Here is a 228,866-nt window from a genome sequence, read left to right on the forward strand (position 1 = left end):
CCCAGCGCCAGGGCAAAGTCGGCGTTGCGCACCGGCTCCGGGGCGCAGGCATTATAGGGACCCGCGGCCTGCTGCTGGTGCAGGAGAAAATCGATCAGGCCGATTTCGTCCTCCAGGTGGATCCACGGCATCCACTGACGACCGTCGCCCAAGGGGCCGCCGAGGCCCAGCTTGAACGGCAGCAACAGGCGCTTGAGAAAACCGCCGTCCCGGGCCAGCACCAGGCCGGTGCGCACCAGCACCACGCGCATGCCCTGCGCCTCGGCGCGCTGGGCGGTTTCCTCCCAGGCGCCGCACAGCTGGGCGGCAAAGTCGTCGGTGACCTGCGGGTTGTCCTCGTGCAGCTCGCGCTCGCCGCCATCGCCGTACCAGCCCACCGCCGAGCCGGAAATCAAGACCTGCGGCTTCTGCCCGCGCTGCCCCAGCCAGGCTAGCAGCTGCTCGGTGAGGCTGATCCGGCTGGCCCACAGCAGGGTCTTGCGCTTGCGCGTCCAGGGCCGGTCGGCGATCGGCGCGCCGGCCAGGTTGACCACCGCATCCAGCGGCTCCTCGCCCAGCTCCTCGAGCCGGCCGATGCCTCGCACCTGGGCGCCGCACAGGGTCGATACCCGCTCCGGACTGCGGCTCCACACGGTCAACTGGTGCCCCTGGGCGAGCCAGTGCCGGCACAGGCCGCGCCCGATCAATCCAGTACCGCCGGTCAGCAATATGTGCATGGCATCTTCCTCGCATGGCGTAACAGCGGGTTATCGCCCTAGTCTGTTTTATAAGGCAGGTACGTGCCTTTTATCCCGAGACAGGTTGTCCTAAATATAGAGAGACAGCGCAGGACCCGCAGAACTTTATACATAACTATAATATTGTACAGCTTTTGTCTAAAGCGTAATCTGACGCTTTAGCACATGAGGTAGACCATGACAGCAATCGCCCCCATCGCCATCATCGGCACCGGAATTGCCGGATTGTCAGCCGCCCAGGCCCTGCACGCCGCCGGACACGAGCTGCAGCTGTTCGAGAAGAGTCGCGGCAGCGGCGGCCGCATGGCCAGCAAGCGCAGCGACGCAGGCGCCCTCGACCTCGGCGCGCAGTACTTCACCGCGCGCGACCGCCGCTTCGTCGACGCGGTGCAGCAATGGCAGGCCCGTGGCTGGGTGGCCGAGTGGCAACCGAGCCTCTATCACTTTCGCGACGGCCAGCTCAGCGCCTCGCCGGACGAGCAACTGCGCTGGGTCGGCATCCCGCGCATGAGCGCCATCACCCGCGCCCTGCTCGGCGCCCTGCCGGTGCACTTCTCCTGCCGCATCACCGAGGTGTTTCGCGGCGAACAGCACTGGCACCTGCAGGACGCCGAGGGTGGCAACCACGGCCCCTTCAGCCATGTGCTGATCGCCACCCCGGCGCCCCAGGCCAGTGCACTGCTGGCCAGCGCGCCGAAGCTTGCCGCCGCCGCCGCCAGCGTGCCTATGGAGCCGACCTGGGCCGCCGCCCTGGCCTTCGAGAGCCCGCTGCAAACCGAGGTGGAAGGCTGCTTCGTGCACGACAGTCCGCTCGACTGGCTGGCCCGCAACCGCAGCAAGCCCGGCCGCGAAACCACCCTGGACACCTGGGTCCTGCATGCCAGCAGCAGCTGGAGCAAGCAGCACCTGGACCTGGCCAAGGAAGACGTGGTCGAGCACCTGCTCGGCGCTTTCGCCGAGATGATCGGTTGCACCGTGCCGGCGCCCTCCTTCAGCCTGGCCCATCGCTGGCTCTACGCCCGCCCGGGCAATGCCCACCAGTGGGGCGCGCTGGCCGACGCCGACCTGGGCCTCTATGCCTGCGGCGACTGGTGCCTGTCCGGCCGTGTCGAAGGGGCCTGGCTGAGCGGCCAGGAGGCGGCACGCAAGCTGCTCGGCCACCTGCAATGAGCGGCGCGACAGGGGCGTGGCGATGAGTGCCGCGCCGCCGCGTCACCGCCTGAATCCGAACAAGCTGCTGCTGTCGAAGTGGACAGCGGTGCAGCCACAGAACCGCGAAAAACACTTCCTGGTCACCGAACTGCTGCGCGATGACGACGACCAGGTCGTCGAAATCGAACTGCAGGCCGTGCTCAGCCTGCGCAACCAGCGCCTGCCCTGGCGCGACCTGGAGGATGCCAAGCGCTGGCGCATGGGTTGGCACTAGGGCCAGCCATCTCCCAATCACTATCTATACAAAACCTGTACAAATAACTTGTACACGGACAACTCCGCTCCTATGATGGATAAAAATTGTACAGATAAATCTATCTGTACAAGTATTCAGCGGAGGTCGCGCCATGTCCCTTGCCCAAGACGCCCACGACAAACCCAGGATCGGCATCAGCGCCTGCCTGCTGGGCGCCGAAGTGCGCTACAACGGCGGTCACAAGGAATCGCGCCTGTGCAGCCAGGTCCTCGGCGAACACTTCGAGTTCGTGCCGCTGTGCCCGGAAGTGGCGATCGGCCTCGGCACCCCGCGCGAGCCGATCCGCCTGGTCGGCGATCCGCAGGCGCCGCGCGCCGTCGGTACGGTCAGCCCGGAACTGGACGTGACCGAGCGCCTGGCCGCCTACGGCGAGCGCATGGCCGAGGAGCTGGACGGCATCTGCGGCTACATCCTGATGCAGAAGTCGCCGTCCTGCGGTATGGAACGGGTCAAGGTCTACCAGGCCGATGGCCGCCCCAGCGAACCCGCTGGCCAAGGCATCTTCGCCAAGGCCCTGATCGCCCGGCATCCGAACCTGCCGGTCGAGGAGGACGGCCGCCTCAACGACCCGGTGCTGCGCGAGAACTTCCTCACCCGGGTCTTCGCCTACGCCGAATGGCAACGCCTGCTGCACGAGGGCCTGACGCGCAAGTCGCTGATCGCCTTTCACTCGCGTTACAAGTACCTGCTGATGGCCACCGCCCCGCTGCAGTACAGGGCCCTCGGCCGGCTGCTCGGCGACCTTGCCCGCCACGACCTGGCGCAACTGGCGCCGCACTACTTCACCGAGCTGATGACCGCGCTGAAGCAATGCGCCACCCGCGGCACCCACAGCAACGTGCTGCAGCACCTGTGCGGCTACCTGAAGCAGGGCCTGAGCCAGGACGAGCGCCAGGAGATGCACCAGCTGATCGGTCAGTACCGCGCCGGCATCGTGCCGCTGGTGGTGCCCCTGACCCTGCTCAAGCACCACTTTCGCCGCCACCCGGACGACTACGTGGCGCAACAGGTCTACCTGCAGCCCCATCCGGAAAACCTCAGCCTGCGTAACGCACTATGAATGGCGAGGAGCTTTCCACGACGCAACACGGCGACAGCGAGCTCGACGCCCAGGCTGAAGGCCTGCTGCCGATCCGCGAGGTCGCGCGGCGCACGGGCGTCAACGCCGTGACCCTGCGCGCCTGGGAGCGTCGCTACGGTCTGATCGTGCCGCACCGCACGGCCAAGGGCCACCGCCTCTATACCGAGGAACACGTCGCGCGGGTCCAGGCGATCCTCACCTGGCTGGAGCGCGGCGTATCGGTCAGCCAGGTCAAGGGCCTGCTGCAGTCGGAGCGCAGCGAGCCGGAGGAAAGCCTGTCGCAGTGGGACCAGAAGCGCAGTCACCTGCTGACGGCCATCGGCGACCTGGCCGAGCGGCAACTCGACGACTGTTTCAACCGCGAGATGGCGCTCTATCCGCCGCAGACCCTGTGCCAGCAACTGCTGCTGCCGCTGCTGGAGTCCCTGGAATTGCGCTGGCGCGGGCAGTTCGGCGCCGAGCTGGAGCGGGTGTTCTTCCTCTCCTGGCTGCGCAGCAAGCTTGGCGCCCGGCTGTACCACAACAACCGCCTGCATGGCGGGGCGCCGGTGCTGCTGATCAACCTGTCGGAGCGGCCGATGGAGCCCGGCCTGTGGCTCACCGCCTGGCTGGCCAGCAGCGCCGAGCACACGGTGGAAGTGTTCGATTGGCCGGTTCCGCCCGCCGAGCTGGGCCTGGCGCTCGAACGCATCCGCCCCCGCGCCCTGCTGCTCTATGCCAGCCAGGCGCTCAACGGCAACCCATGGCCGCGCCTGCTCGGTGGCGGCGAGTGCCCCATCGTGCTGGCCGGGCCGGCGGTGCGCATCCATCGCCAGGCGCTCGACCAGCTGCTGGCCGGGCGCGACGACCTGGTCCTGGCGGAAGACCCGCTGGCGGCGCTGCAAGCGCTGAACGACCTCAACCTGCAGGACAGCCGATAGGTGGACCCATGTTGCAACTGATATGGCTGCGCAGCGATCTGCGCGTACAGGACAACAGCGCACTGGCCGCCGCCATGGCCGCCGGCCCGACCGTGGCGCTCTACCTGCTCAGCCCCGGGCAGTGGCGCCAGCACGACGACGCACCGTGCAAGGTCGACTTCTGGCTGCGCAACCTGGTCGAGCTGTCCGCCGCCCTGGCCCGGCTCAACGTGCCCCTGCTGATCCGCCAAGCCGACACCTGGGACGCCGCCCCCGACGTGATCGCCGCGCTGTGCCGGGAACTGCGGGTCGACGCCGTGCGCGTCAACGACGAGTACGGGGTCAACGAGCAGGACCGCGACCAGGCCGTGGCACGACGCCTCGACGAGCAGGGCGTGGCCTTCCAGCGCCACCTGGATCAGCTGCTGTTCCAGCCGGGCAGCGTACTGACCCAGTCGGGTAGCTACTTCAAGGTCTACAGCCAGTTCCGCAAGCAGTGCTACCAACGCCTGCACACGGCCCTGCCGCCGCTGGTGCCAACGCCGACGGCGCAGGCGCCCCTGGCGATCGCAGGCGACGAACTGCCAGGCGCCGTGGACGGCTTCGCCACGCCGAGCGAGACACTGCGCCAGCTCTGGCCGGCCGGCGAGGCCAGCGCCCATGAGCGGCTCGCGCGTTTCGCCGACGAGCAGATCGGCTTCTACCACGACGCTCGCGACATCCCGGCCAAGCCCGGCACCAGCCAGCTGTCGGCCTACCTCGCCGCCGGCGTGCTGTCGCCGCGCCAATGCCTGCATGCCGCGCTGCAGGCCAACCAGGGCGAGTTCGAGAGCGGCAACAGCGGGGTGATCACCTGGATCAACGAGCTGCTCTGGCGCGAGTTCTACAAGCACATCCTGGTCGGCTATCCGCGGGTCTCGCGGCACCGTGCCTTCCGCCCGGAAACCGAAGCCGTGCCCTGGCGCGACGCCCCGGACGAGCTGGCGGCCTGGCAAGAGGGCCGCACGGGCATTCCGCTGATCGACGCCGCCATGCGCCAGCTGCGTGCCACCGGCTGGATGCACAACCGCCTGCGCATGGTCGTGGCGATGTACCTGACCAAGAACCTGCTGATCGACTGGCGCGCCGGCGAACGCTATTTCATGCGCCAGCTGATCGACGGCGACCTGGCGGCCAACAACGGCGGCTGGCAATGGAGCGCCTCCACCGGCACCGATGCGGCGCCCTACTTCCGCATCTTCAATCCGGTCAGCCAGTCGCAACGCTTCGACCCCCAGGGGCGTTTCATTCGCCACTGGCTGCCCGAGCTGCAAGGGCTCGACGACAAGCGCATCCACGACCCCAGCGCGGCGCGCGGCGGCCTGTTCGACGAGCTGGACTACCCCCGGCCGCTGGTCGACCTGCGCCACAGTCGCGAGCGCGCGCTGGCGGCCTTCAGGAGCCTGCCGCCGCTGCTCGAGGAGGCCAGCTGATGAGCGACTTCCTGCGCCGCTTCGCCAAGGACTTCGCCGCCCTGGACAAGGACAGCCTCGAGCGCCTCGGTGAGCTGTACAGCGACGATGCGCTGTTCTGCGACCCGCTGCACGAGGTGCGCGGGCTCGGCAACCTGCGCCGCTACTTCGCCCAGCTCTACGCCAATGTCAGCGACCTGCGCTTCGACTTCTACGGCTTCGATCAGGTGCGCGAAGGCGAAGGCTACCTGCGCTGGACCATGAGCTATCGCCACCCACGCCTGGCGAACGGGCAGCTGATCCGCGTCGAGGGCTGCTCCCACCTGTTGTGGAACGGCAAGGTGCACCGCCACCGCGACTACTTCGACGCCGGCGCCCTGCTCTACGAGCACGCGCCCCTGATCGGCCGGCTGATCCGCTGGCTGAAGCGGAGGTTGGCATGAACAGCGCCTCACGACGCATCTGGCTCACCGGCGCCAGCAGTGGCATCGGCGCCGCCCTGGCCGAGCTGCTGCTGAAAAGCGGCCATCGCCTGGCCCTCAGTGCCCGTAGCGCGGGCCCCTTGCAGGCCCTGGCCCAGCGCTACCCGCAGCAGGTCCTGCTGGCGCCGGGTGACCTCGGCGACGCCGAGCAGGTACGCGCCATCGGCGAGCGCATCGCCGAAAAATGGGGCGCCCTGGATACCCTGCTGCTCAATGCCGGCACCTGTGAATACGTCGATGCGCAGGCCTTCGAGGCGGCGATGATCGAGCGGGTCACGCGGGTCAACCTGTTCGCCGCCAGCTACTGCATCGAGGCCGGCCTGCCCCTGCTGCGCAAGGGCCGGCAGCCGCACCTGGTCGGCGTCGGCAGCTCGGTGACCTACCTGCCGCTGCCCCGGGCCGCAGCCTACGGCGCCTCCAAGGCCGGCCTGCGCTACCTGCTGGAGGCGCTGCGCATCGACCTGGCAGGCGAGGGCATCGACGTCACCCTGGTCAGCCCCGGCTTCGTCGACACGCCGCTGACCCAGAAGAACGACTTCCCCATGCCGATGCGCTGGCCGGTGCGACGGGCCGCCGAATACATCGCCAGTCGGCTGGACCGGCACCCCTTCGAGATCGCCTTCCCGCGACCGTTCATCGCCGTCCTGCTGCTGCTCGCCCACCTGCCCAAACGTCTGCAGCTGGCCCTCGGCCGGCGCATGGCACGCAGCGAATCATCAATCAAGGATCGCCCATGAAGATCGCCATCATCGGCAGCGGCATCGCCGGGCTGACCAGCGCCTACCTGCTCAACCGTCGCCACGCCATCAGCCTGTTCGAGGCCGGCGACTGGCTCGGTGGCCACACCCATACCGTCGATGTGCGGGTCGATGGCCGCGACCACGCCATCGACACCGGCTTCATCGTGTTCAACGACTGGACCTACCCCAACTTCATTCGCCTGCTCGAGCAGCTCGGCGTCGCCTACCGGCCCACCGAAATGAGCTTTTCGGTGCGCGACCCGCAGAGTGCTCTGGAGTACAACGGCAACAGCCTCAACAGCCTGTTCGCCCAGCGCCGCAACCTGGTCTCGCCGACCTTCTGGGGCATGCTCCGCGACATCCTGCGCTTCAACCGCGAGGCCCTGGCCGACCTCCACGGCAACCGCATCGACGAACACACCACCCTCGGCCACTACCTGCAGCAGCGCGGTTACGGCAGTCGCTTCATCGAGCACTACGTCGTGCCCATGGGCGCGGCGATCTGGTCGATGTCCCTGGCCGAGATGCTCAACTTCCCACTGCAGTTCTTCGTGCGCTTCTTCAAGAACCACGGCCTGCTGTCGGTCAACGATCGTCCGCAGTGGCAGGTGATCGAAGGCGGCTCGCGCAGCTACGTGGCGCCGCTGAGCGCCCCCTTCGCCGAGCGCATCCGCCTGAACTGCCCGGTGCAGCGCGTCGAACGCGACGAACGGGGCGTGACCCTGCACAGCGCCGCCGGTCGCGAGCGCTTCGACAAGGTGGTGTTCGCCTGTCACAGCGATCAGGCCTTGGCCCTGCTGGCCGAGCCGAGCCAGGCCGAGCGGGACATCCTCGGCGCCCTGCCCTATGCCGACAACGACGTGGTGCTGCACACCGACACCCGCCTGCTGCCGCGCCGGCGCCTGGCCTGGGCCAGCTGGAACTACCGCCTCGGCGGACCGAACGAGCAGCCGGCCGCGGTGACCTACAACATGAATATCCTGCAGGGCATCCGGAGCGATACCACCTTCTGCGTCAGCCTCAACCAGAGCGCGGCGATCGACCCGGACAAGATCCTCGGCCGCTACCGCTACGCCCATCCGCAATACAGCCTGGGCGGCGTGGCGGCGCAGGCACGCTGGGAGGAGCTGCTCGGCGCGCGCCACAGCTATTACTGCGGCGCCTACTGGGCCAACGGTTTCCACGAGGACGGGGTGGTCAGCGCCCTGCGCGTGGCCCGCGCCTTCGGTGAGGCGCTCTGATGAACAGTGCGCTGTACAGCGGCTGGGTGCAGCACCGGCGCTTTGCGCCGCGCCATCACAGCTTCCGCTACCGCATGGGCCTGCTGTACCTGGACCTCGCCGAGCAGCAACAGGTGCTGGCGCTGTCGCCCCTGGCCGGCGCCGGGCGCTGGGCGCCCTTCGGTTTTCGCGAGACCGACTACCTGCCCGAGCTGACCGGCCAGGGCCTGGCCCTGATCGACGCGGTGCGCCAGCGGGTCGGCGAGGCCCTGGGCCGGGCGCCCCAGGGCGCCATTCGCCTGCTGACCCAGCCGCGCAGCTGGGGCCTGGCCTTCAACCCGGCGAGCTTCTTCTACTGCTTCGAAGCCGACGGACGTCTGGCGGCCATTCTCTGCGAGGTCAGCAACACCCCCTGGCACGAGCGCTATCACTACGTGCTGCCGGCACAGGGGGCGGGCCACCAGCACTTCGCCGTGGCCAAGGCCTTCCACGTCTCGCCCTTCCTGCCCCGGGACCTGGAGTACCGCATGAGTTTCAGCCCGCCCGACCAGCGTCTGGGCATCCACATGGCCGACTGGCAGGACCAGCTCAAGCTGTTCGACGCCAGCCTCAGCCTGCACCGCGAGCCCCTCAGCCGCGCCAGCCTGCACCGTTACCTGCTGCGCTTTCCCTGGATGACCGGCAAGACCCTCGTCGCCATCTACTGGCAGGCCCTGCGTCTGCTGCTCAAGCGCATTCCCCTGTTCACCCACCGGGCCGCGGACGACCGCTTCCGCACCGCCCGCGCGCCCGCGAAGGACCTCTCCCATGAAAAGTTCTAGCCCAACCACTGGCAAACGCTCCCGGGTCACCGACAAGGGCCTCGGCGCCGATCTGCTGCGCCGGGCCGTGCTGCGCCAACTGAGCCAGCTGCGCCACGGCCACCTGCTGATCATCGAAGGCGAGCAGCGCCTGGCGTTCGGCGATCCGCAGTCGAGCCTCAGCGCGCAGATCGAGGTGCTCGACGGCGCCGTCTGGGGCTTGGTCGCCGGCAACGGCTCGATCGGCTCGGGCGAGGCCTACATCCACGGTTACTGGTGCACCCCGGACCTGACCGCGGTGATCCGCGTGTTCGTCAGCAACCTCGAGGTGCTGGATGCCATGGAGGGCGGCCTGGCGCGTCTGGGCCGGCCGCTGATCCAGGGCCTGCACTGGCTCAACCGCAATACCCGGCGCGGCGCGCGCAAGAACATCGCCGCCCACTACGATCTCGGTAACGAACTGTTCGAGCAATTCCTCGATCCGACCATGATGTACTCCGCCGCCCAGTTCCAGCGGCCCGACGACAGCCTGGAGCAGGCCCAGCTGAACAAGCTCGAGCGCATCTGCCAGAAGCTGGCGCTGCGCCCCGGGGATCACCTGCTGGAGATCGGCACCGGCTGGGGCAGCATGGCCATCCATGCGGCGAGCCACTACGGCTGCCGGGTGACCACCACCACCCTGTCCCAGGAACAGTACGACTACACCGCCCGGCGCATCGCCGAGCAGGGTCTGGGCGAGCGCATCACCCTGCTGCTGGAGGACTACCGCGACCTCGAGGGCCGCTACGACAAGCTGGTCTCGATCGAGATGATCGAGGCGGTCGGTCACCGCTTCCTGCCGACCTACTTCCAGCAATGCGCCAAGCTGCTCAAGGACGACGGGCTGATGCTGCTGCAGGCCATCACCATCCGCGACCAGCGCTACGAACAGGCGAAGAGCAGCGTCGACTTCATCCAGCGCTACATCTTCCCCGGCGGCGCCCTGCCCTCGCTGCACAAGATGCTGGAGATCGTCAGCAGCAAGACCGACCTGAACCTGCACCACATGGAGGACTTCGGCCTGCACTACGCGCGCACCCTGCGCCTGTGGCATGACCAGCTGCGGCTGGCGCGGCACAAGCTGGAACAGCTCGGCTACGACGAGCACTTCTATCGCCTGTGGGAGTTCTACCTGTGCTATTGCGAGGGCGGCTTCATCGAGCGCACCATCGGCACCGCACAACTGCTGCTGGCCAAGCCGGCGGCGCGACCGCAACCGCTACTCGGACGTCTGGATGCCTAAACTGATCGCTAACGCGCTGCTGTTCCAGCTCGGCTGGCTGGCCTGTGTACTGGGCGGCGGCCCCTGGTTGCTGCTGGTCGGCGCCGTGCTCGCGGTGCACCTGCTGTGGATCAGCAGCTGGGCGGCCGAGGGCAAACTGCTGCTCAGCGTGTTTCTCGCCGGCAGCGCCCTGGACAGTTTCCTGCTCAACCTCGGGGTCTTCGACTTCGGCGAGCCACGCACCCTGATTCCGCTGTGGCTGGCACTGCTCTGGCTGCTGCTGGCCACCACCCTCAACCATTGCCTGGCCTGGACCGCGCAGCCCTGGTGGCGGGGCAGCCTGCTCGGCGCGGTCGGCGGACCGCTGTCCTACTACGCCGGCGCCCAGCTGGCCGGCGTCGGACTGCCCTATGGCACCTGGCCGACCCTGGCCCTGCTGGCCATGATCTGGGCGCTGGTCATGCCCGTACTGCACGGCTTCGCCCGGCTCTACCGCAGCCAGTACGAGCAGACGAAGCGCGCGCGCCGGTCGGCCTGAGCCCCGCAGCACGCCTGGCAGGCGTACACTGCAGCCCATGAGCCATCTCCCGCCCATCGCCCACACCCAACTGCCCGACGAGCCGGCCGTCAGCTGCTCCAACTGCGCCGCCTGCTGCTGCCAGCTGGAGGTCATGCTGATCAGCGACACCGGCGTACCGCAGCGCTTCATCGGCACCGACGCCTGGGGCGGCGAGGTGATGCGCCGCCTCGACGACGGCTGGTGCGCGGCGCTGGATCGCGACAGCATGCGCTGCACCATCTATGAACAGCGCCCGCTGATCTGCCGCGAGTTCGAGATGGGCTCGGCCGAATGCCTGGACGAGCGCCGTGGCATGGCTGGCATCTATCGCTGAATCATCCTGCGGAAACAAAAAACCGGGCCATTGCCCGGTTTTTTACGCTCTGACGCCGCCTTAGAAGCTCAGGCGGTAATGCAGGGTATAGGCCTCGATGCCGTTGTTCGGCTCCTTGAGCCCGGCATTGGAGTAGTGCCACGCGCGCAGGCCGATCTCCTGGTCGGCGAAGCGCAGGCCCACACCGAGGCGGTCCTCGAACTGGAAGGACGAGCCCAGCTTGCTGCCTTCCAGCTCGGTGCTGGAGAAGAAGGCCACGCCGACACCGGCCTCGATATAGGGCCGCACGCTGTCGCCGGCGAACTCGTAGACCAGCACCGGGGAGAAGGACAGGCTGTGGTTGCTCGCCGACTCATCGCCTTGCCAGTAGGTGTAGCCGGCATCCCAGTAGCCGCCGAGGTGGCCGGTGTCGCTGTCCAGCCAGCGCCGGTTGAAATCGAACTGGGTGCCCAGGCGGTAGACCATGGTCGACTCGTCGGTGCTGCCCACGGAGAAGGTCACATCGGCCGCCTGCGCCGACACCACTGGCCCCATGGTCACGGCTGCAAGGGCAGCCAAAGCGAACAACTTCTTCATTGGAAATATCCTTTTATTGCCAGGCCACGGGAGCGCCCCCGTGCAGTCACCTGAAAGTATCGAAGCCTTCGTTATAAATACAAGCAGACATATGCATAACAGCAGCCCGCTGCGCCGCTGTCAAAGCCGCTGCACCGACGCCGCCTCGCCCCACAGCAGCGGCAACACCGCCTGCATCTGCCCGGGGTCACCACTGCTCCAGAATCGTCCGGCCGCGGCCTCGCCATCAGCCAGCAGCTGCTGCTCGGCGAGGCGCCGCTGCAGCTGCCGGGCCACCGCCGCGCCGGTGTCGACCAGGCTGACCGAGGCCGGCAGCAGCTCACGCAACAGCGGCCTGATAAAGGGGTAATGGGTGCACCCGAGGATCATCGTATCGCAGCCCTCGGCCAGCAACGGCGCGACGAAGCCCTGGAGCAGCTCGCGGGTCGCCGCGCCGTCCAGGTCGCCGGCCTCGATGCGTTCCACCAGTCCCGGACAGGGCTGCGTCACCACCCGCACGTCGCTGGCGAAGCGGTCGAGCAGCGCGGCGAACTTGGCGCTCTTCAGGGTGCCGGTGGTGGCCAGCACGCCGACCACGCCGGAGCGGGTCGCCGCCGCGGCGGGCTTGACCGCCGGCTCCATGCCGATGATCGGCAACTGCGGGTACAACTCGCGCAGCTCGGCGACGCCAGCCACCGTGGCGGTGTTGCAGGCCAGCACCAGCGCCTTGGCGCCCTGGCCGAGGAGGAACTCGGCGATGAGACGGCAGCGCTCGCGAATGAACTCCGGGCTCTTCTCGCCGTAGGGCACATGCCCGCTGTCGGCCACATAGAGCAGCGACTCGGCCGGCAACAGGGCACGGATCTCGCGCAGCACCGACAGGCCGCCGACGCCGGAATCGAATACCCCGACCGGCGCGCTATTGCCCATGGCCGGCGCCACAGACGCTGCAGGCCGGGTCACGCTTGACCCGCAACTCGCGAAAGCGCGACCCCAGGGCATCGACCAGCAGCAACCGACCGATCAGTGGCTCGCCGAAGCCGGCCAGCAGCTTCAGCGCCTCCAGCGCCTGCAGACTGCCGACCAGGCCCACCAGCGGACCGACCACCCCGGCCTCGCTGCAGGTCAGCTCGGCCTCGCTGCCATGGCCGTACAGGCAGTGGTAGCAGGGGCTGTCGGCGCGGCGCGGATCGAACACCGACAGCTGTCCCTCAAGGCGGATCGCCGCGCCGCTGACCAGCGGCTTGCGCGCGGCGACGCAGGCGGCGTTGACCGCTTCGCGGGTGCCAAAGTTGTCGCAGCAATCGAGCACCAGGTCCACCGCCGCCACCGCTGCGGCCAGCGAGTCGGCATCCAGGGCCGTGCGGTGCGCCTGCAGGCGCACCTGGGGATTGAGCGCCGCCAGTCGCGCCATGGCCGAGTCGACCTTGCCCTGGCCGATGCTCTCACTGTCGTGAACGATCTGCCGCTGCAGGTTGGTCAGGTCCACCGTGTCGAAATCCGCCAGGTGCAGCTCGCCGACGCCGGCCGCCGCCAGGTACAGCGCGACCGGCGAGCCGAGGCCGCCGAGACCGACGATCAGCACGCGGCTGTGCTTGAGGCGCAGCTGGCCCTCGACATCGATCTGCGCAAGGAGAATCTGCCGGCTGTAGCGCAGCAGTTCGTCATCGTTCAGCGTGCTCTGCTCATTCATGGTGAAACCGTCCCAGACTGATGCGTTCGTGGTCCGCCAGATCGCGCCGGCTCTGCACCTCGGCGAAACCGCGGGCCGCCAGCAGGTCGCGCACCGCCACGGCCTGCTCGAAGCCATGCTCGAGCAGCAGCCACCCCCCCGCCTGCAGGTGCTCCGGTGCCTGCGCGACGATCAGGCGGATATCGTCCAGGCCGTCGGCGCCGGCGACCAGCGCGCTGCTCGGCTCGAAGCGCAGATCCCCCTCGGTTAGATGATGGTCGTCGGCGGCGATATAGGGTGGATTGCTGACGATCAGCGCGTAGCGGCGAGCACCCAGGGCGGCGAACCAGTGGCTGTGGATAAACTCGGCATTGGTCAGCTTCAGCCGCGCGCGATTGCGTTCGGCCAGGGCCACCGCCTCCGCCACCCGGTCGACCCCGGTGAGCCGCCAGGCCGGCCGCTCGGCCGCCAGGGCCAGGGCGATCGCGCCGCTGCCGGTACCGAGGTCGAGCAGGCTCGCCGGGGTCGCCGGCAGCAACGCCAGGGCAGTCTCCACCAGCAGCTCGGTGTCCGGGCGGGGAATCAGGGTATGCGGCGCCACTTCCAGGTCCAGGCTCCAGAAGCCCTGCTGACCGAGGATATAGGCCACCGGCTCGCCGCCCCGGCGGCGCACCAGGTCGGCGAGGAAACGGGCGGCCTGGGCGGCTTCCACCTCGCGCTCCGGCCAGGTGTGCAGGTAGCTGCGCGACTTGCCTAGGGCGTGGGCGAGCAATAGCTCGGCGTCCAGCCGCGGGGTCGGCGAGTCGGGCAGTTCGGCGGCGCTCAGTAGGGATTCGATGCTGGCCATGGTCAGAGTTCCTGGCGGGCAAGGGCCGCCATCAATCGCCCAGGGCGGCCAGCTGGTCGGCCTGGTACTCGGCGAGCAGGGGTTCGATCACCGCCTCGACGCCGCCGGACATCACTTCGGCCAGGGAATACAGGGTCAGGTTGATGCGGTGATCGGTGACCCGGCCCTGGGGGAAGTTGTAGGTGCGGATGCGCTCGGAGCGGTCGCCGGAGCCGACCAGCAGCTTGCGCGTGTCGGAAATCTCCTTGTGCGCCGCCGCTTCCTGCTGGTCCTTGAGCTTGGCGCCCAGCCAGGCCATGGCCTTGGCGCGGTTCTTGTGCTGCGAGCGCTCTTCCTGACATTCGACCACGATGCCGGTGGGGATGTGGGTGATGCGGATCGCCGAGTCGGTGGTGTTGACGTGCTGGCCGCCGGCGCCGGAGCTGCGGTAGGTGTCCACCCGCAGGTCCGCCGGGTTGATCTCGATGGCCGCCTGTTCGTCCGGCTCCGGCAGCACCGCCACGGTACAGGCGGATGTATGGATCCGGCCCTGGGATTCGGTCTCCGGCACGCGCTGCACGCGGTGGGCACCGGACTCGAATTTCAGCTTGGCGTAGACGTTATCCCCCTCGACCCGGGCGATCACCTCCTTGAAGCCGCCATGCTCGCCCTCGTTGGCCGACAGCACCTCGACCCGCCAGCCCTGCTTCTCGGCATAGCGCGAGTACATGCGGAACAGGTCGCCGGAGAAGATCGCCGCCTCGTCGCCGCCCGTGCCGGCACGCACCTCGAGGTAGACGTTGCGCCCGTCGTTGGGGTCCTTGGGCAGCAGCATGCGCTGCAAGTGGTCTTCCAGCTCGATCAGCCGGGCCTTGGCCTGGGTGACTTCCTCCTCGGCCATCTCGCGCAGGTCCGGGTCGCTGTCCTTGAGCAGCGCCTGGGCGCCCTCGAGATCGCCCTGCACCTTGCAGAACTCGCGAAACCCCAGGATCACCGGCTCGATCTCGGCGTATTCCTTGGAGTAGGCACGGAACTGGCTCTGTTTGCTGATCACCTCGGCATCGCCGAGCAGCGCGGTCAGTTCTTCGAAACGGTCCTGCAACAGGTCGAGTTTGTTGATCAGTGAAGCTTTCATCACAGGCCTTTATCGGACGGCACGCCCTCGTCGAGGGCAAAGAGTTCCTGGGCCACGGCCAGCGCATCGATGCGGCCGTCGGCGGAGAGTTTCTTCAGCTGCACGCTGGGCGCATGCAGCAGCTTGTTGGTCAGCCCGCGGGCCAGCTGCGCCAGCGCCTCGTCGGCGGAAACGCCGCGGGCCAGCAGGCGCTGCGCCTTGGTCAGCTCCTCGTCGCGCAGGCGCTCGGCCTGCTGGCGATAGGACCTGAGCACATCCACCGCGGCCAGCTCGCGCAGGCGCAGCATGAACTCCTCGGCACCGGCGCTGACCAGCTCCTCGGCGGCCTGGGCGGCACCCTGGCGGCTCTTGAGGTTTTCCGCGATGACCTCGTGCAGGTCATCGACGGTATAGAGGTAGACGTCGTCCAGCTTGCCGACCTGGGGTTCGATGTCACGCGGCACGGCGATATCGACCATGAAGATCGGCTTGTGCTTGCGTCGTTTCAGCGCGCTTTCCACCGCGCCCTTGCCAAGAATCGGCAGCTGGCTGGCCGTGGAGCTGATGACGATGTCGCTGCTCACCAGCACCTCGGGGATGTCCGACAGCAGCACCGCGTGGGCGCCGAACTGCTCGGCCAGGCTGCTGGCCCGCTCCAGGGTGCGGTTGGCCACGACGATGCGCTTGACGCCCTGCTCGTAGAGGTGGCGGGCGACCAGGGTGATGGTTTCACCGGCGCCGATCAGCAGCGCCTGGCTGTCGTGCAGGTCGCTGAAGATCTGCTTGGCCAGGCTGACGGCGGCGAAGGCCACCGACACCGGGTTCTCGCCGATCGCGGTGTCGGTGCGCACCTGCTTGGCGGTGCTGAAGGTGGCCTGAAACAGCCGTCCCAGCAAAGGCCCCAGGGTGCCGGCCTCGCGGGCCACGGCGTAGGCCGACTTCATCTGGCCGAGGATCTGCGGCTCGCCGAGCACCATGGAGTCCAGACCGGAGGCCACCCGCATCATGTGACGCACCGCCGCATCGTCCTGATGCACGTAGGCGCAGGCGCGCAGGTCATCCAGGCTGAGCTGGTGAAATTCGGCCAGCCAGGCCAGCACCGTGTCGGCCGCCAGGCTGTCCTGCTCGAGGTACAGCTCGCTGCGGTTGCAGGTCGAGAGGATCGCCGCCTCGCGACTGGCCGTGCGCAGGCACAGCTGCTGCAGGGCCTCAACCAACTGCTCGGGGGTGAAGGCCACGCGTTCGCGGACGTCCACCGAGGCGGTTTTGTGGTTGATGCCGAGGGCGATGAAGGCCATGCAAGGTCGCTGACAATAGAGGGAAGCGCGCAATTGTCCTACTTCGCCGGAGCGAGAACAACCACCGCCGGCCATTGTCACAGTCAGGCGTACCCAGCGCCGCAGCGCCTTGATGCGTGCCCCATGGGCTTGCCCAACGGCTTGTGTCATGATGCCCCGACCGCAGGTTAGTCGTCTTTGCCCCTATGAATAGATCCTTCGCGTTACTGACCGCCCTGGCCTTGCTGGGCGGCTGCCAAGTGCTCAGCCCCGCCACTCCGGACGGCACGCCGCCCGTGGAGGATGCATCCCCGGCAGCGACGACACCGCAACCCAAGGTATATGCCTCGTTCCCCCAGGAAACCCTGTTCGCCCTGCTCACCGCCGAGCTGGCCGGGCAGCGCAACCGCTTCGACATCGCCCTGGGCAACTATGTACAGCAGGCCAACGCGACCCAGGACGCCGGTGTCGCCGAACGCGGCTTCCGCATCGCCGAATACCTGGGCGCCGAGCAGGCCGCCCTGGACACCGCGCTGATCTGGGCCAAGAACGCCCCGGACAATCTCGACGCCCAGCGCGCCGCCGCCGTGCAGCTGGCCCGTGCCGGCCGCTACGACGAATCCATGGTCTATATGGAAAGCGTCCTGCAGCGCCAGGGGGACACCCACTTCGACTTCCTCGCCCTGTCCGCCGCGGAGACCGACCCGGACACCCGCAGCGGCCTGCTGCAAAGTTTCGAGCGCCTGCTGGAAAAGCACCCGAACAACGGTCAGCTGCTGTTCGGCAAGGCCCTGCTGCTGCAACAGGACGATCGTCCGCAAGAGGCCCTCGAGCTGCTGGAGGAGCGAACCGCGCAACTCGACGATGTCTCGCCCCTGCTGCTGCGGGCACGCCTGCTGCAAAGCCTCGAGCGTGGCGACGAGGCCCTGCCCCTGCTGGAGCAAGGCCTCGAGCGCCACCCGGAAGACAAACGCCTGCGCCTGACCTATGCGCGCCTGCTGGTGGCCCAGGGCCGCCTGGAAGACGCCAAGGGCGAATTCTCCGCGCTGCTGCAACAGTTCCCTACGGATGACGACCTGCGTTTCTCCCTGGCCCTGGTCTGCCTGGAAGCCGAGGCCTGGAAAGAAGCCATCGTCTACCTGGAAGAATTGGTCGAGCGCGACAGCCATGTCGATGCCGCGCATTTCAACCTGGCCCGCGCCTATGAGGCCCTGAACAAACCGAAAAGCGCCTTGATCGAATACGCCCTGGTCGGCCCTGGCAATGACTTCCTCCCGGCCCAGGCACGCCAGACCGAGCTGCTGCTGGCCGAGGAACGCGGCGAAGAGGCCTCGGCGCGCCTGCGCAAGGCCCGCGAAGCGCAGCCCGACTATGCCATCCAGCTCTACCTGATCGAATCCGAGGCGCTGGCCAAGCAGCAACAGCCGGACGCTGCCTGGACCCTGATCGGCCAGGCGCTGAAGCAGTTCCCGGACGACCTCAACCTGCTCTACACCCGCGCCATGCTGGCGGAGAAGCGTGACGACCTGGCCCAGCTGGAACAGGATCTGCGCTTTATCATCGAGCGCGAGCCGGACAACGCCATGGCCCTCAACGCCCTCGGCTACACCCTGGCCGACCGCACCACGCGCTATGCCGAAGCGAGGGAACTGATCGAGCTGGCCCATCAGATCAACCCGGAGGACCCGGCGATTCTCGACAGCCTGGGCTGGGTCCATTATCGCCTGGGCAATCTGGATGAGGCCGAGCGCCTGCTGCGCCAGGCCCTGCAGCGCTTCCCCGATCACGAGGTCGCCGCCCACCTCGGCGAGGTGCTCTGGGCCCAGGGCAAGCAGCGCGAAGCCCGGAAAGTCTGGGCCGGCGCCCTGAAGGAACAACCCGACAGCACCGTCCTGCGCAGCACCCTGCAGCGCCTGACCGGCTCCGAGACCCTGTGATGCTCGCTCGCCCACTTCTCCTGCTCAGCCTGATCGCCCTGCTCGCCGGCTGCGCCGGCCTGACCTCCCGCGAGGCCCTGGAAGGCACCGGCGACCCCACCCGCTGGCGGGCCCACAAGCAGCAGGTCGCGGACCTGGATGCCTGGCAGATCAGCGGCAAGGTCGGCATCCGCGCACCACGCGACTCCGGCAGCGGCACCCTGTTCTGGCTGCAACGCCAGGATTACTACGACATCCGCCTGTCCGGCCCGCTGGGTCGCGGCGCGGCGCGCCTGACCGGCCGCCCCGGGGCCATTCTCCTGGAAGTGGCCAACCAGGGCCGCTATCAGGCCGCATCGCCGGAGGCCCTGCTGCAGCAGCAACTGGGTCTGAACCTGCCGGTTTCCCATCTGCTCTGGTGGATTCGCGGCCTGCCGTCGCCCGACAGCAGGAGCCGCGTGACCCTCGACGGCGACAGCCGCCTGGCGCATTTGCAGCAGGACGGCTGGAAAGTCGATTACCTGCGCTATGCCGAACAGAATGGCTACTGGCTGCCCGAGCGCATCAAGCTGGAGGGCCACGACCTGCAGGTGACCCTGGTGATCAAGGACTGGCAGCCGCGCCAGCTCGGCCTATGACCCCGCCGGCTATTCCCGCCGGCGTCCAGCTGATCCTGCCGGCGCCGGCCAAGCTCAACCTGATGCTGCACATCCTCGGCCGCCGCGCCGACGGTTATCACGAACTGCAGACCCTGTTTCAGTTTCTCGACCACGGCGACCAGCTGGGCTTCTCCGTGCGCGAGGATGGCCAGATCCGCCTGCACACCGAGATACCGGGCGTGGCCCACGACAACAACCTGATCGTGCGCGCCGCCCGGCAACTCCAGCAGCAGGCCGGCTGCCCACTGGGCGCCGACATCTGGCTGGACAAGCGCCTGCCCATGGGCGGCGGCATCGGCGGTGGCAGCTCCGACGCCGCCACCACCCTGCTCGGCCTCAAGCAGCTCTGGCGGCTGGACTGGAACGAGGATAGCCTGGCCGAGCTGGGCCTCGGCCTCGGCGCCGATGTACCGGTCTTCGTTCGCGGCCGTGCGGCCTTCGCAGAAGGCGTCGGCGAACAACTCACCCCGGTCGAGCTCCCCGAACCCTGGTTTCTCGTGGCCGTCCCGCAAGTACTTGTCAGCACAGCGGAAGTTTTCTCCGACCCCGAGTTGACACGGGATACGCCGCCCATTAAAGTTCGCAGCCTTCTTGAGGGGGGTGGTCGTAACGACTGCCAGCCGGTTGTCCAGAAGCGTTATCCAGAAGTTCGTAACGCTCTGATCTTGTTGAACAAATTTGTTTCAGCGAGGCTAACCGGCACTGGAGCTTGTGTGTTTGGGAGCTTCCCAAACAGGGTCGATGCTGATAAAGTCGCCCGCCAACTTCCAGCCACTTTGCCGAGTTTTGTCGCTCAAGGTCGCAACGTTTCGATGTTGCATCGCAAGCTCGCAACTCTGGCCAAGAAGTGAATGCGTAAGAGTGAGTTGTACTAGGGGCGTCGCCAAGCGGTAAGGCACCAGGTTTTGATCCTGGCATGCGTTGGTTCGAATCCAGCCGCCCCTGCCATCAACGCCACAGGCGTTGTGAGTACGACTGACAGCATTGGGTTACACACGATACAGGGGCGTCGCCAAGCGGTAAGGCACCAGGTTTTGATCCTGGCATGCGTTGGTTCGAATCCAGCCGCCCCTGCCATTTCTATACTCATCCAGGTATACCCTCAGCCGGCAGGTACTGCGCGTGTCCAAGATGATGGTCTTTACGGGGAACGCTAACCCCGATCTGGCGCGACGTATTGTTCGTCAGCTGCACATCCCCCTCGGCGATGCCTCTGTCGGTAAGTTCTCCGACGGCGAAATCAGCATTGAAATCAACGAAAACGTCCGCGGTAAAGACGTCTTCCTGATCCAGCCGACGTGCGCGCCAACCAACGACAACCTGATGGAACTGGTGGTAATGGCCGACGCCTTCCGCCGCTCCTCGGCTACTCGAATCACCGCTGTTATCCCCTACTTCGGCTATGCCCGCCAGGATCGCCGCCCGCGCTCCGCCCGCGTGGCAATCAGCGCCAAGGTAGTGGCCGACATGCTCACCGTTGTAGGCATCGACCGTGTTCTCACCGTCGACCTGCACGCGGACCAGATCCAGGGCTTCTTCGATATCCCGGTCGACAACATCTACGGTTCGCCCGTACTGGTCGACGATATCGAAGACCAGCGCTTCGACAATCTGATGATCGTCTCCCCGGACATCGGCGGCGTAGTGCGTGCACGCGCCGTGGCCAAGTCCCTGGGCGTGGATCTGGCGATCATCGACAAGCGTCGCGAGAAAGCCAACCACTCCGAGGTGATGCACATCATTGGCGACGTGGAAGGTCGCACCTGCATCCTGGTCGACGACATGGTGGACACCGCCGGCACCCTGTGCCACGCGGCCAAGGCGCTGAAGGAACATGGCGCCGCCAAGGTCTTCGCCTACGCCACCCACGCGGTGCTGTCGGGTCGCGCCATTGAGAACATCGAAAATTCCGTGCTGGACGAGCTGGTGGTGACCAACACCATCCCGCTGTCCGCCGCCGCGCAATCCTGCTCGCGTATTCGCCAGCTGGATATCGCACCGGTAGTCGCTGAGGCGGTCCGCCGCATCAGCAATGAAGAATCGATCAGCGCGATGTTCCGATAAATCGGAATCACCGCTGAACGAAATGCGCCCCGCCTCGAGCGGGGCTTTTTGCCCAACCGTCCGGTCGCTGGTCGCAAGCGTGAAGGACGGTTTGGTTATTTTGGAGAGATGAAATGACTGAATTTGCCCTGAATGCCGAAGTGCGTTCCGACCTGGGGAAAGGTGCGAGCCGCCGCCTGCGTCGTAACGCCAGCCTGGTTCCTGCCGTAATCTACGGTGGCGAGAAAGCCCCGCAATCGATCAGCCTGCTGGCCAAGGATTTCGCCAAGCTGCTGGAAAACGAAGCGGCTTTCAGCCACGTTCTGACCCTGAACGTCGCCGGCAGCAACGAAAGCGTACTGATCAAGGCGCTGCAGCGTCACCCGGCCAAGGGCTTCGTCCTGCACGCCGACTTCCAGCGCGTGATCGCCGGCCAGAAGCTGACTGCCCACGTACCGCTGCACTTCCTCAACGAAACCACAGCAGTTGGCGTCAAGCGCGACGGCGGCGAAATCTCCCACACCCTGGTAGAAGTGGAAGTTTCCTGCCTGCCGAAGGATCTGCCGGAGTTCATCGAAGTCGACCTGGCCAAGGTTGAACTGGGCCAAGTCGTACACCTGTCCGACCTGACCCTGCCGAATGGCGTCGAGCTGGCGGCCCTGGCCCACGGCAACGACCTGGCCGTGGCCAACATCCACGCCTCCCGCGTCATTGCTGAAGAAACCGAAGCCGAAAGCGAAAAAGCTGAAGGCGAAGAAGCTGAAGGCGAAGGCGCTGCCGAGTAACCCTCGCACCGCCGAAAACAGCCCGCCCACCTCGGTGGTCGGGCTATTTTCACTAAAGGGCTCCTGACATGACTGCCGTACAACTGATCGTCGGCCTGGGTAATCCCGGCCCCGAATACGACCAGACCCGGCACAATGCAGGGGCCCTTTTCGTTGAGCGCCTGGCCAACAGCCAGGGCGTCAACCTGAGCGTAGACCGCAAATATTTTGGCTTGGTGGGCAAGTTCAGCCACCAGGGCCGCGACGTTCGCCTGCTGATCCCCACCACCTACATGAACCGCAGCGGCCAGGCCGTGGCGGCGCTGGCGAAGTTCTTCCGCATCGCGCCGGAAGCGATTCTGGTGGCTCACGACGAACTCGACATGCCCCCCGGCGTCGCCAAACTCAAACTGGGTGGCGGGCACGGCGGGCACAACGGGCTGCGCGACATCATCGCCCAGCTCGGCAACCAGAATAACTTCTACCGCCTGCGGCTCGGCATCGGCCATCCCGGGCACAGCAGCCTGGTCTCCAACTTCGTGCTCGGCCGCGCGCCGCGCAGCGAGCAGGAACTGCTCGATACCAGCATCGATTTCGCCCTCGGCGTGCTGCCGCAAATGCTCGCCGGCGACTGGTCCAAGGCGATGCAGCAACTGCACAGCCAGAAGGCCTGACCCCCCTCTCCACCGAATTCACCTCCGCGAGGAACACACCATGGGATTCAACTGCGGCATCGTCGGCCTGCCCAACGTCGGCAAGTCCACCCTGTTCAATGCCCTGACCAAAGCCGGGATCAGCGCGGAGAACTTCCCCTTCTGCACCATCGAGCCGAACAGCGGCATCGTGCCCATGCCCGACGCGCGCCTGGACGCCCTGGCCGCCATCGTCAAGCCGGAGCGGGTGATCCCCACCACCATGGAGTTCGTCGACATCGCCGGCCTGGTCGCCGGCGCCTCCAAGGGTGAAGGCCTGGGCAACAAGTTCCTCGCCAACATCCGCGAGACCGACGCCATCGCCCATGTGGTGCGCTGCTTCCAGGACGACAACGTGATCCACGTGGCCAACACCGTCGACCCCAAGCGCGACATCGAGATCATCGAGCTGGAACTGATCTTCGCCGACCTCGACAGCTGCGAAAAGCAGCTGCAGAAGGTCCAGCGCAACGCCAAGGGCGGCGACAAGGAAGCCGTGGCGCAGAAGGCGCTGCTGGAGAAGCTGATCCCGCACTTCAGCGAAGGCAAGCCGGCGCGCACCCTGCTCAAGACCCTGGGGGACGAAGACAAGCAGCTGGTCAGGGGCTTCCACCTGCTCACCAGCAAGCCGGTGATGTACATCGCCAACGTCGCCGAAGACGGCTTCGACAATAACCCGCTGCTCGACGTGGTCAACGCCATCGCCGCCGAGGAAGGCGCCATCGTCGTGCCGGTGTGCAACAAGATCGAGGCGGAAATCGCCGAACTGGAAGACGGCGAAGAGAAGGACATGTTCCTCGAGTCCCTGGGCCTGGAAGAGCCAGGCCTCAACCGGGTGATCCGCGCCGGTTACGAACTGCTCAACCTGCAGACCTACTTCACCGCCGGGGTCAAGGAAGTACGTGCCTGGACCGTGCGCATCGGCGCCACCGCGCCACAGGCCGCCGCCGTGATCCATACCGACTTCGAGAAGGGCTTCATCCGCGCCGAGGTCATCGCCTACAACGATTTCATCCAGTACAAGGGCGAAGCTGGCGCCAAGGAAGCCGGCAAGTGGCGCCTGGAAGGCAAGGAATACATCGTCAAGGACGGCGACGTCATGCACTTCCGTTTCAACGTCTAAGCGATTGATCGCGCGCATAAATTTTCGAGAAATAGGGTTGACACCAGCCCGCCTTCCGCGAATAATGCGCGCCACTCGGCTACGTAGCTCAGCTGGTTAGAGCATAGCATTCATAATGCTGGGGTCCGGGGTTCAAGTCCCTGCGTAGCCACCAAACAAAACAAGGGTTTAGCGAAAGCTAAGCCCTTTTTTGTTTGCGCCAGTGACTACCAAGTGACTACGGCGCGCCCACAACGCCCTCATCACCCTTTTAGACTCACCCTGCCTTCCTATCCTTTCTGCTCGCATGCCAGCTCAGGGCAAGCCAGGGCATTCTTGAAGCCTTATGCTGCCTTCTAGCTGCCCCTGACGACCTCAGGGTAGGGCGAGCGTTGGCACTTGTGAAACAGGGAGATCAAGGATGTTGTGGTCGGAGATTTTCGATGCCGAGTTTTCCTCGGTGGAGCACTACAAGCTGTACCCAGATCTCTATCCCTGGGTCGGCCAAGAATACGGACAAAGAATACCTAGGGTCCTATTACTCGGTGAAAGCCACTATTTCGCTAGCGATGCGACCTTCCATCATGATGCCGCCTCTTGGTACGCAGGCATTACGATTCCTGAGCAGCACCAAAAATCTATAAAGACACGCAAGATCATAAATAAAGGCCTATGCAACCAATGGAAGGGACGCTCTCGGCTTATTTACCGTAATCTCGAAGCCGCTTTACGTGATATTGAGGGCGGCTCTAACCTGTCAGCTTCCCCATTTCATCGAGTGGCGTTTATGAATTACTTCCAGCGCCCCGCTCAACGCGAAGGTAAATCACTTGTGGTCTCTACGGCAGATCAACAGCGGAGCGCGGAGGTGCAGCGGTCGGTTATCGAGATCCTTTCTCCCGATGTGGTCATGTTCTGTAGCATTCTTGCGTGGAAACACGCTAAGGCTGCCGGCCTATTCGATACGTTCAAGAATACTGAAATACGTTTTGGTAGGTGCACCCATCCCGCCACCCGCTGGTGGCATACGCCAATGAAGAAGTACAAAGGCAAGAAAGGCATGGACCTATTTCTTGATGTGCTCCGACCATGCTACGGAACAGCTGCCACATAGCCGCTCTGTTTCAATGGCGAGAACCTTAACGCCGACTCCAGATGATCCGGCGACAGGTGCGCATAACGCATGGTCATGGTGATCGAGGAGTGGCCAAGGATTCGCTGAAGACTGAGGATATCCCCTCCCCCCATCATGTAATGACTTGCGAAGGTATGTCGCAGGATGTGGGTCAGCTGCCCTGGCGTGTCGAACCCGCAGCGTTCATAGGCGCTACGAAATGCAGCGCGGCAGGACATGAACAGCCGACCATTTCCCGGCATGGCCACCTTAAGCGCGGCGCCCTCGACTTCCTTGGGTATCGGTACCGAGCGAGACTGCCGATTCTTCGTCCGGTGAAAATGGGCCTTTCCCCCAAAGATCGCGCCCTGGGTCAGGCTCTCTGCTTCGTCCCACCTGGCTCCCGTAGCCAAGCAGATCAACGCCACCGGATAGGTATGGTTGTTCGTCGACTTCCTGCACTCTTCCAGCAGCTGACCAACCTGCTCCAGGCTCAGAAACGACAGCTCGGTCTGGTCGGTCTTGATCTGGCGGACATTGGCCAACGGGTTGTTACCCGACCATGCGCCCAGACGGATCAGCTCCGAGAACACCGCTGACAAGTAGCGCTGCTCATGGTTGACCGTGCTGGGTGTGGCCTCTTTCAGGCGTGACTGGCGATAGCGTGCCCAGGCCAAGGCATCGAAGTCGGAGACGCGAGGGTTGCCCAGGCGCTCGACCACTGCCAGGGTGCGAGACAGCCGAGCCTTTTCGTCCTTGAGCGAGCAGCCATGCAGGTCATACCAGACGGTTACCAGATCGGAGAGGCGATCATCCAGCGGCCTGCCGGTCTGCTTTAGCGCTGCGAAGAAGTCAGATTCGAAGCGCTGCGCGGCTGACTTGGTAGCGAATCCCTTCTTGCGTATCCGCCGCCCCGAGCGTCCGTTCTCATAGAAGTCCGCTGTCCAGGTCTTACCTTCCTTGCGTGCCGTCATACCGCCCTACCCCACCGGACGTTGCGCTCCTCGAGCAGCGCCTTGATGTGCTTGTACAGGTCGTGTTCGCTCATGTCCTTGGCGGCGTAGTGGTCGCGGATCACCGGCCAGCAGTCCCACTGCTGGAGGGTTTCAAAGGCCTTTTTTGCGCCCACCCGCTCCCTTGCCAGTAGGCTGACGAAGTTTCCCAGGAACAGCTCCACATTCTTGCCGGAGAAGCCTCGGCTGGTCTTGTAGTAGCGCTTGTATTCGGTCTGATCGAGCAGCGAGTCCACCGGCAGATCGACCCGCACGTCATCGCGGATCAGGGTCCAGATCGGCTCGAAATAACCGGGACGGGCCAGCAACTTGAATTGCCCCAGACCATAGCGCCACAGGCCGTCCAGATGCCCCGAGAACGCCGCGTAGGAGCGCGTGTCGATGGCTTCCCCCGTTTTGACGTCGATAGAGCCGCTGGCAAACTGCTGGATGATCGAGTGGTGATAGCGCAGCTCGACGCGCCAGACGTCTTGCGCCGGGTCGTAGTTGTCCGGATCGCCTTCGTCGAAACTGTCCCGGCGTTTCCAGACGCTCTCCCAGTAGTCCAGCTTGTCTGTTGCGCGGGCCTGTTCGGTCTTGTTGTAGATGGCCAGCTGGACGCCACCGGCAGAGCCGAACATGGACGTTTCCCCGCGACCGTAGACGCTGCTTTTCGTGGCCCAATGGACTTCGTTGATCCCGGATATGTCCCGATGCGTGCGCGCCTTGCAGTGCATGCGGGCGACCAGATCGGCGGGCGGTTGCCAGCCTTGCAGGTCCAACGCCAGATGGACCGCACACTGGTTGAGTTCCAGGTGGGTCAGCACGGCGTCGGCGTAGTAGTCCAGACGCTCTTGCAGACGCTCGGGGGAGAAGGCGTCGATGGCGTGGGGCGAGACTTCGATTTTCAGATGGGGGCCGATGCAATCGAGCTTGGCGTTGAAGTTCTTCACCAAGAGGATGATGCCCAGGTCGGCATTCTGCAGTTTGTACTGGTAGCCCGAGTCACGGCCGACACGACCGGAGTGCCAGCGCTGACCGGCAAAGTCGACCATGACGCCCGGTGTCTCAAACAGCGCCATGATCTCCGGGCGGATCATGCCCCGGTACAGCTGCCGCACCGTGTCGACGCCACAGCGCAGCAGGCGTACGCCTGACAGGTCGACGAAACCCATATGGCCTGGGTCCACGAAAAGACGACTTTTCGAGTCTTCCAGTCCGGTTTCAATATCGATACGGGAGAAGTCCTTTGCTCTGGCCATTTCACACCCTTCACTCTGGATTAGTCTGGTCGTTCAGCTCTGTTTATCTGACGTGTTACAGGAACGTCCGCGCGCGCTTTTTGCGCCGCGCTCGTGCCTCGCTGCGGACGCAAAAAAGCGCCGAGCGCAGGCGCGGAATACTCACCACAGGAATTGCCCCTTCTCGTAGGGCACCACGGTCACCGTGGGCCTGGGTTCGCTTGGAGCGAAGTCTTGCGGTGGCTGGTTGAGCGGCTGCTGGGCCTGTTGCTGTTGCGCGTAGGCCTGCTGGCCGCGATCCGGGATGCTTGGGTCGAAGTAGCCGTTCTCCACCACTTGGGCGCAGAAGGCGAAGTCGGTCTGCACCCGGTTGCCTTGCTGGGTGTAGCACTGGCACACCGTGGGCTTGCCGTTGACCACCGCGCTGGCCATGCGGCTGAACTCGCGGGCATAGGTGTTGGGGTCGGTGCTGGACATGCAATACAGCCGCGGGAAGGCCTGCGGCTTGGTCAGCTCGTCATAGATCGGCGCCGAGGCCGGCAGGTTGGCGATGCGGGGCACGCGCAGGGCCGTGTAGTCGGCCGGGTTGATCGCAGTTGTGGGCGCGCCTGGGGTGATGCCGGGGATCAGCGAGCGGGCGATGTTGCCGACCTGCTCACCGATGGGCTGGCTCTGTTCCTGGGGCGCATCGGCAGGGCTGTCGGTGTCGCCGCGCACCAGGTCGTAGGCGCGGAAGATGAAGTAGCCGGCGACCAGCACCAGGGCGGCGAAGCCCACCGCCTTCTTCGAGGGCTTGAACTTGAAGTGGTGGCCGGCCTGGGCGCTGGTGTAGACGCCGAAGTAACGCTTATCCAGGCTGATGATGGTGCGGCTGGCGTCCTTGAGCTGGTTGATCTTCTCGACCTCGTTGTAGACCCGCTCCAGCTCGTAACGCGACACCTTGGAGCTGCCGAAGATCCGCCAGTAGTGGATGTGCTTGTTACACAGGCGGCGAGCATGCACGTCGATGAAACGCGGGTCCTGGGTGATCAGGTGCATTTCATAGCCGCCCTTGCGCATGGTCTCGAAACGCGACACGTGCAGCGGCACTTCCTTGCGCGGATCGCGCACGCCGAACATGGGCCGCTCCTTATCGCCCTGGGCCTCGTCCACCACGATGATGCTGTTCTCCGGCAGCTCGTACCACTTAAGCGGGTCGTCGAATTCGAACCAAGAGGCTTGCAGCTTGCTCGGGTCGAGGTCGGTGACATTGTGGTAGTAGACCGGCCGATCCTGGGCCTTGGCGCTCTGGTCCACTTCCTTGATGGTGTTGAGGGTCTTGCCGTGGCCCTGCAGGCCGGTACGGATGTAGAGCATGCCTAGGCCTCCAGCGTGCCGATGTTGCCGAGCTTGGCCTTGCGGTCGGCCAGCTTGTTGAGGCCGGTGAGTACCAGGCGGGTGGTGATGGCGGCGAAGTAGATGTTGATGGCCACGTCGATCTTGGCCAGGCCCAAGACCATCTGAATCGCCGGGGCGGCGTTACCCATGTTGGCCAGCAGATAGTCCTTGGCCTGATCGATCACCAGGTTGATGCCGACATAGGCGATGACGCCGATGCCGAGGGCTTTCAGGGCCATCTTCACCAGCGGGGTGACGATGGTCAGGAACAGGGTGGCCAGGTAGAAGAAGTGCATCATTCACCTCCGAAGGCGCGACCGACGTAGAGGGCCGAGAACAGCGACGTGAAGGCCACGATCAGCCAGGAGAAGTCGCTGGCGATGCGGCAGATCGGTTCGTACTTGAGCTGGAAGGTGTGGCCGCCGTTGGAGGTCAGGGTGATGCTCTCCGGAGGCGGACAGCCGGACGGCAGGAAGCGGGTGGCGCTGTTGATGAAGCTGGGGGCGCTGATTTCCGACTCTTGCAGCTCGAACTGCTCGCCCTGGAACAGGCCTTCGATGTCGGCCTTCTTGCCGTCGTAGTCCATGGCCTCTTCGTAGTCGCAGCGGGCCTCATACTGTTGCTTGAGAATGGCGCACTGCACCGCATCGCCCTCACAGGTCGGCGCGGCCTCACAGGTCTGGCCACCCGAGACTTTGCTCTCCGGCTGCTCTTCCTCCTCTTCCTGCTCGCGCTCCTGCTGGGTCTTGCCGTCGCCATCCGGGCAGCCTGGGCCGGTGCAACTGGTGGACTCTCCGCCCGGGCTGCCGTCCGACTTGGTGTGGTTGCTGGTGGTCGAGGTGGTGGTCGTGGTCGTGCAGGCATTAACCCCGGAGCAGACCGTGGTGGTGGTCGTCGTGGTTGTGGTGGTGTCTTTCGAGCCGTCCGGGTTGGTCTTCTCCGTCACCTCGACCTCTGTGGTCTTGTCGGTTTTCCTCGGCTTGGGTGGCACCGGTACGCATTGGTGCACGCCGTTAACCTCACCGCAGTCCATGCTGCCAATGTCTGTGTAGCTGTCGACGGCGGTACAGCTGTATTGCTGGCGACCTTCGGCGTCCGTCACCTTGTTGGTGCATTCACTGGTTTTCTCGGCGGTGGGGCTGCCGTTGGCCGGTTGCTCGCGGGTCGCCTCACCACCGGTGCAGGACACACCGTTGCCCTTGTAGCCGTAGGCGCCATAGACACCGGACGGGTCGCCGTTGACGAAGCGGAAGGCATCTTTGGCTGGCTGCTGGTTGGAGGCGTACTGGCAACCACCGTCGCAGACCACGCCCGGTGGCGGGACGTAGCCACCGACTACCCCGGCCCCGGTGAAGTCGCCCATCCGGTGCATGTGGTCGACGTTGTTGCCGACCGTGGATTCGCATTTGTCCGGCTCAGGGACGACGCATTGCCCCTCGACCATTTTCTTTGGCGGGTCACAGGAGGCATTGCATTGGGTACCGGTATTGCCGAACGGGCAACTGCGGGTGTGGCGATAAACCGGGCCCTGATACTCAGGGGTCGGCGCGTTAAAGGACTTACGGTTACAGCTTGCCGAGGTGGCGGTGACCTGGGTCAACCACTGTTCCGGGTTCGTGTGCGGAGGCGGATAGGCGCGAGAATCGCAAGCCGCTTGAGCCGAAGCGAACTCGCCGTTCTGAGGATAGTCGGCGAGCATCCAGTAATACACCGTGGAAGCCTTAGCCGTGGTCGACAGGAGAGTCCCGCATAGCACGAAGGCAACGACGACCAGAGGTCGAAGAAGTCCTTGCGATACCATCCTGGCCATCTCACACCCGCCCAAACAACAACGCCGCCACCGCCAGGGTCACGACCAGTACGTAATAGGTATTGGGATCAATCGTCATAACTGAACACCGAGAGAAACCCCGCCGAAGCGGGGTTAGGTCGGTTACACGGCGCGGCGCATGTATTTGAACGCGGCCGCAGTGATGACCAGGCCGATGGCAGCCCAGCCGAGGGTGCCGATGTCGCCTTCGCTGCCGGTGATCTTCGTCGCGGCCGCAGCGGCATCGGCGAAGGCCTGGGAGGCGGTGACGGTGGTCAGGATGGCGACGGCAGCCACCTGGCGGCCGTACTTGCGGAGCATGTTGCGGGTTTTCATGGTGGTGATCCTCATAGGACTTTCTTGAGAACGAGGAAGCAGAACACCGTGGCGAACAGGCCGATGGCCGCATCCGTCAGGGTGATGGCGTCCTCGTCGGTTAAACCGGGATTAACCGCTTCCCGGATTTCCTCGCCCGTGATGGAAACCAGGGTGCCGCTGCACAGGGGTTCTCCCGAGGCACCGGCCGACCACGCCCCATCGCAGGCGATGAAATTCATGCGGCCGCCGGCTCAGCGGTGGCCGCAACGACTTCGGAGCTATCCAGGCAGAGCGGGCAGACAGTGAAGTGCGGCGGTAGCCGCAGATCGGGCAGCAGATCGGCTTGCGGCGCGGGCTGGTGATGCAGTTGGCCCATGTCGCACAAGCACAGGTTGCAGATGACGCGATCGACGATCAGCACGGCCTGCCCCTCCCCTTAGCTCTTGGCCGCGTCAGGCCCCGGCTGTTGGGCCGGGCGCTGAGGGGCTTGGGGTGGCTGGCGGTTGGCCGGTTTCGCGTCAACCGCTTCGATGTGCAGGGCTAGATTTTTGCCCTTGTTCTGCCCGCCACGGGCCACGTCGAAGGTGATGCGCACCTTCTGCAGCGGGTCGAACTGGGCGCCGGCGGCGAAGACTTCATCGGCCACGTCTTCGGCGATGGCCATGCCGATGATGGAAAGACCGTGCTCGCTTTTGCCGTCCGGTTCATCGCCATAGAAAATCTTGGCGTATTTGGCGTCATCGACCTGGGTCATCTGAGTGCCGAGAAATGCAACTTCCATAGTTGAACGTGCCATTTGGTATTTCCTCGTTGAGTTGCGCGTGAGTGCGCGGGTTTGCCTTTCAGCAGGCCGAGCGCTCCCGAGCAGGTGAACTGTGAAGTTCGGCCTACTGGGTTATCTCGACTTGCCGGGGGTTAAAGCCGGGTCTTGCGTTGAGCGGTTACGGGGTCAGCACCGGGGCGGGTGGTTAGCCGCTCCATCGTCGGGGCGGGCTGGTGATCCGGGCATGGATGCGCAACCCGAGTTGCCTGGGACAGATACCCACCGGCTGCGCCCGTGGATATCTATCAGCCCTCGACCCCACACGTGGGGCCCCACTCGGGCCTTGGGCAAAGCGGGTTTGCACCTTTGAAGAAGGAGAAGCAAAAGCGCGCCGAGGCTCAGGTTTAACGAACCAGCAGGCCAGCCACTCGCGCCACAGGTAGCGGGCGACGCCGTGGCCGACGACATAGGCCGCCGGCGCCAGGACGATAAGCAGGGCGATCTGTTCAAAAGTCATAGAAGAGATCCACAGGCGGCAGCGATGGAATGGGTGGGCCGCTGTCCTGCACAACGCGCCAATACTTCGGGGGCTGGAGCGGTGGCGTGTGTTTCTCGCAGATAAAGGCCGGTGTCACTGCCCAGTCCGAGAGCAGGACTTTCCAGGCACCAGCTACGAAGCCCATCTTGATGGCGCGTATCGGCAGCGCAGAGGCGCGGCGGCATAGGGCGCAGGGTGTGGATGGGCAAGGATCGGGTCTGGCCATTTCGGCCTTGGACCAGCAGACAGAGCAGGCGCAGTCCGCAGCGTGTTCTAGGCGCATGGCTCATACCAACCCCCTCAGCTTGATGATGCGAAAGTGCTTCCGTGCGTGCTCCTGGGCGAGCAACGAGGTCAGCGGGTCGTTCGCGACCACTACCGATACGGTCTGATCAATGAAGTGATGGCATGCACGGCGAGACTCGCCCCGAAAACAGCGCTGCCAACGCTTCTGACAGGTTGAGCCGTGGAAGCTGACGACTTCGACGACGCAGGCCGCGCTACTCATCGGCGTAATCCCCGGCGCAGAACACGGTTTTGCCCCGGTCGATGTCGCGGCGGATGCGGTGCAGGTTGATAACGCGGCGGCGGCCGATCTTTACGGTTGGGATGGCTTGCGACTCGACCCAGCCGCGCACCACGTCCGGGGTGACGTCTTCGATGCCGAGCATTTCGGCGAAAACCAGCTGGGAGCAGAACGGCGAATCACGGAAGTCGGTGATGCGCTCTGCGTTTCCCTGTGCGTTGAACCCCACTACTCCAGACTGTTCCATGCTTTTGTCCTATAATCGTCCAAACAATCGACTCATATACTTGAGTCAAACTATTTGAATAGATCGTAGGCAATTGCCTCTCTTTGTTCAAATTATTTGAGCAAAATAGATATATTAAATGAGCACAATAAACGACAGAGTTAGAACCGTAGCTTCTATGGCAGGCATGGATCGACTCGTCCGCGAGACTCCAATCGGGTCAAACAGATGGCGAACAGTGCTCTACAACAAGGATGTGCGAATCAGCACTGACGAGGTGGAGGAGCTGGGCAAGCTGTTCCCCTCCTATCGCTGGTGGATGGTCAGTGGCGATGTAGCACCGGAGATAGGTCAGACAAGCCCCGACTACGACGAGGCCAACCGAAACTTGATCGATCAAAACGCGGGATAGCAATCACAACGGAAGTGACTAGACGCTGGTACGCCCGAAAGGTGGAGAGATCGAGTGAAAGAGAGCTTTGAAAACATCCGGGCCGAGCGGGAGGCGCCTTCCTTCAGGCGCCATCAGCCAAACCAGTACGCAGGCCTCTGGAAGCAGATCGCCTTGGGCATCATCGTCGGCGGCAGCGTGCTGAGCCTCATCGGCACCCTGCTCTGGCTGATTTCGGTAGGCGCACTGCTGGGCGGTATGACCATCGCCTTGCCACAACCCTAGGCAGGCATACGAGTCGCGGTATTTCCGAAGGAGCGGAGCAGAATCATGAAGTGGACACTCATCGCGTTACTGATCCTGGCAACGCCTGCTTTGGCGGAAGAAGAAAAGCCCGTCGCCACCCAGGCGGCAGAAGCCACTTACCCCTATGTGGAAGCCTTCAGCAAAGGCGTAAGCAGAACCTTCACCGAGATCATGGCGGGAGGCAAAGGCCCGATGGCAGAAGGTGCACGCGCCAACCGGAAGATGCAGGATCAGCGCGAGCGCGAAGCCAATCGAGGGACGCGCAAAAGCATGAAGGAGTGCATCAAGCCTGGAAACGTCATTGACGATGATGTGAAGGAGTGCATCGAAGGACTACGCGACAAAACGTGGTAGCCCTAACTATCTAAAAACCGTGGTCAGCCTCCATATATTAGAACGGCCCAACACCTCGACAATCAAACAAGAGACCGCACGAATGAAGTTCTTTATTAATAAATTAATATTCAAGAACAGAGCACCATTTGACCACTTAGATATTGATCTAAAAGAAAATGATATTGGCGTTCTGACCGCCGCTAACGGCCGAGGAAAGACAACTATACTTTCACACATAATTGATGCCTTTCATGAACTAGCCAAGATCGGATTTACAAATCATTTCGAAGGAAAAGAAAACAAATTTTATAGAGTATCTCAATCAGTTGATAGCTTAAACCCTTCCGAGCCATCAATATTTTATATGCGCGCAATTTTCAACGGAGAGAATATAGACTACATCAACACAAGGGGCTCCATCAGCGAAGACTTATACAACGGCATACAGCTTGAAAACAAGATGCCATACGAAGTTTTAAGGAGCAGTTTCGACGCCAGCAATACAACGAAGCATTCATCAATTGCCGGCGACCAGAAAAAATCGACTAAAATATTCCACAATAATTTAATGACCTACTTCCCATCCTATCGTTTTGAGAAGCCAGGCTATATAAACGCTCCTTACGAAACAAAACTAAGCTTTCGAAAGGATCATGCATATACAGGACACATGATCAACCCCCTAGAGGTAGTTAGCGGACTAGAGCCCTTCTCCAACTGGCTAATGGACATAGTCCTTGACATGCAGTACCAGCAATCAAACGTGCACTTACTAAAAGCTAATATCGACAGAATAATTACACTCGTACTTGGTGGTAAAGAAAGAAAAAAATTGCGCTTTGGCATAGGCCCAAGAGGCTTCGGCCAAACCCGGATACAGATTCTAGACACGGTAACCAACGAGACAGTATATCCTACGATTTTCAATCTATCCGCTGGGGAAGCAGGTGCACTGTGCATGTTCGGAGAGCTTATACGGCAATCTGACAACCTCAACAACGACACAGTTATTAGCAACTCCACTGGAGTTGTCCTTATTGACGAGATAGACAAGCATCTACACATAAAGCTACAGAAAGAAGTCCTCCCTTTTTTATTCTCAATATTCCCCAACGTACAGTTTCTCATCAGTTCACATTCGCCGTTCCTTAGCATGGGTCTAGCCGAATCCCAGAGAGACCGTTCTAAAATTATTGATCTAGACAATTTCGGAGTAACTCACGACCCGACAACAAACGCCCTATACACTGAAGTGTACGACATGATGGTAAGCGACAATCAGCGATTTAGGGATGAATATATCACCCTAAAGAGCGAATTAAACAAAAACACCAAACCCTTAATCATAACCGAGGGAAAAACAGACATACAGCACATAAGAAAATCTCAGAAAGCATTGGGAATAGATCTAGACGCAGAGTACTTTTCAGTCCCAGGAGACTGGGGCGACAGCAAACTAAAACTACTGCTCGAACAGCTATCCAAAGTCTCTCAGCGCAGAGTAATCATAGGCATATTCGACAGAGACGTGCCCAGCGTAGTAGACCTAATAGAAAAGAACGGAAAGGTTTTTAAAGACTTCGGAAACAACGTATTCGGAATGTGCCTACCCACACCAACGGGCCGAGAAAAATACAAGAACATATCAATTGAATTTTTCTACTCCGACACCGACCTGCTCAAAGAAAAAGATGGGAAGCGTCTACATTTTGATAATGAAATTCGTTTCTTTCAACCAGGAAACAAACAAGGGAAGCCAAAACCAGAGAAGCTAGACAAGGCTGATCCAGCAGGTGAGGACACGAAGAAAATATTTGATTCAGATATAGGCGAACTAGAAGGCGCTCACTCTAAGTCTAGATTTGCAGACCTTATAGAAAATGACGACGAGTTTGGCTGCGGAATAAACTATGACGAATTCAAGGGTATTTTTGAAAGGATATCTATGATTCTGGATACCTCGAAACCCTGAAGAAACGTAATGAACCAGGAAACAATATCGACAAGGACTTGATCATATCCATTGAAAGAATTCTGGAGGCTTGCCCTCAGAAAATTACTGCTGCAGCGCGTATATTTTAAATATACCCGGGGAAAGGGAAGCGCATAAAGAGGTCTGAGTGAATAAAAATAGATCACTCCCCCCCTATAGCTGGGGGTTTATTGGGGATAAAGGGGACAGATTTATTTTCTTCCCCAGAGAGACCATCCCGTACAAGCCCACCCTAGTATTGTGCCAACTGACATCCGACGGCAGCCTCTAAGGCGCCTACCAAGGAATTCGTGTCAGACGCTTTTTTAAACGGCATCATAGTTCGCGTAAACACACGTTTGCCATTTATCTCCGTATCTATGAACACGATATAGACGCTGACGTTTTGTGGGTTTTCTTGCAGCGAATACAGGGCGCGTCTGTACTCGTTTGATGCAAGGGACTCGAATCCAGCACGGTCAACCGATGCGCACCCGGTACCGGGAACCGTTGTTGGTAGCTGACTGACGACTACTGCACCGATGGCACCCGCAAAAAACCCACCAAATGTACCGCGGCGAAGCTCTGTTTGGAGGTTACTGTACACAACGAAATGATGGACGACGAGTTCAACGGCAGGCTGCTGTGCACCCATTTTTTCGTACGCTCGATGGCGTAGGAGAATTGTTCCTGGCGGTGCAACGGCATCCTCATCCACACGATAGGTCGCATACGCATCATTGCTAATCAGGTAGCTAAAGGTCTCTGCTTGTTTCTCAGCTTGAGGCCTCCGATCAACAACCGAAATCGAGCGCGACCGGCCAACATCAGTGACATTCGGATTAACAACTTGCCCCGCACAACCTGCAAGCATCAACACCAGGACTGCCAGCACCGTCTTCATCTGCCTATCTTCTTTGATCAGCAACAAAGGTGAAACGCGCTCCAATCTACGGCGCCCAACGCTAGCAGTGTAGGCGGGAAAACTAGAACCCAGAGCATCGGCCTTGCGTTGCTAGGCAGTCGTTGTGCTTGGGCCTGTGCAGACACTGACGCGCCTTCTGAATGGCCTGGGTGGATGTGGCTAGCGCCAGGCTGAAAAGTCCAGTATCCGGGGCTCTACGGCTCAGACAGATGCTGTACCAGCTCGGGGTAGTCATTGCGAGTGTTGTTGACCTCGGTGCTGACGGGGTAGGAGGTGAGGTCTTGCCGCGCCATGGCCAGTGCTTCGCCCACCTGTTCACTCGATAGATTGGACGACAGCCACGGGTTGAACTGCTCCGGGGCCAGGACTACGGGCATGCGGTTGTGGATAGCGTGGATCGTGGGTGCGGCCTCGGTGGTCAGTAGCGCGCAGGACAACACGGGCTGACCGTCCGGCCCCTGCCAGGAGGACCACAGCGCGGCAAAGGCCAGCATCGAGTCATCCGGCGAATGGATGTAGTACGGCTGCTTGACCTTGCGCCCGCTCGGGCTGCGGGCCTGTTCTTTGGCGTTCCACTCGTACCAGCCCTGGGCGGGCATCAGGCAGCGCTGAGTGCGGTAGCTGTGCCGCCACATGGGTTTAACGGCTGCTTCTTCACTGCGGGCGTTGAAGGTCAGGGTGGGCAGGCTGGGTTTCTTCCACCACCCGGGTATCAACCCCCAGCGCGCCGGCACGACCTCGGGCGATCCGTCGTCGTTGTTGAGGACGATGGGTACGGTCATGGTCGGGGCTACGTTGTAGATCCGCTGAATCCACCGCCCGGAGTTGCGCGCGCCGATGTGCCAGTAGCGCTCCATGGCTGCTTCATCGGGGCTGACGTATCGACCGCACATGGGCACCTCTAACGCTCAATCGGGAGTGACTACATCGGCCTGCTTTTCCGGGAAGTGTAGCGGTCACCCCATCCCGGTCAGTGCTTTATGCAACACGCACGAAGACTCAGCCGCATGGGCAAAAAGGCGATGCCGTGCATCTGCACAGGCTCTCCGGCAGGCACAAAGCCAAAACGCTTATATACAGGCACGGCATTCAAGCTTGAGTTCACGGTGAACTCGCTCACCCCACCCGCGCGAATGGCTTGATCGCGTGCACAGCACCACAGAGTGGCGGCAATACCCTTGCGGTGTTGTTCTGCGGCTACGAACAGGTGAAAGAGGTGAGACTGGTCGCGCATGGCGATGAAGCCTGCGAGTTCACCCTCACGCTCAGCGACCCAGTACCTGTACCGCGGTGATTCCAGGTACTGCCGCTCCGACGCCTCGGAAACCGAGGCCAGAAAGTGCTCTGCGCCGGCACCGCTCGGGTCGAGCGTAAGCGATGACTGAAAGCGCTCGATCAGCTCGGCAATGGCTTTGCTGTCGGTGGTGTTGCCTGGACGGATATTCATGGTTTCTGAGGGTTAAGCGAAGGGGTGGGCCAAAGCCCGCCCCAGCGAAGTGCGCGATTTGATCCAATGATACAAGGCGCAGCTGGACCGGGACGGTTGGCGCATCCGCATCAGAAGTACTGGCAGTGATCCGCCGGGACGGCCTTGTCCTTCAGGAACTGGCCCGGATCGATGATGCCCGCCGCTTCGGGTATCAGGTCGGACGACTCCACGGCAAAGGTCTTGGCCGCGATGCGGCAGCCGTAGAGCCTGACCTTGTTGGTGGCCACCAGCAGTTTCAGGAACTCGTGAATCTCCGTGGGGCTGCCCTCCTCCTTCAGGCGTTGGTAGAGCCAGTGGGCCTCTGCCTCGTGGGAGCCGTCAATGCGCAGTGCGGAAGCTCCTGCCGGGGTCAGGGCCCGTACCGCCCAGAGCACGAACAGCACGTCCACCTCCACGCCCTCGAGGGCTTGGGTGTAGGCAAAGGTCAGGGGCGTGAGGATTTTGTCGTAGGCATCCTCGCGGATGACGATGGCTAGCTTTTTCATGGCGGTTCTCGCGGTTGCAAAGGATGTGAGTGGTTCGGCGTGCCGCAGTGCGGCGGGCATCCCTCCCGCCACGCTGTTCGCTAGCCTGGGCGTGCTTCCAGGACCATGTTGAAGGGGGTTTCCGTGGCCCTCCAGAACGACTGGAAGCCACCGGCCATGGCCACTTCCCGCAGCTTGCGTTCGCCCGCCTGTGCGCCGAGGGCGGCGGCGCCCTCCTGATCCAGGGAAGACGGCACGCAGACCATGGTGGAGGCCGCGTAGAACAGGCGCCCTACTGGGTTGATATTGTCTTCCAGATGATCGTGGGCGAAGGGCTCGACGATCATCCAGGTGCCGTCAGACTTGAGCGACTGGCGCACGTGGGCGGCGGCACCCTCCGGGTCGCCCATGTCGTGCAGGCAATCGAAGAAGGTCACCAGGTCGTAGTCGCCGCCCGGGAAGTCCTGGGCCGAGCTGACCTGGAACTCCACGTTGTCGCTGACGCCGTGTTCGGCGGCATGTTTCCTGGCTTCCTCGATAGAGGCTTCATGGAAGTCGAAGCCGATGAAGCGCGAGTTGGGGAACGCCTGCGCCATGAGCACGGTCGAGTAGCCGTGGCCGCACCCTACGTCCGCCACCAGGGCGCCGCGCTTGAGCTTTTCCACCACGCCGTCCAGGGCCGGCAGCCAGCTTTGCACCAGGTTGGCCTGGTAGCCGGGGCGGAAGAAGCGCGCGATCGCGCAGAACAGGCAGCCCGCCTGGTTGCCCCAGCCGACGCCACGGCCGGTCTTGAAGGCCTCTTGTATCTTGGGTTGGTTCTCCAGATAGGCCGCGGCCGCATCGAAGGCCGGCACCATGAACACCGGGCTGTCCTCGTCGGCGAATACCGCTGCCTGTTCCGCCGGCAGGGTGAAGCGCTTGTCGGCGGGGTCGTAGGCCAGGTAGTTGGAGGCCGCCTGCTGGGCCAGCCACTCCCGCACGTAGCGCTCGGCCAGGCCGGTATGCTCTGCCAGTTCCTGGGACGTGAGCGCGCCCTTGGCCTGCAGCGTCTTGTACAGCCCGTGGGCATGGCCAATGCGGACCAGGCCGATGCCGAAGGCGCCGCCCAGGTCGTGGAGCAGCTGATCGAGGAAGTCGTTGAGTTTTTGTTCTTGCATGACAGCCCACCTCTAGTGGTCACAATGTGAGTGGTTCAACGCCAACTGCAGTGACGTGGGTGTTACTGTGGAAAAACGCCAATGAATTGCCCATGACCCGTTCACCGGCAGTCTTGCCCGAGACGCCGTTTAAGTAGGTGACTCGATGGATGCACTCTCGGACGTGTTGCGCACCACGCACCTGATGGGCGGGGTGTTTCTGCATGCGGAGCTCACCGCGCCCTGGTGCGTGGAGTCGAAGGTGTCCCCGGAGAATTGCGCCCCCTTCCTGGGCCGCACCACGGACGTGATCCCCTACCACTACGTGCTGGAAGGTTGCCTGCGGGTGGAGGTCGACGGCGCCGACCCCATCGACCTGGGCGCCGATCAAGTGGTGTTGTTCCCCCGCAATGACAGCCACCTGATGGGCAGTGACCTGCGCCTTCCCCCGGTGCAGGGCGATCATGTGGTGAAGCCTCCCAGCAACGGCGGGCTTGCCACCATCAGGCTTGGCGGCGGTGGGGCGCGGACTTGCCTGGTGTGCGGCTTCCTGGCCGGCGAGGACTTCGACCGCAACCCCATCATCAGCACCCTGCCCCCGCTGCTGCACCTGGATGTGAAGGAGGGCAACGCCGCGGACTGGATTCGCAGCACCTTCAACTACGCCGCCCAGGAGATCGCCGCTGGCCGGGCCGGCTCGGAAACGGTGATGGCCAAGCTCTCGGAGCTGCTCTTCGTGGAGGCGGTGCGGCGCTACGTGGAGACTCTGCCGGAACAACACACCGGCTGGCTGGCGGGGCTGAAAGATCCCTATGTGGCCCGGGCCCTGGCGATTCTGCACGCCCGCTTGAAGGAAAGCTGGACCGTGGAGCAGCTGGGCAAGGAAGTGGGCCTGTCCCGCTCGGCCCTGGCGGAGCGCTTCACCCAGGTCATCGGCCTGCCCCCGATGCAGTACCTGACCCAGTGGCGCTTGCAGGTGGCCGCCCAGGAACTGCGCAACAGCAGCAAATCCATCATGCAGGTGGCCGAGGGCGTGGGCTACGAGTCAGAAGCGGCCTTCTCACGGGCCTTCAAACGCGCCCACGGAGCACCGCCTGCAGGGTGGCGGAAGCGGAATTAGGCCGCTCAAGCCCAGGGCTAGCTAAACAGCGCCCTCTTCAAGGCAAAGCGTCATGGGCTGGACAAGCAAGCCCGAGCCGGAACGCAACGGCTCAGTTGCACCACTTGGGACAAAGCCGGCCTTGCAGTAGAGCTGCATCGCTGGACTATTGCTCAGCGTGACGCCAAGGCATACGGCGCTTGCATTGCGCGCTCGAGCCCATGATTGGAGGTAGTTCTCTTCTATTCGTATTGTGCCAGTTGGCATCTCACGGCAGCTTCTAGGGCAGCTACTTGAGGCTCCGCGTCAGCCGCCTTTTTAAACGGCATCATGGTGCGTGTGAATACACGCTTGCCATTTATCTCCGTATCTATGTACACGATGTATACGCTGGCGTGGTTAGGGTTCTCTCGCTCCGAGTACAGCGCCCGTTTGTATTCGGCCGATGCGAGGGAGTCGAATCCAGCACGATCAACCGATGTACAGGCTGTGTCCGGAGCCGTCGTCGGTAGCTGGCTGGCTACTACTGAGCCTAAAGCCCCCGCAAACACTCCGCCAATTGTGCTGCGGCGAAGCTCTGATTGAAGGTTGCTGTACACAACGAAATGATGAACAACGAGCTCAAGACTCGGCATCGCCGCGCCGAATTTTTCGTACGCACGATGGCGTAGAAGAATGGTTCCTGGCGGCGAAACAGTTTCTTCAGCCATACGATAGGTCGCATACGCATCGTTGCTGATTGAATAGCTAAATGTCTCTGCTTTTTTCTCTGTTTCCGGCCGCCGATCGACTACCGAAATTGAGCTCGACCGCTCAACATTGGCGACGTTGGGATTGGTGACTTGCCCCGCACAGCCGGCAAGCATCAGCACAAGGACCGCTAGCACCGTTTTCATCTGCCTTATCTCCACCGAAAAGCCCACCGAATTTCTGCCAACTGCAGCCCCTACAAGTGGTGCACAGGTGAGCAGAACCTGATTTTCGAAGCATCGTTACTTCGATCTGCAATCCCGTGGTGGTAGTGGCCGGCCGGTCTGCGATGCGAGCTCACGACGACATAAGTCTGCGGATCGACGAACTGATTCGTATGAAGGCGGAGAAGATACGGCCTCCCCTTACTCTTGTACTCGAACAACCTGTAGGTGCTTGCCTCCTCGGTCTTGCACTCGCGAACGAATCGATAGAGCCCACTGGACAGGTAAGCCTTCAGCTCGATCGTACCGTCGTCCGCCTCCGAGCGGAGTAGGCAACCCAGTGCCGTATCGGAGGGGACACCACTGCGGGGCGATATCCACCTGATAGACGGATGCGCATCCGCAATCTGGTATGACAGCACTTCGTCGCAGGAAGTAGGAACATGTGGGCTGACCGCTCGCCCGACAGTTTCCGGCGCATTCGGTTGGGTAACGCAGCCGCCAGTCAGCAGCACTAGCCCCCACAGAGCGCCAATCTGGGCCGGTCGACATATCGAAGGTCGGCTGATGCAGGTCGTTCGCTTGGACCACTTCATTGCGTTCATGAGTGACCCCGGTTGCAGCGGCTCTTCCGTGACTCTAGTAGGTCCATAAGAGCAAGGCCAATGTCGATGCGAGCTCATTTCTCAAGGCTGAAAAAGGGGCGCTTGGCGAGGTGACTACATCGGCCTGTTTTTCTGGAAAGCTCTGTTTTGGCGAGGGCCGAGGCAGGCTGAAAGCCCCGTTTTATGGGCTTTCCTGGCTCAGAGTGTAGCCGCTCAGGTGCTTTATCTTGAAGGCGGAACGGGTCTGAGCAGCAAGTACTTGAAATAGATACCTCGGGCTTGTTAGCTCCTTCAATGGGCTATTCGGGAAAAGTGGATGCAACTGACAAAACTGACAGACAACACAGCCTACATCCACTACCGCTCAGCAAACGCATTTAAAAACTAGCTATTGCTTCCCACCGTAAATACTGCATTACCAGTAGAGCTACCATTGCCCGTAGTTTTAATTTCCAACGAAGTATCCGGTGGATAACTAGCGGTAGCGCCATCGTGGAAATTATTATCCAAGTATATTGAGCTATTCTTGAACGGCTCATTATTACTGAACGACATATACATATTTGCCGTCAACAGGGGGGAGACCCCCCAGAGGTAAAAGTGCATTGTTATAGAAATTGCCGGACTTGCACCGTCACAACCGTATGTAACAGTTGGATTGATACTCAATCGTCCCGTTTGCTTAAAGACAGGTGTTGTGGAGTGGGCTGGTATGGACTTAGGCCATTCTCCATCCCCTTGATTATCCTCATTCAACAGAGTCAAGGAGTATGGGCTGTTGTTAACAATTGTAAAGCTTTCGGTATACATAGACATGAGTTTATCATCCCGTATAGAACTGCTAATGAAACTTCCTGTTCATAGCTTTCACACTTATAGCCTTTACAAGCTAGACCATAGTGCCACCTCCTCATCTGTTGACTACGACGGTAACCTGAGCAGTGAATCGTATTAGCCAATAGGACACCACTGCCTATGGCAACGCTGCCAATAAGTTACGTTGATTTACCCACAAATCAGTACTGCCTATGCGGATACCGGAACAAGCCTAGCCAACTACGCCCTATCTGCAAGTCATGAATCCCACATGAAACCGGCTCAATGCGACCTCAGCAAACAGAACGACTCCTCTGTTATAAGCGACGACTATTCGGTGAGGATTTCTGAAAGCTCTGTACTGGTGGGACACGGGCCGGCTGAAAGCCATACCCTGCGGGCTTATCGGAGGTTGCAGGAGAGAGGGGAGCGACCAACATCATTCATGAGATGTCAGCAGCAAGGTGACTACATCGGCCTGTTTTTCTGGAAAGCTCTGTTTTGGCGAGGGCCGAGGCAGGCTGAAAGCCCCGTTTTATGGGCGTTCCTGGGTCAGAGTGGCGCCGCTCAGGTGATTCATAATGCCGAAGCTCACGCCACAAATCGCCGCACTTCCCGCCTATAACACGCTCCTTGCGGCCAGCAGCAAGCCCAGTGACGCCAGGACCAAAACGCCCCAACCCCACAGTCTCACCCTGGTGCGAGGTGGTGAGCGCAGCGCAACACCCATACCTGCTACTCCGATCAGCGCCAATGGGAAGGCCAGAACCATCAGGGTTCCCCAGGCACGATTCGACGCACTCAGATCACCGGCCGAGTAGTAGCCGAAGCAACCAACTGCTGGCAAAGCGACAACGATGACGAGCGGTACAAGCCACTCAGGGAGCCTTGGCGTGCTCATGACTCTATCCAGTGATGCTCATTCCCGCCGAATGATCAGCAGCATGCCCACTCTACACCTTGGGTGAAAGTCTCAGTGCCAGCCGCAGGTGGTCCGGCAATAGTCCAAGCGCCGATGATGGATCAGCGGCCAGGCAGAACGTTCGCCCTCAAACGAGGGCCCAGGATCATATGCCGCCAGGGCTTCGGCTTCAGCACATTGCGGACGTCACCGCCCAGCCATCGATTCGAGAGCCAGAATCGGAGTGTTTGCCAGCGCCGTCACGACTAGTCTCTTCGAACGCATACAGGTACAGGGAGGTTGATATGGCAACGCTGACTGGCAAGGTGGCCATTGTGACCGGAGCCAGCTCCGGAATCGGTCGTGCGACGGCATTGCTGTTCGCCAAAGAGGGGGCTCGTCTGGTGCTGGTCGCCCGAAGAGCAAGCGAACTCGATGAGCTGGTCGCACAGATCGAAGCGAGCGGTGGCCAGGCGATCGCCGCGCCCGGCAACGTGAAGGACGAAACCACCGCGAGGCGAGCGGTCGAGGCCGCCAAAGCCGAGTTCGGTGGTCTGGATATCGCCTTCAACAACGCCGGGACATTGGGAGAAATGGGCGCGACACCGGACGTATCCGCCGCGAGTTGGGGGGATACGGTCGCCACCAACCTGACGAGCGCGTTCCTGGGGGCGAAGTATCAGCTACCGGCGCTGCTCAGACGGGGATCGGGGTCGCTCATTTTCACCTCGACCTTCGTGGGGTACAGGGTTGGGCTCCCGGGAACTGCGGCTTACGCGGCCAGCAAGTCGGGGCTGATCGGCCTGGTCCAAGCGCTCGCGGCAGAGTTTGGCCCCAGATCGATTCGTGTCAACGCCCTGCTGCCCGGTGGCACTGATACACCCATGGCCACCGAAATGAACAGCACAGCGGAGGCGATCGCCCGAGTCGCGAATCTCCACGCACTTAAACGCATTGCCAGACCTGAGGAACTGGCCCAGGCGGCGCTGTTTCTCGCGGCTGACGCCTCATCATTCATGACCGGCTCCGCCATGCTCGTCGACGGCGGTATCTCCATCAACCGCAGTTGACGGAAAGCATGAGCGTGCTCAGTCCGTGGGACCATTCACGCCGAACCCCATACCGACGACACATGGCGCGAGGGAGGAGGCTCTGAACCGTGGCGGGATGCCCGTGGCCGGTAACGTAGTCCCGCCTCGCCGCGCCCGTTTCTCACTGTTTCGGCCGTCGATTTCGACGCCCGTACCGTTGGCAAAGCCATAGCGCCGATGAAAGGGGCAGCTGGTGACGACAACGCGGCCCTGGGCCAACGACCAATGGCGACTGGGCCGGTTCGCTGCCCCCGGATAGGTCTGACGATCGCCGCATCTGCTCGAAACCCAGGAACCCATGGCGTGGAAGCAGGGCGTCGCCGCTCGCCGTACTGGCATCGGCGGCATAGCCTTTCGACAGCGCCTGAAAGTCCGGGCGCCCTGCTTCGTTCGACCGGGCGTTGCACAAGATGTCGGCGCTTACCGTCCAGGAAGCGACATCAATCCGAGGTTTCATGGCGCGGCCTGCGACCATCTTGGTTCGACGCGTTTTAACGTCTCATGCGCTAGCCGCGTTGCGAATGAACGGAGGGCAGCGGGCTTCTGGCTCCCCGCTCGACTGACGCATCAGGCACTCCAACATTGGCGGGCTTGAAGGATTGTATCGGCATCGAATGCCGCCAACTCCGGACGCAACTCTATGAAGTGGCCCAGGGTGTCGCATTGCTCGATCGCATCCGCCAACGAGCCGGCGACGCTCATGAGGTGGTCGAGACGCTGCGAGGGGACGGCAGGAGCTAGCGCTGCTCAGCCAAACTTTCTGGCACGGTCCAGATCAGGCCACGTGGAAGTCTGCTGCACGACGCGGCGACAGTCAGCGACCGGGTAAATGTGCGGACGCCGAACCGGTTCGCTCGAGCCCGCCAGCAAGCGCTCGACGAAGAACTCCAACCGGCCAGTCGGAGCGTCCGGAAACGGCCAGAGCGCAATGCGTTGGGCGAGAAGCTGATAGGCGAGCGCGCTCTTCGAGTGAGGGTAGGCCTCATAGACGGTACGGCTTTTCTGAGCCGCCCTGCGCACGAAGTGATCAAAAGGGATGGCACCGGCGTAGGACAGCAAGGCACCGGGCAGCTGCTCGCTGATCTTCACCAGCTTCTTGAACAGGAAGTGCCCCTCCTGGGTGCTGCGGGTCATGCTGGCCAGCACATGGAAACGCGTCGTGCCGTGCTTGTGGCCGAGCAGTTTGATCAGCGTCGAGGCGCTGGTGATCGAACTGGGCTCATCACAGGCCACGACCAGCACTTCCCGGGCGGCCCCCACGAAGTTCAGCACGGTGTCGCTGATACCTGATGCCGTGTCGATGATCAGGTAGTCCAGAGCGTCGCCGATCTCGCTGAAGGCGTGAATCAACTCGGCATGCTGCATGGGGCTGAGACGGTCCATGGCGGGATCGCCGGAGCTGCCGGAAACAACCTGCACGCCGCTGCGTCCCTCGTGTACCACCTCGCCCAGGGTGCTCTTGCCGCTGATGACTTCGGCGAGGCTGCGCTCGGCGGCATGCCCCAGCAGCACATTGAGGTTTGCATTAGCCAGGTCCGCATCCAGCAGCACGACCCTGTTGCCCAGGTCGGACAACGCCAGGGCTAGGTTGGCTGCGACATTGGTCTTGCCGACACCTCCCTTGCCACTGGTCACCGCAATGACCTGCACAGGATCCCCCCCACGCTTTGCCAAAACTCTGCCCCTCACTGGCGATACGCTGCCGCTGAACCGATCCACCGTCCTGCTGCTGTGCGGCTACCTGTTCGGTATCCGCGCACAGCGAGAACGACTTGGCAGCCCGATCTACGCATCGCGAAGGCAGTGCCACGGCCCAACATTATTTGGACCACGATTATGACATGAATGCCCTTTGTGACAAAAGTGACATATTGGCAAGTTATGCCTTCGGCCCGCCCCAGCGCCCTCCCCTCGGGAGCGCTTGGGAGGACTGGGCCAGGCTGGACAGCCGAGGCCCTACCTCTGCCTCTTAACCAGCTCCGGGTAGTCGTTGCGGGTGTTGTTGACCGCAGTGCTGACCGGACGCGCGATGGGGTTTTGCCGAGCCTGCGCCAGCGCTGCGCCAACCTGTTCAGCCGACAGGCTGGCCGATAGCCACAGGTCCAACTGCTCCGGGGGCAACACCACCGGCATGCGGTTGTGGATGGGATGGAGGGCGGGGGCCATTTCGGCGGTCAGTAGCGCGCAGGACAGCACCACCTGCCCATCCGCCCCCTGCCAACTGGACCACAGCCCGGCGAAAGCCAGCATCGAGTCGTCCTGCGCCTGGTTCTAGTACGGCTGCTTGACCTGGCGGCCGACAGGGCTGGTAGCCCTTTCGTGGGCACTCCATTCGTACCAACCCTGGGCGGGCATCAGGCCGCGGCGGGACCGGTGGCTGTGCCGCCACATCGGCTTTTCGGCCGCTTCCTCGCTGCGCGCATTGAAGGTCAGAGTGGGCAGGCTCGGCTTCTTCCACCAGCCCGGGACCAGCCCGCAACGCCCCGGCATCACCTCGGCCACACCGTCCTCGTTGTTCAGCACCATGGGCACCGCCATGCTCGGTGCGACGTTGTACATCCGCTGAATCCAGCGCCCGGCGTTCCGCGCGCCGATCTGCCAGTAGCGCTCCATGGCGGCTTCATCGGGGCTGACGTATCGACCCCACATGGAAACCTCGGTGCCTTATCGGGTGATAGCAAACCATGCACCGGCCTTCTTCCCGCGGGCCAGCCCCTTGATGCATCGCTACTGGCCTGCCGATGCTTCCATTGGCACGGCATCCAGCGGCGATTCGAAGGCGATGAACAGGATGCAGGGCTCAGCGCTTGCACAACGACCATGGTGCGGACGCTTGGCCGGCCCGTACGCATAGGTTCCGGGCTTGAGCACGCTTTGGCTCTGCCCCGCGTAGGTGACATGCAACTCGCCCGCAACCAGCACCATGCGCTCGGCGGAGGTGTGCCAATGCAGGGGAATATCTGAATGTCCAGGCAGCTTCAGAAAGACGTCCAGGTTCTCCTGTGCCGGATCGCCGTGGAGAACGGCAATCGCACAGCCCTCTGGCAAAAATGCAGGACAAGCGCCCCACTGCAGCTGTTCGCTGTCCGCCGCGCGTGCCACTGCGGGCTCTTCTTCCGTCGTTTGCGCCAATACACAACTGACGCTCAGGGCCAGCAGCATCAGGCCGCCCCAACACAGACGCTTCATCATTGATCGAACGAACATGGTCTGCACCTCACTGTGATTGACGCACTGCACCGCTGAACGCCTTGCGACCATCCACTACCTGGCCGAAAGCGATGAGGCGAACTGCCTGGCGCAAGCCTGGCAAGGGTTCACCTGCGATCATCACTCCCAGTCTAGGTTGGAAGCGCCTGAGGCGATGCTGGAAAACGCAGGGAGGAACAGAGGCACGCCGGCCAGGGTCGAACCGTCAGACGCATGGCGGCGACCTAGCTAGGGTGCAGCGGGGCCTGGGCTGAGAAGGGGAGTGGCCAGGGTCATGTAGCGAACCCAGCCAATACGGCCCTGCTCACGAATGCCCAGTTCCTGAAAGCCGGCCTTGCCGTAGGCCCTTATCCCCGCCCCGTTCCCCTCATCCACAGACAGCATGATGGCGGACGATTCGGGCCAGTACTCCTCGACCCACAGGGCAAGCGCGTGCAGCGCGGCGGTCCCCAGCCCCTTGCCTTGCCGGGATTGGTCCACCCGCATGGCACTGACCACTGCGGCCCTGTCTGCAGCCCACACCGGGGCATCCGACCGGCGCTTCAACAGGAAGAAACCCACTACATCGGCTCCGTGCTTGATGGCCAAACCGACGATATTCCCCGCATGGGACGCTTCGCAGAGCTCGATCGAATGCTCGATGGTTCCCGCGTACTCGATCTGCTGCGGGCTGATGTCTAGAGCGCTGACCGAACGCTGCTCATTGGGAGTCAGGGACTCCCAAGGGATAAGGGAGACTCGCATACCGAGGGTTTCAGGTGTCATTCGAATAACCTGCCTGTCGTTCGAGGTGAGGGACGGTGTTCTACTTGCCGCAACGCCTTGCGTTGACCCTTGCCCGCCGCTTACCGGGTCGTCGGCCTCTCGAGCAACAGCAAGCGCGCGGCCAGGCCGACAAAGATGCTCGCATGAAACCACGCGAAGTACCTGGCGGCGCTGGCGCTGCGCTGGAAAAGCCTGCCCACCTTGCCGCTCGCCAGCCCCAGGGCGCAGTGGAACACCAGGGCGATAAGCGACAGCACGACGCCGAGCATTGCGAGCTGCAAGGGAAGGTTTCCGCGGGCCGGCGCTACGAACTGCGGCAGGAACACCATAAAGAAGAGCAGTGCCTTCGGGTTGAGCAGGCTGTTCAACATGGCCATCCGGAAGATGCTCCAGGTACTCGCGCTGCGCTTCTCGACCAGGTGCGGGGAGCCGTGCTGGCGGATGGTTTGAATGGCCAGCCACAGGAGATACAGCGCGCCGAAGTAGCGTATGACGTCGAACGAGGGAGGCCACGCGGTGATCATGGCGGTGATGCCCGTTGCCGTCAGCGCAGTGAGCAGCAGGTCCGCGACAAAGATCCCGAACGCGACTGCCAGACCGCCACGGGCACCATGGGAAATGCCGTGGGACAATAGAAACGCCATGTTGGGCCCTGGCGAAACCAGCAGCGCCAGCACGGCGGCGGCGAACAGAATAAGGGTCTGCGTATCGATCACTGTTGCTCCCCCGCGGTAGACACCACACCCGAAACCGGCCCACGCGCCGTCAGGTCTGCGGGCCTAACTTAAGTGTTCGCATGGCAGCGCACCAGATCGGCCGCCAGTCCTCGATGGACAATTTACGCCGCATTACTGACACAACCGCCGCCAAGGCGCTTCAGGGTATGGCACTACCTCTGCCGGACCACAGCGCGGCAGGCGGAAGGATCGGCTCGCCCGGAGCTGCATTTGCCCCGGTTTCTCCGTGACGCTGGCCCACATCACGACGATCGTCGGTGAACCGCTTCGCGTTGACGGCGCCCTCCCATGAACGCCTCGAGCTAGACGACCGGCCGGGCTGAGCGACGTCAAATGGCCATTGCTTTTTGCGCCCCGCGGGGCACTACCATTCGTCGCCCTCATTGCTCAGAAAATGAACAAAGCCAGTTTTGCCCGCTCAGAGAGTAGCCAGACGACGGCGGAGGCACTCGCCCCGCCCTCCGGTAACCCAGGAGCTTTTTCTCACAGGCACGAGTCATGTGCGGGGGGAGCTTTTACTTTTGAAAGAGGAAATCGAATGACTGAAGACTCATTCGCCAGGTAGTGACCGGACTGAAACTGAAGACCGGTGCTGGAATAGTTTCTTAACTGCAAATGTAAAACCTATTGCCCACAACGCCTTAGCTGTGTGGCTCACCTGAAAAAGAGGCAACCATGGATTTCACTATAATTACTGCGCTGTTTGAGCAGAAGACCACCATGGAGTTTATGCGCCTAGGGATTGTTTACGCGCACCTGATCGCCTGCTGTGTCGCCATCGGCATGGTGTTGACCAGCGATTTCGCGATGATCAAAGAATTGTTCAAGGGTGGGAAATCCCACCTGCAGGACAGCCAGCATATGGAAAGCCTGCAGAAGTCCGTTTCCGCCGCCCTGGCAGTGCTCTGGGTCAGCGGCGTGGCGATCATCTGGCTGGATATCAATGCCAACGGCCTGTCCTACCTGCTCAACCCCAAGCTGCAGGCCAAGATCACCATCGTGATGCTGCTGACCTTCAACGGCATGCTGCTGCACGGCCTGGTCCTGCCGGCCCTGCAGAAGGCCGGATCGCTGCTCAAGCTGAACTTCAGCATGCGCATGTTCGCCCTGTTCGCCGGCGCCCTGTCGGGTGTGTCCTGGTTCTATGCCGCGATGCTCGGCGTCGGTCGCCCGCTGTCCTGGAAGTATTCGCTGACCGAAATCCTCGCCGCCTACCCGGTGATGATCGTCGGTGGCTTCGCCGCGATGGTACTGCTCACCCAGTGGGCGATGAAGCGTGAGGCCCGCGAAGAGCAAGGCAATCTCGCTTTCGTCCCCGCCGTTCGCAACCCGGCACTGGCAGCGGGATAAGCCTCGCTGGCTCCTCCGCCAGGCTGATCATCAGCCTGGCCCTGACGCCCTCGAACGCCAAGCCGTTCGGGGGCGTCTTGCTTTGTACCTTGCGCTGCCCCCGAACCGCCGCCCTCATCGAGCCCAGGGTCCACCTGGCCGAGTCTGCATAACGCGGCGCTATTGAGTCAGCGACTCGGCCAGGGCCCGCAGCAGCGCCGCGCCATCGCCTTTCCAGGCACTGCCATGCATACAGGCCAGGGTGGTGGGTTTGGCGCTTGCCAGGTGTTCGAGCAACGCGCGGGTGTTGTTCGTGTGGGAGAAGTAGTCCATTTCCTGGCGGAAGGCTTCGCTGGGGCCGAGGATGTCCGACTCGGTGATGGGCGGCAGATCGCAGCCGCCCTGGGTGAACAGGTCGCCGCAGAACAGTGTGCCGGTGCGCTCCTCGGCGAGAAAACCGCACTCCCAGGCATGGGGCAGGTGCGGCGCGTCGTACCAGCGCACGACCCGTGACCCCAGCGACAGGCGCTCACCGTCGGCCAATGCGCGCGGGCTGCGGTCGGCCAGGTCCTCGATGGAAACCATCGCGGCGATCGCCCCGCACACGGGCACGGACTGTGGCGCCGCGGCCAGCCACTCGTTGAGCGAGCCGCATTCGTCCGCCTCCACATGGGAAAAGGCGATGTAGCGCAGGCGCTCGACCGGCAGGATGCTGGCGACCGCCTCGCGCACCAGGGGAAACAGCTTGCGCGGTCCGGTGTGGAACAGCAGGGGCTCGTCGTCGACGATCAGGTACTGGTTGAACGAAAAACCGCCGGCACCGGGGATGACCAGCGGCGTGTTGATGCGATAGATGCCGTCGGCCACTTCATGCACATTGGTGCCCGACTGATGGTTGGTTACGGCCATGACGCTTCCTCGTTCCGCCAGTGAATGTTCGCCTTGCGCGGCGTCCGCAACCAGGTCGATAAGGCTCCGGTCGCCGTTTTTCGCTGAGCCAGCCTACGCCCCTCCCTGGGGAAAATTCGGCCAATAAGGCCACGCAACAGGCCACCTGGATGCTTCTCTCCACGCCAGCCTGCTAGCTGCCCGGTTGGCTGCTCAGCCCCACTGCCTGCCGAGCGCCTCCAGTCCCGCACGCTGCAGGTCTTGCGGGCTCATGAGGATGCGGAACTTGCAGTTGGCGTGAAAGTTGAGAAAGAACGGCTCCGCTATCGCCGGCACCGCCGAGGGTTCCTTCACCTCGATCACGAAGACGCCGGCACGGGTACCGTCCTGCTCCGTGAAGTAAGCGGCCTCCGGCTTGATGGCCTCGAGGATGCGGGCGATGACCTCGCCACAGGTGCCGTTTCTGACGAGCGCATTGAATGGTTCATGGGGGAACTCCACCGAAAGCAGCATTTTCATTCGATGATCTCCTTGTAGTGCGGCATTCGAAGGCGGTGCCGCGGACGCCCTGTTACCAATCCGGAGGCCAGTACGCTGGGCAAGCGCCGTCCGCTGGAGCCGCGCACTCAAGGCAACTGAAACGCCTCGCCGATGCTGCTGGTCTTGAACAGGCGAAACCGTGCGGCGCCCACGTCCAGGTAGGGGTGCGCGCCTTTGACCTTGGCCAGGTACTCCTCGAGGGCGGCCGCATCCCTCAGGTAGTAACGCCAGATCGTCGGCTGCCCGACCTGCGGACATTCGGGGGCGAAGTGCCCCACATAGACCACCTCGTTGGCGGCCACGGTGAAGCTGCCGGCCAACGGCGCGCCGTTTTCCAGCAGCTGGCTGCGCCGGGCCTGGAAGGCGCCGACATCGTTGACCGATTTGGCGGCCTTGATGTGGAAGGCGGTAAGGGCATACTCGCCCGGCGCCAGCAGCAGTGCGTAGTCCTGCGAGATGGGCTTGGCCGTCAGCCCGGGCCCCTCGAGCTCGATATCGGCGGACGGCGAGTCGCCGTGCTTGCGCACCGGCATATGGTCGAAGCCGAGGCTGCGCAACTGCACGTTCTCGAACCCACAGTATCCCCACGCCCGGCCCCAACTGACGCCCAGCAGGACCACGCCCATGGTCGCCCTGGCCTCGGCATAGGCCCGCTCGGTCAAGGCCTGCTCGGCAGAGACCGGCCCGGCAACGGCGCCCCAAAGCCAGATGGCCAGCAGACTGGCAAACCGCTGTTTCCACCGGATCCTCATCGCCCTCATCCTCCAGGACTCCCTTGACCGAACCCCGCTGCCTGTCATCCGGCCTTGGTGGCGGAGACGATCAGCGCCGGCATGTCGAACTCGATGCCGCCATCTGCGCCGAGGAAAGGTGCTAGCGATTCCTCCGCCGCCCCCAGCAGGCGCGCGAACTGCGCCTCGTCCAGCAGCCCGCCAAGGGTCCAGACGCAGGCGCGCTCGGTGGCCACCAGCGACTCGATCGAGGCGAAACGCACCCGTCCGTCATGGCGCCTGACCTGGGCATCGGGCACGCCTGCCGCGACGCAGGTGGCGCGCAGCTGGTCCGCATCACCACAGGCAAAGGGCGCACGAAAGGCCTGGGCTACCGGTTCGCCAAACAGCCGATGCAGCAGTTCGGCGAGCACCGCATATCCGGGCGAGTGATCCAGCGCATCGCACACCGCCAGCGCCAGTCGCCCGCCTGGGCGCAGCACCCGCAGCATTTCACGCAGGGCCTGGCTTCGGTCCTCGAAGAACATCAAGCCGAACTGACTGACCACCGCATCGAACGTCGAGCCGGCGAAGGGCAGTGCCTCCGCCCGACCGCTGCGCCACTCGACCGACGCCTGCTTGCGCCGGGCGACGGCCAGCATCTCGTCATTAGGGTCGAGGCCCACCACACGGCCCGCTGCCCCGACACGCGCCTCGGCAGCGCAGGCCAGTACGCCGGTGCCACTGGCGACATCGAGTACCTGCTGCGCCGACGTCACCGCGGCCGCATCCAGCACACGGGGGGGCCACTGTTGGAACAAGGCAGGAACGAACAGGCTGTCATACACCTCGGCTGGAGAACGGCTTGGCTGCTGGCTCATCGGACACCTCCGCCCCGGCCCGCGCCGCTTCCAGTCCCCGTACGACCTGACCCTCGCGGCGCGGCGGCCACGTTCAGACAGACACCAACTCACTCTATTAGTAGAGACCATCGGCCGCGCTGGAGCAGCCGAGAAGGGGAATAGGGCCGCGCTGGCCTAGACAGAGTTTTTCTATCGCCAGCCCTTCTCAGCAGTTGCGGAAATTTAACGCCTGGGCGCCAGCTTCGTGCCCAGCAACAGTCCGGCGAAGATCAGCCCGCCGCCCAGCCAGTGGTAAGGCTGCAGGCCCTCCCCCAGCAACACCCAACCGAGCACGGCGGTGAACACCGGCATCAGGTAGTTGGTCAGCGCCGCCTTGGCCGCGCCGAGCACGCGCACGCCGTGGTTCCAGGCCAGGTAGGCGAGCAACGAGGCGAACACCGCCGTGTAGCCGATGGCGCCGAGGGTGCCAGGGGTGAGTACGAAGTGCGCGCCGCGGGCCAGCTCGAACAGGTAGAACGGCAGGATCAGCGGCAGGCCCAGCAACATCAGCGCGCCGAGCAGCGCCAGCGGGGGGATCGGCAGCAGGTAACTGGCCCAGCGCCGCAGCAGCAACGAGTACAGCGCCCAGTCTGCCACGGCCAGGAGCATGATCAGGTCGCCGGGGTTGAACGACAGCGCGGTCAGGGTCGTAAGGCTGCCCTGGCCGATCAGCACCAGCAGGCCGATCGCCGCCAGGCCCATGCCCCACCAGGCGCGCGGCTGTGGCCACTCGCCGAGCAGCAGGCCGGCACCGATGAAGGTCATCAGCGGCAGGCAGGTGTTGACCAGGGTGATGTTGATTGCCACGGTGGTCTGCGCCGCGCTGTACAGCAGCGAGTTGTAGGCGGCGATGCCCAGTCCGCCAAGCACCAGCAACCGCCAGCCGGCCCGGCGCAGGGCCGCACGGTGGCGCCACAGCGGCGCGGCCACGAAGGGCAACAGCAGCAGCAGGGCCAGACTCCAGCGCCAGAACGACAGGGCGAAGGGCGGGATCTCGCCGGTGAAGGCGCGCGCCACCAGGGCATTACCCGACCAGCACAGCACCGCCAGCAGCAGCCCCAGCACAGCCATGCCGCGCGAACTGGTCATCGGGTTCAAACCTGCTGCAGTGGGCGCAGGCGGTACTGCCGCGGCAGTTGCTCGAGGCCACTGATAGTGACGTTGAGATCCTTCCAGCGCCCGTCCTTGATGCCGTAGATGCAACCGTGCACCGACAGTTCCTGACCACGGTGCCAGGCGTTCTGCACGATGGTGGTGTGGCTGACGTTGGCCACCTGCTGAATCACGTTCAGCTCGCACAGGCGATCGACCCGCGCCTCTTCGTCGGGCAGCTGGGCCAGGCGCTCGCGGTGCTCGTAGTAGAGGTCGCGAATCGAGCGCAGCCAGCCATCGATCAGGCCGTACTGGGTGTCCTGCATCGAGGCGCGCACGCCCCCGCAGCCGTAGTGCCCGGTGACCAGTATGTGTTTGACCTTGAGCACATCGACCGCGTACTGGATCACCGACAGGCAGTTGAGGTCGGTGTGCAGCACCACGTTGGCGACGTTGCGGTGGACGAACAGGTCGCCCGGCAGCAGGCCGACGATCTCGTTGGCCGGCACCCGCGCATCCGAACAGCCGATCCACAGGTATTCCGGCACCTGCTGGCGGGCCAGCTTGGCGAAGAACTCCGGGTCTTGCTGGGTGATCGACTCGGCCCAGCGGGCATTGTTGTCGAAGAGGTGCTGTAAATCGCTCATGCCATCTGCTCCGGAATTTGCCGATGCGCACCCTAGTGAGTGCTCGGGATCTTTGACAAGTCGCACCGGCGTGCCGTCACAGCCGATCTCATCGGGCATCGGCGACCGGCTGACGCTGCCCACACCCGCCCTCGGTCTGCCGAGGTGGAATCTTTCGCCGCTGGCAGCGTCAACCTTAGGTAGCCCCTGCAGAGGAGAGCAACTGATGCCTGCGACCCCACCCGAGCGCGGCCCCCGTCCGTCCCAGGCGCCGCGAGACGACCTCGACCTGGAAGACGGCGAGGACGCCTTGCTGGATGACCGCGACGATGAGCATGACGTGATCGAGGAGTTCGAACACAGTCAGCGCCGGGAAGCCGGCCTGAACGAGGATGCTCCGCCTGGGCATGGCCCGGACAAGGACGATGCCGATCTGGAGGACCTGATCCTCGAAGATGGCGCCCGTTCGCCGTTCGAGGAAGGCAGCGATCTGCCGGCCGATCACGAGCTGAACGTCATCGACGAGGACGACTTCGGCCTGGAAGAGGACGAACGCGCGCCCCGGCGGCCGACGCCCGGCGAATCGCGCTAAGGCATCAGTCGACCAGGGTGCAGGCCATCACCAGCGCATCCTCGCGCCCGCCCACGGCAGGGTAGTAGTCGCGGCGGCGGCCGACCTCATTGAACCCATAGCGCTCGTACAGGCGATAGGCCGCCTGGTTGCTGGCGCGCACCTCGAGGAAGCATTCGCCGGCCTTGAGTTGTGCGGCCCGCTGCATGAGGAACTCCAGCAGACGCAGACCCAGACCGCGGCCCTGGCTTTCCGGTTTGACGGTGATGTTCAGCAGATGGGCCTCGTCGATGATCACGTTGATCACCCCATGCCCGACCTGCTGGCCACCCTCGAACATCAACCAGCAATCGTAGGATTTGACACTGTCGGCGAAGATGCCGCGGGTCCAGGGGTGGCTGAAGGCGGCGTATTCGATTTTCAGCACCGCCTCGAGATCCGCCTCGGTCATCGGGCGGAAGGAAATCGCATCACTCATTGGGCCTGACTCATCCAGCGTTGGCGCACCCGGCGCATGGCCTGCCACAGCTCGCGCTTGCGTTGCGGCTCGTCCATCAGCAGTTCCAGCCCCGGCAACGCCCAGGCCGCCCCCAGGCCCTCGACCTGCAACTCGCCGTTGTAGGCCTCGGCATCGGCCTCACCGGCAAAGCGCACGGCCGGCAGGCCCACCAGCCACAGGCAGGCGCAGGGTTCCTGCTCTTCCAGGCGGGCGCTCACGAAGCTCTGCACGAACTCCAGGGCCGCCTGCGGACCCTGGTCCATAGTGCCGCGCACCAGCAGCGGCCAGCGCACCGGCTCGCCGATCAGCTGCGGGCTGTCCGGTAGCCCGGCGGCGCGCAGCAGATCCTTGAGCAGCAGGTAGGCCGGATCGCGGCCCTGCAGCGGCTCGCCGGTGGGCAACTCGACCAGCAGCGCACAGTCGCCGGCGCGCAGCAGCTGCAGGGCAAAGCGTGGCGGTGGCGCGACCACCGGCCTGACCGTGTCCGGCTTTTCATCCGTGGCCTCGGCCTTCTCGGCCTTCTCGGGCTTGGCGCCGCGGGGGACGACGGCGGGCTTCGGCACCTCGATCTTCGGCCGCTCGGCCGGCGGGGCGGTTGGAGCCGGCGCCACGCTCTCGCGCAGCGCCTGCAAGGTCGGCTCGTCGTCGGCCGGCGACTCAGGCTCCGGCGCCTCCAGCAGCTGCGGCCGCGACGGCGCGGCGAACGGCAACTCCACCCGCGGCAACCAGCTGGTCACCTGCATGGCGGTCAGGTAGGCACGGCGGCGCAGCTCGGCAATCAAACGTCAGCCACCTGCGGATGGGCCTTCTGCCCGGCCTGCATCAGGTTCAGGGCATTGATGTAGGCCTTGGCCGAGGCCACCAGGATATCGGTGTCGGCGCCGTTGCCGTTGACGATGCGCCCGGCCTTCTCCAGGCGCACCGTGACCTCGCCCTGGGAGTCGGTGCCCTGGGTGATGGCGTTGACCGAGTACAGCTGCAGGTTGGCAGTGGAGCCGACGATCGACTCGATGGCCTTGAAGGTGGCATCCACCGGGCCAGAGCCCTGGGACTGAGCCGCGTGTTCGGCGCCGTCGACGCTCAGCACCAGTTTGGCCTGGGGCACCGTGCCGGTCTTGCTGGCGACCTCCAGGCTCACCAGCTTGAAGTGCTCCGGCGCTTCCTCGCCCAGGGTGTCGGAGACCAGCGCCTGCAGGTCTTCGTCGAAGATCTCGTGCTTCTTGTCGGCCAGTTCCTTGAAGCGGGCGAAGGCGGCGTTCAGCTCGGCCTCGCCACCGAGCACGATGCCCAGCTCGTCCAGGCGCGAGCGGAAGGCGTTGCGCCCCGACAGCTTGCCCAGCGACAGCTTGTTGGTGTGCCAGCCGACCGACTGCGCCGACATGATCTCGTAGGTCTCGCGGTGCTTGAGCACGCCGTCCTGGTGGATGCCCGACTCGTGGGCGAAGGCGTTGGCACCGACGATCGCCTTGTTCGGCTGCACCGGGAAACCGGTGATGCCGGAGACCATGCGCGAGGTGCTGAGGATATGCGGGGTGTCGATGTTGGTGTGCACGCCGAGCAGGTCCGCGCGGGTCTTGATCGCCATGACGATCTCTTCCAGGGCGGCATTGCCGGCCCGCTCGCCGAGGCCGTTGATGGTGCACTCCACCTGCCGCGCACCGGCCACCACCGCCGCCAGGGAATTGGCCACTGCCAGGCCCAGGTCGTTGTGGCAGTGCACCGAGAACACCGCCTTGTCGGCGTTGGGGATGCGCTGCAGGAGCTGGCGGAGGGTCTCGGCGTACTGGTGCGGAATGGCATAGCCGACCGTATCGGGAATATTGATGGTGCGCGCACCGGCGTCGATGGCCGCCTCGATGATGCGGCAGAGGAAGTCCAGCTCGGAACGGCCGGCGTCCTCGCAGGAGAACTCCACATCGCTACACAGGTTGCGCGCACGCTTGACCGCGTGCACCGCTTGCTCCACCACCTGGTCCGGCTGCATGCGCAGCTTGTACTGCATGTGGATCGGACTGGTGGCGATAAAGGTGTGGATGCGCCCGGAGTTGGCCCCGGCCAGCGCCTCGGCGGCGCGGTCGATATCGGCATCCACCGCCCTCGAGAGGCTGCACACGGTGCTGTCCTTGATGTTGTCGGCGATCGCCTTGACCGCGGCGAAGTCGCCGGGGCTGGCGATGGCGAAACCGGCTTCGATCACGTCGACCCGCAGACGCTCCAGGGCCTTGGCGATGCGCAGCTTCTCTTCGCCGGTCATGGATGCGCCGGGGCTCTGCTCACCGTCGCGCAGGGTGGTATCGAAAATAATGACGCGATCGCTGCTGCTCATGCTCGACTCCTCAAGGCCCAACCCTGGATGCGGCGGGCTCAGGCAGATAGCGCCGGCTGGTGGCGGCGCTCAATTGAGGAATTGTGGCGTGAAACCCGGCTGACGGAAAGCCTGCAGCGACTGTGCGGTCGCTGCAGGCCATTCGGCCGGCCGAAACGGCCGTATTGCGTTAGCTGTGCACGACCCCGCACCTCCGATCGGCTGGGGTTCCGGTACGGGCCATTCGATGCAGTACAATCGGCGTTTTTTCCGATTGAGCGACCGGCCCTGCGATGATCGACCCCAAACGCGTACTGCGCGCCCTCGCCGAGCACTGGAGCCTGCTCGAACCGCTGTGCGAGCGCTTCGATGCCGGCACCCTGAGCCTGGTCGAGTTGCGCAATCAGCTCGCCGCGCAGCTGCCCGACAGCACCCCGGTGGACATCACCGCCCTGCTCGACCAGTGGATCCGCCTGGACATCCTGGTGCCGGTGGCCAAGAGCCCCAACCGCTTCGAGCTGAACGCGCAGATCCATGACTTCCTCGCCTACCTGCGCCGCGAGCACCGCCTGGGCCTGTGCCTGGAGATCGAGGCCTACCTGCGCCATCTGGAGCGCCTGGCCGGCTATATCCAGGATGCCTTCGAGGTGCGCGACGCCGCCGACCTGGCGCGCCAGCTGCGTCTGCTCGACATGCGCGTGCGCGACGTGCTGAAGAAGCTGGCCAACGACGAACAGGCCCTGGTGGCGGTGGCCGAGCGGGCCAAGACCAGCGACCGGCAGATCCCCCTGCGCCAGCGCTATGCCGAGGTGCTGGCGACCTGGGACGAGTACGTCGAGCCGATGATCCAGCTGGTCGCCGCCGACGGCGCCTTCGAACAGGGCGTGTACCGCGTCGAACATGTGCTGCTGCGCCTGCTCGGCGAGCAGCAGCGCCTCGGCCAGCTGGTCGACGACGACCTGCTGCTGCGCACCCACGCGCGCATCCTGGAGATGCAGACCACCGCCCAGCTGACCCTGCGCCGTGCCCGCGAGCTGCTGCTGCCGCTGCGCGAGGAGGCGCGCCGGCACAACGCGGTGACCCGCGGCGCCGCCCTGGCGCTTTCCGCGATTCGTAAACGCGGCCTGGACGCCGTGCCCCAGGCGGCCCTGCCGCTGTTCAGCCGACCGCAAAGCACCTTCCTCGGCAGCGCCTCCCAGGTCGAGGCCTATGTCTATGCCCTGGCCCGCTTCGAGCCCAAGCCCAGCCACTTCCCCAAGGCCAGCGGCACGCGCAGGCAAGCCGCGCCCCAGGCGCCACGTACCGCCCGCGAGATGGTCGAGCGCTGCGAGCAGGCCCTGCCGCTGCCCGACCTGATGCTCTGGCTGCTGGAACAGGAGCCGGAGGGCGCCACCGACGAGTTGCTCTACTGGTTCTCGCGCCTGTCCCGCGACGCCCGCTTCCAGCGCGAACGCCTGGAGCGCCGCGACTACCTGACCCGGGAGCACCAGCTCAGCCTGAGCTCCTATGCGCTGCTGGGCCGCCCCGATGCTTAAGCCCTGCGTAGGGTGGACAACGCGCGGCTTGTCCACCTGTCACCCTCTTCATGGTGGAAAGCACTTCGCGGCTTTCCACCCTACGACTGCCTGTGAGCATTGCGTATGAATATCGATCTGAAGGAAATGACCCAGCTCTCGGCGATCTTCCGCGAGCTGTTCAAGGGCTACCACCTGTCGCGCAGCGAGCCGGAGTGCTACGCCCAGCTGTCCAGCCAGCAGGACCAGTACCGCGCACTGTTCAAGGCCCTCGGCTTCGAGCTGGTGTGCGACCCGCGCGGTTTCTACTACTTCGTGCCCGAGCAGATGGGCGCCCAGGTCAACAAGACCGCCCAGCGCCTGGCGCTGTTCACCTTCATCCTCGTCGAACACCTCGCCGACCAGGGCCGCGACCCGCTTAGCGTGCTGGACGGCGGCAGCATCGGCCGCGACGAACTGCCGGCGCTGCTGGACAAATACAAGGACCTGTTTCTCCAGGCCGAGGTCACCACCCAGGAGGAGCTGGAGGACAAGGTCATCCGCCGCCTCACCCAGCTCGGTTTCGCCGCCGACAGCAACGGCGTGTACCGCTTCCTCGCGCCCATGCACCGCTTCCTCGACGTCTGCCTGGCGGTGCAGCACGACCGCGACCTGGCCGCCAGCCTGCACAGCAGCGACCTGCCCCTGCCGGCGCCGCTGCTGCTCGACGACGACAGCGGCGAGGCGATCATCGCCCTCGATGAATTCGCCGCCGAGCAATCCGAAGAAGACGCCATGGCCCGCGCCATGGCCGAAGAACGCGCCGCCCAGGAGATAGACGCATGAGCCAGGAACGCTACGGCATCCGCCGCTTCGCCCTGCTGAACACCGCCGGCTACAGCCTCGGCCTGTTTCCCCTGGAGAACCCGCTGTCGGTGTACGGCGCCAACAACCTGGGCAAGTCGGCCTCGATCAACGCCCTGCAGTTCCCCATCCTGGCGCGCATGTCGGACATGAGCTTCGGCAAGTACAGCCTGGAGCAGTCACGCCGGTTCTACTTCGCCAGCGACACCAGCTACATCCTGGTGGAAGTCGCCCTGCCCCACGGCCCCCACGTGATCGGCGTGGCCGGCCGCGGCCCCGGTGGCGGCTTCGGCCACCAGTTCTTCGCCTACCAGGGCGAGCTGGACCTGGAGCACTACCAGAACAACGGCAGCTGCCTGCGCCAGCGCGAGCTGTTCAACAACCTCGAGCGGGCCGGCATCAAGGCCTACGAGCTCAAGCCGGACGAACTGCGCCGCCTGCTGGTCGGCGGCCATACCTCGGTGCCCCTGGACCTGACCCTGATCCCCCTGCGCTCCACCAGCGAGCAGAGCCTGAAGACCTTCCGCGCGCTGTTCATCAACCTGCTGCACATGCGCGAGATCACCGCCGCCAAGCTCAAGCAGCTGTTCCTCGACGCCTTCGAGCACAGCCTGCGCTCGGGCAGCGTCGACTACATCGCCGCCACCGAGGAGGCTTTCCGCGACGTGCGCCGCATGGAGCAGGACTACCAGGCGTTGGTCGGCGCCGGCCCCCTGATCGAGGCCCTGGCCGCGGGCCTGGCCCAGCGCGAACAGCTGCGCGGCAAGCTGCACCGCCTGTCGCCGCTGCTCGACTCGCTGCTCGGCACCTGGCAGGACTACGCCGGTGCCCGCCGCGAGGAGCTGGTGATCCAGGCCGAGCACTACCAGCGCGAGCAGGACGGCCTGCAGCAGGAGCAGCGCGGCGGCACCGCCGAGCTGATGCGCCTGGAACGGGCGATCAGCGAGATCCAGCGCTGGCTCGGCGAGCTGGCCGTGCTGAAGAACCGCTTCGCCCTGGTCGACAACGCCCAGGTGCTGGAGGCCCAGTTGCTGGCCGCCAAGGATGCCCACGACGAGCTGGCCGGCGCCCTGGCGCAGTCCCGCCAGTTCAGCAGCGAGGATCTGGACGAGCGCCTGCGCGACCTGGAGAAGCGCCTCAAGTCGGTCAGGCAGCAGCTCGACCACGCCGACAACAACAGCTACGCGCGGCTGCGCGAGGAGTTCTCCCAGGCCGACGTCGACCGCCTGATGCGCCTGTTCAACGGCCAGCTGTTCAGCCTGCCGCTGGGCGAGAAGGGCATCGCCCTGGACGACGGCGAGGCCTGGGTCAAGTCCCTGGAAGCGGTGCTGGACGGCTTCAAGGGCGAGCGCTTCGAGGTCCCCGGTCTGTCCATCGACCTGTCCCATATCGAGCCGCCGGCCCTGCAGGCTCTGGCCGACCGCGCCGCCCTGCGCGATCAGAAAGACCGCCTGGAGCGCGAGCTCAAGCAGCTCAAGACCCAGCAGGCGGTGGCCGCCGACCGCGCCGCGAGCAAGGCCCAGGCCGAGGCGCTTTACCAGGCCGTGCTGGATGCGCAGAAGGCCCTGGAAGACTACCGCCGCAGCCAGACCCTGGCTGTCGAGGAGGCCGACAAGCTGGAGCAGCTGGCCCAGCTGGAGGCCGCCCAGGACGAACTCAAACGTACCAGCGACGCCTTCGCCGAGCGGGTCCAGCAGCTGTCCGCCAAGCTGCAGCTGGTCGGTCGCCAGCTGGCCGACCTGGAAGCCAAGCAGCGCACCCTGGACGACGCCCTGCGCCGCCGCCAGCTGCTGCCGGCCAACCTGCCGTTCGGCACGCCCTTCACCGACCCGGTGGACGACTCCCTGGACAACCTGCAGCCGCTGCTCAACGACTACCAGGACGCCTGGCAGGGCCTGCAGCGCGTGGACGGGCAGATCGAGGCGCTGTATGCCCAGGTGCGCCTCAAGGGCGTCGCCAAGTTCGACAGCGAGGACGACGTCGAGCGCCGCCTGCAGCTGTTGGTCAACGCCTACGCCCATCGCCAGGACGAGGCCCTGACCCTGGCCAAGGCCCGCCGTGCCGCGGTCACCGATATCGCCCGCACCCTGCGCAACATCCGCAGCGACTACGACAACCTGGAACACCAGCTGGCGCTGTTCAACCGCGAGATCAACAAGCGCCAGGTCTCCAACCTGTCGAGCTTCCGCATCGTCCTGGCGCCGAACAAGGAGGCGCTCAAGCACATCGACCAGATCATCCACAGCGCCGGCCAGTACGAGGAAGGCGAGACCCTGTCGGTGTTCGACCTGCAGCAGAGCAGCGAGCAGGACGCCAAGAACGAGCAGGCCAAGGAGTACCTGGCGCGCCTGGTGGCGGCCAATCACAACCAGCTGGGCCTCAAGGACCTGTTCGAGCTGGCCTTCGAGATCACCAAGGTCGGTGGTCAACCGGTGATCCACACCGACATCGACGGTGCGGCGTCCAACGGCACCACCATGACCATCAAGGCGCTGACCAACATGTACCTGCTGCTGCACCTGATGGACCGCGAGCAGGCCGGGCGCGTGCGCCTGCCCTACTACCTGGACGAGGCGGCCGACATCGACGAGCGCAACCAGCAGGCGCTGATCGAGACCAGCCTGCAGCTGGGCTTCGTGCCGATCCTCGCCTCGGTCAAGCCGCAGGTCTCGGCCCACGTGGCCATCGACCTGGAAGGCGGCAGCGGGCCGAACGGCATCTACATCGACGAAGCCGACTGGAAGTTCATCCGCCCCCGCGAGACGGCCAGTGCCGAGGCCGTGGTGCCGGAGGTCAGCGCCGAACCGGCCTGACCCTCGAGCGCGAAGGAAAAGGGCCGCAGCTGCGGCCCTTTTTCAGGGTTTCACGGCTCCAGGGATATCTTCGGCGCCCAGCGCAACCACTCCTCCTGCGCCTCCTCGAACAGCGCGAAGGTCTGCCCCGGCAGCGCCTTGGCGCCCATCTGCTCGCCCTCCGGGGTGGCAAAGGCCACGCCGCCGGCGATGATGGTTTCCAGGGATTCGGTGCGCACCTTCAGCCCCTTGAACAGGCTCGCCTCGACGCCGATGCCGGTGCTGACCCAGAAGCGGCTGCCGCCGTGCACCAGGGGCGCGTAGCGCGGCTCGATCAGCACATGGACCAGCACCCGGTTGGCGCTGGGGCTCAGTTCGACGCCCATCACCTTGCCCACCGGCACCTCGCGGTAGGTCACAGGCTCCCCGGTCTTCAGCGAATTGCGCTGGGCCGCGCTGAGCACCAGGCGCAGGCCCGGCTCGCTGACCGCCCGAGTGGGTGGCGCCGCCAGGGCGACGAACTCGGTCTGCTGGCGCCCGGTTTGCTCCGCCGGCAGCACCTCCAGGTACTGGCCGCCGACCAGGGTATCGAGGTTGGTCACCCGGGTCAGGCTCAACTCCGGCTTGACCACCCAGAACTGCGAGCCGGCGCGGGCGATCCGCTTGGCGGCCAGGGTGATGCGTCCATGCAGCAGGACGCTGCGCAGGTCATCGCTCAGCTCGATGCGCTCGACCTTGCCGACGTCCAGGCCGCGGTAGCGGATGGCCGTGCCGGGGCCCAGGCCATCGCCGCGCTCCAGGCGGATGCTGATCGCCACGCCATTCTGCAGGGCGCTGTCGCGGCTGTCGTACAGGGCGAAGCGCTGCACCCGCTTGGTCAACACCGGCGCCTGCGGGTCGCGGGTCTCGAAGGCGATGCCGCCCGCCAGCAGGGTCTGCAGCGACTCGCTCTTCACCTCGATACCGGACAAGCTGCCCTTGAGGGTGATGCCGCTGGCATTCCAGAAGCGCGTGCTGCTGTTGACCAGATGGGCGTACTCCGGCTCGATGTGCACGCCGAACGCCACCTGCTGATCGTTGCGTGACAGCTGCACGCTCTGCACCGTGCCGACCTTGACCTGGCGATAGAGGATCGGATTGCCGACCTCCAGCGAGCCGCGGCTGTCGCTGAGCAGCACCAGGTGCAGGCCCGGCGAGGCCAGGTCCAGGGGCGGCGCCTTGGGCCGGGCCTCGAACTCGCGCTTGGCCGCGGCGCCCTTCTCGCCCGGTCGCACGGCGATGTAATTGCCCTTGACCAGGGCCTCCAAGCCGGTGATGCCGGCCAGCGAGATGGACGGCTTGACCACCCAGAACTCGGTGCCCTCGACCAGAAAGTCTTCGGTGCGCGGGTCCAGGGTCAGCTCGGCGCTGGCCGAGGTCAGGTCGTCGCTGACATTCAGGGCCTTGAGGGTGCCGGCCTGGATGCCGTTGTACAGCACCGGCGTGCGCCCGGCCTCCAGCCCCTCGAAATCACTGAACCGGACCTGCACCCTGATGCCGGCCTGGGCCGCCTCGAAATCCTCGTACAGGCGGAAGGGGAAGACCGGGTCGGTGGGCGGGCTGTCCTTGCGGTGCTCCGGGGTGGCGAAGGCGATGCCGCCGGCGACGATGCTGGCCAGGGACTCGCTGCGCAGCTTGAAACCCGACAGGCTGGCATTGATGCTGATGCCGCTGGCGTTCCAGAACCGCGTGTGTTTGCGCACCAGGCTGGCGTAGGTCGGCTCGATGAACACCTTCACCTCGACGGTGCTCTGGTCGCTGGCCAGGGCGTAGCTTTTAACCCGTCCGACCTGGATCTGCTTGTAGAACACCGGGCTGTCACGATCCAGCGAGCCCAGACGCTCGGCCTTCAGGGTCAGGTGCAGGCCCGGCTGGTCGTCCGACAAGGGCGGTGCCGCCGGCAGCGCGCGAAACTTCGTCTGCGGCTCGCCGTCTCCCGGACTGACGGCGATGTAGTTGCCCGACACCAGGGTTTCCAGGCCGGTAATGCCGGCCAGGCTGACGCTGGGCTTGACCAGCCAGAAGCGGGTGGTCTCCCGCAGCTGCGACTCGGCCTCCTGGCTCATCTCGATGGTGGCGATCACCCCGCGCTGCTCGCCGCTGTCGTCCAGGGCCAGGGCCTTGACCTTGCCCACCGGCATGCCCTTGAAGATGACCTCGGTCTTGCCGGCCTGGATGCCGGCGCCGCTCTCGAAGAACACCTCGATCTCGATCCCCGCCTGGTTGTAGGCACGCCAGCCCAGCCAGCCGCCGATCAGCAGGGCGAGGATGGGCAGCACCCAGATGGCCGACCAGTTGGAAGCCGGGCGGGTTTTGGCCAGTGGCAGGTCATTCATGGTCGTGTGGCGACTCCGTGTTGTCCCAGATCAGGCGAGGGTCAAAGGTCAAGGCGGCGAGCATGGTCAGGATCACCACGCTGGCGAAGGCCACCGCGCCCATGCCCGGTTCGATGCTGGCCAGATTGCCGAACCTGACCAGCGCCACCAGGATGGCGATGACGAAGATGTCGAGCATCGACCAGCGGCCGATCCATTCGATGAAGCGAAACATGAAGATGCGCCGCCGGGGCGACATCGGCTGGTGCCGCTGCACCGAATACAGCAGCAGGGCGATGCCGGCCAGCTTGAAGGTCGGCACCAGGATGCTGGCGATGAACACCACCGCGGCGATCGGCAGCATGCCCAGGTGCACCAGCTCGATCACCCCGGACATGATGGTGTCCGACTGCCCCTTGCCCAGGGAGTTGACCGTCATGATCGGCAGCAGGTTGGCCGGGACATAGAGGATCGCCGCGGTCAGCAGCAGTGCCCAGGTGCGCGCCAGGCTGTTCGGTCGCCGCGCGTGCAGCAGGCCGCCGCAGCGCTCGCAGTGCTGGCGCTCGGCCTCGGCCTGCTGGGGGTTGAGCAGGTGGCACTCGTGACAGACCAGCAGCCCGGCATCAATCGCCCGCATGCACATCCTCCCCGGACAGGGCCTGCCAGATCTGGTGGGGCGCCATGCTCACCTCCAGCCAGGCCTGGATCAGCAGCAGTGCAACGAAGCAGAACAAGCCGACGCCGAGGCTGAGGTCCGCCAGGTCGGCCAGCTTGACCATGGCCACCAGGATGCCCATCAGGTAGACCTCGAGCATGCCCCACTCGCGCAGGTGGTGATAGATGCGGTACAGCAGCAGGCCATAGCTGCGCCCCAGGTCCAGGCGGATGCTCAACAGCACCACCAGCTGGCACAGCAGCTTGAGCAGCGGCACCGCCATGCTGCAGAGGAACACCACCACGGCGATGCCCTGCATGCCGCTTTCGTACAACCCGAGCACCCCGCTCCACACCGTGTCCTCGGACGTCTGGCCGAGCAGGTTGAGGTGCATGATGGGCAGGAAGTTGGCCGGCACATAGAGCAGCAAGGCGGCGATCACCAGCGCCAGGCTGCGGCGCACCACCTGATGGCGGTGGGTATAGAGCTCGAAACCGCAGCGTGGGCACTCGACCCGTTCGTCATAGCCGGTCTGCGGCTTGCGCATCAGCAGGTCGCATTCGTGGCAGGCGATCAATTGCTCGACGGGAAGCACCGGCAAAGGCTGAAGGTCGGCCGAATCGGACATAAACGGGTTCTCGGAAAAGTGCGCCTATTCTAGCCGAGCGCGACCGCCAGCAGGTGAAGTGCCACGCGCGTGGCGCCGAGATGAGCACGCCGGCTCCGCCCGTCCATTACCGCGACTGAAGGCTTGCCGCTCGCCTCGCCGATGGACTACTGTATCTATATACAGTTAATTGATCTGCATCGCCTTCCCGCCAGCAGCGCCTTCGGCAGTCCGCCCATGATCCCGATCGTCCATCACGCCTCAATCATTGCCCAGCGAGCCCGCACTCAGGGTGCATGCCGATGAGCGCCGTGGTCAGCCTCGACAGCCTGCTCGATCAACGCCGGGTCTGGCGCGGCCAACCGACGCCACGGGCGCCGAGTCGGCAGCCGAGCGGCCATGCCGCCCTGGATGCCGCATTGCCCACGGGCGGCTGGCCGGAAGCGGCGCTGACCGAGATCCTCCTGCCGGGGCCCGGCCTCGGCGAGCTGCACCTGCTGTGGCCATCGCTGGCACGCCTGACCCAGGCCGCCGAACGCGTGGTCCTGGTCGCCCCACCCTTCGTGCCCTATGCACCGGCCTGGCAGGCCGCCGGCCTCGACCTGCGCCACCTCGCGGTGATCCAGGCCAGCGGCCGCGACGCCCTCTGGGCCACCGAGCAGTGCCTGCGCTCGGGCAGCTGTGCGGCGCTGCTGTGCTGGCCGGAGCGCGCCGACGACCGCGCCCTGCGGCGCCTGCAGGTCGCCGCCGAAAGCGGCCAGACCCTGGCATTCGCCTACCGCCCGCTGCGCGAGGCCCACACCCCCTCACCAGCGGCGCTGCGCCTGGCCTTGGACGACCGGCCGGGGCACGTGCGGGTGCTCAAGTGCCGGGGTGGCCTGGCGCCGGTGACGCCCATCGGTTTCGCGGCAGGACGCTGAGGCGACCATGCGCTGGGCCTGTGTATTGCTGCCGCAACTGGCGCTGGATGCAATCCTGCGCCGCTGCGCCGATCCCGCCGCGCCCCTGGCCCTGCTCAGCGGGACGCCGCAGCGCCGGGTCTTGCAGGTGCTCAACCCGGCCGCCCGCGCCCTGGGCTTGCGCCCCGGTCAATCGCTGAGCGCCGCCCAGGCATTGACTCAGGACTTCACCACGGCCGAATACGACAGCGCCCAGATCGAACGCCACCAGCGTTTGCTCGCGGCCTGGGCCTATCGCTTCAGCTCCCAGGTCAGCCTGCACTACCCGCGCGCGCTGCTCATGGAGGTCGAATCCAGCCTCGGCCTGTTCGGCCCCTGGCCACGCTTCGAGTCGCGTCTGCGCGCCGAGCTGCAGGCCCTGGGCTTTCGCCACCGCATCACCCTGGCGCCGAACCCCGCCGCGGCGCGGGTGTTGGCCAACGTCCATGACGGTTTGGCCGTGGCCGACGCCAGCGCCCTACACCAGCAGCTGGAGCGCCTGCCAATCGAGCGGCTGGGCCTGGCCCGGGAGGTGGCGAATGCCTTCGCGCGCATGGGCCTGCGCACCTTGCGGCAGGTCCTGGCCCTGCCGCGCGACAGCCTGGCCCGGCGTTTTCCGGCCGAGGTGCTGTACCACCTGGACACCCTGCTCGGGGTGCGCCCGCTGGCCCTGGACTGCTACAGCCCGCCGGACCGCTTCGATGAACGCATCGAGCTGAACTACGAGGTCGAGTCGCACCAGGCCCTGCTGTTCCCCTTGCGCCGGCTGACCCACGACCTGGCCGCCTACCTCGCCGGCCGCGACAGCGGCGTGCAGCGCTTCGTCCTGCACCTGGAGCACCGGGCCCGCGCCGACAGCCTGGTGCCGGTGGGCCTGCTCGGCGCCGAGCGCGAAGCGACCCTGCTGTTCGAGCTGACCCGCGAACGCCTGGAACGCCTGGCGCTGCCCGCCCCCGTCGAGGCGCTGCGCCTGCTGGCCAAAGACCTGCCGGACTTCGTGCCACCGCACCACAGCCTGTTCGACGAACGCCCGCAACAGTCCCTGGCCTGGGAGCAGTTGCGCGAGCGCCTGCGTGCGCGCCTGGGCGATGGCGCGGTGCAAGGCCTGGGCGCACGCCCCGATCACCGCCCCGAACTGGCCTGGCAGCCCCACAGCACGGCCAAGGCGATGAGCTGCCCCCCCACGGGGCCAAGACCCGGCTGGCTGCTGCCGCAGCCGCTGCCGCTGGACGAAAGCCCGCCGCGCCTGCTCACCGGTCCCGAGCGCATCGAGTCCGGCTGGTGGGATGGCAACGACCTGCGGCGCGACTACTACCTGATCGAGACTCGTGCGGGGCAGCGCGCCTGGGCCTTCCGTCCCGTCGGCTCGACGGGGGCGCTGTGGTTGCACGGGTGGTTTGCATGAGCGCCGAGTACGCCGAACTGCATTGCCTGTCCAACTTCAGCTTCCAGCGCGGCGCCTCCAGCGCCGCCGAACTCTTCACCCGCGCCGCCCGCCTGGGCTACCAGGCCCTGGCCATCACCGACGAGTGCAGCCTGGCCGGCATCGTGCGCGCCTGGCAGGCGGCCAAGGACAGCGGCGTGGCGCTGATCGTCGGCAGCGAACTGCGCATCGAGGATGGCCCCAAGCTGGTGCTGCTGGTGGAAGACCTCGGCGGCTACCAGCACCTGTGCCGGCTGATCAGCAGCGCCCGCGGACGCGCGGCCAAGGGCCGCTACCGCCTGCTGCGCGAGGATTTCGCCGGGCCCACCGACGGCCTGCTGGCCCTGTGGTTGCCCGGTTCGCCTGACGACCCCCGCGAGGACCAGTGGCTGCGCAGTGTGTTTGCCGACCGCCTGTGGCTGGCGGTCGAGCTGCTTCGCGGCGCGGACGATGGCCAACGCCTGGCTCGGCTGCAGGCCTTGGCCGCGGAACTCGAGCTGCCGCTGGTCGCCAGTGGCGACGTGCACATGCACGCCCGTGGCCGCCGCGCCCTGCAGGACTGCATGACGGCCATCCGCCTGCACCTGCCGGTCAGCGAGGCGGGCCTGCAGCTGTTTGCCAATGGCGAGCGCCACCTGCGCAGCCGCCAGGTCCTGGCCGAGCTCTACCCGCCACAGCTACTGGCAGAGACGCTGCACATCGCCCGCCGCTGTCGCTTCGACCTCAGCGAGCTGCACTACCAGTATCCCCGCGAGCTGGTCCCCCAGGGCCAGACGCCGAGCACCTGGCTGCGCCACCTCACCGAACAGGGCATGGCCTGGCGCTGGCCCCGGGGCGTGCCGGAAAAAGCCCGCCTGCTGATCGAGCGCGAACTGCTGCTGATCACCGAGCTGGGCTACGAAAGCTACTTCCTCACCGTGCACGACATCGTCCGCTTCGCCCGCAGTCAGAACATCCTCTGCCAGGGCCGCGGTTCGGCCGCCAACTCGGCGGTGTGCTACGCCCTGGGCATCACCGAGTTGGACCCCGCGCGGATGAACATGCTGTTCGAGCGGTTCATCTCCAGGGAACGCAACGAGCCACCGGACATCGACGTCGACTTCGAACACGAGCGTCGCGAGGAGGTCCTGCAGTACATCTTCCAGCGTTACGGCCGCGACCGCGCCGCGCTCACCGCCGTGGTCAGCACCTACCATGGCGCCGGCGCCGTGCGCGATGTCGGCAAGGCCCTGGGCCTGCCGCCCGACCAGCTCAACGCCCTGGCCGCGTGCTGCGGACGCTGGAGCGATCAGCTGCCCCCCGCCGAACAGCTGCTGGAGGCCGGCTTCGATCCCCACAGTCCGCTGCTGCTCCGGGTACTGACCCTCAGCGACGAATTGATCGGCTTCCCCCGCCACCTGTCCCAGCACCCCGGCGGCTTCGTCATTTCCGAACAGCCCTTGCATACCCTGGTGCCGGTGGAGAACGCGGCCATGGCCGAGCGCACCATCATCCAGTGGGACAAGGACGACCTGGACATGCTCGGCCTGCTCAAGGTCGACATCCTCGCCCTGGGCATGCTCAGCGCCCTGCGTCGCACCTTCGACCTGTTGCGCCGCTATCGCGGACGCGACCTGAGCCTGGCGAGCATCCCGGCCGAGGACCCGCAGACCTACGCAATGATCAGCCGCGCCGACACCGTCGGCGTGTTCCAGATCGAGTCGCGGGCGCAGATGGCCATGCTGCCGCGGCTCAAGCCCCGTTGCTTCTACGACCTGGTCATCGAGGTGGCGATCGTCCGCCCCGGGCCGATCCAGGGCGAAATGGTCCACCCTTATCTGCGCCGGCGTAACGGCGAGGAAGCGGTCAGCTACCCCTCGCCGGAACTGCGCCAGGTGTTCGAACGCACCCTTGGGGTGCCCCTGTTCCAGGAGCAGGTCATGGAGCTGGCCATAGTCGCGGCCGGCTACAGCCCGGGCGAGGCCGACCAGCTGCGCCGCGCCATGGCCGCCTGGAAACGCCATGGCGGCCTCGAACCCCATCGCCAGCGCCTGACCCAGGGCATGCTCGAGCGTGGCTACAGCTCCGAATTCGCCGCGCGCATCTTCGAGCAGATCAAGGGCTTCGGCAGCTACGGTTTTCCGGAGTCCCACGCCGCCAGCTTCGCCCTGCTGACCTATGCCAGCTGCTGGCTCAAATGTCACGAACCGGCCGCCTTCACCTGCGCCCTGATCAACAGCTGGCCGATGGGCTTCTACAGCCCCGACCAGCTGCTGCAGGACGCCCGCCGCCATGACATCGAAACGCGCCCGGTGGACGTGCGCTGCAGTGACTGGGATTGCACCCTGGAAAACCACGGCGAGCAGCCGGCCATCCGCCTGGGACTGCGGATGGTACGGGGATTGCCTGAGGCCGCTGCTCGCCGCATCGAGGCGGCCAGGACCGCAGGTCCCTTTGCCGATGTGGCGGACCTGGCCAGGCGCGCGCGGCTCGACGCCCGGGCCCTTGCCCAACTGGCCGACGCCGACTGTCTTCGGGAATTGGCCGGCGACCGCCACCGGGCCCGCTGGGCGGTCGCCGGCATCGAGGAGCAGGCGCCCTTGTTCGCCGGCTTACCAGCCCAGGACGAAGCCGCCGTGGCCTTGCCTCAGCCGACCCTGGGGGAAAACCTGCAGGCCGACTACGCCACCCTCGGCACCACTCTGGGGCCCCATCCGCTCGCCCTGCTGCGCGGCGAACTCATCGCCAGGCGCTGCCGTAGCTCAAGGGAACTGGCCGACATCGGCCATGGCCGGCCCCTCAGTGTTTCCGGCCTGGTCGTGGGCCGTCAGCGCCCACAAACCGCCGCCGGCGTGACCTTTGTCACCCTGGAGGACGAATACGGCATGATCAATGTGGTGGTCTGGCGCGACCTGGCCGAACGGCAACGTCGCGTGCTGCTCGAGGCGCAGCTGTTGCAGATCGACGGCCACCTGGAGGAGGCCGCCGAAGTCCGCCATGTGATCGCCGGACGCCTGCAGGACCTGACGCCACTGCTGGCCGGGCTGGCGGTGCGCAGCCGCGACTTCCAGTGAGTCGCTGCGGCTTTCCTGCGCGCAAAAGCAAACCCCCGACCTGCTTGCGCGGATCGGGGGTTTGGGATAGGTGCTTGACGATGACCTACTCTCACATGGGGAAACCCCACACTACCATCGGCGATGCATCGTTTCACTACTGAGTTCGGGATGGGATCAGGTGGTTCCAACGCTCTATGGTCGTCAAGCAATTCAGCAGGGGATTCGCGGTTAAGGCGCTTCCCCGAATTGGGTATGTGATGTCGTGGTATTGCGTGTTCTGGCAAATTTTCGGTTTGTTGTCGACTTCAGCCATCGAGCACACAAACAACAAATTGTTTGGGTGTTATATGGTCAAGCCTCACGGGCAATTAGTATGGGTTAGCTCAACGCCTCACAGCGCTTACACACCCCACCTATCAACGTCGTAGTCTTCGACGGCCCTTCAGGGAGCTCAAGGCTCCAGTGAGATCTCATCTTGAGGCAAGTTTCCCGCTTAGATGCTTTCAGCGGTTATCTTTTCCGAACATAGCTACCCGGCAATGCCACTGGCGTGACAACCGGAACACCAGAGGTTCGTCCACTCCGGTCCTCTCGTACTAGGAGCAGCCCCTCTCAAATCTCAAACGTCCACGGCAGATAGGGACCGAACTGTCTCACGACGTTCTAAACCCAGCTCGCGTACCACTTTAAATGGCGAACAGCCATACCCTTGGGACCGGCTTCAGCCCCAGGATGTGATGAGCCGACATCGAGGTGCCAAACACCGCCGTCGATATGAACTCTTGGGCGGTATCAGCCTGTTATCCCCGGAGTACCTTTTATCCGTTGAGCGATGGCCCTTCCATACAGAACCACCGGATCACTAAGACCTACTTTCGTACCTGCTCGACGTGTCTGTCTCGCAGTCAAGCGCGCTTTTGCCTTTATACTCTACGACCGATTTCCGACCGGTCTGAGCGCACCTTCGTACTCCTCCGTTACTCTTTAGGAGGAGACCGCCCCAGTCAAACTACCCACCATACACTGTCCTCGATCCGGATAACGGACCAGAGTTAGAACCTCAAGGTTACCAGGGTGGTATTTCAAGGTTGGCTCCACGCGAACTGGCGTCCACGCTTCAAAGCCTCCCACCTATCCTACACAAGTAAACTCAAAGTCCAGTGCAAAGCTATAGTAAAGGTTCACGGGGTCTTTCCGTCTAGCCGCGGATACACTGCATCTTCACAGCGATTTCAATTTCACTGAGTCTCGGGTGGAGACAGCGCCGCCATCGTTACGCCATTCGTGCAGGTCGGAACTTACCCGACAAGGAATTTCGCTACCTTAGGACCGTTATAGTTACGGCCGCCGTTTACCGGGGCTTCGATCAAGAGCTTCGCGTTAGCTAACCCCATCAATTAACCTTCCGGCACCGGGCAGGCGTCACACCCTATACGTCCACTTTCGTGTTTGCAGAGTGCTGTGTTTTTAATAAACAGTCGCAGCGGCCTGGTATCTTCGACCGGCATGAGCTTACGCAGTAAATGCTTCACCCTCACCGGCGCACCTTCTCCCGAAGTTACGGTGCCATTTTGCCTAGTTCCTTCACCCGAGTTCTCTCAAGCGCCTTGGTATTCTCTACCTAACCACCTGTGTCGGTTTGGGGTACGGTTCCTAGTTACCTGAAGCTTAGAAGCTTTTCCTGGAAGCATGGCATCAACCACTTCGCATTCTAAAAGAACGCTCGTCATCAGCTCTCGGCATTAAGCACCCGGATTTACCTAAGCACTCTGCCTACCACCTTAAACACGGACAACCAACGCCGTGCTGGCCTAGCCTTCTCCGTCCCTCCATCGCAGTAACTAGAAGTACGGGAATATTAACCCGTTTCCCATCGACTACGCATTTCTGCCTCGCCTTAGGGGCCGACTCACCCTGCGTCGATTAACGTTGCGCAGGAAACCTTGGTCTTTCGGCGTGCGAGTTTTTCACTCGCATTGTCGTTACTCATGTCAGCATTCGCACTTCTGATACCTCCAGCAAGCTTCTCAACTCACCTTCACAGGCTTACAGAACGCTCCTCTACCGCTCAACTTACGTTGAACCCGTAGCTTCGGTGTATGGTTTGAGCCCCGTTACATCTTCCGCGCAGGCCGACTCGACTAGTGAGCTATTACGCTTTCTTTAAAGGGTGGCTGCTTCTAAGCCAACCTCCTAGCTGTCTAAGCCTTCCCACATCGTTTCCCACTTAACCATAACTTTGGGACCTTAGCTGACGGTCTGGGTTGTTTCCCTTTTCACGACGGACGTTAGCACCCGCCGTGTGTCTCCCGTGCTGACACTTGCTGGTATTCGGAGTTTGCATCGGTTTGGTAAGTCGGGATGACCCCCTAGCCGAAACAGTGCTCTACCCCCAGCAGTGATACACGAGGCGCTACCTAAATAGCTTTCGAGGAGAACCAGCTATCTCCGAGCTTGATTAGCCTTTCACTCCGATCCACAGGTCATCCGCTAACTTTTCAACGGTAGTCGGTTCGGTCCTCCAGTCAGTGTTACCTAACCTTCAACCTGCCCATGGATAGATCGCCCGGTTTCGGGTCTATACCCAGCGACTAAACGCCCTATTAAGACTCGCTTTCGCTACGCCTCCCCTATTCGGTTAAGCTCGCCACTGAATATAAGTCGCTGACCCATTATACAAAAGGTACGCAGTCACCCAACAAAGTAGGCTCCCACTGCTTGTACGCATACGGTTTCAGGTTCTATTTCACTCCCCTCTCCGGGGTTCTTTTCGCCTTTCCCTCACGGTACTGGTTCACTATCGGTCAGTCAGTAGTATTTAGCCTTGGAGGATGGTCCCCCCATATTCAGACAAAGTTTCTCGTGCTCCGTCCTACTCGATTTCACTTCTAAGATCCTTTCGCGTACAGGGCTATCACCCACTATGGCCGCACTTTCCAGAGCGTTCCGCTAAAATCAAAGAAGCTTAAGGGCTAGTCCCCGTTCGCTCGCCACTACTAAGGGAATCTCGGTTGATTTCTATTCCTCAGGGTACTTAGATGTTTCAGTTCCCCTGGTTCGCCTCCTACACCTATGTATTCAGTGCAGGATACCCAGCTTATGCTGGGTGGGTTCCCCCATTCAGAGATCTCCGGATCAAAGTCTGTTTGCCGACTCCCCGAAGCTTTTCGCAGGCTACCACGTCTTTCATCGCCTCTGACTGCCAAGGCATCCACCGTATGCGCTTCTTCACTTGACCATATAACCCCAAGCAATCTGGTTACTGTCTCTAACGTGAAGACGACATTCGCCGAAAATTTGCACTTGAGAACAACGCAAATTTTACCTTGACCAAACTAATTACCAGTGAAAGTAATTAATCAGTCACTTCTATCACATACCCAAATTTTTAAAGAACGATTTTCGTACTGGTCAAAGACCAGAAATCAACATTCAACTGAGCATTTCAGGAATGTTCATTTCTGAACTCTACACAACGGCGCTGTAAGTGGTGGAGCCAAGCGGGATCGAACCGCTGACCTCCTGCGTGCAAGGCAGGCGCTCTCCCAGCTGAGCTATGGCCCCATATTCGTACAAGGCCAAACCCCACAACAATTGGTGGGTCTGGGCAGATTCGAACTGCCGACCTCACCCTTATCAGGGGTGCGCTCTAACCAACTGAGCTACAGACCCAATCGTCTTTCGCAATGAATCAAGCAATTCGTGTGGGAGCTTATAAGGAAGCTGGTGTCGTCGATTAAGGAGGTGATCCAGCCGCAGGTTCCCCTACGGCTACCTTGTTACGACTTCACCCCAGTCATGAATCACACCGTGGTAACCGTCCCCCTTGCGGTTAGACTAGCTACTTCTGGTGCAACCCACTCCCATGGTGTGACGGGCGGTGTGTACAAGGCCCGGGAACGTATTCACCGTGACATTCTGATTCACGATTACTAGCGATTCCGACTTCACGCAGTCGAGTTGCAGACTGCGATCCGGACTACGATCGGTTTTATGGGATTAGCTCCACCTCGCGGCTTGGCAACCCTTTGTACCGACCATTGTAGCACGTGTGTAGCCCTGGCCGTAAGGGCCATGATGACTTGACGTCATCCCCACCTTCCTCCGGTTTGTCACCGGCAGTCTCCTTAGAGTTCCCACCATAACGTGCTGGTAACTAAGGACAAGGGTTGCGCTCGTTACGGGACTTAACCCAACATCTCACGACACGAGCTGACGACAGCCATGCAGCACCTGTCTTACAGTTCCCGAAGGCACCAATCCATCTCTGGAAAGTTCTGTAGATGTCAAGGCCAGGTAAGGTTCTTCGCGTTGCTTCGAATTAAACCACATGCTCCACCGCTTGTGCGGGCCCCCGTCAATTCATTTGAGTTTTAACCTTGCGGCCGTACTCCCCAGGCGGTCAACTTAATGCGTTAGCTGCGCCACTAAGTTCTCAAGGAACCCAACGGCTAGTTGACATCGTTTACGGCGTGGACTACCAGGGTATCTAATCCTGTTTGCTCCCCACGCTTTCGCACCTCAGTGTCAGTATCAGTCCAGGTGGTCGCCTTCGCCACTGGTGTTCCTTCCTATATCTACGCATTTCACCGCTACACAGGAAATTCCACCACCCTCTACCGTACTCTAGCTTGCCAGTTTTGGATGCAGTTCCCAGGTTGAGCCCGGGGCTTTCACATCCAACTTAACAAACCACCTACGCGCGCTTTACGCCCAGTAATTCCGATTAACGCTTGCACCCTCTGTATTACCGCGGCTGCTGGCACAGAGTTAGCCGGTGCTTATTCTGTCGGTAACGTCAAAATTGCAACGTATTAGGTTACAACCCTTCCTCCCAACTTAAAGTGCTTTACAATCCGAAGACCTTCTTCACACACGCGGCATGGCTGGATCAGGCTTTCGCCCATTGTCCAATATTCCCCACTGCTGCCTCCCGTAGGAGTCTGGACCGTGTCTCAGTTCCAGTGTGACTGATCATCCTCTCAGACCAGTTACGGATCGTCGCCTTGGTGAGCCATTACCTCACCAACTAGCTAATCCGACCTAGGCTCATCTGATAGCGTGAGGTCCGAAGATCCCCCACTTTCTCCCGTAGGACGTATGCGGTATTAGCGTTCCTTTCGAAACGTTGTCCCCCACTACCAGGCAGATTCCTAGGCATTACTCACCCGTCCGCCGCTGAATCAGGTAGCAAGCTACCCTCATCCGCTCGACTTGCATGTGTTAGGCCTGCCGCCAGCGTTCAATCTGAGCCATGATCAAACTCTTCAGTTCAATACTGCTTGGGTTTTGAGAAAACCCTAAACTTGGCTCAGCAATCGCAAACCTCTTACCGAAGTAAGAGTTAACTCTCGAATTAACGAGTGTTGCTTTGTGATGCTGATAATCAGTTGACTACCAGTCTTACCTCACAAGCACCCACACGAATTGCTTGATTCAGTTGTTAAAGAACAGTTGGTTAAGTCTTTCGTCTCAACCGAGGCGCGCATTCTACAGCAGCCTCATCTTCCGTCAAGCAGTTTCGAAAATTTCTTTTCTACTTCAACCGCTTGGTGAAACTTAGCGGCTTTCGCCAGCTTTTAGCTTCACGCCCAAGTACAAAACTTAGGCTTTCACTAAAAGCAAACCCCCGACCCGCTTGCGCGGATCGGGGGTTTGGGATAGGTGCTTGACGATGACCTACTCTCACATGGGGAAACCCCACACTACCATCGGCGATGCATCGTTTCACTACTGAGTTCGGGATGGGATCAGGTGGTTCCAACGCTCTATGGTCGTCAAGCAATTCAGCAGGGGATTCGCGGTTAAGGCGCTTCCCCGAATTGGGTATGTGATGTCGTGGTATTGCGTGTTCTGGCAAATTTTCGGTTTGTTGTCGACTTCAGCCATCGAGCACACAAACAACAAATTGTTTGGGTGTTATATGGTCAAGCCTCACGGGCAATTAGTATGGGTTAGCTCAACGCCTCACAGCGCTTACACACCCCACCTATCAACGTCGTAGTCTTCGACGGCCCTTCAGGGAGCTCAAGGCTCCAGTGAGATCTCATCTTGAGGCAAGTTTCCCGCTTAGATGCTTTCAGCGGTTATCTTTTCCGAACATAGCTACCCGGCAATGCCACTGGCGTGACAACCGGAACACCAGAGGTTCGTCCACTCCGGTCCTCTCGTACTAGGAGCAGCCCCTCTCAAATCTCAAACGTCCACGGCAGATAGGGACCGAACTGTCTCACGACGTTCTAAACCCAGCTCGCGTACCACTTTAAATGGCGAACAGCCATACCCTTGGGACCGGCTTCAGCCCCAGGATGTGATGAGCCGACATCGAGGTGCCAAACACCGCCGTCGATATGAACTCTTGGGCGGTATCAGCCTGTTATCCCCGGAGTACCTTTTATCCGTTGAGCGATGGCCCTTCCATACAGAACCACCGGATCACTAAGACCTACTTTCGTACCTGCTCGACGTGTCTGTCTCGCAGTCAAGCGCGCTTTTGCCTTTATACTCTACGACCGATTTCCGACCGGTCTGAGCGCACCTTCGTACTCCTCCGTTACTCTTTAGGAGGAGACCGCCCCAGTCAAACTACCCACCATACACTGTCCTCGATCCGGATAACGGACCAGAGTTAGAACCTCAAGGTTACCAGGGTGGTATTTCAAGGTTGGCTCCACGCGAACTGGCGTCCACGCTTCAAAGCCTCCCACCTATCCTACACAAGTAAACTCAAAGTCCAGTGCAAAGCTATAGTAAAGGTTCACGGGGTCTTTCCGTCTAGCCGCGGATACACTGCATCTTCACAGCGATTTCAATTTCACTGAGTCTCGGGTGGAGACAGCGCCGCCATCGTTACGCCATTCGTGCAGGTCGGAACTTACCCGACAAGGAATTTCGCTACCTTAGGACCGTTATAGTTACGGCCGCCGTTTACCGGGGCTTCGATCAAGAGCTTCGCGTTAGCTAACCCCATCAATTAACCTTCCGGCACCGGGCAGGCGTCACACCCTATACGTCCACTTTCGTGTTTGCAGAGTGCTGTGTTTTTAATAAACAGTCGCAGCGGCCTGGTATCTTCGACCGGCATGAGCTTACGCAGTAAATGCTTCACCCTCACCGGCGCACCTTCTCCCGAAGTTACGGTGCCATTTTGCCTAGTTCCTTCACCCGAGTTCTCTCAAGCGCCTTGGTATTCTCTACCTAACCACCTGTGTCGGTTTGGGGTACGGTTCCTAGTTACCTGAAGCTTAGAAGCTTTTCCTGGAAGCATGGCATCAACCACTTCGCATTCTAAAAGAACGCTCGTCATCAGCTCTCGGCATTAAGCACCCGGATTTACCTAAGCACTCTGCCTACCACCTTAAACACGGACAACCAACGCCGTGCTGGCCTAGCCTTCTCCGTCCCTCCATCGCAGTAACTAGAAGTACGGGAATATTAACCCGTTTCCCATCGACTACGCATTTCTGCCTCGCCTTAGGGGCCGACTCACCCTGCGTCGATTAACGTTGCGCAGGAAACCTTGGTCTTTCGGCGTGCGAGTTTTTCACTCGCATTGTCGTTACTCATGTCAGCATTCGCACTTCTGATACCTCCAGCAAGCTTCTCAACTCACCTTCACAGGCTTACAGAACGCTCCTCTACCGCTCAACTTACGTTGAACCCGTAGCTTCGGTGTATGGTTTGAGCCCCGTTACATCTTCCGCGCAGGCCGACTCGACTAGTGAGCTATTACGCTTTCTTTAAAGGGTGGCTGCTTCTAAGCCAACCTCCTAGCTGTCTAAGCCTTCCCACATCGTTTCCCACTTAACCATAACTTTGGGACCTTAGCTGACGGTCTGGGTTGTTTCCCTTTTCACGACGGACGTTAGCACCCGCCGTGTGTCTCCCGTGCTGACACTTGCTGGTATTCGGAGTTTGCATCGGTTTGGTAAGTCGGGATGACCCCCTAGCCGAAACAGTGCTCTACCCCCAGCAGTGATACACGAGGCGCTACCTAAATAGCTTTCGAGGAGAACCAGCTATCTCCGAGCTTGATTAGCCTTTCACTCCGATCCACAGGTCATCCGCTAACTTTTCAACGGTAGTCGGTTCGGTCCTCCAGTCAGTGTTACCTAACCTTCAACCTGCCCATGGATAGATCGCCCGGTTTCGGGTCTATACCCAGCGACTAAACGCCCTATTAAGACTCGCTTTCGCTACGCCTCCCCTATTCGGTTAAGCTCGCCACTGAATATAAGTCGCTGACCCATTATACAAAAGGTACGCAGTCACCCAACAAAGTAGGCTCCCACTGCTTGTACGCATACGGTTTCAGGTTCTATTTCACTCCCCTCTCCGGGGTTCTTTTCGCCTTTCCCTCACGGTACTGGTTCACTATCGGTCAGTCAGTAGTATTTAGCCTTGGAGGATGGTCCCCCCATATTCAGACAAAGTTTCTCGTGCTCCGTCCTACTCGATTTCACTTCTAAGATCCTTTCGCGTACAGGGCTATCACCCACTATGGCCGCACTTTCCAGAGCGTTCCGCTAAAATCAAAGAAGCTTAAGGGCTAGTCCCCGTTCGCTCGCCACTACTAAGGGAATCTCGGTTGATTTCTATTCCTCAGGGTACTTAGATGTTTCAGTTCCCCTGGTTCGCCTCCTACACCTATGTATTCAGTGCAGGATACCCAGCTTATGCTGGGTGGGTTCCCCCATTCAGAGATCTCCGGATCAAAGTCTGTTTGCCGACTCCCCGAAGCTTTTCGCAGGCTACCACGTCTTTCATCGCCTCTGACTGCCAAGGCATCCACCGTATGCGCTTCTTCACTTGACCATATAACCCCAAGCAATCTGGTTACTGTCTCTAACGTGAAGACGACATTCGCCGAAAATTTGCACTTGAGAACAACGCAAATTTTACCTTGACCAAACTAATTACCAGTGAAAGTAATTAATCAGTCACTTCTATCACATACCCAAATTTTTAAAGAACGATTTTCGTACTGGTCAAAGACCAGAAATCAACATTCAACTGAGCATTTCAGGAATGTTCATTTCTGAACTCTACACAACGGCGCTGTAAGTGGTGGAGCCAAGCGGGATCGAACCGCTGACCTCCTGCGTGCAAGGCAGGCGCTCTCCCAGCTGAGCTATGGCCCCATATTCGTACAAGGCCAAACCCCACAACAATTGGTGGGTCTGGGCAGATTCGAACTGCCGACCTCACCCTTATCAGGGGTGCGCTCTAACCAACTGAGCTACAGACCCAATCGTCTTTCGCAATGAATCAAGCAATTCGTGTGGGAGCTTATAAGGAAGCTGGTGTCGTCGATTAAGGAGGTGATCCAGCCGCAGGTTCCCCTACGGCTACCTTGTTACGACTTCACCCCAGTCATGAATCACACCGTGGTAACCGTCCCCCTTGCGGTTAGACTAGCTACTTCTGGTGCAACCCACTCCCATGGTGTGACGGGCGGTGTGTACAAGGCCCGGGAACGTATTCACCGTGACATTCTGATTCACGATTACTAGCGATTCCGACTTCACGCAGTCGAGTTGCAGACTGCGATCCGGACTACGATCGGTTTTATGGGATTAGCTCCACCTCGCGGCTTGGCAACCCTTTGTACCGACCATTGTAGCACGTGTGTAGCCCTGGCCGTAAGGGCCATGATGACTTGACGTCATCCCCACCTTCCTCCGGTTTGTCACCGGCAGTCTCCTTAGAGTTCCCACCATAACGTGCTGGTAACTAAGGACAAGGGTTGCGCTCGTTACGGGACTTAACCCAACATCTCACGACACGAGCTGACGACAGCCATGCAGCACCTGTCTTACAGTTCCCGAAGGCACCAATCCATCTCTGGAAAGTTCTGTAGATGTCAAGGCCAGGTAAGGTTCTTCGCGTTGCTTCGAATTAAACCACATGCTCCACCGCTTGTGCGGGCCCCCGTCAATTCATTTGAGTTTTAACCTTGCGGCCGTACTCCCCAGGCGGTCAACTTAATGCGTTAGCTGCGCCACTAAGTTCTCAAGGAACCCAACGGCTAGTTGACATCGTTTACGGCGTGGACTACCAGGGTATCTAATCCTGTTTGCTCCCCACGCTTTCGCACCTCAGTGTCAGTATCAGTCCAGGTGGTCGCCTTCGCCACTGGTGTTCCTTCCTATATCTACGCATTTCACCGCTACACAGGAAATTCCACCACCCTCTACCGTACTCTAGCTTGCCAGTTTTGGATGCAGTTCCCAGGTTGAGCCCGGGGCTTTCACATCCAACTTAACAAACCACCTACGCGCGCTTTACGCCCAGTAATTCCGATTAACGCTTGCACCCTCTGTATTACCGCGGCTGCTGGCACAGAGTTAGCCGGTGCTTATTCTGTCGGTAACGTCAAAATTGCAACGTATTAGGTTACAACCCTTCCTCCCAACTTAAAGTGCTTTACAATCCGAAGACCTTCTTCACACACGCGGCATGGCTGGATCAGGCTTTCGCCCATTGTCCAATATTCCCCACTGCTGCCTCCCGTAGGAGTCTGGACCGTGTCTCAGTTCCAGTGTGACTGATCATCCTCTCAGACCAGTTACGGATCGTCGCCTTGGTGAGCCATTACCTCACCAACTAGCTAATCCGACCTAGGCTCATCTGATAGCGTGAGGTCCGAAGATCCCCCACTTTCTCCCGTAGGACGTATGCGGTATTAGCGTTCCTTTCGAAACGTTGTCCCCCACTACCAGGCAGATTCCTAGGCATTACTCACCCGTCCGCCGCTGAATCAGGTAGCAAGCTACCCTCATCCGCTCGACTTGCATGTGTTAGGCCTGCCGCCAGCGTTCAATCTGAGCCATGATCAAACTCTTCAGTTCAATACTGCTTGGGTTTTGAGAAAACCCTAAACTTGGCTCAGCAATCGCAAACCTCTTACCGAAGTAAGAGTTAACTCTCGAATTAACGAGTGTTGCTTTGTGATGCTGATAATCAGTTGACTACCAGTCTTACCTCACAAGCACCCACACGAATTGCTTGATTCAGTTGTTAAAGAACAGTTGGTTAAGTCTTTCGTCTCAACCGAGGCGCGCATTCTACAGCAGCCCCATCTTCCGTCAAGCAGTTTCGAAAATTTCTTTTCTACTTCAACCACTTGCGCCTCCGATCAACCTTCAGCTTCTCGTCAGCGGGAGGCGAATTCTACAGCGTTCAAAACCGCTGTCAACCACCTCTTGCAACCGCTTTCGAGCCACTCGACCGAAGCACCGACAGGATCAACAAACCACCCTGTCAGCCCGGCGCATTCTACGCAGCCTGCGCTGCTTTGCAACCCCTCACTTAAATATAAGTATCTGTTTTACAAATACTTTTACGAGAGGCCTGCGCCGGAGAAGGCGCGCATTATAGGCCCGACGAAGCTAAGGTCAACGCTTTTTCGAAAGTTTATCTAAGCCGTAACCGAAACAGCGACTGGGCGCCACGCAACCTGCTGCCCCCCTGGCCACGCCAGTCGAAACCCAGCGACGCAGGCATTGTCTCCGAGCACTCAGCGGCTACTGCTCCGACCTCGCCTGAAAGAAGCTAAATCTATGATTAGCCGCACCGTTGAAGTGCAGTAACGGAAGGGAGCCATAGATCCGCATTGACTCCAGGCATAGCATCGGCAACGCACAGACAGAGGAAACAGAAGGCGGGATACAACGTGCGCCTAACGCAGACTTGCCGACACCGCCAATACAACCAGCGGCGTCGACAAGTGATCAGATCACTTTACAGACTTGCGGCGACGCAACTGCAGGAGGTATTGCAGCGGACCGGAGGCCGCATAGGCCAGGAACATGATCAACAGGATCCGCGGCGGATCACTGAACACCACGGCGAACAGCAGCACGACTGCCAGAATCGCGACAAAAGGCACGCGCCCCTTCAGATCCAGATCCTTGAAGCTGTAGTACTTGATATTGCTGACCATCAGCATGCCCGCAGCCGCGACCAGCACCGCAACGCCGAACGCCATGTTCGAGCCCTGAATGCCGAAGTCGCTGAAGGCCCAGACCGTACCAGCCACCACACCCGCCGCGGCAGGGCTGGCCAACCCGATGAAGTAGCGCTTGTCGGTGGTGCCAATCTGGGTATTGAAGCGCGCCAGGCGCAACGCCGCACCGGCAACATAGATGAACGCCACCATCCAGCCCACCTTGCCCATGCTGCCCAGGGCCCACTCGAACGCCAGCAGTGCCGGCGCCACACCGAAGGCCACCATGTCGGACAAGGAGTCATACTCGGCACCAAAAGCGCTCTGTGTATTGGTCAAGCGCGCCACGCGGCCATCAAGACCGTCCAGCACCATCGCCACGAACACGGTGGCGGCCGCCACGTAGAAGTTGCCGTTCATGGCATTGATGATGGCGTAGAAGCCCGCAAACAAGTTCGCCGTGGTGAACAGGTTGGGCAACAGGTAGACCCCACGATGACGAACCTTGCGCCCCTCGTCATCATGGCCTTCCTCGATATGCTCATCGATGGGCAGCAGGCTCTCTTCGTCGGGGGCCGCGTTCGGCTCTTCTGGACGCTCGCTCATGAACAACACCTTGCAACGTATAGGGAGAATTTCGCCAGACACCGGCAGTACCAACTGGCCAGCGCCCTGACTCGGCAATCAGGCTTTATACCAGAAGCCATGCAACAGAACGAAAAAACGCGGCCAAGGCCGCGTTTTTCTGACACCGACAGGACTTAGTTCTTGCTCTTGTCGACGATCTTGTTGGCGGAGATCCACGGCATCATCGAGCGCAGCTGCTCGCCGATGATCTCGATGCCATGTGCCGCATTGTTGCGGCGCTTGGCGGTCATCGACGGGTAGTTGGTAGCACCTTCGCTGATGAACATCTTGGCGTACTCGCCATCCTGAATGCGCTTCAGGGCGTTGCGCATGGCCTTGCGCGATTCTTCGTTGATCACTTCCGGACCGGTCACGTACTCGCCGTACTCGGCGTTGTTGGAGATCGAGTAGTTCATGTTGGCGATGCCGCCTTCGTACATCAGGTCGACGATCAGCTTCAGCTCGTGCAGGCACTCGAAGTAGGCCATTTCCGGGGCATAACCGGCTTCGACCAGGGTTTCGAAACCGGCCTTGACCAGCTCGACGCAACCGCCACAGAGAACGGCCTGCTCGCCGAACAGGTCGGTTTCGGTCTCGTCCTTGAAGGTGGTTTCGATGATGCCGGTACGGCCGCCGCCGACGCCGGAAGCGTAGGACAGGGCGACGTTCTTGGCGTTGCCGGATGCATCCTGGTAGATCGCGATCAGGTCAGGGATACCACCGCCCTTGACGAATTCGGAACGCACGGTGTGACCCGGCGCCTTCGGCGCGATCATGATCACGTCCAGATCGGCACGCGGCACCACCTGGTTGTAGTGGATGGCGAAGCCGTGGGAGAAGGCCAGGGTTGCACCCTGCTTGATGTTCGGCTCGATCTCGTTCTTGTACAGCTGACCCTGGAACTCGTCCGGAGTGAGGATCATCACCAGGTCGGCGGCCGCTACGGCGGAGGCGACATCGGTGACCTTGAGGCCGTGAGCCTCGGCCTTGGCAACGGTGCTCGAGCCCTTGCGCAGGCCGATGGTGACGTCGACGCCGGAATCCTTCAGGTTGCAGGCCTGAGCGTGACCCTGGGAGCCGTAGCCGATGATGGCGACTTTCTTGCCCTGGATGATGGAGAGGTCGCAGTCTTTGTCGTAATAAACTTTCATGTTCTTGGCTCTTTTAAATCGAAAAAGGAGCGGCGCGCAAAGGCACCGTGACAGGAAGCACCTTAAGTGATCCGCACCGTTGCGTAAAATGATATATTTGCAACACAACATGCCGAAACAAGAAACAACCATGGACAGCCACACCCTCAAGCTCTTTCTTGCCCTGGCAGACAACCTTCACTTCGGCAAAACCAGCCGCGAGCAGCACGTCAGCCCCTCCGCACTCAGTCGCTGCATCAAGCAGCTGGAAGATGAACTCGGCGCACCGCTGTTCCTGCGCGACAATCGCTCGGTCCGGCTGACCCGCGAGGGGCAGCAGTTCCGCGAGTACGCCAGCGAGGTCATGAATGGCTGGCAGGCCATTCGCCAGGCTTTCCGGCAGGACCAGCTGGTTCTGCACGGCGAACTCTCCCTCTACTGCTCCGTCACGGCCAGCTACAGCTTCCTCTACGACATCCTCAGCAGCTTTCGACAGGACTACCCGCGAATCGAAATGAAGCTGCACACCGGCGACCCGGCAAGAGCCGTCGAACGCGTGCAGCAAGGACTGGAAGACCTTGCCATCGGCGCCCGCCCCGACAACCTACCCGCCGGCATCGATTTTCAGTCGATCACTCGCTCCGAGCTGCGCTTCATCGGCCCGCAGTCGCCACAGCTACTGACCGAGGACCAGCTGATCCACCCCGACGCGGAAAGCTGGAAAGATGTGCCGATGATCCTATCGGAAGAAGGCCTGGCCAGAACCCGGACCGACCGGTGGCTGAAAAGCCACAACATCAAACCGCGCATATACGCCCAGGTGAGCGGCAACGAAGCAATCGTGAGCATGGTGAGTCTGGGGTTCGGCATAGGCGTGGTGCCGCAGATCGTGCTCGACAACAGCCCGCTGACCGCACGCATTCGCATCTACGACATTCAGCCGCCATTGACCGCCTACGATATCGGCCTGTTCGCACTGCAAAAGCGCCTCAAGGACCCGCTGATCGCGGCCTTCTGGAATCGCCAGCAATAATCTGCGGCGAAAAAAAAGGCTATGTACCAACGATGTGTTGCGAGTACTAATCTAAACGGCAGAGTTCCAATCAGGAGGTCTGCCGATTATGGATACTCAAGCCTTTCACCACTGGCTGGCTCAACTGAGCCAACTCAGCGCCCATCAGAAATCTACGCTTCATCAGGCACTGCGGAACCCGCCGGCGACAGAAGTGCTCGATTGCCTGCCGGCGCTGCAGCGTTGCCCGCATTGCCAGACCAATGCGAATCAGCTTGCGCCCTGGGGTTGGTCGCGCAGTCTGCGCCGCTATCGTTGCCGTAGTTGTCGACGGACTTGCACCGCGCGCTCAGCAACAGGCCTTGCCCGCCTGCACTACCCCGAACGCTGGAAAGACTACGCCCAGGCACTGATTGACGGGCTTAGCGTGCGCAAGGCGGCCCAGGCATGCGGCATCAGCAAAAACACCGCTTTCCTCTGGAGGCACCGCTTCCTGGCTGCAGCGGCTGAGCATCACGCCACGCATGAGGCAGGGATTGTCGAAGTGGATGAGACGTTCTTTCTGGAGTCCTTCAAGGGCCAGAGGCAGTTGCCTCGGCCGCCCCGTAAACGAGGTGGGGTGAGCGTGACCCGCGGCACGGGTAAAGACCAGATCCCGGTGATGGTGGTGCGCGACCGGGAGGGCCACACCGCTGACTTCAAGTTGGCCAAGCTCGATGCCAATCATGTGCGAGAGGCGTTGATGCCGCTGATCGACCGGGAGGCCGTGCTCTGCAGTGACGGGGCGGCAGTCTATGCCAGCTTTGCCCGGGCACAGGGCATCACCCATCAGGTCGTGCATGCCCGCCCCGGCCAGCGAGTGCGCCAAGGCGCTTTCCATATTCAGAACGTCAACGCCTACCACAGCCGCTTGAAGAGCTGGATGACCCGCTTTCACGGCGTGGCCACCCGCTACCTCCCGAATTACCTGGGCTGGCGCCGCATGCTAGAGCGCTATCAGCGGAATATTCGGCCGGCTCACTGCATTCAGGAGGCGGTAGGCAGAACCCTGCAACACGCTATTGGTACATAGCCAAAAAAAACCCCGCACTGGGCGGGGCTTTCTTCAGCATGGCTGTCAGATACTCAGCACCTTGTCGCCCCGGGCGATGCCGGTGACGCCGCTGCGTACGGTTTCCAGGATCGACGCGGTGCCGACGGCCTGAATGAAGCTGTCCAGCTTGTCGCTCGTGCCGGCCAGTTGAATGGTGTAGACGCTGGTGTTCACGTCGACGATCTGCCCACGGAAGATGTCGGTGGTGCGCTTGACCTCGGCGCGCTGGGCGCCGGTAGCCTTGACCTTGACCAGCATCAGTTCGCGCTCGATATGGGCGCTTTCCGACAGATCCACCAGCTTAACCACCTCGATCAGCTTGTTGAGGTTCTTGGTGATCTGCTCGATTACTTCATCGTGACCAACTGTGGTGAGCGTCAACCGCGACAGAGTCGGGTCTTCGGTTGGCGCCACGGTCAGACTTTCGATGTTGTAGTTGCGTTGCGAGAACAGGCCCACCACGCGGGACAATGCGCCGGGCTCGTTTTCCAGCAGCAGGGAAATGATGTGTCGCATGGTTAGGTCCGCTCCGTCTTGCTCAGCCACATATCGCGCATCGCCCCGTCTTTGATCTGCATCGGATAGACGTGCTCACTGGTGTCGACCTGGATATCGAGGAACACCAGGCGATCCTTCATCGCGAAGGCCTGCTCCATCATCGGCTTCAGGTCTTTCAGCTCGGTAATGCGCATGCCGACATGACCATAGGCCTCGGCCAGCTTGACGAAGTCCGGCAACGACTCCATGTAGGAATGCGAGTGACGGCTGCTGTACATCATGTCCTGCCATTGGCGCACCATGCCGAGGGCGCCGTTGTTCAGGTTGACGATCTTCACCGGCAGGCCGTACTGCAGGCAGGTCGACAGCTCCTGGATGTTCATCTGGATACTGCCTTCACCGGTCACACAGGCCACATGGTCATCCGGGAAGCTCAGCTTGACACCCATCGCCGCCGGCAAGCCGAAGCCCATGGTGCCGAGGCCACCGGAGTTGATCCAGCGATTGGGCTTGTTGAAGCGGTAGTACTGCGCGGCAAACATCTGGTGCTGACCGACGTCAGAGGTGACGAAGGCGTCGCCCTGGGTCACTTCGCTCAGGGTCTCGATCACGGTTTGCGGCTTGATGATGCTGCCGTCGCCCTTGTCGTAAGGGAACATGCCGCGGCTGCCACGCCACTCCTCGATCTGCTTCCACCAGCTGGACAGCGCCTCTTTGCTCGGGCTCTCGCCGATTTCCTTGAGGATCGCGACCATCTCGGTCAGTACGCTTTCGACCGGCCCGACGATCGGGATGTCGGCCTTGATGGTCTTGGAGATCGAAGCCGGGTCGATGTCGATGTGGATGATCTTGGCATTCGGGCAGAACTTGCCGGCGCCATTGATCACCCGGTCGTCGAAACGCGCGCCGACGGCCAGGATCACGTCGGCATGGTGCATCGCCAGGTTGGCGGTGTAGCTGCCGTGCATGCCGAGCATACCGAGGAACTGGCGGTCGCCGCCGGGGTAGCCGCCCAGGCCCATCAGGGTGTTGGTCACCGGCAGATTGAGCATCTGCGCCAGCTCGGTCAACGGTGCCGCAGCTCCACCCATGATCACGCCACCACCGGAGTAGATCACCGGGCGCTTGGCGCTCAGGAGCATTTCGGCTGCCTTGCGAATCTGGCCCGAATGCCCGCGCATGGCCGGGGTGTAGGAGCGCAGCTTGGCCTTCTTCGGGTACACGTACTCGAATTTTTCCGCCGGGTTGGTCATGTCCTTCGGGATATCCACGACCACCGGGCCGGGACGGCCGGACTGGGCGAGATAGAAGGCCTTCTTCATCACCTCGGGAATCTCGGAGGCGTGCTTGATCATGAAGCTGTGCTTCACGATCGGCCGGGAGATACCGATCATGTCGGTTTCCTGGAAGGCATCGGTACCGACCATGTTGCTCGGCACCTGGCCGGACAGCACCACCATCGGAATGGAATCCATGTAGGCCGTGGCGATACCGGTGATGGCGTTGGTCGCGCCTGGCCCGGAGGTCACCAGCACTACACCGGCCTTGCCGGTGGCGCGGGCGTAACCGTCAGCCATATGAGTTGCCGCTTGTTCGTGGCGAACCAGGATGTGATTGACCTCCGGTTCCTTGAACAGGGCATCGTAGATATGCAGCAGAGCACCGCCCGGGTACCCATAGATGTTCTTTACGCCTTCGTCACGCAAAAAGCGGACGACCATTTCAGCGCCGGATAAAAGCTCCACGTTGTTCACCTCTTGAACGCCAGAATGCCACCCGACAACGAGTGACTCTTAGTAGGTCTTACTGGTCAGCGGACTTGCACGACTGTGATCGTGAACTCTGAACGTCGGCATGACGAGTAACGGAACAGCCCATGGTCTTGGGGGACTGGCCCTCCCAGCGCGAGGTAACGCGTTGCGGGTAACACGGATCGGCACGGGTAGCGCCTCTTGTTGCTGAGCTGGAGGACACTTGCGGCGGACTCCACTACAGCGAACGTGGGATTGTTCGGATTCGGCGAGGGCAAGTCAAGTGATCCGTAACGGATTCGGCAATCTTCTGCTGTGACGTGGCGCAGGATGAAGATTCGGCCGATTTGGTTATAGTAACCCCCAGCCTTCGCAGCACATCAAAAGGAAACAGCATGCGCCGCACAATCCTCATCAGCAGCTTGCTGCTCGCCCTGAGCGCAACCGCCACGGCCAGCCAGGTGTACAAGTGGGTCGACGCCCAGGGTGTCACCCACTTCAGCGCGCAACCGCCACAAGGCGAGCAGGCCACCACCATCAATACCGCTGCGCCGCCGCCCAAGCCGGCCGAAGCCAAGGCTGCACCCACCTTCCAGAGCATTGCCGACCCCGAGCAGGCCGCGATCGATGAGAAAGTGAAGCAGCAGGTCGCCGCCAAGGAAGCTGAGCGCAAGAAATACTGCGAAAGCGTGCGCACCAACCTGGCGCAACTGCAGAACAACCCGCGCGTGCGCGAAGAGGTTGACGGCGAGGTGCGCCGCCTGAGCGAAGAAGAGCGTCAGCAGCGCATCAGCGCGGCGCAGAAGTCGATTGCCGAGAACTGCAAATAGCGCCCTCGACGCGGCCTCAGGCCGCGCCGCCGATCAGCCGATCAAACTCGCCCAACGCCCGAATCAGCTCCGCGGCCTGCTCAGCACGGGCACTGTAGACCTGCTCGGCCATAGGCCGGATTCCCGAGACGCTAGGCAGCTGCGCCTCGGTCTCGAGCATCTGCTTCATGCGCGGTAGGAATACCCATTGCAGCCACTGTTCGAAGGCCATGCTGTCGACACAGAAGGGCTGCTGACTGGCCAGCGCCTGCTCGCTGGGAGGGGTCTCGGACCACCAGCCCTGCAAACGCAATTCACGTTCGATCAGCAGAAGCTGCTCTGCGATAGCAGGTACGCGCGCATCCATCAGAGACTGACCCGCGCGCGCTCACGCGCCTGCGCGGCGCCGGCCGGATCGCCCTGACGCTCCCGCGCCTGGGCGATCAGGTTCCACAGACTGGCCTGCAAGGCCGGGCGACCACTGGCGTAGCTCAGGCCGCGACGGGCGAATTGCTCGGCCTGCGCCGCATCGCCCTGGGCCAGACGCACCTCGGCCAGCCGATAGAGCACCTGCGGCTCGCGCGGGGCGATTCGCTGTGCGCGCTCCAGGCTGGAAGCCGCACCATTCAGGTCACCACTGCTCTGCTGCTGCTGGGCCGTGGTCAGCAACGCCAGCACCGGGCCATCGAGTTGCTCGTCGGCGGCCAGGCCACCGTTACTAGGAATACCGCTGGGCATCGAAGGGGCCGGCGCGCTGTAACCACCCAACGGTTCGCCGGTATCCAGCGGCGGGCTCTCGATGACGCCACCGATCGGCGCACTGGGCGCCGGAAAGGTCTGAATAGGTGCAGCGCTGCCGGCACCCTGGGGCACCATCACCACCACCCCCGAATCCTGCGGGAGGGTTTGCGGCTGGGCGGCCGGCTGGCCATAACTGCCACCACTGCCCTCTTGCTGCTCGTAGACCGATCCGCTGGAGTCGACCACCGGGATCGAACCACGCGGCACACTGGCGCAACCACCCAGCACCACCGAGGCTGTTACAGCTGGAATCCACCACTTGCTCACTTTGCTTCCTCTCACTTAATCCAACCAGCCCCGAACCCAGTCCATCACCGAATCAACCGGCGCCTGTATTCCACAGCCCGGCCCCGGCACCGGCTCACTCCCTCGAATATACGGCATCTGCACGGCATTCGGGCAGCTGGGATCGGAGCCCTGGCCGCTGTGGGCGTCGACCCAGGCCTGCACCACGTTGTCCGGCAGCGGCATGTCCAGTGGCAGTGGATCGGCCTTGCCCATAAAGTTGGTCCAGACCTGCAGGGCTCCGGTGGCGCCGGTCAATGGCGTCGGCCCGTTGTCATCCCGACCGAGCCACACCACGGCGAGCAGATCCTGGCTGAACCCGGCGAACCAGCTGTCGCGCGAGTCGTTGCTGGTCCCGGTCTTGCCGGCCAGGTTCAGGGAACTGGACAACTGGCTGTACACCGAGCGGCCAGTACCTTCGCGCATGGTGCGCTGCATGGCGTTCTGCAGCAGGTAGATCGCCCCCGCATCAAAGCGCTGCTGAATCTGGTAGGGATAGCGTTTGAGCGGTTCGCCCTCGGCGGTCAGCACGCTGCGAATGCCGCGCAATGGCGTATTGAAGCCACCGTTGGCCAAGGTCTGGTACATGTCCGCTACCTCCATCGGCGTCAAGGCACCGGCCCCCAGCAGCATCGAGGGGTAGGCCGGCCACTTGCGCTCGACACCGAGACGCTCAAGGGTTTTGAGCACGTTCGGCACGCCCAGTTCCAGGCCGAGCTTGGCGGTGGACAGGTTGTAGGAGTTGGCCAGGCCCTGATACAGGTAAATGGTACCGTGGGCCTTGCGGTCATAGTTCTGCGGGCGCCAGACCTGACCGTCCTGGCCCTTGATGGAGAAGGGTTGATCCTCCAGCAGGCTGGTCAGGGTGAACTGGCTGGGGCGCTCCAGAGCGGTCAGGTAGATCGCCGGCTTGATCAGCGAGCCGATCGGCCGCAGCGCATCCAGCGCCCGGTTGAAGCCAGCGAAGCGCGGCTGCCGGCTGCCGATCAGGGCCTGCACCTCGCCGGTTTCCGGGTTGGTGACCACCATGCCGGCCTCCACCTGGTCCACACCCTTGCGACCGGACAGGCGCTTCAAGGACTCGGCCAGGGCATTCTCGGCCTTGAGCTGAAGAATCGGGTCGAAGCTGGTGAAGATGCGCAGGCCCTCTTCGGTCAGGTCGGCCTCCCGGTAGTCCTCGCGCAGCTGGCGCTTGACCAGATCGAGGAACGCCGGGAAGGAGCTGTCCGCCAGACTGCCGCGCTGGGTGACACCGAGCGGCTTGGCCTTGGCCGCAGCCGCTTCCTCGGCGCTCACCACACCCTGCTCGACCAGCACATCGAGGACCAGATTGCGCCGTTCCAGGGCGCGCTCGGGATTGCGCCGCGGGTTGTAGTAGGTCGGGCCCTTGACCATGCCCACCAGCAACGCGACCTGGTCGAGCTTCAGTTCGTTCAGCGGCTGGCTGAAGAAGTACTGGCTGGCCAGGCCGAAGCCGTGCACCGCGCGCTGACCATCCTGGCCGAGGAAGACCTCGTTGAGGTAGGCCTCGAGGATGTCCTCTTTGTCGTAATGCAACTCCAGCAGCACCGCCATCATGGCTTCGGTGGCCTTGCGGGTCAGGCTGCGCTCGTTGGTCAGGTAGAAGTTCTTCACCAGCTGCTGGGTCAGGGTACTGCCGCCCTGGCGCAATTGCCCCGCCGTGGCGTTGATCCAGACCGCACGGGCGATGCCCTTGGGCGAGACGCCGAAGTGGTTGAAGAACTCGCGATCCTCTACCGCCACCAGGGTTTCCACCAGGTAGGGCGGCACCTGCTCGAGCTTGATCAGCACGCGGTCTTCCTGATGCGCCGGGTAGAGGCCACCGATCAGCATCGGCTCCAGCCGCGCCACCGCCAGGTTGGCGCCGTTGGCCTGGGTCAGGCCGGCGACGTAGTCGCCGGAAAAACGCACCCGCACGCGCTGGGACGGTTCTGCGCTCTCGTAGAACTGGAAGCCGCGGCTGTGCAACTCGATGCTGTTGCCGGCCACCGACACGGCGCCCGGACCGCTGACCGCGCCCTCAAGGCGATAGCCGAGGGCATCCAGCTCCTTGAGAAAGTCATCCTTGGTCAGTTTCTGCCCGACGAACAGCTCGAGCGGCCTGGCGTAGACCTTGGCGGGCACGGTCCAGCGCTTGCCGGAGAACTTCTCCTGCACCACGGCGTCGAGGTAGACGGCGAAGCCGGCCACAATGACCAAGCCAACCAAGCCAAGCTTGAAAATCCAGCCAAGCCAGGGGCGCGGGCCGCGCGAGCGGCGTTTGGAACGGGGACGGGGGGATCGGGTACGAGTCATGGCGCGGCATTATACGCACTTTGCCGGGCCCGAGCAGGCGCTGCCCGGCGGTTTGCAGAGCGGCTCACAGCGGCCATAATGCCCTCCTCTCAATTAGACCGAACGCCAAGGATCGCCCGTGAGCCAAGCCCTGATCGCCGCCCTGCAGAACCCGGCCCTCTACCCGCACCCGGTAGACGGGTTCCAGGTCATCGAGACGCATATCTCCTGGGTCCTGCTGACCGGCCCCTACGCCTACAAGGTCAAGAAGCCGGTGAATTTCGGCTTCCTCGACTTCACCGAACTGGCGGCGCGCGAGCACTTCTGCAACGAAGAACTGCGCCTCAACCAGCGCCTGACCCAGGGCCTGTACCTGGAAGTCTTGCCGATCAGCGGCAGCGAAGAGGCCCCGCAGCTGTCCGGCGAGGGCCCGGTCATCGAATACGCGCTGAAGATGCGCCAGTTCCCCCAGGACCAGCTGCTCGGCGAGGTGCAGGGCCGCGGCGAACTGAGCGAGAGCCATATCGAGGCACTGGCCCGGCAGATCGCCGAGTTCCACCTCAAGGCCCCGCAGGTGCCTCAGGCGCATGAGCTCGGCAGCGCGCAGGCGGTCATGGCGCCGGTGCTGCAGAACTTCGAGCAGATCCGCCCGCTGCTCTCCGACCCGACCGACCTGCAGCAGCTCGACGCCCTTCAGGCCTGGGCCGAGAGCAGCTACGCGCGCCTGATGCCGCTGCTCGACCAGCGCAAGGCCGAGGGCTTCATTCGCGAATGCCACGGCGATATCCACCTGGGCAACGTGACCCTGCTCGATGGCCAGGTGGTGCTGTTCGACTGCATCGAGTTCAACGAACCCTTCCGCCTGATCGACATCATCTCCGACGCCGCCTTCCTCGCCATGGATCTGGAGGACCGCGGTCTGAAGTGCTTGTCACGGCGCTTCGTCAGCACCTGGCTGGAGTACACCGGCGACTATGCCGCGCTGGAACTGCTGAACTTCTACAAGGCCTATCGCGCCATGGTCCGCGGCAAGGTCGCGCTGTTCCGCCTAGGTCAGGAGCAGGATGCCGTGCAGCGTGCAGTGATCCTGCGCCAGTACCGGCGCTACGCCACCCTGGCGGAAAGCTACAGCGCCATCCCCACCCCTTTCCTGGCAATCACCCATGGGGTGTCCGCGGTCGGCAAGAGCTCCGTGGCCATGCGCCTGGTCGAGGCCCTGGGTGCCGTGCGCCTGCGCTCGGATGTGGAACGCAAGCGTCTGTTCGGCGAGCAGCCGAGCGGCGACCAGGGGCAACTGAGCGCCGGCATCTACAGTCAGGACGCCAGCACCGCCACCTACCAGCGCCTGCACCAGCTGGCCGAAATCGGCCTGCATGCCGGCTTCCCGGTGGTGATCGACGCCACCTACCTCAAGCAGGCGCAGCGCAAGGCCGCCTGGCAGATCGCCGAGGCCAACGCCGTGCCCTTCCTGATCCTCGACTGCCACGCGCCGCAGGACGTGATCGCCAGCTGGCTGAGCCAGCGCCAGGCCGCCGGCATCGACCCCTCCGACGCCACCCTGGAGGTGATTCAGGCCCAGCAGGCCAGCCGCGAGCCGCTAAGCGAGGATGAACAGGCCAACAGCAAGCGCGTCGACACCCACGAAGGCGCCAGCCTGGACAGCCTGGTGAAGCAGATTCGTCAGCGCCTGCCGGGGCTCTAAGCGCCACCAGGACAGCCGCGGGCAGATCGCGGCGCGGCTTCTATACTGGCGGGGAACGCCACCCAGGAAGGCATCCCCATGAGCCAGCCGTGCCAACTCGATAGTCCGCTCTACCGCCTGCTGCGCGAGGAGAACATCGCCGGCTTCAATGCCCAGCGCCCCCAGGACGTCGAAGTCGACCTCAGCGGGGGCGACTTCCGCGGCCTCGATCTACGCGCCCTGGATGCCCAGGGCATCAACTTCAGCGACGCCTATTTCCGCGGCACCGACCTGCGCGGCCTGGACCTGCGCCAGGCGCGCCTGGAAGGGGCGAGCCTGGCCCATGCGCAGATTTCCGGGGCCTACTTTCCCGCCGACCTGTCCGCCGATGAGCTGCTGATGTCCGTCAACTTCGGAACACGCCTGCGCTACCGGACCCGCTAGCATGAGCGAGATCAGCGCGCTGTTCGGTGCCGGCGCCGAGGCCTACGCCAACTACCGCCCGCAATACCCGGACGCCTTGTTCGACTGGCTGGCCCAGCACAGCCCGCAGCGCCTGCGCGCCCTCGACATCGCCTGCGGCAACGGCCAGGCCAGCCACCCGCTGCGCCGGCACTTCGCCCAGGTGCTGGCCTGCGACGCCAGCCTCGAGCAGCTGCACGCCGGCCGCGACTGGCAGGGCATCCAGCGCTTCGCCGCCGACGCCAGCGCACTGCCCCTGGCCACAGCCAGCCTCGACCTGATAGTGGTCGCCCAGGCCCTGCACTGGTTCGCCAGCCCGGCGTTCTTCGCCGAGGTCAGGCGCCTGCTCAAACCCGACGGCCTGTTCTGCGCCTGGTGCTACGGCCTGACGCGGATCGACAGCCGACTCGACACGCTGATCGAGAACTTCTATGGCAATACCCTGGCGGGCTACTGGCTGGACGGGCGCGCCAGCGTCGAAGCCGGCTACCGCGACATCGCGCTTCCGCTGCCCGGCATCGCGGTACCCGACCTGGCCCTCGAGGCGGTCTGGAACCTCGATCAGCTGACCGGCTACCTGCGTACCTGGTCGGCAGTCCAACGCTGGGAGCGGCAGCACGGTCGCGATCCGGTTGCCGAACTGACACCGGCACTGCGACGGGCCTGGGGCGATAGCAAACAGCCACGCCCGGTCCGCTGGCCGCTACACTTCCTGGCAGGCATAGCACGCTGATCGACTTCCATTCGTTATTCAGCTTCGCGACTGCGCGACGCAAGGAGGCCTGATGAACGACGAACTGCAACATTTGAAGAATCTTGGCAAGACTTCGGCCCAGTGGCTGCATGCTGCGGGCATCCACAGTGCCAGCGACCTGCGCCGCCTGGGGGCGGTAAGCGCCTACCGCGCCGTCCGGGCGCGCGGGTTTCGCGCCTCCAAGGTGCTGCTGTACGCGATCGAGGGCGCGCTGCTGAATATTCACTGGAACGAACTGCCGCCCGCCCACAAGGCAGAACTGAACGGCCAGCTCGACGCCTGCGCGGCGCACAACAAGAGCTAGCTCACATCCTCCACCGACGGGGATTTACCGGGAACCGGGCGCCACCTATTGTGTCAGGGCCGTCCGTGCGCTTCGCCAGTCCAGTCAGTTCAAGGAATTACGCTCATGTATTTACTCGGGGAGCAACCGGCTTACGCCGACCAGCTGATCAGTCGACTGCAGAGCATCCCCGCCCAGTTGCTGGACGGTCTGGAGCCTTGCGGCGCGCCGTTGCAGCTGGAGCAGGTCGAAGACCTGGCGCCGGCGCTGCCGAGCAATCAGCTCTTCATCATAGCCGACGGCCTGCTGCACGCCCTGGTCGATGAACGCCCGCTGTTCTATCTGCAGGAGGGCGACCTGGTCGGCCTGCGCCAGGGTATCGACCTGCCCAGTTGTCGTTACCGCAGCGAAGAGCCGCTCAGCCTGATTCCCTATGCCCGCGGCGACGTGTTCCAGCACATCTACGCCAGCGAGCATCGCCAGGAACTGTTCATCCAGTACCTGATCGGCCATACCGCCCTGCTCTCCGACGCGCTGGCGCGGCTCAAGCAGCCGGAATTGCGCACCTCCACCGGTTTCCAGCACTTTGCCGCCGGCGAAGAGCTGATCCACCAGGGCGACGCGGCCGAGCACGTGTTCATCATCATCGAGGGCCACGCCGAGGCCATCGTCGACGGGCACAAGGTCGGTGACGTGCAGAAGGACGAGATCTTCGGCGCCATGGCCGTGTTCACCCGGGAGAAACGCAGTGCCACGGTCGTCGCGACCGAGCCCTGCACGGTGATGGTGATCCCCAAGGACCAGTTCCTCAGCCTGATGCAGAGCAACCCGCGGATCGCCCACAGCCTGATCGAAAGCATGGCCAGGCGCATCGACCTGATGAACAAGGAAATCACCCAGCTGCGCCTACCGACGATGGCACTCTAGTCGCCGACTCGACGAACGGCGTCGCGAGGCGTTGGGCGAAAAACGTTGACATGCAAATGAGAATCGCTATTATTCAATCAACTGATCGCGAGATCAGCCGATAAGCTCAAGGGCCCAGCAGTCGGACTCTTCAGATTATCTCCTCATCAGGCTAAACACGGTTATTGACCCGGCGCATGCCGGGTCTTTTTTTGCCCGCTTTTCCGTGCCCGCGCCAGCCCGGCTCAATACCGGAGCTTGGCGTAGAAGCTCTTCTGCGAGGCCTCGCGGGCCTGCCGAAGGGTGTGGATGCCCTGCTCGGCGAGCAGGGGCAGCAGCCTGAGAAACACCTCGCCGGTGACCATGGCGTCGCCCAGGGCGGTATGCCGGCCGACCACCTGCACCCCCAGGCGAGCGGCGATCTGCTCGAGACGATGCTCGTCGGCGCCGTGCCCGGGATGGACCAGGGCCGACAGCAACAGGGTGTCGAGCACCGGCTGGATGAAGCGCACGCCGGTCTGTTCTTCCTTGAGCTGCAGGAAGCGCATGTCGAACGCGGCGTTGTGCGCGACCAGCACCGTGTCTTCGGCGAAGCGCTGGAACAGCGGCAGCACCTGGGCGATGGCCGGCTGGCCGGCGAGCAACTCCGGGGTCAAGCCATGCACCTGCTGCGACTCACGGGGAATCGAGCGACGCGGATCGATCAGCTGCTCGAAACACTCCTGCTTGAGCAGGTGGCCGTTGACAATGCGCACCGCACCGATCGAGATGATCTCGTCGCCCTCTGACGGCGCCAGCCCGGTGGTCTCGGTGTCGAACACCGTATAGGCCAACTCACCCAGGGGCCGCTCATCCAGCTCCGGGGTCTGCCCCGGCTGGCTGAACAGGTCGAAGTCGTAATACACCGGACGCCCGTGATCCGGCGTCGACGAGGGTTCCAGCGGCTGCGGCTCGATGATCGGCAACTGCAGGCACAGGCGCGCGGTGCCGGCGCTGCGGTCGCTCTGGCACCAGAGTTCGCCCGCATGACGTTCCAGCACCTCGCGCAGGGTCGAGGCACCCGGATCGTCCCCGCCCAGGCTGAACGGACGCTCTTCCCACTCGTGCAGTCGCTCCGGCTCCAGCCCAGGTCCTTGCCAGCGCAGCCCCAATCGGGCGAAGCCGCCCTCACCGGCCAGCTCCAGCTCGACCTCGCGTACGTCACAGCTACTGGCCAGGGCCCCCATCAGCTGGGTCATGGCCTGCACCAGGGAATAACTGTCCAGACTCAGCCAGAGTGGCGGATCATCCCCCCCATAGTGGGCGGTGACGCCCAGTACCGCATCGAAATTGCGCTGCAGGGCCAGCAGCAGATCGCTTGCCAGCATGTCCTCCAGCGGCCACTGCGGCCGCAGGATGTCGGCGTGCCGGGCCAGTGCCTGCTGCAGTTGCCCGGACAGACGCTGCGCCTCGTCCAGGATCACCGCGCCGAAGCGCTGACGCTGCTCGGCCTCCATCTGCGGATACTGCTGTACGGTCTCGGCGGCGGCGCGGATGTTGGCTAGGGCCGCGCGGCTGCCTTCGGTGAGTTGCAGCAACAGTGCGTCGCGACGGCTGTTGAGCTCCACCGAACGGGTGATGTCCTCGAGGATCAGGACGAAGCCGATCAGTTCGCCCTGGGCATCCTGCAGCGGCACCATCTGGGCGCGCAGCAGGTGGGCGCCCCGGGCCGTGACGAAGCTGGCCACCGGCCGCGGGCTGCGCTGCTCCAGGCGCTGCCGCAGGCGATCCAGGGCATGGACGATCAGCCGCTGATCGAGGATGGCGAAGATCGAGCGGCCCAGGCCCACCGGCGTGCCCGCCGCCTGCCCGGGGCCCGGCTCCAGCAGCAGGCTGGCGCGACTGTTGTACAGCAGGATGCGCCCCTCGCGGTTGCACACCAGCACGCTTTGCGCGAGCTCCGACATCAGGGCCGCCAGGCGGTTCTTTTCCTCCTCGAGGCGGGCGTTGGCCTCGCCGATGCGCTGCTTGACCTCCTGCTGCAGGGCGCCATGGGCCTCGGCGAAGGCATTCAACGCGCGCGCCAGGCGGCGCACCGGCCGAGCGCCGCCTGGCGTGAGGCGATGTGCGCCGTTGACCCGGCGGATGATGTCGACTTCCTCGGCCAGGCGCGCCGCCGCCTCCGGGTAGGCCGCCAGGGCAACCCGCAAAATCACGGCGAACGGCACCAGCAACAGCCCCCCCAGCACCACCAGCAATGCCCCGCGGCCGTCGGACAACGCCAGCAGGGCCGCGCGCTCGGCCGCGCTCAGGTCCGTCCACAGCGCCGCCCCGGCCAGGCCGAGCAAGGTCGCGAACAGCAGCACCAGCCCGCCCAGCCAGGCGGCGTACCTGAACCGGGGCCGCATGACTTAGCCCTCTTCGAGTAACGCGCGCACCTGGGCCAGCAGCGCTTGGGTGGCGAACGGCTTGGTGATGTAGGCATCGGCGCCCAGCGCCAGACCCTTGCTGATCTCCACCTCGCGGCCCTTGGCGGTCAGCATGACGATACGCAGGCGCTGCCAGGCGGGGTTTTCGCGGATCTTCTGGCACAGGTCGAAACCGCTCAGACGTGGCAGCATCACGTCGAGCAGCACCAGGTCCGGGGGCTGACGCTGGATGGCGTCCCAGGCCTCCTGACCGTCGTGGGCCACCTCAACCCGGTAGCCCTCCTGCTGCAGGAGAAACTCCAGGGAGATGACGATGTTCGGCTCGTCGTCGGCGATCAACACGGTACGGCTCATGGTTGCTCCTGCGTGTTGTGCTCGGGAGGCGACGCACCCACGTCGCCCCCCAAGGGAAGCGTAAAGGAAAAGCAGGCGCCCTGCCCGTGCACGCTGTCTACCCACAGGCGGCCGCCGAAGTGCTCGATGATCTGCCGACTGATCGGCAGGCCCAGGCCGGTGCCCTGGGGCTTCTCGGTAAGGGGGTCACCGGCCTGGCGGAACTTCTCGAAGATCGCCTCCTGATCGGCGGCGGCGATGCCGGCACCGTTGTCGCGCACCTCCACCCGCAGCGCCTCGGGCAGTTCGTGCAGGGCGATCGCGATACGCCCATGCTCGCGGGCACAGAACTTCGCCGCGTTGGATATCAGGTTGAGCAGCACCTGCAGCAGGCGGTCGCGATCGGCCGCCACCGGCGTCACCTGCGCCGGCAGATCGAGTTCCAGATCGATGCGCTGGTCGCCGAGCAGCTGACTGGTGGTGGCCACGGCATCTTCGATCACCGCCTTGAGGTCGACCGCACTCGCGCGCCACTCGGCCTGCCCCGACTCCAGCTTGGCCAGGTCGAGCACCTGGTTGATCAAACGCGTCAGGCGCTCGCTTTCCTTGACGATGATGGCGACGAAGCGCGTGCGCTGCGCCGCGTCCAGCTCCGGGTTGTCATTGAGGATCTCGGAGAAGGCGCGAATCGAGGTCAGCGGCGTGCGCAATTCGTGGGTCACCGTGGAGATGAAGTCGTCCTTGAGCCGATCGAGCTCCTGCAGCCGCGCATTGGCCGCGCGCAGCTCGCCGGTGGCCGTTTCCAGCTCGCGGGACTGCTGCTCCAGGCGCCGGCTGTAGGCGAGCACCTGGGAAGCCTCGTCGAGTATGCCGAGCACCTCGTCCATGCCCAGCGGCTCCTCCTCCACCACCGAGGCCAGCATCACCCGCGCCGAGGCGGCGCCGATGGCGCCGGCCAGCTGTTGTTCGGCGAAGTGCACCAGCTCGGCATCCGCCTCGAGCGCGGCGCTGGACGGCAGGCCACGCCGCTGCGCATGCTCGGCGAAGGCGGCCGCGGCGCGCCGGGGGCCGAGAAAACGGCCGACCAGGGCGCTGATCTCCGCCACCGAGGCCTGGCCACGCCACAGGCTGGAACCACGCCCGGCGACCTTGAAGGCTTCGACGAACAGCAGTGCCTGGGCCTGCTCGCGGGCGCTCTGGCGGCCGAGCAGCGACACGCCGACGTAGGCGCCGAGGTTGGCCGTCAGGCTCCAGAACAGCGCGTGGCTGAGCTCGTCCAGGCCGCTCAGGCCGAACAGCGCCAGGGGCTTGAGCCAGGCGATGGCCAGCGGCCCCTGCTCGATGAACGACAGCGGCAGCCAGCCGGACTTGGCAAATGCCGGCAGCGCTAGGGTGTAGAGCCACAGCGAGAAACCCAGCAGCAGACCACTCAGGGCCCCGGCGCGGCTGCCCTGTTTCCAGTACATGCCGCCGAGCATCGCCGGCGCGAACTGGGCCACCGCGGCGAAGGACACCAGGCCGATCGACACCAGGGCGTAGGCTTCGCCAGCGGCGCGGTAATAGACGTAACCGAGCAGCAAGAGCAGAAGGATGGCCGCGCGGCGGATGCCCAGCAACAACCCGGAAAGGTCGCGGCGTCGGGCCAGGCCCAGCGCGCGCCAGCGCAGCAGCAGTGGCATCACCAGGTCGTTACAGATCATTGTGGACAGGGCGATGCTCTCGACTATGACCATCCCGGTGGCCGCCGACAGGCCGCCGATGAACACCAGCAGGGCCAGGGCTTCCTGGCCCTGGGCCATCGGCAGGGTGAGGACGAAGGTATCGGCGTCGACCTGGCCCGGGGCGAAGTGCATCAGGCCGGCGAAGGCAATCGGCAGGACGAACACATTGATCGCCAGCAGGTACAGGGGAAACAGCCAGATCGCCTTGGCCAGATGCTGTTCGTTGACGTTCTCCACCACGCCGATCTGGAACTGCCGCGGCAGAAACAGGATCGACAGCATCGACAGCAGAATCAGCGAGACCCAGGAGCCGTAGGTGCCGGCCGCACCGCCAAGGGTCAGCAGGCGGCCCACCTCGGGCAGTCGCTGGGCCTGCTCGAACAGGTCGGCGAAGCCGTGGTAGAGGCCAAAGGTGACGAAGGCCCCCACCGCGAGAAAGGCCAGCAGCTTGACCAGCGACTCGAAGGCGATCGCCGCCACCATGCCCTCGTGGCGCTCGGTGGCATCCAGGTGACGGGTGCCGAAGACGATGGTGAAGGCCGCCAGCAGCAGCGCCGCGTACAGCGCCGTGTCCTGCAGCGGCCCGGCATCGGCCAGTTGGGTGGGCATGGTGATTTGCGGGTATTGCACGAGGATGAGGAAACTGGTCGACACCGCCTTCAGCTGCAGGGCGATATAGGGAATCACCCCGACCACCGCGATCAGCGTCACCAGGCCGCCGAGCAGGCCGCTCTTGCCGTAGCGGGCGGCGATGAAGTCGGCGATCGAGGTGATGCGATTGGCCTTGCTGATGCGGATCATCTTGCGTAGCACCAGCCAGAACAGCGCCGCCATCAGGGTCGGCCCGAGGTAGATGGGCAGGAAGCCGACGCCACTGGCCGCGGCGCGGCCGACGCTGCCGTAGAAGGTCCAGGAGGTGGCGTAGACCGCCATCGACAGGGCGTAGATGTAGGGGTTGGCGATCAGCGAGCGGCCGGCCTCGGCCCGCCGGTCGCCCCAGTAGGCGATGGCGAAGAGCAGGCCCAGGTAGGCGCAGGATGCCAGCAGGATCACGCCGCCATGCAGCATTGGCCGTGCCTCCCGCTCAGTCCGAGCGCTCGATGACCAGCATCATCAGCCCGATCAGCGCGGCCCAGGCCAGGAACAGGTAGGCGTAGAGCAGCGGGATCCCCCACAGCCTGCCGTCGACATCGAACAGCGACAGCAACGGGTAGCTGAACAGCAGCCAGCCCAGCGCGAATAGCGCCACCAACCGCTGGCTCTGCTTGCCTGGATCGGCCATGGTCCACACCTCCTCTGACCAGTGTGGACGAATATTGCCGATCCGCCGCCTAGCGGATGCCTGCGCAGTGATCCTGTTCGGCCAGCGCCGGGGTGTACCAGAGGTAATCGGCCTGTCCCGCGCCGACCCGGCTGCCGACCTCGGCCAGCATCAGCACCTGGGTGCCCTGAGGGTGTCCCAGGTCGGCCAGGTGCAGGGGCACGCCCAGGTCGCGGCGCACGTGATAGGCGCCGGCCAGCAGCAGGCTCGGCGGCGGCGCAGCCAACAGCGCCTCGGCCATGCGCCGGTCGCGCTGCTGCTGCACGGCGAGCATGGCCGGCAGCTGGCTGTCCGGCAGCTTGTCGCAATGGGCCAGGCGGATCTGCTGCAGCAGCGCCTGGCGTACCGGCGGCGCGTTCGACTGCGCCCCGGCGAGCGGCGGCGGCTGGCGATAGATCGACATGACCTCGTCGCGCCTCAGGTTGGCCGGCAACGTCGGATAGGGCTGGGCCAGGGCGTGGCGCACGACCGGCCCGTACAGCGCCCAGTCCCAGCCGGGCTGCCAGGCCAGGGCCGCTGGCAGGTCGGCCGGCGCCTGGCCGTCGGCGAGGCGCTGGCGGGTCGCTTCGACCTTGTCCTGCTGATCCGGGCCGAGCATCTCCAGCAACAGGCTGCCCTGCGCGCGCCGCGCCGCCAGGGCCTGCAGCAGCCACAGCTGCAGGGCATGGTGATCCGGGTTGTCGTGCTGTTCGCCGACCAGCACCCGGGGCGAGCCGGCCAGGCGCTCGACCAGCTGCGCCGGGCTCAGGTGCCGGCCGCTGGACAGCTCGATGATCTGCCCCAACTGCGCATGCTGGCGCCCTTCCGGGCTCTGCCAGTCCGGTAACGGCGGCAAGGCGGCCTGACAGCCGGCGAGCAGCAACAAAAGGGCCATCCAAAGCGTACGCACAGGCAACTCCTCAGCGGGCGACTATCAGCGGGTGGCCACGCTCGGGGTGGCGCTGCACCAGCACTTCCAGGCCGAACACGGCCTGCAGCGGCTCGGCACGCAGCACCTGCTCGGGCGTGCCCTGAACATGGGCGCGGCCGCCGGCCAGCAGCAGCAGGCGGTCGCAGTAGCGCGCCGCCAGGTTGAGGTCGTGGAGAATCACCAGCACCGCGCCGCCCTGCTCGGCGAAACGCCGCGTGGCCTGCAGCGTGGTGTGCTGGTGCAGGGGGTCGAGCATTGAGGTCGGCTCGTCGAGCAGCAGGCTCTGCCCTGCCCCGCCCGGCCAGAGCTGGGCCAGCACCCGGGCCAGGTGCACGCGCTGGCGTTCGCCGCCGGACAGGGCCAGGTAGCTGCGGCCGACCAGGTGCTCGGCATCCGCGGCCCGCAGGGCCTCGGCGACCACCTGGGCATCGCGCAGCCGGCCGCTGGCGTGTGGCAGGCGCCCCATGGCCACCACCTCCTCGACGCGAAAGGCGAAGTTCAGCGTCGAACTCTGCGGCAACACCGCCAGGCGCCGCGCCCGCTCGTCGCCCGGCCAGTCATCCAGGCCGCGCCGATCCAGCCAGACCCTGCCATTGTCCGCCGGCAGCTCGCCGCAGAGCGCGCCGAGCAGGGTGCTCTTGCCGGCGCCATTGGGCCCCAGCACGCCGAGCACCTCGCCGGGCCGCAGTTCGAGGTCGATGCCCTGCAGCACGGTGCGGCTGCCGCGCCTGACCGCCAGGTTCTGCGCGCGTAGCATCAGGCGCGCCCCCGCAGCAGCAGGTAGAGGAAGAACGGCGCGCCGATCAGGGCGGTGACGATGCCGATCGGCAGCTCCGCCGGCGCCAGCAGCATGCGGGCGACCAGGTCGGCCAGCAGCAGCAGGCTGGCCCCGGCCAGCGCCGCGGCCGGCAACAACAGGCGGTGATCCGGGCCCACCAGCAGGCGCATCAGGTGCGGCACCACCAGGCCGATAAAGCCGATCATCCCCGCCGCCGCCACCGCCGCGCCGACCCCCAGGGCGGTGCACAGCACCAGTTCGCGCTTGAGCCGCTCCACGGCGAAACCCAGGTGGCGCGCCTCCGACTCGCCGAGCAACAGGGCGTTCAGCGCCCGCGCCCGGCGCGGCAGCCACAGCGCCACGCCGCAGGTCACCAGCAGCAAGGGCCAGAGGCGCGCGTAGCTGGCGCCGTTGAGACTGCCGAGGTTCCAGAAGGTCAGGCTGCGCAGGGTCGCATCGTCAGCCAGGTAAGTGAACAGGCCGATCGCCGCGCCGGCCAGGGCGGTCAGGGCGATACCGGCCAGGAGCATGGTCGCCACGCTGGTCTGGCCATCGCGCCGCCCCAGGCGATAGACCAGCGCGGTCACCGCCAGGCCGCCGGCGAAGGCGAACAGCGACAACAGATAAGGCGTCAGGACCTCGGGCAGGCCGCCGAGCGCCGCGCCGCCAACGATCGCCACGGCCGCGCCCAGGGCCGCACCACTGGACACGCCGACCAGGCCTGGGTCGGCCAGGGGGTTGCGGAACAGGCCCTGCATCGCCACCCCGCACAGCGCCAGCACGGCGCCGACCGTCAGGCCCAGCAGCGAGCGCGGCAGGCGTATCTGCCCGAGGATCAGCTCGGCCTGCAGCAGCTCATCGCCGCCCAGGGGCAGGCCGAGCAGGCGCAGCGCCGCCTGCAGGGTATCGGCCAGGGGCAGGCTGACCGGCCCCAGGGCGAGCGACAGCCACAGCGCCAGCAGCAAGAGCAGGCCCAGCGCGACAAACAGTGTGCGCGGTTGGATGGCGGGATGCATGAGGTAGGCGGGACCTGGCGGCCGGAAGTTGGCAGGCAGGATAAAAGGCCGAGGGGCTGGCCGCCAGCCCGGCGATGGCGCAGGCCCCACTGAGCGCGCGATGGTTTCAGACCAGCGGACCGCCACTCCCTTGGCAATCCGGCGCGAGGCGGCATAATGCCGGCCTGCCGTGGAGACACCGATGAAGCGTTTATGCGCCCCGCAAGAGCTGGCCGAGGGCCAGAGCCGGGGCTTTGAAATTGAAGGACGCAAGCTGCTGGCCGTGCGCAAGGACGGCCAGGTGTACGCCTACCACAACCGCTGCCCCCATCGCGGCATCCCCCTGGAATGGCTGCCGGACCAGTTCCTCGATGCCAGCGCCAGCCTGATCCAGTGCGCCACCCATGGCGCGCTGTTTCTCATCGACTCGGGCGAGTGTGTGGCCGGCCCCTGCGCCGGGCAGGCGCTCGAGGCGCTGAGCTGCGTGGAAGACGCCGAGGGCATCTGGGTCCAGTCGTAGCCCACGATCCATCCGCCACGATGCCCATGCAGCGTAGGGTGCGCCGCGCGCACCAGCGTTCGGGACCATGGCGTGTATCCATCGGTGCCCATGGCGCACCCTCCCCCCTAAAGCCGCACCTCGAGCCGGCGCACCAGGCGCACCTCGCTCGGACTGATGTCCGCCCCATAGGCCAGCACCTCGACACCGGCGCCGATCGCCTCGCGCAGGGCGGTGGCGTAGGCCGGGTCGATCTCCTCGGCAGGGCGCACCGCGTCGATCCCGCTCAGGTTGACGCAATACAGCTGCACGGCGCGCACGCCGGCGCGGGCCAGCGCCGCCAGCTCGCGCAGGTGCTTGGCGCCGCGCTCGGTGCGCGCATCCGGGAAGGCCGCCACCGCGGAGCCGGCGAAGCCCAGGGTCACGCTCTTCACCTCGACGAAGGCCGGGCCGTCCGGGTAGTCCAGGCGAAAGTCGATACGGCTGCGCTCCTGGCCATAGGGCACCTCGCGCTTCAGCCCGGTGAAGCCGGCCAGCTCGCCGATCAGACCGGCCTGCAGCGCTTCCTCCACCAGGCCGTTGGCCCGCGCGGTATTGATCACGGCCAGACGCCCATGGGGGGTCTCGCCGAGTTCCCAGGTCCCCGGCAGCTTGCGCTTGGGGTCGTCCGAGCGGCTGAACCAGACCCGCGCGCCCTCGCTCATGCAATTGAGCATCGAACCGGTGTTGGGACAGTGAATGGTCAGCGGCTCGCCAGTCGCCGTCTCGATGTCGGCGAGAAAGCGCTTGTAGCGGCGCAGCAATCGACCCGGCTGCAGCGGCGGATCAAAGCGCATCGGACCGCCAGCTCTTCAGCCCACGGGCGATGCGCTCGACCGCCTGCTGCAGGCGCGGCAGGTCCTGGGTGTAGGCGAAGCGCACGTGCTGGCTGGCCAGATGCCGGCCGAAGTCCAGTCCTGGGGTGAAGGCCACGTGCTCGGTTTCCAGGAAATGCTGGCAGAAGGCGAAGGCGTCGCCGCCGAAGGCGCTGATGTCGGCATATAGATAGAAGGCGCCCTCCGGCTCCACGGCGATCCGGAAACCCAGCTCGCGCAGGGCCGGCAGGAGGAAGTCGCGGCGCCGCTGGAACGCGTGCCGGCGCTGCTCGCAGATCGCCAGGGTCTGCGCCTCGAAGCAGGCCAGGGCGGCGTGCTGGGCCATGCTCGGGGCACTGATATAGAGGTTCTGCGCCAGCTTCTCCAGCTCGGGCACCGCCGCCGGCGGCGCCACCAGCCAGCCCAGGCGCCAGCCGGTCATGCCGAAGTACTTGGAAAAACTGTTGAGAACGAAGGCCTCGTCATCCACTTCCAGCACGCTGGGCGCATCCATCCCGTAGGTCAGGCCGTGGTAGATCTCATCGACCACCAGGTGGCCACCGCGCTCCCTGAGCGCCTGGGACAGCGCGGCCAGCTCGTCTCGCTGCAACAGGGTGCCGGTCGGGTTGGCGGGCGAGGCGACCAGAGCGCCGACGCTGTCGCCATCCCAATGCCCGGCCACCAGCTCGGGGGTCAGCTGGTAGCGCACCTCGGGGCCCACCGGCACCAGCTGCGCGGCGCCTTCGATCAGGCGCAGGAAGTGACGGTTGCACGGGTAGCCCGGGTCGGCCAGCAGCCAGTGCTTGCCCGGATCGACCAGCAGGCTGCTGGCCAGCAGCAGGGCCCCGGAACCACCGGGGGTAATCAAAATCCGCTCAGGGTCTATGCTCAACCGATAGCGTTGCGCGTAGAAGCCGGCAATCGCTTCGCGCAAGGCGGGTATGCCCCGCGCCGCGGTGTAACGGGTATGCCCGGCCGCCAGCGCGGCCTGGCCGGCGGCGACGATGGGTTCGGCGGTGGTGAAATCCGGCTCGCCGATCTCCAGATGGATCACGTCGTGGCCAGCGGCCTGCAACTGGTTGGCGCGGGCGAGCAAGGCCATGACGTGGAAGGGTTCGATGGCGCGGCTACGCGCACTGTAGGACTGGGCCATGGACCTGCCTTGAAAGAGGTTGGAAGGCGGATTCTAACCAAGGGCCAGGCGAAACGGCAGCAACCTCGACAACCGGGAGTGGCGCGGCTTCAAACGATCTGGTAAGTTCGCCCGCTTGCAGCCGCAGGGCCGGTTTAAAATCGGCAAAGGGACACCACTCCTGCGCAGTGGATTAGAGAGAGTGAGAGGCGGTCATCCATGCCCACCAAAGCAAAAGCAAAGAGCAGCCAACTGATTCGTGGCTTCGAACCCTACCAAGAGAGCAAGGGTGAGGAGTACATGAGTGAGCCGATGCGCGCCCACTTTACCGGCATCCTCAACAAGTGGAAGCTGGAACTGATGCAGGAAGTCGACCGTACCGTGCATCACATGCAGGACGAAGCGGCCAACTTCCCCGATCCGGCCGATCGCGCCAGCCAGGAAGAAGAGTTCAGCCTGGAACTGCGTGCCCGCGACCGTGAGCGCAAGCTGATCAAGAAGATCGACGAGACCCTCGAGCTGATCGAGGAGAACGAGTACGGCTGGTGCGACTCCTGCGGCGTCGAGATCGGCATCCGTCGCCTCGAGGCGCGCCCCACCGCCACCCTGTGCATCGACTGCAAGACCCTGGCGGAAATCAAGGAAAAACAGATCGGTTCCTGATCCGATCACGGGGCGCTCAGGCGCCCCGTGTTGTTTCCGCCCCTCAGCCGCCCGCTACGCCGCCCTCCAGCCTTTCAGCCCGCGCGCATGAACGCTCCCCGCTACATCGGTCGTTTCGCCCCCACGCCCAGTGGCTACCTGCACTTCGGCTCCCTGGTCGCCGCCCTGGCCTCCTACCTGGATGCCCGCGCCGTCGATGGCCACTGGCTGCTGCGCATGGAAGACCTGGACCCGCCCCGCGAAGTGCCCGGCGCCCAGGATGCGATCCTGCGAACCCTGGAAAGCTACGGCTTGCACTGGGACGGCGAACTGGTGCGACAGAGCGCGCGGCATGCCGAGTACGAGGCGCTGATCCAGCGCCTGCTCGCGTCCGGCCTGGCCTATGCCTGCACCTGTTCACGCAAGCAACTGGAGGGCTATCAGGGGGTCTATCCGGGCTTCTGCCGCGACGCCGGCCATGCGCCGCAGGACGCGGCGATCCGCCTGCGGGTGCCGCAGCTGAGCTACGGTTTCACCGACCGCGTGCAGGGCGCGTATCACCAGCACCTGGGCCATGAGGTGGGGGACTTCGTCATTCGCCGCCGCGACGGGCTGTACGCCTACCAGTTGGCGGTGGTGCTCGACGATGCCTGGCAAGGCGTCACCGACGTGGTGCGTGGCGCCGACCTGCTGGACTCCACCCCGCGCCAGCTGTACCTGCAGGAGCTGCTCGGCGCGGCCCAGCCACGCTACCTGCACGTACCGCTGATCATCCAGCCGGACGGCCACAAGCTGGGCAAGTCCTACCGCTCCCCGCCCCTGCCCGCCGACCGGGCCGCGCCGCTGCTGGTGCGCGCCCTGCATGCCCTGGGCCAGGCCGTGCCGGCGGAACTCGAGGGCGCGCGCCCCGAGCAGCTGCTGGCCTGGGCCAGTCAGCACTGGGTTCCCGGGCGCATCCCCCACAGCCGCACCCTGGCCGAGGCGCAGCTGCGCTAAGCCCTGGACCTAGATCTCTGGCTGCAACTGCGCCTCGTCACGCGCCAATTCTGCTTCCTCGACCAGCCAGGACCAGAACACCTCGGCCTGGGGCGACATGTACTGATGGGCCGGGCAGGCCAGGTAGAACGCTTCGTTGGTGGCGATCCGCTGCTCGAAAGGCGCCACCAGGCGTCCACTGGCAATCATGCCGGCGACCAGCGAGGTGCGCCCGAGCGCCAGGCCGTGACCGAGCGCGGCCATCTCCAAGGCGGTGATCAGGGTGTCGAATTGCAAGCCCTGGGAGGGATCGACCTTGTGGAACCCGGTCTGATTGAGCCAGTGCCCCCAGCCCTCCTCGTAGCCGATCACGTGCAGCAGGGTGTGCCCTCCCAGCGCATCGGGCGAGGCCGGTGGCGGCTCGCCGGTGTTGAGCAGCGGCGCGCACACCGGGAACAGGTCGTCCCACGTCAGGCGACTGGACTTGTAGCCCGGCCACACGCCCTGGCCGTAGCGGATTTCCATGTCGGCCTCCTTCTCTCGCTCATCCAGCCAGATATTGCTGGTGAAACGCAGGCCGACTTCCGGATGGCGGGCGCGGAAGCGCTCCAGTCGCGGGGCCAGCCAGGTGGTGAAGAACACCAGGTTGGCCCTGACGGTCAGCAGACGCTTGCGGCCCTGACCGAAGAGCTCGTCGGTGGCCGCGGCCAGGCGCTCGACGGCCTCGTGCACCACCGGCATGTAGGCCTGACCCGCCTCGGTCAGCTCCAGCCCGCGCGGCAGGCGTTTGAACAGGCTGACGCCGAGCTGCGACTCCAGCCCCTTGACCTGCTGACTGATCGCCGCCTGGGTCAGGTTCAGCTCGGTAGCCGCCTGGGTGAAGTTCAGGTGGCGGGCCGACGCCTCGAACGAGCGCAACCAGTTCAGTGGGGGAAGCCGTTTCTTCATCGCTAACGCTCGCTATCAGTCCCTGACGACCTCCGTGTCGGTGATCAGCTGACCCAACTCCCCGGCCGCCTCACGCAAGAGGGGAGTATATGCCAGCAGCTCATCGAGGCTCTTGCCTATGAGCGGCGCATGGGTGAACAGACAGGCGAACAAGCGACCATCGCCGGCGCGGATCGGCACCGCGCAGGCCACCAGGCCGTCGACGAACTCTTCGTTGTCGATGCCCAGCTCGTCTTCGCGGGTCCTCTGCAGCGCCGCCTCCAGCTCGGCCGCGCTGGTCAGGGTGTTGCGCGCGAAGCGCTGCAACGGCAGGTTGTTGAGGATGCGCTGGCGCCGGTCCCTGGGCAGCGAGCTGAGGTAGAGCTTGCCGCTGGCGGTGCACCAGATCGGCGTATGGCTGCCGACCGGCAGGTGCACCTGCAGGGGCCGATCGGTCTGTACCCGGTCGTAGTAGATCATCTCGGTGCCGTTGGGGATGGCAATGCCGCAGGTCTCGCCGATCTGCGCCGTGAGGCGCTTCAGAATGGCCTGGCGCGGCGCCTTGAAGCGCCCGCTGTAGAGCACGCCGAGGGCGATGTCGTGCATGCGGTCGCCGGGCACGATGAGGCCGCGCATGTTGATCTGCAGGTAGCCGTCGCCTTCGAGCTGGCTGAGCAGGCGGTGGATGCTCGGCTTGGGGATGTCCAGCTGATAGGCGAGGTCGGCCGGCGACAGGGGCCGCTCCGCCTTGGACACCGCCTCGATGATCTCCAGCACCCGGCTGATCGAGGAGCCTTTTTCTCGCGTTGTGGTGGTCACGTGCTGTCTCCGTTGTAGGACGGGCGAGCGCTGAGCAGAACGGAAAAGGCCACGCCCCCTTGCGTGGGCGTGGCCTCCGGCCCGCAGCAGGTGCAGGCTGCCCGCAGCCTGCCGACGCTTACTTCATGGTCGGCATGGAGAAGGAGACGCCTTCACGCACGCCGGCCGACGGCCAGCGCTGGGTGATGGTCTTGCGCTTGGTGTAGAAGCGCACGGCATCCGGGCCGTAGGCATGCAGGTCACCGAACAGCGAGCGCTTCCAGCCGCCGAAGCTGTGGTAGGCCACCGGCACCGGCAGCGGCACGTTGATGCCGACCATGCCGACCTTGATGTTGTCGGAGAAGTAGCGCGCCGCCTCGCCGTCGCGGGTGAAGATGCAGGTGCCGTTGCCGTATTCGTGGGCGTCGATCAGGTCCATCGCCTCCTGCATGCTGTTCACCCGCACCACCTGCAGCACCGGGCCGAAGATTTCTTCCTTGTAGCTGAGCATCTCCGGGTTGACGTTGTCGATCAGGGTGCCGCCGACGAAGAAGCCGTTCTCGTGCCCGACCACTTGCGGATTGCGGCCGTCGACCACGATCCTGGCGCCCTGCTCCTCGGCGCTGTCGATGTAGCCGACCACCTTCTGCTGATGGGCCCTGGTGATCACCGGACCGAAATCGTTGCTCTTGTCCGAGTACGCGCCGACCTTCAGCGACTGCATGGCAGCCTGCATCTTCTCGATCAGTGCATCGGCGGCCGCGTCACCCACGGCGACGGCCACGGACAGCGCCATGCAGCGCTCGCCGGAGGAGCCGAAGGCGGCGCCCAGCAGCTGGTTGACCGCGTTGTCCATGTCGGCATCGGGCATCACGATGGCGTGGTTCTTCGCCCCGCCCAGGGCCTGGCAGCGCTTGCCGTTGGCATTGGCGGTCTTGTAGATGTACTCGGCGATCGGCGTCGAGCCGACGAAGCTGACGGCCTGGATGCGCGCGTCGCTGAGCAGCACGTCGACCGCTTCCTTGTCACCGTTGACCACGTTCATCACGCCGTCCGGCAGACCGGCTTCCTGCAGCAGCTGGGCGATGAACAGGGTGGAGCTGGGGTCGCGCTCGGACGGCTTGAGGATGAAGCAGTTGCCGCAGACGATGGCCATGGGGAACATCCACAGCGGCACCATCGCCGGGAAGTTGAACGGGGTGATGCCGGCCACCACGCCCAGGGGCTGGAACTCGCTCCAGGAGTCGATGTTCGGGCCGACGTTCTTGCTGTGCTCACCCTTGAGCAGCTCGGGGGCGCCGCAGGCATATTCGACGTTCTCGATGCCGCGCTGCAGCTCGCCGAGGGCGTCGTGGGAAATCTTGCCGTGCTCCTCGCCGATCATCTGGGCGATGCGCTCGGCATTCTGCTCGAGCAGCTCCTTGAAGCGGAACATCACCCGCGCGCGCTTGATCGGCGGGGTGTTGCGCCACTCGGGGAAGGCCGCTTCGGCGGCGGCGATGGCCTGCTCGACGGTGGCCTTGGACGCCAGGGCAACCTGCTTGCTGACCTCGCCGGTGGAGGGGTTGTACACGTCCTGCAGGCGCGCGGCGTCGTTGATGACCTGGCCGTTGATCAGGTGTCCTACTGTATTCATCGCAGCTGTTCCTCGATAAGGGTTGCAGGCGGCTGGGGCGCCGCCGCCAGTGACTGATTGAAAGGGGCTTACCAGAGCTTCTTGTAGAGTTCGATGATCTCTTCGGCGCTCGGTACGCGCGGGTTGTTGTTCGGCGATCCGGAGGCCAGGGCCTGCTCGGCCATCACCTGCAGCTGATCGAAGTACTGCTGGCGGTCGATGCCGAACTGCTCCGGGGTCGGCACACGCAGCTCGTCGTTGAGGGCGCGCAGTTCGGCGAGCAGCTTGTCGTTGGCCACCTCGGTGCTGTCCTGGGCGCTGGCCACGCCCATGGCGCGGGCGCAGTCGGCATAGCGCTCGGCCGCGGCCGGAATGGAGAACTCGGTGACGGTGGGCAGCAACATGGCGTTGGACAGGCCATGGGGCACATGGAAGTGCGCGCCGATCGGCCGGCTCATGCCGTGCACCAGGGCTACCGAAGCGTTGGAGAAGGCCACACCGGCCAGGGTCGAGCCGAGCATCATCGCCTCGCGGGCGGCCTTGTCGGAGCCGTCGTGGTAGGCGCGGCGCAGGTTCGGCGCGATCAGGCGCATGGCCTCCAGGGCCTGGCTGTCGCTGTACAGGCTGGCCTTCTTGCTGACATAGGCCTCCATGGCGTGGGTCAGGGCATCGATGCCGGTGTCGGCGGTGATGCGCGACGGCAGGCTGAGGGTCAGGCTGAAGTCGATCAGCGCCGCCACCGGCATGAAGCCGATGCCCACGCAGAGCATTTTCTCGTCGGTCTTCTCATCGGAAATGATGGTCACCCGGGTGACTTCCGAACCGGTGCCGGCGGTGGTCGGCACGGCGATGATCGGCAGGCCCGCCTCGACGACGATGCGCGGGAATTTGTAGTCGCGCATCTCGCCGCCATGCTTGGCGAGAATGGCGATGGCCTTGGCGCTGTCGATCGGGCTGCCGCCGCCGAGGGCGATGATGCAGTCGTAGTCGCCGTTGCGGGCCTTCTCCACGCCGGCCTGGATCGAGGCCACGGTCGGCTCCGGCACCGTTTCGTCGAACACTTCGGCAGTGATGTCGTGAACGGCCAGGCGCTCCTGGATGGCGGCGGCGTAGCCCAGCTTGACCATCATCTTGTCGGTGATGATCAGCGGCCGCTTGCAGCCCAGGTTGGCCATCACGACTGGAATGTCCTGACTGGCGTTTTCGCCGATCTGCATGATGCGAGGAAGTATCACTTGGGTAGACATGGCGACTCCGCTATTTCCGAGTGGCGGGCGCGGCAATGCGACGAGGGCATTGTCGGGCGCTGCTATTGGCTAAAAGAGATGCCGCGAATGTCGGTTCGCAGCGTTATTAAAATTCGGTGCTGCTCGCCGAGAAGGCCGATACAGCGTCAAACCCTGGCAGCCTCGGCTGCCTTGTTCATCAGCGGCAACTTCCCCGCATCGAGCCTCCAGTCGTCACCAGCGGGCGCAGCCTGGGCGGCCGGACCATCGCCGATGGACGTTGCTGTCCGCCCCCCTGCCCGTCATCCAGTTGACCGCAAACAGCCGGGCGGGAACCTGTCCTTCGCGATCCGCGGTAGCGCCCTGCTGCGGCGCCGAACCGCGATATCGATACGAAACCTATTGTTATGAAGCGCAAAAAGCATGAAAAGCAAAAAAATAGCGGCCTATGCCACGATTTTTTTTATGGATCTATTAATCAAACTACCTCATGGGCTGCGCCGCCGACTGCCGACATAGGTCGCATTGACGGCGCGCCGGCCGCTCGAGTGACCGCCAGGTCACGCGCTTATGCACCCATAAGAAAAACCCCGCCTAAGGTCCATTTTTTATTGCTGGTTCCGCCAAATCTTCATTCCTAATATCCGCCTCACCGAAGCAGACCAAGTACCTGCCGACCGCACCCACTGCCTCCAGCGGTGCGAGGGATACAGGGAACGACTGGATCCGGCCGACTGAAACGAATGAACGGCGGAACCGGCCAGGCGCCATCACTGAAGACGCCGGCCATCAACTTCTCCGTTCAGCTTTTCGCACTTCGATATCGGACGCTCGGGACTTGGTCATCACTCGCGACCTTATTTAAACAACACCCCCAACTTGGCTGTTTTGCACCAGCAGGCTGGATCGCTCCTCGAGGGATAAATTGACATGAACAACAACAATCAATTGCCTTTAACCGGTGTCCGCGTCGTCGACTTCGGCCAGCAGATCGCCGGCCCCGCCGTGGCCATGACCCTGGCCGACCTGGGCGCCACCGTGGTGCATATCGATCCGCCGCAGGGCCCGCAGTGGGACCACCCGGCCAATGCCGTGCTCAACCGCAACAAGAGCTGCCTGCGCCTGGACCTCAAGTCCGCGGCCGGGCTCGACCAGGCCATGGCCCTGATCGACAAGGCCGACATCGTCATCGAGAGCTTCCGCCCCGGCGTGATGCAGGAACTGGGCATCGACTTCGGCAAACTGCGTGCAGCCCGTCCCGAGTTGATCACCCTGTCCGTTCCGGGCTTCGCCAGCAACGACGAGCTGCGCCGCGACTGGAAAGCCACCGAGGCCGTGGTCGCCGCGACCGCCGGCGCCTTCACCGACATGGGCTTCAACCGCGTGCTGCTGGGCCTGAATCCGAGCTTCTCGCCGCTGCCGCTGGGTTCGGCCTACGCCACCGCCCTGGCCGCCGCCTCCGTCGCCCTGGCCCTGCAGGCCCGCGAGCGCACCGGCCGTGGCGATGCCATCGAGGTGCCGGTGATCTCCGCCCTGATGGAAGGCCTGTCGTACAACTCCTACGTCATCGAAGGCCTGCCCGAGCGCTACAAGACCATGCGCGAGAAGGAGATCGAGTACCGCAAGGCCAACAACATCGCGATGGACCTGAGCTACGACGATCTGCAGGAGTACCTGGACCCCTTCTACCGCACCTACAAGTGCGCCGACGGCCGCATGTTCTATTGCGTCTGCCCGTCGCACCGCAACCACGCCAAGCGCGCCCTGACCGTGCTGGGCATCTATGAAGAGCTGGTCGCCGAAGGCCTGCCGGAAGTCAACGACCTGCACGCGCCGATCAGCGAGTGGGACGGCGAGACCTCCATCGGCGTCTACCCGCTGCCGAAGAAATGGGCCGACCACATCTCCGCGAAGATGAAGAAGGCCTTCCTGACCAAGACCTCCGAGGAGTGGGCGAAGATCTTCGGCGAAGGCCAGATCCCCGGCGCGCCGCACCGCACCACCCAGGAGTGGGTCAACCACGAGCACACCAACGCCGCCGGTCTGATCGTCGAGGTCAACGACCCCGAGTACGGCCTGATGAAGCAGCCCGGCCCGTTCGCCTGGCTGGAAGAGTGCGCCGGACAGATGGTCACCCCGCGTCCACGCAAGAACGTCAGCTTCGAGCAGGCCCTGGCCGAGCTCAGTGAGGTGGCGGCGGCCGAAGTCGTGACCCGTCCGGTCGGCGACGCCATCGCCCCGGCCTCCAATGCCGGCTGGCTCGATGGCCTGCGCATCCTCGACCTGACCAACGTGATCGCCGGTCCGCACTCCACCGCGTTCCTCGCCCGCTTCGGCGCCGAGGTGATCAAGCTCGATACCGTCAAGCCCATGTACGATCCGCTGATCGGCACCCTGTTCAGCTTCCAGACCAGCATGGGCAAGCAGAGCGCGCTGGTCGACATCATGAGCGAGGAAGGCCGCGAGGTGTTCAACCGCCTGGTGCGTTCGGTCGACATGGTGGTGATCAACGCCCCCGAGCGTCAGCTCAAGGCCCTGGGTCTGGATAACGACAGCCTGCAGGCGGTCAACCCGGGCGTGCTGTTCTGCCGCCTCGACTGCCTCGGCGGCCCGCTGCCCGGCCCGAAGACCAACTACATCGGCTACGACGACATCATCCAGGCCCACAGCGGCATCATGAGCCGTTTCGGTGGCCCGGAGACCCCGGAAGAGCACGCCCACCTCGGCACCCTGGACGTCAACTGCGGTTTCGCCGCCGGCCTGGGCATGGCCGTGTCGATCTACCACAAGATCAAGACCGGTCAGCCGACCCGTTCGCGTACCTCGCTGTCGGCGGTCACCAACCTGGCGCAGCTGTCGTTCGCCTTCGACTATGCCGGCCGTGCGCCCTTCAACGAGCCATCGGGTCGCGAAGTGCTGGGCCACAACGCCCTGTCGCACTTCTACAAGACCGCCGAGGGCTGGCTCTACCTCGACTCCAAGGAGGCCGAACTGCCGCAGCTGGAGCAGGTCGAGGGCTTGGCCGGCATCAGCCAGGCCGCGGATGTCGGCGCCTTCCTGAAGAACGCGCTGCAGGCCGCACCGGCCGCCTACTGGGCCGAGAAGCTGCAGGCCGCCGACATCGCCGCCGCCGTTCCGCAGTCCATCGAGTCGCTGCGCGAGCAGTACAGCCGTGAAGGCGACGGCACCGTGGGCATCGATCGCGGCAGCTTCGCCTTCTCGATCCACCGCAACCACCCGAGCGGCCACTGCCTGACCCAGATCGACCACCTGGCGATCCGTCCGAGCGAAGCCAGCATCAAGGCCGTGAGCCTGCCGGAGCGCTGGGGTCACTCGACCCGCGAAGTGCTGGCCGACGCCGGCTACAGCTCGAGCGAGATCGAGTCGATGCTCGAACGCAACATCGCCAGCCTCGGCTGGGCCAAGGAGTTCCTGCCCAGCTAAACTCAGGCGCAGGCACGGCGGGCGGGACAGTTTCGGCTGTCCCGCCCGCTTTTTTGTTTCTGGGCTGATGGCCGGACGAGCCGCCCCATCGCCCCTTATCTTCGCGGGCTGGCCACGCACGGGCGCGGCGGGCCCACGTTTCAACCCGCCCTTGTGCGACGTCGGTGGTGAGCATGTTTCAGCAGACGGTACGGTCGGTATGGCCCTTGTTCTTCGGCCTGGGCATCATCGGCCTGTGCATCGGCGCGCAGAACACCCTGCTGGGCATTCGCGCCGAACTGGAAGGCTTCGACACCCGGGTCACCGGCCTGCTCATGTCCGGCTATTACGCCGGCTTCCTGCTCGGTTCGCTGCGCGCCCCGGCGATCATCCAGCGGGTCGGCCACGTGCGCGCCTTCGCCGCGCTGACCGCCCTGGCCTCCATGACCATCCTGATCCATTCGATATGGGTCGATCCCTGGGTCTGGGGCGTCATGCGCCTGCTCACCGGCTTCTCGGTGTCGGCCATCTACGTGGTGGCCGAAAGCTGGCTGAACCAGGCCGCCGACAACCGTACCCGCGGCCAGCTGCTGTCGCTGTACATGATCACCATGCTGGCCGGGCTGTCCGCCGGCCAGTTCCTGCTGAACATCTCCGACCCGGCCAGCTTCGAGCTGTTCACCCTGATCTCCATCCTCATCAGCCTGGCGGCGCTGCCCATCCTGATCACCGCCACGCCGATGCCGTCGTTCGAGGCGGCCCGCCCGGTGAGCATCGCCACCCTCTATCGCCTGGCGCCGACCGGCCTGGTCGGCTCCTTCCTGATCAACGCCTGCTACGCCATGGTCCTGGGCATGGGCTCGGTCTACGCCAGCCGGCTGGGCATGCAGGTCAGCGACATCTCGCTGTTCATGGCCCTGCTGGTGGTCGGCGGCATGCTGCTGCAATGGCCGCTGGGCCGGCTGTCCGACACCATGGACCGGCGCACGGTGATCGCCGCAGCAGCCGGCGCCGCGGTGCTGTTCGCCATGGCCAGCGCCCTGGTCGGTTTCGCCGACAACCACAGCCACCTGCTGCTGGCCCTGCTGTTCGGCGGCAGCTGCTTCCCCCTGCTGGCGCTGTACCTGGCCCTGACCAATGACCAGCTGGAAGCCGACCAGGCCACCGGCGCCAGCAGCACCCTGTTGCTGCTCGGCAGCGTCGGCGCCAGCATCGGCCCGTTCATGGTCTCCCTGACCATGGAGCAATGGGGACCGGCGAGCTTCTTCTGGAGCCTGGCGGTGATGGCCGGTCTGATGGTCACCCATGCCCTCTACAAGCGCATCAGCGACCCCTTCCCGGTCACCAGCGAGACGCCCACCCACTTCCAGATGCAGGCCCCCCTGGCGGTGGGCTCGGTGCTGATGGAGTCGATGCCGAGCGACAGCGAAGCCGAGGCAACCGGCGAGACCGCAGAAGATCGCGGCGATCAGCCCCAGTCGCCAACCGCCTGACCCAGGGCCCCCGACGGCGCGGACGGGGCAATTTCGGCTATCCTTGCCGCCCTTCTCCACTGCCCCAGGAATCTCGCCATGCACGCCCAGCTCGAAGAACTGATCAACAAGATAAGCTCGGGCTGCATGCTGCCGGACGAGATCAGCCGCATCGCCGCCGAGGCCGCCCAGGCCTACGCCGCCCCGCAGGCCTTCCTCGCCGCCAACCCGGACATCAACTACGACGACAGTTTCCCCATCCCCCTCGGCGAATGGGTGGTGGTCGGCAGCCTGCCGGACACCGTGCTGTTCCAGGCCGACAGCTACGAGCAGCTGTTCCAGCAGATCACCGACTCCTTCGGCCCCAGCGTCAACTTCGTGCTCAAGCCCAAGCAACTGGCCAAGGTCGAACCGCTCAAGGCGCTCAACCGCATCCAGGTGCAACTCTCCAGCCTGTCGCCGGAGACCCAGGGCTATGTGCTGGTGGACTTCAGCGAGCCACTGGATGACGAACTGCAGGCCGTGCTGGTCTACAGCAGCGACCTGCCGCGGGTAATGGCGTTGGCGGTGGAGGTGGGCATCTATGCGGCGCCGGCCTACGAGGCGTGCAAGGCGGCACAGGAGGGATAAGCGAGGCGCGGCCGTCGGCCGGCCTCCAGGGCCGCCGATAGCCGCGGTGGTGCTAGGCCACGCCGACCCGCAATGGCTGGTCCGCCGCCGGCGCCTGGAGCGGAATGACGCGGTACACCGGCGCCACCTCGCGCAGCTCGGTCAACGGAATGTGGCAGGCGATCTGGTGGGATCCCGACGCTTCGAGCACCGGCGGCTTCTCCTGCTCGCAGATACTGCCGAGCTTACGCGGGCAGCGGGCATTGAACGGACAGCCTGTGGGCGGATTCATCGCACTGGGGATTTCCCCCTGGAGAATCACGCGCTTCTTCTCCACACGGGTATCGGCCAGCGGAATCGCCGAGATCAGCGCTTCGGTGTAGGGGTGGTAAGGCGGCGAGAACACCTCGGCGGTGCGGCCCTGCTCGACGATATTGCCGAGATAGATCACCACCACCCGGTCGGCCAGGTAGCGCACCAGGCTCAGGTCGTGACTGATGAACACCAGGGAGGTCTGCTGCTCGGCCTGGATGTTCATCAGCAGGCGCGTGACCGCGGCACCGACCGAGACATCCAGGGCCGAGACCGGTTCATCGGCGACCACCAGGCTGGGCTGGCCGGCGAAGGCGCGGGCAATCGCCACCCGCTGCTTCTGCCCGCCGGACAACTGGCGCGGTTTGCGGTTGGCGAACTCGGCCGGCAGCTTGACCAGCTCCAGCAGCTCCAGCACCTTGGCCTGGATCGCCGCCCTGTCGCTGCAGATGCCGAACTTCTTGATCACCCGCCCCAGCTGGGAGCCGATACTCAGGCTGGGGTTGAGGGTGTCGAAAGGGTTCTGGAAGACCATCTGCATGGCCCGGGTCTGCTCGGCGCCGCGCGCAGTCACCGGCTTGTCGCCGATCTCCTGGCCATTGAGCCGCACCTGCCCGGCACTCGCCGTCTCCAGCCCCATCAGCACCTTGGCGAAGGTGGACTTGCCGCACCCCGACTCGCCGACCACCGCCACGGTTTCGCCGGCGTGGGCCTGGAAGCTGATGTTTTCCACTGCCTTGACGATCTTCACCCGCTCACCCTGCAAGGTGGCGCGCAGGGAACTGTCGGTGACCTCGTAGTACTTGCGCATCTGCTCGACCGCCAGTTTCAACTCGCCCCGTTGCGAGGCGCTGGGCGATACCGGCGATGCGGCCTGCGGCGCGTTCAACGCGAGCTCCTGCCAGCGCGCGCAACGCACCGCATGACTGTCCAGCTCCGGTACCCGGCTGACCCCAAGCGCATTCTGGTCACAGGTACCGGCGACGAAGTGATCGCAGCGCGGGCCGAAGAAGCAGCCCTTGGGGCGCTGGTGGGGCAAGGGCAGCTGGCCGCGAATCGGCTTCAACGGCCGCGTATGCTTGTCGGCGGTGGCCGACGGGATACAGTCGAACAGGCCCTTGGTATAGGGATGCTTCATGTGGTCGAAGACGTTCCTGACCTGGCCCACTTCGACCACCTGACCGGAGTACATGACGTTGACCCGGGAACAGGTTTCCAGGATCAACCCCAGGTTGTGCGAGATGTAGACCAGCGCCGTGTTGAAGCGCGCGGCGATCTCGTCGATCAGCTCGACGATGCCGGCCTCGACCGTGACGTCCAGGGCGGTGGTCGGCTCGTCCAGCAACAGCAGCGAGGGGTTGGACAGTAGCGCCATGGCGATCACCACCCGTTGCTGCTGGCCGCCGGAAATCTGGTGCGGATAGGCGGTCATCACCCGCGCAGGGTCCGGCAGGTGCACATTGCCGAGCATCTCCAGCGATTGCTGATAGGCCTGCGCCCTGTCGAGCTTCTTGTGATACTGCAGCACCTCCATCAGCTGCTGGCCGATGCGCAGCGAGGGGTTCAGCGAGGCCATCGGCTCCTGGTAGATCATGGCGATCTCGTTGCCCCTGATCCTGCGCAGTTCCGCCGCGCTCAGGCGCGCCAGGTCCTGCCCCTTGTAGCGGATCGAGCCCCCGACGATCTTCGCGCTGCCGCCCAGGTACTGCATGATGGCCATGGCCACCGTCGACTTGCCGCAGCCCGACTCACCGACCAGGCCGATACGCTCGCCCGGGTTGAGCGTCAGGTTGAAGTCCACCACCGCCGGAATCTCGCCCGCACGACTGAAGTAGGAGATGCTCAGGTTTTCGATTTCCAGGATCGGGTTGGTCATAGCCAGTCTCTCTTGTCAGTCTTTGAGCGAGATTTCGCGCAGCCCGTCGGACAGCATGTTCAGCCCCAGCACCAGCGATGAGATGGCGATGCAGGGAAAGATCGCCATGTGCGGAAATACCGGAAACAGCTTGCGCGCCTCGCTGATCATCCCGCCCCAGTCGGGCGTGGGCGGCGGCAGGCCCATGCCGAGGAAGCCCAGCACGCCGATGGTGATGGTCACGTAGCCCATGCGCAGGCAGGCATCGACGATCAGCGGACCGCGCGCGTTCGGCAGGATCTCCACGAACATGATCCACAGGCCGCTTTCGCCGCGGGTCTGGGCGGCGGCCACGTATTCGCGATTGCGCAGGTCCATGGCCAGACCGCGGACGATGCGGAAGATCCCCGGCGCACTGGCGAAGGTCACCGCCAGGACGATGTTGAGCCCGGAGGCACCGATCGAGGCGATGATCAGGATGTACAGCACCAGTACCGGGAAGGACAGGATCACGTTGGCGAGGAAGGACAGCAGGGTGTCCACCCGCCCCTGGTAATAACCGCCGGCCAGGCCCATGACGATGCCGACCAGGTAGGCGCTGAAGGTCGCCAGCGGCGCGTAGATCAGCACCGTCTGGGTGCCGTAGATGATCCGCGAGAGAATGTCCCGCCCCAGCAGGTCGGTGCCCAGCCAGAAGACCCCGCCGGCCGGGTTGTCGGCCAGGGGTTTCTGCATGGGCAGCAGGCTGCTGACCGGGTCAAAGGGCGCCAGCACATCGGCGAACAGGGCGATGAACAGCCAGAACAGGCAGATGCCCGCCCCGACCATGCCCACCTTGCTCTCGCGCAGCAGGCCGATGGCCCTGAACGCGGAGCTATAGATCGATTGATTCATCTGCAAGTCCTCAACTGAGACGGATGCGCGGGTTGAGGTAGCTGTAGCCGATGTCGGCCAGCAACTGCGTCAGCACCGCGGCACAGACGGCCACCATGGTGCAGGCCTCGATCAGGTACACGTCGCTGTTCAGCGAGGCCTCCAGCAGCAGCGCGCCGAAGCCTTTGTAGGCGAAGGCATACTCGACCACGATGACCCCGGACAGCAGCCAGTTGATCTGCAGCATGATGATGGTGAACGGCGCAATCAGGGCGTTGCGCAGCGCGTGCTTGAGGATCACATAGTGGTAGGGCAGGCCCTTGAGCACGGCGGTGCGGATGTAGTGGGTGGCCATCACCTCGGCCATCGAAGCCCGGGTCATGCGCGCCACATAGCCGAAGCCGTAGCCGACCAGCACCATCGCCGGCAGCACCAGCTGCACCGGGTCGAAGCCGCCGGTCATGCTGCTGGTGCCCGGCAGCAGGTGCAGGGAAAAGACGAAGATGGCCGACAGGAACACCGCGCTGGCGAATTCCGGGATCGAGGTGGTGATGATGCAGATCAGCGAAATGACCCGGTCCAGCGGCGAGCCTTCCTTCATCCCGGACAGCACGCCCAGCAGGATCGACAGCGGAATCATCACGCCGAAGGTGGCAGCCGCCAGGATCAGCGTGTTGCCGAGGCGGTCCCAGAGAATGTCGGCGACCGGCACGCGAAATCGAATCGACTCGCCGAAGTCCCCGACGATGAAATTGCCCACCCAGCCGAGGTAGCGCTCCAGCACGAAGCGGTTGTAACCGTTGGCTTCCAGCCACAGCTGACGCTGCTCGTCGGTGGAATAGGGCCCCAGCACCTTGATCGCCACCGAATCGATGTTCAGTTCGAGGGCCAGGAACAGGATGATCGACACCACCAGCATGGTCAGCGCCATGATGGCGATGCGCCGAATAATCAGAAGTATCACTGCGCAGTCCTCCGTTCGCTTCTCGTAAAAAGGGCCGCGCCCGGCCGGGCGCGACCAAGGGAGAACAGATCAGGACAACCAGACTTTATTGAACTGATGCTGGATCGAAGGCAGCACTGCAGCCCCCTGGACCCGCTGGTGGGTGGTGTTGAAGTTCGAGCGCCACAGGGTCTGCAGGACGATGGCGTCGTCCTGCAGGATCTGCTGGATCCTGGCCATGATCTGGCGCCGCTTGTCGGACTCCAGGGTCATGCTGGCCTGGTCGAGCAGCTTGTCGAACTCCGGGTTGGCGTAGGCGGTTTCGTTCCAGGCCGCGCCACTGCGATAGGCCAGGCTGAGCACCTGAATGCCGAGCGGACGGTGGCTCCATTCGGTGAAGCCGAAGGGGGTGGTCTTCCACACGTCCCAATAGCTGCCGCCGGGCATGATATTGACCCTCAGGCGGATGCCGGCCTCGCGCACCTGGTCGGAGATCGCCAGGCAGACGTTCGACTCCCAGGCCGGCTGGGCGACGCAGTCGATGACCAGGTCGATGCCGTTGGGATAGCCGGCCTCGGCCAGCAGCTGTCTGGCCTTCGCCACGTCGCGCTGCAGCTTGGGCAGCGGCGCGTACTCGGGGTGAATCGGCGCGACGTGGTGGTTCTCCGCGGCCTTGCCGAGGCCCTGGTAGCCGATCTTCAGCACCCGCTCGTTGTCCACCGCCAGCGCCAGGGCGCGGCGCACGCGGATGTCGTCGAAGGGTTTCTGGGTGATGTTCATGCGGGCCACGCCGGTGCTGGCGGTCACCGCCTCGTTGACCTGCAGGTTCGGCAGGGTGCGGTGAATGGCCACCTGATCCGGGTCGGTCAGGGTGTTCATGTCGATCTGGTCGGAGGCGAAGGCTGCCAGCTCTGCCGAGGTATCGTCGCCCAGATCGACGTAGGTGATCTGATCCAGATAGGGCGCCTCACCCCAGTAGTCGCCGTCCGGACGGCGCTTGAGCACCGCGCTGACGCCCACCTCCATCTTTGCCAGGGTGAAGGGCCCGGTACCGACCCGGTGCTTGAGCAGATCGCCCTGGTAACCACGATGCACGATCAGCGCCGGGTAGTCGGCAATGGCCTCGGGAATGCTGATGTCCGGACGAATCAGGTTGAGCCGCACGGTGTGATCGTCGAGCCGCTGTACGGCATTGTCACCGGCGACCCGGGTCATCTTCGGCGAGCCGTCGTCATTCTTCTCGCCGGTTTCGACTTCGACCGTCAGCGCCACCAGACGACTCTGCATGGAGGAGCCGGTCTTGGGGTCCAGCCAGCGGTTGAAGTTGAACACCACGTCATCGGCGTTGAAGCTGTCGCCGTTGGACCACTTCACCCCGCGGCGCAGATGCAGCGTCACCGTCAGCAGGTCATCGGAGACCACCCAGCGTTCGGCCAGGTGCGGGCGGGTGATGCCGTCGGCGCCGATCTGGGTCAGGTTCTCGACGAAGTGGCGGGCGATATTGCCCTTGTCGGGCCAGTCGTAGAGGGCCGGATCGGTGATTTCCTTGACCCGCATGGCCACCCGCAGGTTACCGCCGCGCTTGGGCGTCTCGGCCAGGGCCATGCTCGACATCGCCATGCCCGACAGCCCGTAGGCGGCCGCGACGGACATGCCCAGCAGCACCGATTTGCGCAAGAACTCGCGACGATCCAGCTTGCCGGCGTCCATCTCTTGCTTGAGTAGATCGACGTGCGGATTTATCACTTCGTTTTCCATAGCAGCCTCATGGTGTTTTTCTAGTTAACGACTTGGCTATTCGTCGACGCGCCGCTGCCACCTGGCTCACGCCAGATCGAACCAGGCGGATTTGCTCTGGGTGTAGCCGAGCAGGCACTCGAAGGATTTGTCCCGGGTATTGCCCGATTGCTTGTAGCCGCCGAACGGCTGGGTCATGTCGCCGTCGCCGAAGCAGTTGACCCATACCACGCCGGCCTCGAGGGCCTGGACCATGCGGTGGGCGGTCTTCAGGTCCCGCGTCCAGACGCTGGCGGCCAGGCCGTAGATGGAGTCGTTGGCCATGGCGATGGCCTGGGCTTCGTCGTCGAAGCGCTGCACCGCCGCCACCGGCCCGAAGATTTCCTCCCGGGCGATGCTCATGCCCTGCTCGACGCAGGTGAAGAGCGTCGGCGACACGTAGGCGCCCTGCTCCAGGCCGCCGGGTTCGCCACCGCCCATGGCCAGCTGGGCGCCCTCTCGGCATCCCTGCTCGATCTTCGCCAGCACGCCCTGCTGATGGGCGCGGGTCACCACCGGTCCCAGGGTGGTGGCGGGATTCAGCGGGTCGCCCGGGCGATAGACCTGGCGACTGCGTGCGACGAACTTCTCGACGAAGGCATCGTGAATATCGCGGTGCACCAGCAGTCGGGAACCGGCGTTGCAGACCTGGCCGGCGTTGTCGAAGATGCCGCCGTAGGCGCGCTCGACGGCGGCATCCAGGTCCTCCAGATCGGCCATGAAGATCTGCGGGCTCTTGCCCCCGGTCTCCAGCGCCACGCGCTTGAGGTTGGATTGGCCGGCATAGCCCATGATCAGCTTGCCCACGGCCGTGGAGCCGGTGAAGCTGACCTTCGCCACATCCATGTGCAGCGCCAGGGCGCGGCCGGTGACAGGTCCGTCGCCGTTGACCACGTTGAACACCCCTGGCGGGCCGCCGGCCTCGATGAACAGTTGGGCCAGGCGCAGGCAGCTGAGCGGCGCCTGCTGCGCGGGCTTGAGCACCACGCAGTTGCCGGCGGCCAGGGCCGGGGCGACCTTCCAGCTGGCCATCAGCAGCGGGTAGTTCCAGGGGGAAATGGCGCCGACTATGCCCAGCGGCTCACGCTGGATCAGGTGCAGCGCGCCCCGGGCGGTGTTGGTGACGGCGCCTTCGAGCTTGTCGATGCACTCGGCGTAATAGCGGAAGGTGGACACCACCTCCGGCAGGTCGATGGTCAGGGCATCGGTAATCGGCTTACCCATGTCCAGGGTTTCCAGCAGGGCCAGCTCGGCCTTGTGCTGGTCGATCAGCTCGGCCAGGCGAGTGAGCACGGTCATCCGCGCACGGGGCGCCATGTAGCGCCAGTGCCCGGCATGCCAGGCCCGCTTGGCGGACGCGACGGCGCGGTCGATATCGCTTTCGTCACCGAAGGCGAGCGACGCCAGCGCCTCGCCCGTGGCCGGGTTGATGCTGTCGAAACGCTTGCCCTGCAGGGCCTCGACGTACTCGCCGTCGATGAACAGACCGGTTTCGATATCCAGTTTCTTCGCCAGGGTGCTCCACTCGGGCTGACCCAGGGTCTGCGGGGCTTCGGTCACGAGGGCTCGGGTCGACATGGCGCTGTCCTTGGTTGGCAAATTCGGGGAATTGAAGAGGGCATGCACGGCCGGGGCAGGACGGGGGCGATGGGCGCCGTCCGCCGGCCCGTGATCCGGCGCCGCCAGAGCAGTGTCTGGCGGCATGTACCTATCGCCTCAGGCTGTGCGGCCTGGCGGCACCACTTCGGCGCCCGGCTCTTCCGGCTCGTAGTCCACCAGCTCGGCCGGGAAGCCCGGCGCGCGCACCTCGACATCGCAGGCCTCCTCCAGGCGCTTGACGATGTTGGTGGACCACTCGCGGGCGCCATAACGCGCCTGACCGTCCTTGAAGATGTCCAGCACCAGCGGGGAGATTTCCAGCTGCACGCCGAGTTGCTGGGCCAGGGAGTCGAACAGACCGACGTCCTTGATCACCAGGTCCATGGTGAAGTTGACGTTGCGACTGCCGTTGAGCATCAACTGGGACTCGGTTTCGTGGACGAAGGAGTTGCCCGAGGAAATGCGGATCGCCTCGTAGGTGGTGCCCAGGTCCAGGCCGGCCTTCTTGCAGACGATCAGCGCCTCCGCCAGCGAGCACAGGTTGGTGGTGGCCAGGTAGTTGGTCATGACCTTGAGCACGGAGGCCGAGCCGATCTCGCCGGTGTGCAGAACACGCCGTCCGAGGGTGGACAGCACCGGCAGCACGCGCTCGAAGGCGGAACGCGCACCGCCGGCGAAGATCGAAATGTTGCCGGTGGCGGCGCGGTGGCAACCGCCGGAAACCGGACAATCCATGGCCAACGCGCCGGTCGACTCGACCAGGGCGCCGAGACGCTTCACCTCGGCGTCGTCGGTGGTGCTCATCTCCAGCCAGATCTTGCCTTCCTTCAGGCCGTGGATCAGGCCATCTTCGCCTTCCATGACCAGGGCGCAGGCGGCCGGGGACGGCAGGCAGGTGATCACCAGGTCGACCTTCTCGGCCAGCTCCTTGGGCGAGTCTGCCCAGTGCGCGCCCTGGTCCAGAAAAGACTGCGCCAATTGCCGGTCAAGATCCCTGACCGTCAGGTCGTAGCCATTGCGCAGCAAACTTCCAGCAAGTTTTCCACCGACATTACCGAGGCCAATAAATCCTACTTTCATATAATCCTCTTTGTTATTTCACAGTTAGCACGGGCTATTAATTAAGCCTGCTGCACCACCGTGCCAGTTACTTATGAACCAACACTTGTATTCGGCATGCATCAGGAAACTGCTGGAGACTCGGAGGCCAAACTATTACCGAAGTACCGTCGCAACAATTGAGAATTTTTGCCGAACCGGTAAATATTCTTTACCGATGGCATCCCCGCTCGGGGTATATTTCGTGACCACGCGGTCAACGCGAATCGTCAGGTCAGGCAGGGTGGACAAGGGCAGGCAATGAGCAGCATGGATTTCCGCAAACTTCCCCCCCTCAAGTCATTGAAGGGGTTCGAGGCCACGGCGCGGCTGCGCAGCGTCCGGCGCGCCGCCGAAGAGCTCAACCTGACCCACCCGGCCATCACCCACCAGATCCAGACCCTGGAGGAGAGCCTCGGGGTGAAGCTGTTCTCCCGCGAGGGCCGCAGCCTCGTCCTGACCGCGGAGGGCGAGCGTTACTACCCCTGCGTGCGCGGTGCACTGGAGCAACTGCTGCAGGGTGCCGACGCCATCCGCCCGGCCGAAGCCCCGAGCGCCTTGCGCGTGCAGACCTACATCAGCTTCGCCATCTGCTGGCTGGCCCATCGCCTCGCCCACTTCCGCGCACGGCACCCGGAGATCAAGCTGCACCTGGCGACGTCCGGTGCCGACTGGGATTTCGACGAAGCCAACGCCGACATCGGCGTGATCTACCGCAGCGCGCCCCTGCCCTCGCACCTGCACTGGGTCAAGCTGTTCGACTCCCGCTACTTTCCGGTCTGCAGCCCCAAGCTGCTGGACAATCGATCGACCGAGCTGCGGCCGCAAGACCTGATGCAGTACCCCTTGATTACGGTCAACTCCGAAGACCAGTTCTGGAATTGGCATCAGTGGTTCGAGTCGACCGGACTGAAGATCGAGAAGCCTCCGGAAACCCTGGTGGTTGACACCCTGGTGGTGGCCCTCGAGATGGCCGTGGACGGCGAGGGTATCGCGCTGGTCAACGGCCCCCTGGCCGACAGCGGTCTGCGCTCGGGTCGCCTGGTGATGCCGGTCGAGCACTATGCCGACGGTCAGGGACAGTGGGGCATTGTCTGCCGCAAGGACCTTCGCCAGGATCATCGCATCGCCAGCTTCACCGACTGGCTGTTGGGCGTGCGGTGAATCATGTTCTGCGTGTGCGGCCGGCCGCCGCTGTCGACAGCCGATGGCATCGCCACTGCACAACTTGTCGCCCGCAACTTGGCGTCAGCGCGCCTAGCCATAAACAAAACGCCTAGCGAGACCCGTTTTTTATTGTTAGCCTGACGCCCGCGTTAGTTTCTACTATCCAGCCGCACGCAAAGTTCCGAGACGCGTTCAAAGTCCAATAAACAACAACAACGAACTCGCAACAACTTACCTGCCAGACATGGGCCCGGTACTTTCCCGAGTGGAAGTACTGCCCCTTCGCTGAGTAAACTCGAGGAACAACATGAACAACAACTTCGCGCCCATTCTGTTGGGCACCGTGCTGTGCGTCAGCGCCGGCAACCTCATGGCCCAAGAAGCCAGCTCCTGCAAGACCATTCGCATCGCCGACATCGGCTGGGTGGATAACGCCGCCAACAACAGCATTCTCGAAGTGCTGGCCGAGGGCCTGGGCTACCAGCCGAAGAAAACCATGGTGTCCCTGCCCATCACCCTGGCCGCCATTCAGAAGAAGCAGATGGACGTGTACCTCGACTACTGGTCGCCCTCCACGGACGAAACCGTACAGCCCTACCGTGACAAGAAGAGCGTGAAGATTTCGGAACAGCCCAACATGCGCGGCGCCAAGTACACCCTGGCGGTACCGACCTACCTGTACGAGAAGGGCCTCCAGGACTTCGCCGACATCCCCCGCTTCAAGGAGGCGCTCAACGGCAAGATCCACGGGATCGAGGCAGGCTCAGGCGGCAACAAGCAGCTCAACCGGATCATCGCCGACAACCAGTTCGGCCTGGGTGACTTCAAGCTGATCGAGTCCAGCGAGGCGGCAATGCGCACCGCGGTGGCCCGTGCCATCAAAAGAGAGGAGGCCATCGTCTTCCTCGCCTGGTCCCCACACCCGATGAACCTGCAGTTCGACATGACCTACCTGTCGGGCGGCGACGACTACTTCGGCCCCAACTACGGTGCCGCCGAGGTCTACACCATCACCGCCACCGACTACGACGAACGTTGCCCGAACGCCGCCAAACTGGTGGCGAACCTGACCTATACCACGGACATGGAAGCCGCGCTGATGGACCGGATCATGGCCCGTGAAGAACCGGTCGCCGTGGCCAGGGACTGGATCAAGAGCAACCCGCAATGGCTCGACACCTGGCTGGCCGACGTCACCACCCTGGATGGCCAGAACGGCCTGGATGCGGTGAAAGTCCACCTGGGTCTCTGAGCCCTGATCTGGTCTCGGGCACTTCCCCCCGAGACCAGAACTGTCCGCACCACCTCGAACAAACGTCGCCCTGCAAAAGCCCACCTCAAACGCTCGGCGCCGGCCCGCCCCGGGCCTCACAGCTTCCCGTGTAGCGCCTTCTCGAACAACTGGCCGTACTGACTTGCGGTGAAGGAAATCGGGTTGGTGCCGGCCGACGGATCGACCTCGGCCATCTTCCCGACCTGCTCGATACGCGCCTCATCGATGCCGATCTCGCCCAGGCTGTGGGGAATGCCCAGCTCGCTGCGCAGCTCCAGCACCCAGTCGAGCACCCCGTCGAAACCCTGCTTGGCCAAGCCCAGGTAGCGAGCGAGCCGGTACATCTGCGGACCGATGCTGCCCTGGTTCGCCTGCAGCACGTAGGGCATCAGCACCGCATTGAGCAGGCCATGGTGGGCGTCGTACAGGGCGCCGAGCGGATGGGCCAGGGCGTGCATCGCGCCGAGGCCGCGCTGGAAGGCGGTGGCGCCCATGCTCGAGGCCACCAGCATCTGCAGCCGCGCCTCGATATCCGCGCCGTGGCTAACTGCGCGCGGCAGGTAGTGCTGGACCAGGCGCATGCCCTCCAGGGCGATGCCCTCGGCCATGGGGTGGAACAGCGGCGAGCAGTAGGCCTCCAGGTTATGGGACAGGGCATCCATGCCGGTGGCCGCGGTGATCTTGGCCGGCAGGCCGATGGTCAGTTGCGGATCGAGTATGACCAGCGCCGGGAGCATGCGGGCGTGGAAGATGATGCGCTTTATATGCGCACTGTCGTCGGTGATCACCGAGGCGCGGCCGACCTCCGAGCCGGTGCCGGCGGTGGTCGGCACCGCCACCACCGGCGCCATGCCGGCCACCTTGACCCGCTGGTAGTTGTCGCCGATATCCTCGAAGTCCCACAGCGGGCGGTCCTGGCCGACCATCAGGGCGATGGCCTTGCCGGCGTCCAGCGCCGAGCCGCCGCCGAAGGCGATGACGCCGTCGTGGCCACCGGCCTTGAAGGCCGCCACGCCGTCCATCACGTTCTGCCCGGTGGGGTTGCCCTTGATCGCCGAGAAGAGGCCCGCCTTGAGGCCATCGTCACGGCACTGCAGCAGGGCGTCGTCGATGATCGACAGGGCCGCCAGGCCCGGGTCGGTGACCAGCAGCGGCGCGCTCATGCCCAGCTCGCGGCAGGCGGCCGGTAGATCACGGATGCGTCCGGCGCCGACGCGAATCGCGGTGGGGTAGTTCCAGTTCATCCGGTATTGATTCAGGTCCATGACGCGCCTCACAGCTGGGTCTTGAAGTGGAAAGATTTCGGCCGGGTGAGCTGCTCGTAGCCGATGCTCGACAGGGTGCAGCCGCGCCCGGAGTGCTTGACCCCGGTCCAGGCCAGTTCCGGGTCGAGGTAGTCGCAGCGATTGAGGAACACGGTGCCGGCCTCGACCCGCTCGGCCAGGGCCTGGGCGGCCTCGACGTCGCGGCTGAAGATGGCGGCGGTGAGGCCGAACTCGCTGTCGTTCATCAGCCCCACGGCCTCGTCGTCGTCCTTGACCTTCTGGATGCCGACTACCGGGCCGAAGGACTCCTCGGTCATCACCCGCATGCCGTGGTAGACACCGGTCAGAACCTGAGGCGCCAGATAGGCCGAGCCGGGCCGGTCGAGGGCGAAGCTCGCCGCGTCGATATGGGCTATGGCCCCCAGGGCGATGGCCTCGTTGACCTGGCGGCGGACGAAGTCCGCCGCCTCGGCACGCACCAGAGGGCCCAGGGTGGTCTCGGGATCATCGGAACGGCCCAGCTTGTACTGGCGCACCAGCGCCACCGCCCGCTCGACGAAGGCGTCGAACAGCGACTCGTGCACGTAGATGCGCTCGATGCCGCAGCAGGACTGCCCGGAATTGAAGAAGGCACCGTCGATGGCGGTTTCCACGGCGTGGTCAAGGTCGGCATCGGCGCGCACGTAGGCCGGGTCTTTGCCCCCCAGCTCCAGGCCGGTGCCGATGAAGCGCCCGGCGGCCGCCCGCTCGACCATGGCGCCCCCCGGCACCGAGCCGGTAAAGGCCACGTACTGCACCGCCGGCGCCTTGATCAGCTGCTCGGTATCGGCGTGGCTGAGGTGCAGGTACTGGAAGACACCGTCCGGCAGACCGGCCTCGGCGAAGGCCTCGACCATGCGCTCGGCGCACAGCGGAGTCTGCGCCGAATGCTTGAGCAGCACCGCGTTGCCGGCCAGCAGCGCCGGCATCACCGCGTTCACCGCGGTCAGGTAGGGGTAGTTCCAGGGTGCGATGATCAGGGCCACGCCCAGCGGTTCGCGGCGGATGAAGCGAGTGAAACCGGGCTTGTCCGGCAGGCGGATTTCGGCCAGGGCACTCTCGGCGATATCGGCCATGTGGCTGGCGCGCTCGACGAAGCCACGGATCTCGCCGGCGGTGTAGCGGATCGGCCGGCCCATCATCCAGCACAGTTCCTCGGCCAGCTGGGCTTCCTTGGCGGCGAAGGCGGCGATGGCCTTGCGGCCGATGGCGACCCGCTCGCTCAGCGGTGTGTTCTTCCACGCCCGTTGGGCCTGCGCGGCCCTGGCCAGGGCCGCGTCGATCTGTTCGGCCGTGGCCAGGTCACGCTCGACGTAGACCGAGCCGTCGATCGGCGATATGCACTGCAACTTGCTCATTGCGACACTCCAGACACAGGACAGGGGCGCAAGGCGACTGGCCCCCGCCCCTGGCAATCAGATGATTTCGAAGTAGCGATCGAGCTCCCAATCGCTGACATGCCGACGGTATTCACGTTCCTCCCATTCGCGGCTGGCGGCGAAATGTTCGACGAACGGATCGCCGAACAGCTCCCGCGCCGCGGTGGAAGCGCGCAGGCGCTGCGCCGCATCCCAGAGGGTGCGCGGCAGCGCCAGCTCCGGCGGATGTTTCTGCGCATAGGCGTTGCCCGACACCGGCTCGGTCGGCTGCCATTGCTGCATCACCCCGTACAGCCCCGAGCCGATGGCCACCGACAGGGCCAGGAAGGGGTTGCCGTCCGCGGCGCCCAGGCGATATTCCTGGCGCTGCGACTTGTCGCTGCCGGGGATCACGCGCAGCGCCGCGGTGCGATTCTCCACCCCCCAGGTGGCATCGGTGGGCGCCCAGAACCCCGGAATCAGCCGGCGGTAGCTGTTCAGGGTAGGCGCCACCATGCACAGGAATTCCGGCATCAGGCGCTGCTGGCCGGCGAGGAACTGACGCTGCACCTCGCTCATGTTGTGTGCTTGGCTGGGGTCGTGGAAGGCCGACTTGCCGCTGCTGCGATCGCGCAGGGAGACGTGGATATGCCCGCTCTGCCCCGGGTACTTGCCCGACCACTTGGCCATGAAGGTGGCCATCAGGCCATTGCGCTGAGCCAGCACCTTCATGAAGGTCTTGAACAGCGCGCCCTTGTCCGCCGCGGCCTCGGCATGGTCGTAGGCGATGGCCGCCTCGAGCACGCCGGGGCCGGTCTCGGTGTGCAGGCCCTCGATGGGGAAGTCCATCCGTTCGGCCAGTTCGAGGATCTCGTGGTACAGCTCGGCATGCACCGAACTGCGGATGGTCGAGTAGCCGAACCAGTCCGGGGTGAACGGCTTGAGGTTGCGAAAGCCCTTCTCCCGCGCCGACTCCGGGGTCTCGTCGAACATGAAGAACTCGTACTCCAGGGCGGCGAAGGGATCGAAGCCCATCTCCTGGCAACGTTTGATCACCCGCCGCAGGGTGCCGCGGGGACAGACCGCCTCGGCCTGCTGGTCGAACTCGCAGATGAACAGCAGCATGCCGTTCTCGAAGGGAATCTCCCGGCAGGTGTGCGGCAGCACCCGCACCGGCGCATCCGGGTAGCCGGTGTGCCAGCCGGTGTAGCTGGCGTTGTCATAGAGCTGGTCCTTGACGTCCCAGCCCAGGACCACGTCGCAGAAGGCGAAGCCTGAGTCCAGGGCCGAGAAAAACTTGCTGCGGCTGAGGTATTTGCCGCGCATGACCCCATCGTTGTCGAACACCCCGACCTTGATATGACTGAGCCCGCGCTCTTCGACGATGCGCTTGGCGTCCTCTATGGTCTTCACTTCTCGCGGTTTGAGCATGTGCACCCCCATCTTGTTGTTATGGCCCAGGTCTCCTGGCGCTGGCGCGCATCCGCCTCAGGCGGCGGCCTGCGCCGAAACGCAGGGCGCCCGTACCGGCGCAGCGTCATCCGGACACGGGCGCGCACGGCCGACCTCAGGAGCGGTAGGGTGGGCCGGCCTTGTCCATCAGGGCGTTGTACTTCTTGAAGATCTCCACCACCTTGGCGCTGCGCGGGCTGGCCTTGGCGATCTCGTCCCAGAACTTGTGCGCCTCGTCCTCCACGGTCTTCCACTCCGCATCGGGAATGGTGGTCAGCTGCAGCTTGCCGCCCTCCACCCGCAACTGCGCCTCGCCACCCCAGTACCAGTGCTGGCGGTAGTAGTGGGAGCTGTCCATGCACAGCTTGAACAGGGTCTTGAGGTGCTCGGGCACCTCGGCCCACTTCTCCGAATTGGCGAAATAGGAGCCGATCCAGGCGCCGGAAATGTTGTTGGTGAGGAAGTACTTGGTGACGTCGGCCCAGCCGACCGTGTAGTCCTCGGTGATGCCGGACCAGGTGATGCCGTCCAGTTCGCCGGTCTGCACCGCCACCTCGACATCCTCCCAGGGCAGGGTCACCGGGATCACGCCGAAGCGGGAGAGGAACTTGCCCGCCGTGGGGAAGGTGAAGATGCGCTTGCCCTTGAGGTCGGCCAGGCTGCGGATCGGCTCGACCGTGGCGAAATGGCAGGGGTCCCAGGCGCCGGCGCCGAGCCAGGTGACGCCCTCGACCTCGCCGTAGGCCTCCTCCCAGATCTGCCGCAGGCCGTACTTCTCGAACAGCACCGGCACGTCCAGGCTGTAGCGGGTGGCGAAGGGGAAGTAGCCGCCGAACACCGAGACATCCACCGGCGCGGCGATCGAGTCGTCATCGCTCTGCACCGCATCGATGGTGCCGCGCTGCATGGCGCGGAACAGCTCGCCGGTGGGCACCAGCTGGTCGGCGAAGTACAGCTGGATCTCCATCTCGCCATTGGCCGCCAGGTTGAAGGCGTCGATGGACGGCTTGATCACATGCTCGGCCAGGGCCGGGCCGGCGTAGGTCTGCAGGCGCCAGGTGATCTTCTTCGGCTCGTGGGCGTAGATGTGCGCCGAGCCCAGGGCCGATGCGCCGGTGGCGACCGCGGCGGTCTTGAGGAACTTGCGTCTCGTACTCATGCTGTTATCTCCAATAGTGTCGATCCAGATGTCATACAACCGCATAGCACCACTGCGACCCGGCAAGGTCGGTGCAGCGTGTTCAGGCAGGCTCTATCCCCTCGTGGCCGTCGGCGCCCGCTCCCGAGTCGGCAAAACGCCGGCCGGCCTTTCCTGAATGCCGTGGTTCATCGTGCGTAGTGCCATTGCGGCAGCCACAGCGCGATCTGTGGAAACATCATCACCAGCGCCAGGGCCAGCACCATGATCAGCACGAAGGGGGTGACCGAGACGTAGATGTCGCGCAGGGTCACCTCCGGCGGCGCCATGGCGCGCATGAGGAACAGGTTGTAGCCGAAGGGCGGGGTCATATAAGCGATCTGGCAGGTGATGGTGTAGAGCACGCCGTACCAGATCAGGTCGAAGCCCAGGGCGCCGACCAGGGGCACATAGAGCGGCGCGACGATCACCAGCATGGCGGTGTCGTCGAGGAACATGCCCATCAGGATGAAGGACAGCTGCATCATGATGAGGATCTGCCAGGGGCCCAGCTCCAGGCGGTCGACGAAGAAGGCCTCGATGGCATTGACCGCGCCGAGGCCGTCGAACACCGCGCCGAAGCACAGCGCGGCGAGGATGATCCACATGAACATGCAGCTGATGCCCAGGGTCTTGCGCAGGGTTTCCTCCATCACCTTGGCGGTCAGGCGCCGCTTGACCAGGGCGGTGAAGGTCGCGGCCGCGGCGCCCACTGCCGAGCTTTCCACCAGGCTGGTGACGCCCATCAGGAACAGCCCGGTCATGCAGAAGAAGATGAACAGCGGGGCGATGCCGGCCTTGAGCAGGCGCAGCTTCTCGCCCCAGCCGATCTGCTGGCGCTCCTCCTCGGCCAGGGCCGGCCCCAGGTGGGGCTGCAGGCGGCAGCGGATGACGATGTAGAGGATGAACAGCCCGGCCATCATCAGCCCCGGAAACACCCCGGCCAGCCACAGCTGGCCCACCGGCTGGCGAGCGATCATGCCGTACAGCACCAGCACCACGCTGGGCGGAATCAGGATGCCCAGGGAGCTGCCGGCCTGGATAACCCCGGTGACCATGATCTTGTCGTAGCCGCGGCGCAGCAGCTCCGGCAGGGCGATGCTGGCGCCGATGGCCATGCCCGCCACGCTCAGTCCGTTCATCGCCGAGATCGCCACCATCAGGCCGATGGTGCCGATCGCCAGGCCGCCGTGCAGCGGGCCCATCCAGACATGGAACATGCGGTAGAGGTCTTCGGCCAGGCCGGACTCCGACAACATGTAGCCCATGTAGACGAACATCGGCAGGGTCAGCAGCGGGTACCACTTCATCAGTTTCATCGCCGCGCTGAAGGCGATTTCCGAGCCGCCGTCGCCCCACAGCAGCAAGGCGGCACTGACCGCGACGAAGCCGATGGCGCCGAACACCCGCTTGCCGGTGAGCAGCAGCAACATCATCGAGGAGAACATCAGCAGGGCGATGAGCTCGTAACTCATTACAGCGTCTCCCCACGGGCCGCGGCGATATCCTTGAAGAAGGTGGCGATGGTCTGCAGCAGCATCAGTGCCACGCCAACGGTCATGATGATCTTGATCGGCGCCATGGGCGGCGACCAGGCCGAGTAGCTGGTCTCGCCGTACTTCAGGGCGTACTGGGTCGAGGAGATACCGCCGTAGAGCAGGAAGATCAGGTAGAAGATCAGGAAGCCGACGGTGATGGCATCCATGATCGCGCTGGTGCGCGGCGACCAGCGGCTGTAGAACAGGTCCATGCGCACATGGGCATCGAGTTGCATGGAGTAGCCGCCGCCGAGGAGGAAGTAGGCGACCATCAGGAATTGCGCGGTTTCCAGGGTCCAGAGCGCAGGATCGGCGAAGGTCTTGCTGACCGAGGAGTAGAGCAGCACCGCCAGCATGGCGAAGATCAGGTACATGGCGAACCGGCCAATGACCCGGTTCATCGCATCCACCCCGCGCACGAACACCCGAATGGCCCTTGGCATGCAGTTCTCTACGAAATAGTTGTTATCCCGTCAGACTAGCCGAAGATTTCACAAAGCCAACTTGTCCAGGGCTGCCGGTCCTGGCGCGACGCTGCGGGCAGCACGGCGACGACTTGCAGCGCCCCACCATGATCGATGCCCGCTAACACGGCGGGGATAACGGCATCAAGATCGGCGAACAGCCAGAAAAACAGGCCCAGCACGATCATCACCTGGATTGATGGGTACTATCGAGGCGTTCAAGTTCTTCCCGCGTCCATCAGTCCCTAGCATTGCCCTCCGTAGCCACTGTTCTCCAACCGGAGGAGCCATCATGAAATCCCCATTGATCCTGAGCCTGGCCCTCGGCCTGTTTGCCGCCAACGCTTTCGCCCTGCCGAACCAGATCCCCCAGCCGCTGCTCGGCGAATTCAAGGACAGCCGACAGGAGGTGCGGTCCTATGATCGCCACGTCGCCGAAGGAGGTGCCGAGCGCCTGCAGCAACAGCGCCTGCGTATGGCGGAAGATGGCAGCGAGCGCACCCCCGGCCAGCAACGCCTGCGCCTGGCCGAAGGCGGCGCCGAGCGCCTGCAGGAACACCATACGCGGGGATAGGCGCGCCTCAGACAAGCGCCAGCCGCCACAACGGCAGCGTCAGCGTCAGCGCCGCCAATACCCCGAAGACACGCCGCGGCGTGTCTTCCCGGGGTCATAGAGGAAGGCCAGGGCATTGAGCCCGCCCGGACAGGCGGGCAGCCCGGCGACCGACTCGACATTCAGCCACCGGTGCCAGACCAGCATTAGCCCAGCCCGCTCGGCGCGAAGGTCGGCAATTTCACCTGAACGACTACCATGAATCTACAGGCGCCTCGATCACGCGGGGCGCCAGCTGTGCCGCACATGCGCAGGCACACGGCGACCAGCAACAACCGTCCGGCACACCGGACCACCGACCGGGGCCGCACGCCACGCTTGCAACGGGAGGTTTCCATGGACACGCATACCCTCGGCGCCTTGCTCCTAGTGGGCACCCTCTCCGGCTGCGCCGGCTCGCTCGGCACTCCCGCCGCCTACCTGGCCTACCGCGAAGCGCCCCTGGTGGCCAAGGTCGACCTCGACATGAGCAAGCAGCATGTCCTGGAAATCGGTGGCCCCCCTTCCAGCGAGATGCAGCGCACCGTCCGGCCCGGCAGCTGTCACGACTACACCCTCACCCAGGACGGCCGGCCCCAGGCCTATCACGTCAGCTTCGACGCGGCCGGGCGGGTCGACGGCAAGGGCTTCACCACCTGCACCCAGATGGAAGACAACGCGCGCGCCCGTGCTCGCGCCCGCGTGCCCTACGGCGGGGGCGGGGGCTATTGAGCCCGGAGGTACGGCCTTGGCTGCTGCGCAGGTCGACGTACCGACCGCTCGCCGGCGCCGCCATCCTTTGCCATAGTCCAGTGTCTGCACAGTTCATCGGCTTCAATGGACCTATCCATGCTGCGACTCGCCCGATTCCTTCTCGCCCCCGTGCTGGTGGTTGCCATCGCGTTGCTGATGCTCGCGCAGTTCAGCCGGCCGGTGGCACCGCCCCCCGTGCTGGCCGCACTGGGCGAGCGCCCGCTGGTGATCGCCCACCGCGGCGGCAAGGGACTGTGGCCGGAAAACAGCCTGTTCGCCTTCGAGCGGGCCAGCGCCCTGGGCGTGGACATGCTGGAGATGGACCTGCGGCGCTCCAGCGATGGCGAGCTCGTGGTGATCCACGACAGCACCCTGGAGCGCACCACCGACGGCCAGGGGCTGGTGGCCGAGCACAGCCTTGAACAGCTGCAAGCCCTGGATGCCGGCTACCGGTGGACAGCCGACGGCGGCCAGAGCTACCCCTATCGCGGGCAGGGCATCCGCATCCCGCGCCTGATCGAAGTGCTCGAGGGCTTGCCGGAGGTGGCCAAGGCCATCGAGATCAAGGTGCCCGACGCCGGCCTGGAAGCGCAGCTCTGTCAGCTGCTGGAAGCCAGCGGTCAGGGTCAGCGGGTGCTGGTCGGCAGCTTCCACGAGCGCAGCCTGCAACGGTTCCGCGAGCTGTGCCCGGGCGTCGCCACCTCCGCCGGCCCCAGCTCTGTGCGCCTGCTGCTGACGCTCGACTGGCTGGGCCTGGGCCGTGTGCTGTCGCCCTCCTACCAGGCGCTGCAGATCCCCGAGCGTCACGGCAACTGGCCTATCGCCAGCGCCAGCCTGATGCGGACCGCCCGCGATCGCGGCCTCAATGTACTGCTGTGGACCGTCAACGAGCAGCCGGCAATGCGTCGTCTGCTCGAACTTGGCGCCGGCGGACTGATCACCGACCACCCGGAGCGTGCTCTTGAACTGCTTGGTCGCTCGACCCGGATCAGCGCGCTGGATGAATGACGCCGACAACCGATCAAAAAGTGCCCAACGGTCTCCAGAGCACAACCGGTCTGGGCTCGCGAAAGGTACCCGCAGCTTATCCACATGACATTCCACAGCCATTCTGGATAACTACCGGCCAGCGCCATGAACGGTTTCCAAGTCACTGATACAGGGTGACTTTTTGCTTGACTTGAGCGGTAGTTCGGGCTCCTGGGCGGACACCCTCGGCACTGTTCAAAAAACGTTCTGATGGCTCAACCGCTTGATCCATCTGGCTCTCAGCCACTTACCCGGGACTTATCAACAGCCCTACCCACAGCAGCCGTGGACAACTTTCCAAGCCTACGCCAAGCGCCATAGATCAAGCCTAAGCTGCTGTTTTTATATAAAAAATATCGCAGCTCAAAAAACAACCAACTGCTCCAGACGACCGTATTGCAAGGGCTCCACAGCTCTGCCACCACCTTATCCACAGCTCGTTCCACAGCAGATGTGGGCAACTGCCGGACAACCACTATCGCGGCCATCGAGACAATCAACGGGCCGAGTCCGGTATCCCCGGCTAAGGTCTGGATAGACCACCAGGGAGATGCATCATGGACTTCGACAACCTGCTCCGCAGCCTGCTCGCCGCCTATGCCGGCGGCGCCAGTGGCAGCTGCCGCGAGTAACGCGCCTTCGCCCTTGGTCGCCGGGCCCTGACTCGCTACCCTGAGGGCAAATTTGCCTGAGAGGAGTCGAGCATGACCTTGCGCTCAATCTGCGTGTTCTGCGGCGCCAGCCCCGGTGCCCAGCCGATCTACCGTCAGGCCGCGGAGAACCTCGGCCGGCACCTGGCCGAACAGGGCCTGCGCCTGGTCTATGGCGGCGGTGCGGTTGGCCTGATGGGGGTGGTGGCAGACGCGGCGATGGCCGCCGGCGGAGAAGTCGTCGGCATCATCCCGCAGAGCCTGGAGCGCGCGGAAATCGGCCACCAGGGCCTGAGCCGCCTGGAAGTGGTGGACGGCATGCATGCCCGCAAGGCGCGCATGGCCGAACTCAGCGACGCCTTCATCGCCCTGCCCGGCGGCCTCGGGACCCTGGAGGAACTCTTCGAGGTGTGGACCTGGGGCCAGCTCGGCTACCACAGCAAGCCGCTGGGCCTGCTGGATGTCGGCGGTTTCTACAGCAAGCTCGGTGACTTTCTCGATCACCTGGTGGCCGAACGCTTCGTCCGCTCCCAGCACCGCGCCATGCTGCAGCTCGCCGATTCACCGGCCGAGCTGCTGCAGGCGCTGCGCCAGTGGCAGCCGAATGTGGCGCCGAAGTGGGTCGATCGCAAACCCGACTGAATCCCCCCAGGGTCCGGCTGGCAGGCGGCGGCGCCGTGACGCATAACCGCAGGGCGCGGCCACCGACTGCCGCCCCCACTTCACGCCCCAAGAGAAGGAATACTCGCAGGGCCGGTGCACTGGCCCTGTTTCTGCTGAGCCTGGCGGGGCGGCTGTGGAAAACCCTTAAGCGCCCGGCACACCCCTGACCCACGTCAGCGCGGCGCCACCGTCTCGGCCAGCGGCAGCACCGTGACCTGGACCTCCGGGTCATGGCTGCCGCCGCCGAGGATCACCCCGCGCAACGGCGAGACATCGGCGAAGTCGCGGCCCCAGGCCAGGGTGATGTGCTCCAGGGACGGGCGGATGTTGTTGGTCGGGTCGAAGTCGACCCACCCCTGGCGCGGGCAATACACCGATATCCAGGCATGCGAGGCGTCGGCCCCGATCAGCCGGGGCTGGCCGGGCGGCGGCTGGGTCAGCAGGTAGCCGCTGACGTAGCGCGCGGCCAGGCCACGGGAACGCAGGCAGGCGAGCATCAGGTGGGCGAAGTCCTGACACACGCCGCGACGCTCCTCCAGCACCTGCATCAAGGGCGTAGCCACTTGAGTGGCCACGGCATCGAAGGTGAACTCGCTGAAGATCTTGCCCATCAGCGCCTGCACCGCCACCAGCAGTGGACGCCTGGCCGGGAAGCAATCGGCCGAATAGTCGACGAAGGCCTGTTTGAGCCGCACGTAGGGCGACTCGAAACGGTAGCGAGCGGCGTCCAGCAGGGTTGCCGAGAGTGCCCGACCGCTGTAGCTGAGCGCGCCACTGATGCGCTCCCAGGGAGGCGAATCGGGCAGCGCCAGGGGCGGCCGCTCCAGCACCTCGATATGCAGGCGCGCGCCGACCTCCAGGGCGTCATGGGGCCGCTCGAATACCAGACGGGTCAACGGATTACCGAATACGTCCAGCTCGTCGCGGCGCTGGCAGGGCTGCGGACTGACGTGCAACTGGCGCTCGTGACAACGCTGCCAGGGGCACTGGCGGGGCCACAGGTGAGCCAGCTGCTGAGCCAGGGACACCGGTGCCGAGTAGCGGTAGTGGGTGTCGTGGATGATCTGATAGGCCGCTTTGCTCATGTCGATTGCGTCCGCTGGCTGGGGTCGACGTGCACGAAGAAGCGCAAACCGAGGTGTTCGGAGGCATTCTCACCGGCTTCGGCGATGCGCTCCAGCAAGTCCGCCAGGCCCTCGAGCACCGCCCTGACGCTGCTGGGGCCGAACAGCGGGCTCTCCAGGCTGGCCAGTCTGAAGTCGCTGAGCTGCTGCTCCAGCTGCCACAGGGGCACCTCTTCGGGCAGGGCGAAACGCTCGCCCAGTCGGCCCAGCGCGCGCAGCAGGGTACGCAACTGGAACAGCACGGCATGGGGGTTCTGCTCGTCGAGTAGCAACAGGTCGAGTACCGGAATCAATTGCGCCGAGGCCAGGTAGCGGGTGCGGTAGGTGATGCTGCTGTTGCCCAGTTCCAGCAGCCAGGCCAGGGCCGAGGGATCGCTGACCGCGTCGCTGCGCAAGAACGCGGCAACGCTCTCGGCCATGAAGTGCAGCCGTTCGATGCTGCGGCCGATGAGCAGGAAACGCCAGCCGTCGTCGCGGGTCATGTCGTCGAGGGCAAAACCGGACAAGGCCGCCAGGGAAATCAGCAGGCCGTCGAGATAGTCCAGCAGTTCGCCGAGGTCCTCGCCCTCGACCTCCAGGCACTGGGCCTCGCGGTGCAGCACCAGCAACAGCTGCCAGTTGGCCTGGGACAACTTGCCGCGCACGCTGCCGGCCGTCCATTGCAGGCGTTGCAGGTTGGCACGCAGGCTGGCCGGCCAGTCGGCGCCGAGCACCGCCTGCAACAGGCGCTGCTCCAGCTCGCCGCTGTCAGCGTCGGGCAAAATGCCCAGACGCTCGCCCAGGGCCAGGGCGCTCTGCAGGGCCTGCGGGTCGTCGTCATCGTCGACATAGCGCGCCAGCATGATGCGCAACAGACGTGCACCATCCTCGCAGCGCGAACTGTAGCGACCGAACCAGAACAGGTTCTCCACCACCCGCGACGGCAGGAAGGGGTCGCTGCGCACCAGGTCAGCCACGCCGAGTGCGCGCCACCACTGCCAGGGCTCGCCGCCGGGGTGGCGCTCGCCGAGCACCCAGGTGTCCTTGCTCGCCCCGCCGCTCTGCATCGACACGGCCTCGGCATCGGCGACCGCGGCCACCCGGGTCAGGCCGCCGGGCATGACCCGATAGCCTTCGGCACTGGCAACGGCGAACACGCGCATGCCGATGGCGCGCGACTGCAGGCGCTCCTCCTGGGCCTGCCACACCGGCGCCTGGGACAGCTGCGCCCGGGACTGGGCGACATAGGCGTAGGGCCTGGCCCTCAGGCGCTCGACCAGGGCCGCGCGCGCGGCCCCGTCCAGGGCGCGGCCGAGCACCGGGGGAAAACTCTGCGATGGGAAACTGGGCCGAATCAGCAACTCTGGCAGGTTCTCGATGGCCTGTTCGAGCACCGCCGCCTCGCCGCACCACCAGCTGGCAATGCTCGGCAGCAGCAGCTCCTCGCCGAGCAGCTTCTGCGCAATGGCCGGGAGGAAGCCGGGCAGCCCCGGCGACTCCAGCACTCCGCTGCCCAGGGCGTTGGCCACCAGCACCCGCCCCCGGCGCACCGCCTCGAGCAAGCCGGGCACCCCGAGCGCCGAGTCGGAGCGCAGCTCCAGCGGGTCGCAGAAGTCATCGTCCAGCCGCCGCAGCACGGCATGGACCCGACGCAGGCCGGCCAGGGTCTTGAGGTAGAGAGTGGCGTCGCGCACCGTCAGGTCGCTACCCTCGACCAGCGGATAACCGAGCTGGCGGGCCAGGTACAGGTGCTCGAAGTAGCTTTCGTTGAACCGCCCGGAGGTCAGCAGCACCACCAGGGGCGTGTCGCCGTCGGCCGGCGCCTGACGCGCCAGGGTGTCCTGCAGGGTACGGAAGAAGCCACCGAGATACTGCACGTTAAGCTCGCGGTACAGCTCCGGCAGGGTGCGCGAGACAATCTGTCGGTTCTCCAGCGCATAGCCGGCGCCTGAGGGTGCCTGGGTGCGGTCGCCGGTGACCCACCAACGGCCATCCGGCGCCCGCGCCAGGTCCACCGCATAGAGGTGCAGGAAGGTACCGCCCGCCGGCTTCACGCCCTGACACGGCCAGAGAAAGTGGTTGTGGCCGAACACCAGCTCGGCCGGCAGCAGTCCGTCGGCGATCAGCTGCTGCGGCCCGTAGATATCGGCCAGTACGGCGTCGAGCAGCTTCGCCCGCTGGGCCACCCCGGCGGCGATCTGCTGCCATTCGTCTGCGGGGATCAGGTTCGGCAGCAGGTCCAGCTCCCAGGGCCGGTCGGCACCCTCGGGGTCGGCGTAGACGTTGTAGGTCACGCCGTTTTCCTGGATCTGCCGGGTCACCAGGGCCTGACGCTGGGCCAGCTGCGCCGGACTGGCGGCCTGCAGGCGCTCGAACAACCGGCGCCAGTGCGGCCGCACCTGCCCCTTGGCGTCCACCAGCTCGTGGTAGGACGCAGCGCTCAGCGGGTAGTCGGCAAGCAGATCGGGCATGGTTCACTCAACAGGCAGGGGTTGGGGCGCCTCAGTGGAGGCGCAGGTCCAGGGTCATCGGCAGCTCGGGGTTAACCTGCAGCGGGCCCGCCTCGCGCTCGCCCGGACTGTGGCCGAGACGGAAGAAGCGCGCCAGGCGCCGACTCTCCGCCTCGTAGGCATTGACCGGCAGGCTCTCGTAGTTGCGCCCGCCGGGATGGGCGACATGATACTGGCAACCACCCAGGGAGCGGTTCATCCAGCTGTCGACCAGATCGAAAGTCAGCGGCGCGTGCACGCCGATATTCGGCTGCAGACAGGACGCCGGCTGCCAGGCCCGAAAGCGCACGCCACCGACGAACTCGCCGACCTTGCCGGTGGGACACAGCGGCACCGGCACGCCATTGCAGGTCAGCACATAGCGATCGGCCGGCATGCCGGCAACCCTGACCTGCAGGCGCTCCAGCGAGGAGTCGACGTAGCGCACGGTACCGCCGGTGGCGCCCTCCTCGCCCAGCACATGCCAGGGCTCCAGGGCCTGACGCAGTTCCAGCTCGATGCCCTTGACGTTGAAGTCGCCGGCCTTGGGGAAGCGGAACTCGAAATGCGGGGCGAACCACTCGGCCCGCAGCGGGTAGCCGAAGGCATAGAGTTCCTGCAGCACATCGGCGAAGTCCTGCTCGACGAAATGCGGCAGCAGGTAACGGTCATGCAGCTCGGTGCCCCAGCGCACCAGCCGCGCCGGCGCATAGGGCTGCTGCCAGAATCGCGCGATAAGGGCGCGCAGCAACAGCTGCTGAGCCAGGCTCATCCGCCCATGCGGCGGCATCTCGAAGGCGCGCAGCTCGAGCAGGCCGAGGCGGCCGGTGGCCGAATCCGGCGAATACAGCTTGTCGATGCAGAACTCGGCGCGGTGGGTGTTGCCGGTGACGTCCACCAGCAGGTGGCGCAACAGGCGGTCGACCAGCCAAGGCTGGCATGCCTCGCCCGGCTCGGGCATCTGGGCGAAGGCGATCTCCAATTCATAGAGGGCATCGTTGCGCGCCTCGTCGACCCGCGGCGCCTGGGAGGTCGGGCCGATGAACAGGCCGGAGAACAGGTAGGACAGCGACGGGTGGTTGTGCCAGTAGCTGATCAGGCTGCGCAGCAGGTCGGGGCGACGCAGGAACGGCGAGTCGGCCGGGGTCGCGCCGCCGAGCACGAAGTGGTTGCCGCCGCCGGTGCCGGTGTGACGGCCGTCGATCATGAACTTCTCGCTGGACAGGCGTGTCTGGCGCGCCGCCTCGTAGAGGAACTCGGTGCGCTCGACCAGCTCCGTCCAGCTGGCCGCCGGGTGGATGTTGACCTCGATCACCCCCGGGTCGGGGGTGATGCGGAAGAATTGCAGGCGCGGGTCCTGGGGCGGCTCGTAGCCCTCGAGCAGTACCGGACAGTCCAGCTCCGCGGCGGTGGCCTCGATGGCCGCGACCAGCTCCAGATAGTCTTCCAGCCGGCTCAGCGGCGGCATGAACAGATACAGCCGGCCACCCCGCGGCTCGGCACACAGCGCGGTGCGCACCACGTCATCGGCCGACTGCCCGGTCCGCGGCGGTTCGATTGGCGTATTCGCGCTTGCCAGCGCGGCGCCGCGCAGCTCGCGGGCCATCTGCCCGGCGGGTGGCAGCGGCGCGAACAGCTGGGATGGATCGACCGGGTTCACATAGGGGTAGTCGGCCTGCTTGACCCAGGGCTGCGATTCCAGCGGCAGGCGGTAGCCCAGCGGCGAATCACCCGGCAGCAGCCGGCAATGTTCCTCGCGCAGGAACCAGGCGCCGCTCTGCCAGGCGTCTTCGGCGGCGTTGCGGGCCAGCGGCAGAACATGCCCAATCACCTTGCCCAGTCCCTGGCCGAACACCTTGCTCAGGCGCTCGCGCTCCAGCGCATCGTCCAGTCGCGGGTCTTCCGGCGTGACGTTGCTCGGCAGCTTGCGTTCGCGCCACAGGAAATAGAAGAAGTCCTCATAGGCGGCGAAGCTATGCTCGCCACTCAGGCCCAGCCGTGGCGCCAGGGCGGCGAGGAACCGCGCGGCCAGGTGCGCATCGGCGCCGTAGTCACTCTGCTCGTCGGCATACAGCAGCGGTTCGTGCCACAGCGGCTCGCCGTCCCGGCGCCAGTAGCAGTTGAGTGACCAGCGCGGCAGCTGCTCGCCCGGGTACCACTTGCCCTGGCCGAAGTGCACCAGCGCCTCGGGGGCGTAGTGCTCGCGCAGGCGGTGGAACAGTTCGGCGGCCAGGCGGCGCTTGTGCGGCCCGAGGGCAGCGGTGTTCCACTCCTCGCCGTCCGGGTAGTCGAGGGCGACGAAGGTCGGCTCGCCACCCATGGTCAGGCGCACGTCGTCACGCTGCAGGTCTTCGTCGACCCGCCGGCCGAGGGCATCGATGGCCTGCCATTGCGCATCGCTGTAGGGCCGGGTAACCCGCGGCGCCTCCCAGATGCGCTCGATGCGCATCTCATGGGAGAACTCGCATTCGCACTCGTCCACCCCGCCACTGATCGGCGCCGCCGAGGACGGCTCGGGGCTGCAGGCCAGGGGAATATGGCCTTCGCCGGCGAACAGGCCGCTGGTCGGGTCGAGCCCGATCCAGCCGGCGCCGGGCAGGTAGACCTCGCACCAGGCGTGCAGGTCCGTGAAGTCCACCTCGGTGCCGGACGGCCCGTCCAGTGACTTGACGTCAGCGGTGAGCTGGATCAGATAGCCGGAGACGAAACGTGCGGCCAGCCCCAAGTGGCGCATCAACTGCACCAGCAACCAGGACGAGTCGCGGCAGGAGCCGGAGCCCTTTTCCAGGGTTTCCTCGGGCGTCTGCACCCCCGGTTCCATGCGGATCAGGTAGGCGATGTCGCAGGACAGGCGCTGGTTCAGTGCCACCAGAAAGTCGACGCTGGCCGTCGGCGTCAGCTCGATGCCGGCCAGGTAGTCGGCGAACAGTGGCGTGGCCGGCAGCTGCACCAGATAGGGCGCCAGCTCACGCTGCTCGCCCTCTGTGTAAGCAAAAGGAATCTGTTCGGCGTAAGGCTCAAGGAAGAAGTCGAAGGGATTGAACACCGCCATTTCGGCGACCAGGTCGACCTCCACCTTCAGCTCCCGGGTCTTCTCCGGGAACACCAGTCGCGCCAGGTAGTTGCCCTGGGGGTCCTGCTGCCAGTTGATGAAATGCCCGGCCGGCTCGACCTTCAGGCCATAGGACAGCACCCGGGTGCGGCTGTGGGGGGCCGGTCGCAGGCGCACGATCTGTGGGCCGAGCTGCACGGCGCGGTCGTAGCGATAGTGGCTGACGTGATGCAGGGCAATATGGATCGACACGGTGGACCTCCTGCGAACCTGGACGATGCGCTTGTTGAGCAAGGGATATGCCAGGGCTTCGTTACAGAGACTCTAGCCCCTCCCACCGAGGCGCGTACGTCGGCGCGGCGCCATGGCCGGCCGCCAAAACCGGCGGCGTGCCAGCAGAGCGCCCGCCTCATGAGGGATAACGGCCCCCATGGCGCCCTACGCAGGCCGCCACGCATCCGTTACCATCGCGACACTCCCGAGACGAGATGCGCATGTATATCTATCGATTGGTTCTGATTCTGGTTGTGGGGATCTACCTGTTCTCCCCGGCCATCATGGACTGGTGGACCGACCCCAACGGCGCCTGGTACCGGCCCTATCTGCTGTGGCTGATCCTGATCGTCGTGACCTTCATCCTGCAGAGCCAGCGAGACACCGATGAACTCTGAAACATGGCGGCGAAACCCGGTGACCGCCCTTTATCACGCGTCGCAGAGCCTGCGAGCCAGCGATGAGCCCTGATGCCAACCGGCGCCAGGCAGTGACCACCCTCTACCTTTTATCCGCAGAGCCAATCTGATGTTGATGAGCTTTAGCCTGAGCCATCTGATCCTGATCAGCGCCGCCTACCTGCTGGTGCTGTTCGGCGTGGCCTGGGTCAGCGAACACGGCCTGATCCCGCGCTGGATCATCCGCCACCCGCTGACCTACACCCTGTCGCTGGGCGTCTACGCCAGCGCCTGGGCCTTCTATGGCACGGTGGGCCTGGCCTACCAGTACGGCTATGGTTTTCTCGCCAGCTACCTGGGGGTGTCCGGCGCCTTCCTGCTGGCGCCGGTGCTGCTCTACCCCATCCTGCGCATCACCCGCACCTACCAGCTGTCTTCCCTGGCCGACCTGTTCGCCTTCCGCTTCCGCAGCACCTGGGCCGGCGCGCTGAGCACGGTGTTCATGCTGATCGGCGTGCTGCCGTTGCTGGCCCTGCAGATCCAGGCCGTGGCCGACTCGATCGGCATCCTCACCCAGGAGCCAGTCAAGGACCGCGTGGCACTGGCCTTCTGCGGCCTGATCATCCTCTTCACCACCCTGTTCGGCGCCCGCCATATCGCTACCCGCGAGAAGCACGAGGGTCTGGTGTTCGCCATCGCCTTCGAGTCGGTGGTCAAGCTCAGCGCCCTGGCCGCCATCGGCCTGTATGCCCTGTACGGTGTATTCGACGGCCCCCAGGCGCTGGAGCACTGGCTGGTGCAGAACCAGGCGGCCCTGACCAGCCTGCACACGCCGCTGCAGGAGGGGCCCTGGCGCACCCTGCTGCTGGTGTTCTTCGCCTCGGCCATCGTCATGCCGCACATGTACCACATGACCTTCACCGAGAACCTCAACCCGCGGGCCATGGTCAGCGCCAGCTGGGGCCTGCCGCTGTTCCTGCTGCTGATGAGCCTGGCGGTGCCGCTGATCCTCTGGGCCGGCCTGCGCGTCGGCGCCACCACCAACCCGGAATACTTCACCCTCGGCCTGGGCATCGCGGTCAACAGCCCGACCCTGGCGCTGATCGCCTATGTCGGCGGCCTGTCGGCCTCCAGCGGGCTGATCATCGTCACCACCCTGGCGCTGTCCGGCATGGTGCTCAACCACGTGGTGCTGCCGCTGTATCAGCCGCCCACCGAAGGCAACATCTACCGCTGGCTGAAGTGGACCCGACGGATCCTGATCTTCGCCATCATCATGGCCGGCTTCGGCTTCTATCACCTGCTCGGCGCCGAGCAGGACCTGGCCAACCTGGGCATCGTCGCCTTCGTCGCCACCCTGCAGTTTCTCCCCGGCGTGCTCTCGGTGCTGTACTGGCCGACCGCCAACCGCCGCGGCTTCATCGCCGGCCTGCTGGCCGGCATCGGTGTCTGGGTAGTCGGCATGCTGCTGCCGATGCTCGGCAACCTGCAGGGCTTTTACCTGCCGATGTTCAACCTGGTCTACGTGCTGGACGACAGCAGCTGGCACTTCGCCGCGATCGGCTCGCTGGCGGCCAACGTCCTGGTGTTCACCCTGGTGTCGCTGTTCACCGAGGCCAGTGACGAAGAGAAGAGCGCCGCCGAGGCCTGCGCGGTGGATAACGTACGCCGTCCGCAACGGCGCGAGCTGCTGGCCCTGTCGCCCCAGGAGTTCGCCACCCAACTGGCCAAGCCGCTGGGCGCCAAGACCGCCCAGCGTGAGGTCGAGCAGGCCCTGCGCGACCTGCACCTGCCGTTCGACGAGGGCCGCCCCTATGCCCTGCGCCGCCTGCGCGACCGCATCGAGGCCAACCTGTCCGGCCTGATGGGGCCCAGCGTAGCTCAGGACATCGTCGAGACCTTCCTGCCCTACAAGGCCGGCAGCGAGACCTACGTCACCGAGGACATCCACTTCATCGAGAGCCGCCTGGAGGACTACCACTCGCGCCTCACCGGCCTGGCCGCCGAGCTCGACACCCTGCGCCGCTACCACCGCCAGACCCTGCAGGAGCTGCCGATGGGCGTCTGCTCGCTGGCCAAGGATCAGGAGATCCTGATGTGGAACAAGGCCATGGAGGAACTCACCGAGATCCCCGCACAACGCGTGGTCGGCTCGCGCCTGGCCACCCTGGGCGAGCCCTGGCATAGCCTGCTCAGCGGTTTCATCGAGCTGCCCGACCAGCACCTGCACAAGCAGCAACTGGATCTGGATGGCGAAACCCGCTGGCTCAACCTGCACAAGGCGGCGATCGACGAGCCCCTGGCGCCCGGCAGCAGCGGCCTGGTGCTGCTGGTCGAGGACCTGACCGAGACCCAGATGCTGGAAGACAAGCTGGTGCACTCCGAGCGCCTGGCCAGCATCGGCCGCCTGGCAGCCGGCGTGGCCCACGAGATCGGCAACCCGATCACCGGCATCGCCTGTCTGGCGCAGAACCTGCGCGAAGATCGCGAGCAGGACGAGGAGATGGTCGAGCTGAGCGGGCAGATTCTCGAACAGACCAAGCGGGTCTCGCGCATCGTCCAGTCGCTGATGAGCTTCGCCCACTCCGGCACCCACCAGCAGACCGACGAGCCGGTGTCCCTGGCCCAGGTGGCGCAGGACGCCATCGGCCTGCTGGCGCTCAACCGCCTCGGCACCGAGGTGCACTTCTTCAACCTGTGCGACCCCGAGCATTGGGCCGAGGGCGACCCCCAGCGCCTCGCCCAGGTGCTGATCAACCTGCTGTCCAACGCCCGCGACGCCTCGCCGCCGGGGGCGGCGATCCGGGTCAGGAGCGAGGCCTCCGAGCACACCGTCGACCTGATCGTCGAGGACGAGGGCAGCGGCATACCCAAGGTGATCATGGACCGCCTGTTCGAACCTTTCTTCACCACCAAAGAGGTCGGCAAGGGTACCGGCCTCGGCCTCGCGCTGGTCTATTCCATCGTGGAAGAGCATTATGGACAGATAACAATCGACAGCCCGGCCGATCCTGAGCTGCAACGCGGCACCCGCATCCGGGTGACCCTGCCACGGCATGTCGAGGCGACGTCCAAAGCGAATTGAACCTGCGACCTGAGACCGTCGAGAGAACAGATTAATGCCTCATATTTTGATCGTCGAAGACGAAACCATTATCCGCTCTGCCCTGCGCCGCCTGCTCGAGCGCAACCAGTACCAGGTCAGCGAAGCCGGCTCGGTACAGGAAGCGCAGGAACGCTACAGCATCCCCAGCTTCGACCTGATCGTCAGCGATCTGCGCCTGCCAGGCGCGCCGGGAACCGAAATGATCAAGCTGGCCGAAGGCACCCCGGTGCTGATCATGACCAGCTACGCCAGCCTGCGCTCGGCCGTCGACTCGATGAAGATGGGCGCGGTCGACTACATCGCCAAGCCCTTCGACCATGACGAGATGCTTCAGGCCGTGGCGCGCATCCTCCGCGACCATCAGACGCCCAAGAGCAGCCCCGGCGAGCGCCCGGCCAGCAGCGGCCGCGGCGCCAGCGACAAGGACGGCAGCAACGGCGAGATTGGCATCATCGGCTCCTGCCCGCCCATGCAGGAGCTGTACGGCAAGATCCGCAAGGTCGCGCCGACCGATTCCAACGTGCTGATCCAGGGCGAGTCGGGCACCGGCAAGGAGCTGGTGGCGCGCGCCCTGCACAACCTGTCCAAGCGCGCCAAGGCGCCGCTGATCTCGGTCAACTGCGCCGCGATTCCGGAAACCCTGATCGAGTCCGAGCTGTTCGGCCACGAGAAAGGCGCCTTCACCGGCGCCAGCGCCAGCCGGGCCGGCCTGGTCGAGGCGGCCGACGGCGGCACCCTGTTCCTCGACGAGATCGGCGAGTTGCCCCTGGAGGCCCAGGCGCGGCTGCTGCGAGTGTTGCAGGAAGGCGAAATCCGCCGGGTCGGCTCGGTGCAGTCGCAGAAGGTCGACGTGCGCCTGATCGCCGCCACCCACCGCGACCTCAAGGGCCTGGCCAAGATCGGCCAGTTCCGCGAAGACCTCTACTACCGCCTGCACGTCATCGCCCTGAAGCTGCCCGCCCTGCGCGAGCGCGGCAGCGACGTGATCGAGATCGCCCGCGCCTTCCTGCAGCGCCAGTGCATCCGAATGGGCCGCGACGACCTGCAGTTCGCCCAGGATGCCGAACAGGCGATCCGTCACTACTCCTGGCCGGGCAACGTCCGCGAGCTGGAGAATGCCATCGAACGCGCGGTGATCCTCTGCGAGAACAGCAGCATCTCGGCCGAGCTGCTGGGCATCGACATCGAGCTGAACGATCTCGACGAGGACGATGACGCGCCTGCTGGCAGTTCATCCCATGCCAGCAACAGCAGCCTGGAGCCGACCGAGGACCTGTCGCTGGAAGACTACTTCCAGCATTTCGTCCTGGAGCACCAGGACCACATGACCGAGACCGAGCTGGCGCGCAAGCTCGGCATCAGCCGCAAGTGCCTGTGGGAGCGGCGCCAGCGCCTGGGCATTCCACGGCGCAAGTCGGGCGCGGTGACCGGTACCTGAGCCGCGGCGGCGACAATCACGCCGCGCGGAGGTTCCCCGAGCTGTTACCCAATCGACACTTCGTAACAAAAGCCGGGTCTATCGGTAACGACAGCCCGGCTTTTTTGTCCCCGCCCCGCAGCACCAATCAGCCGCAAGTCTTTGTTTTTAAAGGATTCTAAAAAACTGGCACGGCATCTGCTTTATCTATGGGACAACAACAATAACAAGCGACACCCAAAACAATAAAAATAAGACGTATCGACTCCAGAACAACAAGAACAACAAGACGGAGGCGCGGCTAACTGATCATTTTGGAACGGAATTGCCTTTGGGGCTTGCCCCACAACCAGACCGAGAACAATAAAACTGTCACTAGGCAGCCCCCGCACTGGTTGGGTCACGGATTGATCAAGGTAGCGTCAGCATCCAAAGTAATCCGTTTGCTACTGACTCCCAGCTTGGGAGGTTTTCCCCGAGTCACTGACTCGCCGGAACGAGCAACCCGACAAAAACAACAAGCTCGCCATAACAATAAAAACAAAGCACGCACCTACTTGGGGGGGAGCCTAGGCTCCCCCAGTAGCTTCTGCCCCGCCCAGCCCGACTATCTCCCGCCGCTTCCTACACCATCTCCCGACTCGATGCTAGAATCCGCGCCAATCCTGCGGCCATCACGTATTCTGGCCAGTCATTCCGTCATACAGTGCATCCCATGCTGAAAAAGCTGTTCAAGTCTTTACGCTCCCCCCTGCGCCGCGCCAAACACTCGCACAGCACGCCCGAGGTGCTGAACAGCAATCAGCACCCGATCCACCGCGGGGAGATCAGCCGCTACGCTGTCAGCGTGGTCGAGCGCCTGCAGGGTGCCGGCTACCAGGCGTACCTGGTCGGCGGTTGCGTGCGCGACCTGCTGCTGGACATCGACCCCAAGGATTTCGACGTCGCCACCAGCGCCACCCCCGAACAGGTACGCGCCGAATTTCGCAACGCCCGGGTGATCGGCCGACGCTTCAAGCTGGTGCACGTGCATTTCGGTCGCGATATCATCGAGGTCGCCACCTTCCGCGCCAACCACCCCCAAGGCGACGAAGAAGAGAACAGCAACCTGGCCTCGCGCAACGAGAGCGGGCGCATCCTGCGCGACAACGTCTACGGCAGCCTGGAAGACGACGCCCAGCGTCGCGACTTCACCATCAACGCGCTGTACTACGACCCGAGCAGCGAGCGCATCCTCGACTACGCCCACGGCGTGCACGACATTCGCAACCACCTGATCCGCCTGATCGGCGATCCGACCCAGCGCTACCAGGAAGACCCGGTGCGCATGCTGCGGGCGGTGCGCTTTGCCGCCAAGCTGGATTTCGACATCGAGAAGCACAGCGCCGCGCCCATCTACAAGCTGGCACCCATGCTGCGCGAGATCCCCTCGGCGCGCCTGTTCGAGGAAGTGCTCAAGCTGTTCCTCGCCGGCTACGCGGTCTACACCTACGAGCTGCTGGTCGACTACGGCCTGTTCGGCGAGCTGTTCCCCGCCAGCGCCGCGGCGCTCAAGCAGAACCCGGACTACACCGACACCCTGATCCACAACGCCCTGGCCAACACCGACCTGCGCATCCAACAGGGCAAGACCGTGACCCCGGCCTTCCTCTTCGCCGCACTGCTCTGGCCAGCCCTGCCGGCCCGCGTGCTGAAGCTGCAGGAGCGCGGCATGCCGCCGATCCCGGCCATGCAGGAAGCCGCCCACGAACTGATCAGCGAGCAATGCCAGCGCATCGCCGTACCCAAGCGCTTCACCCTGCCGATCCGCGAGATCTGGGACATGCAGGAGCGCCTGCCACGGCGCAGCGGCAAGCGCGCCGACCTGCTGCTGGAAAACCCGCGTTTCCGCGCCGGCTATGACTTCCTCCTGCTGCGCGAGAGCGCCGGCGAGCAGACCGGCGGCCTGGGCGACTGGTGGACCACCTACCAGGACGCCAGCGACAGCGAGCGACGCGCCATGATCCGTGACCTCAGCGGCAAGGACGACGGCCCTGGCGCACCGCGCAAGCGCAAGCGCAGCGGTGGCCGACGCAAGCGCGGCGGTGCCGATGACGGCGCCACGAAGCCCGGCAACGACTGATGGAACGGGCCTACATCGGCCTCGGCAGCAACCTCGCCGAGCCCCTGCAGCAATTGCGCGGCGCCCTCGCCGCGCTGGCCGAACTGCCACACTCGCGCCTGAGCGCCACCTCGTCCTTCTATGCCAGCGATCCACTCGGCCCGGCAGACCAGCCGCGCTACGTCAACGCGGTAGCCGCCCTCGACACCGCGCTCGGCCCGCTGGACCTGCTCGACGCCCTGCAGGCCATCGAGCTGAACCAGGGCCGCACGCGCAAGGCCGAACGCTGGGGTCCGCGCACCCTGGATCTGGACATCCTGCTGTTCGGCCAGCGGCGCCTCGACGAGCCGCGCCTGACGGTGCCGCACTACCACATGCACGCGCGGGCCTTCGTGCTCTACCCCCTGGCCGAGCTGGCGCCGGATCTGGTGCTGCCCGACGGTCGCCCGCTGCAGCAGCTGCTCGCCGCCTGCCCCTTCCAGGGCCTGGAGCGCCTGCCCTAGCGCCGCCCCTTCTGGCTGCAGCCAGCAGCCGAGCGCTGCGCCTGCGGCAAAATACGCGCCCGGCCAGCACCACGCGCCCCGGCATGGGTGGTAACGCCAGTAACGCGCCGGTAACACCCGCAATTGACTTCAAGCCGCCCCATCAGGACTATATGCGTCCCGTTGCCCCGCACCGGTGAAAACCGAGGCCCATGCAGGCCGATTTGAAGCAGCCCGGCTGCTGGCTGGACGCCTGATCGAGGACGATTCGCATGCCTGACGTTACCCTGACCACCCTGCAGAGCCTCAAGCAGAGCGGCGAGAAAATCGCCATGCTGACCTGCTACGACGCCACCTTCGCCCAGGCCGCCAGCCAGGCGGGGGTCGAGGTGCTGCTGGTCGGCGATTCCCTCGGCATGGTGCTGCAGGGGCACGACAGTACCCTGCCGGTGACTGTCGCCGAGATGGCTTACCACACCGCCAGCGTCAAGCGCGGCAACCAGGGCGCACTGATTCTCGTCGACCTGCCCTTTATGGCCTATGCCACCACCGAGCAGGCGCTGGCCAACTGCGCGACCCTGATGCAGGCCGGCGCCCACATGGTCAAGCTGGAAGGCGCCGGCTGGCTGGCCGAGCCGGTGCGTCTGCTGGCCGAGCGTGGCGTGCCCTGCTGCGTCCACCTGGGCCTGACCCCGCAAGCGGTCAACCTGCTCGGCGGCTACAAGGTCCAGGGGCGCCAGGAGGCTCAGGCACGGCAGATGCGCGCCGACGCCATGGCCCTGGAGCAGGCCGGCGCCGCCATGCTGCTGCTCGAGTGCGTGCCCAGCGAGCTGGCTGCGGAAATCAGCCAGGCGGTGAAGATTCCGGTGATCGGCATCGGCGCCGGCAGCGCCACCGACGGCCAGGTGCTGGTCCTGCACGACATGCTCGGTCTGTCCCTGAGCGGTCGCACACCAAAGTTCGTCAAGGATTTCATGGCCGGCCAGAACAGCATTCAGGCCGCCCTCGGCGCCTACGTCCAGGCCGTCAAGACACACAGCTTCCCCGCCCCCGAACACGGATTCTCCATATGAATACGGTCAAGACCGTCCGCGACCTGCGCGCTGCCGTGGCCCAGGCGCGGGCCGAGGGCAAACAGATCGGTTTCGTGCCGACCATGGGCAACCTGCACGCCGGCCATGCCGCGCTGGTGACCAAGGCTGCCCAGCGCGCCGACTTTGTGGTGGCGAGCATCTTCGTCAACCCGCTGCAGTTCGGCCCCAGCGAAGACCTCGACAAGTACCCGCGCACCCTCGCCGACGACCAGGAAAAGCTGCTCGGCGCCGGCTGCCACCTGCTGTTCGCCCCCAGCGTCGAGGAAATGTACCCCGACGGCATGGGGGACCAGACCCGGGTCAGCGTGCCACGGGTATCCGAAGGCCTGTGTGGCGCCAGCCGCCCGGGGCACTTCGAGGGCGTGGCCACCGTGGTGACCAAGCTGCTCAACATGGTTCAGCCGGATCTCGCCGTGTTCGGCCAGAAGGACTTCCAGCAGCTGGCGGTGATCCGCGCCCTGGTCCGCGACCTGAACATGCCGGTACAGATCATCGGCGCGCCTACCGTGCGCGCCGAGGACGGTCTGGCGCTGTCGTCGCGCAACGGCTACCTGACCCCCGAACAGCGGGTCGTGGCGCCCAACCTGTATCGTGGCCTGCAGCAGATCGCGGCGGCGCTGCGCGAGGGTGACCGCGACTTTGCCAAGCTGGTCGCCGCCGCTCAGCAGCAACAGCTGGCCGTGGGCTTTCGCCCGGACTACCTGGAGATTCGCGAGGCCAACAGCCTGCGCGCGGCAACCGCGGAGGATCGCCAGCTGGTGATTCTGGTCGCCGCCTTCATCGGCAACACCCGATTGATCGACAACCTGGCGCTCGACCTCGACGCCACCCCGTAACCCGGCGCCCCGCTCCTGCGCCGGCCACTCGAGCCGCGCGCACGGAGCAGGGCCGCCCTTGGAAACGTTCAGGAGAACGCCATGCACGCGATCATGCTCAAGGCCAAACTGCACCGCGCCGAAGTCACCCACGCCGTACTCGACTACGAAGGCTCCTGCGCCATCGACGGCGAGTGGCTGGACCTGGCCGGCATCCACGAGTACGAGCAGATTCAGATCTACAACATCGACAATGGCGAACGCTTCACCACCTACGCCATTCGTGGCGAAGCCGGCTCGCGGATGATCTCGGTGAACGGTGCGGCGGCGCACAAGGCCAAGGTCGGCGACCGGGTGATCATCTGCGCCTACGCCCAGTACAGCGAGGCCGAGCTGGCCAGCTTCAAACCGCGCATGCTGTACATGGCGCCGGGCAACGAACTGAGCCACACCAGCAACGCCATTCCGTTGCAGGTTGCCTGAGGCGGCGCCCCGCCGGTTACACTGAAAGCCCGGACACGACCTGTGCTCCGGGCTTTTTATTGCCTCAAGATCGATCTCCAGTGAACGCACACGCAGAAGGAAGCCCCGCAATGGCGTACTACCAGCAACCGCTCGATGTCACCGCACTGCCCGCCTGGCAGGCACTGCAAGGCCATAGAGCCGACTTGCAGGACTTCAGCATGCGCGAGGCGTTCAACGCGGATTCGCAGCGCTTCGAGCAACTGTCGCTGAGCAGTTGCGGGCTGTTTCTCGACTATTCGAAGAACCTGATCACCTACGAGACCCGTGACCTGCTGGTGCAACTGGCAAGAGAATGCGGGCTGCAGCCGGCGATCGACGCGCTGTTCGACGGCAAGCCGATCAACGCCTCGGAGGACCGACCGGCCCTGCATACCGCCTTGCGCCGGCCGATCGGCGACCAGGTGCTGGTCGACGGCGTCGACGTGATGCCCGAGGTGCACCGCGTGCTGCACCAGATGACCGAGCTGGTTGGGCGGGTGCATGACGGCCTATGGCGCGGCTACAGCGAGAAGCCCATCACCGACGTGGTCAACATCGGCATCGGCGGCTCCTTCCTCGGCCCCCAGCTGGTCTCCGAGGCGCTGCTGCCGTTCGCCCAGCGCGGCGTGCGCTGCCATTACCTGGCCAATATCGATGGCAGTTCATTCCACGAGCTGGCGGCCAAGCTGCGCGCGGAAACCACCCTGTTCATCGTCTCGTCCAAGTCCTTCAGCACCCTGGAAACCCTGAAGAACGCCCAGGCCGCGCGCCGCTGGTACCTGGCCCAGGGCGGCACCGAGGCCGAGCTGTACCGCCACTTCATCGCGGTGTCGAGCAACCGCGAAGCGGCGGTGGCCTTCGGCATCCACGAGGAAAACATCCTGCCGATGTGGGACTGGGTCGGCGGGCGCTACTCGCTGTGGTCGGCCATCGGCCTGCCGATCGCCATGTCCATCGGCATGTCCAACTTCAAGGAGCTGCTGTCCGGCGCCTACAACATGGACGAGCATTTCCGCAGCGCGCCCTTCGAGCAGAACATGCCGGTGCTCATGGCGCTGCTGGGCATCTGGTACGGCAACTTCTGGGGCGCCCAGACCCAGGCGATCCTGCCGTACGACCATTACCTGCGCAACATCACCAAGCACCTGCAGCAGCTGGACATGGAGTCCAACGGCAAGCGCGTGCTGCAGGATGGCCGCCCCGTACCCTGCGCCACCGGTCCGGTGATCTGGGGCGGGGTGGGCTGCAACGGCCAGCACGCCTATCACCAGTTGCTGCACCAGGGCACCGCGCTGATCCCGGCCGACTTCATCGTGCCGGTGGTCAGCTACAACCCGGTGGCCGACCACCACCAGTGGCTGTACGCCAACTGCCTGTCGCAGAGCCAGGCGCTGATGCTCGGCAAGACCCAGGCCGAAGCCGAGGCGGAACTGCGCGCCAAGGGCCTGGACGAGGACGAGGTGCAGCGCCTGGCGCCGCACAAGGTGATTCCCGGCAACCGGCCGAGCAACACCCTGGTGATGGAACGGGTCAGCCCGCGCCGTCTCGGCGCCCTGGTGGCCCTGTACGAGCACAAGGTCTTCGCCCAGAGCGCGATCTGGGGCATCAACGCCTTCGACCAGTGGGGCGTGGAGCTGGGCAAGGAGCTGGGCAAGAACGTCTACTCGCGCCTGCTGAGCAGCGAACCGGGGCCGGCCGAGGACCCCTCCACCCAGGGTCTGATCGACTTCTTCCGCGCTCGGCACCGCGGCTGAAGCCCGCCACGACCCGGTTCCGACCGGGCCCTTGGCGCAGCGCGGCGACGCTTGAACCCGGCCGCCACAGGGGTGCTAACCTTACGGACATCGCGGACACAACCAGACAAAAGGACCCGCCATGTTTGAGATCACCCGCCACCCGGTGGCCGACGCCGTGCGCCAGCGCGCCCACCTCAACGACCACGACTATCAGCGCCTCTACCGGCAGTCCGTGGAAGAGCCGGAGACCTTCTGGGCCGAGCAGGCGAAAGTCTTCCTCGACTGGTTCAAGCCGTGGCTGAGCGTGCACCACGTCGACATGTACAAGGGCCAGGCCACCTGGTTCAAGGGTGGCCAGCTGAACGTCAGCTACAACTGCATCGACCGTCACCTGCAGCAGCGCGGTGAGCAGATCGCCCTGATCTGGGAGGGCGACAATCCCAGCGAATCCGCCAACATCACCTACAGGGAACTGCATCAGCATGTCTGTCGCCTGGCCAACGTGCTGAAGAGCCGCGGCGTGCAGAAAGGCGACCGGGTGTGCATCTACATGCCGATGATCCCCGAGGCGGCCTACGCCATGCTCGCCTGCACACGGATCGGCGCGGTGCACTCGGTGGTGTTCGGCGGTTTCTCTCCAGATGCCCTGCGCGACCGCATCCTGGATGCGGACTGCCGCACCGTGATCACCGCCGATGAAGGCGTGCGCGGCGGCAAATCCGTACCGCTCAAGGCCAATGTCGACAAGGCCCTGCAGAGCTGCCCGGACGTCTCCAGCGTGCTGGTGGTGCAACGCACCCAGGGCACGATCGACTGGCACCCCGAGCGCGACCTCTGGTTCCACGAGGCCATGCAGGCAGCCAGCCTCGACTGCGCGCCCGAGCCGATGGAGGCCGAGGACCCACTGTTCATCCTCTATACCTCCGGCTCTACCGGCAAGCCCAAGGGGGTGCTGCACACCACCGGCGGCTATCTGCTGATGGCCGCGATGACCCACAAATACGTGTTCGATTATCACGACGGCGACATCTACTGGTGCACCGCCGATGTCGGCTGGGTCACCGGGCACAGCTATATCGTCTACGGTCCGCTGGCCAACGGCGCCACCAGCCTGATCTTCGAAGGCGTGCCGAACTATCCGGACGCCTCGCGCTTCTGGCAGGTGATCGACAAGCACCAGGTGAACATCTTCTATACCGCACCGACCGCCATCCGCGCCCTCATGCGCGAAGGCGAAGGCCCGGTCAAGAGCACCTCGCGCGCCAGCCTGCGCCTGCTCGGCTCGGTGGGCGAACCGATCAACCCGGAAGCCTGGGAGTGGTACTTCAACGTGGTCGGCGACCAGCGCTGCCCGATCGTCGACACCTGGTGGCAGACCGAGACCGGCGCCATCATGATCGCCCCGCTGCCCGGCGCCACGGAGCTCAAGCCCGGCTCGGCCACCCGCCCGTTCTTCGGCGTGCAGCCGGTGCTGCTGGACGACCAGGGCAAGGAGATCGACGGCGCGGGCTCAGGCGTGCTGGCAATCAAGGCCAGCTGGCCGAGCCAGATCCGCAGCGTCTATGGCGACCACCAGCGACTGATCGACACCTACTTCAAGCCCTACCCCGGCTACTACTTCAGCGGCGACGGTGCGCGTCGCGACGAGGATGGTTACTACTGGATCACCGGCCGGGTCGACGACGTGATCAACGTCTCCGGCCACCGCATCGGCACCGCCGAGGTCGAAAGTGCCCTGGTGCTGCACGACGCGGTGGCCGAAGCGGCGGTGGTCGGCTACCCCCACGACGTCAAGGGTCAGGGCATCTACGCCTTCGTCACGCCGATGAACGGAGTGGCGCCGAGCGATGAACTGAAGAAGGAACTGCTGGCCCTGGTCGGCAAGGAAATCGGCAGCTTCGCCAAGCCCGAACTGCTGCAGTGGGCCCCCGGCCTGCCCAAGACCCGCTCCGGCAAGATCATGCGGCGCATCCTGCGCAAGATCGCCTGCAACGAACTGGACAGCCTCGGCGACACCTCGACCCTGGCCGACCCCTCGGTGGTCGACGGCCTGATCGACAAGCGACTCAATCGCTAGAACGCCCCACCATTCCCCCAGTCGCCCTCCCAAGGGCGGCTGCGAGGGACATTCGACCTGCGGCCGAGCTGCGTCCAGCCCCTCCCCCAGTCATACACGACTCTCCCCATGCGCCCCATTGGCACCGCCGAAGCGCGCTAAAACGTTATCGCTCGATGGGCACGACGGCGCTGAGAGCGGCCTTGCCGGCTGAGCAATGGTTTCACGCGCTGGCCGCCGGCAAAGCCTCTGTGCCAACATAACGCCCCTTCGCGGTCTGCCGCGCCCGTCATTCGTGAGGATCGATCATGCAAGAAGTCGCCATCGTCGCCGCCACCCGCACCGCCATCGGCAGCTTCCAGGGCTCGCTGGCCGGTATTCCGGCCGTAGAACTGGGTGCCGCGGTGATCCGACGCCTGCTCGAACAGACCGGCCTGAACGGCGCCGAGGTCGACGAGGTGATCCTCGGCCAGGTGCTCACCGCCGGTGCCGGGCAGAATCCCGCGCGCCAGGCGGCGATCCTCGCCGACCTGCCCCACGCCGTACCGGCGCTGACCCTGAACAAGGTCTGCGGCTCGGGGCTCAAGGCCCTGCACCTGGGCGCCCAGGCGATTCGCTGCGGCGATGCCGAGGTCATCATCGCCGGCGGCATGGAGAACATGAGCCTGGCGCCCCACGTTGTACCCAACATGCGCAGCGGCCTGCGCATGGGCCACGGCAAGCTGATAGACACCATGATCCATGACGGCCTGTGGGACGCCTTCAACGACTACCACATGGGCATCACCGCCGAGAACCTGGTGGACAAGTACAGCATCAGCCGCGAGGAGCAGGACGCCTTCGCCGCCGCCTCGCAGCGCAAGGCCGCCGCGGCCATCGAGTCGGGCCGCTTCGCGGATGAGATCACCCCGATTCTGATTCCCCAGCGCAAGGGCGAGCCGAAGTCCTTCGCCACTGACGAGCAACCCCGCGCCGGCACCACCCCGGAATCCCTGGCCGCCCTCAAGCCGGCGTTCAAGAAGGACGGCAGCGTCACCTCCGGCAATGCCTCCAGCCTCAACGACGGCGCCGCCGCGGTGTTGCTGATGAGCGCGGCCAAGGCCGAGGCCCTCGGCCTGCCGGTGCTGGCGCGCGTAAAAGCCTATGCCAACGCCGGGGTCGACCCGGCGATCATGGGCATCGCCCCGGTCTCGGCCACCCGCCGCTGCCTGGACAAGGCCGGCTGGAGCCTCGCGCAACTGGACCTGATCGAGGCCAACGAGGCCTTCGCCGCCCAGGCCCTGGCGGTCGGCCAGGAACTGGGCTGGGATGCCGACAAGGTCAACGTCAACGGTGGCGCCATCGCCCTGGGCCACCCGATCGGCGGCTCCGGCTGCCGGGTACTGGTGACCCTGCTACACGAAATGATCAAGCGCGACGCCAAGAAGGGCCTAGCCACCCTGTGCATCGGCGGCGGTCAGGGCGTGGCCCTGGCCATCGAACGCTAAGCCCTGCCACTGCGCGACTGAACGCCGGCGACGCCTCGACAGGGGCCGCCGGCTTTTTCTTGCTAAACTGCGCGCCTCCTCTTTCCGAGCCGCCGCGCATGACCTCTCTCGATCAGGCGCTGCGCGCCGCCCTTCATACTCGCCAACCGCTGCTCGATGAACTGCACCAGCAAGGCACCGACTGTTATCGCCTGTTCCACGGCAGCCAGGAAGGCGCCGGCGGCCTGACGCTGGACCGCTACGGCCCGCAACTGCTGGTACAGAGTTTTCACCAGAGCCTCGAACGCGATCAGCTGCTGCGCCTGGCCGAGAATTGCCGCGAGCACCTCAACGAGCCCCTGCTGCTGGTCTACAACGACCGCTCCCAGGGTAATTCCCGAGTCGACCGGCAGGACCCGGTCTACCGTGCCGAGGACGCGGCCCTGGACGACCTGGTCGGCCACGAGTGGGGACTCAACTATCGGGTGCGCGGCCGCCATGCCGGCCAGGACCCGCTGCTGTTTCTCGACCTGCGCAATGCCCGCGGCTGGGTCAAGGCTCACAGTGCCGACAAGTCCGTGCTCAACCTGTTCGCCTACACCTGTGGCGTCGGTCTCGCCGCCAGCGCTGGCGGCGCCCGCGAATCGCTCAACCTGGACTTCGCCGAAGGCAACCTGGCGGTCGGCCGCGAGAATGCCGCGCTCAACCCCGAGCTGCCGCCGATGCAGTTCATCCAGTCGGACTACTTTCCGGCCATCCGCCAACTGGCCGGCCTGCCGGTGGCCCAGCGCCGTGGCCACCCGCTGCCCAGCTACCCGCGCCTGGCCGCGCGCCAGTTCGACCTGGTATTTCTCGACCCGCCGGCCTGGGCCAAGAGCGCCTTCGGCACCGTCGACCTGCTGCGCGACTACCAGAGCCTGCTCAAGCCGGCGATCCTCGCCACCGCCGCCGACGGCGTGCTGGTGTGTTGCAACAACCTGGCGAAGGTCGCCCTCGCCGACTGGCGCGAGCAGGTGCTGCGCTGCGCCGACAAGCTCGGCCGTCCGGTGCGCGACTGCCAGGTGCTGGCGCCGGCGGCCGACTTTCCCTCACTGGACGGCCAACCGCCGCTGAAAACCCTGATCCTGAGATTCTGAGCGGCTTGCAGGCGATGCAAAAGCCGCAGCAGCAGGCATTTTGAACCACCAGCCCGTGCCATACTCCAAGGCGTTTCTCGTCGGGAAAGTTGACGCCTCATCATGCACAAAGGACTGAAACGCGCCGCTGGCGCCTTGTTGATCGCCGCCCTGTTCTACGGCCTGCTGGGTTATCTGATCCTGCCCGGGGTCGCCCTGCGCATCGCCAACCAGCAACTGATGCACTACAGCAATCAGCCCGCCAGCCTGGAGCGCCTGCAGTTCGACCCCGTGCGCCTGGAGCTCAGCCTGTGGGGCCTGAGAGTCGGCGAGGCGGACCCGGCGCCGCTGGCCTTCGAACGCCTGTCGGCCGACCTTGAACTCGACAGCCTGTGGGGCGGCGCCCTGCACCTGGCGCGAGTCGAGCTGGAAAAGCCCCACGCCGAGGTGCGCTTCGACCGCCAGGGCCGACTCAACCTCAGCCAGCTGTTCAAGCTGCCCGAGCCCACGCCACCCGAAGAGCCACAAGCATCCAGCGAGCCTTTCGCCCTGCGCATCGATGCCTTGCACCTGAGCGGCGGCAATTTCAGGTTCCAGGACCTGCGCCCGAGCGAGCCTGTCGAGGTGCTCTATGACAATCTCAACCTCGAGCTGCGCAACCTCAGTACCCTGGCCGAGGAACAGGCCGAGCTGACCCTGAGCGCCAACGCCCCACGAGGTGGAAACATCGAGTGGCGCGGCCAGCTCAGCCTGGTGCCGCTCAGTTCCAGCGGCCACTTGCAGCTGCGCGACGCGCGCCTCGCGGATATCTGGCCCTACGTGCGCGACGCCCTGCCCCTGGTGCTGGAACAAGGCCGACTCAGCCTGGCCAGCGACTATCGACTGAGCCTGGCCGACGGCCTGCAGCTCAACCTGGAGAATGCCCAGGCGAGCGTCGCGCCTCTCGCCCTCAAGGCAGCGGATGGCCGCGCGCTGGTGAAGCTGGCGCGCCTGGACATCGCCGACACCCGTGTCGACCTGGGCAAGCGTCAGCTGCGCATCGGCACGCTGCGCAGCCAGAAGCTGGAAACCTGGGCGGCGCGCGAGGCCGATGGCCAGCTGGACTGGCTGAAGCTGCTGGCGCCCGATGCCGGCTCGGCGGCCAAGGCCGCGCCGGCCCAGCAGACGCCCGGCAAGGCCTGGCAGGTGCTGCTGGCCGACGCGCAACTGCGCGATTACCGCGTCCACCTGGCCGATCGGGTTCCGCAGCCGGCGGTCGAGCTGATGCTCGGCCCACTGGACCTCGACCTCAAGGACTTCGACAGCCGTGGTACGGCGCCCTTCAACCTGCGCCTGGACACCGGCGTGGGCGGCAAAGGCCGGCTGAAAGCCGAGGGCCAGGTGCAACTGAGCCCCACCGCCGCCGAGCTGCAGATCAGCAGCCGCGACATCGACCTGCGCCCGGCCCAGGCCTACCTCAGCCCCCTACTGCGCCTGGAGCTGCGCAGCGGCCAGCTCGCCAGCGACCTCAAGCTGGTCCTCAACGGCACCGCACCCCTGGCGTTCGCCGTGACCGGCAGCGCCCAGGTCAACGGGCTGCACAGCCTCGACACCCTCAAGGAACGCGACTTCGTGCGCTGGCAGCGGCTCGAACTGGATGGCCTCGACTATCGCCACGGCGAGCGTCTGAGCATCGGCCAAGTGAAGCTACAGCAGCCCTACGGGCGCTTCATCGTCAACGAGGACCTGACCACCAACCTCAACGACCTGATGATCACCCAGCCCAAGCCAACGGCCGCGCAGAACTCTGCCCGATCGAGCGACACCCAAGGCAAACCACTGGCGATCCGTATCGGCGAGATCACCATCGCAGAGGGTTCGGCCAATTTCGCCGACTTCAGCCTGACCCCCAACTTCGCCACCGCCATCCAGCAGCTCAACGGCCGCATCGGCACCCTCGACAGCCGCAGCGCCGCGCCGGCCAGCGTGGCCATCAGCGGAAAGGTCGACCGCTATGCCCCGGTGAGCATCAACGGCAGCCTCAATCCGTTCAACCCGCTGGACAGTCTGGATATCACCAGTCAGTTCAAGCAGGTCGAACTGACCACCTTGACCCCCTATTCCGGCAAGTTCGCCGGTTACCGCATCCGCAAGGGCCGGCTCAACCTGGATCTGCACTACCGCATCGACAAGGGCCAGCTCAAGGCCGAGAACAACGTGGTGGTCGAGCAGCTGCAGCTGGGTGAGCAGGTCGACAGCCCCAGCGCCGTCGATCTGCCGGTCCGCCTGGCAGTGGCCCTGCTCAAGGACTCGGACGGCAGGATCGCCATCCAGCTGCCGGTGCAGGGCAACCTCAACAGCCCCGACTTCGACGTCATGCCGATTGTCTGGAAGACCCTGCGCGGCCTGGTGGCGCGTGCCGTGCAGGCGCCGTTCAAGTTTCTCGGCGGTCTGGTCACCACGGGCTCGCAGCAGGACCTCAGCAGCGTGCCGTTCGCCCCGGGCAGCGCCACCCTCGATACCGCGGCTACGGCTGGCCTGGACACCCTGGCCAGCGCCCTGCAGCAGCGCCCAACACTGCGACTGGAAGTCGAAGGCCTTAGCGCCCCCGGCAGCGATGGGCCGCCGCTGGCCGAGCAACGCCTGCACCGTGCCTACCAGTCCGCCTACCAGAAGCTGCTGCAGGGGCGTGGCGAAACCGTGCCGGATGACCCGGCCCAACTGCAGGTTCCCGAGGACGAGAAGCGCGCGCTGCTCGAGGGCATCTACCGCAGCCGCCTGAAGCAGCAACCGCCGGCCGAGTGGGCGCAACTGGACGAGGCGCAGCGCGCCGCCAAGCTGGCCGAGGCCGTGCTGCAGTCCTGGTCGCAGAGCAAGCTGCTGCTGCGCCAGCTGGGTCAGGAGCGCGCCGCCAGCATCAAGGCCTACCTGGTCGATCAGGGCGGCCTGGCCCAGGAGCGCATCTACCTGCTCGACGTCGGCCTGGGCGACCCCGGCGCCGATGGTCGAGTGGCCACCCCACTGCACCTCGATAGCGAATAGGCTGAAGCGGTGATGACCATGAAAAGCTTCACTCTGGCCCTGCTAATGGGCTGCGCCGCCTGGGCCCAGGCCGACACCCTGCGCTGCGGCAGCCAGCTGGTCAGCCTCGGCGACCGCAGCTTCGAGGTGCAGCAGAAGTGCGGCGAACCGGCCTTCCGTGACCTGGTCGGTTACACCCTGGGCCCCTATGACCGGCGCGAGTTCAAGATCGAGGAATGGGTCTACGGCCCCAACAACGGCGTGCTGAGCATTCTCACCTTCGAAGGCAACCGCCTGATCCGCATCGAACGGCGACGCTAGCGCTGACGCACGGCCGCTCCTGGGTATAGGCTGGGGTCTCCATGGCAACTTGCGGTCGCACGATGAAATATCCCCTCTTCCTCCTGGCGTTGATCCTGTCGACCGGCGTCGACGCGGCCTCGACCCTGCGTTGCGGCAGCGATCTGGTCAGCCGCGACGACAGCAGCGCCGAGGTCCTCGACAAATGCGGCGAACCGGTCAGTCGCGACTTCCTCGGCTACCGCGAAGTGCAGGACTATTACGGCTTTCGCCACGAAGTGACGGTCGAGGAATGGACCTACGGCCCGCGCAACGGCATGTACCACTTCCTGCGTTTCGAGGGCAATCGCCTGGAGCGCATCGACAGCGAACGGGGCCACTGACAAACGCCAAGCCGGCTGCTAGTCTCGCCGCTTCTTCTGGACCTGGAACAAGGAAGCTCCATCATGCGCAAACTCTCTCTGTCCATCGCCCTGCTCCTGAGCGCCACCGCCGCCGAGGCCTCCCTGCGTTGCGACAAGGGCATCGCCAGCAAAGGCGACCGCAGCATCGAAGTCCAGGCCAAGTGTGGCGAAGCGGTCAGCCGCAGCCTGGTCGGGTATACCCAGAACGCCAACGGCGATCAGGAGTTCCCGATCGAGGAGTGGGTCTACGGGCCGCGCAACGGCATGTATTACTACCTGACGTTCCAGGGCGGCCGCCTGCAACGCATCGACAGCAAGCGCGGCAACTGACGGCGGCAGGTCGAATCACTCATGCTCATCCTGCCCGCCGAACACCCCCTGGACTGGAAAAGACCGCCGCTCGCCACGCTGCTGCTGATCCTGCTCAACGTGCTGATCTATTTCGGCTACCAGGGCGGTGACCGAGAGCGCGAAGCCGAGGCCGTGCAGACCTACCTCGACGGTGGCCTGCTCAACCGCGAACGCGCGCTGTTTCTGGAGGCCTTCAGCGAGCGCCGCGAGCTCGACGCCGACCAGCAGCGCTATGTCGATGGCATGCGCCGCCGCGACCTGGCCCGCCTGGTGCTCCACGACCTACAGTTCGAGCATCAGTTGCACCACAACCCCGATTACCTGGCCGACCCATCCTGGCAAGCGGCGCGCCAGCGGGCCGAGGCCGCCCGGGACCGCATCAGCAGCAAGCGCTTCGGCTTCGTCCCGGCCAAGTTCACCGTCGAGGGGTTGGTCGGCGCCATGTTCCTGCACGGCGACTTCGCTCACCTGGCCGGCAACATGCTGTTTCTGTTCATCTTCGGCTTCGCCCTGGAAATCGCCCTGGGCCGCTGGCTGTACCTCGGCCTCTACCTGCTCAGCGGCGTCGCCTCGCACCTGCTGTGGTGGCTCATGGACCCGGTCTGGGTGAGCGGGATCGGCGCTTCCGGGGCGGTCTCCGGACTGATGGGCGTGTACCTGGGGGTGTACGGCCTGCGCCGCATCAACTTCTTCTACTGGCTGGGTCCCCTGTTCGGCTACTTCCGCGCACCGGCGTTGTGGATATTGCCGGTTTGGATGGGCAAGGAACTGTACGGACTGCTGCTGGCCGACGACAACGTCAACTACTACGCCCACCTCGGCGGACTGGGCGCCGGTTTCCTCGCCGTATGGCTTCCCCGCCTGGGCGGCCGGCTCAAGGTCGACCAGGCCTACCTGCACAAGGAAGACCCGGACGCGCCGTTCAAGCGCGAGCTGGACAGCCTGGATCGCTCGATCGGCGGTTTCGCCCTCGACCAGGCGGCGACCCGCGGCCTGGACCTGCTGCAACGCTATTCCGGACGTCTGGAGCTGCTCGAGCGGCTCTACCCGCTGGCCCGTACCCGCCAGGACAAGGCCCTGCTCGGCGCCGTGTTGCGCCAGCTGTTCGCCCTGCCGGCAGAGAACGCCAGCCTGCCGCTGCTGCGGCGCCTGGCCGAGGACAGCGCCGAAGCCGGCCAAGCCCTGCTGCAGCACCCGGCGGTGCAGTTGCACTTGCTGCGGCGTCTGCTGCAGGCCGAGCAGCACGGCCTGGCGCTGGCCGCCTGGCGCCGACTCAGCCGCGCCGGCAAAGCACCTGCGGAGCTACCGGCGCTGACCCTGCGCCTGGCCAAACAGCTCGCCAGTCGCCAGGACATGCAAGGTGTCGCGGAGCTTGGCCAGTTTCTCGAGCAGCGCTACCCCCACGCCGACCAGACCACCCAGCTGGGCCTGCTCAGGCAGCACCTGGCGCGCTGAGCGCAGCGGCCCGGCTGGCGCCGGGCCTTGGCTTCACCTGTCGACCACCGCGCGCCCGGGCGAGCCTTTAGCCCGCCTCAGACGAGGCTGGCCAACCTGTCCAGGGTCGCCTCCAGGCTCGCCACTTCACTCATCAGTGGCGAGTCTGGATAACGGGCGCGAATGAAGGCCAACAGCTTGCGGGCCGGCTCGATTTGCCCCAGGCCTTCGGCGAAACCACGGCTGGCCAGCAGATAAGCGCGGGGGATATTTGGGTAGGCGGGAAAACGCTGGTGCAAATTGCGCAGCAACCCCAGGCCTTCGCGGATCTTGTGGCGCTGCAGCAGCGCCTCGGCCAGCCGCTCGCAGACCAGGGCGTCATCGGGCAGGTAGTCGCTGCCGAGCTGGCGCGCATTGAGCAGCGCCGTCGCCGCCAATGGCGGGTTCAGGCGTGCGGCCAGCGGCAGGTAGTGAGCCAGGTGGTGCTGACAGCGAACACGGTCGTTCAGGCCGAAGAGCAGCTGGTGATAACGCTCGTTGAGCTTGAGATCCTCGGGATCGCGCTTCAGGGCCTTGGCCAGGGTATCCAGGGCCTGGGCGCTCTGTCCCTCCTTCAGGCGAATCTCCGCCTCGGCCAGGGCGCGGCGGCGCAGGTACTCCGGCGCGGGATAGGCTGCCGCGCCCTCCTCGTCGGCCACCACATAGCCCAGGGCGCCCTGATACTGGAACACCGCATAGCCCATCATGGCGCACATCACCACGCCGAAGTAACCGAACAGGAAGGTCGCAACCGGCATCAGCACCACCCGCGGCATGCCGCTGGAGAGCATATAGGTGACCCAGCCCGGCGACTGCCAGAGGATGAACAGGAAGGCGCACAGGATCAGATAGCGCCAACCCATGGCGCCTATCACCTGGCCGATCTGCTCCGGGCTCAGTGCCGCGCCCAGCTCCTTGTCCAGGGCAAGACGGATGATGCTGGCCGGCATGGCCAGGAGCAGGCCGATATTCACCAGCCAATACAGCGCCTCGCTGTCGACGTCGGTGGCCAGCCACAGCGCACCGAAGGCGATCAGGAATACCGCCAGTTGCTTGCAGAACAGGCTGAAGCCTTCTCCGCTGAAGGCGCTGGCCAGGCTCGGCGCCTGCCGGTCGGCCTGGCTGCTGGCCTCGATCACGCAGTGGAAGTACTTGGTCGCGACGCTGAAAAGTGCGATCCACAGGACGATCCAGCGCGGCATGAACAGGCTGGCCAGCGCCAGCAGCGCGGCGAACGCCAGGGGCCCTGCCTGCAGGGCGTAGGCGAAGAACGAAGGGATACGCTCCCAGAACGGCTGGGCGCTGTTCGCCGCGCCCAGAAACTGCAACGGGCCGGCGCACAGGGGGCAGGCCGGGACTTCGTCCGGGGCGTCGGCATTGAGCGCGATGCAACAGTCGCCATAGGGGCGCTGACAAGGCAGGCACTGCCAGGTGGCAGGCTGCGCGGGATGGTAGCGGCAGAAGGTCTTGTCCATAAGCGAAAAATCCTGGAACGGCTGACGAAGGCCGCCGACCGATCCGCTCGGATGGCTGGCGCGCGGCCACTATTGTCCAGGCAAAAAAAGAGGGCCGCAATGCGGCCCTCCTGTTCAGCGTGACAACTGTCCGCTATCAGACACCCGAGGCCTCGGCAGCCGCGACGTCCTTGATCGACAGCTTGATACGGCCGCGGTTGTCCACGTCCAGTACCAGCACCTTCACTTCCTGGCCCTCCTTCAGCACATCGGTGACCTTCTCGACCCGCTGATCGCTCAGCATCGAGATGTGCACCAGGCCGTCCTTGCCCGGCAGGATGTTGACGAAGGCGCCGAAGTCGACGATGCGCTCGACCTTGCCGACGTAAATCTTGCCGATCTCGGCCTCGGCGGTGATGCCCAGCACGCGCTGGCGTGCGGCCTCGGCCGCTTCCTTGGTCTCGCCGAAGATCTTGATGGTGCCGTCGTCTTCGATGTCGATGGAGGCCTTGGTTTCCTCGCAGATGCCGCGGATGGTGGCGCCACCCTTGCCGATCACGTCGCGGATCTTGTCCTGGTCGATCTTCATCGCGATCATGGTCGGCGCGTTGGCCGACAGCTCGCTGCGCGACTCGGCGATCACCTGGTTCATCTGGCCGAGGATGTTCAGGCGCGCTTCCAGGGCCTGGCCCAGGGCGATTTCCATGATCTCTTCGGTGATGCCCTGGATCTTGATGTCCATCTGCAGGGCGGTCACGCCCTTGGCGGTACCGGCCACCTTGAAGTCCATGTCGCCCAGGTGGTCTTCGTCACCGAGGATGTCGGTCAGCACGGCGAATTTCTCGCCTTCCTTGACCAGACCCATGGCGATACCGGCCACCGGCGCCTTCATCGGCACACCGGCGTCCATCAGGGCCAGGGAGGCACCGCAGACCGAGGCCATGGAGCTGGAACCGTTGGATTCGGTGATCTCCGACACCACACGGATGGTGTAGGGGAATTCATCGGCGGTCGGCAGCATGGCGGCAACGGAACGACGGGCCAGGCGGCCGTGACCGATTTCGCGGCGGCCGGTGGCGCCCATGCGACCACACTCGCCCACCGAGTACGGCGGGAAGTTGTAGTGCAGCATGAAGGGGTCTTTCTTCTCGCCTTCCAGGGTGTCGAGCAGCTGGGCGTCGCGCGCGGTGCCCAGGGTGGCGACCACCAGGGCCTGGGTTTCGCCACGGGTGAACAGCGCCGAACCGTGGGTCTTGTCCAGCACCCCGACTTCGATGTTCAGGCCACGCACGGTGCGGGTGTCACGGCCATCGATACGCGGCTTGCCGTTGACGATGTTCTCGCGCACGGTGCGGTATTCGATTTCGCCGAAAGCGTCTTTGACTTCGCCGGCAGACGGCTGGCCTTCTTCGCCGGAGAACTTGGCCACGATCTGCTCACGCAGCTCGCCCAGGCGCGCGTAGCGGTCCTGCTTGATGGTGATGGTGTAGGCCTGGGAAATCGCCTCGCCGAACTCGCTGCGAATGGCAGAGAGCAGCGCGGTGTTTTCCGCCTTCGGCTGCCAATCCCAGGTCGGCTTGGCCGCTTCGGCCGCCAGCTCGGTCACGGCCTGGATCACGGCCTGGAACTCGTCGTGGGCGAACAATACGGCGCCGAGCATCTGGTCCTCGGTCAGCTCTTTGGCTTCCGATTCAACCATCAGTACGGCGTCCTTGGTGCCGGCCACGACCATGTCCAGGCTGGAGGCCTTGAGCTGCTCGTAGGTCGGGTTCAGCAGGTAGCCGGTTTCCGGGTGGAAGGCGACGCGCGCGGCGCCGATCGGGCCGTTGAACGGGATACCGGAGATGGCCAGGGCCGCCGAGGTACCGATCATCGCTGCGATGTCCGGATCGGTCTTCTTGCTGGTGGACACCACGGTGCAGATGACCTGCACTTCGTTCTGGAAGCCTTCCGGGAACAGCGGGCGGATCGGACGGTCGATCAGGCGCGAGGTCAGGGTCTCTTTCTCGGAAGGACGGGCCTCACGCTTGAAGAAACCGCCGGGGATCTTGCCGGCCGCGTAGGTCTTTTCCTGGTAGTGCACCGACAGCGGGAAAAAGCCCTTGCTCGGGTCGGCGGTCTTGGCGCCGGTCACGGCGACCAGCACGGCTACGTCGTCGTCGACGGTGACAAGTACGGAGCCGGAGGCCTGACGGGCGATGCGGCCAGTCTCGAGGGTAACGGTCGACTGACCGAACTGGAATTTCTTGATTACCGGGTTCACGGTGTTTTCCTTCTCTGTGTTGCCTTTGGGGAATCTGGATGGTGCGAAATTCGTGGGCAGTTACGGGAGTCGGACCCGGGCCTGTCCAAAATGCATCTGGCTGAAACGCAAAAGCTGGAAGCGGGGACCAGCCCCACTTCCAGCTTCGGCATTCAGCTGCGCGCCAGCATTGCTTAGCGACGCAGACCCAGGCGACCGATCAGGGCGCTGTAACGACTGGTGTCCTTGCCCTTCAGGTAATCCAGCAGCTTACGACGCTGGTTAACCATGCGGATCAGGCCACGACGCGAGTGGTGGTCCTTACCGTTGGCCTTGAAGTGGCCTTGCAGCTTGTTGATGTTGGCGGACAGCAGGGCTACCTGCACTTCCGGGCTACCGGTGTCGCCTTCAGCTTGCTTGTAGTCGTTAACGATCTGGGCTTTTTCTTCAACGCTGAGTGCCATGTGGGCATCCTCTCAATTAGGAAACTGCTGCAGAACAACAGCTCCAATAGGCCGGGAATCGCTTCCCGTGTTTTAAAAGGAGGAATGACCGTGCCTATTAACAGCCACCCTCGATATGGACTGCCGAACCCTGGAGGACTCGACAGCCCGCTACGGTCATACCGACCGAATCAAGCGACGCGGCGCGATGCGCCCGTCTTCGCTCACTTCACCGATACCGATGAAGCGGCCATTGTGATCTTGCACCCGCACCATGCCGAACTTCGGCGCCTCGGGTGCTCGTACCGGTTGCCCCTGCAGCCAATAGAACGCACTGTGCTCGGAGAACTGCAGCAATGGCCAGTGTTGCAAGCCGCTGTCCACCGGCAGCAGGAAGCGGTCAAGCGCCTCGTTGCCGCCGTCGGCATGGGCCTGCTCCAGCTCTTCCAGGCTGACGGTCTGGGCCAGCTCGAAGGGCCCGGCCTTGGTCCGCCGCAGCTCGGCGACATGGGCGCCACAGCCAAGCAGCTGACCGATGTCCTCGACCAGGGTGCGAATATAGGTGCCCTTGCTGCAATCCACCGCCAGGCGCGCTTGCTCTGCCTCGCAGGCCAGCAATTCCAGGCGCGCAATAGTAACAGAACGCGGCTCGCGCTCCACTACCTCGCCGGCACGCGCCAGCTTGTAGAGCGGCTGGCCGTCGCGTTTGAGGGCCGAATGCATCGGCGGTATCTGACTGATTTCACCGCGAAAACGCGGAAGCAGCGCCTCGATATCGGGGCGACCAACGGTCACCTGGCGACGCTCCAGCACCTCGCCTTCGGCATCGCCGGTGCTGGTGATGACGCCCATCTGCATCAGGGTTTCATAACCCTTGTCGGCATCCAGCAGGTACTGGGAGAACTTGGTCGCCTCGCCGAAGCACAGCGGCAGCACGCCGGTGGCCAGCGGATCGAGACTGCCGGTGTGACCGGCCTTCTCGGCATTGAGCAACCAGCGCACCTTCTGCAGCGCCGCGTTGGAGCTGAAGCCGCGCGGCTTGTCCAGCAGGATGATGCCGTTGACCTGGCGACGTACACGCTTTACCTGGGCCACGGCCTACTCCTCGGTCTTGCCGGTGTCGTGCTGGCTGTCTTCCGCCACCGCGCGATCGATCAGGGCCGACAGGTGGGCGCCACGGCTGACGCTCTCGTCGTAGTGGAAGCGCAATTGCGGCACGCTGCGCAGCTTCATGGCCTTGCCCAGTTGCATGCGCAGGAAGCCGCCGGCGTCGTTGAGCACCTTGAGGCTCTGGGTGACGTGATCGACGCCATCTTCGGCGGCCATCACGGTGATGAAGATCTTCGCGTGGCCGACGTCGCGGCTGACTTCCACGGCGGTGATGGTCACCAGCCCCAGACGCGGGTCCTTGACCTCACGACGAATCAATTGCGCCAGCTCGCGCTGCATCTGGTCGCCGATACGCTGGGTCCGGCTATAGTCTTTTGCCATCTTTACTACCTTCCACTCGCCGCGACGCGTCGAAAGGCATCGGGCTCAAAAGCGGCAAACGCCCGGCCGCGCGAAGAGCGGGGCCGGGCGTTGCATGTTGCGACCCGCGCCTTTACAGGCTGCGAGCCACCTGGACTTTCTCGAACACTTCGATCTTGTCGCCGACCTTGACGTCGTTGTAGCTCTTCACCGCGATACCGCACTCCATGCCGGCCCGCACTTCGGACATGTCGTCCTTGAAGCGGCGCAGGGATTCCAGTTCGCCTTCGAAGATCACCACGTCATCGCGCAGCACGCGGATCGGACGGTTACGGTGCACTACGCCCTCGACGACCATGCAACCGGCCACCGCGCCGAACTTCGGCGAACGGAACACGTCACGGACCTCGGCGATACCCAGGATGTTCTCCCGGACGTCGCTGCCAAGCATGCCGGTGAGGGCCTTCTTGACGTCTTCGATGATGTCGTAGATGACGTTGTAGTAACGCATGTCCAGACCTTCCTGCTCGACGATCTTCCGGGCGCCGGCATCGGCGCGCACGTTGAAGCCGAACAGCACGGCGTTGGAGGCCAGCGCCAGGTTGGCATCGGACTCGGTGATACCACCGACACCGCCGCCGACCACACGCACCTGCACTTCGTCGTTACCCAGGCCGCTGAGCGAGCCCTGCAGGGCCTCCAGCGAGCCGCGAACGTCGGACTTGAGGACGATGTTGAGCGTCTTCTTCTCGTCCTGGCCCATGTTCTCGAAGATGTTTTCCAGCTTGCCGGCGTGAGCACGGGCCAGCTTGACCTCGCGGAACTTGCCCTGACGGAACAGCGCCACTTCGCGGGCCTTCTTCTCGTCGGCGACCACGGTCATCTCGTCACCGGAATCCGGCGTGCCGTCCAGGCCGAGGATCTCGACCGGAATCGACGGACCAGCTTCCTTCACCGGCTTGCCATTCTCGTCGAGCATGGCGCGGATGCGGCCGTAGTTGGAGCCGACCAGCACCATGTCGCCCTGACGCAGGGTACCGTCCTGTACCAGCACGGTCGCCACCGGGCCACGGCCCTTGTCCAGACGCGACTCGACCACCACACCGCGGCCAGGCGCCGACGGCGTGGCCTTGAGCTCGAGCACTTCAGCCTGCAGCAGAACGGCCTCGAGCAGCTCGTCGACGCCAGTACCGACCTTGGCGGAAACATGCACGTAGGGTGCATCGCCGCCCCACTCTTCCGGGATCACATCCAGCGCGGCCAGGCCGTTCTTGATGTTGTCCGGGTTGGCGTCGGGCTTGTCGATCTTGTTGACCGCGACCACGATCGGCACGCCAGCGGCTTTCGCATGCTGCACGGCTTCCTGGGTCTGCGGCATCACGCCATCGTCCGCCGCCACTACCAGAATGACGATGTCAGTGGCTTGGGCGCCACGGGCACGCATCTGGGTAAAGGCCGCGTGACCGGGGGTATCGAGGAAGGTGACCATGCCGCGGTCGGTTTCCACGTGATAGGCACCGATGTGCTGGGTAATGCCGCCGGCTTCACCCGCGGCCACCTTGGCGCGACGGATGTAGTCGAGCAGCGAGGTCTTACCGTGGTCGACGTGACCCATTACGGTGACCACCGGCGCACGGGAAATCGCCTCGCCTTCGAACTTGAGGGAAGCAGCCAACTGCTCCTCGAGTGCGTTGTCGCTGACCAGCTTGACCTTGTGGCCCAGCTCTTCGGCGATCAGCTGCGCGGTTTCCTGATCCAGCACCTGGTTGATGGTCACCGGGGTGCCCATCTTGAACATGAACTTGATCACTTCCGCGGCCTTCACCGACATCTGCTGAGCCAGCTCGCCGACGGTGATGGTCTCGCCAATCGCCACTTCGCGGACGATAGGACCGCTCGGGCTCTGGAAGCCGTGCTGATTGCGCTTCTTCAGCTTGGACTTGCCACGGCCGCCACGACGGAAGCCGTCGCTTTCTTCATCGATGGTGCGCGGCGCAACACGAGGTGCCGGCGCCTTCTCCTTGACGGTCGGGCGGTGCTGAGTGGTCTTGCGCTCGCCACGACGGTCGTCGTCGCTGCGCACCTTGTCGGCACGACGCGGCTCTTCCTTCTTGCGCTCTTCGACCACAGGCGCGGCCACCGGCAGCTCGACCACAGTGGCAGAAGCCGGCGCAGGCGCGCTGTCCTCGGCCTTGGGACTGGCGGCCTTGAGCTTGGCCTCTTCCTCGGCGCGGCGCTTGGCCTCTTCTTCGGCCTTCAGGCGCGCGGCTTCGGCAGCGGCACGCTGCTCGGCGAGCTCGCGCTGCTTCTCGGCCTCGATCTCTTCGGCGCTGCGCTTGACGAAGGTCTTCTTCTTGCGCACTTCGACGCTGATGGTCTTGCTGCCAGCCACCCGCAGGGTGCTGGTGGTCTTGCGCTGCAAGGTGATCTTGCGCGGCTCTTCTACTTTATCGCCATGACTGCTCTTGAGATGGGCGAGCAGGGCTTGCTTCTCGTTATCGGTGACAACTTGCTCGGCACTGCTGTGCGGCAAACCCGCCTCACGCATCTGCTGCAGCAGGCGCTCTACCGGTGTGTCGACCACTTGGGCCAGTTCTTTCACCGTGACTTGCGACATGCATTTCTCTCCTCAGGCCGTAAAACTTACTCGAACCAGTGGGCTCGGGCGGCCATGATCAGCTTGCCGGCACGCTCTTCGTCGATGCCGTCGATGTCGAGCAAGTCGTCAATCGACTGCTCGGCCAGGTCTTCGCGGGTAATCACACCGCGCACTGCCAGTTCCTGCGCCAGGCCCTTCTCCATACCCTCAAGCGAGAGCAGGTCTTCGGCCGGGTGGGCGTCTGCCAGCTTTTCTTCTGTGGCGATGGCTTTGGTCAGCAGGCGGTCTTTTGCCCGTGCACGCAGCTCATTGACGATTTCTTCATCGAAACCCTCAATGCTGAGCATCTCTTCCATCGGCACATAGGCGATCTCTTCCAGGCTGGTGAAACCTTCTTCCACCAGCACCTGGGCCAGCTCCTCATCGACTTCCAGCTCGTCGATGAAGCGCTGCAGGATGTCGCCGGTTTCGGCCTGTTGCTTGGCCTGGATATCCGCCTCGGTCATCACGTTGAGCGTCCAGCCGGTCAGTTGACTGGCCAGACGGACGTTCTGGCCGCCACGGCCAATGGCCTGGGCCAGGTTGTCCTCGGCGACGGCGATGTCCATGGCATGGGCATCCTCGTCGACGATGATCGCCGCCACTTCAGCCGGCGACATGGCGTTGATGACGAACTGCGCCGGGTTCTCGTCCCACAGGACGATATCCACGCGCTCGCCACCCAGTTCGCCGGACACCGCCTGCACGCGCGAACCGCGCATGCCGATGCAGGCGCCCTGCGGATCGATACGCTTGTCCTTGGAGCGCACCGCGATCTTGGCCCGCGAACCCGGATCCCGGGAGGCAGCCATGACTTCGATCAACTCTTCGGCGATTTCCGGTACTTCGATGCGGAACAGTTCGATCAGCATTTCCGGCGCGGTACGCGACAGGATCAGCTGCGGACCGCGGTTCTCGGTACGAATTTCCTTGAGCAGCGCACGCAGACGGGCACCGACACGGAAGGTCTCGCGGGAGATGATGTCTTCGCGGGCCAGCAGGGCCTCGGCGTTGTTACCCAGGTCAACGATGACGTTGTCGCGGGTGACTTTCTTGACCGTGCCGGAAATGATCTCACCCAGACGACCGCGATAGGCTTCTACGACCTGAGCACGCTCGGCCTCGCGCACTTTCTGCACGATGACCTGCTTGGCCGTCTGCGCGGCGATGCGACCGAACTCGATGGACTCGATTTTTTCCTCGAGCACGTCGCCGATCTTCGCGTCGGCCTTGCGCGCCTGCGCCAGATCCAGGGTCAACTGATGCGCCGGATCATCAAAATCTTCTTCTTCCACCACTGTCCAGCAGCGGAAGGTCTCGTAGTTGCCGGTGAGGCGATTGATCGCCACACGCAACTCGACTTCGTCTTCAAATCGCTTCTTGGTCGCCGTGGCCAGGGCCAACTCCAGCGCCTCGAAAATCACGCCGGCCGGTACGCCCTTTTCGTTGGACACCGACTCAACAACCAGCAGTACTTCTTTGCTCATCGTACGCCTCGCCTTTCGCAATCCATTGGATCCGCGGGATCCGCGTCTCAATCAAACCGGGGGATAACATTGGCCTTGTCGATCAAGTCGATCGGCAACAGGAACTCGTGGTCATCCACCTGCACCACCACGTCCTGCTCCTCCACACCGCGGAGAAGACCCTGAAAGTTGCGGCGCCCTTCGAACGGCGAGCGCAGCTTGATTTTCACTTGCTCACCGACATAGCTGGCAAACTGCTCCAGCGTGAACAGCGGCCGATCCATGCCCGGCGAAGACACCTCCAGGGTGTACTCCGCAGCGATCGGATCCTCGACATCGAGAACACCACTGACCTGCCGACTGACCTTTTCGCAATCGTCAATCAGAACGCCGTCGGCATGATCGATATAGATACGCAGCAACGAATGCCGCCCTTGCGACAGGAACTCGATACCCCAGCATTGATAGCCGAGTGCTTCGACTACCGGGGCCACCAAGGCCTGCAACTGTTCTAGCTTGCTCGACACCTGAACCCCTCGCGCATGCTGTGCAAATAAAAAATGGGCGAAACGCCCATCCCATCGATTCGGCTCAAGAGGCCGAAAAACCTGTCTCCCAGCTAGCAAAAAGCCCCTTGAAAGGGGCTCCGCTACTACTGGTTGCGGGGGCTGGATTTGAACCAACGACCTTCGGGTTATGAGCCCGACGAGCTACCAGACTGCTCCACCCCGCGTCAAAGCTGGGGCCGAAGTATACGGCCGAACACCCAACAGGGTCAACCGAAGCTCCAGCAACAACAAGACCCGCATGTAGCGGGCCTTCTTGTAAATTGGTACCGAGGAGGGGACTCGAACCCCTACAGCCTATGGCCACTACCACCTCAAGGTAGCGTGTCTACCAATTCCACCACCTCGGCAAAATCGCTTGAAACTCTTACCGCCTTTACTGCTGCTCTGGAGCCTGAGGTATGTCAGCAGCATCAGCTGCAGACTTTTGCTCTTCGAGCACCGGCACATCTTCAGCCGCCGGCTTTTCTTGCTGCACTTCCTCGACCGCCGCAGTCGGCAAGCCGACCTGATTCAGCGCATCAGCCTTTTCATTAGCAAAGAACGCTAACCCCAGGCTGGTTAAGAAAAATGCGGTGGCGAGTATAGCAGTAACGCGACTCAAAAAGGTAGAGGAACCTTGACTACCGAACACGGTAGCAGAAGCACCAGAACCAAAAGACGCGCCCGCATCGGCACCCTTACCCTGCTGCAACAGAACCAGCGCAACCACACCGATCGCACCCAGCAGATGAAGAACTACTACGACTGTTTCCAGCATCTTTTCAGCTTCCCGCGGCGCGACAAATCGCACCGAACTCATCTGCATTCAGAGAGGCTCCACCCACAAGCCCCCCATCGATATCCGGCATGCCGAACAACTCGGCCGCATTGGCGGCCTTGACGCTGCCGCCGTAAAGAATCCTGACACCACGCGCCAACTCGGCATCTGCCGCCGCCAGCTGCGCGCGGATCGCCGCGTGCACTTCCTGCGCCTGCTCGGGCGAAGCGGTCAAGCCACTGCCGATCGCCCAGACCGGCTCGTAAGCCACCACCGCCGCGGAAAAAGCTGCCACGCCATGCGCATCGATTACCGCGGCCAACTGACGCCCGACCACCGCCAGCGTCTCGCCCGCCTGGCGCTGCTCTAGGGTTTCCCCCACACAGAGCACCGGAACGAGGCCGCAGGCCTGGGCCGCGGCAAACTTGCGCGCCACCACCTGATCGGATTCAGCCAGCACCTGCCGGCGCTCGGAGTGCCCAAGCAGCACCATGACACAACCCGCATCCTGCAACTGACTGGCAGCAACCTCACCCGTCAACGCCCCCTGCAGCGGCTCAACCGCGCAATCCTGCCCGCCGACCATCACGGACGCACCAGCCAGACCTTCTACGACCTGGGCAACATGCAGACAGGCCGGAAACACCGCAACATCCACATCGCCAGGCAATACCTGTCGACGAACACCTTCGATCAGCTCTGCGACGCTGGCGCGGGTACCGTGCATTTTCCAGTTACCAGCAACCAGGGGGCGACGCATGCTTTACCTCGTCGGTCAAAGAGGGCGCAGATGTTACCCAACAGCACCTGACCTGGCAAGCCGAATCAAGCACATACTTCGGCAACAACTTTAGCCAATTCATCGGCATAGCCGCGCACCTGATTTTCGTCGTCACCCTCGACCATCACCCGGACCAATGGCTCGGTGCCGGACTTGCGCAACAGTACACGGCCCCGGCCGGCCATACGCTCGGTCACTCGCGCACTGGCATCCTGCACGGCCGGGTGCTCCAGCGGGTCTTCACCACCGCCAAAACGTACGTTGACCAAGACCTGGGGGCACTTGCGCATTCCCTGGCGACTCTCGGCAAGGCTCTGCCCGCGACGCTTGAGCGCCAACAGCACCTGCAAAGCAGCGATGACCGCATCCCCGGTGGTGGTGTGATGGAAGCACACCAGATGCCCGGAATTTTCTCCGCCAAGCTGCCAACTGCGTGCAAGCAGCTCGGCGATCACGTAGCGGTCGCCGACTTTGGCACGCACAAAGGGGATTCCCAGGTCCGCGCAGGCCAGCTCCAGGCCGAGATTGCTCATCAAGGTCCCCACCAGGCCGCCATGGAGCTTGCCCCGCTCCTGCAGGTCGCGCGCAATGATGAACAACAGCTCGTCACCATCCACAAGAGCCCCGGTGTGATCGACCATCAACACCCGATCGGCATCGCCATCGAAGGCAATGCCCAGATCCGCCTGCTGAGCGACCACCTCGGCCTGCAGGGCATCCATGTGGGTGGAGCCACAACCATCGTTGATGTTCAGCCCGTTGGGTTGCGCCGAGAGCACCGTCACCTGGGCGCCCAGCTCGCGAAATACGCTGGGCGCGACCTTGTAGGCGGCGCCATGGGCGCAATCGATCACCAGCTTGAGCCCCGCGAAATCGGTGCTGCTCGGCACGCTGCTCTTGCAGAATTCGATGTAGCGTCCGGCGGCATCGTGGACCCGCGACACCTTGCCCAGCTGCCCCGAATCGACCACGGTCATGGGCGTATCGAGCAGCTCCTCGATCATCAGCTCAACCTCGTCCGGCAACTTGGTGCCCTGACCGGAAAAGAACTTGATGCCATTGTCATGGTGCGGGTTGTGCGAGGCACTGATGACGATGCCAGCCTCGGCGTGAAAGGTGCGGGTGAGGTAAGCGATCGCCGGGGTCGGCATGGGCCCCAGGAGCATCACATCAGCCCCGGCAGCGAGCAACCCGGCCTCCAGGGCCGACTCGAACATGTAGCCGGAGATGCGCGTGTCCTTGCCGATCAGGATGCGGCACTTGCCCTGCTTGCGGAACGCCATGCCCGCCGCCCAACCGAGCTTGAGCATGAAGTCCGGGGTGATGGGAAACTCACCGACACGGCCACGGATACCATCAGTACCGAAATATTTTCTACCCATAACCACGTTTCCTTCTGACTTATTCGGCCGCCTCGACTGCGGCAATCATGCGCAGCACATCGACTGTCTCGGCCACGTCGTGAACCCTGAGGATGTGCGCGCCCTTGGTCACCGCGAGCGCCGCCAGCCCCAGGCTGCCGTACAGCCGCCCGCCCACTTCATGGCCAAGCACGCGACCAATCATACTCTTGCGCGAGGCGCCGACCAGCAAGGGCCGCCCGAGCTCATGCAGCGACATGAGATGCTTAAACAGCCTGAGATTGTGCTCCAGAGTCTTGGCGAAGCCGAAGCCCGGATCGAGTATTACCCGCTCGGCGGCAATGCCCGCAGCCTCGCAGGCCGCCAATCGCGCGGACAGGAAGTCGCGCACCTCGACCAGGATATCGGCGTAACAAGGGTCCTGCTGCATGGTGCTCGGCTCGCCGCGCATATGCATCAGACACACCGGCAGACCACTGCCAGCAGCCGCCTCGAGCGCACCCTCTCGCTGCAGGGAGCGCACATCATTGATCAAGCCCGCGCCCAGACGCGCCGCCTCGCGCATGACCGCCGGCGTCGAGGTGTCCACCGAAATGATCACGTCAAGCTCGGCGGCGATGGCCTCGACGACAGGCGCCACCCGTTCCAGCTCCTGCGCAGGCGAAACCGCCTGCGCCCCTGGCCGGGTCGATTCGCCACCGACATCGATCAGGGCCGCGCCGGCACGCACCATCTCGGCGGCATGGCGCAGCGCCGCGTCACGCTGGCTGAAGCGTCCACCGTCGGAGAAGGAGTCCGGGGTCACGTTGAGGATGCCCATCACTTGCGGACGGGCCAAATCAAGAAACCGGCTGCCACAGGGCAGCCGGTTCGAGTCAAGCGATAGAGGCATTTGCAACCTTAATGCTCGGCGGCAGGGCCACCAATAGGCTTCTCGGGACTGTCGGCCTCATCGGCCTTGGCCGCGGGCTTGCCGGTATTGTCGCCGCCGCCCCATCCCTTGGGCTCGCGCGGCGCGCGGCCATTCATGATGTCATCGATCTGCTCGGCGTCGATGGTTTCGTACTTCATCAATGCCTCGGCCATCGCATCGAGCTTGTCGCGATTTTCTTCCAGCAGGCGCTTGGCGGTGCCGTAGCACTGATCGATGATGCTACGCACTTCTTGGTCGATCATCTTCGCCGTATCGGCCGAGACGTTGGTGTGCTGACTGCCCATGCTGCGACCGAGGAATACTTCACCCTCCTCCTCGGCGTACATGAGCGGACCGAGCTTCTCGGACAAGCCCCACTTGGTCACCATGTTCCGCGCCAACTGAGTGGCACGCATGATGTCATTGGACGCACCGGTGGTGACACCTTCGAAACCCAAGGTCATTTCTTCGGCGATACGGCCGCCGAACAGCGAGCAGATCTGGCTGACCAGCGCGCGCTTGCTCAGGCTGTAGCGATCCTCTTCCGGCAGGAACATGGTCACGCCCAAGGCACGACCGCGCGGGATGATCGACACCTTGTAGACCGGATCGTGCTCAGGCACCAGACGACCAACGATGGCGTGACCGGCCTCGTGGAACGCCGTATTGAGGCGCTCCTTCTCCGACATGACCATGGTCTTACGCTCGGCGCCCATCATGATCTTGTCCTTGGCCAGCTCGAACTCCTTCATTTCCACCAGGCGCTTGCCCGCGCGGGCGGCAAACAGCGAGGCCTCGTTGACCAGGTTGGCCAGGTCGGCGCCGGAGAACCCGGGAGTACCCCGCGCGATCACGGCAGGCTGCACATCCTCGCCCATCGGCACCTTGCGCATGTGCACCTTGAGAATCTGCTCGCGGCCGCGGATATCCGGCAGGCCGACCACCACCTGGCGGTCGAAGCGGCCGGGGCGCAGCAGCGCCGGATCGAGCACGTCGGGACGGTTGGTTGCGGCGATGACGATCACGCCGTCGTTCATCTCGAAGCCATCCATCTCCACCAGCAACTGGTTGAGGGTCTGCTCGCGCTCGTCATGCCCACCGCCCATGCCGGCGCCACGATGACGACCCACGGCGTCGATTTCATCGATGAAGATGATGCACGGCGCATGCTTCTTCGCCTGCTCGAACATGTCGCGCACGCGGGAGGCACCCACACCGACGAACATCTCGACGAAGTCGGAACCGGAAATGGTGAAGAACGGCACTTTGGCTTCGCCGGCAACCGCCTTGGCCAGCAGGGTCTTACCGGTACCCGGCGAGCCGACCATCAGCACGCCACGCGGAATGCGCCCACCGAGGCGCTGGAACTTGCCCGGATCGCGGAGGAACTCGACCAGCTCGCTGACCTCCTCCTTGGCCTCGTCGCAACCGGCAACATCGGCGAAGGTGGTCTTGACCTGGTCTTCGGACAGCAGGCGCGCCTTGCTCTTGCCGAAGCTCATCGGCCCGCCCTTGCCACCGGCGCCACCCTGCATCTGGCGCATGAAGAACATGAACACCGCGATGATCACCAGGATGGGGAAGCTGGCGACCAGCAACTGGGTCCAGATGCTCTGCTGCTCCGGCTGCTTGCCGACGATCTCGACGTTGTTGTCGATCAGGTCCTTGATCAGGCCATTGTCCTGGATTGCCGGACGCACGGTCTCGAACGACGAGCCGTCGATGCGCAAACCGCTGATGGTGTAGCCGTCAACGGTAACCCGCTGAACCCGGCCATCCTGAACCTGCTCGATGAAGTCCGAGTAGTTGAGCTTGTTCGTCTCACTCGGGCTGGAAAAATTGTTCATCACCGTGACCAGAACAGCGGCGATGATCAGCCACAGGATCAGATTCTTTGCCATGTCGTTCAATTAGCTACCCTCTGAAGCAGGCCCCGTGCGCAAGCGTGCTTCGCATGACGACCAGTTATGTACCGATCTAACTTACTACACAACGCCTGCAGCTGGCAGACGCGGTCTGTAACCCTTTATTTTGCCTCTACAACCGGAGCGGAAAGTACAGTGCCTTCAGGTCGTTGGACTGACAACCCCGCCCTTGGTTGCATATAGCTAGGCGCCACGATAACCGCGAGCCAGCAGGTACTGCTCGCGGGAGCGATCACGGGAAGACAGCGGCTTGCGCATCTGCACCTTGTCGAACATCTCGCGCACCTGCTTGTGGTACTGATCGAAACCCTCACCCTGGAAAATCTTGATCAGAAAATCGCCCCCCGGGCGCAGCACGCGCCCGGACAGATCCAGAGCCAGCTCGCACAGGTACATGGCGCGTGGCTGGTCGGCCGCCCTTACTCCACTCATATTGGGGGCCATGTCGGAAATCACAAGGTCCACCGGGCTGCCGCCGATCGCCTCGAGAATCTGCGAGAACACCGCGTCCTCGGTGAAGTCGCCCTGGATGAAGGTGACATCCGGGATGCTGTCCATCTCCAGAATATCGGAGGCGATCAGGGTGCCCTTGTCGCCGATCAGCCGGCTGGTCACCTGTGACCAGCCGCCAGGGGCGGCGCCCAGGTCGACCACCGTCATGCCCGGGCGCAGGATGCGGTCCTTCTCCTGGATTTCCAGCAGCTTGTAGCTGGCGCGCGAACGGTAGCCGTCCTTCTGCGCCATTTTGACGTAAGGGTCGTCGAAGTGTTCTTTCAGCCAACGGGGGCTGGTCTTGGAGCGGGCCACACGGCACCTCGATTGTACAGGTCGTGAATAACTGGGCGGGCCCGAAGGCGCTCGGGTAAACTAGCCGCCGCTTTTTACCAGATCAGACGCAGGGGTCAGATTATGCCGCTCACTCAGGAGCAGAAGAAACAATACAAATCTATCGGCCACCACCTGAAACCGGTATTGATCGTGGCCGACAATGGTTTGACCGAGGGCGTTCTGGCCGAACTGGAACGCGCACTGAATGATCACGAACTGATCAAGGTACAGCTGCGCATCACCGAACGCGAGGATCGCCTGGCCGCGATCGACGAACTGTGCAAGGCCGGCCGTGGGGAACTGGTCCAGGTGATCGGCAAGATGGCGCTGATCTACCGCAAGAACCCCAAGCCCAACAAGAACCTCTCCAACATCAGCCGCTTCCAGGGCTGAGTGCAGACCATGCCGGCCGCCTCGCGGCCGCCGGCTAGTCTACTGAGCGCGACGGGCCGGCACCGGCTGCAACACCAGCAACAACCCACAAAACGCCAGAACCAGGTAGCTGAACAGCAACCAGCGCTGCGCCTCCGGCCACCAATGGCGCACCACGAAGTAACTTCCCGCCACCAGCAGCACGGTCAGCAGCAACTGGCCACGCAGGTCCTGCCACAGGCTCGCCAGACGCTCCAGCCGCACCAGCACAAAAAGCTGCAGCACGGCGCAGCAGGCCGTCAGACCAATCAGCAGCGACGTCAGCGCCGCCGCGATCTCCTCGATCAGCAGCGGCGCCAGCCCCAGCTTGGCCAAGGCCGGCACCACCAGGAACTTCAGCAACCACAGGCCACCGACCCAAAAGGTCTGGGCCAGCAGCCAGCTGATAGCGCCTGCGTTCAATGCTGGGCGCTTATATATGGCGAACCTCGACGATCTCATATTCGACCAGACCGCTCGGCGTCTTCACCGCCACCACGTCACCCTCTTCCTTGCCAATCAGGGCGCGGGCGATGGGCGAGCTGACCGACAGCTTGCGCTGCTTGATGTCCGCCTCGTCCTCGCCGACGATCTTGTAGGTCACGCTCTCGTCGGTCTCCACGTTGGCGATCTCCACCGTGGTACCGAAGATCACCTTGCCGGTATGGGCGATGGTGGTCACGTCGATGACCACGGCGTTCTGCAGGCGACCCTCGATATCGCGAATGCGCGCCTCGACCATGCCCTGCTGCTCGCGGGCGGCGTGATACTCGGCGTTTTCCTTCAGGTCGCCCAACTCGCGGGCCGTGCCGATGTCCTGACTGAGCTTGGGACGGACGACCTTGGTCAGGTGAGCCAGTTCATCCTCCAGGGCGCGCGCGCCCTGAACGGTCATGGGGTACTTGATCATGCCTTGATTCCTGCATGGAGATCCTGCAAGCGGCGCACGGTCTTCTCGGGACCGAACTTGAGCGCTTCACAGATCGCCTGACCCGCCGCGATGGTGGTGGTGCAGTAGATCTTGTGCTGCAGGGCGTTACGACGAATGGAGTAGGAGTCAGCAATCGACTGACGCCCCTCGGTGGTATTGATGATCAGGGTGACCTCGTCGTTCTTGATCATGTCGACCACGTGCGGACGACCTTCGGTCACCTTGTTCACCCGACGTACCGGCAGGCCGGCGGCCTCGATCAGCTTGGCGGTGCCGGCGGTGGCCACCACTTCGAAGCCCAGCTCGATCAGGTCGCGGGCAACCTCGGCCACCAGCGGCTTGTCGTCGTCGCGCACGCTGATGAAGGCACAGCCGCTGTTCGGCAGCACTTCGCTGGCCCCCATCTGCGCCTTGGCAAAGGCCTCGCCAAAGGTATCGCCGACGCCCATCACCTCGCCGGTGGACTTCATCTCCGGGCCGAGGATCGGGTCGACGCCGGGGAACTTGGCGAACGGGAACACCGCTTCCTTGACGCTGAAGAACGGCGGGATGATTTCCTCGCTGTAACCGGCCTCGGCCAGCGATTTGCCGGCCATGACACGGGCCGCCACCTTGGCCAGCGACTCGCCGACGCACTTGGAGACGAACGGCACGGTGCGCGAAGCGCGCGGATTCACCTCGATCACGAAGATATCCTCGCCCTGCACGGCCATCTGCACGTTCATCAGACCGACCACGCCGAGCTCCAGGGCCATCTTTTTGACCTGGTCGCGAATTTCGTCCTGGATGTGCTTGGGCAGCGAGTACGGCGGCAAGGAACAGGCGGAGTCACCGGAGTGCACCCCGGCCTGTTCGATGTGCTGCATGATCGCACCGATCACCACGGTCTCGCCGTCGCACACCGCATCCACGTCCACCTCGATGGCGCAGTTGAGGAAGTGGTCGAGCAGCACCGGGCTGTCGTTGGAGACCTTCACCGCTTCGCGCATGTAGCGCTTGAGTTCGTCTTCCTGATAGACGATCTCCATGGCCCGACCGCCGAGCACGTAGGACGGACGCACCACCAGCGGATAACCGATGTTCTTGGAGTGGGCCAGGGCTTCGTCTTCGCTGCGCGCGGTGGCGTTGGCCGGCTGACGCAGACCCAGACGCTGCACCATCTGCTGGAAACGTTCGCGGTCTTCGGCGCGGTCGATGGCGTCCGGGCTGGTGCCGATGATCGGCACGCCGGCTTCTTCGAGGGCGCGACAGATCTTCAACGGGGTCTGACCACCGTACTGCACGATCACGCCCTTGGGCTGCTCGACACGGACGATCTCCAGCACGTCTTCCAGGGTTACCGGCTCGAAGTACAGGCGGTCCGAGGTGTCGTAGTCGGTGGAGACGGTTTCCGGGTTGCAGTTGACCATGATGGTCTCGTAGCCGTCTTCACGCATCGCCAGCGCCGCGTGGACGCAGCAATAGTCGAATTCGATGCCCTGGCCGATACGGTTGGGGCCACCGCCGAGGATCATGATCTTGTCACGGCTCGACGGGTTGGCTTCGCACTCTTCCTCGTAGGTCGAGTACATGTAAGCGGTGTCGGTGGCGAACTCGGCCGCGCAGGTATCCACGCGCTTGTAGACCGGCAGCACCTTTAACTTGTGGCGGTGGCTGCGCAGGGTCTTCTCGGTCACACCCAGCAGCTTGGCCAGGCGGATATCGGAGAAGCCCTTGCGCTTGAGCTTGTACATCAGCTCGCGATCGATAGACGACAGCGCCTGGGTCTTGATGCGCTCCTCGTCCTTGACCAGGTCTTCGATCTGCACCAGGAACCACTCGTCGATACGGGTCAGCTCGAAGACTTCTTCGATGGTCTTGCCCGCACGGAAGGCGTCGGCCACGTACCAGATACGATCGGCACTCGGCACGGTCAGTTCGCGGCGCAGGGTGCTTTCGGCTTCTGGATCGTTCAGGTCGAGCTTCTCGTCGAAACCGGCGACACCGACTTCCAGGCCACGCAGGGCTTTCTGCAGGGACTCCTGGAAGGTGCGACCGATGGCCATGACCTCCCCCACGGACTTCATCTGGGTGGTCAGGCGGGCATCGGCCTTGGGGAACTTCTCGAAGGCGAAACGCGGGATCTTGGTCACCACGTAGTCGATCGCCGGCTCGAACGAAGCCGGGGTGCGGCCACCGGTGATGTCGTTGGACAGCTCATCGAGGGTGTAGCCCACGGCCAGCTTGGCGGCGATCTTGGCGATCGGGAAGCCGGTGGCCTTGGAAGCCAGGGCCGAGGAGCGCGACACGCGCGGGTTCATCTCGATCACCACCATGCGGCCGGTGTTCGGGCAGATACCGAACTGCACGTTGGAGCCGCCGGTTTCCACGCCGATCTCGCGCAGCACCGCCAGCGAGGCGTTGCGCAGGATCTGGTACTCCTTGTCGGTCAGGGTCTGCGCCGGAGCGACGGTGATCGAGTCGCCGGTGTGCACGCCCATCGGGTCGAAGTTCTCGATGGCGCAGACGATGATGCAGTTGTCCTTCTTGTCGCGGACCACCTCCATCTCGTATTCCTTCCAGCCGATCAGCGACTCGTCGATCAGCAGCTCGCTGGTCGGCGACAGGTCGAGACCGCGGGCGCAGATTTCCTCGAACTCTTCACGGTTGTAGGCGATACCGCCACCGGTGCCGCCCATGGTGAAGCTCGGCCGGATGATGCAGGGGAAGCCGACCTTCTCCAGCACGCCGTAGGCTTCTTCCATGCTGTGGGCAATGCCGGAAACCGGGCAGGCCAGGCCGATATCCTTCATTGCCCTGTCGAAGCGCGAGCGGTCTTCGGCCTTGTCGATGGTGTCGGCGTTGGCGCCGATCATCTCGACCCCGAACTTCTCCAGCACGCCGTGGCGCTCCAGGTCCAGGGCGCAGTTCAGTGCGGTCTGGCCACCCATGGTCGGCAGCAGGGCGTCAGGACGCTCCTTCTCGATGATCTTGGCCACGGTCTGCCACTTGATCGGCTCGATATAGGTGGCGTCGGCCATCGACGGGTCGGTCATGATGGTGGCCGGGTTGGAGTTCACCAGGATGACGCGAAAACCTTCTTCCTTCAGGGCCTTGCAGGCCTGGGCGCCGGAGTAGTCGAACTCGCAGGCCTGGCCGATGACGATCGGGCCGGCGCCGAGGATCAGGATGCTTTTGATATCTGTACGTTTTGGCATGTCTCTTACTCGAATCCTTGGGTCAGTCGGCGTGGCTTAGCGGCGCTTGGCCATGGCTTCGATGAAGCGGTCGAACAGCGGTGCGACGTCGTGCGGGCCGGGGCTCGCCTCGGGGTGGCCCTGGAAGCTGAAGGCGACCTTGTCGGTGCGCTCGATGCCCTGCAGGGTGCCGTCGAACAGCGACTTGTGAATGGCGCGGACGTTGCCCGGCAGGCTGGCCTCATCCACGGCGAAGCCGTGGTTCTGGCTGGTGATCATCACCACGCCGGAATCCAGATCCTGCACCGGGTGGTTGGCGCCGTGGTGGCCGTGCCCCATCTTCAGGGTCTTGGCGCCGGAGGCCAGGGCCAGCAGCTGGTGGCCGAGGCAGATGCCGAACACCGGGATATCGGTTTCCAGCACATCCTTGATGGCCTGGATCGCGTAGTCGCAAGGCTCCGGGTCACCCGGGCCGTTGGACAGGAACACACCATCCGGGTTCAGCGCCAGCACTTCGTTGGCCGGGGTCTGCGCCGGCACCACGGTCAGGCGGCAGCCGCGCGCCACCAGCATGCGCAGGATGTTGAGCTTGACCCCGTAGTCGTAGGCGACCACATGGTAGGACAGCTCGGCGGCCGGGATCTGCGGATGGCTGTCGTCCTTCAGGTCCCAGGTGCTTTCGCGCCACTCGTAGCGCTCGGTGCAGCTGACCACCTTGGCCAGGTCCATGCCCTTGAGGCCGGGGAAGCTGCGCGCCAGCTCCAGGGCCTTCTCCTCGGTGGCGTCCGCGCCGGCGAGGATGCAGCCATTCTGCGAACCCTTCTCGCGCAGGATGCGGGTCAGGCGGCGAGTGTCGATGCCGGCGATGGCAACCGTGCCGTTCTCCTTCAGGTAGTCAGGCAACGACTGCTTGTTGCGCCAGTTGCTGGCGGTCAGCGGCAGGTCGCGAATGATCAGGCCGGCGGCCCAGACCCGATTGGACTCGGCGTCCTCCGGCGTGGTGCCGGTGTTGCCGATATGCGGGTAGGTCAGGGTAACGATTTGCTGGGCATAGGAGGGATCTGTGAGGATTTCCTGATAGCCGGTCATGGCGGTATTGAACACCACCTCTCCAATAGTATGGCCATCGGCACCGATGGCCTCGCCGTGAAAAATGCTGCCGTCAGCAAGGGCGAGTATGGCTGGCTTAGTCAAGAAGACCTCCCGTCGATCAAGGCTTGAAGCAAACGCAGGTTGTAAAAAAGCGGGATGACGTATCGACCGTCACCCCGCTTTTCTATTTCATTCATTCTGCGTAACTTTTAGTGGACACACTAAAGCGGGAAGCTTACAGGAAAGTGACTTTTCGGTCCACCGCCAGATAAGCCTCCAGAGCAGTCTGTCGAGCCCTAGTTAAGGCCCAGAACGTCCTGCATGTCGTACAGCCCAGCACTGCGCTCCTGCAGCCACAAGGCGGAGCGCACCGCCCCCTTGGCGAAGGTCATGCGACTGGACGCCTTGTGGGTGATTTCCACCCGCTCGCCATCGGCGGCGAACAGCACGGTATGGTCGCCCACCACGTCACCGGCGCGCACCGTGGCGAAACCGATGGTCTCGCGCTCACGGGCCCCGGTCTGCCCCTCGCGACCATAGACCGCGACCTTCTGCAGATCACGGCCCAGGGCCTGCGCCACCACCTCGCCCATGCGCAGCGCGGTACCGGACGGCGCATCGACCTTGTGCCGGTGATGGGCCTCGATGATCTCGATGTCCACCTCATCGCCAAGCACCCGTGCCGCAGTATCCAGCAGTTTCAGGCAGAGGTTGACGCCGACGCTGAAGTTGGCGGCAAAGACGATCGGAATCTGCTTGCCCGCCTCGGCCAGCAACTGCTTTTCCTCGACACTGAAGCCGGTGGTACCGATGACCATGGCCTTGCCGGCCTGGCGGCAGACCTCCAGGTTCTTCAGGGTCACCGAGGGGTGGGTGAAATCGATCAGCACGTCGAACTGATCCAGCACCGCCGCCAGGTCACCGGACAACGGCACGCCAAGCTTGCCCAGCCCGGTCAGTTCGCCGGCATCGGCGCCAACCAGGCTGCTGTCCGGGCGATCGATCGCCGCCTTCAGCGCGGCGCCATCGGCCTGCTGCACCGCCTCGATCAGGGTCTTGCCCATGCGCCCAGCGGCGCCCATCACGGCAATTCGTTGCATATCTACAAGCTCCAAGCTGGATGCCCGAAACCGGGCCCAAGGCCCGGCCGGCTAGTTACAGGTCGCCAAAGAAGCGCTTCACACCCTCGAACCAGCCACTGGCCTTGGGCGAGTGGGAGCTGTCGCCAGCCAGGGACTGACGGAACTCCTCGAGCAGCTCGCGCTGACGCCGATCCAGATTGACCGGGGTTTCCACCGCCACCCGACACATAAGATCACCCGCACCACCGCCGCGCACCGGCGCCACGCCCTTGCCGCGCAGACGGAACAGCTTGCCGGTCTGGGTACCTTCAGGGATCTTCAGCTTGACCCGACCGTCCAGGGTCGGCACTTCCAGCTCACCGCCCAGGGCGGCGTCGGCGAAGCTGATCGGCACCTCGCAATACAGGTGCTTGCCGTCACGCTGGAAGATCGAGTGCTCGCGCACGTTGACCACCACGTAAAGGTCGCCGGCCGGGCCACCCATGGCGCCCGCCTCGCCCTCGCCGGACAGGCGGATGCGATCGCCGGTGTCGACGCCGGCCGGCACTTTAACCGACAGGGTCTTGTGCTCTTCGACACGGCCGTGGCCGTGGCAGGAGCCGCAGGGGTCGGTGATCATCTTGCCGTTGCCATGGCAGCGCGGGCAGGTCTGCTGTACCGAGAAGAAGCCCTGCTGCATGCGCACCTGACCGATGCCGCCACAGGTGGTACAGGTCACCGGACTGGTGCCCTTCTTGGCGCCCGAGCCGTCGCACGGCTTGCAGTTGACCAGGGTCGGCACGCGAATGGTTACCGTGGTGCCGCGCACCGCCTCTTCCAGATCCAGCTCCAGGGTGTAGCGCAGGTCACTGCCACGCTGCGCGCCGCCGCGCTGGCCGCCGCGCGCACCGCCGAAGAAGTCGCTGAACACATCGCCGAAGATATCGGAGAAGTTCGCGCCACCGAAACCGGCGCCAGCGCCGCCCCCCATGCTCGGGTCGACGCCGGCATGGCCGTACTGGTCGTAGGCCGCCCGCTTGCTGGCGTCGGACAGCACCTCGTAGGCCTCGTTGGCCTCCTTGAACTTCTCTTCCGACGCTTTGTCGTCGGGATTGCGGTCCGGGTGGTGCTTCATCGCCAGGCGCCGGTAAGCCTTTTTCAGCTCCGCTTCGCTGACGCCGCGCTCGACACCCAGCACCTCGTAATAATCACGTTTAGACATAAATCCTCAACACCCTCAAATCGCCTCCTTCAGACACGCCAACGCGGGAGCAAGCCCCCGCGCGGCGAATCGTCCCGGTCGCGACACCTGCCTCGACCGGATGGAGCACCAGCAAGCCTGGGCTTACTTGTTTTCCTTGACCTCTTCGAACTCGGCGTCGACCACGTCGTCGCCGGCGCTCTTGGCCGAACCATCCGCTTCGCCTGCGGCACCCGACTGCGGCTGCTCGGCGTACATCTTCTGCGCCAGGGGCGTGGTCGCCTCGGACAGGGCGTTCATCTTGGCCTCGATGGCCGCCTTGTCGTCGCCCTTGACCGCTGCTTCCAGCTCACCCAGGGCCTTTTCGATCGCCGCCTTCTCCTCTTCGGTGGCCTTGTCGCCCGCCTCGGTGAGCATCTTGCGAGTGGCATGCACCAGCTGATCGCCCTGGTTGCGGGCGGTCGCCAGCTCCTCGAACTTGCGGTCTTCCTCGGCATTGGCCTCGGCGTCGCGCACCATCTGCTCGATCTCTTCCTCGGACAGACCGGAGTTGGCCTTGATCACGATGGACTGCTGCTTGCCGGTGGCCTTGTCCTTCGCGCCGACATGCAGGATGCCGTTGGCGTCGATGTCGAAGGTCACTTCGATCTGCGGCACACCGCGCGGAGCCGGCGGAATCTCGGCCAGGTCGAACTTGCCCAGCGACTTGTTCTGCGAGGCCTGCTTGCGCTCGCCCTGCAGCACGTGAATGGTCACGGCGCTCTGGTTGTCATCGGCCGTGGAGAACACCTGGGACTTCTTGGTCGGAATGGTGGTGTTCTTCTCGATCAGCGCGGTCATCACCCCGCCCATGGTCTCGATGCCCAGGGTCAGCGGCGATACGTCGAGCAGCAGCACGTCCTTGACGTCGCCAGCCAGCACCGCGCCCTGAATGGCGGCGCCCATGGCCACGGCCTCGTCAGGGTTGACGTCCTTGCGCGCTTCTTTGCCGAAGAACTCGGCAACGGTCTTCTGCACCAGCGGCATGCGGGTCTGGCCACCGACCAGGATCACGTCGTGGATCGAACCCACGTCGATGCCGGCGTCCTTGAGGGCGATGCGGCACGGCTCGATGGTGCGCTGCACCAGGTCCTCGACCAGGGACTCCAGCTTGGAACGGGAGATCTTCACGTTCAGGTGCTTCGGACCGCTGGCGTCGGCGGTGATGTACGGCAGGTTGACGTCGGTCTGCTGGCTCGAGGACAGCTCGATCTTGGCCTTCTCCGCCGCCTCCTTCAGGCGCTGCATGGCCAGCGGGTCACCCTTGAGGTTCATGCCGCTTTCTTTCTTGAATTCCTCGACGAGGTAGTCGATCAGACGCAGGTCGAAGTCCTCACCACCGAGGAAGGTGTCGCCGTTGGTGGCCAACACTTCGAACTGGTGCTCACCGTCCACTTCGGCGATCTCGATCACCGAGATATCGAAGGTACCGCCACCCAGGTCATAGACGATCACGGTGTGGTCGCCCTTGGCCTTGTCCATGCCGTAGGCCAGCGCCGCGGCGGTCGGCTCGTTGATGATCCGCTTGACGTCCAGACCGGCGATGCGACCGGCGTCCTTGGTGGCCTGGCGCTGGCTGTCGTTGAAGTAGGCCGGCACGGTGATCACCGCTTCGGTCACCGGCTCGCCGAGGTAGTCCTCGGCGGTCTTCTTCATCTTCTTCAGCACTTCCGCGGAGATCTGCGGCGGCGCCATCTTCTGGTCTTTCACCTGCACCCAGGCGTCACCGTTGTCAGCCTTGACGATCTTGTACGGGACCATCTGGATGTCTTTCTGCACCACGTTTTCTTCGAAACGACGGCCGATCAGGCGCTTCACCGCGTACAGGGTGTTGTGCGGGTTGGTCACCGCCTGGCGCTTGGCCGACTGACCGACGAGGATCTCGCCGTCGTTGCTGTAGGCGATGATCGACGGCGTGGTGCGAGCGCCTTCGGCGTTCTCCAGCACCTTGACGCTGCCGTTTTCCAGAATGGAGACACAGGAGTTGGTGGTCCCCAGGTCGATACCGATGATTTTGCCCATATTCACTCTCCCGAAACTTGGATATTCCCGCCGCCTCGCTTGGCTGGCCGCGGTAGCACTAAAACGCTTGATTCAACAAATGGGGGCTCGCCGGCGAATTTCAAGCCTGCTCGTCGATGGACGGCGGCGCTTCTGCCGGGGCCTTGCTCACCACCACCATGGCCGGACGCAACAGCCGGCCATTGAGCAGGTAACCCTTCTGGAACACCTTGAGCACGCTGTTCGGCTCGGCCTGGGTGCTTTCCTGCATGGCCATGGCCTGGTGATGCTCCGGATTGAACGGCGCCCCTTCCGGATCGACCGCCTCCAGCTGGTGACGCTTGAGGGTGTCCTGGAACAGCTTCAGGGTCAGCTCCATGCCCTCGCGCACCGCCTTGATCGACTCGTCGTCCGGACTGGACAGCTCGAGCCCGCGCTCGAGGCTGTCGACGACCGGCAGCAGATCGACGGCAAACTTCTCCAGGGCGAACTTGTGCGCCTTTTCAACATCCTGTTCGGCACGACGACGCACGTTCTGCAGGTCGGCCGCCATACGCAGGGCCTTGTCCTGGGCGACAGCCAACTCCTCCTCGAGAACCTGGATACGGGCATCCAACTCGCCGCCCGCCGCCTCGACCTCGGCGGAAACCTCAGGAAGCTGGTTGTCTTGGGTCTGTTCGTCTGCCATGCAACTCTCCTCTAATGATTCGGCGCAGGTCGAAACCTGCACACCTGCCGCCTATATGGGGCCAAAATTTCCTGCTTCAAGGGCGGGCAGAGGATTGTCAGTGACAAAACAAACACTGTATAAATAACCAGACTTCAACCCCGAGAGGCCTCGCCATGCTGGTGCACCTGTCCGTACACAACTACGCCATCGTTGAACATCTCGACCTGGAGCTGGACAGCGGCATGAGCGTGATCAGCGGCGAAACCGGCGCCGGCAAGTCGATCATGCTCGACGCCCTCGGCCTGTGCCTGGGCGACCGTGCGGACAGCGGCGTGGTGCGCCCAGGCGCCGACAAGGCCGACATCCTCGCCAGCTTCGACCTCGACGACATCCCCGAGGCGCGGGCCTGGCTGGCCGACCGCGACCTGGACCACGACGGCCCGTGCATCCTGCGCCGCGTGATCACCGCCGAAGGCCGCTCGCGCGGCTACATCAACGGCTCACCCTGCCCCCAGGGCGACCTCAAGGCCCTCGGCGAGCTGCTGATCGACATCCATAGCCAGCACGAACACCAGTCACTGCTCAAGACCGAGACCCATCGCCGCCTGCTCGACGAGTACGCCGGCAGCCAGGAGCTGGCGCGCCAGGTGCAGCTGGCCGCGCAACGCTGGAAGCAGACCAAGAGCGAGCTGGAACGCCTTTCCGGGCTCGGCGACGAGCAGCGCGCCCGCCACCAGCTGCTCAGCTACCAGCTGGAGGAACTGGACAACCTGGCCCTGGGCGAACAGGAGCTGGAACAGCTCGAGCAGGAGCACAAGACCCTGACCAACGCCGAGAGCCTACTCAGCGCCTGCCGCCTGGTCATCGAGCAGTGCAGCGAGAACGATGCGGGCAACGTGCTGTCGGCGCTGACCGCCAGCCTCAACCGCCTCAGCGGCTTCCAGGGTCAACCGGGGGCCCTGAACGAAGCGATCAACCTGCTGGCCAGCGCGCAGATCCAGGTGGAGGAGGCAGTCGGCGAACTCAACCGTTTCCTCGACCACTTCGATGCCGACCCGGAGCGCCTGCAAATCCTGGAGGAGCGCCTTGATGCCATCTACACCCTGGCCCGCAAGCACCGCATCCAGCCCAGCGAAATGGCGGCGATGCAGCAGCAGCTGTTCGAGGAGCTGGAAAGCCTCAATGCCGACGACCAGGCCGTCGAACGCCTCGGCGAGGAACTGAGCGCCTATGCCCGCCACTATCAGGAAAAGGCCGCCGAACTGAGTGCCCTGCGCGGCGCGGCAGCCGACCGCCTGGCCACTGCCGTGGAAACGGAAATGCACAGCCTGGGCATGCCCGGCGGACGCTTCAGCATCCAGTTGCGCGGCAACGCCAGCGATGAGCCCCAGGCCAACGGCCTGGAGCAGGTGGAATTCCTGGTCAGCGCCAACCCCGGCCAGCCGCTCAAGGCCCTGGCCAAGGTCGCCTCCGGCGGCGAACTGTCACGCATCAGCCTGGCCATCCAGGTGATCACCGCACAGACCTCGCGGGTGCCGACCCTGGTGTTCGACGAAGTCGATGTCGGCATCGGCGGACCGACGGCCGAAGTGGTCGGCCAGCTGCTGCGTCGCCTCGGCGAACGCGGCCAAGTCCTTACCGTCACCCACTTGCCGCAGGTAGCCGCACAAGGACACCAGCACCTGTTCGTACACAAGGTGCGCGAGCGCGACGCCACCCGCACGGCGGTGAGCAGGCTCGAGGCCGATCAGCGGGTCGAGGAGATCGCCCGCATGCTCGGCGGCGTCGACCTCACCGAGGAGTCCCTGGCTCACGCCCGCAAGATGGTCACCAGCGCCCAGGCCTGAGCAGCGCCGAGCACCAGCCAGCAAAAAGGCGACCCCAGGGTCGCCTTTTTCATGCAGCGCTTGAACGCCTACTTCTTCTTGCGGACGTAGAGCACCAGGTTGTGATCGACCAGCTCGAAGCCGTGCTCGCGGACGATCTCCTTCTGACGCTTCTCGATCTCCGGATCGAAGAACTCGATCACCTCGCCGGAATCGACGCAGACCATATGGTCATGATGACCACTGTCAGCCAATTCGAAGACCGCGTGGCCGCCGTCGAAATTGTGCCGCACCACCAGTCCCGCCGCCTCGAACTGGGTCAGCACCCGATACACCGTGGCCAGGCCGACATCCTCGCCCGCCTCCATCAGCGCCTTGTAAACATCTTCTGCGCTCATGTGGCGCTGCTCGGCGGAGTCGAGCATTTGCAAAATCTTGACCCTCGGCAGGGTCACTTTGAGGCCAGCCTTGCGTAGTTCGCTATTTTCAACCATGGTCTGCTTTCTCGTGGAAGCGGTTTCGCAGCTTCCCTTATTGCGGGTATGATCCGGGTTTACATTGCCCAGCCAAGATAGTGGAAGTCACCCACCGATGCAAAATGCCAAGCTCCTGCTGACCAGCCTCACCTTAACGGGGCTCTTCGCACTCGCCGGTTGCTCATTCCCCGGGGTTTACAAAATCGACATCCAACAGGGCAATGTCGTCACGCAGGACATGATAGACCAGTTGCGCCCTGGAATGACCCGCCGCCAAGTGCGGTTTATCATGGGCAACCCGCTGCTGACCGACACCTTCCACAGCAATCGCTGGGACTACCTCTATAGCATCCAGCCCGGCGGCGGGCAGCGTCTGCAGGAGCGCGTCAGCCTGGTCTTCGATGGCAACGACCAACTGGTCGGCCTGGCCGGCGACTTCCTGCCGGGCGTCAGCCGCGACCAGGCGATTCTCGGCGAAGATGGCGACGTGACCACGCCGATCCGCGCGCAGCCGCAGGTCGAGGAAGCCGCACCAGCTCCGGGCTCCCTGCTCGAGCAGATCCAGAGCGAAGTCGACAGCGTCGAGGCCGTGCCGGTACCGACCCCGGAACCCCTGGAAACCTCGCCGCAGTAAGCGCGACAAGGGAGATGCAAAAAGCCCGGACCAGGTCCGGGCTTTTTTGTGGGCGCCAATGTCGCGTCAGACGCTCTGCTCGTCGGCCTTGGCCTTCGCCGCCCGAGCCGCCCGCTGCTTGCGCACCTCCTTCGGGTCGGCAATCAGCGGGCGATAGATCTCCACCCGCTCGCCATCCTCCAGCACCCGCTCATCGGGCTTGGCCACCGCCTTGCCGAATATCCCCAGGGGACTGCCCGCCAGATCCAGCCCGGGGAAATGCGCATCCATGCCGGACTGCAGCGCGGCCTGGCGCACCGTGGTGCCATGAGACAGGCTCAGGCGCAGCAGCTTCTGCTTGTCGGCCAAGGCATAGACCACCTCGACCACTATGGTTTTGCTATCCATACAGTTCCTTGGCCCTCTGACAGAAGGCATCCACCAGGGTGTTGGCCGCCTGGTTGAACAACGGTCCGAGGGTCGCACGCACTATGGGTCCGGCGTAGTCGAAGGTCAGGTCGAGGCTGATCTTGCAGGCCTTTTCCCCCAGCACCTTGAACTCCCAGCGCCCATGCAGCTGGGTGAAAGGCCCCTCTTCCAGATTCAGTTCGATCGACTCGCCCGGCACCAGGGTATTACAGGTCACGAAGCGCTGACTCAGACCGGCCTTGGCCACGGCGAGACTGGCGCGCATGCGGGTCTCGCTCACTTCCAGCACCTCGCTGGCGGAACACCAGGGCAGAAACTGCGGATAGCTCGCCACATCGTTGACCAGGTCGAACAGTGCCCGGGCCGGATAGGGCAGCAGGGCCGAGCGGTGGATATGGGTACTCATAGGCCGGCGACTTCACTCATCAACTTGCTTGCCCTCATTTGCTCAACTCGGCGATGAACACCACCAGCACGCCGATCGGGGCGACCACGCGAATCAGCCAGAGCGCCAGATTGAAAAGCAGCGGGCTCTTGATCGCCAACTCCTCGCGGACCGCGTCGCGGCTCAGTACCCAGCCGGCGAACAGGGCGAAACTCAGGCCGCCAAGCGGCAGGAGAATGCGACTGGTCAGGTAGTCGATGCTGTCGAAGAAGGTCTTGCCGCCCTCGGCGCCCCACTGGAACAGGCGGAAGCCATCCTCGGCAAACACGAAGAACTTGGCCTCGGCGCCGACATTGAACGACAGCACCGTGCCCATGCCGACCACCCAGCACAGCAGCGCCAGCAGCGCGGTCACCTGAGCCCGACTGCGCCCGCTGCGCTCGACGAAGTAGGCCACCGCCGGCTCGAGCATGGAAATCGACGAACTCCAGGCCGCCACCGCCACCAGCACGAAGAACACCAGACCCATCAGTTGGCCGAAGGCGATGTTGCCGAAGGCGATCGGCAGGGTCACGAACATCAGCCCGGGGCCGGCGCCCGGCTCCAGGCCGGCGGCGAACACGATGGGAAACAGCGCCAGGCCGGCGGTCAGCGCGACCAGGGTATCGAGCAGACCGACCGCCATCACCGTTGCGCCGATGGAGGCATGCTTCGGCATATAGGCACCGTAGACCATGATCGAGCCGACGCCCACGCTGAGGGTGAAGAAGGCGTGGCCCATGGCGGCGAGAATGCCGCCCTGCACCTTGCTCGGGTCGAAATGGAAGAGGAAGTCGAAGCCCTCCATGAAGTGCCCGGTGGTCAGGCTGTAGCCAAGCAGCACCAGCAGCAGGACGAACAGCAGGGGCATCATGACGCGCAGGCTGCGCTCCAGGCCGGCCACCACACCACGGGCGATGACCAGGCCGGTGAGGACCATAAACAGCGTGTGCCAGAGCGTCAGGCGCCAGGGATCGCTGGTAAGCCCCCCGAACGCGGCACCGGCACCGTCGCCACTGATCCCGGCGAAATCGCCGCCGGCCATGCCGAGGATATAGTCCAGGGACCAGCCGGCCACCACGCTATAGAAGGAAAGAATCAGCAGCGCGGCGATCATGCCCATGACCGCGGCCAGCGACCAGCCGCGGGAGTGCCCCGCCTCGATGGCCAGGCTCTTCATGGCATTGACCGGGCTCTGCCGCCCGCGACGCCCGATCAGGGTCTCGGCCAGCATGATCGGCACCCCGACCAGGGCGATGCAGATCAGGTACATGACGACGAAGGCACCGCCGCCATAGACCCCGGTCATGTAGGGAAACTTCCAGATATTGCCCAGGCCCACGGCCGAGCCGGTCGCCGCGAGAATGAAGACCCAGCGACTGGCCCAGGCGCCGTGAATCGAGACTTTGTCGTTCGCCATGTGCGACTCGCCCGCTCTGATTGGAAAAAAGATCGGGCATTGTCGGGGATTCACCGAGGCGGCTCAAGCGCGGCCAAGCTCGAGCCTCGCCCAAGCCGATGAATATCCGTGATTTTGCCCTGCGCCGCGCATGGCGTCCGCGCGGACGACTCCCTATAATGCGCGCCCTATGGCTAAGCAAAAGAAACACCCACAAGGCACCATCGCGCAGAACAAGAAGGCGCTGCACGACTATTTCGTCGACCAGAAATTCGAGGCGGGCCTGGCCCTGGCCGGCTGGGAAGTGAAGAGCCTGCGCGCCGGCAAGGCCCAGTTGGTCGACAGCTACGTGCTGCTCAAGGACGACGAAGCCTGGCTGATGGGCTGCCACATCACCCCGCTGAAGACCGCCAGCACCCACGTGATCGCCGACCCGACGCGCACGCGCAAGCTGCTGCTCAACAAGCGTGAACTGGACAAGCTGTTCGGCTCGGTGCAGCAGAAGGGCTACACCTGCGTGGCCCTGTCGCTCTACTGGAAGCAGCACCTGGTCAAGTGCGAGATCGCCCTGGCCAAGGGCAAGAAGGACTTCGACAAGCGCCACACCGAGAAAGAACGCGACGCCGACCGCGAAGTGCAGCGCGCCATGCGCACCAAGGGCAAGGACGAATAAGGGCGGGAGCGACGCTCCCGCCGCATCATTCGTCTTTCGCGCGCGGACTGCGCCGCTGCGCCCGCGCCATGCGCTGCACCTCCTGCCGCACCTCGGAGAGCACCTCCTGGACATAGTCGATATGCCGGTTGGACAGTTCCCTCGCCTCTTCCGCCCGCCCGTCCATGATGGCCTCGAACAACGCCCGGTGCTGCGCGATCAGCATGTCGCGGGTCTCGCTGCGCTGGGCGTACATGCCGCCGATATTGGTCACCACGTTGCGCTTGAGCAGGTCGAACAGGCCGCGGATGGTATGCAGCAGCACCGCATTGTGGCTGGCCTCGGCGATGGCCAGGTGGAAGCGCGCATCGGCAGCCCCCTCCTCGCTGCGGGTCACCTTGCCGCTGCGGCTGTAGCAGTCCTGCAGGGCGGCGAAGGCCTCGCTCAGGCGCTCACGATCCAGCTCGGTGGCGCGCAAGGCGGCGTAGTAGGCGCAGGACCCCTCCAGGGTGTGGCGAAACTCCAGTAGATCGCGCTGCGCCTCCGGATTGCTCTCCAGCAGGTGCAGCAACGGATCGCTGAAGGTCGAGCCGAGGGAATCGGCCACGTAGTTGCCACCCCCCTGGCGGCTGACCAGCAAGCCCTTGGCCACCATCTTCTGGATCGCCTCGCGCAGCGAGGGCCGCGACACCCCGAAGCGCTCGGCCAGCACCCGCTCGGCCGGCAGCCGTTCGCCGGCCTTCAATGAGCCCTCCAGGATCAAGGTCTCCAGTTGTTCGACGATGTTGTCGGACAACCGACGCTGGCGCACCTGATCTACTTCCATCCCGCTCTCTCCACTGGTTTTACCACCTGCCCGACTCCCTAACGGCGCCCTTTCGGCAAGCCTATAGCGCACCATCCGAGGGCACAAGAGCGGGCCATTCGACCAAAGTCGCAGGCCCGTGATTTGACAGGTGCAGGCACAGGCTCTTAACCTAACCCGGCTACATTGTAAATTGGTATTACCAATTTACGCAAGGTGAGCCCAATAATTCCAAGACCCACGCAGAGGATTATCCCATGTCGTCCATGCCTGCCCAGCTCGCTGCAACGCTGCCCTCCTCGACTGTCACGCGCGCCCTGCGCCACTGCTAAGGAGGACATGCCATGTCATCCGGTCTGCTCGCCCTACTCGCCTTCTCCCCCATCCTGCTCGCCGCCCTGCTGTTGATCGGCCTGCGCTGGCCGGCCAAGCGCGCCATGCCGCTGGTCTACCTGCTGACCGCCGGTATCGCCTTGTTCGCCTGGGACATGAGCGTCAACCGCGTACTCGCCTCCACCCTGCAGGGCCTGGTGATCACCGCCGGCGTGCTGTGGATCATCTTCGGCGCCATCTTGCTGCTCAACACCCTCAAGCACTCCGGCGGCATCACCGCGATCCGCGCGGGCTTCGCCACCATCAGCCCGGATCGGCGCATCCAGGCGATCATCATCGCCTGGCTGTTCGGCTGCTTCATCGAAGGGGCCTCGGGCTTCGGCACGCCGGCGGCGATCGCCGCGCCCCTGCTGGTGGCCATCGGCTTCCCGGCCCTGGCGGCGGTGATGCTCGGCATGCTGGTGCAAAGCACCCCGGTGTCCTTCGGCGCGGTCGGTACGCCGATCATCATCGGCATCAACAGCGGCCTGGACAGCGCCGCCCTGGCGGCGCAACTCACTGCCCAGGGCTCCAGCTGGGAGCTGTTCCTGCAACTGATCACCAGCAACGTGGCGATCATCCACGCCCTGGTCGGCACCCTGATGCCGCTGATCATGGTGCTGATGCTGACGCGCTTCTTCGGCAAGGAGAAAAGCTGGAAAGCCGGCTTCGAGGTCCTGCCGTTCGCCGTCTTCGCCGGCCTGGCCTTCACCCTGCCCTACATGGCCACCGGCGTGCTGCTCGGCCCGGAGTTCCCCTCCCTGGCCGGCGGGCTGATCGGACTGGCGATCGTCACTAGCGCCGCCCGCGCCGGCTTCCTGGTGCCGAAGCACACCTGGGACTTCGCACCGGCCGAGGAGTGGCCGAGCGACTGGCTGGGCAGCGTGGAGATGAAACTCGACGAACTGACCGCCAAGCCGATGAGCAGCCTGCGCGCCTGGCTGCCTTATGTGCTGGTCGGCGCCCTGCTGGTGATCAGCCGGGTCTTTCCCGAGGTCGGCGGCGCCCTCAAGTCGGTGCTGCTGGTGTTCCCCGACATCCTCGGCGAGACCGGGATCAAGGCCGACTTCATGCCGCTCTACCTGCCCGGCGGCATTCTGGTGGCGGTGGTGCTGGCGACCTTCTTCCTGCACGGCATGAAGCTGCGTGAACTGGGCGCCGCCATCGGCGACTCGAGCAAGGTGCTGCTCGGTGCCGGCTTCGTCCTGCTGTTCACCGTGCCGATGGTGCGCATCCTGATCAACTCGGGGATCAACGCCGCCGACCTGCCGAGCATGCCCATCGCCATGGCCCGCTACGTGGCCGACAGCGTCGGCGGCGTCTACCCGCTGCTGGCCCCGAGCGTCGGCGCCCTGGGCGCCTTCATCGCCGGCTCGAACACCGTCAGCAACATGATGCTCAGCCAGTTCCAGTACGGCGTGGCCCACAGCCTGGGGATCTCCGGGGCGCTGATCGTCGCGGTGCAGGCCATCGGCGCGGCCGCCGGCAACATGGTGGCGATCCACAACGTGGTGGCCGCCTCCGCCACCGTGGGCCTGCTCGGCCGGGAGGGCACCACCCTGCGCAAGACCGTCTGGCCTACCCTGTATTACGTGCTGTTCACCGGGCTGATCGCCCTCGCCGCGATCTACCTGCTGGGCATCAGCGACCCGCTGGTCGCGCGCTGAATCGACTGAAGTCCGCGCCCCGCGTCCCGGGGCACGGCCGCATCCACCACCGCCTGCGCCCCGCTGCCATCTCGATGCAGCGGGCGCGGCAAACCACCGGGATTACCCGGAGGGCCACGTCATGAGTCAGCTGTTCCACAACGCCGCCCCCAATGCCACCCGCGTCGCGCCGCCCCTGCCGCAACCGCGCCAGTACCCGGCGCACAAGCCCGACCAGGTCTACCTGTTCGGCACCTGCGTGGTCGACCTGTTCTTCCCGGGCGCCGGGATGGACGCGATCCGCCTGCTCGAGCGCGAGGGCATTCGCGTGCACTTCCCCCAGGACCAGGGCTGCTGCGGCCAGCCGGCCTATACCTCCGGCTACACCGGGGAGGCGCGCGAGGTCGCCCGCAGGCAGCTCGCGCTGTTCGCCGAGGACTGGCCGGTGGTGGTGCCTTCGGGCTCCTGCGCCGGCATGCTGCGCGAGCACTATGCCGAGCTGTTCAAGGACGAACCCGAACTGCACGCCCGCCTCAAGGCGCTGGCCGAGCGCACCTATGAGCTGGCCGAGTTCCTGCTGCATGTGTGCAAGGTGCAGCTGCAGGACCAGGGCCCGCAGACCCAGGTCGCCCTGCACACCTCCTGCAGCGCCCGGCGGGAGATGAACACTCATCTGCACGGCCGCGCCCTGCTGGCGCAACTGGCCCAGGTGGAGCGAGTCGAGCATGACCACGAGAGCGAGTGCTGTGGTTTCGGCGGCACCTTCAGCGTGCGCATGCCGGACATTTCCGGGGCGATGGTCGCCGACAAGACCCGCGCGCTGCAGGCGTGCGGCGCCGCGCAGGTGGTCAGTGCCGATTGCGGCTGCCTGATGAATATCAACGGCGCCCTGGAGAAGCAGCGCGCGGCATTGCGCGGCCAGCACCTGGCCAGCTTCCTCTGGCAACGCACCCAGCCCCGCGCGAGGACCGAGTGATGAACGCCGAACAACGCATTCCCGCCGTGCAGTTGAGTGACGAAGCCGCGACGCCGGGCTTCAAACAGCGCGCCCATGACGCCCTCGGCGACCCCCAGCTGCGCAAGAATTTCCGCACCGCCATGGACTCGCTGATGGCCAAGCGCGCCAGTGCCTTCAGCGACGCCGACGAACGCGAGCGGCTGCGCGCCCTGGGCAACCAGATCCGCGCCCGCGCACTCTCCAAGCTGCCCGAGTTGCTCGAGCGGCTGGAACGGAACCTGATCCGCAACGGTGTGAAAGTGCACTGGGCGGAAACGGTGGACGAGGCCAACGCCATCGTCCTGGAGATCGCCCGCGCTCACGAGGCGCGACAAGTGATCAAGGGCAAATCGATGGTCAGCGAAGAGATGGAGATGAACCACTTTCTCGCCGGCCGTGGCATTGAATGCCTGGAATCGGACATGGGCGAGTACATCGTCCAGCTCGACCACGAGAAGCCTTCCCATATCATCATGCCGGCAATCCACAAGAATGCCGGTCAGGTCGCGTCCTTGTTCCACGACAAACTCGGCGTGGAGTACACCAAGGACGTCGACCAACTCATTCAGATCGGCCGCCGCACCCTGCGCCGAAAATTCTTCGAGGCCGACATCGGCGTCTCCGGGGTCAACTTCGCCGTGGCCGAGACCGGCACCCTGCTGCTGGTGGAAAACGAAGGCAACGGCCGCATGAGCACCACGGTGCCCAAGGTGCACATCGCCGTGACCGGTATCGAGAAGGTGGTGGAGAACCTGCGCGACACCGTGCCGCTGCTCTCGCTGCTGACCCGCTCGGCCCTGGGCCAGCCGATCACCACCTACGTCAACATGATCTCCGGCCCGCGCAAGGCCGACGAGCTGGATGGCCCCGAGGAAGTGCACCTGGTGCTGCTGGACAACGGCCGTAGCCAGGCCTTCGCCGACAGCGAGCTGCGCCAGACCCTCAACTGCATCCGCTGCGGCGCCTGCATGAACCATTGCCCGGTCTACACCCGGGTCGGCGGCCACAGTTACGGCGAGGTCTACCCCGGCCCCATCGGCGCGATCATCACCCCGCATTTGGTCGGCCTGGGCAAGGTACCGGAGCATCCCAGCGCCTCGTCGCTGTGCGGCGCCTGCGGCGAAGTCTGCCCGGTGAAGATCCCGATTCCCTCGCTGCTGCGCCGCCTGCGCGAGGAGAACGTGAAGAGCCCCGACGCCCCGCACAAGGTCATGCGCGGCCAGGGCAGCAAGTATTCGCCGGGCGAGCGCCTGGCCTGGAAAGCCTGGCGCACCCTCTATACCAAGCCGCTGCTGTATCGCCTGTTCAGCTACCTGGCCACCCGCCTGGGCGGCCTGACCCCGAGCAAGCTCGGCCCCTGGACCGAGCACCATGTGGCGCCGGTACCGGCCACGCGCTCGCTGCACGAGCTGGCCAAACAGCACCTGGAGGGCAACTGATGTCTGCCAAAGCGAATATCCTCGCCAAGCTGCAGCGCAGCCTGGAAGGCACCACGCCGATCGCCGACGACTTCGACGAGGCCCTGGTGACCCAGCCCTGGAGCTACCCGGCCGAGCAGCGCATCCCGCGCCTGCGCCAGCTGATGGAAGCGGTGCACACCGAGACCCACCTGACCCGCCAGGCCGAGTGGCCGGCGCTGGTCGAACGCCTGCTGATCGAGCGCGACATCGCCAGCCTGCTGATCGCCCCGAGCACCGCCCACGGCGAACAGTTCAGCAAGCACTGCCAGCGGGCGTCCAGCACCCTCGCGCTCAAGGCCTACGACCGGCCCATCGAGCAGTGGAAAGCCGAGCTGTTCGACGACACCCCGGCCAGCCTGACCGGCACCCTCGGCGCCATTGCCTCCACCGGCAGCCTGATCCTCTGGCCGACGCCCGAGGAGCCGCGGCTGATGAGCCTGGTACCGCCACTGCACATCGCCCTGCTCAAGGCCAGCCAGGTGAGCGACAACCTCTACCAGGTCCAGCAGGAGAGGGGCTGGGCCGCCGGCATGCCGACCAACGCGCTGCTGGTATCCGGGCCGTCGAAGACCGCCGACATCGAGCAGGTGCTGGCCTACGGCGCCCATGGGCCGAAGGACCTGGTCGTGCTGATCCTGGAGGATGCATGAGCCTGCCGGCCGCCTTCCTGCAGGCCGTCGAACGCCTGATTCCGCGCCAGCGACGCTTCGACGATCCGCTGTCGACCCTGGCCTTCGGCACCGACGCCAGCTTCTATCGGCTGGTGCCGAAGCTGGTGCTGCGCGTCGAGTCGGAGGAGGAAGTGGTGCAAGTGTTGCGCCTGGCCAGCGCCGAGCGCGTGCCGGTGACCTTCCGCGCCGCCGGCACCAGCCTGTCCGGCCAGGCCATCAGCGACTCGGTGCTGATCGTCCTGGGAGATCACTGGGACGGCCGCCAGGTCCGCAATCAGGGCGCGCAGATTCGCCTGCAGCCCGGCGTCATCGGCGCCCAGGCCAACGTCAGCCTGGCGCCCTGGCAACGCAAGATCGGCCCGGACCCGGCCTCGATCAACGCGTGCAAGATCGGCGGCATCGTCGCCAACAACGCCAGCGGCATGTGCTGCGGCACCGCCCAGAACAGCTACCACACCCTGGCCGGCATGCGCCTGGTGCTGGCCGACGGCAGCGTGCTGGACACCGAGGACGCGGCCAGCGTGGCCGCCTTCCAGGCCAGTCACGGCGAACTGCTCGAGCAGTTGACCGAGCTCGCTCGGCAGACCCGGGCCAACCCCGAACTGGCCGCGCGCATCCGCCACAAGTACCGGCTGAAGAACACCACGGGGCTGTCGCTCAACGCCCTGGTCGACTTCGACCAACCGCTGGACATCCTCAGCCACCTGCTGGTCGGTTCCGAAGGCACCCTGGGCTTCATCAGCGCGGTGACCTACCACACCGTCCCCGACCACCCGCACAAGGCCAGTGCCCTGCTGGTGTTCCCCGACGTGGCGAGCTGCTGCCGCGCGGTGGCCGTGCTCAAGCAGCAGCCGGTATCGGCGGTGGAGCTGCTGGACCGGCGCAGCCTGCGCTCGGTGGAGAACAAGGCGGGCATGCCCGAGTGGGTCAAGGCGCTGTCGGCCGGCGCCTGCGCCCTGCTGATCGAGTCCCGCGCCGCCAGCCAGGGCCTGCTGCACGAGCAGCTGACGCAGGTCATGGACGCGCTGGTCGGCTTCCCCCTGGAGAAGCGGGTCGACTTCAGCGAGGACCCGGCCGTCTACGACCAGCTGTGGAGGATCCGCAAGGACACCTTCCCCGCGGTCGGCGCGGTACGCCAGACCGGCACCACGGTGATCATCGAGGACGTCACCTTCCCCGTGGAACTGCTGGCCGAGGGCGTCAACCGCCTGCTGAAGCTGTTCGACAGGCATGGCTATGACGAGGCGATCATCTTCGGCCATGCCCTGGAGGGCAACCTGCACTTCGTCTTCACCCAGGGCTTCGACGCGCCCGAGCAGGTCGCGCGCTACCAGGCCTTCATGGATGAGGTGGCGCAGCTGGTGGCGGTGGAGTTCGGCGGCTCGCTCAAGGCCGAACACGGCACCGGTCGCAACATGGCGCCCTTCGTCGAGCTGGAGTGGGGCCGCGACGCCTACCAGCTGATGTGGCGGGTCAAGCGCCTGCTCGACCCCCGGGGCATCCTCAACCCGGACGTGGTGCTCAGCGAAGACCCGCAGATCCACCTCAAGCACCTCAAGCCCCTGCCGGCCGCCGACGCCATCGTCGACAAGTGCATCGAGTGCGGTTTCTGCGAGCCGGTCTGCCCGTCCAAGGAACTGACCCTGAGCCCGCGCCAGCGCATCGTCGTCTGGCGCGACATCCAGGCCAGGCAGCGGCGCGGTGAGGACACCCGGGCGCTGGAACGCGACTTCCAGTACCAGGGCCTCGACACCTGCGCCGCCACCGGACTGTGCGCCCAGCGCTGCCCGGTGGGGATCAATACCGGCGACCTGGTGCGCAAACTGCGCGCGCGCGACGCCACACACCAGGCCACGGCCGACTGGCTGGCCGGGCATTTCGCCAGCGCGCTCAAGGGGGCGCGCCTGACCCTGCGCGCCACCGACGGCGCGCGCCGGCTGCTCGGCGCGCCGCTGCTGGCCAGGGCCTCTGCCGGCCTGCGCAAGCTCTCGGGCCAGCGCTTGCCGCAGTGGAGCAGCGCCCTGCCCCAGGCCGCCCAGCCGACCCGCTTCAACCCGCCGGCCGGCGACTCACGGCCGCGGGTGGTGTACCTGGCCGCCTGCGTCTCGCGGGTCATGGGCCCGGCGTTCGCCGACCGGGAACAGATGCCGCTGATCGACAAGACCCGCGCCCTGCTGGAGAAGGCCGGCTTTCAGGTCATCTTCCCCGAGCAGCAGGACAACCTGTGCTGCGGCCAGCCCTTCGCCTCCAAGGGCTATGCCGAGCAGGCCGAGGCCAAGCGCGACGAGTTGATCGCCGCGCTGCTGAAAGCCAGCCGCGGCGGCCTGGACCCGGTCTACTGCGACACCAGCCCCTGCACCCTGCGCCTGCTGCAGGATGGCCTGGACGCGCGGCTGAAGCTGTACGACCCGGTAAAGTTCATCCGCGAGCAGCTGCTCGAGCGCCTGGAGTTCCACCCCCAGGAGCAGCCTGTGGCGGTGCATATCACCTGCAGCACCCAGCATCTGGGCGAGGCCGAGGGCCTGATCGAGATCGCCCGCCGCTGCGCCCGCGAGGTAATCGTTCCCGAAGGCATCCACTGCTGCGGTTTCGCCGGCGACAAGGGCTTCACCACCCCCGAGCTCAACGCCCATGCATTGCGCAGCCTGAAGGACGCGGTGCAGCATTGCAGCGAGGGCCTGTCCACCAGCCGTACCTGCGAGATTGGCCTGAGCCAGCACGCCGGCATCGACTACCACGGCCTGGTCTACCTGGTCGACCGGGTCACCCGGCCGAGAGCCTGAGCCGCATCCGTCATCGCGCACCGACAACAGAAGGCCCCGTCCCGCCGCCGCGGGGCTTTTCTGGTCGAGCGAAAGCAGACCAGCGGCCACTGGCCATCCACGGCGCTTCCTATACTGAATATCTTCCCCACCCGAAGGAGCCACACCATGCGCCGCCTAGCCGTTTGCCTCGCCGCTGCCCTGCTCAGTGCCCCGCTCTGGGCCGCACATTGCCCGGCGGATATGGCGAAGATCGATGCCATGCTGCAAAGCAACCCGCCTAGCGATCCAGCGGTGCTGGCGCAAGTGCAGACGCTCCGCGCCGAAGGCGAGGCGCTGCACAAGAGTGGTGATCACGGAAAATCCGTGGAAGTACTCGGCGAAGCGCTGGAACTGCTCGAGGCCAGCGAGTAATCGCCGTTGCTCGGCCAGGACTAGTCGCCCTGACCGAGCAGAGACATGGCCAGCTGGCGCACCTCGGCCAGTTCGAAGGGCTTGGCCAGGCAGGCCTGCGCCCCGCGCACTCGGGCCTCGTCGAACAACTGCTCATTGGCCGCCGCGCTGATCACCAGCACCGGCACCCCGCGCAGACGCGGATCGCTGCGCATGACATCCAGCACCTGCAAGCCATCGCCGTCCGGCAGATCCAGATCCAGTATCAACAGCGCCGGCGCCTCGGCAGTCAGGGCCGATAGCGCCTCCTGCACCGAGCCGACCCCACGAACCTTGGCGAAGTCACGCAGCGCCTCCTGGGCCACCTTCATGCTCGCCGGGTGATCCTCGACGCACAGCACATCGGCCTGACCCGCGGGAGCCGCCAGCTCGTTGCCGGCCCAGGCCGACGGGGTCGGCTCGGGCGCGGCGGCGCTAGGCAAGTCGATCCAGAACCGACTGCCGTGACCTGCGCTACTCTCGAAGCCCATTTCGCCGCCCATCAGGCTCGCCAACTCACGACAGAGGACCAGCCCGATGCCGGTACCGGGCGTACTCGAGTTCTCCCGACCCAGGCGCTGGAACGGCTGGAACAGCTGAGCCTGCTGCTCCTCTGTCAGCCCCGGTCCGTTGTCGTCTACCCACAGGCGCACGCCGCCCGGCCGCAGCTCATAGCCCATGCGGATCACGCCCTGCGGGCTGTTGTACTTGATGGCGTTGGACAGCAGGTTGAGCATCACCTGGCGCACCCGGCGCAAATCGGCCTGCACGTACAACGGCGCATCGGCCTCCGCCTGCACGTCCAGGCGCAGATGCCGCTGCTGCACCTCGGGCTGGATCAACTCGGCGCAGCTGGCGAGCAGCTCGCCGATGGCGACCGGTTGCAACTGCAACTGCTGACGACGGCTTTCGATGCTCGACAGGTCGAGGATGTCGTCGACCAGAGAGGTCAGATGGCGGCTGGCGTTGACGATCTCCCGCGCGTAGTCGGCCTCCTGCTGGGCATCGGGCTTCTCCTGCGCCTCCATCTCGATCAACTGGCCGAAGCCGTAGATCGCGTTCAGCGGCGTACGCAGCTCGTGGCTCATGCTGGAGAGGAAGCGGCTCTTGGCCTGGCTGGCCGCCTGGGCCTCCAGGCTGGCACGGCGCAGCTCCTCCTGGGCCTGCTTGAGGCGGGTGATGTCGACATGGGTGCCGGCAATGCGCAGCACATGGCCGGCGGCATCGCGCTCGAGCACCTTGCCCCGGCTGAGTAGCCAGGCGTACTCGCCACGCGCGTCGGCGTAACGGTATTCAGCCTCGAACTGGTCCTCGCCGCTGGCGAAGAATAGCTCGCGCAGGTGACGGATGCGCTCCAGGTCATTGGGATGCACGCGCTGGTTGAACTCGCCGATGCTCATGCGTTCCTGGGTCAGGCCGAAGCGCTTGAGGAAGCGCCCGCTCAGCTTGATGGTCGAGCTCGGCCAGTCCACCTCCCACAGACTCTCCGTGGTGCTTTCCAGCACCAGCTCGAGAATCCGCTGCGCCTCGCGGCGCTCGGTCTCGCTGGCCTGCAGTTGCTCGCCGGTGTGCTGCACCGCCTGCGCCATGGAGGTCAGCTCGGCGATCTGGCTGGTCGGCGCACTGGGATGGAAATCCCCCTGACCGATCCGTCGCATCATCCCGCTGATACCGGCAATCGGCTGCGCCAGTTGATCGCTCAATTGCCGCGAACGCATCCACATCCAGGCGAAGAACAGCAGATAGAACAGCGCCAGGCCGGCGATCAGCAGGTAGCCGATTTGCAGGTAACGCTCGGCCAGCCGGTTGGTTTCGCTGAAGATCTGCTCCTCGTCCACCACCAACAGCAGGCGCCAGCCGGTCTGCGGAATCTCGCTCCAGGCCACCAGGCGATTGCGCCCGCCCAGCTGCACCTCCTGCACATTGCCCTGGCCGTCTGCCATGGCCTGCAGCAGCGGCTGCATATCAGCGTACTTGTCCAGGCGGAAGTCTTCCGGCTTGAGCACCTCGCGGCGCACCGCCTCCGCATAGGAATACTCGGTCAGTTCGCGGAGACCGAAATCCCGCTCGCCGGCCTGGGGCAGCGCCATGATGTTGTGATCGCGGCTGACCAGCATGGCGTAACCCTGCCAGGGCACATCCAGCTCGCCGATCTCGGTGAGCATCTGGCCGACCGTGATATCCAGGCCCACCACCCCCTCGAGGAAGTCGCCGCGGTACACCGGGGCGACCGCCGACATCATCCAGCCCTGGCCGGCCGGATCGAGGTAGACATCGGTCCAGGCCACCTTGCGCTCCGGGTTGTGCCGGGCGTCGGCCAGATAGTAGAAGTTGTAGTCCGGTATCACCATGTCATGGGGATACTGCTCGGGCGTCATGAAGAACGGGTAGATGCGGTTGTAGCTGTCCCAACTGTTGAAATAGAGCGCCGCCACCAAGGGGTTGGCAGCGCGGATCGACTGCATCAGCGGGTCGACCTGCGACAGGCGCAAGGCCTTGTCCCGATCCTGGCGCCCGGGGGGCGTGCTGTTGGCATAGAAAGACGCCGCGCGGCCATCGTCGCTGCGCGTGTAGAACACCCCGCTGGGCGTGGAGGCATGGCGCTGCCGCTCCAGCGCATCGGGCTCGAAGGCGGTATTGCTCAGCGCCTGCAGCGACGCATCGCGGAAGATCTGCACCTGCGCCTCGACGGACCGCAGACGGCTATCGATCACCTGTCCCTCACGGGCTACGGCGGCCGACAGGTCGTCCAGCGCGCTTCGCTGCAGATAGTCGATCTGGGCATCGCGAATCGCGGCGTTACTCAACAAATAGACGGTAATCAGCACCGATTCGACCAGAACCAGCGGAATCAAAGCACTCTGCACAAAGGCGCGCCAGATCCACTGGCGCAGGGGATAACGCGACGTGCGCGGCATAGATAGGTCTCGTCCCAAAGACATGACAGCAACTCAGGGGGTAATCATAGCCGCACTCTGCCATCGGCGTCCGCGCAGAGATTGCCGGGTCGACGCCGATGAGCCGATGCCGTACACTTCGGGCGTAGCTTCACCCATGACAGTTTTGGGGCCGATTAGGATTCGACGCCGGTAGCAAAACTTGAGGGGCATGCCGAGCTGGTAGCAGAACTCGTAAATTCGCTGCTGCAAACTTATAGTTGCCAACGACGACAACTACGCTCTAGCCGCCTAAGTGCCGCTAGCTGACCCTAGGGGATGCCTGTAAACCCGAAGATTTGGTCAGTCATATAGAACAGGATCGCCGCCAAGTTCGCTGTAGACGTAACGGCTAAAACTCATACAGCTCGCTCAAAGCGCCCTGCCACTCGGGCCGCGATGAGTTAACTCAATAGAGATGGCTAAGCATGTAGAACCGATAGCGGAGAACTGGCGGACGGGGGTTCAAATCCCCCCGGCTCCACCAAATAAGCCCCTGAAAAGCCTAGTGTTTTTCAGGGGTTTTTCTTTGGGTGTCGAAAAAGTGTCGAGTAAGGTTACTGACCTGCAACCCCTCAAGGTCACTTGGCAACCGAAAATAAACACACTACCTTAGAGCTGCTGCCACCCTTATGGGGCAGTGTTGGGCCAGTTCGCGTGACGCGACTGGCACCGCTTCCGATTCAGTTACTGATCGGGCGGACTTCCTAAAACTGAATAGGAGGCCGCCATGGCTATCAGTCCCCTCCAAAAGCACCGCCAAACCGCCTACGACCGCCAGAATGGAGCATGCTGCTATTGCGGCTTTCAGATGTGGCGCGATTCCGCAGAGCAATTCGCCCAAGAGCACAGAATCTCCTTAGCCCAAGCTCGGCACTTTCAGTGCACGGCTGAGCACCTCGTTGCTCGCCAGGACGGCGGGAAGGATGCGAAAGGGAACATTGCCGCAGCATGCAAACGATGCAACCAACTGCGCCACCAACGTAGAAGCGCCCCCGCCCCCAACAGGTACCAAGAGCACGTCCAACGCAGGCTTAATCAAGGCGGCTGGCACGCTCTGCCTGCAAAGGCACGACTTATACGCAGCGAGGTGCCTAACCTACCGGTGTAGCCGCCGAAGAAAGCGGTCCAAGCCTGATGGCGTCCTGCAAATGGTCCGGAGCCAAATGCGCATAGCGCATAGTCATCGCCAAGCTGGAGTGGCCCAGGATTTTCTGCAGGGTGAGGATGTTGCCGCCGTTCTGGATGAAGTGGCTGGCGAAGGTATGGCGCAGCGCGTGAGCAGCCTGGCCTTTCGGGAGCTTGATGGTTGTGCGGGACAGGGCTCGGCGGAACGAGGTGATGGCCGAGTTGGGTTGGCCATGCTGCTTCCAGTGGCGAACGATCTTGGCCGCCAGCTCTGCCGAGATCGGCACCGAGCGCACCTTACCGCTCTTGGTCCCGCTGAAGGTGATCACACCATTACGCAGCCCGGTCGGTTTCAGCTTCTCAGCCTCTGACCAACGCGCCCCGGTCGCCAAGCAGATCAGTACGATGATCTCGACGTGCGGGTTATCGCAGCCCGAACGGATGGCTTGCAGCAACTCGGCAATCTGTTCCGTGGTCAGCCAGGACAGCTCACGTTCCTGGAGCTTCAACGGCTTCACCAGGGCCAGCGGGTTCGCGTAGCTGATGACCCCGAGGCCGCGCAGTTCGTTGTATACCGAACGCAGATAGCCCAACTCATTGTTCAGGGTCTTAGGCGAAACACCCTGCCCTAGCCTGACCCGGCGATCATGGGCGTAGGCCTGCGGGTCGAGCTTGGCGGCCCGAGGATTGCCGAGGCGCCGGGCCAGTTGATCCAGCTTGGAACGGCGGCGCTCACCATCGCGCAGCGAGTGGCCATGCAGATCGAACCATGAGCCGACAAGGTCAGTGAGCCGCCGGGCATCGGTTGGCCGAGGGGACCAATCCGCATCGACAATCACCTTGCTACGGCAGGTCGACTCGAAACGCTGGGCTTCACCCTTGGTCTTGAACGTCTTGCGAAAGCGCTTGCCCTTGATGGGCTCTACATCGACCTTCCAACGTCCATCCGGCAGTTGGTGGATCGCCATCAGACCGCACGCCCCCACCTCACCTGTCGTTCCTCGAGCAGGTCTTTGATGTGCCGGTATATGTCCCGCTCAGTCTTTTCCTTGGCCGCGTAGTGATCCCGTATAACGGGCCAACAGTCCCATTGTTTTAGGGTGGAGAACGCCTTTTTTGCGCCCACCCGCTCCCTTGCCAGTAGGCTTACGAAGTTTCCCAGGAACAGCTCCACGTTCTTGCCCGAGAAGCCCCGCGACGTCTTGTAGTAGCGCTTGTACTCGGTCTGATCGAGCAGGGAGTCCACCGGCAGATCGACCCGCACGTCATCGCGGATCAGGGTCCAGATCGCCTCGAAATGACCAGGGCGAGCCAGCAACTTGAACTGCCCCAGGCCATAGCGCCACAGGCCGTCCAGATGGCCCGAGAAGGCGGCAAACGAGCGAGTGTCGATGGCCTCACCCGTCCGCACGTCAATGGAGCCGCTGGCGAACTGCTGGATGATCGAGTGGTGATAGCGCAGCTCCACCCGCCACACGTCTTGCTCCGGGTCGTAGTTGTTGGGGTCGTCTGCGTCGAAGCTGTCGCGGCGCTTCCAGACGCTTTCCCAGTAGTCGAGCTTGTCGGTGGCGCGGGCCTGTTCGGTCTTGTTGTAGATGGCCAGCTGCACGCCACCGGCCGAACCGAACATGGACGTTTCCCCGCGGCCGTAGACGCTCGACTTGGTGGCCCAGCTGACCTCACTGATGCCCGAAATATCGCGGTGCGTGCGGGCCTTGCAGTGCATGCGGGCGACCAGATCGGCGGGCGGCGTCCAGCCCTGCAGGTCCAACGCCAGATGAACCGCGCACTGGTTGATTTCCAGGTGGCTCAACACGGCGTCGGCGTAGTGGTCCAGGTGCTCTTGCAGACGCTCCGGCGACAGGGCGTCGATGGCGTGGGGTGACACCTCAATTTTCAGGTGCGGGCCGATGTTGTCGAGCTTGGCGTTGAAGTTCTTGATCAGCAGGATCAGCCCAAGGTCGGCGTTTTGCAGCTTGTACTGGTAGCCCGAATCGCGCCCTACCCGTCCCGAGTGCCAGCGCTGGCCGGCAAAATCCACCATGACGCCCGGCGTTTCGAACAGCGCCATGACTTCCGGGCGGATTATGCCCCGGTACAGCTGACGCACCGTGTCGACGCCGCAGCGCAGCAGGCGGACTTTCGACAGGTCGGTGATCTTGGCGTTGCCGCGCTCAACGAACAGGCGGCCGGTTGGGCTTTCGAAGCCATCGAGGTTTAACCGAATCTGATCCTTAGCTTTCATTTTTCAGTTCTCCAACATTGACCAGTACTGGCCTGTTCATTTGGTATTTATCTGACGTGTTACAGGGACGTCAGCTGGCGGGGCGGCGCACCTGCGCGCTCGTGCCTCGCGCACACCTGTGCCGCCGCGCCCGCAGCTGACGCTTTCATCTATCCCGATGGCTGACTGCTGATTGCCCGGCGGCACGGCGACTACCCCGCTACTCCAGGGCGCGGCGAGAGTCAGAAGCAGAAGAAGCCCGAGCAGAACTGGGCGAGCATCCGGCAGGGCCGGAAGGTGCAGCAGGCGGGGACGATCAGCGAGGGAGGCAGGGGCTTGGCGCGGGCGCTGGGCCGAGGCGAAGCACACCAAGGGCTCTGCCCTTGTCATCCCGCTCTTGCCGCCGAGGGCTCGGGAGCGCGGGGCGGAAAAGCTGCCCCTTGCTCCCATGGATAGGCTGTTCATGGCCGTGGTGCGTCAAGGGTGCGCTGCGCCCGTGCTTCCGTTCGCCGGAACGATGGAGCTGTTCCGACGAGCCGGGAGCGCGGCCCTTGACCCAGCCTGGTTAGGACGGGCGATACGGCCCAGTACGTTGCCGGAACCGTGCCGGTCGCGGTACCGCATCGCCCGAATGGTTCGGATGGTGTTGAAGAAGATCTCGGTCGGAAAATCGGTGCTGTCGTTGAAGGGAACAGTTAGGAAATAGCCATCCTCGTAAACACCTTCGACGGGCAACACCACGCCAACGATGTGCTTGAAACGCCAGATAGCTTCCGGGTCACCGTCCCACACCAACTCCACAAGGACGGCTTGGCCGATGTAGCCAAGAGCAGTGGCTGCATCCAGGGCCACACATTGGCTAGACATGGCTGTAGTCCCCCTCTTTGAAGGTGGTCTTGCCCTTGAGCAGGTCTTCTCGCAGGCGGGCCAGGTTGACCATGCGGAAGTCGGCCAGCTTGAGGCTGGGGATCGTTCCGTTATCCACCCAGCCAATCGCCTCCTCGACCGATATGCCGCTCATTTCGGCGAAGGTGATGACGCTACAGAGGTCCAGGCTCTCATCTGTCTTACTCACAGTGTTTCCTCCTTCCTTGAGTTTTCATTGGCGAAGCTAGCTTCAAGACGAATGACTATTTCGGCATTCATGGAGCGACGAGCAGCCCTAGCGGCCCGCTCAATCTCGGCGCGAAGCGGTAGTGGCACACGCAACCTGAGTTGGGGGTCCGTCCTGCTCATAGCGACCACTCCTGCTCCACAAGCTGATGAGTGAGCAACGCGACGTTGACCATCACGTGTCTGCCGACCTTGTGAGAAGGGATGTAGCCGTTACGAATCCAGCCCCACACCGTGTTGTGGTCATTTCCCATGCGAATCCAGTCAGCGAACTCGCGCCAGGGAAGGACGGGCGGCGCTAGCAGTAGGGCTTTGGCAGAGAGGTGGCTTTCTTCCAAGTCCATTGGCTTTCCTGCACTATGTTGGTCTCTGTTAAGACCTTGAGCACCAGCTCAGGTCAATAATTACTTCAGGTCAATTATTGCCTTTTCACCCTACGGTGCGTCAATAGTTACCTTCTCTAGAAGGTTTTCTTTTTTCTATATGGAAAGCTCGGCAGATAGAGCCAGGTTATTGATCAAGCAACTCGGCCCTAAAAAGCTCAGTCAACTGAGCGACACCGACTACAGTCGATGGCTCAACGTGAGTAAGGGAGCTGTTCGGGTCAGCACTGAGGAAATCGACGTGCTCGTGAGTGCCTTTCCGCAGTACGCGCTTTGGCTGGCAAGCGGAAAGATCATTCCGGAGAAGGGCCAAACCAGCCCCGAATACGACGAGGCCAACCGAAACTTGACCGGTCAACACGCGGGATAGCGATCACAAAGGAAGTGACTAGGCGCTGGTACGCCCGAGGGACAAGGGAGAGACAACGTGAAGGCTGATTGGAACGACGCCCCCGACTACATACGGACAAATCCCCGCAGACGTAATGCCACGGCATGGTTCATCCCAGGAATCATCGGCACATGCGTCACGCTGGCCATGCTCCACGCAGCAGGCTCGGCTTTCCTGAAAGGCACAGTGCAGAACCTGGCCGACAAGAACACCCATTCCAGGCCAGCCCCGGTCGCCGAGATAACTCGGCCAGAACCAGCAGCGAGCAAGGACTGGGACAGAATTGTCGAAGAACAGGCAAGGCGCGACCAGCAAGCTCAAGCCAGCCCAGCCCCCGGCCAAGCCAAAATAGCGAACGCCCCACCCAAGCAAACCGTATTCAACGATAACAACTACATCCCGCGTGGCGCCGACAACGTAGTCCGCGTCACTGCGCCGCCTAGCCCTATCGAACAGCCAAAGCCAGCCGCAAAGATGAAGGTAAGCGTCATAAAGCAAACACCGAGCATGAAGGATCGCGCCTGCTGGCCCTACAAAGAAGGCAGCATAGAGCGCCGAAACTGTAGATTAAGTATCGGTTTAAATCACAGAGACTAAGTGACAACCTATCTAACGCTATGCTAAACCACGAGCGTTAGCGAGTCCGGTGGAGGATATGCATTCTGTGGCCGCAACGAATTAAACTGGCTTGTTATGCATAAAGCACATGCCTTCTAATTTCCTGTAAGCTGTAAAAGACATTCCTAGGAAGACCATCACTTCTATCGTAGGTGACGTAGAAAACCGGATTCTCCGGGGTGCCCTTTGAGCCACTCAGGTATGCATCCCTAACTCTTTCACAGTAGGGTTCACGTCGAGCCATTTCAATTGCGACACTCAATTCTTTTTGAAATGGCTTGGTTTTCTCATCAAGATAAGGTATTCCATCATCTACGGGAGCTAATCGCTCTCTATAAGGGGCCGCGTTCGGAAACTCGTCATCTATTGCAATCGCCTCAAGATTATATGACTCAGAGACCAGTTGCATCTGATAATAGCTTATACCTCGCCCACGTAGTAATCGCATCGCTAAGCGAATTAGCCTGTAGCTACATCGAGCGCCAAAATATATAGCTCGCAATGCACGAAAATCATATTCCTTTAGGCCTGGGTTACCCACACAGACTCTAATCTCTTCTTCGTAGTTCCAGCGCCTAGATTTTGTCGCGACTAGTTTTTGTAGAAGCTTCCCCTGACTTTTTTGAGAGGCCATAAGCTCAACCATCGAGAGAGTAGGAGGACGCAGACTGTAATCGACGCTTAATATCTCTTCAGCCTCAAGCTTGTAGTCCAAAAGATTTTCTAGATCGAACTCTACACAAAACCCTTGGTGAGAATTTGCGTAGTGCGCCCAAAGGAGTTCATCAGTCGCACTCTTACTTAGAGAATATATTCCAATGCCTCTCGTGAATTTAACGAATTCACCCAAGGCGTCTTCAAGTTTAGAACTGGCCTTTTTTCCTTGATCTAACTTACCCCCTGCTGCCCAACCCAAAACCAAACCACCAATTTCAAATGAATTGCGATCAATAACCACAACAGATTCGAAAGGATCGTTAAGCGAGGCAAACGGTGCTGCATATAGCTCATTTCTCGAAAGCGAGCGTAGATCTCTCTTAACTGTGGCCCAGTCACCACCGCGGTACTTAAATACTGAAGTCATTTATGCATAACGTTTGGTTAAGGGGCGGGCTTTAGCCGGTCCCGAGTGAGCGAAGCGAACGACTTGAACCACTTGTTGGGTATCAACGCACCGCCTCCAGGGCAGCCACCAATTCTGGTGCAACGTCTCTAACAAACTGAACCTGATTTTCCGAAACATCTTCTCCGTGAATTGCTGCAGAGCAAACGGAATACACTTCCCGTATGGCATGTGCGAGATTAGGTGAAATTACTTCAGACCTTACCAGTAATCGTAGGTAAGCGATAACTGACGCATACCGTTCCCGAGGATCATTGATGTTTTCTTCGTAGATTCGGCGTAACTGAAGTTCTAAGTTGTAGCGGACGCCAAACAGAAAGTGCGCTGCTTCGGATACAGATAGGTTGCCAGATGTTGTGGAAGTAGCGGCGCTTCCGGCTTCTCTCAACGCTTGAGACACAGCTGCCCGCACCTCTTCCCTTAAACCGGGAAGTTCTTCCTCAGAGGGTGGTTGCGGAAAAATTAGTTGTGGGCTAAAAGAGTTTCTGACGTCCACGGAGTTTCTAACCGATGCTACTTCGCGCTTGATTTCCTCAATCTCATTCTTGAGATGAATACCTAGCATGTTCACTTCCGCAACTAGCGGAAGCATCCATAAGCAGATAAATACGAGAAAAACGACTACGTCCGCAAACTGGGCGTGCCCTGCGTGAATGTTATCGAGACGAAAAATCAAAAACGCAAGCGTGCCGATTAGGGCGATTCCCCACCACACCAATTTGAGCCAATTTGGAAATTTCACATTGATACCAAACGTTTGGTTAAGGGGCGGCCTTTAGCCCGTCCCAGTGAGCGTAGCGACCAGTATGAAGTTGTTAGGCTTTTCCCTGTCTTTCAGGATGGACTAACTCTTTCAGAATGCTGACAAGACTTTGCGCGGAGAGTGACTGATAGTGCTGCTCTTTAATGATTGGCTCATACATAGAAAGCATTCGGCTGTACGCTTCAACCATAGGGCAGTGCGAGTTAAAGTACCTTTCTTTGAACTCTGAAAACCTATCTAACTCATTAACGAGGAAAGAGGCTGTCCCCATATATTCTGCTTCATTGTTTCCATCGAAGCCCCGAAACTTTGGGTCTTTTCCAAAAGGAGCTGCCCCTGCCTCTACAAAAGCCTTTTCATCATCTGTAAGTTCGCCGTAACTTCTTTCGATAAAGCTCCACATGTCAAGTATACTCAACACTTCCTTTACGATTTCAGGTGTGTCTTGTTCATCGAATGGGATGCCGGCGTACTTCCATGGAATACTCCATGTATTATTGCTGAAAATTGCGGATCTTATGAAGTCGGGTTCGATCTCCCCTCTAACTTCCAGCTTCTCGTATAGCTCACTCAGCATCAAAATTATTAGTTTCTCGCCGTCTGTGATTTTCATTCTAATTCCTTAATTCCCGGTTGCGATGGTTTCTTTCTTCTCGTCCGCCAGGCTCTTGGCAATAGGGAGAAAACTATTGATCTTGTGATAAATTCGAGTGCCAATCTCTTTCTTTTCGTGTTGTTGTGCTGCGTCAGCTAGAGATCTTATATCGTCACTGAGGTCGCTGCATAATTTTAATGCATGATTCTTGAATAGCTCAGAGTAATGCGTGCTATGCTCATTTATCAGCCTGCAATACTCTTCAACATCTTTTGCAATACCGCTGCAGTCAATGCCAGTTAATAAACTTAGGCTGGAAGATGGGCCTACCCTTGAAACGATACTAAGGATTCTTTTTGTCTCAGTGTGTATTTGAGATAGTTCGACCATTTCCCTGCGGGTTACAAGTTCACTTCTTACTCTTTCGGCTCTTGATGCAGACTTTGATGCTTTGCGGGCCTCAATAAATGCCCATACGGCACCACCAATGGACGCAAGGGAACCTACTATTGATATCCATGTTTCTGTAGTGCCCACTATTATGGATTCCTTATGAGCCTAACTAATAATTAGGCGACATTGCTGTCGCATAACACCCTTCCAGGTGTCTGATAACGCTCCGCGTCACGCGCTAAGCTTTTGATTTTCATGCTGCCCAATCGGGCAGCGCGACTCAGGCAGGACGAAAAGCGACAAGAGACGAGAAGATGTGTCAAACGACTCACGACACCATGACAGCTAGACGCTACTGATAGGGCCTTCAGCTGTCTAGAATGCGTGTCGAAAAAGTGTCGAAAACAATAACCACGAAAGGCCAGCACTGACCTAGAGAGCGAGTACGGATGCCGCGAAACGACTGGCTTTAGCCAAGATATACCAACGATGGGCGGATCTGGAAACGGGTTCAAATCCCCCCGGCCCACCAAATAAGCCCCTGAAAAGCCTAGTGTTTTTCAGGGGTTTTTTCTTTGGGTGTCGAAAAAGTCAGAGAAAAGCTGCGCGCAACTCCTGCAGCGGCTGACAGATGCTCAAGCGCCTAGCCCACAGTCAGCACCTGACGCAGGTCAATCGGCTGCTCCCGAATAGCACCACAGTTTCTGCACCGGCAAATCAGCTCTCGACCAATGACCTTTCGCGCACAAATGCGCTGAACTGGTCGCCGGGCAGCGGTCGGGAAAACAGGTAGCCTTGATGGACATGGCAGCCATGATTGACCAGGAAGGTGCGCTGCGCCTCGGTGTCCACGCCTTCGGCGATTACCCCGAGACCCAGGCTCTGGCCCAGGCTGACAATGGCGCAGGCGATGGAGGCGTCGTTCGGATCGACCAGCACGTCCCTGACAAAGGACTTGTCAATTTTGAGTTCATCCAGCGGGAGGCTCTTGAGGTAGGACAGCGACGAGTAGCCGGTACCGAAATCGTCCAGGGATAGGCCGATGCCACTGTTCTTCAATTCGGCCATCTTGGCGATCGTGTTTTCTATATCTTCGATCAGCAACCCTTCGGTCAGCTCCAGCTTCAATCGCTGCGGATCGGCGCCAGTGCTGTCCAATATCGACAGCACCTCGCCGACGAAGTCAGGATGGTGGAACTGGCGTGCGCTGACGTTCACCGCCATGGTCAGTCGAGCGCTTTCCGCATGCTCGGCCCAAGACACCAGTTGGGCACAGGCGGTTTCCAGCACCCAGCGGCCCAGTGGCAGAATCAGTCCGGTTTCCTCCGCCACGGAAATGAACTCGATCGGCGAAACGCTTCCGCGTTCAGGTTGAATCCAGCGCACCAACGCCTCCGCCCCCAGGATGCCGCCCTCGTTGTTCACCTGCGGCTGGAAATGAAGGAGGAACTCCTTTCTCTGCAAGCCCTGGCGCAAGTCCGCTTCCAGCCTGGCCCGTGCCGTGGCGACCGCCTGCATTTCCGGATCGAAGAAGCGCAGGGTGTTACGGCCCGCGGCCTTGGCGCGATACATCGCCAGGTCGGCCCGCTTCATGATGTCATCAGCCGTGCTCAGCGGCCCCTGGAACAAGGCGATGCCGATGCTGGGGGTGCTGTGGTGCTCATAGCCATCCAGCTGGTAGGAAATGTTGAGCGCGCCGAGGATCTTCTCGCCAATCGCCTGGGCCTGGACCACCGCCTCGGCCGGTGCTTCGTCCAGATCCTCCAGCAAGACCACGAACTCATCGCCGCCCAAGCGAGCCACGGTGTCGCTATCGCGGACGCAATCGGTGAGGCGCAAGGCGACCTGCTGCAACAGCGTGTCGCCCCGGTCATGCCCCAACGTGT

The 228,866-nt window shown here is 64.0% G+C and carries 199 protein-coding genes, 9 tRNA genes, 6 rRNA genes, 1 other RNA gene and 1 pseudogene (2 of these 216 cut by a window edge); 88 read left to right on the plus strand and 128 right to left on the minus strand.

The annotated features are described in order from the left end of the window. A protein-coding gene (locus KDW96_RS07480; protein WP_255839810.1) for a TIGR01777 family oxidoreductase crosses the window boundary here: on the minus strand, window positions 1-716 show its 5' portion. The gene continues 190 nt to the left of window position 1, outside the view; 716 of the gene's 906 nt are visible here — the first part of the coding sequence; its start codon is at window positions 714-716; the stop codon falls past the left edge of the window. 198 nt (window positions 717-914) lie between these two features. Between KDW96_RS07480 and KDW96_RS07485 the strand changes: the two genes are divergently transcribed. The 12 genes from KDW96_RS07485 to KDW96_RS07540 all read left to right on the plus strand — a co-directional run bounded on the left by KDW96_RS07485 (window position 915) and on the right by KDW96_RS07540 (window position 11,032). Beyond that, the gene (locus KDW96_RS07485) at window positions 915-1,907 is read left to right on the plus strand and encodes an NAD(P)/FAD-dependent oxidoreductase (RefSeq protein ID WP_255839811.1); all 993 of its coding nucleotides are present in this window, start codon (window positions 915-917) and stop codon (window positions 1,905-1,907) included. Window positions 1,908-1,929: 22 nt separating this feature from the next. Then, window positions 1,930-2,163 carry a TIGR02450 family Trp-rich protein gene (locus tag KDW96_RS07490; RefSeq protein ID WP_255839812.1) on the plus strand — a complete coding sequence of 78 codons (234 nt, stop codon included), beginning with the start codon at window positions 1,930-1,932 and terminating at the stop codon, window positions 2,161-2,163. A gap of 133 nt (window positions 2,164-2,296) precedes the next feature. Next, window positions 2,297-3,265 (plus strand): YbgA family protein, encoded by a 969-nt coding sequence (locus KDW96_RS07495; RefSeq protein ID WP_255839813.1) that lies wholly within the window; start codon window positions 2,297-2,299, stop codon window positions 3,263-3,265. Beyond that, the gene (locus KDW96_RS07500) at window positions 3,262-4,206 is read left to right on the plus strand and encodes a MerR family transcriptional regulator (RefSeq protein ID WP_255839814.1); all 945 of its coding nucleotides are present in this window, start codon (window positions 3,262-3,264) and stop codon (window positions 4,204-4,206) included. The genes KDW96_RS07495 and KDW96_RS07500 overlap by 4 nt, the downstream gene beginning before the upstream one ends. Window positions 4,207-4,214: 8 nt before the next feature. Then, window positions 4,215-5,657: a deoxyribodipyrimidine photo-lyase gene (phrB, locus tag KDW96_RS07505; RefSeq protein WP_255839815.1), complete on the plus strand. Its 1,443-nt coding sequence runs from the start codon at window positions 4,215-4,217 to the stop codon at window positions 5,655-5,657. Further along, window positions 5,657-6,079: a nuclear transport factor 2 family protein gene (locus KDW96_RS07510; RefSeq protein WP_255839816.1), complete on the plus strand. Its 423-nt coding sequence runs from the start codon at window positions 5,657-5,659 to the stop codon at window positions 6,077-6,079. The genes phrB and KDW96_RS07510 overlap by 1 nt, the downstream gene beginning before the upstream one ends. After that, entirely contained in the window at window positions 6,076-6,855 is a 780-nt protein-coding gene (locus KDW96_RS07515) for an SDR family NAD(P)-dependent oxidoreductase (protein ID WP_255839817.1), read from the plus strand. Before KDW96_RS07510 ends, KDW96_RS07515 begins: the two co-directional genes overlap by 4 nt. Continuing rightward, a complete protein-coding gene (locus tag KDW96_RS07520; protein ID WP_255839818.1) occupies window positions 6,852-8,099 on the plus strand; it encodes an NAD(P)/FAD-dependent oxidoreductase in 1,248 nt (415 codons plus the stop codon). Before KDW96_RS07515 ends, KDW96_RS07520 begins: the two co-directional genes overlap by 4 nt. Next, window positions 8,099-8,899 (plus strand): DUF1365 domain-containing protein, encoded by an 801-nt coding sequence (locus KDW96_RS07525; protein ID WP_255839819.1) that lies wholly within the window; start codon window positions 8,099-8,101, stop codon window positions 8,897-8,899. The genes KDW96_RS07520 and KDW96_RS07525 overlap by 1 nt, the downstream gene beginning before the upstream one ends. Then, window positions 8,886-10,160 (plus strand): SAM-dependent methyltransferase, encoded by a 1,275-nt coding sequence (locus KDW96_RS07530; protein WP_255839820.1) that lies wholly within the window; start codon window positions 8,886-8,888, stop codon window positions 10,158-10,160. Before KDW96_RS07525 ends, KDW96_RS07530 begins: the two co-directional genes overlap by 14 nt. Further along, window positions 10,153-10,677 carry a DUF2878 domain-containing protein gene (locus KDW96_RS07535; protein ID WP_255839821.1) on the plus strand — a complete coding sequence of 175 codons (525 nt, stop codon included), beginning with the start codon at window positions 10,153-10,155 and terminating at the stop codon, window positions 10,675-10,677. The genes KDW96_RS07530 and KDW96_RS07535 overlap by 8 nt, the downstream gene beginning before the upstream one ends. A gap of 37 nt (window positions 10,678-10,714) precedes the next feature. Further along, on the plus strand, window positions 10,715-11,032 hold the full coding sequence (locus KDW96_RS07540) for a YkgJ family cysteine cluster protein (protein WP_255839822.1): 318 nt from the start codon (window positions 10,715-10,717) through the stop codon (window positions 11,030-11,032). Between the two features lie 60 nt (window positions 11,033-11,092). Here KDW96_RS07540 and KDW96_RS07545 read toward each other — a convergent pair whose 3' ends face one another. The 6 genes from KDW96_RS07545 to hemA all read right to left on the minus strand — a co-directional run bounded on the left by KDW96_RS07545 (window position 11,093) and on the right by hemA (window position 16,497). Then, on the minus strand, window positions 11,093-11,608 hold the full coding sequence (locus KDW96_RS07545; protein WP_255839823.1) for an acyloxyacyl hydrolase: 516 nt from the start codon (window positions 11,606-11,608) through the stop codon (window positions 11,093-11,095). Between the two features lie 120 nt (window positions 11,609-11,728). Beyond that, window positions 11,729-12,517, minus strand: a complete 789-nt coding sequence (murI, locus tag KDW96_RS07550; RefSeq protein ID WP_255839824.1) for a glutamate racemase — start codon at window positions 12,515-12,517, stop codon at window positions 11,729-11,731. Next, complete coding sequence (locus KDW96_RS07555) at window positions 12,507-13,280, minus strand: molybdopterin-synthase adenylyltransferase MoeB (protein ID WP_255839825.1); 774 nt, start codon at window positions 13,278-13,280, stop codon at window positions 12,507-12,509. The genes murI and KDW96_RS07555 overlap by 11 nt, the downstream gene beginning before the upstream one ends. Beyond that, window positions 13,273-14,106: a peptide chain release factor N(5)-glutamine methyltransferase gene (gene prmC, locus KDW96_RS07560; RefSeq protein WP_255839826.1), complete on the minus strand. Its 834-nt coding sequence runs from the start codon at window positions 14,104-14,106 to the stop codon at window positions 13,273-13,275. The genes KDW96_RS07555 and prmC overlap by 8 nt, the downstream gene beginning before the upstream one ends. A 31-nt stretch (window positions 14,107-14,137) precedes the next feature. Further along, window positions 14,138-15,220: a peptide chain release factor 1 gene (gene prfA, locus KDW96_RS07565; RefSeq protein WP_255839827.1), complete on the minus strand. Its 1,083-nt coding sequence runs from the start codon at window positions 15,218-15,220 to the stop codon at window positions 14,138-14,140. After that, entirely contained in the window at window positions 15,220-16,497 is a 1,278-nt protein-coding gene (hemA, locus tag KDW96_RS07570) for a glutamyl-tRNA reductase (RefSeq protein ID WP_255839828.1), read from the minus strand. The genes prfA and hemA overlap by 1 nt, the downstream gene beginning before the upstream one ends. A gap of 185 nt (window positions 16,498-16,682) precedes the next feature. On the opposite strand from hemA, the gene KDW96_RS07575 reads away from it, so the two are divergent. From KDW96_RS07575 to KDW96_RS07625, 11 genes are all read left to right on the plus strand, one after another. Further along, window positions 16,683-18,413: a tetratricopeptide repeat protein gene (locus KDW96_RS07575; RefSeq protein ID WP_255839829.1), complete on the plus strand. Its 1,731-nt coding sequence runs from the start codon at window positions 16,683-16,685 to the stop codon at window positions 18,411-18,413. Then, window positions 18,413-19,030 (plus strand): lipoprotein insertase outer membrane protein LolB, encoded by a 618-nt coding sequence (gene lolB / locus KDW96_RS07580; protein WP_255839830.1) that lies wholly within the window; start codon window positions 18,413-18,415, stop codon window positions 19,028-19,030. Before KDW96_RS07575 ends, lolB begins: the two co-directional genes overlap by 1 nt. After that, window positions 19,027-19,902, plus strand: a complete 876-nt coding sequence (ispE, locus tag KDW96_RS07585; RefSeq protein WP_255839831.1) for a 4-(cytidine 5'-diphospho)-2-C-methyl-D-erythritol kinase — start codon at window positions 19,027-19,029, stop codon at window positions 19,900-19,902. Before lolB ends, ispE begins: the two co-directional genes overlap by 4 nt. 22 nt (window positions 19,903-19,924) lie before the next feature. Further along, a tRNA-Gln gene (locus tag KDW96_RS07590) sits at window positions 19,925-19,999 on the plus strand. A 54-nt stretch (window positions 20,000-20,053) separates the two neighbouring features. After that, window positions 20,054-20,128, plus strand: a tRNA-Gln gene (locus tag KDW96_RS07595). A 45-nt stretch (window positions 20,129-20,173) separates the two neighbouring features. Then, the gene (locus KDW96_RS07600) at window positions 20,174-21,115 is read left to right on the plus strand and encodes a ribose-phosphate pyrophosphokinase (protein WP_208708453.1); all 942 of its coding nucleotides are present in this window, start codon (window positions 20,174-20,176) and stop codon (window positions 21,113-21,115) included. Between the two features lie 113 nt (window positions 21,116-21,228). Then, the gene (locus tag KDW96_RS07605) at window positions 21,229-21,879 is read left to right on the plus strand and encodes a 50S ribosomal protein L25/general stress protein Ctc (protein WP_255839832.1); all 651 of its coding nucleotides are present in this window, start codon (window positions 21,229-21,231) and stop codon (window positions 21,877-21,879) included. A gap of 68 nt (window positions 21,880-21,947) precedes the next feature. After that, window positions 21,948-22,532 (plus strand): aminoacyl-tRNA hydrolase, encoded by a 585-nt coding sequence (gene pth, locus KDW96_RS07610; protein WP_255839833.1) that lies wholly within the window; start codon window positions 21,948-21,950, stop codon window positions 22,530-22,532. Window positions 22,533-22,572: 40 nt separating this feature from the next. Beyond that, window positions 22,573-23,673 carry a redox-regulated ATPase YchF gene (ychF, locus tag KDW96_RS07615; protein WP_255839834.1) on the plus strand — a complete coding sequence of 367 codons (1,101 nt, stop codon included), beginning with the start codon at window positions 22,573-22,575 and terminating at the stop codon, window positions 23,671-23,673. 77 nt (window positions 23,674-23,750) lie between these two features. Continuing rightward, a tRNA-Met gene (locus tag KDW96_RS07620) sits at window positions 23,751-23,827 on the plus strand. 246 nt (window positions 23,828-24,073) lie between these two features. Then, a complete protein-coding gene (locus KDW96_RS07625; RefSeq protein WP_255839835.1) occupies window positions 24,074-24,766 on the plus strand; it encodes a hypothetical protein in 693 nt (230 codons plus the stop codon). On the opposite strand, the gene KDW96_RS07630 is transcribed toward KDW96_RS07625, so the two are convergent. The 11 genes from KDW96_RS07630 to KDW96_RS07680 all read right to left on the minus strand — a co-directional run bounded on the left by KDW96_RS07630 (window position 24,745) and on the right by KDW96_RS07680 (window position 32,578). Beyond that, entirely contained in the window at window positions 24,745-25,740 is a 996-nt protein-coding gene (locus KDW96_RS07630) for a phage integrase (RefSeq protein WP_255839836.1), read from the minus strand. The genes KDW96_RS07625 and KDW96_RS07630 overlap by 22 nt on opposite strands. Then, window positions 25,737-27,020, minus strand: a complete 1,284-nt coding sequence (locus KDW96_RS07635) for a phage replication initiation factor (protein WP_255839837.1) — start codon at window positions 27,018-27,020, stop codon at window positions 25,737-25,739. The genes KDW96_RS07630 and KDW96_RS07635 overlap by 4 nt, the downstream gene beginning before the upstream one ends. A gap of 141 nt (window positions 27,021-27,161) precedes the next feature. Further along, window positions 27,162-28,355, minus strand: coding sequence for a zonular occludens toxin domain-containing protein (locus KDW96_RS07640; RefSeq protein WP_255839838.1), 1,194 nt, complete (start codon window positions 28,353-28,355; stop codon window positions 27,162-27,164). 2 nt (window positions 28,356-28,357) lie between these two features. Then, window positions 28,358-28,672, minus strand: coding sequence for a DUF2523 domain-containing protein (locus KDW96_RS07645; protein ID WP_255839839.1), 315 nt, complete (start codon window positions 28,670-28,672; stop codon window positions 28,358-28,360). Further along, a complete protein-coding gene (locus KDW96_RS07650; RefSeq protein WP_255839840.1) occupies window positions 28,672-29,820 on the minus strand; it encodes a virulence factor TspB C-terminal domain-related protein in 1,149 nt (382 codons plus the stop codon). Before KDW96_RS07650 ends, KDW96_RS07645 begins: the two co-directional genes overlap by 1 nt. Before the next feature lie 489 nt (window positions 29,821-30,309). Next, window positions 30,310-30,522: a major capsid protein gene (locus tag KDW96_RS07655; protein ID WP_255839841.1), complete on the minus strand. Its 213-nt coding sequence runs from the start codon at window positions 30,520-30,522 to the stop codon at window positions 30,310-30,312. Between the two features lie 11 nt (window positions 30,523-30,533). Beyond that, a complete protein-coding gene (locus tag KDW96_RS07660) occupies window positions 30,534-30,743 on the minus strand; it encodes a hypothetical protein (protein ID WP_255839842.1) in 210 nt (69 codons plus the stop codon). Next, a complete protein-coding gene (locus KDW96_RS07665; RefSeq protein WP_255839843.1) occupies window positions 30,740-30,925 on the minus strand; it encodes a hypothetical protein in 186 nt (61 codons plus the stop codon). Before KDW96_RS07665 ends, KDW96_RS07660 begins: the two co-directional genes overlap by 4 nt. A gap of 15 nt (window positions 30,926-30,940) precedes the next feature. After that, entirely contained in the window at window positions 30,941-31,300 is a 360-nt protein-coding gene (locus KDW96_RS07670) for a hypothetical protein (RefSeq protein WP_255839844.1), read from the minus strand. Window positions 31,301-31,773: 473 nt separating this feature from the next. Continuing rightward, window positions 31,774-32,088: a lysogeny maintenance protein PflM gene (gene pflM, locus KDW96_RS07675; RefSeq protein ID WP_370295376.1), complete on the minus strand. Its 315-nt coding sequence runs from the start codon at window positions 32,086-32,088 to the stop codon at window positions 31,774-31,776. A 217-nt stretch (window positions 32,089-32,305) separates the two neighbouring features. Next, complete coding sequence (locus KDW96_RS07680) at window positions 32,306-32,578, minus strand: helix-turn-helix domain-containing protein (protein WP_255839845.1); 273 nt, start codon at window positions 32,576-32,578, stop codon at window positions 32,306-32,308. 217 nt (window positions 32,579-32,795) lie between these two features. On the opposite strand from KDW96_RS07680, the gene KDW96_RS22205 reads away from it, so the two are divergent. The 4 genes from KDW96_RS22205 to KDW96_RS07700 all read left to right on the plus strand — a co-directional run bounded on the left by KDW96_RS22205 (window position 32,796) and on the right by KDW96_RS07700 (window position 35,562). Beyond that, the gene (locus tag KDW96_RS22205) at window positions 32,796-32,969 is read left to right on the plus strand and encodes a hypothetical protein (RefSeq protein ID WP_370295377.1); all 174 of its coding nucleotides are present in this window, start codon (window positions 32,796-32,798) and stop codon (window positions 32,967-32,969) included. A 54-nt stretch (window positions 32,970-33,023) separates the two neighbouring features. Beyond that, window positions 33,024-33,233 (plus strand): hypothetical protein, encoded by a 210-nt coding sequence (locus tag KDW96_RS07690; protein ID WP_255839847.1) that lies wholly within the window; start codon window positions 33,024-33,026, stop codon window positions 33,231-33,233. Between the two features lie 45 nt (window positions 33,234-33,278). Continuing rightward, entirely contained in the window at window positions 33,279-33,608 is a 330-nt protein-coding gene (locus KDW96_RS07695) for a hypothetical protein (protein WP_255839848.1), read from the plus strand. A gap of 82 nt (window positions 33,609-33,690) precedes the next feature. Continuing rightward, window positions 33,691-35,562, plus strand: coding sequence for an AAA family ATPase (locus tag KDW96_RS07700; RefSeq protein ID WP_255839849.1), 1,872 nt, complete (start codon window positions 33,691-33,693; stop codon window positions 35,560-35,562). Window positions 35,563-35,815: 253 nt separating this feature from the next. Here KDW96_RS07700 and KDW96_RS07705 read toward each other — a convergent pair whose 3' ends face one another. From KDW96_RS07705 to KDW96_RS07725, 5 genes are all read right to left on the minus strand, one after another. Next, complete coding sequence (locus KDW96_RS07705) at window positions 35,816-36,493, minus strand: hypothetical protein (protein ID WP_255839850.1); 678 nt, start codon at window positions 36,491-36,493, stop codon at window positions 35,816-35,818. A 188-nt stretch (window positions 36,494-36,681) separates the two neighbouring features. Then, on the minus strand, window positions 36,682-37,380 hold the full coding sequence (locus KDW96_RS07710; RefSeq protein ID WP_255839851.1) for an SOS response-associated peptidase: 699 nt from the start codon (window positions 37,378-37,380) through the stop codon (window positions 36,682-36,684). Window positions 37,381-37,457: 77 nt separating this feature from the next. Then, the gene (locus KDW96_RS07715) at window positions 37,458-37,934 is read right to left on the minus strand and encodes a GNAT family N-acetyltransferase (RefSeq protein ID WP_255839852.1); all 477 of its coding nucleotides are present in this window, start codon (window positions 37,932-37,934) and stop codon (window positions 37,458-37,460) included. Window positions 37,935-38,044: 110 nt separating this feature from the next. Continuing rightward, entirely contained in the window at window positions 38,045-38,461 is a 417-nt protein-coding gene (locus KDW96_RS07720; RefSeq protein WP_255839853.1) for a DsrE family protein, read from the minus strand. An 80-nt stretch (window positions 38,462-38,541) separates the two neighbouring features. Further along, on the minus strand, window positions 38,542-39,597 hold the full coding sequence (locus tag KDW96_RS07725) for a class I SAM-dependent methyltransferase (RefSeq protein WP_255839854.1): 1,056 nt from the start codon (window positions 39,595-39,597) through the stop codon (window positions 38,542-38,544). A gap of 145 nt (window positions 39,598-39,742) precedes the next feature. On the opposite strand from KDW96_RS07725, the gene KDW96_RS07730 reads away from it, so the two are divergent. Continuing rightward, the gene (locus KDW96_RS07730; protein ID WP_255839855.1) at window positions 39,743-40,696 is read left to right on the plus strand and encodes an AraC family transcriptional regulator; all 954 of its coding nucleotides are present in this window, start codon (window positions 39,743-39,745) and stop codon (window positions 40,694-40,696) included. 221 nt (window positions 40,697-40,917) lie between these two features. Here the strand turns inward: KDW96_RS07730 and KDW96_RS07735 are convergent, their stop codons facing one another. Then, window positions 40,918-41,571, minus strand: a complete 654-nt coding sequence (locus KDW96_RS07735) for a hypothetical protein (protein ID WP_255839856.1) — start codon at window positions 41,569-41,571, stop codon at window positions 40,918-40,920. 2,645 nt (window positions 41,572-44,216) lie between these two features. Between KDW96_RS07735 and KDW96_RS07740 the strand changes: the two genes are divergently transcribed. Beyond that, window positions 44,217-44,981 carry an SDR family oxidoreductase gene (locus KDW96_RS07740; protein ID WP_255839857.1) on the plus strand — a complete coding sequence of 255 codons (765 nt, stop codon included), beginning with the start codon at window positions 44,217-44,219 and terminating at the stop codon, window positions 44,979-44,981. Window positions 44,982-45,749: 768 nt separating this feature from the next. Here KDW96_RS07740 and KDW96_RS07745 read toward each other — a convergent pair. From KDW96_RS07745 to KDW96_RS07765, 5 genes and pseudogenes are all read right to left on the minus strand, one after another. Next, complete coding sequence (locus tag KDW96_RS07745) at window positions 45,750-46,652, minus strand: MinD/ParA family protein (RefSeq protein WP_304665577.1); 903 nt, start codon at window positions 46,650-46,652, stop codon at window positions 45,750-45,752. A 306-nt stretch (window positions 46,653-46,958) separates the two neighbouring features. After that, window positions 46,959-47,651, minus strand: a pseudogene (locus KDW96_RS07750) (SOS response-associated peptidase). Window positions 47,652-47,729: 78 nt separating this feature from the next. Further along, window positions 47,730-48,209 carry a cupin domain-containing protein gene (locus tag KDW96_RS07755; protein WP_255839858.1) on the minus strand — a complete coding sequence of 160 codons (480 nt, stop codon included), beginning with the start codon at window positions 48,207-48,209 and terminating at the stop codon, window positions 47,730-47,732. 231 nt (window positions 48,210-48,440) lie between these two features. Beyond that, the gene (locus KDW96_RS07760; protein ID WP_255839859.1) at window positions 48,441-48,977 is read right to left on the minus strand and encodes a GNAT family N-acetyltransferase; all 537 of its coding nucleotides are present in this window, start codon (window positions 48,975-48,977) and stop codon (window positions 48,441-48,443) included. A gap of 80 nt (window positions 48,978-49,057) precedes the next feature. Then, the gene (locus KDW96_RS07765) at window positions 49,058-49,693 is read right to left on the minus strand and encodes a LysE family translocator (protein WP_255839860.1); all 636 of its coding nucleotides are present in this window, start codon (window positions 49,691-49,693) and stop codon (window positions 49,058-49,060) included. Window positions 49,694-50,389: 696 nt separating this feature from the next. Between KDW96_RS07765 and KDW96_RS07770 the strand changes: the two genes are divergently transcribed. Beyond that, a complete protein-coding gene (locus KDW96_RS07770) occupies window positions 50,390-51,064 on the plus strand; it encodes a hypothetical protein (RefSeq protein ID WP_255839861.1) in 675 nt (224 codons plus the stop codon). Window positions 51,065-51,223: 159 nt separating this feature from the next. Here the strand turns inward: KDW96_RS07770 and KDW96_RS07775 are convergent, their stop codons facing one another. The 6 genes from KDW96_RS07775 to can all read right to left on the minus strand — a co-directional run bounded on the left by KDW96_RS07775 (window position 51,224) and on the right by can (window position 55,822). Further along, window positions 51,224-51,952, minus strand: coding sequence for an FprA family A-type flavoprotein (locus KDW96_RS07775; protein WP_255839862.1), 729 nt, complete (start codon window positions 51,950-51,952; stop codon window positions 51,224-51,226). Between the two features lie 192 nt (window positions 51,953-52,144). Then, window positions 52,145-52,450, minus strand: coding sequence for a panthothenate synthetase (locus tag KDW96_RS07780; RefSeq protein ID WP_255839863.1), 306 nt, complete (start codon window positions 52,448-52,450; stop codon window positions 52,145-52,147). 107 nt (window positions 52,451-52,557) lie between these two features. Then, complete coding sequence (locus tag KDW96_RS07785; RefSeq protein ID WP_255839864.1) at window positions 52,558-53,223, minus strand: hypothetical protein; 666 nt, start codon at window positions 53,221-53,223, stop codon at window positions 52,558-52,560. Window positions 53,224-53,267: 44 nt separating this feature from the next. Further along, entirely contained in the window at window positions 53,268-54,062 is a 795-nt protein-coding gene (locus KDW96_RS07790) for a methyltransferase domain-containing protein (RefSeq protein ID WP_255839865.1), read from the minus strand. Between the two features lie 204 nt (window positions 54,063-54,266). Next, a complete protein-coding gene (locus tag KDW96_RS07795; protein ID WP_255839866.1) occupies window positions 54,267-55,172 on the minus strand; it encodes a DMT family transporter in 906 nt (301 codons plus the stop codon). Between the two features lie 5 nt (window positions 55,173-55,177). After that, window positions 55,178-55,822 carry a carbonate dehydratase gene (can, locus tag KDW96_RS07800; RefSeq protein WP_255839867.1) on the minus strand — a complete coding sequence of 215 codons (645 nt, stop codon included), beginning with the start codon at window positions 55,820-55,822 and terminating at the stop codon, window positions 55,178-55,180. A 205-nt stretch (window positions 55,823-56,027) separates the two neighbouring features. Here can and KDW96_RS07805 point away from each other — a divergent pair, with 205 nt between their 5' ends. Beyond that, on the plus strand, window positions 56,028-56,393 hold the full coding sequence (locus KDW96_RS07805; RefSeq protein WP_255839868.1) for a serine kinase/phosphatase: 366 nt from the start codon (window positions 56,028-56,030) through the stop codon (window positions 56,391-56,393). A 4-nt stretch (window positions 56,394-56,397) separates the two neighbouring features. Here the strand turns inward: KDW96_RS07805 and rimI are convergent, their stop codons facing one another. From rimI to KDW96_RS07820, 3 genes are read right to left on the minus strand one after another with little or no spacing between them, the layout of a single operon-like run. Further along, a complete protein-coding gene (gene rimI, locus KDW96_RS07810) occupies window positions 56,398-56,850 on the minus strand; it encodes a ribosomal protein S18-alanine N-acetyltransferase (RefSeq protein WP_255839869.1) in 453 nt (150 codons plus the stop codon). Then, window positions 56,847-57,653, minus strand: coding sequence for an energy transducer TonB (locus KDW96_RS07815; RefSeq protein WP_255839870.1), 807 nt, complete (start codon window positions 57,651-57,653; stop codon window positions 56,847-56,849). Before KDW96_RS07815 ends, rimI begins: the two co-directional genes overlap by 4 nt. Beyond that, window positions 57,650-59,197 carry a 2-isopropylmalate synthase gene (locus tag KDW96_RS07820; protein ID WP_255839871.1) on the minus strand — a complete coding sequence of 516 codons (1,548 nt, stop codon included), beginning with the start codon at window positions 59,195-59,197 and terminating at the stop codon, window positions 57,650-57,652. The genes KDW96_RS07815 and KDW96_RS07820 overlap by 4 nt, the downstream gene beginning before the upstream one ends. A gap of 272 nt (window positions 59,198-59,469) precedes the next feature. Here KDW96_RS07820 and mksB point away from each other — a divergent pair, with 272 nt between their 5' ends. The 3 genes from mksB to mksF all read left to right on the plus strand — a co-directional run bounded on the left by mksB (window position 59,470) and on the right by mksF (window position 64,346). Further along, window positions 59,470-60,711, plus strand: coding sequence for an Mks condensin complex protein MksB (gene mksB, locus KDW96_RS07825; RefSeq protein ID WP_255839872.1), 1,242 nt, complete (start codon window positions 59,470-59,472; stop codon window positions 60,709-60,711). A gap of 105 nt (window positions 60,712-60,816) precedes the next feature. Continuing rightward, window positions 60,817-61,515 carry an Mks condensin complex protein MksE gene (gene mksE / locus KDW96_RS07830; protein ID WP_255839873.1) on the plus strand — a complete coding sequence of 233 codons (699 nt, stop codon included), beginning with the start codon at window positions 60,817-60,819 and terminating at the stop codon, window positions 61,513-61,515. Continuing rightward, the gene (gene mksF, locus KDW96_RS07835) at window positions 61,512-64,346 is read left to right on the plus strand and encodes an Mks condensin complex protein MksF (RefSeq protein WP_255839874.1); all 2,835 of its coding nucleotides are present in this window, start codon (window positions 61,512-61,514) and stop codon (window positions 64,344-64,346) included. Before mksE ends, mksF begins: the two co-directional genes overlap by 4 nt. Window positions 64,347-64,396: 50 nt before the next feature. Here the strand turns inward: mksF and KDW96_RS07840 are convergent, their stop codons facing one another. From KDW96_RS07840 to KDW96_RS07850, 3 genes are read right to left on the minus strand one after another with little or no spacing between them, the layout of a single operon-like run. Further along, complete coding sequence (locus KDW96_RS07840; RefSeq protein ID WP_255839875.1) at window positions 64,397-66,700, minus strand: PqiB family protein; 2,304 nt, start codon at window positions 66,698-66,700, stop codon at window positions 64,397-64,399. Next, on the minus strand, window positions 66,693-67,316 hold the full coding sequence (locus KDW96_RS07845; protein WP_255839876.1) for a paraquat-inducible protein A: 624 nt from the start codon (window positions 67,314-67,316) through the stop codon (window positions 66,693-66,695). The genes KDW96_RS07840 and KDW96_RS07845 overlap by 8 nt, the downstream gene beginning before the upstream one ends. Next, window positions 67,303-67,962, minus strand: coding sequence for a paraquat-inducible protein A (locus KDW96_RS07850; protein WP_255839877.1), 660 nt, complete (start codon window positions 67,960-67,962; stop codon window positions 67,303-67,305). Before KDW96_RS07850 ends, KDW96_RS07845 begins: the two co-directional genes overlap by 14 nt. Before the next feature lie 281 nt (window positions 67,963-68,243). On the opposite strand from KDW96_RS07850, the gene imuA reads away from it, so the two are divergent. Genes imuA through KDW96_RS07865 form a run of 3 tightly spaced genes read left to right on the plus strand, consistent with a single transcriptional unit; the run spans window position 68,244 to window position 73,355 of the window. Further along, a complete protein-coding gene (gene imuA, locus KDW96_RS07855; RefSeq protein ID WP_255839878.1) occupies window positions 68,244-68,861 on the plus strand; it encodes a translesion DNA synthesis-associated protein ImuA in 618 nt (205 codons plus the stop codon). Window positions 68,862-68,868: 7 nt separating this feature from the next. Next, the gene (locus KDW96_RS07860; RefSeq protein WP_255839879.1) at window positions 68,869-70,284 is read left to right on the plus strand and encodes a Y-family DNA polymerase; all 1,416 of its coding nucleotides are present in this window, start codon (window positions 68,869-68,871) and stop codon (window positions 70,282-70,284) included. Next, the gene (locus KDW96_RS07865) at window positions 70,281-73,355 is read left to right on the plus strand and encodes an error-prone DNA polymerase (protein ID WP_370295378.1); all 3,075 of its coding nucleotides are present in this window, start codon (window positions 70,281-70,283) and stop codon (window positions 73,353-73,355) included. Before KDW96_RS07860 ends, KDW96_RS07865 begins: the two co-directional genes overlap by 4 nt. A gap of 72 nt (window positions 73,356-73,427) precedes the next feature. Here KDW96_RS07865 and rrf (KDW96_RS07870) read toward each other — a convergent pair. From rrf (KDW96_RS07870) to ilvC, 12 genes are all read right to left on the minus strand, one after another. Continuing rightward, window positions 73,428-73,543, minus strand: a 5S ribosomal RNA gene (gene rrf, locus KDW96_RS07870). A 141-nt stretch (window positions 73,544-73,684) separates the two neighbouring features. After that, window positions 73,685-76,575: ribosomal RNA gene (locus tag KDW96_RS07875) — 23S ribosomal RNA — on the minus strand. Window positions 76,576-76,825: 250 nt separating this feature from the next. Next, window positions 76,826-76,901, minus strand: a tRNA-Ala gene (locus tag KDW96_RS07880). 31 nt (window positions 76,902-76,932) lie between these two features. Continuing rightward, window positions 76,933-77,009 (minus strand) — tRNA-Ile (locus tag KDW96_RS07885). Window positions 77,010-77,074: 65 nt separating this feature from the next. Further along, a 16S ribosomal RNA gene (locus KDW96_RS07890) occupies window positions 77,075-78,611 on the minus strand. 392 nt (window positions 78,612-79,003) lie between these two features. After that, a 5S ribosomal RNA gene (gene rrf / locus KDW96_RS07895) occupies window positions 79,004-79,119 on the minus strand. A 141-nt stretch (window positions 79,120-79,260) separates the two neighbouring features. Next, window positions 79,261-82,151, minus strand: a 23S ribosomal RNA gene (locus KDW96_RS07900). A gap of 250 nt (window positions 82,152-82,401) precedes the next feature. Further along, window positions 82,402-82,477: transfer RNA gene (locus KDW96_RS07905), tRNA-Ala, on the minus strand. Window positions 82,478-82,508: 31 nt separating this feature from the next. Then, window positions 82,509-82,585 (minus strand) — tRNA-Ile (locus tag KDW96_RS07910). A 65-nt stretch (window positions 82,586-82,650) separates the two neighbouring features. Beyond that, window positions 82,651-84,187, minus strand: a 16S ribosomal RNA gene (locus KDW96_RS07915). Together the 16S, 23S and 5S rRNA genes with 4 tRNA genes alongside form the textbook arrangement of a ribosomal RNA operon. 887 nt (window positions 84,188-85,074) lie before the next feature. Next, the gene (pssA, locus tag KDW96_RS07920) at window positions 85,075-85,890 is read right to left on the minus strand and encodes a CDP-diacylglycerol--serine O-phosphatidyltransferase (protein ID WP_255839881.1); all 816 of its coding nucleotides are present in this window, start codon (window positions 85,888-85,890) and stop codon (window positions 85,075-85,077) included. Between the two features lie 155 nt (window positions 85,891-86,045). Next, window positions 86,046-87,062, minus strand: coding sequence for a ketol-acid reductoisomerase (gene ilvC, locus KDW96_RS07925; RefSeq protein ID WP_213639259.1), 1,017 nt, complete (start codon window positions 87,060-87,062; stop codon window positions 86,046-86,048). A 130-nt stretch (window positions 87,063-87,192) separates the two neighbouring features. Between ilvC and ilvY the strand changes: the two genes are divergently transcribed. Continuing rightward, on the plus strand, window positions 87,193-88,074 hold the full coding sequence (ilvY, locus tag KDW96_RS07930; protein ID WP_255839882.1) for an HTH-type transcriptional activator IlvY: 882 nt from the start codon (window positions 87,193-87,195) through the stop codon (window positions 88,072-88,074). Between the two features lie 88 nt (window positions 88,075-88,162). Next, window positions 88,163-89,125 carry an IS1595 family transposase gene (locus KDW96_RS07935; RefSeq protein WP_255837515.1) on the plus strand — a complete coding sequence of 321 codons (963 nt, stop codon included), beginning with the start codon at window positions 88,163-88,165 and terminating at the stop codon, window positions 89,123-89,125. A gap of 45 nt (window positions 89,126-89,170) precedes the next feature. On the opposite strand, the gene ilvN is transcribed toward KDW96_RS07935, so the two are convergent. Both ilvN and KDW96_RS07945 read right to left on the minus strand, forming a co-directional pair. After that, window positions 89,171-89,662: an acetolactate synthase small subunit gene (gene ilvN, locus KDW96_RS07940; RefSeq protein ID WP_213639261.1), complete on the minus strand. Its 492-nt coding sequence runs from the start codon at window positions 89,660-89,662 to the stop codon at window positions 89,171-89,173. A 2-nt stretch (window positions 89,663-89,664) separates the two neighbouring features. Then, entirely contained in the window at window positions 89,665-91,389 is a 1,725-nt protein-coding gene (locus KDW96_RS07945; protein ID WP_255839883.1) for an acetolactate synthase 3 large subunit, read from the minus strand. A 401-nt stretch (window positions 91,390-91,790) separates the two neighbouring features. Between KDW96_RS07945 and KDW96_RS07950 the strand changes: the two genes are divergently transcribed. Beyond that, entirely contained in the window at window positions 91,791-92,225 is a 435-nt protein-coding gene (locus KDW96_RS07950) for a DUF4124 domain-containing protein (RefSeq protein WP_255839884.1), read from the plus strand. 16 nt (window positions 92,226-92,241) lie between these two features. On the opposite strand, the gene KDW96_RS07955 is transcribed toward KDW96_RS07950, so the two are convergent. From KDW96_RS07955 to mrcB, 3 genes are read right to left on the minus strand one after another with little or no spacing between them, the layout of a single operon-like run. Further along, window positions 92,242-92,571: a YqcC family protein gene (locus KDW96_RS07955; protein WP_255839885.1), complete on the minus strand. Its 330-nt coding sequence runs from the start codon at window positions 92,569-92,571 to the stop codon at window positions 92,242-92,244. Beyond that, window positions 92,571-93,272, minus strand: a complete 702-nt coding sequence (locus KDW96_RS07960) for a tetratricopeptide repeat protein (protein ID WP_255839886.1) — start codon at window positions 93,270-93,272, stop codon at window positions 92,571-92,573. The genes KDW96_RS07955 and KDW96_RS07960 overlap by 1 nt, the downstream gene beginning before the upstream one ends. Before the next feature lie 15 nt (window positions 93,273-93,287). After that, a complete protein-coding gene (mrcB, locus tag KDW96_RS07965) occupies window positions 93,288-95,606 on the minus strand; it encodes a penicillin-binding protein 1B (protein ID WP_255839887.1) in 2,319 nt (772 codons plus the stop codon). Window positions 95,607-95,724: 118 nt separating this feature from the next. On the opposite strand from mrcB, the gene KDW96_RS07970 reads away from it, so the two are divergent. The 5 genes from KDW96_RS07970 to KDW96_RS07990 all read left to right on the plus strand — a co-directional run bounded on the left by KDW96_RS07970 (window position 95,725) and on the right by KDW96_RS07990 (window position 99,692). Then, on the plus strand, window positions 95,725-97,287 hold the full coding sequence (locus KDW96_RS07970) for a bifunctional aminoglycoside phosphotransferase/ATP-binding protein (protein ID WP_255839888.1): 1,563 nt from the start codon (window positions 95,725-95,727) through the stop codon (window positions 97,285-97,287). Between the two features lie 78 nt (window positions 97,288-97,365). Further along, the gene (locus KDW96_RS07975; protein WP_255839889.1) at window positions 97,366-97,710 is read left to right on the plus strand and encodes a pentapeptide repeat-containing protein; all 345 of its coding nucleotides are present in this window, start codon (window positions 97,366-97,368) and stop codon (window positions 97,708-97,710) included. A 1-nt stretch (window position 97,711) separates the two neighbouring features. Further along, window positions 97,712-98,461: a class I SAM-dependent methyltransferase gene (locus tag KDW96_RS07980; RefSeq protein WP_255839890.1), complete on the plus strand. Its 750-nt coding sequence runs from the start codon at window positions 97,712-97,714 to the stop codon at window positions 98,459-98,461. Between the two features lie 52 nt (window positions 98,462-98,513). Next, entirely contained in the window at window positions 98,514-98,786 is a 273-nt protein-coding gene (locus KDW96_RS07985) for a TfoX/Sxy family protein (protein ID WP_255839891.1), read from the plus strand. A gap of 105 nt (window positions 98,787-98,891) precedes the next feature. Further along, window positions 98,892-99,692 (plus strand): cyclic nucleotide-binding domain-containing protein, encoded by an 801-nt coding sequence (locus tag KDW96_RS07990; RefSeq protein ID WP_255839892.1) that lies wholly within the window; start codon window positions 98,892-98,894, stop codon window positions 99,690-99,692. Window positions 99,693-99,916: 224 nt separating this feature from the next. On the opposite strand, the gene KDW96_RS07995 is transcribed toward KDW96_RS07990, so the two are convergent. Genes KDW96_RS07995 through KDW96_RS08025 form a run of 7 tightly spaced genes read right to left on the minus strand, consistent with a single transcriptional unit; the run spans window position 99,917 to window position 108,104 of the window. Next, window positions 99,917-102,058, minus strand: a complete 2,142-nt coding sequence (locus KDW96_RS07995) for a 3'-5' exonuclease (RefSeq protein WP_255839893.1) — start codon at window positions 102,056-102,058, stop codon at window positions 99,917-99,919. 3 nt (window positions 102,059-102,061) lie between these two features. Then, window positions 102,062-102,433 carry a response regulator transcription factor gene (locus KDW96_RS08000; protein WP_255839894.1) on the minus strand — a complete coding sequence of 124 codons (372 nt, stop codon included), beginning with the start codon at window positions 102,431-102,433 and terminating at the stop codon, window positions 102,062-102,064. Then, window positions 102,430-105,201 carry a sensor histidine kinase gene (locus KDW96_RS08005; RefSeq protein ID WP_255839895.1) on the minus strand — a complete coding sequence of 924 codons (2,772 nt, stop codon included), beginning with the start codon at window positions 105,199-105,201 and terminating at the stop codon, window positions 102,430-102,432. Before KDW96_RS08005 ends, KDW96_RS08000 begins: the two co-directional genes overlap by 4 nt. A gap of 16 nt (window positions 105,202-105,217) precedes the next feature. Further along, a complete protein-coding gene (locus tag KDW96_RS08010; protein WP_255839896.1) occupies window positions 105,218-105,415 on the minus strand; it encodes a hypothetical protein in 198 nt (65 codons plus the stop codon). A 49-nt stretch (window positions 105,416-105,464) separates the two neighbouring features. After that, window positions 105,465-106,343, minus strand: coding sequence for a ChaN family lipoprotein (locus tag KDW96_RS08015; protein ID WP_255839897.1), 879 nt, complete (start codon window positions 106,341-106,343; stop codon window positions 105,465-105,467). Window positions 106,344-106,353: 10 nt separating this feature from the next. Continuing rightward, the gene (locus KDW96_RS08020) at window positions 106,354-107,121 is read right to left on the minus strand and encodes a heme ABC transporter ATP-binding protein (RefSeq protein WP_255839898.1); all 768 of its coding nucleotides are present in this window, start codon (window positions 107,119-107,121) and stop codon (window positions 106,354-106,356) included. Next, entirely contained in the window at window positions 107,121-108,104 is a 984-nt protein-coding gene (locus KDW96_RS08025) for a FecCD family ABC transporter permease (RefSeq protein ID WP_255840495.1), read from the minus strand. Before KDW96_RS08025 ends, KDW96_RS08020 begins: the two co-directional genes overlap by 1 nt. A 235-nt stretch (window positions 108,105-108,339) precedes the next feature. On the opposite strand from KDW96_RS08025, the gene KDW96_RS08030 reads away from it, so the two are divergent. Then, window positions 108,340-108,657 carry a Rieske (2Fe-2S) protein gene (locus KDW96_RS08030; protein ID WP_255839899.1) on the plus strand — a complete coding sequence of 106 codons (318 nt, stop codon included), beginning with the start codon at window positions 108,340-108,342 and terminating at the stop codon, window positions 108,655-108,657. Window positions 108,658-108,764: 107 nt separating this feature from the next. On the opposite strand, the gene sfsA is transcribed toward KDW96_RS08030, so the two are convergent. Both sfsA and KDW96_RS08040 read right to left on the minus strand, forming a co-directional pair. Continuing rightward, complete coding sequence (gene sfsA, locus KDW96_RS08035) at window positions 108,765-109,472, minus strand: DNA/RNA nuclease SfsA (protein ID WP_255839900.1); 708 nt, start codon at window positions 109,470-109,472, stop codon at window positions 108,765-108,767. Continuing rightward, window positions 109,462-110,643 carry a pyridoxal phosphate-dependent aminotransferase gene (locus KDW96_RS08040; RefSeq protein WP_255839901.1) on the minus strand — a complete coding sequence of 394 codons (1,182 nt, stop codon included), beginning with the start codon at window positions 110,641-110,643 and terminating at the stop codon, window positions 109,462-109,464. The genes sfsA and KDW96_RS08040 overlap by 11 nt, the downstream gene beginning before the upstream one ends. Before the next feature lie 198 nt (window positions 110,644-110,841). Between KDW96_RS08040 and dksA the strand changes: the two genes are divergently transcribed. Further along, window positions 110,842-111,285, plus strand: coding sequence for an RNA polymerase-binding protein DksA (gene dksA / locus KDW96_RS08045; protein WP_255839902.1), 444 nt, complete (start codon window positions 110,842-110,844; stop codon window positions 111,283-111,285). A gap of 87 nt (window positions 111,286-111,372) precedes the next feature. Then, window positions 111,373-112,260 carry a tRNA glutamyl-Q(34) synthetase GluQRS gene (gene gluQRS / locus KDW96_RS08050; protein WP_255839903.1) on the plus strand — a complete coding sequence of 296 codons (888 nt, stop codon included), beginning with the start codon at window positions 111,373-111,375 and terminating at the stop codon, window positions 112,258-112,260. A gap of 9 nt (window positions 112,261-112,269) precedes the next feature. Here the strand turns inward: gluQRS and gcvA are convergent, their stop codons facing one another. The 4 genes from gcvA to KDW96_RS08070 form a co-directional block, all read right to left on the minus strand. After that, a complete protein-coding gene (gcvA, locus tag KDW96_RS08055; RefSeq protein WP_255839904.1) occupies window positions 112,270-113,187 on the minus strand; it encodes a transcriptional regulator GcvA in 918 nt (305 codons plus the stop codon). A 15-nt stretch (window positions 113,188-113,202) separates the two neighbouring features. Next, window positions 113,203-113,985, minus strand: coding sequence for an IclR family transcriptional regulator (locus KDW96_RS08060; RefSeq protein ID WP_255839905.1), 783 nt, complete (start codon window positions 113,983-113,985; stop codon window positions 113,203-113,205). Window positions 113,986-114,103: 118 nt separating this feature from the next. Next, window positions 114,104-115,600, minus strand: a complete 1,497-nt coding sequence (locus KDW96_RS08065; protein ID WP_255839906.1) for a CoA-acylating methylmalonate-semialdehyde dehydrogenase — start codon at window positions 115,598-115,600, stop codon at window positions 114,104-114,106. Between the two features lie 68 nt (window positions 115,601-115,668). Continuing rightward, window positions 115,669-116,826 carry an iron-containing alcohol dehydrogenase gene (locus KDW96_RS08070; protein WP_255839907.1) on the minus strand — a complete coding sequence of 386 codons (1,158 nt, stop codon included), beginning with the start codon at window positions 116,824-116,826 and terminating at the stop codon, window positions 115,669-115,671. Between the two features lie 909 nt (window positions 116,827-117,735). On the opposite strand from KDW96_RS08070, the gene KDW96_RS08075 reads away from it, so the two are divergent. The 3 genes from KDW96_RS08075 to KDW96_RS08085 all read left to right on the plus strand — a co-directional run bounded on the left by KDW96_RS08075 (window position 117,736) and on the right by KDW96_RS08085 (window position 122,330). Beyond that, entirely contained in the window at window positions 117,736-120,249 is a 2,514-nt protein-coding gene (locus KDW96_RS08075) for a CoA transferase (protein WP_255839908.1), read from the plus strand. Window positions 120,250-120,422: 173 nt separating this feature from the next. After that, the gene (locus tag KDW96_RS08080; protein WP_255839909.1) at window positions 120,423-121,721 is read left to right on the plus strand and encodes an MFS transporter; all 1,299 of its coding nucleotides are present in this window, start codon (window positions 120,423-120,425) and stop codon (window positions 121,719-121,721) included. Between the two features lie 78 nt (window positions 121,722-121,799). Next, window positions 121,800-122,330: a hypothetical protein gene (locus tag KDW96_RS08085; protein WP_255839910.1), complete on the plus strand. Its 531-nt coding sequence runs from the start codon at window positions 121,800-121,802 to the stop codon at window positions 122,328-122,330. Between the two features lie 52 nt (window positions 122,331-122,382). Here KDW96_RS08085 and KDW96_RS08090 read toward each other — a convergent pair whose 3' ends face one another. The 6 genes from KDW96_RS08090 to KDW96_RS08115 form a co-directional block, all read right to left on the minus strand. After that, window positions 122,383-124,497 carry a dipeptide ABC transporter ATP-binding protein gene (locus KDW96_RS08090; protein ID WP_255839911.1) on the minus strand — a complete coding sequence of 705 codons (2,115 nt, stop codon included), beginning with the start codon at window positions 124,495-124,497 and terminating at the stop codon, window positions 122,383-122,385. A gap of 15 nt (window positions 124,498-124,512) precedes the next feature. Beyond that, window positions 124,513-125,334 (minus strand): ABC transporter permease, encoded by an 822-nt coding sequence (locus tag KDW96_RS08095; protein WP_370295441.1) that lies wholly within the window; start codon window positions 125,332-125,334, stop codon window positions 124,513-124,515. 46 nt (window positions 125,335-125,380) lie between these two features. Continuing rightward, entirely contained in the window at window positions 125,381-126,313 is a 933-nt protein-coding gene (locus KDW96_RS08100; RefSeq protein ID WP_255839913.1) for an ABC transporter permease, read from the minus strand. Window positions 126,314-126,382: 69 nt separating this feature from the next. Further along, window positions 126,383-128,050, minus strand: coding sequence for an ABC transporter substrate-binding protein (locus tag KDW96_RS08105; RefSeq protein ID WP_255839914.1), 1,668 nt, complete (start codon window positions 128,048-128,050; stop codon window positions 126,383-126,385). Window positions 128,051-128,116: 66 nt separating this feature from the next. Then, on the minus strand, window positions 128,117-129,646 hold the full coding sequence (locus tag KDW96_RS08110) for an aldehyde dehydrogenase (protein WP_255839915.1): 1,530 nt from the start codon (window positions 129,644-129,646) through the stop codon (window positions 128,117-128,119). A 138-nt stretch (window positions 129,647-129,784) separates the two neighbouring features. Further along, the gene (locus KDW96_RS08115; protein ID WP_255839916.1) at window positions 129,785-130,747 is read right to left on the minus strand and encodes an NAD(P)-dependent oxidoreductase; all 963 of its coding nucleotides are present in this window, start codon (window positions 130,745-130,747) and stop codon (window positions 129,785-129,787) included. A gap of 279 nt (window positions 130,748-131,026) precedes the next feature. On the opposite strand from KDW96_RS08115, the gene KDW96_RS08120 reads away from it, so the two are divergent. Further along, window positions 131,027-131,929: a LysR substrate-binding domain-containing protein gene (locus KDW96_RS08120; protein WP_255839917.1), complete on the plus strand. Its 903-nt coding sequence runs from the start codon at window positions 131,027-131,029 to the stop codon at window positions 131,927-131,929. Window positions 131,930-132,239: 310 nt separating this feature from the next. Continuing rightward, on the plus strand, window positions 132,240-133,184 hold the full coding sequence (gene choX, locus KDW96_RS08125; RefSeq protein ID WP_255839918.1) for a choline ABC transporter substrate-binding protein: 945 nt from the start codon (window positions 132,240-132,242) through the stop codon (window positions 133,182-133,184). Window positions 133,185-133,300: 116 nt separating this feature from the next. Here choX and KDW96_RS08130 read toward each other — a convergent pair whose 3' ends face one another. The 7 genes from KDW96_RS08130 to KDW96_RS08160 all read right to left on the minus strand — a co-directional run bounded on the left by KDW96_RS08130 (window position 133,301) and on the right by KDW96_RS08160 (window position 140,680). Then, window positions 133,301-134,470: an iron-containing alcohol dehydrogenase gene (locus KDW96_RS08130; protein ID WP_255839919.1), complete on the minus strand. Its 1,170-nt coding sequence runs from the start codon at window positions 134,468-134,470 to the stop codon at window positions 133,301-133,303. 8 nt (window positions 134,471-134,478) lie between these two features. Further along, on the minus strand, window positions 134,479-135,867 hold the full coding sequence (locus KDW96_RS08135) for an aldehyde dehydrogenase family protein (RefSeq protein ID WP_255839920.1): 1,389 nt from the start codon (window positions 135,865-135,867) through the stop codon (window positions 134,479-134,481). A 57-nt stretch (window positions 135,868-135,924) separates the two neighbouring features. Then, window positions 135,925-137,298 carry a glutamine synthetase family protein gene (locus KDW96_RS08140; protein WP_255839921.1) on the minus strand — a complete coding sequence of 458 codons (1,374 nt, stop codon included), beginning with the start codon at window positions 137,296-137,298 and terminating at the stop codon, window positions 135,925-135,927. A 136-nt stretch (window positions 137,299-137,434) separates the two neighbouring features. Further along, window positions 137,435-138,478: a TRAP transporter substrate-binding protein DctP gene (gene dctP / locus KDW96_RS08145; protein WP_255839922.1), complete on the minus strand. Its 1,044-nt coding sequence runs from the start codon at window positions 138,476-138,478 to the stop codon at window positions 137,435-137,437. A 167-nt stretch (window positions 138,479-138,645) separates the two neighbouring features. After that, on the minus strand, window positions 138,646-139,971 hold the full coding sequence (locus KDW96_RS08150; RefSeq protein WP_255839923.1) for a TRAP transporter large permease: 1,326 nt from the start codon (window positions 139,969-139,971) through the stop codon (window positions 138,646-138,648). Continuing rightward, on the minus strand, window positions 139,971-140,477 hold the full coding sequence (locus tag KDW96_RS08155; RefSeq protein WP_255839924.1) for a TRAP transporter small permease subunit: 507 nt from the start codon (window positions 140,475-140,477) through the stop codon (window positions 139,971-139,973). Before KDW96_RS08155 ends, KDW96_RS08150 begins: the two co-directional genes overlap by 1 nt. Before the next feature lie 35 nt (window positions 140,478-140,512). Then, complete coding sequence (locus KDW96_RS08160) at window positions 140,513-140,680, minus strand: hypothetical protein (RefSeq protein WP_255839925.1); 168 nt, start codon at window positions 140,678-140,680, stop codon at window positions 140,513-140,515. Between the two features lie 110 nt (window positions 140,681-140,790). Between KDW96_RS08160 and KDW96_RS08165 the strand changes: the two genes are divergently transcribed. The 4 genes from KDW96_RS08165 (at window position 140,791) to KDW96_RS08180 (ending at window position 144,164) form a co-directional block, all read left to right on the plus strand. Next, window positions 140,791-141,072, plus strand: a complete 282-nt coding sequence (locus KDW96_RS08165; RefSeq protein ID WP_255839926.1) for a hypothetical protein — start codon at window positions 140,791-140,793, stop codon at window positions 141,070-141,072. 375 nt (window positions 141,073-141,447) lie between these two features. Further along, window positions 141,448-141,822 (plus strand): osmotically-inducible lipoprotein OsmE, encoded by a 375-nt coding sequence (gene osmE / locus KDW96_RS08170; protein ID WP_255839927.1) that lies wholly within the window; start codon window positions 141,448-141,450, stop codon window positions 141,820-141,822. 117 nt (window positions 141,823-141,939) lie between these two features. Continuing rightward, window positions 141,940-142,851 (plus strand): glycerophosphodiester phosphodiesterase family protein, encoded by a 912-nt coding sequence (locus KDW96_RS08175; RefSeq protein WP_255839928.1) that lies wholly within the window; start codon window positions 141,940-141,942, stop codon window positions 142,849-142,851. Between the two features lie 725 nt (window positions 142,852-143,576). Next, window positions 143,577-144,164, plus strand: a complete 588-nt coding sequence (locus tag KDW96_RS08180) for a cytokinin riboside 5'-monophosphate phosphoribohydrolase (protein ID WP_255839929.1) — start codon at window positions 143,577-143,579, stop codon at window positions 144,162-144,164. A gap of 194 nt (window positions 144,165-144,358) precedes the next feature. On the opposite strand, the gene KDW96_RS08185 is transcribed toward KDW96_RS08180, so the two are convergent. Genes KDW96_RS08185 through KDW96_RS08195 form a run of 3 tightly spaced genes read right to left on the minus strand, consistent with a single transcriptional unit; the run spans window position 144,359 to window position 151,081 of the window. Further along, window positions 144,359-145,270, minus strand: a complete 912-nt coding sequence (locus KDW96_RS08185) for a transglutaminase family protein (protein ID WP_255839930.1) — start codon at window positions 145,268-145,270, stop codon at window positions 144,359-144,361. After that, a complete protein-coding gene (locus tag KDW96_RS08190; protein ID WP_255839931.1) occupies window positions 145,267-147,759 on the minus strand; it encodes a circularly permuted type 2 ATP-grasp protein in 2,493 nt (830 codons plus the stop codon). The genes KDW96_RS08185 and KDW96_RS08190 overlap by 4 nt, the downstream gene beginning before the upstream one ends. Window positions 147,760-147,790: 31 nt before the next feature. Further along, window positions 147,791-151,081, minus strand: coding sequence for a transglutaminase family protein (locus KDW96_RS08195; protein WP_255839932.1), 3,291 nt, complete (start codon window positions 151,079-151,081; stop codon window positions 147,791-147,793). Window positions 151,082-151,323: 242 nt separating this feature from the next. On the opposite strand from KDW96_RS08195, the gene KDW96_RS08200 reads away from it, so the two are divergent. The 17 genes from KDW96_RS08200 to KDW96_RS08280 all read left to right on the plus strand — a co-directional run bounded on the left by KDW96_RS08200 (window position 151,324) and on the right by KDW96_RS08280 (window position 172,902). Beyond that, window positions 151,324-151,500, plus strand: a complete 177-nt coding sequence (locus tag KDW96_RS08200) for a hypothetical protein (RefSeq protein WP_208708330.1) — start codon at window positions 151,324-151,326, stop codon at window positions 151,498-151,500. 130 nt (window positions 151,501-151,630) lie between these two features. Further along, window positions 151,631-154,585: a sensor histidine kinase gene (locus tag KDW96_RS08205; protein WP_255839933.1), complete on the plus strand. Its 2,955-nt coding sequence runs from the start codon at window positions 151,631-151,633 to the stop codon at window positions 154,583-154,585. A gap of 34 nt (window positions 154,586-154,619) precedes the next feature. Next, window positions 154,620-156,044 (plus strand): sigma-54-dependent transcriptional regulator, encoded by a 1,425-nt coding sequence (locus KDW96_RS08210; protein ID WP_255839934.1) that lies wholly within the window; start codon window positions 154,620-154,622, stop codon window positions 156,042-156,044. Between the two features lie 694 nt (window positions 156,045-156,738). Further along, window positions 156,739-158,145, plus strand: a complete 1,407-nt coding sequence (locus KDW96_RS08215; RefSeq protein WP_255839935.1) for a polynucleotide adenylyltransferase PcnB — start codon at window positions 156,739-156,741, stop codon at window positions 158,143-158,145. Further along, window positions 158,145-158,627: a 2-amino-4-hydroxy-6-hydroxymethyldihydropteridine diphosphokinase gene (gene folK / locus KDW96_RS08220; RefSeq protein ID WP_255839936.1), complete on the plus strand. Its 483-nt coding sequence runs from the start codon at window positions 158,145-158,147 to the stop codon at window positions 158,625-158,627. The genes KDW96_RS08215 and folK overlap by 1 nt, the downstream gene beginning before the upstream one ends. A gap of 251 nt (window positions 158,628-158,878) precedes the next feature. Then, entirely contained in the window at window positions 158,879-159,679 is an 801-nt protein-coding gene (panB, locus tag KDW96_RS08225; RefSeq protein WP_255839937.1) for a 3-methyl-2-oxobutanoate hydroxymethyltransferase, read from the plus strand. Continuing rightward, on the plus strand, window positions 159,676-160,536 hold the full coding sequence (panC, locus tag KDW96_RS08230; RefSeq protein ID WP_255839938.1) for a pantoate--beta-alanine ligase: 861 nt from the start codon (window positions 159,676-159,678) through the stop codon (window positions 160,534-160,536). The genes panB and panC overlap by 4 nt, the downstream gene beginning before the upstream one ends. Window positions 160,537-160,617: 81 nt before the next feature. Then, window positions 160,618-160,998, plus strand: coding sequence for an aspartate 1-decarboxylase (panD, locus tag KDW96_RS08235; protein ID WP_208708323.1), 381 nt, complete (start codon window positions 160,618-160,620; stop codon window positions 160,996-160,998). A 110-nt stretch (window positions 160,999-161,108) separates the two neighbouring features. Then, on the plus strand, window positions 161,109-162,773 hold the full coding sequence (gene pgi / locus KDW96_RS08240; RefSeq protein WP_255839939.1) for a glucose-6-phosphate isomerase: 1,665 nt from the start codon (window positions 161,109-161,111) through the stop codon (window positions 162,771-162,773). 121 nt (window positions 162,774-162,894) lie between these two features. Further along, window positions 162,895-164,832, plus strand: coding sequence for an acetate--CoA ligase (acs, locus tag KDW96_RS08245; protein ID WP_255839940.1), 1,938 nt, complete (start codon window positions 162,895-162,897; stop codon window positions 164,830-164,832). Window positions 164,833-165,119: 287 nt separating this feature from the next. After that, entirely contained in the window at window positions 165,120-166,298 is a 1,179-nt protein-coding gene (locus KDW96_RS08250; protein WP_255839941.1) for an acetyl-CoA C-acetyltransferase, read from the plus strand. A gap of 98 nt (window positions 166,299-166,396) precedes the next feature. After that, window positions 166,397-167,413, plus strand: a complete 1,017-nt coding sequence (locus tag KDW96_RS08255) for a class I SAM-dependent rRNA methyltransferase (protein ID WP_255839942.1) — start codon at window positions 166,397-166,399, stop codon at window positions 167,411-167,413. A gap of 102 nt (window positions 167,414-167,515) precedes the next feature. Further along, a complete protein-coding gene (locus KDW96_RS08260) occupies window positions 167,516-170,413 on the plus strand; it encodes a DUF748 domain-containing protein (protein WP_255839943.1) in 2,898 nt (965 codons plus the stop codon). An 18-nt stretch (window positions 170,414-170,431) separates the two neighbouring features. Continuing rightward, complete coding sequence (locus KDW96_RS08265) at window positions 170,432-170,713, plus strand: DUF2845 domain-containing protein (protein WP_370295381.1); 282 nt, start codon at window positions 170,432-170,434, stop codon at window positions 170,711-170,713. A 62-nt stretch (window positions 170,714-170,775) separates the two neighbouring features. After that, a complete protein-coding gene (locus tag KDW96_RS08270; protein WP_255839945.1) occupies window positions 170,776-171,075 on the plus strand; it encodes a DUF2845 domain-containing protein in 300 nt (99 codons plus the stop codon). Window positions 171,076-171,138: 63 nt separating this feature from the next. Next, a complete protein-coding gene (locus KDW96_RS08275; RefSeq protein WP_255839946.1) occupies window positions 171,139-171,426 on the plus strand; it encodes a DUF2845 domain-containing protein in 288 nt (95 codons plus the stop codon). A 21-nt stretch (window positions 171,427-171,447) separates the two neighbouring features. After that, window positions 171,448-172,902, plus strand: coding sequence for a rhomboid family intramembrane serine protease (locus KDW96_RS08280; protein ID WP_255839947.1), 1,455 nt, complete (start codon window positions 171,448-171,450; stop codon window positions 172,900-172,902). A gap of 77 nt (window positions 172,903-172,979) precedes the next feature. Here the strand turns inward: KDW96_RS08280 and KDW96_RS08285 are convergent, their stop codons facing one another. The 16 genes from KDW96_RS08285 to rlmE all read right to left on the minus strand — a co-directional run bounded on the left by KDW96_RS08285 (window position 172,980) and on the right by rlmE (window position 189,746). Then, entirely contained in the window at window positions 172,980-174,395 is a 1,416-nt protein-coding gene (locus KDW96_RS08285) for a tetratricopeptide repeat protein (RefSeq protein ID WP_255839948.1), read from the minus strand. Window positions 174,396-174,531: 136 nt separating this feature from the next. Then, window positions 174,532-176,637, minus strand: a complete 2,106-nt coding sequence (pnp, locus tag KDW96_RS08290; protein WP_255839949.1) for a polyribonucleotide nucleotidyltransferase — start codon at window positions 176,635-176,637, stop codon at window positions 174,532-174,534. Between the two features lie 173 nt (window positions 176,638-176,810). After that, window positions 176,811-177,080, minus strand: a complete 270-nt coding sequence (gene rpsO, locus KDW96_RS08295; RefSeq protein ID WP_042554902.1) for a 30S ribosomal protein S15 — start codon at window positions 177,078-177,080, stop codon at window positions 176,811-176,813. Window positions 177,081-177,236: 156 nt separating this feature from the next. Continuing rightward, the gene (gene truB, locus KDW96_RS08300; protein WP_255839950.1) at window positions 177,237-178,154 is read right to left on the minus strand and encodes a tRNA pseudouridine(55) synthase TruB; all 918 of its coding nucleotides are present in this window, start codon (window positions 178,152-178,154) and stop codon (window positions 177,237-177,239) included. Between the two features lie 3 nt (window positions 178,155-178,157). Next, window positions 178,158-178,550, minus strand: a complete 393-nt coding sequence (gene rbfA, locus KDW96_RS08305; RefSeq protein ID WP_255839951.1) for a 30S ribosome-binding factor RbfA — start codon at window positions 178,548-178,550, stop codon at window positions 178,158-178,160. A 112-nt stretch (window positions 178,551-178,662) separates the two neighbouring features. After that, entirely contained in the window at window positions 178,663-181,146 is a 2,484-nt protein-coding gene (infB, locus tag KDW96_RS08310) for a translation initiation factor IF-2 (RefSeq protein WP_255839952.1), read from the minus strand. A gap of 26 nt (window positions 181,147-181,172) precedes the next feature. Beyond that, the gene (gene nusA / locus KDW96_RS08315; RefSeq protein WP_255839953.1) at window positions 181,173-182,654 is read right to left on the minus strand and encodes a transcription termination factor NusA; all 1,482 of its coding nucleotides are present in this window, start codon (window positions 182,652-182,654) and stop codon (window positions 181,173-181,175) included. Window positions 182,655-182,701: 47 nt separating this feature from the next. Continuing rightward, entirely contained in the window at window positions 182,702-183,160 is a 459-nt protein-coding gene (rimP, locus tag KDW96_RS08320; protein ID WP_255839954.1) for a ribosome maturation factor RimP, read from the minus strand. Window positions 183,161-183,289: 129 nt separating this feature from the next. Then, a tRNA-Met gene (locus KDW96_RS08325) sits at window positions 183,290-183,366 on the minus strand. Between the two features lie 97 nt (window positions 183,367-183,463). Beyond that, window positions 183,464-183,549, minus strand: a tRNA-Leu gene (locus KDW96_RS08330). Between the two features lie 26 nt (window positions 183,550-183,575). Continuing rightward, on the minus strand, window positions 183,576-183,959 hold the full coding sequence (secG, locus tag KDW96_RS08335) for a preprotein translocase subunit SecG (RefSeq protein WP_255840496.1): 384 nt from the start codon (window positions 183,957-183,959) through the stop codon (window positions 183,576-183,578). Window positions 183,960-183,963: 4 nt separating this feature from the next. Continuing rightward, window positions 183,964-184,719: a triose-phosphate isomerase gene (gene tpiA / locus KDW96_RS08340; RefSeq protein WP_255839955.1), complete on the minus strand. Its 756-nt coding sequence runs from the start codon at window positions 184,717-184,719 to the stop codon at window positions 183,964-183,966. Window positions 184,720-184,784: 65 nt separating this feature from the next. Further along, complete coding sequence (glmM, locus tag KDW96_RS08345) at window positions 184,785-186,122, minus strand: phosphoglucosamine mutase (RefSeq protein WP_255839956.1); 1,338 nt, start codon at window positions 186,120-186,122, stop codon at window positions 184,785-184,787. Window positions 186,123-186,141: 19 nt separating this feature from the next. Beyond that, a complete protein-coding gene (folP, locus tag KDW96_RS08350; protein WP_255839957.1) occupies window positions 186,142-186,993 on the minus strand; it encodes a dihydropteroate synthase in 852 nt (283 codons plus the stop codon). A gap of 8 nt (window positions 186,994-187,001) precedes the next feature. Next, window positions 187,002-188,915, minus strand: coding sequence for an ATP-dependent zinc metalloprotease FtsH (ftsH, locus tag KDW96_RS08355; protein WP_255839958.1), 1,914 nt, complete (start codon window positions 188,913-188,915; stop codon window positions 187,002-187,004). A gap of 207 nt (window positions 188,916-189,122) precedes the next feature. Further along, the gene (gene rlmE / locus KDW96_RS08360) at window positions 189,123-189,746 is read right to left on the minus strand and encodes a 23S rRNA (uridine(2552)-2'-O)-methyltransferase RlmE (protein ID WP_255839959.1); all 624 of its coding nucleotides are present in this window, start codon (window positions 189,744-189,746) and stop codon (window positions 189,123-189,125) included. 102 nt (window positions 189,747-189,848) lie between these two features. Between rlmE and yhbY the strand changes: the two genes are divergently transcribed. After that, a complete protein-coding gene (gene yhbY, locus KDW96_RS08365) occupies window positions 189,849-190,160 on the plus strand; it encodes a ribosome assembly RNA-binding protein YhbY (protein WP_255839960.1) in 312 nt (103 codons plus the stop codon). A gap of 39 nt (window positions 190,161-190,199) precedes the next feature. Here yhbY and KDW96_RS08370 read toward each other — a convergent pair whose 3' ends face one another. The 8 genes from KDW96_RS08370 to grpE all read right to left on the minus strand — a co-directional run bounded on the left by KDW96_RS08370 (window position 190,200) and on the right by grpE (window position 200,367). After that, window positions 190,200-190,601, minus strand: a complete 402-nt coding sequence (locus KDW96_RS08370; RefSeq protein ID WP_255839961.1) for a DUF4149 domain-containing protein — start codon at window positions 190,599-190,601, stop codon at window positions 190,200-190,202. A 10-nt stretch (window positions 190,602-190,611) separates the two neighbouring features. Beyond that, on the minus strand, window positions 190,612-191,088 hold the full coding sequence (gene greA, locus KDW96_RS08375) for a transcription elongation factor GreA (RefSeq protein WP_255839962.1): 477 nt from the start codon (window positions 191,086-191,088) through the stop codon (window positions 190,612-190,614). After that, window positions 191,085-194,306, minus strand: coding sequence for a carbamoyl-phosphate synthase large subunit (carB, locus tag KDW96_RS08380; protein ID WP_255839963.1), 3,222 nt, complete (start codon window positions 194,304-194,306; stop codon window positions 191,085-191,087). The genes greA and carB overlap by 4 nt, the downstream gene beginning before the upstream one ends. A 36-nt stretch (window positions 194,307-194,342) precedes the next feature. Beyond that, window positions 194,343-195,479: a glutamine-hydrolyzing carbamoyl-phosphate synthase small subunit gene (carA, locus tag KDW96_RS08385; protein WP_255839964.1), complete on the minus strand. Its 1,137-nt coding sequence runs from the start codon at window positions 195,477-195,479 to the stop codon at window positions 194,343-194,345. A gap of 194 nt (window positions 195,480-195,673) precedes the next feature. Further along, window positions 195,674-196,477 carry a 4-hydroxy-tetrahydrodipicolinate reductase gene (dapB, locus tag KDW96_RS08390; RefSeq protein WP_255839965.1) on the minus strand — a complete coding sequence of 268 codons (804 nt, stop codon included), beginning with the start codon at window positions 196,475-196,477 and terminating at the stop codon, window positions 195,674-195,676. 55 nt (window positions 196,478-196,532) lie between these two features. Next, window positions 196,533-197,660 carry a molecular chaperone DnaJ gene (dnaJ, locus tag KDW96_RS08395; RefSeq protein WP_255839966.1) on the minus strand — a complete coding sequence of 376 codons (1,128 nt, stop codon included), beginning with the start codon at window positions 197,658-197,660 and terminating at the stop codon, window positions 196,533-196,535. 123 nt (window positions 197,661-197,783) lie between these two features. Then, a complete protein-coding gene (dnaK, locus tag KDW96_RS08400; RefSeq protein ID WP_255839967.1) occupies window positions 197,784-199,700 on the minus strand; it encodes a molecular chaperone DnaK in 1,917 nt (638 codons plus the stop codon). A 100-nt stretch (window positions 199,701-199,800) separates the two neighbouring features. Further along, window positions 199,801-200,367 carry a nucleotide exchange factor GrpE gene (gene grpE / locus KDW96_RS08405; protein WP_255839968.1) on the minus strand — a complete coding sequence of 189 codons (567 nt, stop codon included), beginning with the start codon at window positions 200,365-200,367 and terminating at the stop codon, window positions 199,801-199,803. A gap of 155 nt (window positions 200,368-200,522) precedes the next feature. Here grpE and recN point away from each other — a divergent pair, with 155 nt between their 5' ends. Next, on the plus strand, window positions 200,523-202,196 hold the full coding sequence (gene recN / locus KDW96_RS08410) for a DNA repair protein RecN (RefSeq protein ID WP_255839969.1): 1,674 nt from the start codon (window positions 200,523-200,525) through the stop codon (window positions 202,194-202,196). Between the two features lie 68 nt (window positions 202,197-202,264). Here the strand turns inward: recN and fur are convergent, their stop codons facing one another. Continuing rightward, a complete protein-coding gene (gene fur, locus KDW96_RS08415) occupies window positions 202,265-202,669 on the minus strand; it encodes a ferric iron uptake transcriptional regulator (protein WP_255839970.1) in 405 nt (134 codons plus the stop codon). Window positions 202,670-202,766: 97 nt separating this feature from the next. On the opposite strand from fur, the gene KDW96_RS08420 reads away from it, so the two are divergent. Continuing rightward, window positions 202,767-203,285, plus strand: coding sequence for an outer membrane protein assembly factor BamE (locus KDW96_RS08420; protein WP_255839971.1), 519 nt, complete (start codon window positions 202,767-202,769; stop codon window positions 203,283-203,285). A 66-nt stretch (window positions 203,286-203,351) separates the two neighbouring features. Here KDW96_RS08420 and KDW96_RS08425 read toward each other — a convergent pair whose 3' ends face one another. The 3 genes from KDW96_RS08425 to KDW96_RS08435 are packed head-to-tail and all read right to left on the minus strand — an operon-like array spanning window position 203,352 to window position 205,537. Continuing rightward, complete coding sequence (locus tag KDW96_RS08425) at window positions 203,352-203,672, minus strand: RnfH family protein (protein ID WP_255839972.1); 321 nt, start codon at window positions 203,670-203,672, stop codon at window positions 203,352-203,354. Further along, entirely contained in the window at window positions 203,665-204,099 is a 435-nt protein-coding gene (locus KDW96_RS08430; protein WP_255839973.1) for a type II toxin-antitoxin system RatA family toxin, read from the minus strand. The genes KDW96_RS08425 and KDW96_RS08430 overlap by 8 nt, the downstream gene beginning before the upstream one ends. A gap of 34 nt (window positions 204,100-204,133) precedes the next feature. Next, a complete protein-coding gene (locus tag KDW96_RS08435; protein ID WP_255839974.1) occupies window positions 204,134-205,537 on the minus strand; it encodes a sodium-dependent transporter in 1,404 nt (467 codons plus the stop codon). A 169-nt stretch (window positions 205,538-205,706) separates the two neighbouring features. On the opposite strand from KDW96_RS08435, the gene smpB reads away from it, so the two are divergent. Continuing rightward, entirely contained in the window at window positions 205,707-206,189 is a 483-nt protein-coding gene (smpB, locus tag KDW96_RS08440) for an SsrA-binding protein SmpB (RefSeq protein ID WP_255839975.1), read from the plus strand. A gap of 25 nt (window positions 206,190-206,214) precedes the next feature. On the opposite strand, the gene KDW96_RS08445 is transcribed toward smpB, so the two are convergent. Then, on the minus strand, window positions 206,215-206,994 hold the full coding sequence (locus KDW96_RS08445; protein ID WP_255839976.1) for an FCD domain-containing protein: 780 nt from the start codon (window positions 206,992-206,994) through the stop codon (window positions 206,215-206,217). 323 nt (window positions 206,995-207,317) lie between these two features. On the opposite strand from KDW96_RS08445, the gene KDW96_RS08450 reads away from it, so the two are divergent. The 6 genes from KDW96_RS08450 (at window position 207,318) to KDW96_RS08475 (ending at window position 215,295) form a co-directional block, all read left to right on the plus strand. Next, the gene (locus tag KDW96_RS08450; protein ID WP_255839977.1) at window positions 207,318-209,012 is read left to right on the plus strand and encodes an L-lactate permease; all 1,695 of its coding nucleotides are present in this window, start codon (window positions 207,318-207,320) and stop codon (window positions 209,010-209,012) included. Window positions 209,013-209,133: 121 nt separating this feature from the next. Beyond that, entirely contained in the window at window positions 209,134-209,967 is an 834-nt protein-coding gene (locus tag KDW96_RS08455; protein WP_255839978.1) for a (Fe-S)-binding protein, read from the plus strand. Beyond that, window positions 209,967-211,427, plus strand: coding sequence for a LutB/LldF family L-lactate oxidation iron-sulfur protein (locus KDW96_RS08460; protein ID WP_255839979.1), 1,461 nt, complete (start codon window positions 209,967-209,969; stop codon window positions 211,425-211,427). The genes KDW96_RS08455 and KDW96_RS08460 overlap by 1 nt, the downstream gene beginning before the upstream one ends. Continuing rightward, the gene (locus tag KDW96_RS08465; protein ID WP_255839980.1) at window positions 211,427-212,098 is read left to right on the plus strand and encodes a LutC/YkgG family protein; all 672 of its coding nucleotides are present in this window, start codon (window positions 211,427-211,429) and stop codon (window positions 212,096-212,098) included. Before KDW96_RS08460 ends, KDW96_RS08465 begins: the two co-directional genes overlap by 1 nt. Beyond that, a complete protein-coding gene (locus tag KDW96_RS08470; RefSeq protein ID WP_255839981.1) occupies window positions 212,095-214,902 on the plus strand; it encodes an FAD-binding and (Fe-S)-binding domain-containing protein in 2,808 nt (935 codons plus the stop codon). The genes KDW96_RS08465 and KDW96_RS08470 overlap by 4 nt, the downstream gene beginning before the upstream one ends. A 147-nt stretch (window positions 214,903-215,049) precedes the next feature. Next, window positions 215,050-215,295: a PA2433 domain-containing protein gene (locus KDW96_RS08475; RefSeq protein ID WP_255839982.1), complete on the plus strand. Its 246-nt coding sequence runs from the start codon at window positions 215,050-215,052 to the stop codon at window positions 215,293-215,295. A gap of 20 nt (window positions 215,296-215,315) precedes the next feature. On the opposite strand, the gene KDW96_RS08480 is transcribed toward KDW96_RS08475, so the two are convergent. Further along, entirely contained in the window at window positions 215,316-218,231 is a 2,916-nt protein-coding gene (locus KDW96_RS08480; protein ID WP_255839983.1) for a hybrid sensor histidine kinase/response regulator, read from the minus strand. A 147-nt stretch (window positions 218,232-218,378) separates the two neighbouring features. On the opposite strand from KDW96_RS08480, the gene ssrA reads away from it, so the two are divergent. Next, window positions 218,379-218,736, plus strand: a transfer-messenger RNA (tmRNA) gene (ssrA, locus tag KDW96_RS08485). 324 nt (window positions 218,737-219,060) lie between these two features. Then, on the plus strand, window positions 219,061-219,360 hold the full coding sequence (locus KDW96_RS08490; protein ID WP_255840497.1) for an HNH endonuclease: 300 nt from the start codon (window positions 219,061-219,063) through the stop codon (window positions 219,358-219,360). Here KDW96_RS08490 and KDW96_RS08495 read toward each other — a convergent pair. The 6 genes from KDW96_RS08495 to KDW96_RS08520 all read right to left on the minus strand — a co-directional run bounded on the left by KDW96_RS08495 (window position 219,344) and on the right by KDW96_RS08520 (window position 223,058). Beyond that, the gene (locus tag KDW96_RS08495; RefSeq protein ID WP_255839984.1) at window positions 219,344-220,345 is read right to left on the minus strand and encodes a phage integrase; all 1,002 of its coding nucleotides are present in this window, start codon (window positions 220,343-220,345) and stop codon (window positions 219,344-219,346) included. The genes KDW96_RS08490 and KDW96_RS08495 overlap by 17 nt on opposite strands. Further along, the gene (locus tag KDW96_RS08500) at window positions 220,345-221,622 is read right to left on the minus strand and encodes a phage replication initiation factor (protein ID WP_255839985.1); all 1,278 of its coding nucleotides are present in this window, start codon (window positions 221,620-221,622) and stop codon (window positions 220,345-220,347) included. The genes KDW96_RS08495 and KDW96_RS08500 overlap by 1 nt, the downstream gene beginning before the upstream one ends. A 456-nt stretch (window positions 221,623-222,078) precedes the next feature. Further along, a complete protein-coding gene (locus tag KDW96_RS08505; protein ID WP_255839986.1) occupies window positions 222,079-222,468 on the minus strand; it encodes a hypothetical protein in 390 nt (129 codons plus the stop codon). Next, window positions 222,461-222,676, minus strand: coding sequence for a hypothetical protein (locus tag KDW96_RS08510; RefSeq protein WP_255839987.1), 216 nt, complete (start codon window positions 222,674-222,676; stop codon window positions 222,461-222,463). Before KDW96_RS08510 ends, KDW96_RS08505 begins: the two co-directional genes overlap by 8 nt. Continuing rightward, window positions 222,673-222,837: an Arc family DNA-binding protein gene (locus KDW96_RS08515; protein ID WP_255839988.1), complete on the minus strand. Its 165-nt coding sequence runs from the start codon at window positions 222,835-222,837 to the stop codon at window positions 222,673-222,675. Before KDW96_RS08515 ends, KDW96_RS08510 begins: the two co-directional genes overlap by 4 nt. Then, a complete protein-coding gene (locus KDW96_RS08520; protein WP_255839989.1) occupies window positions 222,834-223,058 on the minus strand; it encodes a helix-turn-helix domain-containing protein in 225 nt (74 codons plus the stop codon). The genes KDW96_RS08515 and KDW96_RS08520 overlap by 4 nt, the downstream gene beginning before the upstream one ends. A 139-nt stretch (window positions 223,059-223,197) precedes the next feature. Here KDW96_RS08520 and KDW96_RS08525 point away from each other — a divergent pair, with 139 nt between their 5' ends. Together KDW96_RS08525 and KDW96_RS08530 are read left to right on the plus strand one after the other, a co-directional pair. Next, the gene (locus tag KDW96_RS08525; protein ID WP_255839990.1) at window positions 223,198-223,467 is read left to right on the plus strand and encodes an RNA-dependent RNA polymerase family protein; all 270 of its coding nucleotides are present in this window, start codon (window positions 223,198-223,200) and stop codon (window positions 223,465-223,467) included. A 57-nt stretch (window positions 223,468-223,524) separates the two neighbouring features. Next, complete coding sequence (locus KDW96_RS08530; RefSeq protein WP_255839991.1) at window positions 223,525-224,085, plus strand: hypothetical protein; 561 nt, start codon at window positions 223,525-223,527, stop codon at window positions 224,083-224,085. A 94-nt stretch (window positions 224,086-224,179) separates the two neighbouring features. Here KDW96_RS08530 and KDW96_RS08535 read toward each other — a convergent pair whose 3' ends face one another. The 5 genes from KDW96_RS08535 to KDW96_RS08555 all read right to left on the minus strand — a co-directional run. Continuing rightward, entirely contained in the window at window positions 224,180-225,190 is a 1,011-nt protein-coding gene (locus KDW96_RS08535) for a DUF2971 domain-containing protein (protein ID WP_255839992.1), read from the minus strand. A gap of 82 nt (window positions 225,191-225,272) precedes the next feature. Continuing rightward, complete coding sequence (locus KDW96_RS08540; protein ID WP_255839993.1) at window positions 225,273-225,971, minus strand: hypothetical protein; 699 nt, start codon at window positions 225,969-225,971, stop codon at window positions 225,273-225,275. 73 nt (window positions 225,972-226,044) lie between these two features. Further along, the gene (locus KDW96_RS08545; protein WP_255839994.1) at window positions 226,045-226,605 is read right to left on the minus strand and encodes a YfbU family protein; all 561 of its coding nucleotides are present in this window, start codon (window positions 226,603-226,605) and stop codon (window positions 226,045-226,047) included. A 9-nt stretch (window positions 226,606-226,614) separates the two neighbouring features. Further along, the gene (locus tag KDW96_RS08550; protein ID WP_255839995.1) at window positions 226,615-227,124 is read right to left on the minus strand and encodes a hypothetical protein; all 510 of its coding nucleotides are present in this window, start codon (window positions 227,122-227,124) and stop codon (window positions 226,615-226,617) included. 573 nt (window positions 227,125-227,697) lie between these two features. Continuing rightward, window positions 227,698-228,866 carry the final stretch of a putative bifunctional diguanylate cyclase/phosphodiesterase gene (locus KDW96_RS08555; protein ID WP_255840498.1) on the minus strand. Its footprint extends 1,228 nt past the window's final position, so the window shows 1,169 of its 2,397 coding nt (coding positions 1,229-2,397); its start codon lies off the right edge, out of view; the stop codon is at window positions 227,698-227,700.

It is taken from the genome of Pseudomonas benzenivorans, from assembly GCF_024397895.1.
In the GTDB taxonomy this organism is placed as follows: domain Bacteria; phylum Pseudomonadota; class Gammaproteobacteria; order Pseudomonadales; family Pseudomonadaceae; genus Aquipseudomonas; species Aquipseudomonas benzenivorans_A.

What these genes read in the sequence shown, in the direction of transcription:
- KDW96_RS07485 (WP_255839811.1), top strand. Translation starts at nt 915, where the DNA reads ATGACAGCAATCGCCCCCATCGCCATCATCGGCACCGGAATTGCCGGA.
- KDW96_RS07490 (WP_255839812.1), top strand. Translation starts at nt 1,930, where the DNA reads ATGAGTGCCGCGCCGCCGCGTCACCGCCTGAATCCGAACAAGCTGCTG.
- KDW96_RS07495 (WP_255839813.1), top strand. Translation starts at nt 2,297, where the DNA reads ATGTCCCTTGCCCAAGACGCCCACGACAAACCCAGGATCGGCATCAGC.
- KDW96_RS07500 (WP_255839814.1), top strand. Translation starts at nt 3,262, where the DNA reads ATGAATGGCGAGGAGCTTTCCACGACGCAACACGGCGACAGCGAGCTC.
- phrB (WP_255839815.1), top strand. Translation starts at nt 4,215, where the DNA reads ATGTTGCAACTGATATGGCTGCGCAGCGATCTGCGCGTACAGGACAAC.
- KDW96_RS07510 (WP_255839816.1), top strand. Translation starts at nt 5,657, where the DNA reads ATGAGCGACTTCCTGCGCCGCTTCGCCAAGGACTTCGCCGCCCTGGAC.
- KDW96_RS07515 (WP_255839817.1), top strand. Translation starts at nt 6,076, where the DNA reads ATGAACAGCGCCTCACGACGCATCTGGCTCACCGGCGCCAGCAGTGGC.
- KDW96_RS07520 (WP_255839818.1), top strand. Translation starts at nt 6,852, where the DNA reads ATGAAGATCGCCATCATCGGCAGCGGCATCGCCGGGCTGACCAGCGCC.
- KDW96_RS07525 (WP_255839819.1), top strand. Translation starts at nt 8,099, where the DNA reads ATGAACAGTGCGCTGTACAGCGGCTGGGTGCAGCACCGGCGCTTTGCG.
- KDW96_RS07530 (WP_255839820.1), top strand. Translation starts at nt 8,886, where the DNA reads ATGAAAAGTTCTAGCCCAACCACTGGCAAACGCTCCCGGGTCACCGAC.
- KDW96_RS07535 (WP_255839821.1), top strand. Translation starts at nt 10,153, where the DNA reads ATGCCTAAACTGATCGCTAACGCGCTGCTGTTCCAGCTCGGCTGGCTG.
- KDW96_RS07540 (WP_255839822.1), top strand. Translation starts at nt 10,715, where the DNA reads ATGAGCCATCTCCCGCCCATCGCCCACACCCAACTGCCCGACGAGCCG.
- KDW96_RS07545 (WP_255839823.1), bottom strand. Translation starts at nt 11,608, where the DNA reads ATGAAGAAGTTGTTCGCTTTGGCTGCCCTTGCAGCCGTGACCATGGGG.
- murI (WP_255839824.1), bottom strand. Translation starts at nt 12,517, where the DNA reads ATGGGCAATAGCGCGCCGGTCGGGGTATTCGATTCCGGCGTCGGCGGC.
- KDW96_RS07555 (WP_255839825.1), bottom strand. Translation starts at nt 13,280, where the DNA reads ATGAATGAGCAGAGCACGCTGAACGATGACGAACTGCTGCGCTACAGC.
- prmC (WP_255839826.1), bottom strand. Translation starts at nt 14,106, where the DNA reads ATGGCCAGCATCGAATCCCTACTGAGCGCCGCCGAACTGCCCGACTCG.
- prfA (WP_255839827.1), bottom strand. Translation starts at nt 15,220, where the DNA reads ATGAAAGCTTCACTGATCAACAAACTCGACCTGTTGCAGGACCGTTTC.
- hemA (WP_255839828.1), bottom strand. Translation starts at nt 16,497, where the DNA reads ATGGCCTTCATCGCCCTCGGCATCAACCACAAAACCGCCTCGGTGGAC.
- KDW96_RS07575 (WP_255839829.1), top strand. Translation starts at nt 16,683, where the DNA reads ATGAATAGATCCTTCGCGTTACTGACCGCCCTGGCCTTGCTGGGCGGC.
- lolB (WP_255839830.1), top strand. Translation starts at nt 18,413, where the DNA reads ATGCTCGCTCGCCCACTTCTCCTGCTCAGCCTGATCGCCCTGCTCGCC.
- ispE (WP_255839831.1), top strand. Translation starts at nt 19,027, where the DNA reads ATGACCCCGCCGGCTATTCCCGCCGGCGTCCAGCTGATCCTGCCGGCG.
- KDW96_RS07605 (WP_255839832.1), top strand. Translation starts at nt 21,229, where the DNA reads ATGACTGAATTTGCCCTGAATGCCGAAGTGCGTTCCGACCTGGGGAAA.
- pth (WP_255839833.1), top strand. Translation starts at nt 21,948, where the DNA reads ATGACTGCCGTACAACTGATCGTCGGCCTGGGTAATCCCGGCCCCGAA.
- ychF (WP_255839834.1), top strand. Translation starts at nt 22,573, where the DNA reads ATGGGATTCAACTGCGGCATCGTCGGCCTGCCCAACGTCGGCAAGTCC.
- KDW96_RS07625 (WP_255839835.1), top strand. Translation starts at nt 24,074, where the DNA reads ATGTTGTGGTCGGAGATTTTCGATGCCGAGTTTTCCTCGGTGGAGCAC.
- KDW96_RS07630 (WP_255839836.1), bottom strand. Translation starts at nt 25,740, where the DNA reads ATGACGGCACGCAAGGAAGGTAAGACCTGGACAGCGGACTTCTATGAG.
- KDW96_RS07635 (WP_255839837.1), bottom strand. Translation starts at nt 27,020, where the DNA reads ATGGCCAGAGCAAAGGACTTCTCCCGTATCGATATTGAAACCGGACTG.
- KDW96_RS07640 (WP_255839838.1), bottom strand. Translation starts at nt 28,355, where the DNA reads ATGCTCTACATCCGTACCGGCCTGCAGGGCCACGGCAAGACCCTCAAC.
- KDW96_RS07645 (WP_255839839.1), bottom strand. Translation starts at nt 28,672, where the DNA reads ATGCACTTCTTCTACCTGGCCACCCTGTTCCTGACCATCGTCACCCCG.
- KDW96_RS07650 (WP_255839840.1), bottom strand. Translation starts at nt 29,820, where the DNA reads ATGGTCGAGGGGCAATGCGTCGTCCCTGAGCCGGACAAATGCGAATCC.
- KDW96_RS07655 (WP_255839841.1), bottom strand. Translation starts at nt 30,522, where the DNA reads ATGAAAACCCGCAACATGCTCCGCAAGTACGGCCGCCAGGTGGCTGCC.
- KDW96_RS07660 (WP_255839842.1), bottom strand. Translation starts at nt 30,743, where the DNA reads ATGAATTTCATCGCCTGCGATGGGGCGTGGTCGGCCGGTGCCTCGGGA.
- KDW96_RS07670 (WP_255839844.1), bottom strand. Translation starts at nt 31,300, where the DNA reads ATGGCACGTTCAACTATGGAAGTTGCATTTCTCGGCACTCAGATGACC.
- pflM (WP_370295376.1), bottom strand. Translation starts at nt 32,088, where the DNA reads ATGCGCCTAGAACACGCTGCGGACTGCGCCTGCTCTGTCTGCTGGTCC.
- KDW96_RS07680 (WP_255839845.1), bottom strand. Translation starts at nt 32,578, where the DNA reads ATGGAACAGTCTGGAGTAGTGGGGTTCAACGCACAGGGAAACGCAGAG.
- KDW96_RS07695 (WP_255839848.1), top strand. Translation starts at nt 33,279, where the DNA reads ATGAAGTGGACACTCATCGCGTTACTGATCCTGGCAACGCCTGCTTTG.
- KDW96_RS07700 (WP_255839849.1), top strand. Translation starts at nt 33,691, where the DNA reads ATGAAGTTCTTTATTAATAAATTAATATTCAAGAACAGAGCACCATTT.
- KDW96_RS07710 (WP_255839851.1), bottom strand. Translation starts at nt 37,380, where the DNA reads ATGTGCGGTCGATACGTCAGCCCCGATGAAGCAGCCATGGAGCGCTAC.
- KDW96_RS07715 (WP_255839852.1), bottom strand. Translation starts at nt 37,934, where the DNA reads ATGAATATCCGTCCAGGCAACACCACCGACAGCAAAGCCATTGCCGAG.
- KDW96_RS07720 (WP_255839853.1), bottom strand. Translation starts at nt 38,461, where the DNA reads ATGAAAAAGCTAGCCATCGTCATCCGCGAGGATGCCTACGACAAAATC.
- KDW96_RS07725 (WP_255839854.1), bottom strand. Translation starts at nt 39,597, where the DNA reads ATGCAAGAACAAAAACTCAACGACTTCCTCGATCAGCTGCTCCACGAC.
- KDW96_RS07730 (WP_255839855.1), top strand. Translation starts at nt 39,743, where the DNA reads ATGGATGCACTCTCGGACGTGTTGCGCACCACGCACCTGATGGGCGGG.
- KDW96_RS07735 (WP_255839856.1), bottom strand. Translation starts at nt 41,571, where the DNA reads ATGAAAACGGTGCTAGCGGTCCTTGTGCTGATGCTTGCCGGCTGTGCG.
- KDW96_RS07740 (WP_255839857.1), top strand. Translation starts at nt 44,217, where the DNA reads ATGGCAACGCTGACTGGCAAGGTGGCCATTGTGACCGGAGCCAGCTCC.
- KDW96_RS07755 (WP_255839858.1), bottom strand. Translation starts at nt 48,209, where the DNA reads ATGTTCGTTCGATCAATGATGAAGCGTCTGTGTTGGGGCGGCCTGATG.
- KDW96_RS07760 (WP_255839859.1), bottom strand. Translation starts at nt 48,977, where the DNA reads ATGACACCTGAAACCCTCGGTATGCGAGTCTCCCTTATCCCTTGGGAG.
- KDW96_RS07770 (WP_255839861.1), top strand. Translation starts at nt 50,390, where the DNA reads ATGGATTTCACTATAATTACTGCGCTGTTTGAGCAGAAGACCACCATG.
- KDW96_RS07775 (WP_255839862.1), bottom strand. Translation starts at nt 51,952, where the DNA reads ATGGCCGTAACCAACCATCAGTCGGGCACCAATGTGCATGAAGTGGCC.
- KDW96_RS07780 (WP_255839863.1), bottom strand. Translation starts at nt 52,450, where the DNA reads ATGAAAATGCTGCTTTCGGTGGAGTTCCCCCATGAACCATTCAATGCG.
- KDW96_RS07785 (WP_255839864.1), bottom strand. Translation starts at nt 53,223, where the DNA reads ATGAGGATCCGGTGGAAACAGCGGTTTGCCAGTCTGCTGGCCATCTGG.
- KDW96_RS07790 (WP_255839865.1), bottom strand. Translation starts at nt 54,062, where the DNA reads ATGAGCCAGCAGCCAAGCCGTTCTCCAGCCGAGGTGTATGACAGCCTG.
- KDW96_RS07795 (WP_255839866.1), bottom strand. Translation starts at nt 55,172, where the DNA reads ATGACCAGTTCGCGCGGCATGGCTGTGCTGGGGCTGCTGCTGGCGGTG.
- can (WP_255839867.1), bottom strand. Translation starts at nt 55,822, where the DNA reads ATGAGCGATTTACAGCACCTCTTCGACAACAATGCCCGCTGGGCCGAG.
- KDW96_RS07805 (WP_255839868.1), top strand. Translation starts at nt 56,028, where the DNA reads ATGCCTGCGACCCCACCCGAGCGCGGCCCCCGTCCGTCCCAGGCGCCG.
- rimI (WP_255839869.1), bottom strand. Translation starts at nt 56,850, where the DNA reads ATGAGTGATGCGATTTCCTTCCGCCCGATGACCGAGGCGGATCTCGAG.
- KDW96_RS07820 (WP_255839871.1), bottom strand. Translation starts at nt 59,197, where the DNA reads ATGAGCAGCAGCGATCGCGTCATTATTTTCGATACCACCCTGCGCGAC.
- mksB (WP_255839872.1), top strand. Translation starts at nt 59,470, where the DNA reads ATGATCGACCCCAAACGCGTACTGCGCGCCCTCGCCGAGCACTGGAGC.
- mksE (WP_255839873.1), top strand. Translation starts at nt 60,817, where the DNA reads ATGAATATCGATCTGAAGGAAATGACCCAGCTCTCGGCGATCTTCCGC.
- mksF (WP_255839874.1), top strand. Translation starts at nt 61,512, where the DNA reads ATGAGCCAGGAACGCTACGGCATCCGCCGCTTCGCCCTGCTGAACACC.
- KDW96_RS07840 (WP_255839875.1), bottom strand. Translation starts at nt 66,700, where the DNA reads ATGAATGACCTGCCACTGGCCAAAACCCGCCCGGCTTCCAACTGGTCG.
- KDW96_RS07845 (WP_255839876.1), bottom strand. Translation starts at nt 67,316, where the DNA reads ATGCGGGCGATTGATGCCGGGCTGCTGGTCTGTCACGAGTGCCACCTG.
- KDW96_RS07850 (WP_255839877.1), bottom strand. Translation starts at nt 67,962, where the DNA reads ATGTCCGATTCGGCCGACCTTCAGCCTTTGCCGGTGCTTCCCGTCGAG.
- imuA (WP_255839878.1), top strand. Translation starts at nt 68,244, where the DNA reads ATGAGCGCCGTGGTCAGCCTCGACAGCCTGCTCGATCAACGCCGGGTC.
- KDW96_RS07860 (WP_255839879.1), top strand. Translation starts at nt 68,869, where the DNA reads ATGCGCTGGGCCTGTGTATTGCTGCCGCAACTGGCGCTGGATGCAATC.
- KDW96_RS07865 (WP_370295378.1), top strand. Translation starts at nt 70,281, where the DNA reads ATGAGCGCCGAGTACGCCGAACTGCATTGCCTGTCCAACTTCAGCTTC.
- pssA (WP_255839881.1), bottom strand. Translation starts at nt 85,890, where the DNA reads ATGAGCGAGCGTCCAGAAGAGCCGAACGCGGCCCCCGACGAAGAGAGC.
- ilvC (WP_213639259.1), bottom strand. Translation starts at nt 87,062, where the DNA reads ATGAAAGTTTATTACGACAAAGACTGCGACCTCTCCATCATCCAGGGC.
- ilvY (WP_255839882.1), top strand. Translation starts at nt 87,193, where the DNA reads ATGGACAGCCACACCCTCAAGCTCTTTCTTGCCCTGGCAGACAACCTT.
- KDW96_RS07935 (WP_255837515.1), top strand. Translation starts at nt 88,163, where the DNA reads ATGGATACTCAAGCCTTTCACCACTGGCTGGCTCAACTGAGCCAACTC.
- ilvN (WP_213639261.1), bottom strand. Translation starts at nt 89,662, where the DNA reads ATGCGACACATCATTTCCCTGCTGCTGGAAAACGAGCCCGGCGCATTG.
- KDW96_RS07950 (WP_255839884.1), top strand. Translation starts at nt 91,791, where the DNA reads ATGCGCCGCACAATCCTCATCAGCAGCTTGCTGCTCGCCCTGAGCGCA.
- KDW96_RS07955 (WP_255839885.1), bottom strand. Translation starts at nt 92,571, where the DNA reads ATGGATGCGCGCGTACCTGCTATCGCAGAGCAGCTTCTGCTGATCGAA.
- mrcB (WP_255839887.1), bottom strand. Translation starts at nt 95,606, where the DNA reads ATGACTCGTACCCGATCCCCCCGTCCCCGTTCCAAACGCCGCTCGCGC.
- KDW96_RS07975 (WP_255839889.1), top strand. Translation starts at nt 97,366, where the DNA reads ATGAGCCAGCCGTGCCAACTCGATAGTCCGCTCTACCGCCTGCTGCGC.
- KDW96_RS07980 (WP_255839890.1), top strand. Translation starts at nt 97,712, where the DNA reads ATGAGCGAGATCAGCGCGCTGTTCGGTGCCGGCGCCGAGGCCTACGCC.
- KDW96_RS07985 (WP_255839891.1), top strand. Translation starts at nt 98,514, where the DNA reads ATGAACGACGAACTGCAACATTTGAAGAATCTTGGCAAGACTTCGGCC.
- KDW96_RS07990 (WP_255839892.1), top strand. Translation starts at nt 98,892, where the DNA reads ATGTATTTACTCGGGGAGCAACCGGCTTACGCCGACCAGCTGATCAGT.
- KDW96_RS07995 (WP_255839893.1), bottom strand. Translation starts at nt 102,058, where the DNA reads ATGCGGCCCCGGTTCAGGTACGCCGCCTGGCTGGGCGGGCTGGTGCTG.
- KDW96_RS08000 (WP_255839894.1), bottom strand. Translation starts at nt 102,433, where the DNA reads ATGAGCCGTACCGTGTTGATCGCCGACGACGAGCCGAACATCGTCATC.
- KDW96_RS08005 (WP_255839895.1), bottom strand. Translation starts at nt 105,201, where the DNA reads ATGCTGCATGGCGGCGTGATCCTGCTGGCATCCTGCGCCTACCTGGGC.
- KDW96_RS08010 (WP_255839896.1), bottom strand. Translation starts at nt 105,415, where the DNA reads ATGGCCGATCCAGGCAAGCAGAGCCAGCGGTTGGTGGCGCTATTCGCG.
- KDW96_RS08020 (WP_255839898.1), bottom strand. Translation starts at nt 107,121, where the DNA reads ATGCTACGCGCGCAGAACCTGGCGGTCAGGCGCGGCAGCCGCACCGTG.
- KDW96_RS08030 (WP_255839899.1), top strand. Translation starts at nt 108,340, where the DNA reads ATGAAGCGTTTATGCGCCCCGCAAGAGCTGGCCGAGGGCCAGAGCCGG.
- sfsA (WP_255839900.1), bottom strand. Translation starts at nt 109,472, where the DNA reads ATGCGCTTTGATCCGCCGCTGCAGCCGGGTCGATTGCTGCGCCGCTAC.
- KDW96_RS08040 (WP_255839901.1), bottom strand. Translation starts at nt 110,643, where the DNA reads ATGGCCCAGTCCTACAGTGCGCGTAGCCGCGCCATCGAACCCTTCCAC.
- dksA (WP_255839902.1), top strand. Translation starts at nt 110,842, where the DNA reads ATGCCCACCAAAGCAAAAGCAAAGAGCAGCCAACTGATTCGTGGCTTC.
- gluQRS (WP_255839903.1), top strand. Translation starts at nt 111,373, where the DNA reads ATGAACGCTCCCCGCTACATCGGTCGTTTCGCCCCCACGCCCAGTGGC.
- gcvA (WP_255839904.1), bottom strand. Translation starts at nt 113,187, where the DNA reads ATGAAGAAACGGCTTCCCCCACTGAACTGGTTGCGCTCGTTCGAGGCG.
- KDW96_RS08065 (WP_255839906.1), bottom strand. Translation starts at nt 115,600, where the DNA reads ATGAATACAGTAGGACACCTGATCAACGGCCAGGTCATCAACGACGCC.
- KDW96_RS08070 (WP_255839907.1), bottom strand. Translation starts at nt 116,826, where the DNA reads ATGTCTACCCAAGTGATACTTCCTCGCATCATGCAGATCGGCGAAAAC.
- KDW96_RS08075 (WP_255839908.1), top strand. Translation starts at nt 117,736, where the DNA reads ATGAACAACAACAATCAATTGCCTTTAACCGGTGTCCGCGTCGTCGAC.
- KDW96_RS08080 (WP_255839909.1), top strand. Translation starts at nt 120,423, where the DNA reads ATGTTTCAGCAGACGGTACGGTCGGTATGGCCCTTGTTCTTCGGCCTG.
- KDW96_RS08085 (WP_255839910.1), top strand. Translation starts at nt 121,800, where the DNA reads ATGCACGCCCAGCTCGAAGAACTGATCAACAAGATAAGCTCGGGCTGC.
- KDW96_RS08090 (WP_255839911.1), bottom strand. Translation starts at nt 124,497, where the DNA reads ATGACCAACCCGATCCTGGAAATCGAAAACCTGAGCATCTCCTACTTC.
- KDW96_RS08105 (WP_255839914.1), bottom strand. Translation starts at nt 128,050, where the DNA reads ATGGAAAACGAAGTGATAAATCCGCACGTCGATCTACTCAAGCAAGAG.
- KDW96_RS08110 (WP_255839915.1), bottom strand. Translation starts at nt 129,646, where the DNA reads ATGTCGACCCGAGCCCTCGTGACCGAAGCCCCGCAGACCCTGGGTCAG.
- KDW96_RS08115 (WP_255839916.1), bottom strand. Translation starts at nt 130,747, where the DNA reads ATGAAAGTAGGATTTATTGGCCTCGGTAATGTCGGTGGAAAACTTGCT.
- KDW96_RS08120 (WP_255839917.1), top strand. Translation starts at nt 131,027, where the DNA reads ATGAGCAGCATGGATTTCCGCAAACTTCCCCCCCTCAAGTCATTGAAG.
- choX (WP_255839918.1), top strand. Translation starts at nt 132,240, where the DNA reads ATGAACAACAACTTCGCGCCCATTCTGTTGGGCACCGTGCTGTGCGTC.
- KDW96_RS08130 (WP_255839919.1), bottom strand. Translation starts at nt 134,470, where the DNA reads ATGGACCTGAATCAATACCGGATGAACTGGAACTACCCCACCGCGATT.
- KDW96_RS08135 (WP_255839920.1), bottom strand. Translation starts at nt 135,867, where the DNA reads ATGAGCAAGTTGCAGTGCATATCGCCGATCGACGGCTCGGTCTACGTC.
- KDW96_RS08140 (WP_255839921.1), bottom strand. Translation starts at nt 137,298, where the DNA reads ATGCTCAAACCGCGAGAAGTGAAGACCATAGAGGACGCCAAGCGCATC.
- dctP (WP_255839922.1), bottom strand. Translation starts at nt 138,478, where the DNA reads ATGAGTACGAGACGCAAGTTCCTCAAGACCGCCGCGGTCGCCACCGGC.
- KDW96_RS08150 (WP_255839923.1), bottom strand. Translation starts at nt 139,971, where the DNA reads ATGAGTTACGAGCTCATCGCCCTGCTGATGTTCTCCTCGATGATGTTG.
- KDW96_RS08155 (WP_255839924.1), bottom strand. Translation starts at nt 140,477, where the DNA reads ATGCCAAGGGCCATTCGGGTGTTCGTGCGCGGGGTGGATGCGATGAAC.
- KDW96_RS08165 (WP_255839926.1), top strand. Translation starts at nt 140,791, where the DNA reads ATGAAATCCCCATTGATCCTGAGCCTGGCCCTCGGCCTGTTTGCCGCC.
- osmE (WP_255839927.1), top strand. Translation starts at nt 141,448, where the DNA reads ATGGACACGCATACCCTCGGCGCCTTGCTCCTAGTGGGCACCCTCTCC.
- KDW96_RS08175 (WP_255839928.1), top strand. Translation starts at nt 141,940, where the DNA reads ATGCTGCGACTCGCCCGATTCCTTCTCGCCCCCGTGCTGGTGGTTGCC.
- KDW96_RS08180 (WP_255839929.1), top strand. Translation starts at nt 143,577, where the DNA reads ATGACCTTGCGCTCAATCTGCGTGTTCTGCGGCGCCAGCCCCGGTGCC.
- KDW96_RS08185 (WP_255839930.1), bottom strand. Translation starts at nt 145,270, where the DNA reads ATGAGCAAAGCGGCCTATCAGATCATCCACGACACCCACTACCGCTAC.
- KDW96_RS08190 (WP_255839931.1), bottom strand. Translation starts at nt 147,759, where the DNA reads ATGCCCGATCTGCTTGCCGACTACCCGCTGAGCGCTGCGTCCTACCAC.
- KDW96_RS08200 (WP_208708330.1), top strand. Translation starts at nt 151,324, where the DNA reads ATGTATATCTATCGATTGGTTCTGATTCTGGTTGTGGGGATCTACCTG.
- KDW96_RS08205 (WP_255839933.1), top strand. Translation starts at nt 151,631, where the DNA reads ATGTTGATGAGCTTTAGCCTGAGCCATCTGATCCTGATCAGCGCCGCC.
- KDW96_RS08210 (WP_255839934.1), top strand. Translation starts at nt 154,620, where the DNA reads ATGCCTCATATTTTGATCGTCGAAGACGAAACCATTATCCGCTCTGCC.
- KDW96_RS08215 (WP_255839935.1), top strand. Translation starts at nt 156,739, where the DNA reads ATGCTGAAAAAGCTGTTCAAGTCTTTACGCTCCCCCCTGCGCCGCGCC.
- folK (WP_255839936.1), top strand. Translation starts at nt 158,145, where the DNA reads ATGGAACGGGCCTACATCGGCCTCGGCAGCAACCTCGCCGAGCCCCTG.
- panB (WP_255839937.1), top strand. Translation starts at nt 158,879, where the DNA reads ATGCCTGACGTTACCCTGACCACCCTGCAGAGCCTCAAGCAGAGCGGC.
- panC (WP_255839938.1), top strand. Translation starts at nt 159,676, where the DNA reads ATGAATACGGTCAAGACCGTCCGCGACCTGCGCGCTGCCGTGGCCCAG.
- panD (WP_208708323.1), top strand. Translation starts at nt 160,618, where the DNA reads ATGCACGCGATCATGCTCAAGGCCAAACTGCACCGCGCCGAAGTCACC.
- pgi (WP_255839939.1), top strand. Translation starts at nt 161,109, where the DNA reads ATGGCGTACTACCAGCAACCGCTCGATGTCACCGCACTGCCCGCCTGG.
- acs (WP_255839940.1), top strand. Translation starts at nt 162,895, where the DNA reads ATGTTTGAGATCACCCGCCACCCGGTGGCCGACGCCGTGCGCCAGCGC.
- KDW96_RS08250 (WP_255839941.1), top strand. Translation starts at nt 165,120, where the DNA reads ATGCAAGAAGTCGCCATCGTCGCCGCCACCCGCACCGCCATCGGCAGC.
- KDW96_RS08255 (WP_255839942.1), top strand. Translation starts at nt 166,397, where the DNA reads ATGACCTCTCTCGATCAGGCGCTGCGCGCCGCCCTTCATACTCGCCAA.
- KDW96_RS08260 (WP_255839943.1), top strand. Translation starts at nt 167,516, where the DNA reads ATGCACAAAGGACTGAAACGCGCCGCTGGCGCCTTGTTGATCGCCGCC.
- KDW96_RS08265 (WP_370295381.1), top strand. Translation starts at nt 170,432, where the DNA reads ATGAAAAGCTTCACTCTGGCCCTGCTAATGGGCTGCGCCGCCTGGGCC.
- KDW96_RS08270 (WP_255839945.1), top strand. Translation starts at nt 170,776, where the DNA reads ATGAAATATCCCCTCTTCCTCCTGGCGTTGATCCTGTCGACCGGCGTC.
- KDW96_RS08275 (WP_255839946.1), top strand. Translation starts at nt 171,139, where the DNA reads ATGCGCAAACTCTCTCTGTCCATCGCCCTGCTCCTGAGCGCCACCGCC.
- KDW96_RS08280 (WP_255839947.1), top strand. Translation starts at nt 171,448, where the DNA reads ATGCTCATCCTGCCCGCCGAACACCCCCTGGACTGGAAAAGACCGCCG.
- KDW96_RS08285 (WP_255839948.1), bottom strand. Translation starts at nt 174,395, where the DNA reads ATGGACAAGACCTTCTGCCGCTACCATCCCGCGCAGCCTGCCACCTGG.
- rpsO (WP_042554902.1), bottom strand. Translation starts at nt 177,080, where the DNA reads ATGGCACTCAGCGTTGAAGAAAAAGCCCAGATCGTTAACGACTACAAG.
- rbfA (WP_255839951.1), bottom strand. Translation starts at nt 178,550, where the DNA reads ATGGCAAAAGACTATAGCCGGACCCAGCGTATCGGCGACCAGATGCAG.
- infB (WP_255839952.1), bottom strand. Translation starts at nt 181,146, where the DNA reads ATGTCGCAAGTCACGGTGAAAGAACTGGCCCAAGTGGTCGACACACCG.
- nusA (WP_255839953.1), bottom strand. Translation starts at nt 182,654, where the DNA reads ATGAGCAAAGAAGTACTGCTGGTTGTTGAGTCGGTGTCCAACGAAAAG.
- secG (WP_255840496.1), bottom strand. Translation starts at nt 183,959, where the DNA reads ATGCTGGAAACAGTCGTAGTAGTTCTTCATCTGCTGGGTGCGATCGGT.
- tpiA (WP_255839955.1), bottom strand. Translation starts at nt 184,719, where the DNA reads ATGCGTCGCCCCCTGGTTGCTGGTAACTGGAAAATGCACGGTACCCGC.
- glmM (WP_255839956.1), bottom strand. Translation starts at nt 186,122, where the DNA reads ATGGGTAGAAAATATTTCGGTACTGATGGTATCCGTGGCCGTGTCGGT.
- folP (WP_255839957.1), bottom strand. Translation starts at nt 186,993, where the DNA reads ATGCCTCTATCGCTTGACTCGAACCGGCTGCCCTGTGGCAGCCGGTTT.
- ftsH (WP_255839958.1), bottom strand. Translation starts at nt 188,915, where the DNA reads ATGGCAAAGAATCTGATCCTGTGGCTGATCATCGCCGCTGTTCTGGTC.
- yhbY (WP_255839960.1), top strand. Translation starts at nt 189,849, where the DNA reads ATGCCGCTCACTCAGGAGCAGAAGAAACAATACAAATCTATCGGCCAC.
- greA (WP_255839962.1), bottom strand. Translation starts at nt 191,088, where the DNA reads ATGATCAAGTACCCCATGACCGTTCAGGGCGCGCGCGCCCTGGAGGAT.
- carB (WP_255839963.1), bottom strand. Translation starts at nt 194,306, where the DNA reads ATGCCAAAACGTACAGATATCAAAAGCATCCTGATCCTCGGCGCCGGC.
- dapB (WP_255839965.1), bottom strand. Translation starts at nt 196,477, where the DNA reads ATGCAACGAATTGCCGTGATGGGCGCCGCTGGGCGCATGGGCAAGACC.
- dnaJ (WP_255839966.1), bottom strand. Translation starts at nt 197,660, where the DNA reads ATGTCTAAACGTGATTATTACGAGGTGCTGGGTGTCGAGCGCGGCGTC.
- dnaK (WP_255839967.1), bottom strand. Translation starts at nt 199,700, where the DNA reads ATGGGCAAAATCATCGGTATCGACCTGGGGACCACCAACTCCTGTGTC.
- grpE (WP_255839968.1), bottom strand. Translation starts at nt 200,367, where the DNA reads ATGGCAGACGAACAGACCCAAGACAACCAGCTTCCTGAGGTTTCCGCC.
- recN (WP_255839969.1), top strand. Translation starts at nt 200,523, where the DNA reads ATGCTGGTGCACCTGTCCGTACACAACTACGCCATCGTTGAACATCTC.
- fur (WP_255839970.1), bottom strand. Translation starts at nt 202,669, where the DNA reads ATGGTTGAAAATAGCGAACTACGCAAGGCTGGCCTCAAAGTGACCCTG.
- KDW96_RS08420 (WP_255839971.1), top strand. Translation starts at nt 202,767, where the DNA reads ATGCAAAATGCCAAGCTCCTGCTGACCAGCCTCACCTTAACGGGGCTC.
- KDW96_RS08425 (WP_255839972.1), bottom strand. Translation starts at nt 203,672, where the DNA reads ATGGATAGCAAAACCATAGTGGTCGAGGTGGTCTATGCCTTGGCCGAC.
- KDW96_RS08430 (WP_255839973.1), bottom strand. Translation starts at nt 204,099, where the DNA reads ATGAGTACCCATATCCACCGCTCGGCCCTGCTGCCCTATCCGGCCCGG.
- KDW96_RS08435 (WP_255839974.1), bottom strand. Translation starts at nt 205,537, where the DNA reads ATGGCGAACGACAAAGTCTCGATTCACGGCGCCTGGGCCAGTCGCTGG.
- smpB (WP_255839975.1), top strand. Translation starts at nt 205,707, where the DNA reads ATGGCTAAGCAAAAGAAACACCCACAAGGCACCATCGCGCAGAACAAG.
- KDW96_RS08445 (WP_255839976.1), bottom strand. Translation starts at nt 206,994, where the DNA reads ATGGAAGTAGATCAGGTGCGCCAGCGTCGGTTGTCCGACAACATCGTC.
- KDW96_RS08450 (WP_255839977.1), top strand. Translation starts at nt 207,318, where the DNA reads ATGTCATCCGGTCTGCTCGCCCTACTCGCCTTCTCCCCCATCCTGCTC.
- KDW96_RS08455 (WP_255839978.1), top strand. Translation starts at nt 209,134, where the DNA reads ATGAGTCAGCTGTTCCACAACGCCGCCCCCAATGCCACCCGCGTCGCG.
- KDW96_RS08460 (WP_255839979.1), top strand. Translation starts at nt 209,967, where the DNA reads ATGAACGCCGAACAACGCATTCCCGCCGTGCAGTTGAGTGACGAAGCC.
- KDW96_RS08465 (WP_255839980.1), top strand. Translation starts at nt 211,427, where the DNA reads ATGTCTGCCAAAGCGAATATCCTCGCCAAGCTGCAGCGCAGCCTGGAA.
- KDW96_RS08470 (WP_255839981.1), top strand. Translation starts at nt 212,095, where the DNA reads ATGAGCCTGCCGGCCGCCTTCCTGCAGGCCGTCGAACGCCTGATTCCG.
- KDW96_RS08475 (WP_255839982.1), top strand. Translation starts at nt 215,050, where the DNA reads ATGCGCCGCCTAGCCGTTTGCCTCGCCGCTGCCCTGCTCAGTGCCCCG.
- KDW96_RS08480 (WP_255839983.1), bottom strand. Translation starts at nt 218,231, where the DNA reads ATGCCGCGCACGTCGCGTTATCCCCTGCGCCAGTGGATCTGGCGCGCC.
- KDW96_RS08490 (WP_255840497.1), top strand. Translation starts at nt 219,061, where the DNA reads ATGTGGCGCGATTCCGCAGAGCAATTCGCCCAAGAGCACAGAATCTCC.
- KDW96_RS08495 (WP_255839984.1), bottom strand. Translation starts at nt 220,345, where the DNA reads ATGGCGATCCACCAACTGCCGGATGGACGTTGGAAGGTCGATGTAGAG.
- KDW96_RS08500 (WP_255839985.1), bottom strand. Translation starts at nt 221,622, where the DNA reads ATGAAAGCTAAGGATCAGATTCGGTTAAACCTCGATGGCTTCGAAAGC.
- KDW96_RS08505 (WP_255839986.1), bottom strand. Translation starts at nt 222,468, where the DNA reads ATGTCTAGCCAATGTGTGGCCCTGGATGCAGCCACTGCTCTTGGCTAC.
- KDW96_RS08515 (WP_255839988.1), bottom strand. Translation starts at nt 222,837, where the DNA reads ATGAGCAGGACGGACCCCCAACTCAGGTTGCGTGTGCCACTACCGCTT.
- KDW96_RS08520 (WP_255839989.1), bottom strand. Translation starts at nt 223,058, where the DNA reads ATGGACTTGGAAGAAAGCCACCTCTCTGCCAAAGCCCTACTGCTAGCG.
- KDW96_RS08525 (WP_255839990.1), top strand. Translation starts at nt 223,198, where the DNA reads ATGGAAAGCTCGGCAGATAGAGCCAGGTTATTGATCAAGCAACTCGGC.
- KDW96_RS08535 (WP_255839992.1), bottom strand. Translation starts at nt 225,190, where the DNA reads ATGACTTCAGTATTTAAGTACCGCGGTGGTGACTGGGCCACAGTTAAG.
- KDW96_RS08545 (WP_255839994.1), bottom strand. Translation starts at nt 226,605, where the DNA reads ATGAAAATCACAGACGGCGAGAAACTAATAATTTTGATGCTGAGTGAG.